General features: G+C 70.4%; 141 protein-coding genes and 4 pseudogenes (2 of these 145 running past the window's edge). 83 read left to right on the top strand and 62 right to left on the bottom strand.

What is annotated here, in order from left to right; genetic code table 11:
- The 3 genes from ACIQM3_RS11015 to ACIQM3_RS11005 form a co-directional block, all read right to left on the bottom strand.
- Positions 1–600, bottom strand: the beginning of a protein-coding gene (locus ACIQM3_RS11015; protein WP_401621936.1) for a Gfo/Idh/MocA family protein. The gene continues 843 nt to the left of window position 1, outside the view; only the first 600 of its 1,443 coding nucleotides appear in the window; the start codon lies at positions 598–600; its stop codon lies beyond the left edge, outside the window.
- 336 nt (positions 601–936) lie between these two features.
- Complete coding sequence (locus ACIQM3_RS11010; RefSeq protein ID WP_401621933.1) at positions 937–3,873, bottom strand: FAD-binding and (Fe-S)-binding domain-containing protein; 2,937 nt, start codon at positions 3,871–3,873, stop codon at positions 937–939.
- A gap of 45 nt (positions 3,874–3,918) precedes the next feature.
- The gene (locus ACIQM3_RS11005) at positions 3,919–4,365 is read right to left on the bottom strand and encodes a MarR family winged helix-turn-helix transcriptional regulator (RefSeq protein ID WP_401621930.1); all 447 of its coding nucleotides are present in this window, start codon (positions 4,363–4,365) and stop codon (positions 3,919–3,921) included.
- Between the two features lie 153 nt (positions 4,366–4,518).
- Between ACIQM3_RS11005 and ACIQM3_RS11000 the strand changes: the two genes are divergently transcribed.
- On the top strand, positions 4,519–6,324 hold the full coding sequence (locus ACIQM3_RS11000) for an ABC transporter ATP-binding protein (RefSeq protein ID WP_401621927.1): 1,806 nt from the start codon (positions 4,519–4,521) through the stop codon (positions 6,322–6,324).
- Between the two features lie 51 nt (positions 6,325–6,375).
- Positions 6,376–6,971, top strand: a pseudogene (locus ACIQM3_RS10995) (hypothetical protein); the annotation flags it as partial.
- A gap of 336 nt (positions 6,972–7,307) precedes the next feature.
- On the opposite strand, the gene ACIQM3_RS10990 reads toward ACIQM3_RS10995, so the two are convergent.
- Positions 7,308–8,384, bottom strand: a complete 1,077-nt coding sequence (locus ACIQM3_RS10990; protein WP_401621924.1) for an FAD-dependent oxidoreductase — start codon at positions 8,382–8,384, stop codon at positions 7,308–7,310.
- A gap of 75 nt (positions 8,385–8,459) precedes the next feature.
- Between ACIQM3_RS10990 and ACIQM3_RS10985 the strand changes: the two genes are divergently transcribed.
- The gene (locus ACIQM3_RS10985; RefSeq protein WP_401621922.1) at positions 8,460–8,882 is read left to right on the top strand and encodes a secondary thiamine-phosphate synthase enzyme YjbQ; all 423 of its coding nucleotides are present in this window, start codon (positions 8,460–8,462) and stop codon (positions 8,880–8,882) included.
- An 813-nt stretch (positions 8,883–9,695) separates the two neighbouring features.
- Here ACIQM3_RS10985 and ACIQM3_RS10980 read toward each other — a convergent pair.
- Together ACIQM3_RS10980 and ACIQM3_RS10975 are read right to left on the bottom strand one after the other, a co-directional pair.
- Positions 9,696–10,379, bottom strand: coding sequence for a histone-like nucleoid-structuring protein Lsr2 (locus ACIQM3_RS10980; RefSeq protein ID WP_401621919.1), 684 nt, complete (start codon positions 10,377–10,379; stop codon positions 9,696–9,698).
- Between the two features lie 18 nt (positions 10,380–10,397).
- Entirely contained in the window at positions 10,398–11,717 is a 1,320-nt protein-coding gene (locus ACIQM3_RS10975) for an RHS repeat-associated core domain-containing protein (protein ID WP_401621916.1), read from the bottom strand.
- A 173-nt stretch (positions 11,718–11,890) separates the two neighbouring features.
- Between ACIQM3_RS10975 and ACIQM3_RS10970 the strand changes: the two genes are divergently transcribed.
- The 5 genes from ACIQM3_RS10970 (at position 11,891) to ACIQM3_RS10950 (ending at position 17,121) form a co-directional block, all read left to right on the top strand.
- The gene (locus ACIQM3_RS10970; protein WP_401621913.1) at positions 11,891–12,034 is read left to right on the top strand and encodes a hypothetical protein; all 144 of its coding nucleotides are present in this window, start codon (positions 11,891–11,893) and stop codon (positions 12,032–12,034) included.
- 827 nt (positions 12,035–12,861) lie between these two features.
- The gene (locus ACIQM3_RS10965; protein ID WP_401622423.1) at positions 12,862–13,617 is read left to right on the top strand and encodes a (5-formylfuran-3-yl)methyl phosphate synthase; all 756 of its coding nucleotides are present in this window, start codon (positions 12,862–12,864) and stop codon (positions 13,615–13,617) included.
- Positions 13,618–13,625: 8 nt separating this feature from the next.
- Positions 13,626–15,035, top strand: a complete 1,410-nt coding sequence (locus ACIQM3_RS10960; RefSeq protein WP_401621910.1) for an aldehyde dehydrogenase family protein — start codon at positions 13,626–13,628, stop codon at positions 15,033–15,035.
- Complete coding sequence (locus ACIQM3_RS10955; RefSeq protein WP_401621908.1) at positions 15,032–16,138, top strand: NAD(P)-dependent alcohol dehydrogenase; 1,107 nt, start codon at positions 15,032–15,034, stop codon at positions 16,136–16,138. The genes ACIQM3_RS10960 and ACIQM3_RS10955 overlap by 4 nt, the downstream gene beginning before the upstream one ends.
- Positions 16,135–17,121 (top strand): class I SAM-dependent methyltransferase, encoded by a 987-nt coding sequence (locus ACIQM3_RS10950; protein WP_401621905.1) that lies wholly within the window; start codon positions 16,135–16,137, stop codon positions 17,119–17,121. Before ACIQM3_RS10955 ends, ACIQM3_RS10950 begins: the two co-directional genes overlap by 4 nt.
- A gap of 147 nt (positions 17,122–17,268) precedes the next feature.
- Here the strand turns inward: ACIQM3_RS10950 and ACIQM3_RS10945 are convergent, their stop codons facing one another.
- The 4 genes from ACIQM3_RS10945 to ACIQM3_RS10930 all read right to left on the bottom strand — a co-directional run bounded on the left by ACIQM3_RS10945 (position 17,269) and on the right by ACIQM3_RS10930 (position 21,787).
- Complete coding sequence (locus tag ACIQM3_RS10945; protein WP_401622420.1) at positions 17,269–17,802, bottom strand: EF-hand domain-containing protein; 534 nt, start codon at positions 17,800–17,802, stop codon at positions 17,269–17,271.
- 781 nt (positions 17,803–18,583) lie between these two features.
- Positions 18,584–19,249, bottom strand: a complete 666-nt coding sequence (locus ACIQM3_RS10940; protein WP_401621902.1) for a hypothetical protein — start codon at positions 19,247–19,249, stop codon at positions 18,584–18,586.
- 49 nt (positions 19,250–19,298) lie between these two features.
- Complete coding sequence (locus ACIQM3_RS10935; RefSeq protein ID WP_401621899.1) at positions 19,299–20,216, bottom strand: hypothetical protein; 918 nt, start codon at positions 20,214–20,216, stop codon at positions 19,299–19,301.
- The gene (locus ACIQM3_RS10930) at positions 20,213–21,787 is read right to left on the bottom strand and encodes a hypothetical protein (RefSeq protein ID WP_401621896.1); all 1,575 of its coding nucleotides are present in this window, start codon (positions 21,785–21,787) and stop codon (positions 20,213–20,215) included. Before ACIQM3_RS10930 ends, ACIQM3_RS10935 begins: the two co-directional genes overlap by 4 nt.
- Positions 21,788–22,052: 265 nt before the next feature.
- On the opposite strand from ACIQM3_RS10930, the gene ACIQM3_RS10925 reads away from it, so the two are divergent.
- Positions 22,053–22,775 (top strand): NUDIX hydrolase, encoded by a 723-nt coding sequence (locus ACIQM3_RS10925; RefSeq protein ID WP_401621893.1) that lies wholly within the window; start codon positions 22,053–22,055, stop codon positions 22,773–22,775.
- Between the two features lie 308 nt (positions 22,776–23,083).
- Here ACIQM3_RS10925 and ACIQM3_RS10920 read toward each other — a convergent pair whose 3' ends face one another.
- Positions 23,084–23,695 carry a DUF6357 family protein gene (locus tag ACIQM3_RS10920; RefSeq protein ID WP_401621890.1) on the bottom strand — a complete coding sequence of 204 codons (612 nt, stop codon included), beginning with the start codon at positions 23,693–23,695 and terminating at the stop codon, positions 23,084–23,086.
- A 126-nt stretch (positions 23,696–23,821) separates the two neighbouring features.
- Between ACIQM3_RS10920 and ACIQM3_RS10915 the strand changes: the two genes are divergently transcribed.
- Both ACIQM3_RS10915 and ACIQM3_RS10910 read left to right on the top strand, forming a co-directional pair.
- Positions 23,822–24,355 carry a winged helix-turn-helix domain-containing protein gene (locus ACIQM3_RS10915; RefSeq protein WP_401622417.1) on the top strand — a complete coding sequence of 178 codons (534 nt, stop codon included), beginning with the start codon at positions 23,822–23,824 and terminating at the stop codon, positions 24,353–24,355.
- 92 nt (positions 24,356–24,447) lie between these two features.
- Positions 24,448–24,822, top strand: a complete 375-nt coding sequence (locus ACIQM3_RS10910) for a hypothetical protein (protein WP_401621888.1) — start codon at positions 24,448–24,450, stop codon at positions 24,820–24,822.
- A 203-nt stretch (positions 24,823–25,025) separates the two neighbouring features.
- On the opposite strand, the gene ACIQM3_RS10905 is transcribed toward ACIQM3_RS10910, so the two are convergent.
- From ACIQM3_RS10905 to ACIQM3_RS10895, 3 genes are all read right to left on the bottom strand, one after another.
- Positions 25,026–25,700 carry a 4'-phosphopantetheinyl transferase gene (locus tag ACIQM3_RS10905; protein ID WP_401621885.1) on the bottom strand — a complete coding sequence of 225 codons (675 nt, stop codon included), beginning with the start codon at positions 25,698–25,700 and terminating at the stop codon, positions 25,026–25,028.
- Positions 25,701–25,754: 54 nt separating this feature from the next.
- Positions 25,755–26,447 (bottom strand): formylglycine-generating enzyme family protein, encoded by a 693-nt coding sequence (locus ACIQM3_RS10900; protein WP_401621882.1) that lies wholly within the window; start codon positions 26,445–26,447, stop codon positions 25,755–25,757.
- 548 nt (positions 26,448–26,995) lie between these two features.
- Complete coding sequence (locus ACIQM3_RS10895; protein WP_401621879.1) at positions 26,996–28,225, bottom strand: cytochrome P450; 1,230 nt, start codon at positions 28,223–28,225, stop codon at positions 26,996–26,998.
- A 690-nt stretch (positions 28,226–28,915) separates the two neighbouring features.
- Between ACIQM3_RS10895 and ACIQM3_RS10890 the strand changes: the two genes are divergently transcribed.
- From ACIQM3_RS10890 to ACIQM3_RS10815, 16 genes are all read left to right on the top strand, one after another.
- The gene (locus tag ACIQM3_RS10890; protein ID WP_401621876.1) at positions 28,916–29,314 is read left to right on the top strand and encodes a DUF4180 domain-containing protein; all 399 of its coding nucleotides are present in this window, start codon (positions 28,916–28,918) and stop codon (positions 29,312–29,314) included.
- A gap of 505 nt (positions 29,315–29,819) precedes the next feature.
- Positions 29,820–53,249 (top strand): SDR family NAD(P)-dependent oxidoreductase, encoded by a 23,430-nt coding sequence (locus ACIQM3_RS10885; protein WP_401621873.1) that lies wholly within the window; start codon positions 29,820–29,822, stop codon positions 53,247–53,249.
- 2 nt (positions 53,250–53,251) lie between these two features.
- Entirely contained in the window at positions 53,252–66,943 is a 13,692-nt protein-coding gene (locus ACIQM3_RS10880) for an SDR family NAD(P)-dependent oxidoreductase (protein WP_401621870.1), read from the top strand.
- Positions 66,940–75,525: an SDR family NAD(P)-dependent oxidoreductase gene (locus ACIQM3_RS10875; RefSeq protein WP_401621868.1), complete on the top strand. Its 8,586-nt coding sequence runs from the start codon at positions 66,940–66,942 to the stop codon at positions 75,523–75,525. The genes ACIQM3_RS10880 and ACIQM3_RS10875 overlap by 4 nt, the downstream gene beginning before the upstream one ends.
- Positions 75,518–84,571, top strand: coding sequence for an SDR family NAD(P)-dependent oxidoreductase (locus tag ACIQM3_RS10870; RefSeq protein ID WP_401621865.1), 9,054 nt, complete (start codon positions 75,518–75,520; stop codon positions 84,569–84,571). The genes ACIQM3_RS10875 and ACIQM3_RS10870 overlap by 8 nt, the downstream gene beginning before the upstream one ends.
- 1 nt (position 84,572) lies before the next feature.
- Complete coding sequence (locus ACIQM3_RS10865; RefSeq protein WP_401621862.1) at positions 84,573–93,806, top strand: SDR family NAD(P)-dependent oxidoreductase; 9,234 nt, start codon at positions 84,573–84,575, stop codon at positions 93,804–93,806.
- On the top strand, positions 93,803–95,179 hold the full coding sequence (locus tag ACIQM3_RS10860) for a PfaD family polyunsaturated fatty acid/polyketide biosynthesis protein (protein ID WP_401621859.1): 1,377 nt from the start codon (positions 93,803–93,805) through the stop codon (positions 95,177–95,179). The genes ACIQM3_RS10865 and ACIQM3_RS10860 overlap by 4 nt, the downstream gene beginning before the upstream one ends.
- A gap of 78 nt (positions 95,180–95,257) precedes the next feature.
- The gene (gene fabD / locus ACIQM3_RS10855; RefSeq protein ID WP_401621856.1) at positions 95,258–96,349 is read left to right on the top strand and encodes an ACP S-malonyltransferase; all 1,092 of its coding nucleotides are present in this window, start codon (positions 95,258–95,260) and stop codon (positions 96,347–96,349) included.
- A gap of 39 nt (positions 96,350–96,388) precedes the next feature.
- Positions 96,389–97,648 (top strand): hydroxymethylglutaryl-CoA synthase family protein, encoded by a 1,260-nt coding sequence (locus ACIQM3_RS10850; RefSeq protein ID WP_401621853.1) that lies wholly within the window; start codon positions 96,389–96,391, stop codon positions 97,646–97,648.
- Positions 97,636–98,445: an enoyl-CoA hydratase/isomerase gene (locus tag ACIQM3_RS10845; protein ID WP_401621850.1), complete on the top strand. Its 810-nt coding sequence runs from the start codon at positions 97,636–97,638 to the stop codon at positions 98,443–98,445. Before ACIQM3_RS10850 ends, ACIQM3_RS10845 begins: the two co-directional genes overlap by 13 nt.
- Positions 98,446–98,447: 2 nt before the next feature.
- Complete coding sequence (locus ACIQM3_RS10840) at positions 98,448–99,200, top strand: polyketide synthase (RefSeq protein WP_401621847.1); 753 nt, start codon at positions 98,448–98,450, stop codon at positions 99,198–99,200.
- A gap of 4 nt (positions 99,201–99,204) precedes the next feature.
- The gene (locus ACIQM3_RS10835; protein WP_401621844.1) at positions 99,205–99,450 is read left to right on the top strand and encodes an acyl carrier protein; all 246 of its coding nucleotides are present in this window, start codon (positions 99,205–99,207) and stop codon (positions 99,448–99,450) included.
- Positions 99,431–100,678 (top strand): beta-ketoacyl synthase N-terminal-like domain-containing protein, encoded by a 1,248-nt coding sequence (locus ACIQM3_RS10830; protein WP_401621841.1) that lies wholly within the window; start codon positions 99,431–99,433, stop codon positions 100,676–100,678. The genes ACIQM3_RS10835 and ACIQM3_RS10830 overlap by 20 nt, the downstream gene beginning before the upstream one ends.
- Positions 100,679–100,728: 50 nt before the next feature.
- Positions 100,729–101,694, top strand: coding sequence for an acyltransferase domain-containing protein (locus ACIQM3_RS10825; protein ID WP_401621838.1), 966 nt, complete (start codon positions 100,729–100,731; stop codon positions 101,692–101,694).
- Positions 101,695–101,727: 33 nt separating this feature from the next.
- On the top strand, positions 101,728–102,591 hold the full coding sequence (locus ACIQM3_RS10820) for an SDR family NAD(P)-dependent oxidoreductase (RefSeq protein ID WP_401621835.1): 864 nt from the start codon (positions 101,728–101,730) through the stop codon (positions 102,589–102,591).
- Between the two features lie 67 nt (positions 102,592–102,658).
- Positions 102,659–106,390 (top strand): KR domain-containing protein, encoded by a 3,732-nt coding sequence (locus ACIQM3_RS10815; RefSeq protein WP_401621832.1) that lies wholly within the window; start codon positions 102,659–102,661, stop codon positions 106,388–106,390.
- A 441-nt stretch (positions 106,391–106,831) separates the two neighbouring features.
- On the opposite strand, the gene ACIQM3_RS10810 is transcribed toward ACIQM3_RS10815, so the two are convergent.
- The gene (locus ACIQM3_RS10810) at positions 106,832–108,070 is read right to left on the bottom strand and encodes a PucR family transcriptional regulator (protein ID WP_401621829.1); all 1,239 of its coding nucleotides are present in this window, start codon (positions 108,068–108,070) and stop codon (positions 106,832–106,834) included.
- Positions 108,071–108,239: 169 nt separating this feature from the next.
- Between ACIQM3_RS10810 and ACIQM3_RS10805 the strand changes: the two genes are divergently transcribed.
- The 4 genes from ACIQM3_RS10805 (at position 108,240) to ACIQM3_RS10790 (ending at position 112,223) form a co-directional block, all read left to right on the top strand.
- Entirely contained in the window at positions 108,240–109,652 is a 1,413-nt protein-coding gene (locus ACIQM3_RS10805) for an alkyl sulfatase dimerization domain-containing protein (protein WP_401621826.1), read from the top strand.
- 74 nt (positions 109,653–109,726) lie between these two features.
- Positions 109,727–111,001: an MFS transporter gene (locus tag ACIQM3_RS10800; RefSeq protein WP_401621823.1), complete on the top strand. Its 1,275-nt coding sequence runs from the start codon at positions 109,727–109,729 to the stop codon at positions 110,999–111,001.
- Positions 111,002–111,290: 289 nt separating this feature from the next.
- Positions 111,291–111,557: a hypothetical protein gene (locus tag ACIQM3_RS10795; RefSeq protein ID WP_401621820.1), complete on the top strand. Its 267-nt coding sequence runs from the start codon at positions 111,291–111,293 to the stop codon at positions 111,555–111,557.
- Positions 111,558–111,638: 81 nt separating this feature from the next.
- Positions 111,639–112,223: a hypothetical protein gene (locus ACIQM3_RS10790; RefSeq protein WP_401621818.1), complete on the top strand. Its 585-nt coding sequence runs from the start codon at positions 111,639–111,641 to the stop codon at positions 112,221–112,223.
- 14 nt (positions 112,224–112,237) lie between these two features.
- On the opposite strand, the gene ACIQM3_RS10785 is transcribed toward ACIQM3_RS10790, so the two are convergent.
- The 3 genes from ACIQM3_RS10785 to ACIQM3_RS10775 all read right to left on the bottom strand — a co-directional run bounded on the left by ACIQM3_RS10785 (position 112,238) and on the right by ACIQM3_RS10775 (position 113,954).
- Entirely contained in the window at positions 112,238–112,495 is a 258-nt protein-coding gene (locus ACIQM3_RS10785) for a hypothetical protein (RefSeq protein WP_401621815.1), read from the bottom strand.
- Between the two features lie 237 nt (positions 112,496–112,732).
- Complete coding sequence (locus ACIQM3_RS10780; RefSeq protein WP_401621812.1) at positions 112,733–113,185, bottom strand: hypothetical protein; 453 nt, start codon at positions 113,183–113,185, stop codon at positions 112,733–112,735.
- Between the two features lie 388 nt (positions 113,186–113,573).
- Positions 113,574–113,954, bottom strand: a complete 381-nt coding sequence (locus ACIQM3_RS10775) for a tautomerase family protein (RefSeq protein ID WP_401621809.1) — start codon at positions 113,952–113,954, stop codon at positions 113,574–113,576.
- A 221-nt stretch (positions 113,955–114,175) separates the two neighbouring features.
- Between ACIQM3_RS10775 and ACIQM3_RS10770 the strand changes: the two genes are divergently transcribed.
- The 5 genes from ACIQM3_RS10770 (at position 114,176) to ACIQM3_RS10750 (ending at position 118,040) form a co-directional block, all read left to right on the top strand.
- Positions 114,176–115,057: a hypothetical protein gene (locus tag ACIQM3_RS10770; RefSeq protein ID WP_401621806.1), complete on the top strand. Its 882-nt coding sequence runs from the start codon at positions 114,176–114,178 to the stop codon at positions 115,055–115,057.
- Between the two features lie 13 nt (positions 115,058–115,070).
- Positions 115,071–115,523, top strand: a complete 453-nt coding sequence (locus ACIQM3_RS10765) for a phage holin family protein (protein WP_401621803.1) — start codon at positions 115,071–115,073, stop codon at positions 115,521–115,523.
- Positions 115,499–116,185, top strand: coding sequence for a DUF3618 domain-containing protein (locus ACIQM3_RS10760; protein ID WP_401621800.1), 687 nt, complete (start codon positions 115,499–115,501; stop codon positions 116,183–116,185). Before ACIQM3_RS10765 ends, ACIQM3_RS10760 begins: the two co-directional genes overlap by 25 nt.
- Positions 116,186–116,287: 102 nt before the next feature.
- Entirely contained in the window at positions 116,288–117,268 is a 981-nt protein-coding gene (locus ACIQM3_RS10755; RefSeq protein ID WP_401621797.1) for a YihY/virulence factor BrkB family protein, read from the top strand.
- 208 nt (positions 117,269–117,476) lie between these two features.
- Complete coding sequence (locus ACIQM3_RS10750) at positions 117,477–118,040, top strand: DinB family protein (RefSeq protein ID WP_401621794.1); 564 nt, start codon at positions 117,477–117,479, stop codon at positions 118,038–118,040.
- A 140-nt stretch (positions 118,041–118,180) separates the two neighbouring features.
- Here ACIQM3_RS10750 and ACIQM3_RS10745 read toward each other — a convergent pair whose 3' ends face one another.
- Positions 118,181–118,666 carry an ATP-binding protein gene (locus ACIQM3_RS10745; protein ID WP_401621792.1) on the bottom strand — a complete coding sequence of 162 codons (486 nt, stop codon included), beginning with the start codon at positions 118,664–118,666 and terminating at the stop codon, positions 118,181–118,183.
- A 272-nt stretch (positions 118,667–118,938) separates the two neighbouring features.
- Here ACIQM3_RS10745 and ACIQM3_RS10740 point away from each other — a divergent pair, with 272 nt between their 5' ends.
- The gene (locus ACIQM3_RS10740; protein WP_401621789.1) at positions 118,939–119,814 is read left to right on the top strand and encodes an RNA polymerase sigma factor SigF; all 876 of its coding nucleotides are present in this window, start codon (positions 118,939–118,941) and stop codon (positions 119,812–119,814) included.
- A 64-nt stretch (positions 119,815–119,878) separates the two neighbouring features.
- Here the strand turns inward: ACIQM3_RS10740 and ACIQM3_RS10735 are convergent, their stop codons facing one another.
- Positions 119,879–120,187 carry an STAS domain-containing protein gene (locus ACIQM3_RS10735; RefSeq protein WP_401621786.1) on the bottom strand — a complete coding sequence of 103 codons (309 nt, stop codon included), beginning with the start codon at positions 120,185–120,187 and terminating at the stop codon, positions 119,879–119,881.
- 426 nt (positions 120,188–120,613) lie between these two features.
- The gene (locus tag ACIQM3_RS10730) at positions 120,614–122,050 is read right to left on the bottom strand and encodes a protein kinase (protein ID WP_401621783.1); all 1,437 of its coding nucleotides are present in this window, start codon (positions 122,048–122,050) and stop codon (positions 120,614–120,616) included.
- 242 nt (positions 122,051–122,292) lie between these two features.
- Between ACIQM3_RS10730 and ACIQM3_RS10725 the strand changes: the two are divergent.
- Positions 122,293–122,604 (top strand): annotated as a pseudogene (locus ACIQM3_RS10725) (ISAzo13 family transposase); the annotation flags it as partial.
- 75 nt (positions 122,605–122,679) lie between these two features.
- Here the strand turns inward: ACIQM3_RS10725 and ACIQM3_RS10720 are convergent.
- Positions 122,680–123,276, bottom strand: a complete 597-nt coding sequence (locus ACIQM3_RS10720; protein ID WP_401621780.1) for an MBL fold metallo-hydrolase — start codon at positions 123,274–123,276, stop codon at positions 122,680–122,682.
- Between the two features lie 365 nt (positions 123,277–123,641).
- Here ACIQM3_RS10720 and ACIQM3_RS10715 point away from each other — a divergent pair, with 365 nt between their 5' ends.
- On the top strand, positions 123,642–124,235 hold the full coding sequence (locus tag ACIQM3_RS10715; protein WP_401621777.1) for an isochorismatase family protein: 594 nt from the start codon (positions 123,642–123,644) through the stop codon (positions 124,233–124,235).
- Between the two features lie 294 nt (positions 124,236–124,529).
- Here the strand turns inward: ACIQM3_RS10715 and ACIQM3_RS10710 are convergent, their stop codons facing one another.
- The 3 genes from ACIQM3_RS10710 to ACIQM3_RS10700 are packed head-to-tail and all read right to left on the bottom strand — an operon-like array spanning position 124,530 to position 128,052.
- A complete protein-coding gene (locus ACIQM3_RS10710; RefSeq protein ID WP_401621774.1) occupies positions 124,530–125,864 on the bottom strand; it encodes an MFS transporter in 1,335 nt (444 codons plus the stop codon).
- A 48-nt stretch (positions 125,865–125,912) separates the two neighbouring features.
- A complete protein-coding gene (locus ACIQM3_RS10705; RefSeq protein ID WP_401621771.1) occupies positions 125,913–126,917 on the bottom strand; it encodes a PDR/VanB family oxidoreductase in 1,005 nt (334 codons plus the stop codon).
- Between the two features lies 1 nt (position 126,918).
- Positions 126,919–128,052: a Rieske 2Fe-2S domain-containing protein gene (locus tag ACIQM3_RS10700; RefSeq protein ID WP_401621768.1), complete on the bottom strand. Its 1,134-nt coding sequence runs from the start codon at positions 128,050–128,052 to the stop codon at positions 126,919–126,921.
- Between the two features lie 106 nt (positions 128,053–128,158).
- On the opposite strand from ACIQM3_RS10700, the gene ACIQM3_RS10695 reads away from it, so the two are divergent.
- Together ACIQM3_RS10695 and ACIQM3_RS10690 are read left to right on the top strand one after the other, a co-directional pair.
- Complete coding sequence (locus ACIQM3_RS10695; protein ID WP_401621765.1) at positions 128,159–128,743, top strand: PadR family transcriptional regulator; 585 nt, start codon at positions 128,159–128,161, stop codon at positions 128,741–128,743.
- Positions 128,744–128,824: 81 nt separating this feature from the next.
- Positions 128,825–129,430: a class I SAM-dependent methyltransferase gene (locus ACIQM3_RS10690; RefSeq protein WP_401621763.1), complete on the top strand. Its 606-nt coding sequence runs from the start codon at positions 128,825–128,827 to the stop codon at positions 129,428–129,430.
- Between the two features lie 214 nt (positions 129,431–129,644).
- Here the strand turns inward: ACIQM3_RS10690 and ACIQM3_RS10685 are convergent, their stop codons facing one another.
- The 5 genes from ACIQM3_RS10685 to ACIQM3_RS10665 form a co-directional block, all read right to left on the bottom strand.
- The gene (locus ACIQM3_RS10685; RefSeq protein WP_401621760.1) at positions 129,645–132,770 is read right to left on the bottom strand and encodes an alpha-mannosidase; all 3,126 of its coding nucleotides are present in this window, start codon (positions 132,768–132,770) and stop codon (positions 129,645–129,647) included.
- Positions 132,771–132,854: 84 nt separating this feature from the next.
- Complete coding sequence (locus ACIQM3_RS10680) at positions 132,855–134,033, bottom strand: glycoside hydrolase family 76 protein (RefSeq protein ID WP_401621757.1); 1,179 nt, start codon at positions 134,031–134,033, stop codon at positions 132,855–132,857.
- 48 nt (positions 134,034–134,081) lie between these two features.
- On the bottom strand, positions 134,082–134,942 hold the full coding sequence (locus ACIQM3_RS10675; RefSeq protein ID WP_401621754.1) for a carbohydrate ABC transporter permease: 861 nt from the start codon (positions 134,940–134,942) through the stop codon (positions 134,082–134,084).
- A gap of 2 nt (positions 134,943–134,944) precedes the next feature.
- On the bottom strand, positions 134,945–135,904 hold the full coding sequence (locus tag ACIQM3_RS10670) for a carbohydrate ABC transporter permease (RefSeq protein ID WP_401621751.1): 960 nt from the start codon (positions 135,902–135,904) through the stop codon (positions 134,945–134,947).
- Positions 135,901–137,214, bottom strand: a complete 1,314-nt coding sequence (locus ACIQM3_RS10665) for an ABC transporter substrate-binding protein (RefSeq protein ID WP_401621748.1) — start codon at positions 137,212–137,214, stop codon at positions 135,901–135,903. The genes ACIQM3_RS10670 and ACIQM3_RS10665 overlap by 4 nt, the downstream gene beginning before the upstream one ends.
- A 287-nt stretch (positions 137,215–137,501) precedes the next feature.
- Here ACIQM3_RS10665 and ACIQM3_RS10660 point away from each other — a divergent pair, with 287 nt between their 5' ends.
- The 3 genes from ACIQM3_RS10660 to ACIQM3_RS10650 all read left to right on the top strand — a co-directional run bounded on the left by ACIQM3_RS10660 (position 137,502) and on the right by ACIQM3_RS10650 (position 141,393).
- Positions 137,502–139,217 (top strand): class I mannose-6-phosphate isomerase, encoded by a 1,716-nt coding sequence (locus ACIQM3_RS10660; protein WP_401621746.1) that lies wholly within the window; start codon positions 137,502–137,504, stop codon positions 139,215–139,217.
- Entirely contained in the window at positions 139,214–140,218 is a 1,005-nt protein-coding gene (locus ACIQM3_RS10655; RefSeq protein ID WP_401621743.1) for an ROK family protein, read from the top strand. The genes ACIQM3_RS10660 and ACIQM3_RS10655 overlap by 4 nt, the downstream gene beginning before the upstream one ends.
- Before the next feature lie 191 nt (positions 140,219–140,409).
- Complete coding sequence (locus ACIQM3_RS10650) at positions 140,410–141,393, top strand: LacI family DNA-binding transcriptional regulator (protein WP_401622415.1); 984 nt, start codon at positions 140,410–140,412, stop codon at positions 141,391–141,393.
- 437 nt (positions 141,394–141,830) lie between these two features.
- On the opposite strand, the gene ACIQM3_RS10645 is transcribed toward ACIQM3_RS10650, so the two are convergent.
- Positions 141,831–142,829: an LD-carboxypeptidase gene (locus ACIQM3_RS10645; protein WP_401621741.1), complete on the bottom strand. Its 999-nt coding sequence runs from the start codon at positions 142,827–142,829 to the stop codon at positions 141,831–141,833.
- 153 nt (positions 142,830–142,982) lie between these two features.
- Entirely contained in the window at positions 142,983–143,153 is a 171-nt protein-coding gene (locus ACIQM3_RS10640; RefSeq protein ID WP_187355886.1) for a hypothetical protein, read from the bottom strand.
- A gap of 161 nt (positions 143,154–143,314) precedes the next feature.
- On the opposite strand from ACIQM3_RS10640, the gene ACIQM3_RS10635 reads away from it, so the two are divergent.
- The 5 genes from ACIQM3_RS10635 (at position 143,315) to ACIQM3_RS10615 (ending at position 147,762) form a co-directional block, all read left to right on the top strand.
- Complete coding sequence (locus tag ACIQM3_RS10635; RefSeq protein WP_401621737.1) at positions 143,315–143,755, top strand: ATP-binding protein; 441 nt, start codon at positions 143,315–143,317, stop codon at positions 143,753–143,755.
- A 228-nt stretch (positions 143,756–143,983) separates the two neighbouring features.
- Positions 143,984–145,129: a galactonate dehydratase gene (gene dgoD, locus ACIQM3_RS10630; RefSeq protein ID WP_401621734.1), complete on the top strand. Its 1,146-nt coding sequence runs from the start codon at positions 143,984–143,986 to the stop codon at positions 145,127–145,129.
- Positions 145,130–145,206: 77 nt separating this feature from the next.
- A complete protein-coding gene (locus tag ACIQM3_RS10625; protein WP_401621732.1) occupies positions 145,207–145,848 on the top strand; it encodes a bifunctional 4-hydroxy-2-oxoglutarate aldolase/2-dehydro-3-deoxy-phosphogluconate aldolase in 642 nt (213 codons plus the stop codon).
- Entirely contained in the window at positions 145,845–146,819 is a 975-nt protein-coding gene (locus ACIQM3_RS10620; protein ID WP_401621729.1) for a sugar kinase, read from the top strand. The genes ACIQM3_RS10625 and ACIQM3_RS10620 overlap by 4 nt, the downstream gene beginning before the upstream one ends.
- 205 nt (positions 146,820–147,024) lie before the next feature.
- Complete coding sequence (locus tag ACIQM3_RS10615; RefSeq protein WP_401621727.1) at positions 147,025–147,762, top strand: FadR/GntR family transcriptional regulator; 738 nt, start codon at positions 147,025–147,027, stop codon at positions 147,760–147,762.
- On the opposite strand, the gene ACIQM3_RS10610 is transcribed toward ACIQM3_RS10615, so the two are convergent.
- A complete protein-coding gene (locus ACIQM3_RS10610) occupies positions 147,751–149,061 on the bottom strand; it encodes an APC family permease (RefSeq protein ID WP_401621724.1) in 1,311 nt (436 codons plus the stop codon). The genes ACIQM3_RS10615 and ACIQM3_RS10610 overlap by 12 nt on opposite strands.
- Before the next feature lie 209 nt (positions 149,062–149,270).
- Here ACIQM3_RS10610 and ACIQM3_RS10605 point away from each other — a divergent pair, with 209 nt between their 5' ends.
- Positions 149,271–150,887 (top strand): phytoene desaturase family protein, encoded by a 1,617-nt coding sequence (locus tag ACIQM3_RS10605; protein ID WP_401621721.1) that lies wholly within the window; start codon positions 149,271–149,273, stop codon positions 150,885–150,887.
- On the opposite strand, the gene ACIQM3_RS10600 is transcribed toward ACIQM3_RS10605, so the two are convergent.
- Genes ACIQM3_RS10600 through ACIQM3_RS10585 form a run of 4 tightly spaced genes read right to left on the bottom strand, consistent with a single transcriptional unit; the run spans position 150,846 to position 166,452 of the window.
- The gene (locus tag ACIQM3_RS10600) at positions 150,846–157,478 is read right to left on the bottom strand and encodes a beta-ketoacyl synthase N-terminal-like domain-containing protein (RefSeq protein WP_401621718.1); all 6,633 of its coding nucleotides are present in this window, start codon (positions 157,476–157,478) and stop codon (positions 150,846–150,848) included. The two genes, ACIQM3_RS10605 and ACIQM3_RS10600, sit on opposite strands and share 42 nt — an antisense overlap.
- Positions 157,479–157,525: 47 nt before the next feature.
- Positions 157,526–163,633: an SDR family oxidoreductase gene (locus tag ACIQM3_RS10595; protein ID WP_401621715.1), complete on the bottom strand. Its 6,108-nt coding sequence runs from the start codon at positions 163,631–163,633 to the stop codon at positions 157,526–157,528.
- Between the two features lie 56 nt (positions 163,634–163,689).
- Positions 163,690–165,273: a PfaD family polyunsaturated fatty acid/polyketide biosynthesis protein gene (locus ACIQM3_RS10590; protein WP_401621712.1), complete on the bottom strand. Its 1,584-nt coding sequence runs from the start codon at positions 165,271–165,273 to the stop codon at positions 163,690–163,692.
- 33 nt (positions 165,274–165,306) lie between these two features.
- Positions 165,307–166,452: an SDR family oxidoreductase gene (locus tag ACIQM3_RS10585; RefSeq protein ID WP_401621709.1), complete on the bottom strand. Its 1,146-nt coding sequence runs from the start codon at positions 166,450–166,452 to the stop codon at positions 165,307–165,309.
- Positions 166,453–167,256: 804 nt separating this feature from the next.
- On the opposite strand from ACIQM3_RS10585, the gene ACIQM3_RS10580 reads away from it, so the two are divergent.
- Positions 167,257–168,615 (top strand): hypothetical protein, encoded by a 1,359-nt coding sequence (locus ACIQM3_RS10580; RefSeq protein WP_401621706.1) that lies wholly within the window; start codon positions 167,257–167,259, stop codon positions 168,613–168,615.
- A 39-nt stretch (positions 168,616–168,654) separates the two neighbouring features.
- Here the strand turns inward: ACIQM3_RS10580 and ACIQM3_RS10575 are convergent, their stop codons facing one another.
- Positions 168,655–170,037: a flavin-containing monooxygenase gene (locus ACIQM3_RS10575; RefSeq protein WP_401621703.1), complete on the bottom strand. Its 1,383-nt coding sequence runs from the start codon at positions 170,035–170,037 to the stop codon at positions 168,655–168,657.
- Between the two features lie 357 nt (positions 170,038–170,394).
- Here ACIQM3_RS10575 and ACIQM3_RS10570 point away from each other — a divergent pair, with 357 nt between their 5' ends.
- The 5 genes from ACIQM3_RS10570 to ACIQM3_RS10550 all read left to right on the top strand — a co-directional run bounded on the left by ACIQM3_RS10570 (position 170,395) and on the right by ACIQM3_RS10550 (position 175,611).
- The gene (locus tag ACIQM3_RS10570; protein WP_401621700.1) at positions 170,395–171,009 is read left to right on the top strand and encodes an ABC transporter ATP-binding protein; all 615 of its coding nucleotides are present in this window, start codon (positions 170,395–170,397) and stop codon (positions 171,007–171,009) included.
- A complete protein-coding gene (locus tag ACIQM3_RS10565; RefSeq protein ID WP_401621697.1) occupies positions 171,006–171,866 on the top strand; it encodes an ABC transporter permease in 861 nt (286 codons plus the stop codon). The genes ACIQM3_RS10570 and ACIQM3_RS10565 overlap by 4 nt, the downstream gene beginning before the upstream one ends.
- 73 nt (positions 171,867–171,939) lie before the next feature.
- Complete coding sequence (locus ACIQM3_RS10560) at positions 171,940–172,461, top strand: hypothetical protein (protein WP_401621694.1); 522 nt, start codon at positions 171,940–171,942, stop codon at positions 172,459–172,461.
- Positions 172,462–172,714: 253 nt separating this feature from the next.
- Complete coding sequence (locus ACIQM3_RS10555) at positions 172,715–174,958, top strand: serine/threonine-protein kinase (RefSeq protein ID WP_401621692.1); 2,244 nt, start codon at positions 172,715–172,717, stop codon at positions 174,956–174,958.
- A gap of 164 nt (positions 174,959–175,122) precedes the next feature.
- On the top strand, positions 175,123–175,611 hold the full coding sequence (locus tag ACIQM3_RS10550; protein WP_401622414.1) for a TetR/AcrR family transcriptional regulator: 489 nt from the start codon (positions 175,123–175,125) through the stop codon (positions 175,609–175,611).
- A 29-nt stretch (positions 175,612–175,640) separates the two neighbouring features.
- On the opposite strand, the gene ACIQM3_RS10545 is transcribed toward ACIQM3_RS10550, so the two are convergent.
- Complete coding sequence (locus tag ACIQM3_RS10545; RefSeq protein ID WP_401621689.1) at positions 175,641–176,576, bottom strand: TIGR03619 family F420-dependent LLM class oxidoreductase; 936 nt, start codon at positions 176,574–176,576, stop codon at positions 175,641–175,643.
- A gap of 139 nt (positions 176,577–176,715) precedes the next feature.
- On the opposite strand from ACIQM3_RS10545, the gene ACIQM3_RS10540 reads away from it, so the two are divergent.
- A complete protein-coding gene (locus ACIQM3_RS10540; RefSeq protein WP_401621686.1) occupies positions 176,716–178,158 on the top strand; it encodes an aldehyde dehydrogenase in 1,443 nt (480 codons plus the stop codon).
- A gap of 5 nt (positions 178,159–178,163) precedes the next feature.
- Here the strand turns inward: ACIQM3_RS10540 and ACIQM3_RS10535 are convergent, their stop codons facing one another.
- A complete protein-coding gene (locus ACIQM3_RS10535) occupies positions 178,164–179,363 on the bottom strand; it encodes a PP2C family protein-serine/threonine phosphatase (RefSeq protein ID WP_401621684.1) in 1,200 nt (399 codons plus the stop codon).
- Between the two features lie 121 nt (positions 179,364–179,484).
- On the bottom strand, positions 179,485–179,895 hold the full coding sequence (locus tag ACIQM3_RS10530) for a hypothetical protein (protein WP_401621681.1): 411 nt from the start codon (positions 179,893–179,895) through the stop codon (positions 179,485–179,487).
- A gap of 229 nt (positions 179,896–180,124) precedes the next feature.
- Between ACIQM3_RS10530 and ACIQM3_RS10525 the strand changes: the two genes are divergently transcribed.
- The 4 genes from ACIQM3_RS10525 to ACIQM3_RS10510 all read left to right on the top strand — a co-directional run bounded on the left by ACIQM3_RS10525 (position 180,125) and on the right by ACIQM3_RS10510 (position 187,205).
- Positions 180,125–182,086, top strand: a complete 1,962-nt coding sequence (locus ACIQM3_RS10525; RefSeq protein WP_401621678.1) for an acyl-CoA dehydrogenase — start codon at positions 180,125–180,127, stop codon at positions 182,084–182,086.
- A gap of 87 nt (positions 182,087–182,173) precedes the next feature.
- Positions 182,174–183,235 (top strand): ATP-binding protein, encoded by a 1,062-nt coding sequence (locus ACIQM3_RS10520; RefSeq protein ID WP_401621675.1) that lies wholly within the window; start codon positions 182,174–182,176, stop codon positions 183,233–183,235.
- The gene (locus ACIQM3_RS10515; RefSeq protein ID WP_401621672.1) at positions 183,232–185,067 is read left to right on the top strand and encodes a hypothetical protein; all 1,836 of its coding nucleotides are present in this window, start codon (positions 183,232–183,234) and stop codon (positions 185,065–185,067) included. Before ACIQM3_RS10520 ends, ACIQM3_RS10515 begins: the two co-directional genes overlap by 4 nt.
- A 134-nt stretch (positions 185,068–185,201) precedes the next feature.
- Positions 185,202–187,205 (top strand): NAD-binding lipoprotein, encoded by a 2,004-nt coding sequence (locus ACIQM3_RS10510; protein WP_401621669.1) that lies wholly within the window; start codon positions 185,202–185,204, stop codon positions 187,203–187,205.
- Positions 187,206–187,210: 5 nt separating this feature from the next.
- Here ACIQM3_RS10510 and ACIQM3_RS10505 read toward each other — a convergent pair whose 3' ends face one another.
- On the bottom strand, positions 187,211–187,888 hold the full coding sequence (locus tag ACIQM3_RS10505; RefSeq protein ID WP_401621666.1) for a response regulator: 678 nt from the start codon (positions 187,886–187,888) through the stop codon (positions 187,211–187,213).
- Complete coding sequence (locus tag ACIQM3_RS10500; RefSeq protein ID WP_401621663.1) at positions 187,889–189,070, bottom strand: sensor histidine kinase; 1,182 nt, start codon at positions 189,068–189,070, stop codon at positions 187,889–187,891.
- Positions 189,071–189,297: 227 nt separating this feature from the next.
- Here ACIQM3_RS10500 and ACIQM3_RS10495 point away from each other — a divergent pair, with 227 nt between their 5' ends.
- From ACIQM3_RS10495 to ACIQM3_RS10480, 4 genes are all read left to right on the top strand, one after another.
- Complete coding sequence (locus ACIQM3_RS10495) at positions 189,298–189,951, top strand: hypothetical protein (protein WP_401621660.1); 654 nt, start codon at positions 189,298–189,300, stop codon at positions 189,949–189,951.
- A 166-nt stretch (positions 189,952–190,117) separates the two neighbouring features.
- Positions 190,118–190,666, top strand: a complete 549-nt coding sequence (locus ACIQM3_RS10490) for a GNAT family N-acetyltransferase (RefSeq protein WP_401621657.1) — start codon at positions 190,118–190,120, stop codon at positions 190,664–190,666.
- A gap of 181 nt (positions 190,667–190,847) precedes the next feature.
- Positions 190,848–191,723 carry a carbon-nitrogen hydrolase family protein gene (locus tag ACIQM3_RS10485; protein WP_401621654.1) on the top strand — a complete coding sequence of 292 codons (876 nt, stop codon included), beginning with the start codon at positions 190,848–190,850 and terminating at the stop codon, positions 191,721–191,723.
- A 252-nt stretch (positions 191,724–191,975) separates the two neighbouring features.
- The gene (locus ACIQM3_RS10480; RefSeq protein WP_401621651.1) at positions 191,976–192,089 is read left to right on the top strand and encodes a hypothetical protein; all 114 of its coding nucleotides are present in this window, start codon (positions 191,976–191,978) and stop codon (positions 192,087–192,089) included.
- 47 nt (positions 192,090–192,136) lie between these two features.
- Here ACIQM3_RS10480 and ACIQM3_RS10475 read toward each other — a convergent pair whose 3' ends face one another.
- The 7 genes from ACIQM3_RS10475 to ACIQM3_RS10445 form a co-directional block, all read right to left on the bottom strand.
- A complete protein-coding gene (locus ACIQM3_RS10475; protein ID WP_401621648.1) occupies positions 192,137–193,135 on the bottom strand; it encodes an ester cyclase in 999 nt (332 codons plus the stop codon).
- Positions 193,136–193,243: 108 nt separating this feature from the next.
- Positions 193,244–194,590 carry an MFS transporter gene (locus tag ACIQM3_RS10470; RefSeq protein ID WP_401621646.1) on the bottom strand — a complete coding sequence of 449 codons (1,347 nt, stop codon included), beginning with the start codon at positions 194,588–194,590 and terminating at the stop codon, positions 193,244–193,246.
- A gap of 103 nt (positions 194,591–194,693) precedes the next feature.
- The gene (locus tag ACIQM3_RS10465) at positions 194,694–195,473 is read right to left on the bottom strand and encodes an HpcH/HpaI aldolase/citrate lyase family protein (RefSeq protein ID WP_401621643.1); all 780 of its coding nucleotides are present in this window, start codon (positions 195,471–195,473) and stop codon (positions 194,694–194,696) included.
- Positions 195,470–196,243 carry an SDR family NAD(P)-dependent oxidoreductase gene (locus ACIQM3_RS10460; protein ID WP_401621640.1) on the bottom strand — a complete coding sequence of 258 codons (774 nt, stop codon included), beginning with the start codon at positions 196,241–196,243 and terminating at the stop codon, positions 195,470–195,472. Before ACIQM3_RS10460 ends, ACIQM3_RS10465 begins: the two co-directional genes overlap by 4 nt.
- Positions 196,240–197,550, bottom strand: a complete 1,311-nt coding sequence (hisD, locus tag ACIQM3_RS10455) for a histidinol dehydrogenase (RefSeq protein WP_401621637.1) — start codon at positions 197,548–197,550, stop codon at positions 196,240–196,242. The genes ACIQM3_RS10460 and hisD (ACIQM3_RS10455) overlap by 4 nt, the downstream gene beginning before the upstream one ends.
- A gap of 63 nt (positions 197,551–197,613) precedes the next feature.
- Positions 197,614–198,378, bottom strand: coding sequence for an alpha/beta fold hydrolase (locus ACIQM3_RS10450; protein ID WP_401621635.1), 765 nt, complete (start codon positions 198,376–198,378; stop codon positions 197,614–197,616).
- A 5-nt stretch (positions 198,379–198,383) separates the two neighbouring features.
- Positions 198,384–199,523 (bottom strand): cupin domain-containing protein, encoded by a 1,140-nt coding sequence (locus ACIQM3_RS10445; protein WP_401621632.1) that lies wholly within the window; start codon positions 199,521–199,523, stop codon positions 198,384–198,386.
- Between the two features lie 210 nt (positions 199,524–199,733).
- Here ACIQM3_RS10445 and ACIQM3_RS10440 point away from each other — a divergent pair, with 210 nt between their 5' ends.
- Positions 199,734–200,732, top strand: a complete 999-nt coding sequence (locus tag ACIQM3_RS10440) for a LacI family DNA-binding transcriptional regulator (RefSeq protein ID WP_401621629.1) — start codon at positions 199,734–199,736, stop codon at positions 200,730–200,732.
- Positions 200,733–200,736: 4 nt separating this feature from the next.
- On the opposite strand, the gene ACIQM3_RS10435 is transcribed toward ACIQM3_RS10440, so the two are convergent.
- The 4 genes from ACIQM3_RS10435 to ACIQM3_RS10420 all read right to left on the bottom strand — a co-directional run bounded on the left by ACIQM3_RS10435 (position 200,737) and on the right by ACIQM3_RS10420 (position 205,958).
- Positions 200,737–202,176 carry an amino acid permease gene (locus ACIQM3_RS10435; RefSeq protein ID WP_401621627.1) on the bottom strand — a complete coding sequence of 480 codons (1,440 nt, stop codon included), beginning with the start codon at positions 202,174–202,176 and terminating at the stop codon, positions 200,737–200,739.
- Between the two features lie 194 nt (positions 202,177–202,370).
- Entirely contained in the window at positions 202,371–203,732 is a 1,362-nt protein-coding gene (gene hisD, locus ACIQM3_RS10430) for a histidinol dehydrogenase (protein ID WP_401621624.1), read from the bottom strand.
- 103 nt (positions 203,733–203,835) lie between these two features.
- A complete protein-coding gene (locus ACIQM3_RS10425) occupies positions 203,836–204,777 on the bottom strand; it encodes a LysR family transcriptional regulator (RefSeq protein ID WP_401621621.1) in 942 nt (313 codons plus the stop codon).
- Between the two features lie 137 nt (positions 204,778–204,914).
- On the bottom strand, positions 204,915–205,958 hold the full coding sequence (locus ACIQM3_RS10420; RefSeq protein WP_401621618.1) for a LacI family DNA-binding transcriptional regulator: 1,044 nt from the start codon (positions 205,956–205,958) through the stop codon (positions 204,915–204,917).
- 294 nt (positions 205,959–206,252) lie between these two features.
- Between ACIQM3_RS10420 and ACIQM3_RS10415 the strand changes: the two genes are divergently transcribed.
- The 8 genes from ACIQM3_RS10415 (at position 206,253) to ACIQM3_RS10380 (ending at position 213,904) form a co-directional block, all read left to right on the top strand.
- Positions 206,253–207,401 (top strand): Gfo/Idh/MocA family protein, encoded by a 1,149-nt coding sequence (locus ACIQM3_RS10415; protein ID WP_401621615.1) that lies wholly within the window; start codon positions 206,253–206,255, stop codon positions 207,399–207,401.
- Positions 207,398–208,321 carry a PmoA family protein gene (locus ACIQM3_RS10410; protein WP_401621612.1) on the top strand — a complete coding sequence of 308 codons (924 nt, stop codon included), beginning with the start codon at positions 207,398–207,400 and terminating at the stop codon, positions 208,319–208,321. The genes ACIQM3_RS10415 and ACIQM3_RS10410 overlap by 4 nt, the downstream gene beginning before the upstream one ends.
- The gene (locus ACIQM3_RS10405; RefSeq protein WP_401621609.1) at positions 208,315–209,043 is read left to right on the top strand and encodes a cupin domain-containing protein; all 729 of its coding nucleotides are present in this window, start codon (positions 208,315–208,317) and stop codon (positions 209,041–209,043) included. The genes ACIQM3_RS10410 and ACIQM3_RS10405 overlap by 7 nt, the downstream gene beginning before the upstream one ends.
- An 80-nt stretch (positions 209,044–209,123) precedes the next feature.
- On the top strand, positions 209,124–210,455 hold the full coding sequence (locus ACIQM3_RS10400; protein ID WP_401621606.1) for an ABC transporter substrate-binding protein: 1,332 nt from the start codon (positions 209,124–209,126) through the stop codon (positions 210,453–210,455).
- The gene (locus tag ACIQM3_RS10395; protein ID WP_401621603.1) at positions 210,452–211,420 is read left to right on the top strand and encodes a carbohydrate ABC transporter permease; all 969 of its coding nucleotides are present in this window, start codon (positions 210,452–210,454) and stop codon (positions 211,418–211,420) included. Before ACIQM3_RS10400 ends, ACIQM3_RS10395 begins: the two co-directional genes overlap by 4 nt.
- Complete coding sequence (locus ACIQM3_RS10390; protein WP_401621600.1) at positions 211,417–212,253, top strand: carbohydrate ABC transporter permease; 837 nt, start codon at positions 211,417–211,419, stop codon at positions 212,251–212,253. The genes ACIQM3_RS10395 and ACIQM3_RS10390 overlap by 4 nt, the downstream gene beginning before the upstream one ends.
- Before the next feature lie 6 nt (positions 212,254–212,259).
- A complete protein-coding gene (locus ACIQM3_RS10385; protein WP_401621597.1) occupies positions 212,260–212,874 on the top strand; it encodes a hypothetical protein in 615 nt (204 codons plus the stop codon).
- Positions 212,875–213,367: 493 nt separating this feature from the next.
- Positions 213,368–213,904, top strand: a complete 537-nt coding sequence (locus ACIQM3_RS10380; protein WP_401622411.1) for a transglycosylase SLT domain-containing protein — start codon at positions 213,368–213,370, stop codon at positions 213,902–213,904.
- Between the two features lie 71 nt (positions 213,905–213,975).
- Here ACIQM3_RS10380 and ACIQM3_RS10375 read toward each other — a convergent pair whose 3' ends face one another.
- Positions 213,976–214,467, bottom strand: a complete 492-nt coding sequence (locus ACIQM3_RS10375; protein ID WP_401622408.1) for an ATP-binding protein — start codon at positions 214,465–214,467, stop codon at positions 213,976–213,978.
- Positions 214,468–214,625: 158 nt separating this feature from the next.
- Positions 214,626–216,077 carry a PucR family transcriptional regulator gene (locus tag ACIQM3_RS10370; RefSeq protein ID WP_401621594.1) on the bottom strand — a complete coding sequence of 484 codons (1,452 nt, stop codon included), beginning with the start codon at positions 216,075–216,077 and terminating at the stop codon, positions 214,626–214,628.
- A 103-nt stretch (positions 216,078–216,180) separates the two neighbouring features.
- Here ACIQM3_RS10370 and ACIQM3_RS10365 point away from each other — a divergent pair, with 103 nt between their 5' ends.
- The 5 genes from ACIQM3_RS10365 (at position 216,181) to ACIQM3_RS10345 (ending at position 221,723) form a co-directional block, all read left to right on the top strand.
- Entirely contained in the window at positions 216,181–217,716 is a 1,536-nt protein-coding gene (locus tag ACIQM3_RS10365) for a purine-cytosine permease family protein (protein WP_401621591.1), read from the top strand.
- A 49-nt stretch (positions 217,717–217,765) separates the two neighbouring features.
- Positions 217,766–219,205: a gamma-aminobutyraldehyde dehydrogenase gene (locus ACIQM3_RS10360; protein WP_401621588.1), complete on the top strand. Its 1,440-nt coding sequence runs from the start codon at positions 217,766–217,768 to the stop codon at positions 219,203–219,205.
- Between the two features lie 424 nt (positions 219,206–219,629).
- Positions 219,630–220,100 carry an HIT family protein gene (locus ACIQM3_RS10355; protein ID WP_401621585.1) on the top strand — a complete coding sequence of 157 codons (471 nt, stop codon included), beginning with the start codon at positions 219,630–219,632 and terminating at the stop codon, positions 220,098–220,100.
- Between the two features lie 73 nt (positions 220,101–220,173).
- The gene (locus ACIQM3_RS10350) at positions 220,174–220,830 is read left to right on the top strand and encodes a maleylpyruvate isomerase N-terminal domain-containing protein (RefSeq protein ID WP_401621582.1); all 657 of its coding nucleotides are present in this window, start codon (positions 220,174–220,176) and stop codon (positions 220,828–220,830) included.
- 374 nt (positions 220,831–221,204) lie between these two features.
- Positions 221,205–221,723 (top strand): hypothetical protein, encoded by a 519-nt coding sequence (locus ACIQM3_RS10345; protein WP_401621579.1) that lies wholly within the window; start codon positions 221,205–221,207, stop codon positions 221,721–221,723.
- Positions 221,724–221,759: 36 nt separating this feature from the next.
- Here ACIQM3_RS10345 and ACIQM3_RS10340 read toward each other — a convergent pair whose 3' ends face one another.
- From ACIQM3_RS10340 to malX, 4 genes are all read right to left on the bottom strand, one after another.
- Positions 221,760–224,516, bottom strand: a complete 2,757-nt coding sequence (locus ACIQM3_RS10340) for an FUSC family protein (RefSeq protein ID WP_401621576.1) — start codon at positions 224,514–224,516, stop codon at positions 221,760–221,762.
- On the bottom strand, positions 224,513–224,983 hold the full coding sequence (locus ACIQM3_RS10335) for a MarR family winged helix-turn-helix transcriptional regulator (RefSeq protein ID WP_401621574.1): 471 nt from the start codon (positions 224,981–224,983) through the stop codon (positions 224,513–224,515). Before ACIQM3_RS10335 ends, ACIQM3_RS10340 begins: the two co-directional genes overlap by 4 nt.
- 132 nt (positions 224,984–225,115) lie before the next feature.
- Positions 225,116–226,303, bottom strand: coding sequence for a MalY/PatB family protein (locus tag ACIQM3_RS10330; RefSeq protein WP_401621571.1), 1,188 nt, complete (start codon positions 226,301–226,303; stop codon positions 225,116–225,118).
- 2 nt (positions 226,304–226,305) lie between these two features.
- Entirely contained in the window at positions 226,306–227,907 is a 1,602-nt protein-coding gene (gene malX, locus ACIQM3_RS10325; RefSeq protein WP_401621568.1) for a maltose/glucose-specific PTS transporter subunit IIBC, read from the bottom strand.
- A gap of 403 nt (positions 227,908–228,310) precedes the next feature.
- Here malX and ACIQM3_RS10320 point away from each other — a divergent pair, with 403 nt between their 5' ends.
- Entirely contained in the window at positions 228,311–228,388 is a 78-nt protein-coding gene (locus ACIQM3_RS10320) for a 50S ribosomal protein bL37 (RefSeq protein ID WP_370443954.1), read from the top strand.
- 158 nt (positions 228,389–228,546) lie between these two features.
- Here ACIQM3_RS10320 and ACIQM3_RS10315 read toward each other — a convergent pair whose 3' ends face one another.
- Entirely contained in the window at positions 228,547–228,867 is a 321-nt protein-coding gene (locus ACIQM3_RS10315) for a hypothetical protein (protein ID WP_401621565.1), read from the bottom strand.
- Positions 228,868–228,894: 27 nt separating this feature from the next.
- Between ACIQM3_RS10315 and ACIQM3_RS10310 the strand changes: the two are divergent.
- A pseudogene (locus tag ACIQM3_RS10310) lies at positions 228,895–229,408 on the top strand (hypothetical protein).
- A 48-nt stretch (positions 229,409–229,456) separates the two neighbouring features.
- Here the strand turns inward: ACIQM3_RS10310 and ACIQM3_RS10305 are convergent.
- A complete protein-coding gene (locus tag ACIQM3_RS10305; protein ID WP_401621562.1) occupies positions 229,457–230,164 on the bottom strand; it encodes a DUF2470 domain-containing protein in 708 nt (235 codons plus the stop codon).
- 135 nt (positions 230,165–230,299) lie between these two features.
- Here ACIQM3_RS10305 and ACIQM3_RS10300 point away from each other — a divergent pair.
- Positions 230,300–230,515, top strand: a pseudogene (locus ACIQM3_RS10300) (hypothetical protein); the annotation flags it as partial.
- Positions 230,416–230,686, top strand: the 5' portion of a protein-coding gene (locus tag ACIQM3_RS10295; RefSeq protein ID WP_401622405.1) for a TetR/AcrR family transcriptional regulator C-terminal ligand-binding domain-containing protein. The gene runs 125 nt beyond the window's last position; the window shows 271 of its 396 coding nt (coding positions 1–271); it begins with the start codon at positions 230,416–230,418; its stop codon lies off the right edge, out of view. The pseudogene ACIQM3_RS10300 and the gene ACIQM3_RS10295, both read left to right, overlap by 100 nt.

The following is a 230,686-nucleotide window of genomic DNA, read 5'->3' as shown; positions in this document are numbered from 1 at the left end:
CCGCTCGGAGAGGTCGACCAGCTGCCAGAGCTGGTCGAGCTGCAGGGCGACCGGACACTCGACGCCGACGTGCTTGCCGTTGAGCATGGCGGTCTTCGCCATCTCGAAGTGGAAGTCCCAGGGCGTGGCCACGTAGACGAAGTCGATGTCACCGCGCTTGCAGAGGTTCTCGTAGTCGTCCTCGCCGTTCGCGTACACGGCGGGGGCCGGCTGGCCCGCCGCCGTGACCTTCGCGGCGGCCTGTTCGGCCTTGTCCTTCACCGGGTCGCAGACCGCGACGACCCGCACCCCGGCCACGGCGAGGAAGAGATCGATCATGCTGCCGCCGCGGTTGCCGAGGCCCACGATGCCGACCCGCACCGTGGAGCGGCGGTCGAAGGGGACGCCGGCCATGGTGGCGCCCTTGCGGGCAGGGGAGGCGGCGGGAGCGGCCGGTGCATTCTCCGCCGCCGCCGCGGTGCCGGTGCCGAGGGTTCCGAAGCCGAGTCCGACGCCGGCGATTCCGGCTGCCCCGGCTGTGGTGCGAAGCACGGAACGACGGCTCATCGAGCCGTCGTCCGCGTTCAGAGGGTCCAGGTCCTGTGGTGCGTCGTCATTCATCGAGCCTCCAGAAAGGGCGATCGACGGTGCGCAGACGAATCCGGGGACCCGTGAGGAGGCGGGCGCCCGGACCTTGGTAAGGACCTTGAACGGTGGGGCTGTTGTTGTGCAAGGGATGCGATTGGACTCTCGCGCGTAAACCATGGACTTTGCTGCGGCCGACGGCGCGGCGGCGGTGTGGACGGGCATGGGGGCGCGGCCGGCGGCGCGGCGGCGGGCCGGCGGTTCTGTGGATCGGGGAGCGGGGTGCGCCCGGATTAAGATGTGCGGGCATGCGCCCGGTTACAGATGTGCGGGCGTGAACCCGGTTTCAGATGTGCGGGCGTGCGCCCGGTTTCAGAGGACCGGCCGTGTGGCCCGCTCCAGCTCGATCAGCGCCGAGTGGTAGGGGTGGCCGGTGGCCCGGTCCATGCCGATCTCGCACATCCGGTTGGCCGACAGATACGCGTCGTACTCCCGGGCGCCCACCTCGGCCCCCTCCTTGGCGGTCGCCGAGTCCGTGAGCTCCTTGTGCAGCATGCCGCGGTCGCCCGCGAAGGCGCAGCAGCCGGTGTCGTCGGGGACGACGACCTCCTCGGCGCAGGCCTCGGCGACCGCACGCAGCTGTGCCACATCGCCGAGATGCTGCATGGAGCAGGTCGGATGGAGCACGGCGGAGCCCGTCCTGCGGAACAGGGTCAGGGCGGGAAGCAGCTCCTCGGCCGCCCAGACGAGCGAGTCGACGATGGCCAGCTCGTGGTGCAACTCCCGGTTGGCCTCACTGAGATAGGGCACCACCTCGTGCGCCAGGCCCAGCGTGCAGGAGGAGGCGTCGACCACCAGCGGCAGCCTGCCCCCGGCGGTCCAGCCCCAGGCGGCCTCCACGATGCGGTTGGCCATGACCGCGTTGGCCGCGTCGTAACCCTTGGAGTGCCAGATCGTCGCGCAGCAGGTCCCCGCGACGTCCTGGGGGATCCACACGGGCTTCCCTGCCCGCGCCGACACGGAGACCACGGCGTCGGCGAGCGACAGCGCACTCTCGTCCTCGGGTCCGGCGAAGATACGGTTCACGCAGGCCGGGTAGTAGACGGCACTCGCCCCCGCCCGCGAGGTCGGGGGGAGCCTGCGCGAGGCGGCGCCGGGGGTCTCCGGCAACCACTCCGGCACGAGATCCGGCCGGACCGCCCGGCGGGCGAGCCTGGTCACGGCCCCGAGCACCCGGTCACGGGCCGCGCCGGGCGCGGTGTGGGCAGCGGCGATCGTGAGCCGTGCCGTGGTCTCCACCGCCGTGAAGTACTTCGCGGTGAGCATCGCGATCCGCTCCTCGCGGGCGGAGTGCCGGTGGTGGCGGAAGTCCTTCATCATCGCGCCGGTGTCGATGCCGACCGGGCAGGCCAGCTTGCACGTGGAGTCGCCCGCGCAGGTGTCCACGGCGTCGTACCCGTAGGCGTCCAGCAGACCGGCCTCCACGGGGGATCGGTCCGGCTGGCGCATCATCTCCCGTCGCAGCACGATCCGTTGACGCGGAGTGGTGGTCAGGTCCTCACTGGGGCAGGTCGGTTCGCAGAAGCCGCACTCGATGCACGGGTCAGCGACCGGCTCGACCGAGGGGATCGTCTTGAGCCCGCGCAGATGTGCCTTCGGGTCGCGGTCCAGGACGATCCGCGGCGCCAGCACCCCCTCGGGGTCGATGACCTGCTTCGTGCGCCACATCAGCTCGGTGGCTTTCGGGCCCCACTCCAGCTCGAGGAAGGGGGCGATGTTGCGGCCGGTCGCGTGCTCCGCCTTCAGCGACCCGTCGAAACGGTCGACGACCAGCGTGCAGAAGTCGTCCATGAACGCCGCGTACCGCTCGACGTCGGCGGGCTTCGCGGCGTCGAAGGCGAGCAGGAAGTGGAGGTTCCCGTGTGCCGCGTGGCCGGCGACGGCGGCGTCGAAGCCGTGCACCGCCTGGAGCTCGAGCAGCGCCTCGCAGGCCTCCGCGAGCCGGGACGGCGGAACGGCGAAGTCCTCCGTGATCAGCGTCGTGCCCGAGGGGCGGGAGCCGCCGACGGCGGTGACGAACGCCTTCCGGGCCGTCCAGTAGCCCGCGATGGTCCCGGCGTCCCGGGTGAACTCGTTGGTGACGGAGACGGCCGGCACGACGAGGTCGAGGCCGCTGACGACCGAGGCCGCCGCCTCCTCGTACGTCCCCAGCGCGGTCTCGTCCGGGGCGCGGAACTCCACCAGGAGCGCCGCTGTGGCCCGTGGGAGACCCGCCCAGTCCGCGGAAACGCCCTGGACCCTCACCGAGGCGCGCAGCGTGTTGCCGTCCATCAGCTCCACGGCGATCGCGCCCGCCTCGTTGAACCGGGGCACCGCTGCCGCCGCCGAGGTCAGGGAAGGGAAGAACAGCAGCGCGGAGGACACGTGCCGGTCCAGGGGCAGGGTGTCGAAGACGACCTCGGAGATGAAGCCGAAGGTGCCCTCGGAGCCGACCATCAGCCCTCGCAGGATCTCCACGGGGGTCGATCCGTCGAGGAACGCGTCGAGGCGGTAGCCGTTGGTGTTCTTGATCTCGTATTTGGCGCGGATCCGGGCCGTGAGCGGCGCGTCCGCCTCGATCTCCGCCTTGAGTGCCATCAGCCCGTCGCACAGGCGCGGCTCCGCGTGGCGCAGCAGCTCGTCGGCCTCGGGCTCGGCCGTGTCGACCACCGTGCCGCTCGGCAGGACGAAGGTGAGGGAGGAGACCGTGCGGTATGAATTACGCGTCGTCCCCGCGGTCATCCCGGAGGCGTTGTTCGCGACGACGCCGCCGACGGTGCAGGCGATCGCGCTGGCGGGATCGGGGCCAAGGAGCCTGCCGTGCCGGGCGAGCGTGATGTTCGCCCGCATGACGGTGGTACCCGGGCGGATCCGGGCCCGTGCCCCGTCGTCCAGGACCTCGATCCCCGTCCAGTGCCGGCGTACGTCCACGAGGATGTCCTCGCCCTGTGCCTGGCCGTTGAGGCTCGTGCCCGCCGCCCGGAAGACGACGTCACGGCCCTTGCCGTGCGCGTAGGAGAGGATCGCGGAGATGTCGTCGATGTCCTCGGGGACCACGACGACCTGCGGAAGGAAGCGGTAGGGGCTGGCGTCCGAGGCGTAACGCACCAGGTCGGAGATCTTCCACAGGACCTTCTCGGCGCCGAGCAGGGCCGTCAGGCCGGCCCGCAGCTCCGCCGGTGTCCCCGACGCCTTCCAGCCGGGCACCCGATCGGGGGACGGCGGGCGGGCCGTCCCAGGGCGCAGGGCTTCCGGCTTCGGCAGCGGCATGTCAGGTCCCCTCGACGGCGCGGTGCGGGGGCCGCACCGCGTGCCTCAGCAGCGGCGGCGCTCCGGCATCCCGTCGACCAGAGCGGTGAGCAGTCCGCCGAGCACCTCACGCTGTCCGGCGGTCAATGGAGCCAGGATCTCCTCCGCGGCGGCCTTGCGCGCGTCGCGCATCGAACGGAGCACGGCGCGGCCCTCCTCGGTGATCTCGATACGGACCACCCGGCGGTTGGCCGGATCAGGGGCGCGCCGCACCCGGCCGCTCGCCTCCAGGCCGTCGACCAGAGTGGTCACAGCCCGTGGGACGACGTCCAGGCGCTCGGCGAGATCGGCCATCCGCGGCGCGCCGTCGTAATGCGCGGTCGTGCGCAGCAGGCGGAACTGGGCCGGGGTGATGCCGATCGGCTCCAGCTGCCGGCTCTGGATGCGCTGGAGACGGCGGGTGAGCCGCAGCAGCTGCTCGGCGAGCATGCCGTCGGAGTCGGGGGAGTCCATGAGGGAACAATATCAGGACCTTGTTCATTGTGAATAGAGGTAACAATGAGCTAGGCTCTCGAAAGTCCGCTCTCCCCGTCAGCTCGACCGGGCCTCCGTGCCGGCCGCCGGACGCACGAGCGCTCCATCATTCGCACGCTCTCGAAGGAGCCCATGAAACCCGACGAACCCGTCTGGACACCTCCAGCCGCAGACACGGGGCAGCCGCCCGCCGAACTGCGCCGCATCTTCCGGCTCTTCCGGCCCTACCGGGGCAGACTCGCCGTGGTCGGGCTGCTGGTCGGCGCCTCCTCCCTGGTGTCGGTCGCCTCCCCGTTCCTGCTCCGCGAGATCCTGGACACCGCGATCCCGCAGGGGCGTACGGGGCTGCTCACGCTGCTCGCGCTCGGCATGATCCTCACCGCCGTGATGAACAGCATCTTCGGCGTTTTGCAGACCCTGATCTCCACGACGGTCGGCCAGCGCGTCATGCACGACCTGCGCACCGCCGTATACACCCAACTGCAGCGGATGCCGCTCGCCTTCTTCACCCGGACCCGCACGGGCGAGGTCCAGTCCCGCATCGCCAACGACATCGGCGGCATGCAGGCGACGGTCACCTCCACCGCCACCTCCCTGGTCTCCAACCTCACCTCCGTCATCGCGACGGTGGTGGCCATGCTCGCGCTGGACTGGCGGCTCACCGTCGTCTCGCTGCTCCTGCTGCCCGTCTTCGTCTGGATCAGCCGGCGAGTCGGCCGGGAGCGGAAGAAGATCACCACTCAGCGCCAGAAGCAGATGGCCGCCATGGCCGCCACGGTCACCGAATCGCTCTCGGTCAGCGGAATCCTGCTCGGCCGGACGATGGGCCGCTCGGACTCGCTCACCAAGGCCTTCTCCGAGGAATCGGAGCGCCTCGTCGACCTCGAGGTGCGTTCCAACATGGCGGGGCGCTGGCGGATGTCGACCATCGGAATCGTGATGGCCGCCATGCCCGCCGTCATCTACTGGGCGGCGGGTCTCACCCTCCAGTCGGGTGCCACGGCCGTCTCCATCGGCACCCTGGTCGCCTTCGTCTCGCTCCAGCAGGGCCTGTTCCGGCCGGCCGTGAGCCTGCTCGCCACCGGTGTGCAGATGCAGACGTCCCTCGCCCTGTTCGCGCGCATCTTCGAGTACCTCGATCTTCGGGTGGACATCACCGAGCCCGAGAAGCCCGTCCAGCTGGATGAGATCCGCGGCGACATCGCCTTCGAGGACGTCACCTTCAGTTACGACGAGAAGAGCGGCCCGACCCTGAGCGGCATCGATGTGACCGTGCCGGCCGGGACCGGCCTGGCCGTCGTCGGCCCCACCGGATCGGGCAAGTCCACGCTCAGCTACCTGGTGCCGCGGCTGTACGACGTCACAGGGGGCCGGGTCACCATCGACGGCGTCGACGTGCGTGACCTGGACTTCGACACCCTCGCCCGGGCAGTCGGCGTGGTCTCGCAGGAGACCTACCTCTTCCACGCGTCCGTCGCCGAGAACCTCCGCTTCGCCAAACCGGACGCCACCGACGAGGAGATCGAGGCCGCCGCCCGCGCCGCCCAGATCCACGAGCACATCGCCGGGCTGCCCGACGCCTACGACACCCTCGTAGGTGAACGCGGATACCGATTCTCCGGCGGCGAGAAGCAGCGGCTGGCGATCGCCCGCACGATTCTCCGGAACCCGCCCGTGCTGATCCTCGACGAGGCGACGAGCGCGCTCGACACCCGTACGGAACACGCCGTGCAGCAAGCCATCGACTCCCTTTCGAAGGGCCGCACCACGCTCACCATCGCGCACCGGCTCTCGACCATCAGGGACGCCGACCAGATCGTCGTCCTGGACGACGGCCGCACCGTCGAGCGCGGCACGCACGAAGAGCTGCTCGCGCAGGACGGACGCTATGCCGCCCTGATCCGCCGCGACGGCCATCAAGTTCCGGCTGCCACCTGAGGGCGGGATCCGGCTGCGGAGCCGCCGGTGGGTGCGGCATGATCCCCACGCATGAGAGCACTGCTCGGGGTGGAACTCCCCGGATGCCGGCCCCTGGACAGCGGCGGCGGCGCCCAGGGTGAGTCTGGGCCGACGACGACGGCGATGTGCTGTCCGTGCACCACTTCGCCCTGCCCCCCGATCTCCCGGCCGGCCTGGACGACGGGCCCGCGCTGCGGACCACCCTCACCCACTGGGCCGCGCAGGCGGGCGGCGGACTCATCGAAGCATCGGTGAAACGGCTCGGCGGCCTGCCCGCACTCCGGCAGATACTCAAAGTGCCACTGCCCCGGCAGCCCAGGGGGCAGGTGTTCATCGGCAGTTTCACGGTGCCTCGCCAGGAGTGCAGCACCGTGGTGAGGATCCAGGCACCCGAGCGCGGGATGACAGGGATGCGGGAAGCCGTCGTGATGGCGGAAGTCGGCCCCGACGCGTATTTCCGCCCACACCCCTACGCACCGGATGTGCGCGGCGGCCTTCGCTTCCATGTGGCGGACCATGCCCGCTGGGACTCGAAGTTCCCCGACCACCCGCTCAGCCGGGTGCGCCGCACGCTCGACGCGCTCACCGAGGCGGTCACGGTGGATCCGCGCTTCGCGGACCTGCCCCGGCACTCGGTTCTGACGGAGCCGACACGGAAGCGCCGCCGCTCCCGTGGGACGGGGAGCGGCGGCGCGGTCATGCAGGAACGATCAGACGAGCCAACCCACGAAGTGGACGACGCCGGCAAGCAGGTTGGTCAGGAAGTTCATCTGGTGATTCTCCTTGTGCGTGGTGCATCTGTGGGACACGCGCAGTAGCGGTCTGCAGCCCGCTGTGTGCGTGTAGTAATCATCTGGCGTCGCACGGTAGTTGGGCAACCAGATACGGCACGGCCACGCGTTCGAGCGAACACCCGATCCCCTGTTCGCGTGTTCTGTTCCTGCAGTCGTACCTGAGCCCGATCAGACCGGCACGCTGTCCAGCAGCCGGGTGACCGAACGGACGGCCTGCCGTCCGGCCCGGTTGGCGCCGATGGTGCTGGCGGACGGACCGTAACCGACGAGGTGGATGCGTGGGTCCCGCACGGCCCGGGTGCCCTCGACGCGGATGCCGCCGCCCGGTTCGCGAAGTTTCAGCGGTGCCAGGTGATCGACGGCCGCCCGGAAACCGGTCGCCCAAAGGATCACGTCGGCATCAACGGTCCGGCCGTCGGACCACGCCACCCCGTCCGGCGTGATCCGCTCGAACATGGGGAGCCGGTCGAGAACGCCCTGCTCGCGAGCGCGCCGGACGGCGTCGCTGAGCGGCAGTCCGGTCACGCTGACCACGCTCTGCGGCGGAAGCCCGCGGCGTACGCGCTCCTCTACCATGGCCACCGCGGCCCGCCCCTCCTCCTCGCCGAACGGCCCGTCGCGGAACACCGGGGGGCGCCGCGTCACCCAGTACGTCTCCGCCGCGACCTCGGCGATCTCCATCAGGTGCTGGGTGCCCGACGCGCCGCCGCCGACCACGACAACCCGGAGGCCGGCGAACTCCTCCGGCCCCGGATAGCTCGCGGTGTGCAGCTGCCGCCCCCGGAACATCTCCTGACCCGGGTAGCGCGGCCAGAACGGACGGTCCCAGGTGCCGGTGGCGTTGATCAGGGCGCGCGTGGCGTACGTACCCTCGGAGGTCTCGACGAGCAGCCGCCCGTCCTCGCCGTCGCGCACGGCGCTCACCTCGACAGGCCGGTGCACCCGCAGGCCGAAGCGGTTCTCGTACGCGTCGAAGTAGGCTCCGATCACCTCGGACGAGGGACGGCTGCCGTCGGCGCCCGTCAGCTCCATGCCGGGCAGGGAGTGCATGCCGTGCACCTTGCCGTACGTGAGCGAGGGCCAGCGGAACTGCCAGGCGCCGCCGGGCCGGGGTGCGTGATCCAGCACAACGAAGTCCCGGTCGGGGTCGAGGCCGGCGCGGCGCAGATGATAGGCGGCGGACAGCCCCGCCTGCCCGGCGCCGATGACGACCACGTCCAGCTCACGAGTCCCGAAGTTGTTCACGTTTCTACCAACCCTGGCCCGGCCCCGGATCTTCCCGGTGGGCACGGCCCGCCCCGACGACGAGAGAATGGGGCCATGTCCGACACCTTTGCCACACACCTGCTGAGCGTCACCACGGGACGGACCGAGACGGTCATGGACCTGACGGAGGACTGCACGCGGTTCCTGGACCGCGTCGCTCACGGGCGGGACGGCCTGCTCAACGTCTTCGTGCCCCACGCCACCGCCGGGATCGCGATCCTGGAAACGGGCGCCGGCAGCGACGACGACCTCCTCACGGCGCTGGGGACCCTGCTCCCTGCCGACGACCGCTGGCGCCACCGCCACGGAAGCCCGGGCCACGGCCGCGACCACGTGCTCCCGGCGCTGGTCCCGCCGCATGCCACCTTGCCGGTTATCGGGGGGAGGCTGGAACTGGGGACGTGGCAGTCCGTCTGTCTGGTGGATACCAACATCTCTAATTACAACCGTCAGGTGCGGTTGAGCTTCTTCGGCTAGTGAGTCGCTTGGAGGGACTGTAGAGGAGGAGTCCGGCCGCGCCAACTGAGTGGTGAGCGCGACTGCCCGCCGGCCCGCAGGTCACCGAGCGTGTTCCACCTCTGGCGGGCTCCCTTCCACATCGCCCCTCTGTTCCCGACGACGCACGATGTGGAGTGCGTGGCGATCGTGAATCGGCGGCCGAGGCCTCTGGAGCTGCAGTCTTGTGCGTGCGCACTATGTGCGGGGGTGGGTTTTGCGGGCGATATCCGGACGCTGAAATGACGCCCGCGACGTTGGTCCTGTAGGGGTGATACCGGCGTTGGTGCACTACTGCAGGTGGGCGAAGCGGTCTACGTTTGCAAGCGCGTGGAGGGGATAGGCAGGTGTCGGAGCGTCGGCCAGGGGCGGGGCCTTACCCAGGGACAGCCACGGACAGAATCTTGCCGTCGCCCGAGGTGTAGTGGGCTTGATCCGCTTTGACGGACATTCGAGATCTGGGGTTCAGCCCCGGAAGGATGTCCATCATGGAGAGCATGGGGAAGAAGAAGCCTCGCCGCCCTCGTCGTTCGTTCACGCCGGAGTTCAAGGCCGAAATCGTAGGGCTGTGCCGACGGGGTGACCAGTCGAACACGAACGCGTCTTGACCAGTAGTCGGCTTCCCGCCTGGAACACCACCGCTCGGCCTCTCTTCTGATCTGGATACAGGCAGGGCCCGAAGTGCCTCCTCGCCCGAGGTTGGTCCTTCGCGCGATCCAGTCGGGTAGTCGCGTCCGAGCTGAGCTGTATCAGCGGGAATGCTCCATGCGACAGCTATAGGCGACCAGTTGTGGCTCAGACAGTGTTGCCCCGCTTCCATGCCTCGATAATCTCGATGGGGATGCGGCCGCGGTCGGGGAGGGGATGGCCGTTGGCGCGGGCCCATGCGCGGATTTCGGTCGGGTTCATGGAGTCCTGCTGGTCGGTTGGGGGGGTCGGCTCCACGATCGGGCGGGCGGGGGTGAACGTGGTCCCGTTGTCGAGGAGGTCTTCCGGAAAAAAGGGGACCCGCGTCGTGCCGCTGATGACCGCGAGGAGGAACTGGGTGAGGGTTCCGGTGAAGGTGTACCAGGGCGCGCGCAGAGCCTGGTTGACCGCGACATCCCACGCGTCTGGCTTGTCCGAGGGCTGCGTGACCCAGAAGAGGTAGTCACCGTTCCCGGTGACCCCTGTGGCGAAGAGTTGCTCCGGGGGGTGGGGCAGTGGCCACGGCTGCCGGGCGTTGTGCCTGACTTCTTCGATCTGCTGCCGAAGTCGGGCGGGCATGGGCCCGGTGAGATCTGCCGCTTCGCGGGGGGCGTGCGGATGGTACAGAGAGAGGAAATTGCAGAACTCCCCAGGACCATATGTGGCCATGAGCTGCTTGTAGTCCTCGGGAAGCCGTATGCCGAGTTCTGTCTCGACCTGGCTCCAATCGGGGGCTGAGGGAGGTGACGCGGGGGGCGGGCAGATAGTGGTCAGCGCGGTCAGGGTGGTCATGGTGACTCCGGGGGAGTATCAGGGGCGAGGTTCGTCGTGAGCTGGGTTGGAGCGGATGTCTTCCTGGTCGAACCGGAGCTTTCCATCTGGTCCCTTCCGGTGGCCGAAGGCCTCGAGGTGAATGCTCTTCGGCGGTGAGTCGGGGTCGTCGTTCACGTATTCCAGGTAGACGTTGTATGTGACAACGTCACCATCCGCGACAGCGTCATAGACTCTTTGTTCGAACATGCTCATCCATGGCGTGTTTGTCGGGTTCTGCGAGATGGTGAACAGATTCTTCCATTCATCCCCGGAACCGCCGAGTTGATTGGCCAGCATGTGCCCGCGGGCCTGGCCCACACCCGACTGGTGGCCCGGCGGGATGATGGTGTTCCGTGCGTCGGTGCCCTCATCGAGCATGTTCCGGGTCACGATGGCGTTCATCTCGTACGGCCGGCCGTGTTCATCAAGGGTCCACCGGACCTGTCCGCCCCATGTGGGATCCGCCGTGCAGCCGGCCAATCCCAGCGGATCGGAAAGCACCAGGGGGTTGGGGACGTATGCGTAGTGATTGATCGCCGGTGCGAGGCCCAGGGGATCAGGCGACAGATACCGGCCCAGATTCGGGTCGTAATAGCGGTTGAAGTTGTAGTGCAGTCCGGTCTCCGGATCGAAGTACTGGCCGGGGTACCGCAGTGGTGTGTAGGCAACGCTGTCCTTGTTCCACTGCGTGGCTCCCCACACCGTGCTTCGGGCCCGCCAGGCCAGAGAGCCGTCGGTGGACACGAGTTCGGTAGGAGCGCCCACCAGGTCGGTGACGATCGCGAAGAATCGCCGATCGAGCTCGTTCTGTTCGCGGTCGAACTTGAACTCACGCTGGCACAGCGGCTGGAGCCCGGCGTAGTCCCAGACCACGGCGGTCCCGTTGGTACGTTCCTCGGCCAGCAGCGCGCCGTCCCACCGGTAGGTCGTGGTTTCGACTATGTGGTGGTCCGGGGCCAGACGCTGTTTGGCCAGCCGTCGGCCCAGCGGATCGTAGAGGTAGCGCCAGTCCAATCCTTGAGGGATACGCACGTCCGTGAGGCGATCTTCTGCGTCCCACTGGAAGTGCCATACGAGGACTCTGCCGCTCAACGTCTTTGTCCTGCGCTGCGTGACTCGGCCCTGCTCGTCGTACGTGTAACGGGTACGGCCGGCTCGCGTGATACGGGACCCCTCATAGAGCCGATCTCCTGCGGCCGCCTGGCCTGGAGCCCGGGCGGCCAGGGCGGTCCGGGATTGGTCGCCGACGGCGTTGTAGGCGTATTGCTCGCTCCACCCGTCCGCCTGGACTTCTTCGACTCGACTGGCGGAGTCCAACGAGAAGGTACGTTGCCCGGTCAGGCTGTCGCGGTTGAGCTTCCTGGGCTGACCAAGATCGCCTCGGGGCCGTGCCGTCGAGTCTTCGTACCTTGCGTGCGCGAATGGAGAGAACCTTGCACGGTACGACCCCACGTGTGCATCGGAGCCCCCCTGGGCGCCGGTGGGAGAACGTGCTCACAGCCGCCGCGTCGTTGGGGCGCAAAGTCGTCGACTGCCTGAACACCGGATACAAGATGCGGGCAGGGCCACCGGCCGCAGCGGTGGACGTCCTGCGCGTCGAGCACGGGGCCGGTCGCAGGAGCGGCGGCCGCTGATGCGGACCGAGTTACCGCTCGATTCCCGCGATGAGGAGTGCGGCAAGCCGGGCCAGGGCCGTTCCGGGCTTGGCGATCCTGAGGCGGGCTCCGCCGGCAACGACGTACGGCCGGGCCTTCGTCCGGGTCACCGCCACATTGAACGGGCGGAAGCCATTGTGGTGCCAGGCGTTGGCCCCAGGCTGCCGCCGCTGCCGTCCACCGTGTCGAAGACGACGACGTCAACTCCCGGCCCTGGGACCGGTGGGCCGTGTCGGCCTCCGCGAGTGGGGCCCCGCGCCTTCGACGTCGCGCAGCGCTTCCGGGGTGGCCTCGGCCTGGACGCGTACGGCGTGACCGTGCCGGCCTCTTCGCTCTGTTCGCGGTGGAGTTCCACCAGCGCCCGCGTGATGAGTGACCCGGCGGGCCGCCATGCTTTGCGCCTGTCGGTCAGGTGGGTGCGAGCCGGCTCGTTAAGACCATCGGTGTGATGAGGACGATCTCGGGGTCGTTGTCCGGCCTCTCCCACAGCACCTGGAGCCGCCTGTGAGGGCGTCTCCGTACATGCGGTCGTTGCCCACGCGCATGACGGCCACGCCGAAACGGTGCTGTGCGGTGTGCGTGACGTACGGCGGGTGCGCCTCGGCGTTTCGGCGCGGCTCAACAGGCTCTGGTTCGCGCCGGTGCACACGGAGCCGTACGTGTGCGTACACACGCCGCCCGGGGAACCCCGCACGCCCTACCGGTGCGCGCGGGCAATGGAAAGGATGAGCACACCGCACATGAACCAGGTGATCCGCAGTTCCCCGTCCTCCGGCCGGGCGGACTCGCGGCGGAAGGAGTTCACGGTGTTGCTTCTCATCTCCCCGGACGGCGTCGAGGAAGCGCTCGCCTGCGCGAAAGCGGCTGAGCACCTCGACATCGTCGACGTCAAGAAGCCCGATGAGGGCTCGCTCGGCGCCAACTTCCCTTGGGTCATCCGGGAGATCCGCGACGCGGTACCGGCGGACAAACCGGTGTCCGCCACGGTGGGCGACGTCCCGTACAAGCCGGGCACCGTGGCGCAGGCCGCGCTCGGCGCGGCCGTCTCCGGCGCCACGTACATCAAGGTGGGCCTGTACGGATGCACGACTCCCGAGCAGGGCGTCGAGGTCATGCGGGCAGTTGTCCGGGCGGTGAAGGACCACCGCCCGGACGCGCTGGTCGTCGCCTCGGGCTACGCCGACGCCCATCGCGTCGGCTGCGTGAACCCGCTCGCCCTGCCCGACATCGCAGCCCGCGCCGGTGCCGACGCGGCCATGCTGGACACCGCGATCAAGGACGGGACGCGGTTGTTCGACCACGTTCCGCCGGACGTCTGCGCCGAGTTCGTCCGCCGCGCCCACGCATCCGGTCTGCTCGCCGCCCTCGCGGGCAGCGTCAAGCAGGCCGACCTCGGTCCGCTGACCCGTATCGGCACGGACATCGTGGGCGTGCGGGGAGCGGTCTGCTCGGGCGGTGACCGGAATGCCGGAAGAATCCAGCCACGCCTGGTCGCCGCCTTCCGGGCCGAGATGGACCGGCAGGCCCGGGAGCACGCCGCCGACGTCCCGGCCCTCAACTGACCACCGGGATGCCGACACCGGAAGCCGGCCGCGCCCCCGGACACCGCGCTCCAGGCCTCCCTGTCATCGACCCGGCTTCCGGGGAGACCTTCGACGAAGCCCCCGACCAGCAGCCGCACGAGCTGGACGACGTGATCGACCGGGCCCGGCGCGCCTGGGCCGGATGGCGCGCCGAGCCGGGCGCTCGCACCACCCTGCTGAACGCCGCCGCCGACGCCGTGGATGCTGCCGGAGACGACCTCGCTCCGTTGCTCACCCGGGAACAGGGCAAGCCCCTGGCCGAGTCGTACGCCGAGGTCGCCCGTACGGCGGCCCGGCTGCGGTACTTCGCCGCTCTGGTTCCCCGCGCCCGCCGGATCGACGACGGCCGACCCGTACACAGCGAGATCCGCTGGCAGTCTCTCGGGCCCGTGGCCGCGATCGTGCCGTGGAACTTTCCCCTCCAGCTCGCGTCGGCGAAGTTCGCTCCCGCACTGGCTGCCGGCAACACCGTGGTCCTCAAGCCGTCCCCGTACACCCCCCTTGCCACCCGACTGCTCGGTGCCGTCCTCGCCACAGCCCTGCCCGATGATGTCCTGACCGTCATCACCGGCCGGGAACCCCTCGGTGCCTACCTCGCCGCCCACCCGGGTATCCGCCACGTCACCTTCACCGGCTCGGTGCCGACCGGGCGGGCCGTCGCCGCGGCTGCGGCGGCCTCCCTCACCCGCGTCACCCTGGAACTGGGCGGCAACGACGCGGCCGTCCTCCTGGACGACGTCGACGTCGACCGGGTCGCGGACCGGCTGTTCTGGGCCGCCTTCCGCAACTGCGGGCAGGTCTGCATGGCGGTCAAACGCGTCTATGCACCGGCCCGGCTCCACGCCGAGGTCGTCGAGGCCCTCGCACACCGCGCGAAGACCGTCGTCGTCGGATCCGGCCTGGACCCGGAGACCCGGCTCGGGCCGGTCAACAACGCCCCCCAGCTGGCCCGCGTCGAGCGGGTCACGCAACGGGCCCTGGCGGCCGGCGCCCGGGCGGCGGCCGGTGGTCACCGGCTCGACGGACCGGGCTACTTCTTCGCTCCCACGATCCTCACCGACGTCCCTCCCGACGACCCGGTGGTGACCATGGAACAGTTCGGGCCGGTCCTGCCGGTGCTGCCGTACCGAAACCTCGACGAAGCCGTCGAAGCGGCCAACGACACCGGCTTCGGGCTGGGCGGTTCGGTGTGGGGCACCGACCTCGACCGGGCGGCGGCGACAGCCGAGCGGCTCGAATGCGGCACGGCCTGGATCAACCACCACGCCGAACTCTCCCTTGCTCAGCCCTTCGCGGGCGTCAAGGACAGCGGCGTCGGCGTCGCGGGCGGGCCGTGGGGCCTCTACGGCAACCTCCGTCCTTTCGTCGTGCACCGGCCGACGGAGGAAGGGCGATGAGGTTCCGAGCCGCCGTGCTGCGCTCTTACGAGACCCCGTTCGCGGTCGAGGACATCGTCCTGAGCACCGGCCCGGCCGCCGGTGAGATCCTCGTCGAGATCGCGGGATGCGGAATGTGCCGGACCGATCTCGCGGTCCGGCGATCAGCCGGCCGCACCCCGCTGCCGGCGGTCCTCGGCCACGAGGGGAGCGGAGTCGTGGTGGCGTCCGGCGACGGCCCGGACAGCGCGATCGGCGTCGGTGACCACGTCGTGCTGAGCTTCGACTCCTGCGGAGACTGCCGGAACTGCCGCAGCGCTGCCCCCGCCTACTGCGACTCCTTCGCCTCACTCAACCTCTTCGGGGGACGCGAGGAGGACGCGTCACGGCTCACCGACGCCGTCGGGAGAGCGCTGGCCCCCCGGTGGTTCGGCCAGTCCTCCTTCGCCGAATACGCCCTCGTCCCGTCGCGCAACGCCGTCAGGGTCGACGCCGCCCTGCCGCTCGAACTGCTCGGTCCGCTCGGCTGCGGCACCCTCACCGGTGCCGGAGCCGTGCTGAACACCTTCCGTGCCGGCCCCGGTGACACCCTCGTCGTACTCGGCGCGGGAGCGGTGGGCCTGTCCGCAGTCATGGCGGCCACCGCCGCCGGCGCACGGACCGTGGCCGTCGACCGGCATCCGGGGCGCCTGGACCTGGCCGAACGGTTCGGCGCGGTCCCGCTGCCCGCCGTGACGGCCGGACTGGCCGAGCGCATCCGCCGGCACACCGACGGCGGCGCGCAGTACGCCCTGGACACCACGGCCTCCGCCCCGCTGATCAACGACGCGCTCCGCGCGCTGCGCCCCACCGGCACCCTCGGTCTCGTGGCCCGCCTCCACACCGCACTGCCGCTCGAACCGGGCACGCTCGACGGGGGCCGCAGCATCCGGCACATCTGCGAGGGGGACGCCGTACCCGGACTGCTGATCCCCCGGCTGATCGGTCTGTGGCAGGCCGGCCGCTTCCCCTTCGACCAACTGATCCGCACCTATCCCTTGGCCGACATCAACGAGGCCGAACGCGACTGTGACGCCGGACGCGTGATCAAGCCCGTCCTGCTGCCGGAAAGAAGAGACCGATGAGTGAAACCTCCATCACCGGAGACCCTCGCCATCCCACCAGCGACCCTTCCGTGTGCTTCGCTCCCACCGAAGGGGACACGACCACCACGGCGACGCGGCGGACCGGCGCGGAAGGCGTGGACGCAGGCGTGGGACTGACCGCCCTCCTGGTCGCCGCCGCACGGGCGATCGAGACCCACCGCCACGACAGCCTGGCCCGGGATGTCTACGCGGAGCACTTCGTCCGTGCAGCCCCCGCCTGCGCGGACTGGCCGGTGAGCATCCAACAGGTCCCGGAAGGGGACGACAACCCGTTGTGGGGGAGGTTCGCCCGCTACTTCGGTCTGCGGACCAGAGTCCTCGACGACTTCCTCCACCGGTCGGTCGGTACGGGCGTACGCCAAGTGGTCCTGCTGGGGGCGGGATTGGACACCCGCGCCTTCCGGCTGGACCTGCCGTCCGACTGCGTCGTCTTCGAGATCGACAGGGCGGGCGTGCTGGCCTTCAAGGAACAGGTGCTTGACGACCTGTCGGCTGCCCCGAAGGCGAAGCGGATCCCGGTACCGGCCGACCTGCGCGCCGACTGGGTCACCGCCCTGACCTCTGTCGGCTTCGACCCGGCCGCTCCAAGCGTCTGGCTGGCCGAAGGACTCCTCTTCTACCTACCGGGCCCCGCCGAGACCTACCTCATCGACACGGTGGACCGGCTCACCACCCGGGGCAGCGCCCTGGCCTTCGAGGCCAAGCTGGAGAAGGACCTGCTCGCGTACCGCGACAGCCCGATCTACACGGCGACGCGAGAGCAGATCGGCATCGATCTGCTCGACCTCTTCGACAGGGGGCCGCGCCCCGACTCCGCGGGTGACCTGGCGGCCAAGGGCTGGTCCACCTCGGTGCACACGCCCTTCGAATTCACCCGTCAGAGGGGACGTGGTCCCCTCCCCGAGCCGAACGACGCGCTGGAGGGGAACCGGTGGATCTTCGCGCACAAGACCCGATCCTGACGTCCGCTCACGAAGACGTCCGCACGGGCCCGGCACCGCCTTGACCTCACGGGGCCGACGCCCGCGCGCGTGGGGGCGATCCGGGGCCCGACCCGCGGCGTCCCGGGACGGCCCACGCCGCCACGGAACGCTCACGTCCGGGCCGGGTCAGACGGCCCGGACAGCCACCAGTTGGTCAGCCGGAATTCCACCCATGTCCGGCGCGTAGTAGTCCTCGATGCCCCTGGCCCACGTGGTCACGGTGATGCGGTCCTCGGCGTCCGGGCCGAAGGCGTCGAAAAGCGCATGGATGTTCGCCTCCGCGAAGCCGATCGCCCTCATCAGCGATACGAAGAGCGGGCGCTCGATCAGGCCGTCGCCGTCGGGATCGCCGAGTACGGCGAGCGCCTCGGCGAACTCGGTGATCGTGGGACCGAAGCGCTCGGGGTCGAGCACGAACGGACGGAACTCGTCGACGGAGATCACACCATCGCCGTTGGCGTCCAGCTCCGCGGCCAGAGTGGTCCAGTAGCGGCGGAACGCGGCCCGGATGGCCTCCCTGGCGCCGCCGTCCGATGCGACCGCCACCTCCAGAACACGGCCCGTCATGAGGTCGAAGTCCTCGGAGTCGAGGACCCCGTTGCCGTTGGCGTCGAAGAGGGAGAAGACCAGCTCGGCCCTCTCGATGGCCTCAGTTCGCATGTCCATCACTTCTCTCCTACGGTCCTTCGATCCCGGAACTCGGTTCGATGAGTGCTCCTATGTAACCGCGTAGGGGGAGAAACGTGGCGGTGAGGAGACCTCAGCTACCAGAAGGAGTGAGTGTGCCGACAACCAGTTCGTACGGTCGGGCGCTTGCGGGGTGCAGGGCGCAGAGTACGGGGACCACACCAGTTCGACAGGTGCTCGATGATCAGCTGTGATCTCCCGGCGGCACCGAGTGCCCGGTCAGCTCCAGCGCCTCGGTGGCACGGCCATCGCGCCCGGCGGGCGGCGCGCGCCCAACACCCCGAGGCCGTAGCCGCTACGACTCCTGATCGGGCCGTCGGCAGGACGCTGTGGTTCTGCGCGCGGACCAGCCATGGTCGGCTTTTCCGCGCGTCGCCGGCCCGGTGTGTGCGCAGCGCCCGGATAGCCTCGGTTGCCTTGACGGAGGTCGGTGGACACGAATATCTCGAATTACAACCGTCAGGTTCGTTTGAGCGTCTTCGGAGAGTGCGTCGCTTGGACGGGACTGCAGAGGGGAAGTCCGGCCGCTCCAACTGAGGGGTGCGTGTCGATGTGATTCGATCCGGCTTCCGTCCGTGCGGATCTCGAGGAGTTATGCGCCTATGAGACGCTCGGGCGGCGTGCCCAAGCCGGTCGCCACTGCGTGACATCTTCAATCGGGTCGGGGGAGAAAAGCCACTGGCCCCGTTCTCGTGCCCGCCGGCGGGTTCCCCTGGACCGGGAGCCCGCGGTGGGCTTGCGCATTCCCGGTTCGTCAGGGGAGGGGGCTCGGGAGAGCCGGCGTGGCATGTGTCCAAGTCGCGTCGAACTGGCGCAGGGCGGCGGTGTACAGAACGCCAGGCGCCCGGGCGTACAGGCACGGAGAGTTCCTGCCGTGGGCCGACGCATCGTAGAACGTGAGGTAGGCGGCGCGGTCCGTCGCGATCACGCGGCAGTTGTTCGGCAGGTTGAAGGTGCGCAGTTCGATGCCGTCCCTCGCCTGCGTCACCCGGGTCAGGTAGTCGATGTTCGTTCGGACCTGGCTTCTGAGCAGACCTCGCGTGAAGCCTGGATCGAACCGAGATACCTCCTGAGAGCGTCGATCGAGCCACGAATCCTCTCGGGCATCGGGATCTGGCAACAGGATCTGGACCGACTGCGGGGACGGCCCTCCCGACCACAAGGGTGAGAAGACCTCACGGGTAAGCACGTTTCCTCGGCCTGCGAGTACCTTGACCCAGCGGGCTCGACGCAGGTCGCGAGCGAGGTCCTGTTCGGCGGAGGACTGGTGACTGTAGACGCGGCCTAGCCCGGTCCCTGTGTACCGGGAGGAGGCGGCGACCAGCCACCACAGAGGGCGGGAGCCGCGCAGCAAGCCAAGGACGAGGAAGATCGCGCTGGCTGCCAGAGAGCTGAGGATCCCTAACAGAAAATTGGTCATGTGGAGACCTTTTCGGTGTCGCGTCGGTTTTGGCGGGGCATCGATTGCGTCAGCAGAGGAAGGGCAGCAGGAGCCGAAGAACGTGGGCGGCGTTTCGGGCCGCGAGTTCGTGGTGTGCGTGTCCCTTCTCCGCATCGGCGTTGTCGGAGACACCTCGGATGACGATCCAGCCGGGGTTCGACTCGCCGTGGACGGAGTTCTCCTGCCAGTACTGGCTCAAGCCGCCTGCTTCCATGTCCACCGCCAGTATCTTCTCGTTGTAGTGCGCGAGGTACCGGCGGATGTCGCTGTCGCGATCGGCGATGACTGCTTCACCGGAGCCGATCAGCCCTGGATGCACTTCATAATCCTGTGATGATTGTGAGGCTAGCTGGCCGTGTATGCGGGCCGGGGTGCCGTGCTCGCTGAAGAATGCGTTCACCGCGTGCACCACCTGGGCCGGTGACTGCCGGTGTTCGCCACGTCTGCGGACGTCACCGAGCGGATTGATCTTGCGGTTCTCGTAGTAGACGACTTCGGTCGAGACGATGACGTTTCCGATGCGGGCGTGATCGTCGTGGATACCTCCCCCCACGCCGACGAGAGCCCATAGTCGCGGCGCATAGTGGCGTCGCAAATTCTCCAAAGCGGCCATGGTCGATCGTTGCCCCTGGCTCTGAGCCTGAGTGGTGACGATGCGGATGGTGGAGTCCGCAGTGGCATGTTCTCCGCGGTAGAAGTACAGGCCGCCTGGCTCCTTGTGTCGTTCGAGCTTCAACTCGCCGCATAGTGCGCGCAGTTCCTCGCTAAGAATGGTCACGATCCCGATGTCCCACGTGCCTCGATCCGCTAGTGCCGTAGAGCCGGTCACCGGAGCGCTGACTGCCTCTGCGGGAGGCGTCGCGGTGACTCGGGCGTGGCTTCCCACGGCGTTGTTGGTAATGATGTTGCCGTCGCCATGCGCGCTGATGCCTCGGTTGGTGTTCACGGAGTTCCTCCATCGCTGGGGCTATCGGTCCCTGTGGCGGGGTGGCCCTGTGCGCTGACTTGAGCCGCAGCGCCTACGGCGTTATTGCTAATGGTGTTGTTGTCGCCGAAGTTGAAAATCCCGCTATTGATGATCTTGAGTGCTCGATTGTTGAACTCTGACGCGTCCACTTCCTTGGTCAGCAGAAAGTCGCCTGCCGCCCGGAGTAGACGTTGTTCGATCGTTTTCATCCGGCCAAGGATGTCGGTCTTCTCTAATTGCACCTTGGACCAAGCCTGAGCCGATTGCTCCCGGATGCTCACACGACTACCGATGAGGACGTTTCGTATCGGTGTGGAGGTGAGATCCGGGGGGAGGATTGCAGCTTTGATCAGGGTGAGGAGAAAGCAGATGAGCCGCCACGAGTGCTGGACTTGCTGGGGGAGGGCGGACAGTTCGCGAAATGCAGCCCAAATGACCGCGATGAAGCCGTGCTGGCCGAACTCGGCTGTCCTTTGGAAGGACCTTGGCGTGTGTGCTAGCACGCACGCCGCCGTGGAGATGATCAGAGTCCGTCCCCGTACGCTGACATGGAGCAGGACGGTCGCGACGTACTCCGCGCCTTCCAACGGTGTCGTGACCTCGAGGAAATGATGGCCCTTCGATCCTGGCGTGTTGATGATCTCCCGCAGATCCACGTCGGTGAGCTTCTGGGGGAGTAAGGAACGATCGGTTGCCACGTCGGTCTCGGAAACATAGACGCGATCCCCGACCTTGGCGGGCAGGCGGACATCGTCGCTGTCGGTGTTCAGTAGCCGGACCGCGTTGCGCAGGTGCTCGACGAGTTCGTGGGCCTGGAAGGGGGGTACGGGGTGTTCCCGTTCGTGCAGTGGGGCGTCGTCGTCCTCGACAGGACGCAGAAGTTGGACGCTCATGGGCGGGTTCCATTGGTAGACGATCTCTCCGGCACCGATGAATGGCGACTTCTCGCCGAAGAGGGTAAACGCGGTCAGGTCATCGTCGGCTGCTTCCTCGTCCTGGCTGTGGCGGGGACGGCGGTACACGGTGTGAACGTCCCTCTGCTGAACGTCGGCCACCCGCTGCCGGGGGGACAGCCGGCCTGGGCGCAGGGTCGGTGCCCGAAAGATCCGGTTGAGCTGCAGCTGACGCAACGCTCCGATGACGAGGCACACGAGCACGATGCTCGCCCCCATGTGAAGGGCCGTGGTGGCGTGATGGGGATAAATGCTTCCGATCACGAGGCCGGTCGTCGCCAGACCGAGTGCGATACCTCCAAGGCGTTCTAGAGCCTGTGACTTCTCCGATTTCCTTCGCGGGAGGAACCGTTGTAGGCGGCGCCGATGGCGGTACTGCGGCTTCTTGTTGCGGCGTCCGGGCTTTCGGACGCTCCGGGGCTCGCGGTCGCCCCGGTGGATGAGCAGGGCCAGCCGGAACAGCAATAGGAGAGCGAGGCCACATGCCATGAGAGCGCTCGCGGGCAGGGCGCCCGTGTATGCAGGCGCGATCACGGACCCCCACAGCGTGACGCGCACAACGGCCGCAAGGGTGGCGGCACGCCACGCGTGGCGCATGACGGGGACTATGTCGAAGCCGTAAGACGGGGCGACCCTGCGGTGGGGCGACGTGCAGATCTTGTCGATCACTAGGTCGCGGAAATGTTCGTCCACGTATGGGCCCGCGCATAAGTGGCGTGTTGCAGCCGAGGGTTCGTCGCTGGAAACCTTCGCTGGTCGTACGGGGGGAGTGGCCATGCCCTGCCCTCGCCTCCTGAGGTTAAGGTCTATGTGACCGTAAGTGGTGAGAGTGTTTAAGTCAATGTGACCTTTAGGGGATCTCGTGGATGACTGGCTGAAAGACTCCGATGAGGTGGAGGCTTCGTGGGTCACGGTGGACCTGGCGATCTTCACGCTGAGGGGCGATCGCCTGATGGTGCTCTTGGTCGACCGAGGGGTCGAGCCCTTCCTTGGTTGGCCTGCGCTCCCTGGGGGGTATGTCCAGAAGGATGAGACCTTGCGCGAAGGGGCGCTGCGTGAGCTGAGGGAGGAAGCCGGCATCGAAGGTGGGTTGTTGCACCTGGAACAGCTCGGTGCTTACGGTGATCCTGGCCGGGATCCGAGAGGGCGAGTGGTCACCGTCGCATACCTGGCCCTGGGGCCCGACCTGCCCGTGCCTGTGGGCGGCACCGATGCGGAGCATGCCTACTGGGCAACTGTTGAAGGGCTCGGTCGGGATGGGGCGAGGCTGGCATTCGATCATTCCGAGATCCTTGCCGAGGCCTTGGAGGAGGTCCGACGTAAACTCGAATACACCCCTGTCGCCACGGCCTTCTGCGCCTCGGAATTCACCCTCAGTGAGTTGCGCACGGTCTATGAAGTCGTCTGGGGGCAGACGTTGGACCCGAGTAATTTTCGACGCAAGGTACTGAAGACCACAGGTTTCGTGGAGGCCACAGGCGATCAGAGGATGCCCTACACGGGTCGTCCGGCCGCGCTCTACCGCAGGGGGGGTGCATGGGTGTTGAGCCCACCGCTCCTGCGTGTTGGCCGGCAGCCTGCGTAGTCGCCCGATCTTCGAGGCCGCGGGATCAAGACGGGGGTGCGAGGCCGCTCGAGCTCTAGGTAGGCCCCGAATCGGCTGCCGGGCGAATGAGTGAGCCTTCGCTTCGGCCATTTCCAGATGGACTTCGCCCAGTTTGCTTCTGGTGTCGCGTGCGGGTGGGCGTGACGCGGCTCCGTCCCGCTGGTCGGCGGCCTGAGGCGGTAGCCATTACTGACAGAGCAACAGGAAACAAGCTGCCCCTGGGCGGAGCGAAAGTCCCGTTGGGGTAATGGCGTTGGCCTGAGCGAGACGCCCGGGCATACGGCTGCCTACGTGGGGAAGCCCGAGATGCTGCTGTCGGCAGATGTGTCCGCTCCTGGCGATGAGCTGGCCGATACAAAGTCCCAAACCGGCTCAGGGGCAGCGGGCCGGTAGGCGGAGCCAGCGGCGGCGCCCGGTGAATACGAGTTGGGCGGCGGTGGTGAACAGCCGGATCCGCTTGGGTTCCCCGTGGAGGGGGCGCCGGGGAGGGCAAACATCGGCGGATTACTCGGCGTTGCCCGCCGCCGACGCGCGCGCTCGAACTCAGCGGCATCCGGCATCCAAGAGCCGTCCTGTTCGAGTGCAGCACAGCTGCCGCGGATGAAGGCGCTCGCCAGGTCCTGGTGCCCGCCGATCCCGTCGGCCAGGTGGTACTCGACCCGGTCCTCCGGATCCGACCCGCGGTCTTCACTCTGGCGAACAGGCGCGTCATGGTCGAGTGAGACGTAGAGCCTGAACTCCACAACCGTGGTTGGGAAATCGCTCAGTGTCTGGGAAGGATGTCTTGCGGTCTGATGCGTCGCACGCGAGCTGGCGTTAGTGGCCTTGGCGGGCGGTGCGCACGACACGGCGTTCCACGACTTTGCGGCTTCCGCGCTGGCCGAGGCCGCAGCCGACATGCTCCTCGACCCGCCGAAGGCTCCGCTCCGAGGGTGGAGCTCTGCTTGATACTGAACTTGATCGGGTGATGTCGGGCTGTTCGCCAGACAGTGAGAAGGTGACCTCGGTAGTCCTCGTTCGGTGAGATATCCGCAGGCGGCGGTTTGACCGACGTCGAGAGAGACGCGCGGGAGCGGGTCCGGCGCCAGGCCGTGACATGCTTCGAGGCTGGCGGGAAGAACCGGGAGATCGCTGCCACGCTGCGGATCTCGGAACGGTCGGTGGAGCGTTGGCGACGCCAGTGGCGCGAGGGCGGCCACGCCGGAGTGGCCTCCAAGCGGTCACCCGGTCGACCCCGACTATCTGGCGCGCAGATGGCCGGGTCGGAGCGGGAGTTGGAGCTCGGTCCGCTGGCACACGGGTGGGCCGACCAGCGGTGGACGCTGGCCCGGGTGAAGACGGTGATCGGCCGACTGTTCCACGTCTCGTACACCGTGGAGGGCACGTGGCGACTGCTGCGGCGCTATGGCTGGTCCTGGCAACAGCCCACCCGGCGCGCTATCGAACGTGACGACGACGCGGTGGAGATGTGGAGACGAGAGGTGTGGCCGCGGGTAAGAGCACCGCGATGGCGAACAGCGGTTGGGTGGTCTTCGAGGACGAGGCCGGCCAGTCGATGACGCCGCCTCGTACCAGGACCTGGGGCCGTAGGGGCAGCACTCCGGTCGTCCGCGTGCGCGGGCGGGGATCGGGCCGAGTCTCCATGGCGGGGATGACCTGCTACAAGCCGCGTGAGCGGTCCCGTTTGTTCTACGCGATCCGTGAGTACCAAGGCCGCAAGAACAAACCGAAGGGCTTCGGCTGGAAGGACTTCCGCGACCTGGTCATCCGCGCCCATACACAGCTCGGCGGCCCGATCGTGCTCGTGTGGGACAACCCTCTTCGTCCAAACGGAGGGCGGGGCAACCTGCGGGGGTGTTCGGCGGCTACTCTGGCGGTTGCCTTAACGGAGTTTGGTGGACACGAACGTCGACAATGCGGACCGGCAGGTGCGGCTGAGCTTCCTGGGCTGACCGAGATCGCCCCCAGGGGTCGTGCCGCCGATTCTCCGTATCACGCGTGCGCGAACGGACTCGACGGCCCGTGAACTGGACGACCCGTGCGGAAGGTCATGGGGGGCAGGGCCGACATGGCATAGGGGCGTGAACTCGCCGCGCTCGAGGCCGAGCCTGAGCGAGCGCCCGGCATGTCAGGCGGCCGACGGATGTGGATACGCGCCGGGAAGCCGTGCGGCAGTGGAGGAGGCGATCTGGTCTCCCCACTTCGCGCGTGGGCCCGGGACCGCGACAGTCACCGTCCCGTCCTCCGCCGCAGGGCGATCGCGGTGAGCAGTATGCCCTGGCGGGAGAGCCACCGGCCGTGGAACTCTTCGATACGTCCCCCGTCGGCTGTGGGGCCTTGGACGAGTAGTCGCGCGGAGAAGGTGCCTTCCTCTGGGTCGATGCGCATGTCCGCCTCGGAGAAGTCGAGTCCGCGCTCGGTGAGCGGAAACCAGATCTTGAACACCGCTTCCTTGGCGCTGAACAACAACCGGTCCCAGCAGACTCCGGGAGAGGACCGCGTCAACGCGTGCACCCGCGCCCGCTCCTGGGGCAGTGAGATGAACTCCAGCAGGTCCTCTGCCAGGGGAAGGTTGGGCTCGGCATCGATGCCGAGCCCCACGAACGCGGAGGTGCGGCCCAGGGCGGCGGCCCGGAACCCGGGACAGTGGGTCAAGCTGCCGACGGTGCCATCGGGCCACAGTGGTTCGCCGCGCGCACCCGACAGCACAGGCGCCGGCGGCACGCCGAGTTCGCGCATGGCGCGGCGGGCACACATGCGGACGTTCGCGTATTCTTGTCGGCGCTTCGGCCAGGCGCTCGCGACGGCGGCGGCCTCCTGCGGGTACAGGGCGGTCAGCGCCGCGTCGAAGTCAACGAATGAGCTGCCCGTGCCGATGGGCGAAGGCAGTAGCTCAGCGATCACAACAGCAACCCGCGTTCATGTCTCGTTCCCGAGCTTTCCTCCTGCGCGCCGCGCTCACCGTGATCGGGCGAGCCTGAACCCGAGGTCCTCGATGGTGAGGGTCGGGTGGCTCTTGCGGCGGCACGACGCCCGGCACCCCCGGGGCTCGTCGAAGAAGCCGCCGCCGCGGAAGACGCGGTACGAGCCGTAGACGCGGGGGTCATAGACGTCCCAGCACCACTCCCAGACGTTGCCGATCATGTCGTGGAAGCCCCACGCGTTCGGCTCCCGCATCGCGATGTCGTGCAGCTCGCCTTCGGAGTTCCCGCGGTACCACGCGATCTCGTCCAGCTCTCCGTAGCGGGCCTCCGAACTCCCGGCCCGGCAGGCGAACTCCCACTCCGCCTCGGACGGCAGGCGGTAGCCGTCGGCTGACCAGTCGCAGACCACGTCCTCGGCGTCGCGGCTGTCGCCCATCGTGTAGCAGGGGTTGAGCCCGACGGCCTGCGAGAACAGGTTGCAGAACCGGACGGCGTCCAACCATGAGACCTCGGTCATCGGCGTTCGCGGCCCCGCGGAGCTCTCCGGCGCCTTGCCCAGCACAGAGGCGTACAGCTCGCGGGTAACCGGACTCGGCGCCAGCTGGAAGGCGGCAACCTCGACCGTCCAGTCCGTCATCGTGCCCTCGTCCCGCAGCACGATCTCTCCAGCGGGCAGGTCGATCATGGGATCGGCGGCCAACCGGTGTGGCGTTGCTTCACGGTTCATCGCAGCCCTACTCCTACACATTTGGTTCGTGTCCTCAACGTACGATCACCGTCAAGGCACCCGCAGAAGTCATCACGGACTCTCGGTCTGCTCGGCCGGACGACGGGTGCGGCCGGGGCGACATCTTGAGCCGCGTGGTTCCTGATAGGCCGCGAAGCAAGTTTGATTGCCCTCACTCCCGCAGTCTGCCGCAGCCGGCGCAACTGGGGATGCCGAGGGAGCTTTTCAGGCCGTTCCATAGCGCTGCAACTCCGCGCGGGTGTGGCAAGACCCGTCGCGCGTCCGGTGGTGACCCAGAGCCGTGAGGGTTGTTGACATCTGCGTGAGCGACGTCATGAGCCGGGGCGGACAGTCAGGCGTGTGGCGAGGCACTGCCCCACCCGGCCGTTCAAGTCGCGGCCGGTGGAGGGGAGATGGCGTGACCTCCGCCGGGCGCATCTGCTCGCGGTGCAAGCTGTCTATGCCCGGTTTGCAGGCGCTGGGCGACAAGACAGGCTCCTCCCGGGTTCTTCCCGGTGCGGGAAGCCCGCACCGGGAAACGCCGCCAGTCAGCTCTGTCCGCCGCCGAGCGACACCGGCAGAGACCTCAGCCCACGCAGCGCCGTACCCGGCTGCCAACGGAGGTCCGCCGGGTCGGCTGCCAACCGGATGTGCGGGAATCGTTCGATCAGTCGGTCGAAGGCGATCTGCGCCTCCAGCCGGGCCAGTTGCGCTCCTACGCAGTAGTGGATGCCGTGTCCGAAGGAGAGGTTGGCGCCCGCGGGACGGTGAATGTCCAGGTTTCCGGCATTGGGGAACTGGGACTCGTCCCGGTTGGCCGAGGTGAGAGCGACCACCACCAGTTCGCCCTCCGGTATGACGACTCCGTCGACTTCGATCGGCTCGGTCGTGAACCGCAGCGACGACGTATTGACCGGGCTCTCGTAGCGAAGGAACTCTTCGACCGCTCCGGGCAGCAAGGAGCGGTCCGCGCGCAGCGCGGCGAGCTGGTCGGGGTGGCGGAGCAGTGCGAACGCGCCGTTGCCGATGAGGTTGACCGTGGTCTCGTTGCCTGCGACCAGCAGCAGGAACGCCATCGACACCAGTTCCTGGGTGTTGAGCTTGCCGTCGTCACTGGAGCGCACCAGGCCGGTGAGCAGGTCGTCCGCCGGTTCGGACCGCTTGCTCTCGACCAACTCGTGCAGGTATCCGAGCAGTGCCGTGGTGGCTTGCGCCATGCTCTCCGGGTCCCCGCCGGAGAGCTGCGTGGGGACCCAGCCCTGGAAGCGCTCCTGGTCGGCGGCCGGCACGCCCAGCAGCTCGCAGATCACCGCCATGGGCAACGGGTAGGCGAAGGCGCGCATCAGGTCCACCTGATCCTGGCCCTCCATGGCATCGAGCAGTTCAGTGGTTATCTTCTCGATCCGGGGACCCAGTTTCTCCACTGCTCGCTGCGTGAAGACCTTGTTGACCTGCCTGCGCAGCCGGGTGTGGTCCGGCGGGTCGGCGTTCATCATGTGCGCCGCCAACTCGCTGGCGAACACCATGCCGGTCTCACCGTCGGTGTTCTGCTGGATGACCTTCTGGCCGGCCTCGATGTTCTTGGACAGACGGTTGTCGGTCAGCACCGACTTCGCATCGTCGTAGCGCGTGACGAGCCAGACCTTGGTCCCGCCCGGCGCGATGATTTCGCGGACCGGTGCCTCGGAGCGCAGGACGTCGTACACGGCATGCGGATCCTGCTCGAACTCCTTCTCGTCGATCTGGAGCGGAGCCACGCCGCTGTGATCCCTGGGCATTATTCCTCCCGTATGTGAACAATGGCTTCGGTGCGCAATGCATGAAAACTTGTGCGAAGAGTCGGTGCGGGCAGTCGACCACTAAACGATGTTGTCCCGCAAGACCTCTCCGGTGAATAGCGAAAACGCCCTCGGGATTCCGCGCGAAATGACGTTCTGAGCCTCGCCGGGAAAGCGCAAATACCGCTTCGGCCCCGCGTCGTGGGGCGCTTGCTGAGGGTACTGCGCGTGGGGCGGGGGAGGGGCTTTTCGGGAAGACCTGCGGACGCTACCCGCCCACGACCTTCGCAAAACTTCGTTTCGGCCGGTGATCCGGGGGTCGCGCCGGCGCGCCCCGGGAACGTCGGGCTCCAGGAATCCTGCTGGCCGGATTCGGCCATCCACACACTGGCCTGATCTCCCGTGCGGCCGAGTCGGTACCGTCGTGCGCCCATCCGTGGCCACGTGCCTTCCGGTGCGGGGTCATCTGCCGGTCCATCGCTGATCTGATCAGCGAGAACGCTACGCAAGAAACACGCCCCCTCGATGGGTGGCGACCACGCCGCCGGGTTCAGCCGGTCAATAAACCTACAGGTAGGAAAATGGCTCAATCGCACAAGGTGACTGATGCAACCTTGGCCCGTGATCAAAGCGTGTGCTAATTTTCTCCAGCGATATCTGCTCACGATTGCTCACTTGGGGGACTGACCGTTGACGGATAAACTGCAGGAACGGCATGGAGTTCAGGTGTTGATGTGCGATCCCTCGGGGCCTGTCGTGGCAACTGAGCAGGATGCACTGGACCTGATTGGCGCGGCATTGCTCGACGCCGAGATCGTGGCCGTACCTGTGAGTCGCCTGGACGAGGAGTTCTTCTCGCTCAGCACCCGTATCGCAGGCGAGATCATGCAGAAGTTCGTCAACTATAAAATCCGGCTGGCCGTCGTCGGAGATATCTCCCACTACCTGGAGACCAGTGACGCACTGCGCGCTCTGGTGCATGAATCCAATACGGCAAGCCACATTTGGTTCCTTCCTGACATCGAAGCCCTCGACGCGCGCCTGCAGGTCACCGGCGCGAAGTCGCGGGGGCCTGTACGCCTGACCTGAGGGACGGCAGGTCTCGGAAAGCGTCACAGCCGTCCGTCCCCGGGCGCTGCTGAACGGACGCTCGAGACGCACCTCGAGCGGCACACACGTCCGGTGACCGGGGCGTGACGACCGCAACCACTCCACCTCGCGTGACGTCACCGGAGCGAGAGCCAACAGGCCCTTGGAGTCACCGCAGTCGCTGACCTCGGGCCGTAGGGGGCGACGTGGCCCCCGGGCACGTCTTGCGGTTTCCGGCCGCGATCGGCATGCCCGCATCGCGGCTGGTGAAAGTACACCTCACAGGGAAGAACAGCGGTCACCGTGTTCGCGCGGAGCTCGCGAAGTCAGATTGCGCCACGCCGCCGGCGCAGGCCAAGGGTCTGCCGTGGGGCGTCCAAGCAGCGTGCACCGTTGAAACAGTTGACCAGGAGAAAGTCCTGCCGGTTCGGCGCGCCCAGGCTCGGTAGTGGGCGGTCGTTGTGCTGCGCCAAAACGTCGCGAACGATAAGGGGAGTCTCCACTGATGCCGCAGTATGACCCCATTGCCGTCATTGGAATCGCGTGCCGGTTTCCCGGAGCGGCCGACCACCGCCAGTTCTGGGACGTGATCAGGAACAACCGGTCCCAAGTCGGCGAAGTGCCCCAGGCCCATTGGGACATGGGGAGAGGCGAGGCAGCGGACGTCTCCGGTGGAGGTGTGGAGCACTCCGGCCCCAGCAGGTGGGCCGGCCTGATCGACGATGTGGACGCCTTCGACGCGCAGTTCTTCCGCCTCTCCCCGCTGGAGGCGGAGAGCACCGACCCGCAGCAGCGGATCATGCTCGAACTGGCCTGGTCCTGTATCGAGGACGCGGCCATCGCGCCCGGCGCACTGTCCGGACGGGACGTCGGGGTGTTCTTCGGTTCGTTCAACTCCGACTACAAGGAGCTCCAGGAGAGGCAGCTGCGCGAAGTCGCGGCGCACCACTCCACGGGAACGGTCGGGGCGGTCATCGCCAACCGGGTCTCCCACTTCTTCGATTTCCACGGGCCCAGTGTGGTCGTGGACACGGCTTCATCCGCCTCGCTGCACGCCGTCCACCTCGCCGTCCAGTCGCTGCAACAAGGCGAGTGCGCCCTCGCGCTCGCCGGCGGGATCAACCTCGTCCGGACCTCGGGCCGGCACACATCGTTCGCCAAGGCCGGCATGCTGTCGCCCACCGGCTCGTGCCGCCCCTTCGACGAGCGGGCCGACGGCTACGTGCGAGGGGAGGGCGGCGGCACCGTCCTGCTCAAGCCCCTCGCGGACGCCGTGCGCGACGGTGACAACGTCTACGGCGTCATCAAGGGCAGCGCCGTGAACCACAGCGGCAGGACCCGCACCCTGACCTACCCCAGCGATGAGGCGCAGGCACAGGTCGTCGCGGACGCCATCGCCCGGGCGGGGGTCTCCCCGGACACCATCGCGTACGTGGAGGCACATGGCACGGGGACGCCGACCGGCGACCCGGTCGAAGTCGCGGGACTGGTCGAGGGCTTCCGCAAAGCGCGCGGCGAGACCGAGGACGTGCCGGAGAACCCTTTCTGCGGACTGGGCTCGGTCAAGCCCAACATCGGCCACGTCGAGGCCGCCGCCGGGATCGCCGGACTGCTCAAGGTGTTGCTCGCCATGGAGCACCGGCAGATACCCGGGCTGCTGGACTTCCAGAGGCTGAACCCGCGCATCGAGCTGGACGGCACGCCCTTCTACATCGCCGACCGGCTGCGGGAGTGGAAGCCCCTGCGGTCGGAGAACGGCGAGCCGCTGCCTCGCCGCGCGAGTGTCAGCTCCTTCGGAATCGGTGGCACCAACGCCCATGTCGTCCTCGAAGAGGCGCCCACCACCGCACCGGCCGTCCCGCAGGACCATCACGCCTACCTTGTCTGCCTGTCCGCCAGAACCAGCACGGCGCTCCGGCGGCGGATCCGCGACGTACGCGAATGGCTCGACGGTGACGGTGCCCAGGCTGACCTGGCCGATCTCAGTGCCACGTTGCTCCTCGGGCGCGAAAGCCTCGACCGCCGATCCGCGTTGGTCGTGCGCGACCGGGACGACCTCCGCGCGAAGCTGACGGTGCTGCTGGAGACCGGGCGAGCCGACGACTGCTTTCATGAGCCCGCGGACACCCCCGCGGGCGGTGAGCCGGCCGGAGCACCGCAGCCCGCTGCCGAGGTCGTCCTCGACGCCGCCACCGACCTCTCCGCCGCCCAGTACCGCGAACGGTTGCTGGACCTGGCGGAGTCCTTTGCCAGGGGGCGCAGCCGCCGGTGGACGGAGCTGTTCCGGGCGGTCCCTGGACGGCGGCTTCGCCTTCCGACCTATGCCTTCGACCGGCGCCACTTCTGGATCACACCGGACGCCACCGACGAGATCCCCGCCACCGGGACACCGGCGCCCGCGCGGAGCGACGTACCGGAGCAGACCACCGAGGGGGAGGAACGCGTGGCGGACCTGACCGAGCCCGAGCACCGCACCGAGCGAGCGGGCACGGACGTCCGGGAGCGGGTCGAGGGGGACCTCCGGAACCTCGTCGGCGACGTGCTGAAGCTCGCCGCCGACGAGATCCACCCGGCGGACCGGCTGGCCGACCTCGGGTGTGACTCGGTCGGCAACACGCAGCTCGCTCTCCGGCTGAGCGAGTACTACGGCATCGACGTCACGCCGTCGCTCTTCTACACGTACTTCACCCTGGAGATGCTCAGGGATCATCTGCTGGAGGAGCAGTACGGCGACGCCGTGGCGGGCAAGCACGCGGCCGCCGACCAGACCGCCCCCTCCGCGGCGCAGTCGCGCACCGGGGAAGGAGAGGAGCCCGCCACCGGGTTCCGGCCCGCGGCGGCTCCCGGAACCGACGCCGACGACGGCCGCGACCACCGGATAGCCGTCATCGGCATGAGCGGCCGTTTCCCACAGGCCCGCACGGTCGAGGCGTTCTGGCAACTGCTCGCCGAGGGACGGGATGCGGTGGCGCCGCTTCCGGCGCACCGGCTGGGCGACTGGGCGGGGACCGCGGGCGCGTCGGAGGCCAGGGGCGGATGGCTGCCCGGCGAAGCTGAGTTCGACCCCCTCTTCTTCGAGATCTCCCCCCGGGAGGCCGAGCACATGGACCCGCGGCAGCGGCTGCTGCTGCAGGAGGCCTGGCGGGCCCTGGAGGACGCCGGGTACGGGGCGCAGCAGCTCCGCGACAACACCATGGGCATGTTCGTCGGCGCCGAACAGAGCGACTACCCGGGCCTGGCACGGGACGAGCAGACGTTGACCTCCGGTCACGACGGGATCCTGGCCGCCCGTCTCAGCTACTTCCTGAACTTCTCCGGGCCGGTGCTGACCGTCAACACCGCCTGCTCGGCCGGCCTGGCCGCCGTGCATCAGGCCTGCCTGAGTCTGCGCAGTGGTGAGTGCGACACCGCAGTCGCCGCGGGGGTCAGCCTGCTGGCCGGGCCCCAGTTCCACGAGCACGCCACCCAGGCCGGGATGCTGTCGCCCGACGGGGTCTGCTACGCCTTCGACAAGCGGGCCAACGGCATGGTGATGGGCGAGGCGATCGCCGCCGTCGTACTGAAGCCGCTGGCGAAGGCGCTCGCGGACGGTGACCGGGTACATGCCGTCATCACGGCCAGCGGCCTCAATCACGATGGCCGGACCAACGGCATCACCGCGCCCAGCCAGTCCGCGCAGGTCGCCCTGCTCGACTCCGTGTACCAGCGGTTCGGGGTCGACCCGGCCGACATCGAGCACGTGATCGCCCACGGCACCGGCACCCGGCTCGGCGACCCCATCGAGGTCAACGCGCTGACCGAGGCGTTCGGCCGCTACACCGACAACACCCGGTACTGCGCCCTGACCTCGGTCAAGACGAACATCGGGCACACCTTGGCCGCCTCGGGCGTCGTCAGCCTGATCGCCCTGGTGCAGGCCTTGCGCCATCACACGGTGCCCGCGAGCCTGCATTCCGGTCAGGAGAGCGAGTACATCGACTGGACGCGCAGCCCCTTCCACGTCAACAAGGAGGCCCGGCCCTGGCCGGCCCAACCGGGGCGTGAGCGAGTGGGTGCCGTCAGCTCCTTCGGTATCAGCGGAACCAACGTCCACGTCGTGGTGGAGAGCCACGGCGACGGATCGGCCCCCCGGCCGGCGGTGACCCGGCCCTCGTACCTGCTCGCGCTGTCGGCGAAGACCGACGACGCGCTGCGCACCCGGGTCGAGGACCTGCTCGCCTTCCTGCGGGCGGGTGGCGCGGAGGACGCGGGGCTGGGGCGGATCAGCAGCACGCTGCTCGCCGGGCGGCACCACTTCGCGCACCGCTGCGCGCTGGTCGCGGCCACCCCCGAGGAGGCCGAGCTGCTGTTGCAGCGGATTCTCGACGGCAAGCAGGACCCCCAGGTCTTCCGCGGGCTGGCGGGAAGGGACTTCCGCGCACAGAACGCGCTCACCGAGCACGGCAACGAGCTGATAGGCCGAGCCCGCACGGGAGGCGACGGCGCCCGGTACCGGGACGCGGTCCGCGCCCTGGCCGACCTCTACTGCCAGGGCTACGAGCTGGCCTGGGAGAACCTGTTCGACGTCCGGCCGCTCCCGTGTGTGTCGCTGCCGGGCTACCCCTTCGCACGCGAAACCTACTGGGCCGACACCGCGAGGCCCGACCGCGCGACGCCGCACGCCCTGCCCGCGTCCGCCACCGTGCACCCGCTGCTGGACACCAACGACTCCACCCTCCACGCGCAGCGCTTCAGCAAGCAGCTGTCGGCGAACGAGTTCTTCCTGCGCGACCACGTCGTGGGCGGGAAGATCCTGCTGCCCGGCGTCGCCCATATGGAGATGGCGTACACCGCCTCCCGACTGGCCACCGGCTTTGACGACGTCGTCCTGCGCGGCATCATCTGGGGCCGTCCGGTCGTCCTGGACGGTGCCTCCCGTCCCGTGCACATCGAGCTGACCCCGCTCGAACCGGATGTGCTGGAGTTCGTCATCCACGACGGGACCGCGGGAGAACGCACCGTCTTCTCCCAGGGCCGGGCCGGCTACTCCGCCGCCTCGCCCGCACGGGCGCGAGGCGCGATCGACATACACGCGATCAAGGCGCGGTGCACCGGCCGACGCGAGCACGCCGAGATCTACGCAAGCCTGCGGGACCTGGGCTTCGGATACGGCGAGACCTTCCAGGCCATGGAGACGCTGTACTGCGGCGAGACCGAGGCGCTGGCCCGGATCGTGCTGGACGACCGCCTGGAGGAGGAGTACTCCCGCTTCACCCTGCACCCCTCGCTGTTCGACGCAGCGCTCAACACCCTGCGGGGCATCGGTGAGCAGGACGGCGTGCTGCGCATCCCGTTCAGCCTCGAAGAGCTGGCGGTGTTCGCACCTATTCCGCGCCAGTCCTACTGCCACGCCACCATCCACCGGATCGCTCGGGACGGCGCGATGAGCGTCGACCTCGTGATCTGCGACGACAGCGGTACCGAGTGCGTTCGCCTCACCGGTCTGGTGTTCAAGGAGTTCGCGGCCGACAAGAGCGAGAAGCTGCACTACTACGTGCCGCGGTGGACCCAGGCGGACAGCCCCTCCGCCCATGACGCGCAGCCCGTGGGCGCCGGGCGCACCCTTCTCCTCCTCGACGACGAGGACCCGCGCCCGAGTCGGCTGGCGGCGTCGTACGCGGGCCGCGTCGTGCGGGTGCGGAACGGGAGCGCCTTCCAGGAGTCAGGACCGGACCGGTTCACCGTGGACCGCCGCAGCCCCGAGGACTTCGAACGGCTCCTGCGGACGCTGGACGAACGGGGTCTGCTGCTGCGGGCAGTCGTCAACTTCTGGCCGCTGACCGGGAACCCCACCGACCTCACGATCGAGCTGGAGGGTCTGCTGCACCTGTTCCGGGCCGTGCACCGGGCCGGCCCCGAACAGGAGATCCAGTACCTGGCGGTGCTGCCGGCGCAGCCCGGGCCGCAGCGCGCGGCGGGAGAGGCGCTGATGGGCTTCGGCCGGGCCATGACGGTGGTCGATCACCTGTTCCGGGTGGGGAGCCTGCAGATCCCCGACGCGCGGGACACGGACACCACCGTCGACAGCGTGCTGCGGGAACTGGGCAGGGCCGGGAGCGCCGTCCCGCAGGGCTGGCACGAGATCCGGCACGCCGACGGTATCCGCTCGGAGCGGGTACTGCGGCCGTGGACCGAGGGTCCGCGCGGCGCCGCTGCGGAGCTGCCGCTGAAGGAGGGTGGCGTCTACCTGATCAGCGGTGGCGCCGGGGCCCTGGGGCTGCACCTCGGCACGTACCTCGCCTCGCAGTGCCGGGCACGGCTCGTCCTGCTCGGCCGCCGGGAGCCGGACGCAGCACTGCGGGAGAAGATCACCGCACTGGAGGCCGCCGGGGCGGAGGTCCTCTACCTCGCTTGCGACGTGGCCGACCGCGACAGCGTGGGCGCGGCGCTCGCCGCCGCCCAGGAACGATTCGGCACGCTGGACGGCCTGTTCCACGGTGCAGGTGTGATCGGCGGCACCGGCGTCATGGACGTGGACTGGGCCGGTTTCGAAGCGGTACTGGCGCCGAAGACGCACGGGACGCTGCACCTGGACGAACTGACCGCCGCGCACCCGCTCGACTTCTTCCTCGTGTTCTCGTCCATTGCCGCCTACGTCGGTGACTTCGGACAGGGCAGTTATGCCGCCGCCAACCGGTTCCTCGACGGGTACGTCCAGTACCGGGAGGAGCTGCGGGCGCAGGGCCTGCGGCGCGGGCGGAGCATCTCGGTCAACTGGCCGCACTGGGACGAGGGCGGCATGCTCGGCGAGCTCGCCGAGGACGGCCCCGCGAAGACCCTCTACCGCGACCACTCGGGTCTGCGAGGGCTACGGACCGAGGAGGGCATCGGGGCGCTGCTGCAGATCCTGATGTCCGAGGAGACCCAGGTCGTCGTGACGAAGGGCGAGCGTCAGAAGATCGAGAACGTCCTGCGCGTCGAGGGGGCCGAGCGCAGCGGTGCGCAGCCGACCGGGGTCGCGCCCCGGCCGACGCCGGTGGCCGCGGATCCGGCGAAGCCCCCGTCCGTCACCCAGGCCGTGGAACTTGTGGCCGGGGAGGGCTCGGGCGAGCTGTTCGCCCGGACGGTCGAGTACCTCAGGGACCGGCTGTCGCAGGTCTTCCGCATTCCCAAGGGGCGGCTCGACCCCGCGGCGGAGTTGGGGGAGTACGGCATCGAGTCCATCCAGATCATGGAGTTGATGCGGCTTCTGCAGAAGGACTTCGCCTCCATTCCGGGGACGCTGTTCTTCGAGTACCGCACGATCCAGGAGCTCGCGGAGTACTTCACCGAGCACCAGGCAGCGCGTCTGACCGAGTTGCTCGGACTGGAGCAGCCCCCCGCGGCGGCTCCGCAGGCGGTGGGTGCGAGGACACTCGCGGCCACCGTGCTCGCCCCGCCGGCCACGTCGCCGGTCCGGTCAGCGCAGGTGCGGTCCGGCGCCGCGGATCCCGGCAAGGCGGTGCCGATGCAGGAGCTGAGCGGCCGGGCCGCAGGCCGCTCGCGCGACGTGGCCGTCATCGGCATCAGTGGCCGGTACCCCAGGGCGGGCAACCTCGACGAGTTCTGGAAGGTGCTGGAGCGCGGCGAGGACTGCATCGAGGAGATCCCGCCGCACCGGTGGGACAAAGACGCGTACTACGCGACCGAGAAGACGCCCGGCAAGAGCAGCAGCAAGTGGGGCGGCTTCATCGACGGCGCCGAGAACTTCGACGCGTTGTTCTTCAACATGTCGCCGCAGCAGGCCGCGCTGACCGATCCCCAGAGCCGGCTGTTCCTCCAAGCTGCCTGGGAAGCCATGGAGGACGCGGGGTACACCCGGCAGTCCCTGAGCCCCGACAAGGCCCGCAAGGTCGGTGTCTACCTGGGCATGATGTGGAACGAGTACCAGCTGTACAGCGGACAGGACGTCGTCCTGTCCGACCGCGCCGCCGCCTCCAACGCCGTCTCCTACTTCTTCAACCTGCACGGGCCGAGCCTGACCGTCGACACCGCCTGCTCCTCGTCTCTCTACGCGATCGCCATGGCGGTCGAGAGCATCCGCAACGGCTCCTCCACGCTCGCGTTCGCCGGCGGCGCGAACCTGTCGCTGCACCCCAACAAGTACGTCTCGCTCAGCCAGATGAACTTCTTCGCCGAGGACGGACGCTGCCGCTCGTTCGGTGAGGGCGGCACCGGCTACGTACCGGGTGAAGGCGTCGGGTGCGTCCTGCTCAAGCCGTTCGACCAGGCGGTCGCGGACGGGGACCACATCCACGGGGTGATCCGCGGCGTCGCCACGGTGCACGGCGGCAAGACGAACGGCATGACCGTGCCCAACCCGCTGGCGCAGGCGGACATGATCGCCGCCGCGCTGGACGATGCCGGGCTGTCGGCCGAGGACATCAGCTACGTGGAGGGCCACGGCACAGGCACCTCCCTCGGCGACCCGATCGAGATCAGTGGCCTGACCCGGGCATTCCGCAAGCACACCGACAAGAAGCAGTACTGCCCGATCGGTTCGGTGAAGTCGAACATCGGTCACCTGGAGGGTGCGGCCGGGATCGTCGCGGTGACCAAGGTCCTGCTGCAGATGCGGCACGGGACGCTCGTGCCCTCCCTTCATTCCGAGAAGCTGAACGCGTACATCGACTTCCCGAGCTCGCCCTTCTACGTCCAGCACCGGTTGGAGCCGTGGGAGCGGCCCACCCGCATCGTCGACGGGGTGCGTCAGTCCCTGCCCCGGATCGCCGGCGTCTCGTCGTTCGGGGCCCACGGCGCCATCGCGCACGTGATCATCGAGGAGTACCCGCCCGGGCAGGAGCACATGGCCCGTGCGGCCCGGGCCCCGCGTCCGGAGCTGGTCGTGCTGTCGGGCAAGGACGACGAGCGGTTGCGGGAGAGGGCCCGGACGCTGCTCACGTGGCTGGACGGGCCCGGCCGGGACGCCGATCTGGCGGACGTCGCCTACACCCTGCAGGCAGGCCGGGAGGCCATGGAGGACCGCCTCGCCGTGGTCGTGGACGGGCTGGACGCGCTGCGGGCGCACCTGCGCGCGTTTGTCGACGGCGAGCATGAGGCCGCGAACGTCTTCCGGGGAGGCGTGCGGCAGAACAAGGACGCCGTAGCCCTCCTCGAAGCAGACGAGGAGATGCGGGACCTGGTGCAGCAGTGGCTCGCACAGGGCCGTCTCGACAAGCTGGCCAACGTCTGGGTGAAGGGCCTGGCCCTCGACTGGGCCGCCCTGGCCCGCGGCGCCGAACCGCGTCGTATCTCCCTGCCCACCTACCCGTTCGCCCAGGAACGCCACTGGCTCGACGCGCCCCCCGCGCTCGCGCCGCAGCCGGCGGCTCCGGCGGCGGCCGGCATCCCGGCACCCGCACCCCGCCCCACCACCGGGGAGGAGACCCGGCCGCTCGCCTTCGTGGAGGACTGGGAGCCCGCGGCCCTGGAGGCGAGCGCCACGCGTGCGCTGCGGGGCATCGTCTTCCTGTGCACCGGAGCGGAGCGTCAGGAGGCGGTCGCGCGGGCCGTCCAGGCCCTCAGCCCCGGCCTGCACACGGCCTTCATCGGACACGGCGACGCCTTCCGGAAACCGGACCTGCACCGCTACGAGGTCCGCCCCGGTGCGGCCCAGGACTACCTGGAGGCCTTCCGGGACATCGCGGCGGGACCGGCGCCCATCGACGCGGTCGTGACTCTGGAGGCGCTCGAACCCGGCGCCGCCACCGACGACTTCAGCGACGTCGTCCTGACGGTGCAGGCACTCGCCGGCGCCGGGGTCGACGCCGGGCGCTTCGTGGTGGCGGGGCAGTACCGCGACGGCAGGGAGCGCGCGCTGCTGGAGGCACATCTCGGCTTCGAACGCTCCCTGGGCATGGTGATGCCGGCGCTGTCCGTGGTGGCCGTGCTCCAGGACACCGCCGACCCGCTGCGGCCCACGGACACCGCCGCCTGGCTGGAGCGGCTGCTCGCCGAGTTGTGTCAGGAGCGGCCGGTCAGCGCGCTGTACCGCTCGGGCGGCCGCTTCGTGAGCCGCCTGCGGGAGGCCGTGCTCGACGAGGACCGCCCCGGCGCCCTCCGGCACGGCGGCACCTACCTGATCACCGGCGGCTGCGGTGGGCTGGGGCTGATCGTGGCCCGGCACCTCGTGGAGCACTACGCGGCCAGTGTCGTCCTGACCGGCCGCTCTCCGCTGGACGCGGCACGTCAGGAGGCGCTGCGCGGCCTCGCCGCCGGACAGCGGATCCTGTACGTCCAGGCGGACAGCTGCGACGCGGACGCCATGAAGCGGGCCGTGACCCAGGCGCGGGAGCGCTTCGGGGCCCTGCACGGAGTCATCCACGCGGCCGGTGTCCAGGGAGAGGGCAGTGTCCTGCAGAAGGGCCTGCGGCCGTTCGCGGACGTCCTCGGCCCCAAGATCCGCGGGACGATGGCCCTGGACGAGGCGTTGGCCGGCGCCGAGCTGGACTTCGTCTGTTACTTCTCCTCCACCGCCGCCGTCATCGGCGACTTCGGCACCTGCGACTACGCGGTCGCCAACCGCTTCCAGATGGCCTACGCACGACACCGGGACGCCGAGGTGCGGGCGGGTCGGCTCTCCGGCCGGACCGTGGTCGTCAACTGGCCGCTGTGGCGCGAGGGCGGCATGGGCTTCGACCACGACACCACCACGATGCTGCTGAAGTCCAGCGGCCAGGACTTCCTGGAGACCGCGGTCGGACTCGCCCTGTTCGAGCGATTGCTGTCCCAGGAGGCCGCTCAGCACCTGATCCTGGTCGGCAAGCCGACCCGGGTGGCGCGCTTCCTGGGGCTGACGCCGCCCCCCGGCACCCCGACGCCACCGGAGGCGACCGCGGCCCGGCCGGCCGTCCCCGCGGCCGTGGGCGGCACGACCAGTGTGCCGACCCCCGACATCGGGGAATGTCTCGCCCACGACCTGCGTCGGATCGTCAGCGCCGCGGTCAGCCTGTCCCCGGACCGGCTCTACGAGGACGACAACCTGGCCGACTACGGCTTCGACTCGGTGAGTCTGGCCGGCCTGGCCACCGGGCTGGGCAGGCACTACGGCGTCGAGGTCACCCCCGCCCTCTTCTACAGCCGTTCCACGCTGCGCAAACTGCGGGAGTACTTCGCCACCGAGCACCGCGACCTCCTGGCCGCGTTCTACGGCGACGGCGACGGCGGCGCGCACGAGCCCGCCGCCGCACCCGCCGCTCCTGCCCCGGCGCAGACCGCACCGCCGAACGAGCCGATCCCCGCCGACCGGCCGCGGCCCGGCGCCGGGCCGGAGCACGCCGCCGGACGCCTCCCGGACGCGGGCGCGGACCGCGGCGTGCTTGGGCAGCGAACGGCCGACGACGACGCCATCGCGGTCATCGGCATGAGCGGGCGGTTCCCCGGCGCCGACAACCCCGACGAGCTGTGGTCCGTCCTGGCGGAGGGCCGCGACGTCGTCAGCCCGGTCGCCCGCGAGCGCCTCGACCTGTGGGGCGAGCCGCACGACAGCCCCTTCGCGGCCGTCCGTGTCGGTCAGGTGTCCGCTCCGGACGAGTTCGATCCGCTGTTCTTCGAGATATCCCCCAACGAGGCCCGCACCCTCGACCCGCGCCAGCGGCTGCTGCTCCAGGAGTCGTGGCGCGCCATGGAGGACGCGGGCTGGACGCCCGCGGCGACCCGCAGGGTCGGCATGTTCGTGGGGGTCGAGCAGGGCGACTACGACACCCCGGACCCCGCGGCGGGCAGCGTCACCGCCAACCACGACGGCATCCTCGCCGCACGCCTGTCGTACCTGCTCGACCTGAGCGGTCCCGTCATGGCCATCAACACGGCGTGCTCGTCGGGGCTGGTGGCCGCGCACCAGGCCTGCGCGAGCATCCGCAACGGCGAGTCCGACGTAGCCCTGGCCGCCGGGGTCAGCCTGATCACGACCTCGCAACTGCTGACCCGCACCCGCCAGGCCGGCATGCTGTCCGAGGACGGCGTCACCTACGCCTTCGACCAGCGCGCGAACGGGATGGTCCTCAGCGAGGCCGTCGCCGTCGTGGTGCTGAAGCGGCTGTCAGCCGCGGTGGCCGACGGTGACCGGATCCACGGCGTCATCCGCGCGAGCGGCATCAACTACGACGGCAGGTCCAACGGCATCACCGCCCCGAACGGCGATGCCCAGAGCGCGCTGCTGCGCGACACGTACCGGCGGCACGGCATCGACCCGGGCGACATCGAGTACGTGGTCGCCCACGGGACCGGCACGCGGCTCGGGGACCCCGTCGAGGTCAACGCGCTCAACGACGTCTTCCGGGGCCTCACCGACAAGCGGCAGTACTGCGCCTTGACGTCGGTGAAGCCGAACGTCGGTCACACGCTCGCCGCCTCCGGACTCGTCAGCCTCATCGGTGTCCTGCAGGCCATGCGCCACGAGACGATCCCGGGATCCCTGCACTGCGCCCAGGAGAACGAGTACATCGAGTGGAAGAACAGCCCGTTCTTCGTCAACAAGGTGAACCGGGCGTGGCCCGAGGCCGCCGGGCGCAAAAGGATCGCCGCCATCAGCTCCTTCGGCATGAGCGGCACCAACGCGCACATGGTGGTGGAGAGTCGCCCGGTACGCGAAGAGGACGAGGTCATGGAGATACCCGCTCACCTGCTGGCCCTGTCCGCGAAGTCCGAGGAGTCGCTGCGGCAGCGTGTCGCCGACCTGGTGGATTTCCTGGAGGACCCCCATCACGAGAACGACCTGCGTGACGTCGGCGCGACACTGCTGGACGGCAGGTCCCACTTCCGGCACCGCTACGCCGTGGTGGCTCGCGACCGCGCCGAGGCCGTGCGCCTGCTGCGCTCGCATGGCGCGGGCGGGCAGGACCCCGACGTCTTCACCGGGGAGGTGCCCAAGGACTTCGCGCCGAGCGCCGCGGCCCGGCAGGCCGGCGAACGCCTGCTGGAGGCGGCAGCCGAACCGGACCAGGACGACAGCGCTCTGCGGGAAGCTCTGCGGGCTGCGGCGCGGGCGTACTGCCAGGGGTACGACCTGGCGTGGCGCCGGCTGTTCGGCGGCCGCCGCACCGCGCCGGTCGCGCTGCCCGGCTACCCCTTCGCCCGCAAGCGGCTGTGGCGCCCACGCACGACACGGCCCACGCCGGACGGGATGTTCGCCGCCGCGCCCGGTCGTGCCGACGCGACGGGCCGCCGGTTCGACACGGTGCTCACCGGATCGGAGTCCTTCCTGCGCGACCACGTCGTGGCCGGCGAGAAGGTCCTGCCGGGCGTCGCCCACCTGGAGCTGGCCCGCGCCGCCCACGCCGCGCTGCCCGCCCGGCAGAACACCCCGGCGGTCGCCGTCACACTCCGCGACGTCGTGTGGGTGCGGCCGGTGAGGGTCGCGGACACGCCGCTCGACCTCTGCGTCGAACTGGGGCCGGACGGCGCCGCGGGAACCCCCTACCGCATCCTGGCGCCCGGCACCGACGGCCCCGTCGTGCACAGCCAGGGCCGCATCGAGTCCGGCGCCGCGCCGGCGACACGGCCGCGCCTCGATCTCGCGACACTGCGGACCGAGTGCGGCCGCTACGAGATGGCCGCGACGGAGGCGTACCTCGTCTACCGGCGCCAGGGCATCACGTACGGGCCCACCTTCCGGGGACTGAGGCGACTCCTGGTGGGGGACGCCCAGGTCCTCGCCGAACTCGCGCTGCCCGAGGCGCCCGAGTACGGCCCCGGAACCCACGTGCTGCCCCCGGGGCTGCTGGACGCCGCATTGCAGGCGTCCATCGGCCTGCGACACGGCGCCGGCCTCCGCCTTCCCTACGCGGTCGACGCGGTGGAGATCCTGGGCCCCTGCGAACCGGTCATGTGGGCGTGGCTCCGGAGCACCACCGACGGCGGCGACACGTTCGACGTCGACCTGTGCGACGCGCTGGGCGAAGTCCGCGTGCGGTTCCGGGCCTTCAGCACCCGGCCGCTGCGCGCCGAGGCCGACGTGCCGCCGACGGCCCGGCAGCCCGCCCGGCCCGACGCCCGGGGCCCGGTGCTGCTCGAACCGCGCTGGGAGCCGGCCCAGCCCGCCCTGCCCGCGGACGGCGACGGGCCACGGGGCCGAACGCTGCTGGTCGGCGCGGACCCGGAGGAACTGGCCGTTGCCCTCACCGGGCGCGGGGAGGACGTGGACGTGGTCCTGCTGCGGGCCGAGGACACCGTCGACGGTCTGCGCGAGCGGCTCGCGCGCGGTGGGCCCTACGGCAGCGTCGTGTGGGTCGCGAGCGGCGGCACGACGGTGCTGCCGGAGAGCGAGGACCTGATCACCGGCCAGGACGCGGGGGTGTACGCCGGCTTCCGCCTGGCGAAGGCGCTGCTGGCCCTCGGCTACGACAAGCGGGACCTGCAGTGGACCGCCCTGACCGTCCGCAGCCAGTCGGTCGTCGACACCGACCGCATCGACCCGACCCACGCCGGCGTGCACGGCCTGCTGGGGTCGTTGGCGAAGGAGAACCCGCGGTGGCGGGTGCGGCTGGCCGATGTGGAGGCGCTGCGGGACGACGCGCTGCGGGAGGCGTTGCGGCTGCCGGCTAAACCGTCCGAGGGCAGTTGGGCGCACCGCGGCGGGCGCTGGTTCCGGCAGGTCCTGACACCGGTGCCGTTCGACGCGCTCCCCGCGCAGGCGGTCCCGTATCGACGCGACCGGGTCTACGTGGTCATCGGCGGCGCCGGCGGCCTCGGCGCGGTCTGGACCGAGCACGTCGTACGCGCCTACGGGGCACAGGTGGTCTGGATCGGCCGCCGTGCCGAGGACGACGCCATCCGGGCCAGGATCGCGGAACTGTCCCGTCTGGGTCCCGCGCCCTGGTACCTGCAGGCCGATGCCACCGACAGGGAGTCGCTGGCGTCCGCCGTCGCGCGGATCAAGGCGCGCTTCCCCGAGATCAACGGCGTCGTCCACTCGGCGCTCGCGCTGCTCGACCAGAGCGTGGCCAGGATGCCGGAGGAACGGTTCCGGGCCGCCGTGCGCGCGAAGGTGGACGTCAGCGTCAGGATCGCGCAGGTCTTCGCGGACGACCCGCTGGACTTCGCGCTGTTCTTCTCCTCGACCAACTCCTTCCACCGATCCGCGGGGCAGAGCAACTACGTGTGCGGCTGCGTCTTCAAGGACGCGTTCGCCCGGCTGTGGCAGCAGACCCGCTCCACCACGGTGAAGGTGATGAACTGGGGCTACTGGGGCGGTGTCGGCGTCGTCGCCTCGTCCGCGTACCAGCAGCGGATGGAGCAGAGCGGCATCGGCTCCATCGAACCCGCCGAAGGGATGGCGGCGCTGGACCTCCTGCTCTCCGGGCCGTACCACCAGCTCGCCCTGGAGAAGACCACGGCTGCTCGAAGGGCCGATGACGCCCCCCGCCCCACCGGGTCCGACGGGCCGGCCGACCAGCGGCTGCAGCGAGTGCTCGCGGACTCCGGCAGTGCCCGGGGCTTCGACGACGATCTGCTCTGCGAACTGCTCCTGCTGCAGTTGCAGACGCTGGGGATGGACCGCGCCGGCGGGCCGGTCGCCGACCTGAGAGCCGCCCTCGTTCCCGGTGGCGGCTACGATCGCTGGCTCACCGAGAGCCTGCGCATCCTGGCGGAGCACGGCTACCTGGAGTACAGCCCCGAGCGCTACACCCTGACCGACCGGGCTCATCTCGACAGTGCCGCCGTGTGGCGGCGCTGGGAGGGGGTGTGCCGGCGGAGCGCGGGCACCAACCCCTACGTCAACTTTCTGGAGCCGGTGGTCCGCGCGTTGCCCGAGGTTCTCGCGGGAGGACGGGCCGCGACAGAGGTGATCTTCCCAGCGTCGTCGATGAAACTGGTCCGCGGCGTGTACCAGGACTGCGACAGCGCCACGGCGCTCAACGAGCTCGTGGCGGATCTGGTGGCCGCCCGCGTCGAGGTCCTGCTCGACCGCGACCCCGGCCACCGCGTCCGCATCTTCGAGATCGGCTCCGGCACCGGCGGCACCAGCGAGAAGGTGCTGAGCCGTTTGTCGCCCTACCGCGAGAGCATCGCGGAGTACTGCTACACCGACGTCTCCCAGTACTTCCTGCGCCACGGGCGGGAGGAGTTCGCAGCCGACCGCCCGTACCTGCGGTTCGAGCTGTTCGACGCGGAGCGCGCCCCCGCGGAGCAGGGAATGGGCGAAGGCGGATATGACATCGTCCTCGCCACCAACGTCCTGCACGCGACCCGCGACGTCCGGGCGGCCGCGCGGAACGCGCGGGCCCTGCTGGGCGCGGACGGCGCACTGGTCCTCAACGAACTGGCGTCGCGCACCCCGTTCCTGCACCTGACCTTCGGACTGCTCGACGGCTGGTGGCGCTACGGGGACGCCGAACTGCGCATACCGGGCTGCCCGGGGCTGGCTCCCGAAACCTGGCAGCAGGTGCTGGGGGAGGAGGGCTTCAGCGCCGTATCCTTCCCCGCCGCTCCCGTGCACGACGTCGGCCACCAGATCGTGGTGGCCGACGCCGGCGCGCGGACCCGCGCGCCCGACCCCGCACCGCGGAGTGCGGACGACGGGCAGGAGCGGGTGCGGTCCGTGATCGTCGCACGGCTCGAGACGTCGCTGGGTCTGGACCGGGGGGAGATCTCCGAGGAGGACGCCTTCGCCGACTACGGCGTGGATTCCATCCTCGGCGTCGAACTCACACAGCAACTCAGCGCCGACCTCGGCATCTCCCTCTCCGTCACGGACCTCTTCGACCACAGCTCGGTGCGCGCCCTGGCGGGTTACGTGGCGGAGCACCACCTCGACGTGGCGCCGCCGCCCCCGGCTGCGCCGGTGCCCGCGGCGGCCCCGGTGGCCGTTCCCCCGCCGCAGGCCCCGCCCGCCGCGGCGACCGCACCCGTAGCAGCCGCGCCTGCAGGGACCGCGCCTTTGCCAGCCGCACCCGTAGCAGCCGCGCCTGCGGTATCCGCGCCCGCCGCGACCGGCATGCCGCGACCGGCGGTGTCCGCGGCCGTCACCGACCCGGCCGGCGAGCCGGTCGCCATCATCGGCATGAGCGGGAGGTTCGGCACGGCCAAGGACACCGACCAACTGTGGCAGCACCTCGCCGAGGGCCGCAGCCTGGTCGGCGAGATCTCCCGCTGGGACATGTCGGCCTTCGTGGCGCCGGGTGCGTCCCACCCCCGGTACGCCTCGCTGATGGACGACATCGACCAGTTCGACCCCCTGTTCTTCCAGATATCCGGCCTCGAAGCCGCCTATATGGACCCCCAGCAGCGGGTGGTGCTGGAGGAGGCGTGGAAGGCACTGGAGGACGCCGGTCACGCGGGCGACGCCATCCGCGGCCGGTCCTGCGGCGTCTACATCGGCACCCAGGTCAGCGACTATCTGCCCGGCTCCAGTGAGGACGCCCCGGCCCAGGCCATGTGGGGCAACGCTGCGGCGATCATCCCGGCCCGTCTGTCCTACCTCCTCGATCTGCGGGGCCCCGCCATCGCCGTGGAGACGGCGTGCTCCGGCTCGCTCGTCGCGCTCCACCTCGCGTGCCAGGCACTGCGTACGGGCGAGGTCGAGACGGCCCTGGTCGGCGGGGTTTCCGTGCAGTGCGCCCCCGACTACTACCTGAACGCCCACAAGGCCGGGATGCTGTCGGAGACCGGTCAGTGTCACACCTTCGCGGAGGGGGCGGACGGCTTCGTCCCCGGCGAGGGCGTCGGCGTCGTCATGCTCAAGCGGCTGCGGGACGCCCTCGCCGACGGTGACCACATCCACGGCGTGATCCGCGGATCGGGCACCAACCAGGACGGGACGTCCAACGGAATCACGGCACCCAGTGCCAAGGCGCAGGAACGCCTGGAGCGCCAGGTCTACGACACCTTCGGCATCGACCCCGCCGGCATCCAGCTGGTCGAGGCGCACGGCACCGGCACCCAGCTCGGTGACCCCATCGAGTTCCAGGCGCTGACCCGCGCGTTCCGCCACTACACCGACCGACGTGAGTACTGCGCCATCGGCTCGGTCAAGACCAACATCGGGCACGCCGCGCCGGCCTCGGGGATGGCGGGGCTCATCAAGATCCTGCTCGCCCTGCGCCACCGCGAGCTGCCGCGCAGCCTGCACTTCGAACAGGGCAACGCCCACATCGAGTTCACGGGGAGCCCGTTCTACGTCAACACGGAGCACCGCTCCTGGACGGCCGAGCCCGGCCGACCACGGCGCGCGGCGCTCAGCTCCTTCGGGTTCAGCGGGACCAACGCCCATGTGGTGGTCGAGGAAGCGCCCGACCCGGCGCCCCGTGACAACACCGCGAACGTTCAGGACCACCTCGTGGTGCTGTCCGCCCTGTCCCCTGTGCAGTTGCGGATGCAGGCGGAACGGCTGGTGGCGCACTTGCGCCGCCACCCCGGCCTGGACCTGGGCGACATCAGCGTGACCCTGCTGCGGGGCCGGCGGCACTGCCCGGTCCGGCTGGCGTGCGTGGCCCGCGACACCGCCCACCTGATGGCGTTGCTGGACCGCTGGCTCACGGACGGACGGGAGCAGGAGGTGCGCACCGCCGACCTCACGGAGAACGCGGTGAGCCCGCAGCGCGCTTTGGAGCAGTTCGGCGACAGCTGTCTGCGGGCGTGCGCCACGGGCGTGACCGGGGCGGCCCGCCGGGAGCACCTGGACGCCGTCTGCGCCCTCTACCTGCAGGGCTACCAACTCCGGTACGAGCGGCTCTTCGAGAGCGGCACGTACCGTCGGGTCCCCCTGCCGACGTATCCGTTCCAACGGCAGCGCCACTGGCTGCCCGCGGAGGGCGGTTCCCGCCGCACCACGTCCACCCGGCCCGCCGGCCGCACGCCCGCGCCACGCCCGCAGGAAGGCGCCGGCCATCTGGCGCTGGCGCCGTTGTGGGTCGGGGAACGGGCCCCGGAGCCGCGCCCCGAACGGGACCTCCGCGGCGGCATCCTCGTCGTGGGCGGGAGCGCCGCGGAGCGGGCGGCCCTGGCGGCCGAGTACCCCGACGCGCACTTCATAGCCGACGGCTCGGCGAGCATCGTGTCACTGACCGAGCAGGTGCGGGGTGCGGGCGCCGTCCGCCACCTCGTGTGGATCTCCCCTGCGGACGCGGGCGCGGAGTCCGACGCGCTGCTGCGGCGGACCGACGTAGGAGTGATCGCGTTCTTCCGCCTGGTCAAGGCGCTGTTCGAACTGGGTTACGGTGACAGGGAGCTGACCTGGACCGTGGTCACGCGGCAGACCCAGCCCGTACGTCAGGGCGAAGCGGTGCTGCCCGCCGACTCGGCCGTGCTGGGCCTGGCCGAGGTCATGGCGAAGGAACTGCCCGACTGGCGCTTGGGCGCCTTCGACCTGGGCGTGTCCGACGAGCTCCCCACCCGTACCCTGTTCGCCGCTCCGACCCCGACCATGCGGGCGCTGCGCGACGGCCAGTGGTTCCGTCGCGGCCTGTACCAGGTGGAGCTGCCGGAACCGGCCCACTCTCCGTACAAGGAGGGCGGGGTCTACGTCGTCCTGGGCGGGGCCGGCGGCATCGGCCGGCTCTGGAGCGAGGATCTGATCCGGCGCTACCGGGCACAGGTCGTCTGGATCGGCCGCCGGGAAGAGGACGCCGGTATCCGGGCGGAGATCGACCGGCTGGCTTCGCTCGGACGGGCGCCGTGGTATGTCCGGGCCGACGCCGCCGACATGGACTCCCTGCGGAGCGCACACGCCCTGATCCAGGAGCGGTTCGGCACCATCCACGGCGTGGTGCAGTCCGTCTTCGGCCTGGTGGATCAGAGCCTGCCCAACACGACCGAGCCGCAGTTCCGGCAGGGCCTGAGCTCGAAGGTCGACGCCAGCGTATGCATGGCGGAGGTCTTCGACGCCGACGGCCTCGACTTCATGCTCTTCTTCTCCTCGATCGCGTCGGTCAACCCGTCCAGGGGCTACTGCAGTTACGTGGCCGGTAACGCCTTCGAGGATGCCCTGGCCCGCCGACTCGCCGGCACCCGTCCGTACGCCGTGAAGGTGGTCAACTGGGGCTTCTGGGGCTCCGTCGGCAGCGGACTCGACGTGCCGGAGCACGTGCGGGAGCGCATCTACCGGCTTGAGGGCCTCGGCGACATCGACCCCACGCTGGCGATGGACGCGGTCGAGCGGCTGCTGGCCGGTCCGCTCGGGCAGGTGGCCTACCTCAACACCAGCGAGCCCCAGCGGTTCGAGGGCTTCAGCGATCGCGAAACGCTCCGCGTGCTGGACCCGGCGGCGTACCCCGGCCAGCCGCTCGCCCCGCTGCTGCCCGCGCGGGGAGAGCAGCTGCGTACGGTGGAGGCACAGGCCAAGTCCAAGCTGCGGCTGCTGGACGAGCTGCTCCTGCGGCTGCTGTGGTGCGCGCTGTACGGCCGGGGCTGGATCGGGACGGGAACCGTCGACGCGGATTCCCTGCGGCAGGCCGGCGGGATGCTCGAGAAGTACGACCGCTGGGCGTCGGAGACCCTGAAGCTGTTCGCGCGGCAGGGCTGGCTCGCGGCGAGCGGCTCCGCGGGTTGCTACCGGGCGACCGCGGCCGGCCCCGTCGATCCCGACGCCACCGCTGCCGAATGGGAGCGCAGCCGGGGCGAATGGCTCGCCGACCCCGAACTGCGCGCGTCCGTCGACCTGGTCGACAAGACGCTGCGCGCGCTGCCGGACGTCCTCACCGGCACGGTCCCCGCCGTCGACGTGATCTTCCCCGGCTCCTCGCTGGAGCTGGTCGAGGGGATCTACAAGCGCAACATGATCGCCGACTACTTCAACGACGTGGTGGGCGACTGCGTCGTCGCCCTCGTCGAGGGCAGGATCGCGCAGGATCCCGCAGCCCGCGTCCGCATCCTGGAGATCGGTGCCGGAACGGGCGGCACCACTGCTACGGTCCTGCGCCGGCTCCAGCCCTATCAACAGCACATCGGCGAGTACTGCTACACCGATCTCTCCAAGGCCTTCCTCCTGCACGGCCGACGGGAGTTCGGCGCGCGCAATCCGTTCCTGCGCTGCGAGATCTTCGACGCCGGCCGGCCCCCCGCCGAGCAGGGATTCGACGAGGGCGGGTACGACCTGGTCATCGCGACCAACGTGCTGCACGCCACCAAGGAGATCCGCACGTCCCTGCGCAACAGCAAAGCGCTGCTGCGGACCGGTGGGGGTGTGGTCGTCAACGAGATCGACGGCCACACCGTCTTCGGGATGCTCACATTCGCGCTGTTGGACGGCTGGTGGCTGCACGACAGTGATCTGCGCGAGACCGGAGGGCCCGGCCTGCGGCCCGAGACGTGGCAGTCGGTACTGGAGTGGGAGGGCTTCGGAGGCATCGAGTTCCCCGCACGCGACGCGCACCCGCTCGGCCAGCAAGTGGTGGTCGGCTTCAGCGACGGTGTGATCCGCCGGCCCCGTGGCGAACAGGCGCGGGCCGCGGCCACGCCGCTGCCCGAGCCGCTCCCCGTATCCCTCCCCGGAGCACCGTCCGCCGACGCGCAGCCGGAGGCGCCGGCCGAAGCCACCCCCAGGGACGGGGGGGTACTCGGCGACGTCGTGCGCACCTATCTGAAGGAGCTCGTCGCGCGGACCCTCCTGATCCCGGCCGGATCCATCGACACCCGTGAGCAGCTGTCGGTCTACGGCATCGACTCCATCCTCATCCTGCAGCTGCTGACCAGCCTCAAGAAGGATCTGGGGGAGACGAGCAGCACCCTGTTCTTCGAGTACCGCACGATCGAGGCGCTGACGGAGTACTTCGTCACCGAGCGGGGCGAGGCGGTGGCCCGCGCCCTCGGAGCGGACCAGGACCCGGCCGCCGAACGGGGGGCCGCGGCGACCACCGTGCAGGTTGCCGCGCAGGCGCCGGCCGAGCCGGCCTCGCGGCCCGGGCCCGCCCGTGCGGCGGCTCGCCCCGCACCACTGCCTGGGCGCACCGGAGGCATCGCCATCGTGGGAATGAGCGCGCGCTTCCCCCAGGCCGAGAACCTCGACGCGTTCTGGGCGGTGCTGCGCGAGGGCCGGAACACCGTCACGGAGATCCCAGCCGACCGGTGGCCGCTCGACGGCTTCTACGAGCCCGACAAGGAGGAGGCCGTGGCGAAGGGCAGGAGCTACAGCAAGTGGGGCGCCTTCCTCGACGGATTCGCCGACTTCGACCCGCTGTTCTTCGAGATGACGCCGAACGACGCCACGGAGATCGACCCGCAGGAGCGGCTGTTCCTCCAGGAGGCGTGGCGGGCCTTCGAGAACGCCGGCTACACCCGGAGCCGCCTGGAGCGCGAACACCGCTCCCGTGTCGGCGTCTTCGTGGGAATCACCCGCGCCGGACACAACCTCTACGGTCCCGAACGATGGCAGCGAGGCGACACCGCCCAGCCCTACACCTCCTTCGGGTCGGCGGCCAACCGCGTCTCGTTCAAGCTGAACCTCAGCGGCCCGAGCATGCCCATCGACACGATGTGCTCCTCGTCGATGACCGCGCTCCATGAAGCGTGCGAGCACCTGCTGCACGGCGACTGCGAACTGGCGGTGGCGGGCGGGGTGAACCTCTACCTGCACCCGTCCAGCTACGTCAATCTGTGCGGTCTGCAGATGCTCGCCGACGAGGACAAGTGCCGCAGCTTCGGTGCAGGCGGCAACGGCTTCGTCCCCGGGGAGGGCGTGGGCGCGCTCGTCCTCAAGCGGCTGGAGGACGCCGAGCGGGACGGCGACCACATCCACGCCGTCATCCGCGGCACCAGCATCAACCACGGCGGGACGACCAACGGCTACACCGTGCCGAATCCGGTGGCCCAAGGCCGGGTCGTGCGGGACGCGCTCGACCGGGCCGGCATCGACGCGCGCACGATCAGTTACGTCGAGGCGCACGGCACCGGTACCGCCCTGGGCGACCCGATCGAGGTCAACGGCCTGACCCGGGCGTTCTCCCATGACACCGGGGACCTGCAGTACTGCGCGATCGGTTCGGTCAAGAGCAACATCGGCCACGCCGAGGCCGCCGCCGGCATCGCGGGCCTGTTCAAGGTCGTGCTGCAGATGCGGCACGGGGAACTGGCCCCCAGCTTGCACGCCGACGAAGTCAACCCGCACATCGACTTCGACGCGACGCCCTTCGTCGTCCAGCGCAAGGGCGCCGAATGGAAGCGGCCGGTCGTCACCGTCGACGGCGTCAGCTCCGAGGTGCCCCGTCGGGCCGGCGTCTCGTCCTTCGGCGCGGGCGGCTCCAACGCCCATGCGGTGATCGAGGAGTACGTCCGCGACCGGTCGGATCCCGGGACCGTCCGGTCCGGCGGTCCGGCCGTGGTCGTCCTGTCCGCCAAGGACGAGGAGCGGCTGCGGGACCAGGCGCGCAATCTGCTGGGCGCGCTGACGGAAGCGGAGCGGACCGGGGCTTCGCTGGCCGACGTCGCGTACACCCTGCAGGTCGGACGCGAGGCCATGAGCGAGCGGCTGGGGACGGTCGTCGGCTCGTTCGCCGAGTTGAAGGACCGGCTGCAGGCCTTCGTGGACCACCCCCGGGGCGGCTCCGGGCTGCACCGTGGCCGCGCCGCACGTGCCGACCGGGCGCTGACGGCACTGACCGCCGACGCGGACATGAGCGCGGTCGTCGGGACGTGGCTGGCCAAGGGCCTGTACGCCAAGGTCCTCGACCTGTGGGTGAACGGCTTCGAACTCGACTGGGGCAGCCTCCACCCGGCAGGAGCGGTGCGCATCGTTCCCCTGCCCACCTATCCCTTCGCCCGGGAGAGGTACTGGATCGCGGAGCGGCCGATCGACGGCGGCCTGCCGGACACCCTCCCCGCCACCTCGGACGGCGAGGCGGCGGACGACCTGCCGGACGCGCTGATCGACGGCCTCCTGGACGAGGTGGTGAGCGGCTCCGTCGGTGTCGCAGCCGCCGCCGAGCACCTCCGACGGTCCGTCCTCGACGGCACCGTCCGGACCACCGACAACGAGGGGCGCTGATCATGGACAGCCAGCTGGAGCGGCTTCTGCTGGATCTCAAGGCCGATCGCGTCTCCAAGGAGCACGTCAAAAGGTTCTTGAAGGAGCGTCAGGAGCGGACGGGGCCGGGATCGCCCACGGGCGCCCCGGCAGCGGTGCCCCCGTCCGGGCTGCTGCGGTGCCACCCGGTCTGGCAGGCGGCGGACACCCCTGCGACCGCGCGGAAACCGGGACACGTGGTGCTCCTCGCCGGGCCGTCGGCCCTGGAGGACGCCCTGCGCCGGCAGGACGCCACGGTCGACGTACGCCTGCTGCGGTCCGGGGCCACGGGGCTCGCGGACCGCTACGCCGAGCTCGCGGTCCAGGTGCTCACCTCGCTCCGTCCGTTGGCCGGTGACCCGGAACTGCGCCCCACACTGGTGCAGCTCGTGGTCTCCCCGCAGGGAGACGACATCCTGCTGTCGGGTCTGATCGGCATGGTCAGGAGTGCGGGCCTGGAGAACCCCGGGATCGTGCCCCAGCTGCTTCTCGTCGACCCGGCCGCCGGGCCTGCGCACACCGCCGCCCGGATCCTGGACAGTCGTGAGCGCGGCCATGACCGCGTCGTGCGGTTCCGCGACGACGTGCGCGAGGTACTGACCTGGCACGAGTCGGCGATCCCCGAGCAAACGGCCACGCCCTGGCGGGAGGGCGGTACGTACGTCGTCACCGGCGGTCTCGGCGGGCTCGGGCTGATCTTCGCCCGAGATCTGCTGCGGTCCGTACAGAACACGACCGTCCTGCTGAGCGGCCGCTCCGCCCTCGACAGCAGCCGGCGCCAGCTGCTCGAGAGCCTCTACCGTCCGCGGGCGCGGGTGGAGTACAGCCGGCTCGACGTGGCCGACCCGGACGGCGTCGAGGCGTACCTCGCCGGCGTGCGGCGTGAGCACGGTGCCATCCACGGCATCATCCACAGCGCCGGAGTGCTCCGGGACGGATTCGTGGCGCACAAGAGCGCCGAGGAGCTGCGTGAGGTCCTCGCCCCGAAAACGGCGGGCACCCTCAACCTGGACGCCGCCACCAAGGACGACGTACTGGACTTCTTCGCCCTCTTCTCCTCCACCGCGGGGGTCACGGGCAACGTCGGCCAGTGCGACTACGCCGCCGCCAACGCGTTTCTCGACGCGTTCGCCCACCACCGGGGCGGTCTGGTCGCGCAGGGTCTGCGGTCCGGGCGCAGCCTGTCGCTGAACTGGCCGCTGTGGGCCGAGGGCGGGATGCCGGTGGACACGGAGACGGAGCAGGCCCTGCGGGAGCAGACCGGCATGCACGCTCTGCGCACCGCATCGGGCATCAGGGTCTTCCACGAGTCCCTCGGGTCGGAGCACTGCCAGGTGATGGCGGTCGAGGGCGACGTCCCACGCATCCGCCGGACCCTGATCGGACAGTCGGCGGCCAGCACCGGATCCGCCCCGGTCACCGCTCCCGCCTCCGCACTGCCCGAGGGCATCGGTGAGGAGGCACTGCGCGACCGGATCGTCAGCAGGCTTCGGCAGCTGCTCAGCGGTGTCATCGGCCTGCCCGTCGGGAAGATCGATGCCCAGATGCCGCTGGCGGACTACGGCATCGACTCCATCGTCGTCACCCGGCTCAACCGCAAGCTCGCCGCGGTCTTCCCGGACCTGCCCAGGACGCTGCTGTACGAATTCAATTCGCTGGATGCCCTCGCCGCCTACTTCCTTCGGGTGCACCGGCAGGGATGTCTGGAATGGTCGGGGACGGCGGCGCCCCGGCAGGACGCTGCGGCGCCGCAGCCGGCGCCCACCCACCCCGCCGAGCGGCAGGCGCCTGCGGCGGCCCCGTCCACCTCTGCTCCCACCGAGGACGCGATCGCCGTCATCGGCATGAGCGGGCGGTTCCCGCAGGCCCGCAACCTGCGGGAGTTCTGGGAGAACCTGGCCGCCGGGCGGGACTGCGTCACGGAGATCCCAGAGGGCCGCTGGCCGCTGGAGGGCTTCTACCACCCCGACCGCGACGAGGCGGTGGCGGCGGGCCTGAGCTACAGCAAGTGGGGCGGATTCCTTGACGGGTTCGCCGAGTTCGACCCGCTGTTCTTCGCCATCTCACCGCAAGAGGCGATGAGCATGGACCCGCAGGAGCGCCTGTTCCTGCAGGAGTCCTGGAACGCGCTGGAGGATGCGGGCTATACCCGGCAGCGGCTGGCCGACGCCCATCGGCGGAAGGTGGGTGTTTTCGCCGGCGTCTCGAAGACCGGGTTCGACCTGTACGGGCCCGAGTTGTGGAAGCGCAACGAGAAGCTGCACCCCTTGACCTCGTTCGCCTCGGTGGCGAACCGGGTGTCGTACCTGCTCGACCTCACCGGGCCCAGTCTGCCGGTCGACACGCTCTGCTCCTCGTCGCTGAGCGCGGTCCACGAGGCGATGCAGCACCTTCGCCGCGGTGAGTGCGACCTGGCCGTCGCCGGCGGGGTCAACCTCTACCTGCACCCGTCGAACTACGCCCTGATGTCCGGCAAACGGATGCTGTCCGAGGACGGCCGGTGCCGCAGCTTCGGAGCCGGTGGCAACGGGTTCGTGCCGGGGGAGGGCGTGGCGGTCGTCCTGCTCAAGCGGCTGTCCGATGCCGAGCGCGACAACGACACCATCCGGGCCGTCCTGCGCGGCAGCAGCATCAACCACGGCGGCCGGACCAACGGCTACACCGTCCCCAGCCCGGTCGCGCAGGCCGAGGTCGTACGCGAGGCGCTTGCCGGGGCGGGCGTCTCCGCGGGCGAGGTGAGCTTCGTGGAAGCGCACGGTACCGGCACCGAGCTGGGCGATCCGATCGAGATCGACGGGCTGACCCAGGCGTTCGCGTCGGACCCGGGCTCCGGGCAGCACTGCGCCATCGGCTCGCTGAAGAGCAACATCGGCCATCTCGAGGCCGCCGCCGGCATCGCCGGACTGCTCAAGGTCATCCTCCAGATGCAGCACGGGCAGATCGCGGCCAGCCTGCACGCGCAGGAATCCAACCCCAACATCGACTTCGGCCGGACGTCGTTCCGTCTCCAGAGGGAGACGGCTCCGTGGACGCGGCCCGCGGTCAGGGGCGGCGACGGCCGGACCACGGAAGGCGACCGGATCGCGGGCGTCTCCTCGTTCGGCGCCGGCGGATCCAACGCTCACGTCGTCGTGGCGGAGTACCGCCGAGCCGACCCCCCGCCCCTTCCCGCACCCGAGGGCACCCCGCGATTGGTCGTCCTCTCGGCGAAGGACCCCGAGCGGCTGCGGGAGCGGGCCCGGGACCTGCTCGACTGGCTGCTGCCGCAGGACCCCGCCACTGTCGACCTCGGCGCCGTCGCCTACACGCTGCAGCTCGGCCGCGAGGCGATGGACCATCGTCTCGCCCTGCCCGTCGGTTCGCCCGCCGGCCTCACCCGGAAACTCACCGCGTTCGTCGACGGCGAGCAGGACGTCGACGACCTGCACCTCGGCAACGTCAAGGAGCACCGCGAGGCGCTCGCCGCCCTCGGTGACGACGGCGACATGGCCACGACCGTCGATGTGTGGATCGAGAAGGGCAAGTTCGACCGGCTGCTCGGTTTGTGGGTCAAGGGCCTGAGCGTCGACTGGGGCAAGCTGTACGGTTCCCGCCGTCCCCCCATGCTCCCGCTGCCCGGTTACCCCTTCGCCCGCGAGCGCTACTGGGTGGGCGACCTGGCCGCGGCAGCCGACCCCGCCGATTCCGCCGTCGGCCGCCATCACCCGCTCATCCACACCAACACCTCCACCCTTGACGCCCAGCGGTTCGGCTCGTCCTTCTCCGGTGCGGAGTTCTTCCTCACCGACCATGTCGTCAACGGCCGCAAGGTGCTGCCGGCGGCCGCGCACCTGGAGATGGCCCGAGCCGCGCTGCAGGCCTCGCTCGACGGTCCGACGGGTCGGACCGTGCTCCGCAACGTGGTGTGGGCCCAACCCCTGACGGTTGCCGAGCAGGCCGCACGCGTCACGACGACGCTGTACGCCGCGCCCGCCGGCGCCGTTCCGCTGCCCGGGGACGCCGCGCCCGCCAGGGAGGTGGCCTTCGAGATCTCCAGCGTTCCGGGAGAGGACCCGGACGCGGACGCCGTCGTGCACAGTCAGGGCACGGTGCGCGCCCTCGCGGCTGCCGCGCCGGTGGCCGTGGACGTGGCCGCGCTGCAGGCGGCGTGCGGTGCCGCCCGGATGGACGCCGACGAGTGCTACCGCATCTACCGGTCCCTGGGCCTCGACTACGGCCCCGCGCAGCGCGGCATCGAGAGTGTGGCGATCGGCGACGGGCAGGCACTGGGCCGACTGCGCCTGCCGTCCGGGATGCCGGCCGATACGGACGCGTACGTGCTGCATCCGAGCCTGCTGGACGCCGCCCTGCAGTCCGCTATCGGCCTGTTCGGCCGGGACGGCGACGGCGCGGACTCCGGCCCCGCCCCGCTTCACCTACCCTTCGCGCTCGACGAGTTGGACGTCCTGGGGCCGTGCACCGCGCAGATGTGGGCGTGGGTCCGGTACAGCGACGACGACCAGCCTGATCTCGGCATCCGCAAGCTGGACATCGACCTCCTCGACGACACCGGGGTGCCGTGCTGCCGCCTGCGGGGGTTCACCTCCCGCGTGTACACCGCCGAGATGACCGCCGAGCGGTCCGGCGGCACCCTGCCAACCGGCGCCGTCCAACTCCCGGATGCCGCCGCCGCGCAGGACGGCGGCGGCGCCCCTTCGGGAGGCACGCTGGAGGAGCGGGCCTGCCGGTACCTGGTCGACTTCCTCGCCGCCGAGCTCCGCGTTCCCGCCGAGCGGATCGACGCGAACGACGCCCTCGAGCACTACGGCATCGACTCCATCCTGGCGATGAACCTGACCAACCGGCTGGAGCGGGTCTTCGGATCGCTGTCCAAGACGCTGTTCTACGAGCACCAGAGCATCAGCGCCCTCTCCGGATACTTCATCGGTGCCCATCGGCCGCGGCTGGTCGAACTGCTCGCAGCGGAAGTCCCCGAGCCGTCCCTCACCCCGGCGGACGAGGCCACCGTGCGGGGCCGGGCACGGCCCGGGCCCGCCCGCCCGGCCGTCGTGCGGCGCAGCCGTCGTGAGCCGGTGGGCGGGGACACGGAGATAGCCGTCATCGGACTGGCGGGGCGATACCCCCAGGCACGCAACATCCGGGAGTTCTGGCAGAACCTGGCCGAGGGCCGCGACAGCGTCACGGAGATTCCCGCCGACCGCTGGGACCACGGCCGTTACTTCGACCCGGACAAGAACGCGCCCGGCAGGACCTACACCAAGTGGGGTGGCTTCCTGGACGGCGTCGACCGCTTCGACTCGCTGTTCTTCAACATCGCCCCGCGCGAGGCGGCGTTCATGGACCCGCAGGAGCGGCTGTTCCTGGAGTGTGTGCACGAGACGCTCGAGGACGCGGGGTACACCCGCGAGGCGCTGAGCCGCTGCGACGACCGCGGCCTGCCCGGCAACGTGGGCGTCTTCGTGGGCGTGATGTACGAGGAGTACCAGCTCTACGGCGCCCAGGAGCAGGCGCGCGGCCGGAACGTCACGCTGTCCGGCAGCGCGTCGACCATCGCCAACCGGGTGTCGTACGTCTTCGACCTGCACGGTCCGAGCATGGCCGTCGACACCATGTGCTCGTCGTCGCTCACCGCGCTGCACCTGGCCTGCCAGAGCCTGCGGACGGGGGGTTGTGAAGTGGCCGTCGCGGGCGGCGTGAACCTCTCTCTGCACCCCAACAAGTTCCTGATGCTCGGCAGCGGCAAATACGCGTCGAGCAAGGGCCGGTGCGAGAGTTTCGGGCAGGGCGGTGACGGCTACGTCCCGGGGGAGGGCGTCGGCGCGGTCCTGCTCAAGCCACTCGCCCGCGCACGCGAGGACAACGACACCATCTACGGCGTCATCCGCGCCACCTCGGTCAACCACGGCGGCAAGACCAACGGGTACTCCGTTCCCAACCCGCGCGCGCAGTACAACGTCATCGGCCATGCGCTCCGTGAGGCCGGAGTCTCCGCGGACGCGGTCAGCTACGTCGAGGCGCACGGAACCGGCACCTCACTCGGCGACCCCATCGAGATCACCGGACTGACCCAGGCCTTCCGCGAGCACACCGACCGGACGCAGTTCTGTGCGATCGGCTCGGTCAAGAGCAACATCGGGCACGCCGAGAGTGCGGCCGGCATCGCCGCGCTGACGAAGGTGCTGCTGCAGATGAAGCACGGCCAACTCGCGCCCTCCCTGCACTCCGAAGTGCTCAACCCCCATATCGACTTCGACGCCAGCCCCTTCTATGTGGCACGGGAGCTGGCACCGTGGAGTCGCCCTACGGGCGCCGACGGCACCGCCGTGCCGCGGATCGCCGGCATCTCGTCCTTCGGGGCGGGGGGCACCAACGCGCACGTCATCGTGGAGGAGTACCTCCCCGCGCTCCGCCCCGCGGACGACTCTCCTGCTCCGGGCAGCCCCGCGGCCGTCGTCCTGTCCGCACGGACGGACGGCGGCCTGCGGGCACAGGCCGAGCAGCTGCTGCGCTGGACGACCGGGGAGGGTGCCACGGCCGAGCTCGCGGACATCGCCCACACGCTGCAGACAGGCCGGGAGGCCTACGAGGAACGCCTCGGGCTCCTCGCGACCACGACCGGTGAACTCGCCGGGAAACTGCAGGCGTTCCTGGCCGGCGAGCCGGTGATCACGGACCTGTACCGGGGCCGGGTGGAACGCAGGCAGGGCAATTTGGCCGTCTTCACCGCCGACGCGGATCAGACCCGCACGCTGGACGCGGCGCGCACGCAGCGCGCGTACGGCGAGCTCGTCAGGCTGTGGACGACCGGCCTCGTGGTGGACTGGTCGACGCTGCACAGTGCAACCGCAGCCGAGTCAGCGCCGCGCCGCATATCGATGCCGACCTACCCCTTCCAGGGCGAGCGCCACTGGTTGGCCGACGCCACCGCGGCCGTGCCGGGCCAGGCGGCGGCCCCCGCGCAGATCCATCCGCTGGTGCACGTCAACAGCTCCACTCTCCATGGCCAGCGCTTCACGTCCGTCTACACCGGCGAGGAGTTCTTTCTGCGGGACCACCAGGTCAGGGGCAGGCCCGTCCTGTCCGGAGCCGCCTGTCTGGAACTGGCGCGAGCCGCCGTGGCGGCCTCCGTCGACGAGCCCTACCGCGTCTCGGGCATCCGGAACGTGGCCTGGACGCGGCCGGTCACCCTGCACGAGCCGAGCCTGTCCGTCCAGGTACGCCTGCGGCCCGAGCAGGACGGCGAGGTCGGATTCGCCATCCTCAGCCCGGGCGACCCGGCCACCGCAACCGGCGACACGGTCCACAGCGAGGGCGTGGTGCACGTGACCGCGCAACCCGTGGCCGCGGACACCGACGTCCGCGTCGACCTGCCGCGACTGCGGGACACGTGCTCGACCCCGGGGCCCGACGCCGACGCGCTGTACGCGGCCGCCGAGGCGCGCGGTATCAGCTACGGTCCGGGTCACCAGGGCGTCCAGCAGCTGTGGACGGGCGCGGGACAGGTCCTGGCCCGGATCGCGCTGCCGCCGGCAGTGCGGGACACCCAGCACGCCTACGGGCTCCATCCGTCGACCGTGGACGCCGCCCTGCAGGCGTGTGCGGGTCTGCTGTCCGGGGCGGCGGGCGCGGAACAGCTGCAGCTGCCGTTCGCGCTGGACGAGGCCGAGATCCTCGGCCCCTGCCCACCGGAGGCCTGGGCCTGGGTGCGCGACAGCGCGGGCCGGGAGGGCGCGGGCCTGCGTCGCCTGGACATCGACATCTGCGACGACGAGGGGCGGGTGTGGGTCCGGCTCAAGGGCGTTGCGCTGCGTGCCCACCCGGTGGCGACGACCGCCCGGGAGCTATTCGCAGCTCCGCACTGGGTGACCGCGGCCCCGGCGCCGACGGTGACTCCGGTGTCGACCGTGGCTCCGGCGTCCGAGGGCCTGGTGCTGGTCGTCGACCTCCCCGATGTCGCCGCGGCGCTGGAGGCGCAGGGCACCGCGCGTGTGGTCCGGCTGTCCTCGGGCGCCACGGATGTCGGGCGCCGCTACACCGACTACGCGCTGCAGGTCTTCGACGAGGTCAAACGGCTGCTCGGGGCGCCCGCCCACCACCCGGTCCGGGTACAGCTGCTCGCCCCGGCCGTCGAGGCGTCGCTGTGGACGGGACTGGCCGCCATCGTGAAATCGGCGGGACTCGAGAATCCCCGGCTGCTCGGGCAGCTGGTGCTGGTCGACCCGGAGGACACCCCGGAGCGCGTCGTGTCCCGGGTCGGGGCGGACCGCACGGTGCTCGCGGACTTCGCGGTGCGGTACCGCGGCGGCCTCCGCGAGGTCCTGAGGTGGCGCGAGGAGGACGTCCACCGCCGGTCGGCGGCGGCACCCTGGAAGGACGGGGGCGTCTACCTGATCACCGGGGGCGCCGGCAGTCTGGGCATGGTCTTCGCCCAGGACATCGCGCGGCGGATCCGTGGGGGCCGCATCGTGATCGCCGGCCGTTCGCCCCGCGACGCGGCCAAGGACGCGCTGCTGGAACAACTGCGCCGGCACGGCGCGGAGGCGATCTACGTACAGGCCGACGTGGCGGTCAGGGACGACGTCGTGACGCTCGTCCAGGAGATGAGGGAGCGGTACGGGCGGATCGACGGCGTCCTGCACGCCGCCGGGTCCACCAGCGACGCGTTCGTCATCAAGAAGGACGCGGACGCCTTCGCCCGGGTGCTGGCCCCTAAGGTCGCCGGACTGGTGCACCTGGACGAGGCCACGCAGGACGCGGACCTCGACTTCCTGATCACGTTCTCCTCGGTCGCGGGGGCCCTGGGCAATGTCGGGCAGAGCGACTACGCGGCCGCGAACGCGTTCATGGACGCCTTCGCCTCCCACCGCAACGCGCTGGTGGCCCGGGGCGAGCGGCGGGGGAGGACGCTGTCGGTCGCCTGGCCCCTGTGGGCCGACGGCGGGATGCGGGTCGACGCGCTGACGGAACGGTCGTTGCACGAGCGCTTCGGGCTGGTGCCGTTGCCGGACGGGGACGGGCTGCGCGCCCTGTACCTGGCCCTGGCTTCGCCCTCGGACCAGGTGATGGTGCTGTGGGGCGATCGCCAGAGGATCGCGCAGACCCTCCTCACCGGACTCCTCGTGGACGGCCCCGCACCCCGACCCCTGCCGTCGCCGGACGCCGCGCCCGCGGAATCCCCCGGGGCAACCAGGGTGGCAGCGGTCGCGCGGGACCTGGACGAGACCACCACGCAGCAGGCCGTGGCCTACTTCAAGCGGCTCCTGGCCTCGGTCATCGACCTGCCCGCCGACCGGATCGACGCCGAGGCGTCGCTGGAGGACTACGGCGTCGACTCCGTCATGACCATGGAGATGACCCGCGCCTTGGAGGAGGTCTTCGGCTCGCTGCCCAAGACCCTGTTCTTCGAGCACCGGACCATCAGCGCCCTGACCCGCCACCTCCTGCAGACCCACCCGCGGCAAATGGGGGAGCTGGTCCCCTCGGGCGGACGTCGGCAGCCACCCGCCGTTGCAACGGACGCCCCGGAACAGCCCTTTCCCGGAGCGGGACGGACGTGGCCCGTGCCATCCGCTCCGGCGGTGCGCCCCGCGGACCCGGCCCCGGGCACGGCATCACATGACGTGGCGATCATCGGCCTGGGGGGCCGCTATCCCCAGGCCCGCGACGTGCGGGAGTTCTGGCGGAATCTCGCCGAAGGCAAGGACTGCGTCACCGAGATCCCGCGCGACCGCTGGGACCACGAGCGCTTCTTCGACGCGCGCAAGGGGGCCCCGGGGAAGTCCTACAGCAAGTGGGGCGGATTCCTCGACGGCGTCTACGACTTCGACCCGCAGTTCTTCAACATCTCCCCGCGCGAAGCGGAGATCATGGACCCGCAGGAGCGGCTGTTCCTGCAGTGTGTGCACGAGACCCTGGAGGACGCCGGGTACGTCCGGGACATCGGCAGGGACCGTACGGGCAACCGGCTCGACGGCCCGGTGGGTGTCTTCGTCGGCGTGATGTACCAGGAGTACCAGCTCCACAGCGCCCGGACGCGGGAGTACGGCGCGGCGCCGGTCGTGTCGGGCAACTCGGCATCGGTCGCGAACCGAGTCTCCCATGTGTTCAACTTCCGTGGCCCGAGCCTGAGCGTCGACACGATGTGCTCGTCGTCGCTGACGGCCGTGCATCTGGCCTGCCGGAGCCTGGAGGCGGGGGAGTGCGACACGGCGGTGGCCGGAGGAGTGAACCTCTCGCTGCACCCGAACAAGTACTTGCTCCTCAGCCAGGGTCGGCTCGCGTCGAGCAACGGCCGCTGCGCCAGCTTCGGCACCGGAGGCGACGGCTACGCACCGGGTGAGGGAGTGGGCGCGATCCTGCTCAAGCCCCTGGCACGGGCGGTCGCGGACGGCGACCGGATCTACGGCGTCATCAAGGGCACCGCCGCCAACCACCGCGGCAGGACGAGCGGTTACTCGGTTCCGGACCCGCTGGGGCAGGCCGAGGTCATCGGCGAGGCCCTGCGGCGCGCGGGGGTCGACGCGCGGGACGTGAGCTACATCGAGGCGAACAGCGTCGGCACCTCCCTGGGCGACCCGGTCGAGATCGCCGGACTGTGCAAGGCGTTCGACACCGACGACCGCGGGTTCTGCGCGATCGGCTCGGTGAAGAGCAACATCGGGCACGCCGAGAGCGCGGCCGGCATCGCGGGCATCACCAAGGTGCTGCTCCAGATCCAGCACGGCGCGCTGGCCCCGTCCCTGCACGCCTCCCAGCTCAACCCGCACATCGACTTCGAGGAGACCCCGTTCGTGGTGCAGCGGGAACCGGCCGAGTGGCCGGCCCCTGTGGCTGACGACGGCACGCGCGGTGCGCTGCCGCGTGTCGCGGGCGTGTCGGCCTTCGGGGCCGGAGGCTCCAACGCCCACGTCGTGATAGCGGAGTACGTCCACGGCAGCCCCCTGCCGCGCCCGGCGTCCGGCACAGACCCGCGCGCCGTGATACCGCTGTCCGCCCGCACGGCCGAGCAGCTGCGGGCACGGGCCGAACACCTGGTGGAGTGGCTGGGCCGCCCCGAGAACGCGGACCTCGCTCTCACGGACGTCGCCTACACCCTTCAAGTCGGCCGCGAAGCACGCGAGGAACGCCTCGGCGTCGTCGCTGCCTCCGTGCCCGAGTTGGTCGAGCGGCTCGGCCGGTTCCTGGCCGACGAGTTCGCCGGAGGAGACGTGGTCCGCGGTTCGGTCGCCGACGGTGCCCAGACACTGACGCTGTTCGCGTCGGACTCCGACCTCGACGTGATGATCGCGGCGTGGGCCGAGAAGGGGAAGTACGAGAAGCTGCTCGAACTGTGGGTGAGCGGGGTGCCCGTGAGCTGGCAGTCCCTCTACCGGACCGCGACTCCGCGGCGGGTCGCGTTGCCGACCTACCCGTTCGCGGCCGAGCGGTACTACGCCTTCGACGACCTGTCCGCTGCCGAACCGACCGCGCTGGGCGGACCGGCGCCGCTGCATCCGCTGGTCCAGGCCAACACGTCCGACTTCGGCGAGCAGCGCTTCACGTCCGTCGTGACCGGACAGGAGCGATTCCTGGGCGACGGCGCCGCTCGCACCGTGCCGGGCGCGGCCTTCCTGGAGATGGCCGTGGCCGCGTGCTGCCTCAGCAGCAGGGCCACCGTCGATCCCGCCGCGCCGGTGGTGCTGCGCGACATCGTGTTCGCGCAGCCGCTCGCTCCGGGCGACGGCTCCCGAGAGACGCACGTCGGTCTCCGCCCGGAGGACGACGGCGACATCCGGTTCCGGATCCGGAGCACCCCAGCGGGCGGGGACGGCGACGGGGACGCCGTCGAACACAGCACGGGGGTCCTGTACTTCGCGGAAGGAGCCGCGGAGACGGTGCTGGACGTGCCCGCTCTGCAAAGGGCTTGCCGCGGTGCCGGCCTGACCGGCGAGCAGTACTACCAGGGCCACCAGGACGACGGCCTCGCGTCCGAATCCGCCCGGCGCACGGTGCGGAACATCTGGACCGGCCCCGGCCACGCCCTGATCCAGTTGGCGCTGCCTGACCCGGACCGCGACACCGAGGACGGATTGGTGCTGCATCCGGGCCTGCTCGACGCCGCGGTACAGGTGTGCTCCGATGTCCTCGCCCGGCCGACCGGACCCGACCTTGCGGATGGCGGCAGTGGACCCGCGACGGTCCGCGCCATCGACGAAGTCCTCGTCCTCGATGCCTGCACGGCCTCGATGTGGGCCTGGGCGCGCCCCGGTGCACAGCCGGCCGGCGCGGGGCGGGCCGCCGGCTTCGACCTCGACCTGGCCGACGAGCAGGGCCGGGTCCGCATCCGGATCGGCGGACTCTCCTTCGACCCGGCCGCCTCCGACCGGGACGACCTCGAACCGGCGGCACTCGGTCCCGCAGCGGAACCCCGCCCCACCACCCCGGCCGGGGTGGTGGGGCCCGCCGGCGGGCAGCCGGTCCTGCTGCGCTCGCAGTGGCAGGCCCGACCAGCGCCGACCCGGCCGTCCGCGGTCGCCGCCCGAACGGCCGTGCTGCTCGCCGGAGTGCCAGAACTGGCGCCGCTCCTGCGGAGCGACGACGCCGAGGTACTCGTGCTGGCCACCGAGGACGGGGCCCCGGCCCGCCGGTACACCGCGTACGGCCTGCAGGTGCTGCGGCACCTGCGCTCCCTGGCGCGCGGCGCCACCGGCCGGACCCATGTCCAACTGGTGGTTCCCGGTACTCCCGACGCGACGCTGCTCACCGGACTCGCGGCCGTGCTCAGGACGGCCGGCCTCGAGAACCCGGCACTCACCGGGCAGGTCGTCGTGCTGGGCCGGACGGACACCCCTGAGCGCGCGGTGCTGCGGATCCGGGAGAACCGCGACTGCCCCGAGGAGACCCTCGTGCGGTACGTCGACGGCCGGCGCGAGGTGCTGGCCTGGGCCGCGTGCGAGGACCGCGCCACCCCCCACCCGCCGCCGTGGAAGGAGCACGGGATCTATCTCATCGCCGGTGCGTCCGGTGTGCTCGCACGGACCGTTGCGCGGGAGATCGCCACACAGACGGGGAACGCGACCGTCATCATCGTCGGCCCGTCGCCGCTGGACGCCGAGACCCGTGCGGTACTGCGGCAGCCGGCGGTCGGCAGCGCAGTGCACTACGAGCAAGCCGACATCTCCCACCGTTCCGCGGCGGACGCACTGGTCGCGCGCCTTCTGGAGCGGCACGGAGGGATCGACGGCGTCATCCACAGCGCCGGGGCCACCCGCGACGCGCTCATCGTCGACATGCCGGGCCGCGACCTCCTGGACGTCCTCGCCCCTGAGGCGGCGGGTGTCGTGAACCTGGACGCCGCGACCCGGTCGCTCCCGCTGGACTTCTTCGTGACCGTCTCCTCCCCTGCCGGGGTGGGCGGCGGCGCCGGCCAGGTCGACGGCGTCGCGGCCCACGGTTTCCTGGACGCTTACGCGCGGTGCCGGCAGGACCTGGTCGCCGGTGGTGAGCGCCGCGGGCACAGCCAGTCCGTCAACTGGCCGCCGGAGGCAGCCGGCATCGGCGACTTCCACCGGATTCTGCAGTCCGAGTACAGCCAGGTCCTGGTCGCGGTTCCTCCTGGCGGCCGCACCCTGGGGGACGCCTCGGCCCCGACGCAGCGGAAGTTCCCTACTTTCACCACCGATGGGACGAATTCGTGACGCACTATGACGGCGACCTGCTCGAGGAGAAGGCGAGCGAGTACCTCGAGCACCTTCTCTCCGAGACCACCAAGCTCCCCCTCGCCCGGGTGGACGCCCGCGCGTCGTTCGAGAGCTTCGGCCTCGACTCGGTCATGGCGATGGCCATGACCGCGCGGATGGAAGCGGTCTTCGGGTCGCTGCCCACCACCTTGTTCTTCGAGTTCGGTACGCCCCGTGAGTTGGCCCGGTACCTGGTCTCCACCCGTCGGTTCGACGTGTCGCGGCTGCTCGGAGAGACGGCGACGGACCCGGCCGCCGACTCCCCGGCCGCCGACTCCCCGGCCGCCGGCGGACCGGCGGTCCGTGCCGGAGCGCGGTCCACGGGCCCGCTGCGACGCAAACCCCTGGCGTCGACGAGGTGGTCGGCGCAGCAGCCCCAGGCGCCGTTGCCCTCCGCGCCCCGGCCCGCTGCCGCGCGCCCCGCACGGCAGGGACTGGACATCGCGATCATCGGAGTGGCCGGGCGCTACCCCAAGGCGCGCACCGTCGACGAGTTCTGGGCGAACCTGGCCGCCGGACGCGACTGCGTCACCACGATCCCGGCCGGCCGGTGGGACCACGAGGCGTACTTCGATCCGGACCCGGACGCGCCCGGCAAGACGTACAGCCGGTGGGGGGGATTCGTCGACGGCGTCGACGAGTTCGACCCGCTGTTCTTCAACATCTCGCCCGCTGAGGCGGAGCGGATGGACCCCCAGGAGCGCATGTTCCTCCAGTGCGTCTACGAGACCGTCGAGGACGCCGGATACACCCCGGACCGGCTGAAGGCTCCGACGAACTCCGGCCGCACCCCCGCCATCGGCGTCTACGTCGGCGTCATGTACTCGGAATACCAGCTGTACGGAGCCCAGGAGCAGGTCCTCGACAACCCGGTGGCCGTGTCCGGGAACCTCGCGGCCGTCGCCAACCGGGTCTCGTACTACTTCGATTTCCAAGGTCCGAGCATGAGCGTCGACACCATGTGCTCGTCGTCGCTGACGGCCATCCAGCTGGCCTGCCAGAGCATCCGGTCCGGTAGCTGCGACCTGGCGGTCGCCGGCGGGGTCAACGTATCGGTGCATCCCAACAAATACCTGCTCCTGGGGCAGAGCCGATTCGTCTCCAGCACGGGCCGGTGCGAGAGCTTCGGCGAGGGGGGCGACGGATACGTCCCGGGCGAGGGCGTGGGCGCCGTCCTGCTCAAGCCGCTGGAGCAAGCCGTGAACGACCGGGACCACATCCACGGGGTCATCCGGGGCGTCGCCGTCAACCACGGCGGACGGACCAACGGCTACTCCGTCCCCAGCCCGGCCACCCAGGCTCGCGTGATCACCGACGCCTGGCGGCAGGCCGGCATCGAACCGAACGCAATCACCTACATCGAGGCGCACGGCACCGGCACGGCTCTCGGGGATCCCATCGAGGTCGCCGGGCTCACCCGGGCTTTCGGCGAGCACGTGCGCGAAGGCCGGCCCTGCGCGATCGGATCGGTCAAGAGCAACATCGGCCACGCCGAGAGCGCCGCCGGTATCTCCGGGCTCACCAAGGTGCTGCTCCAGATGCGGCACGGGCAGATCGCCCCCTCGATCCACTCCACCGCACTGAACCCGAACATCGACTTCGACGGCACGCCCTTCACGGTCCAGCAGACTCTCGCCGACTGGCCGCGGCCGGTCACCACCGTCGACGGCCGGGAGCGCGAACTTTCCCGGATCGCCGGCATCTCCTCATTCGGGGCGGGGGGGACCAACGCGCACCTGGTCCTTGAGGAGTACCGGCCGGACCCGGACGGCGCGCCGGATCCCGCGGTCGCCTCCACCGGCCCGGTCCCGGTCGTCCTGTCGGCCCGCACCACGGAGCTCCTGCAGCAGAAGGCGGCGCAACTCGCGGACTGGATCGAGCAGAAGGACCTCTCGACCACCGATCTGCCCGCGCTCGCCCACACGCTCCAGACGGGGCGCGAGGCCATGCGGGAGCGGCTGGGCCTCGTCACGGACGCCATGCCGGACCTGCTCGCCCGCCTCCGGGACTTCGCTGACGGACGCCCGGACGTCGAGGGGGCGGCCCGCGGCCGGGCGAGCGGAGCGGCCGCGGAAACGGGCGTGTCCGCAGCGCTCGCCGGGCGGGACCTTCCGGGACTGCTGGCCTCGTGGGTCCAGGGCGGCACCGTCGACTGGCACGCGCTGCACGGCAGCCGGTGCCCGGCCCGCATGGCCCTGCCCTCCTACCCGTTCGCCAGGAACCGCTACTGGATCGACACCACGCGTTCAGCCGCGGCCCTCGCCCCGCGCGGTGCGGCAGCGCATTCCGGTGCGGCTGCGACCGGTGACGACCTGCCGCCGGCAGCCCTCCTCTTCGCGGAGTCCTGGGAGCCGGAAGCGCTCCCCGCCGTCCGCCGGGCCGACGCGCCGCATACCCTGGTCTGCCTCTGCGCCGACCCGGCGGACCGTGTCGAGCTGGCGCGCACCGCACGCGAGCTGGACCCCGCGGTCACCTTGGTGTTCGTCACCCGCGGACCGGGTTTCGCCCGGACGTCCGATCACTCCTACGAAGCCGATCACCAGTCCCCGGACGACTGCGTCCGCGTGTTCGACGACATCCGGGCGCGGTACGGCGCGGTCGGCGGCGTCCTGAACCTGTGGTCGCTGGACGACGCAGAACTCCCCGGCTCGTACACCGCCACCGTGCACCTCCTGCAGGCCATCGCCGCGTCAGGGCTGCCGGTGGGTCGTGTCCTGCAGGCCGGGGAGTTCCGCGACGGTGTCGAGCGGGCGTACGCGGAATCGTGGCTCGGCTTCGAGCGCTCCCTCGGCAGGGTCCTGCCCGACGTGCCGTTCGCCGCGATCCTGCAGGAGGCCCAGAGCCCGGCCGCCGGGGCAGCCCGAGGCGACTGGTTCGAGCGCCTGTGGCACGAGTGGTCCGCCGGGACGTCCGGAAGCGCGCTGTACCGCGCCGGTGTCCGCCATGCCGGCCGGGTCCGGCCGCGCCCGCCCGGTGCCGGCAAGCACCTCCTGAGGCCGAACGGCACCTACCTCATCACGGGCGGAACCGGCGGACTGGGGCTCCTGCTCGCCGAGCACCTGGCCAGGACCTGGTCGGCGCGCCTGGTACTGACCGGGCGCTCGGCCCTCGACGCCCGCAAGCGCCGCGGCATCGCGAGGATCGAGTCGCTGGGCGGCGAGGTCCTGTACCGACAGGCCGACGTCGCCGATCGGGAGGCCATGGGGGAGGTGGTGGCCACCGCGCGCGAGCGGTTCGGTCCGATCCACGGCGCCGTGCATGCCGCCGGCGTCACCGAGGGCGACTCGCTGCTCGCCGGCGACGCCCGGTCCTTCCAGGACCTGCTGTCCGCCAAGGTGGACGGCACGCGCGTGCTCGACGACGTGCTGGCCGCGGAACCCCTCGACTTCGTCTGCTACTTCTCGTCGACGTCGGCAGTCCTCGGTGACTTCGGCGGCTGCGCCTACTCGGTGGCCAACCGCTTCCAGACGTCCTATGCCCGCCACCGCGACCAGCAGGTCCGCCGGGGAGTGCTGTCCGGCGCGACGGTGGCCATCAACTGGCCCCTGTGGAGCGGCGGCGGCATGGGGTTCGACGACGCGGAGGGCGTCGAGCTGTACCTCTCCACCAGCGGGTTGCGCCTGCTGGGGGAAGCCGAAGGACTGACGCTCTTCGAACAGCTCCTGGGACAGGGGGAGACCCAGCAGATCGTCATGGCCGGCGATCCGGCACGCGTACGGCGGCTGTTCGACGCGGAGCCCGGGCCGGCGGCAGCACGACGTGACGTCCTCGCTGCCGCACCCGTCACCCATGCAAGGGCCACCCACGCAAGCGCAACCCGCCGTACGGACATCCCTCATTCAGAGACTGGCAAGGACGCGGACCTCGCACCGCTGGTGCTCGCGGCCCTCAAGACGGCGATCGTCGACGTACTACGGGTGCCCCGCGAGCAGATCCACGCCGACGAGAGCCTCTCCGAACTCGGCTTCGACTCGGTCAGCCTGGTCAAGCTGGCCCGGGCCCTGGGGGAGAGTCTCGCTATCGAGGTGCTGCCCTCGGTCTTCTTCTCCTACCCCACCCCGGAGAAGTTGGTCGCGCACCTGGTCGCGGAGCACCGCGAGGCGCTGCGCCGGCCCGGCGCGGCGGGGGACGCAGCCGCGGACAGTGCCCCGGCGCCTTCCGGGACTCCGGACGCCGAGGTCTCCGGTGCCGCAGCCGAGGAGCGGTCCGAGCCCGCCCCGGCACCGCGGCCCGGGGCGCCCACGGAGCCGGAACCGATCGCCGTCATCGGCATGAGCGGCCGTTTCCCCGCGGCCCGGTCCGTCGACGAGTTCTGGGAGAACCTCCTGCAGGGCAAGGACGCGCTGACCGCCGTCCCGGAGGACAGGCGCACCGATTGGGAGGGGCTGGAGGCGCAGCGGCAGGAGGCCGTACGCTGCGGTTTCGTCCCGGGCATCGCGGAGTTCGACGCCGCGTTCTTCGAGATCTCGCCGCGCGAGGCACGCACCCTGGACCCGCGCCAGCGACTGCTGCTCCAGGAGGCGTGGCGGGCCCTGGAGGACGCGGGCTACGGCGAACGCAAGCTGCGTGCCGGGACGATCGGCATGTTCGTCGGTGCCGAGCAGGGCGACTACCCCGAGCTGACCGGAGGCGAGGGTGGCATCACCGCCCAGCACGAGGCGATCATGGCTTCGCGTCTCGCCTACCTCCTCGACTTCTCCGGGCCGGTGCTGGCCGTCAACACCGCATGTTCTTCGGGGCTGACAGCCGCCCACCAGGCCTGCGCGAGCCTGCGTGGCGGCGAATGCGACACGGCGTTGGTCGCCGGCGTGAGCCTGGCGACCACCGCACGCGGCTATACCGAGATGAGCAAGGCGGGCATGCTCTCCGAGAGCGGCGTCTGCCACGCCTTCGGCAAGGGGGCCGACGGCATGGTCCTCGGCGAGGCGGTTCCCGTCCTCGTCCTCAAACGCCTGTCCCAGGCGGAGGCCGACGGCGATCGCGTCCTGGCGGTGATCCGCGGCAGCGGTATGAACTACGACGGGCGGACGAACGGCATCACCGCGCCGAACGGGGCAGCTCAGGCGCGGCTCTACCGCCAGGTCTACGACCGGCACGGCATCGACCCCGGGCGCATCGAGCACATCGTGGCGCACGGGACGGGAACACCGCTCGGCGATCCGGTCGAGGTGAACGCCCTGAACGAGGCGTACCGGGAGCTCACCGACCGGACCGGCTTCTGCGCACTGACCTCCACCAAGACCAACGTCGGCCACACCCTGGCGGCGTCCGGACTGGTCGGTCTGATCGCCCTGGTCCAGTCGGTCCGGCACGGCGTGGTCCCGGCGAGTCTGCACTGCGACCAGGACAGCGACCACATCGCGTGGAGGGACAGCCCCTTCTACGTCAACAAGGAGACCAGGCCCTGGCCGGCGGGGCCCACGGAAACCAGGCTCGGTGCGGTGAGCTCCTTCGGGATGAGCGGGACCAACGTCCACATGGTGGTGGAGAGTTACCCCGAGCCCGCCCGCCGTGCCCCGGTCGCAGAGGCCCCGGTGCTGCCGCTGCTCGTGTCCGCCAAGACTCCCGAGGGACTGCAGAGGCGTCTCCAGGAACTCCGGTCGGCGCTCGCGCACGGAGAGCTCGACTACCCGCGGCTGAGGGACACGGCCTACACCCTGCAGGAGGGCAGACAGCACTTCACCTACCGCTGCTCACTCGTCGTCAGTGCGGGGGATGTCCTCTCCGTGCTGTCCGCCGCGGAGAGCGGCCAGGAACATCCCCTGGTGAGGCGCGGCGAGGCACCACGCGACCAGGACCGTTCGCTGCAGGAGGTCCAGGTGCGGGCGCTCCTGGACGTGATTCGGGCACCTGGCGTACCGGCGGAGCGGTACCAGGAGGTGTGCTGCGTCCTGGGCGAGCTCTACTGCCAGGGCGCGGCCCCGGACTGGCCGGCGCTGTTCACCGGCGACAGGCCACGGATCGTCACGCTGCCCGGCTACTCCTTCGCGCGCTCGCCGCATTGGGTCTCGGACGGACGGCGTGCTCCGGCGGGGACGCCGGAGCAGGCGATCGCACCGGCACAGGAACCGAAGGAGTCGGCTGCACCGGTGGCTCTGCGGGCGCCCGCAGAGTTCGCCGCACCGAGTGCCGTAGCGGGGAAGAAGCCGCGGATCCTGCTCCAGGACCCGGGCGCTGCGGTTGCCCCGGCGACGGCTCCGGTCGCCAGGACCCGCGGTGTCGTACTGACCGACACCGGTGGTGCGGTGGCGCGGGCGGTTCCTCCGGTAGCCCCGGCTCCGTCCTTCTCCCCGGCTCCCTCCCCTTCTCCGGTCTCTCCAGCGGCCATTCGGCCGGTTGCGGTGGAGCGGGCCGGTGTGTCGGGTCGTCCGTCGAGTGCACTGCGGGAGGAGTTGAGGGCGGGGCTCGCGGCGGTGCTGTTCCTCTCGGAGAGCGAGATCGATCCCCGGCGCAACTTCGTGGAGCTGGGTCTGGACTCCATCATCGGGGTGGAGTGGGTCAAGGCGATCAACAAGGCGTACGGCACGTCCTTGACCGCGACGCGGCTGTACGACTACCCGTCGGTGATGGAGTTGGCCGCCTACGTGGGGCAGCTGATACCGGCCGGGGAGACCGGTGCGCCGGCGGTGCAGCCGGACCCGGAGCCGGAGCCGGGGTTCGTGCCGCGGCCGGGTGGTCCTTCGGCCTCTCCGGTGTCTCCGGTGGCCACTTCGCCGGTTGCGGAGGAGCGGGATGGTGGGCCGGGTCTCTCCTTGCAGGTGTTGCGGGAGGAGTTGAGGGCGGGGCTCGCAGGAGTGTTGTACCTGTCGGAGAGCGAGATCGATCCCCGGCGCAACTTCGTGGAGCTGGGTCTGGACTCCATCATCGGGGTGGAGTGGGTCAAGGCGATCAACAAGGCGTACGGCACGTCCTTGACCGCGACGCGGCTGTACGACTACCCGTCGGTGACGGAGTTGGCCGCCTACGTGGGGCAGCTGATACCGGCCGGGGAGACCGGTGCGCCGGCGGTGCAGCCGGACCCGGATCCGGCGCCGCATTTCGTGCCGGCACCGGTGCCCGTGCCCGAGCCGGTGAGAGCGCCGGTGCCCGTACGCGTACCCGCACCTGAGCCGGTGCGGGCGCCCCTGCCGGCCCCCGTGCCTCCACGGGACCGTTCCCCCGGGAGGCGCGTGCATCCGGGGGAGGCCGTCACCGGGCCCGCAGCGCTGTCCGGGGACGCTCCGACCGCTCCGACCACCGCACGTCTCGGTGACCGCGCGGCCGTTGTGGGAATGTCCGGGCGCTACCCGGACGCGGACAACCTCCGCCAGTACTGGGCCAACCTCCGCGACGGCCGTGACTCCGTCCGGGAAGTGCCCGCCGACCGGTGGGACGTGTCGCGCTACTACGACCCTCGCCCCGGCCGAAAAGGAAAGACCTACTGCAAGTCGATGGGGTATCTGGAGGATGCGGACTGCTTCGACCCCCTGTTCTTCAACATCTCGCCGGCCGAAGCGGAAGGCATCGACCCGCAGCACCGCCTGTTCCTGCAGGAGGCCTACCGGGCCTTCGAGGACGCGGGTTACGACCCCGGGTCGCTGAGCAAGAAGAAGTGCGGCGTCTATCTGGGCATCAGCGGCAACGAGTACAGCTTCCTGGCATCAGCCAACCGGAGCGAGGAGGACACTGTCGCGACGAGCAGCAGCAACGCGATCGCCGCGGCACGCATCGCCTACTTCCTCAACCTCAAGGGCCCGGCGATCGCCCTGGACACCGCGTGCTCGTCCTCGCTCGTCGCGTTGCACCTCGCCCAACAGGCGTTGGCCAGCGGTGAGATCGACATCGCCCTGGTCGGAGGCGTCTCGCTGTACCTCCTGGCGGGCTCCTACGTCAGGATGTCGGGAGCGCAGATGCTGTCGGCGCGCGGGCAGTGCCGGTCCTTCGACCAGGGGGCCGACGGGTTCGTGCCGGGCGAGGGCGTCGGTGCCCTGGTGCTGAAGCGGCTGAGCGACGCCGAAGCCGGTCATGATCACATATACGGTGTGGTCCTGGCGTCCGGTACGAACCAGGACGGCAAGACCAACGGCATCACGGCGCCCAGCGCCAACAGCCAGATGGAACTGTTCCGCTCGGTCTACGACCGGCACGGCGTCGACGCGGCATCGATCGGCTACGTCGAGACGCACGGCACGGGGACGAAACTCGGGGACGCGATCGAACTCGACGCCCTGAGCACGGTCTACCGTGAACGGGGCGTGGCAGCGGGATCCTGCGCCATCGGCTCGGTGAAGAGCAACATCGGACACGCGTCCGCAGCCGCCGGCATCGCCGGCGTCCACAAGGTACTGCTCGGCCTGCGTCACGGGCTGCTCGTACCGTCGCTCCACGTCGACACACCCAACGAACTCCTCGACGCCGATGACTGCCCGCTGTCGGTCAGCAAGGACCTCCAGTTCTGGGAGGCACGGAACGGCCATGCGCTGAGGCGGGCCGCCGTGAGCTCTTTCGGATTCAGCGGGACGAACGCCCACGTGGTTCTGGAGGAGTATCGCTATGCGTGACACGCGACAGCAGGCCGAGTCATCCGCTGCCGTGATCGTCCTGTCGGCAGCGGCAGAAGAGCAGTTGGACATCCGGGTACGCGATCTGCTCGCCTTCGTGGAGGAGCAGCCGCAGCTCGATCTGATCAACCTGGCCTTCTCGCTCCAACAGGGGCGGGCGGCGCTGGACTGGCGGTTGGCCTTCACCGCTGACTCCCTCGACGGGGTGGCCCAGGGGCTGAGGACCTACCTGGGGCACGGCGGCACGGTCGAACTCTTCCGTGGCCGGGCACCGGAGTCGCCGACGTGGGAGGAGCAGAGCGAGGACGACAGCGACATGGTCACGTCGCTGGTCGCCGCCCGCGCGTGGGGCCGCGTCGCGGAGGTCTGGGCCGGCGGCCGAGCCGTCGACTGGGCTCAGGTCCACGCCCCGCACAGGCCCTTTCGCATCCCGCTTCCCACTTATCCGTTCGCCAAGGAGCGGTACTGGGTGGCGGCGGGGCCGCCGGGGCGGTCCGGATCCGTACCGCCGCCGGCAGCCGCCCCCCTCCATCCGCTGCTGCACCGGGCAACCTCCGAGTCCGGAGGCCGGAGTTACCGTTCGACCTTCAGCGGCGAGGAGCCCGTGCTCAGGGACCATCTGGTGCACGGGGTGCGGACGCTGCCCGGTGCCGCGTACCTGGAGCTGGCACTCGCGGCGGCAGCCGCCGTCTCGGGACGGCCGGTGGCTGAGAGTGCCGGCGTCGCCCTCACGGACGTGGTCTGGATCCGGCCGCTGCGCATCGACACGTTGCCACGCGACCTGCAGGTGGTGCTCGGGCCCGACTCCGTGGACGCGGTCCACTTCGAGATGTCCGTCGCCGATGAGGGCGCCGATGCCGCCGTGCTGTGCACGGGTTCGGTGGTGCCGTGCGCGACGGCACCGGCCACCGTGGACCTGGCGCGGCTGCGTGCCGCCTGCGAGGGCGGGCGGTTGGAGGCGGCGGAGGTCTACCCCGCCTTCCGATCCGCCGGTCTCGCGTACGGCGAGGCGTTCCGCTGTATCGACCATCTGCTCCTGGGCGGGTCCCAGGTGCTCGCGCGCCTGGTGCTGCCCGCAGCCGCAAGCAGCGACGCGGCCGGCTGCTGTCTGCCGCCGAGCCTGCTGGATGCGGCCTTCCAGGCCTGCGCGGGACTGCTGGCCGGGGAGCCGGACACCCGGCGGCAGGTGTTCGTGCCGTTCGGGGTGGACCGGGTCGAGGTGCTCGCCGCCCCGGGCCAAGCCCTTTGGGTCTGGGGCCGACGCGGCGCTCGGGACACGGCGGGCGGGGACACCCGTTCCTTCGACCTCGATCTGTGCGACGACGCCGGACGGGTCCAGGTACGCGTCCGGGGCCTGTCGGTCCGGGCGACGCATCCGGAGGCGGCAGCCGAGGCACCCGCCGCGCGGGCGGACGGCGAGGTGTTCGCCGTTCCGCGCTGGCAGCACCGGGCGTTGCCCGACGCGGCTGTTCCCGCCGTCAGCGGGCGGGCCGTGGTGATCGCCGAGGACGGGGCACTCGCGGCCGGTGCCGCGGCGGATCCGGACTGCGAGATGGTGACGCTCAGCTCCCCGGGCGCCACCGCCGACGCCCGCTACACGGATTATGCACTCCAGGTGTTCGAGACGACGCAGAAGCTGCTGCGGGACGGCACGCAGGAGAAGTACGTCCTGCAGATCCTGGTGACCGATCGACCGGAGTCCGGGATGCTGGCCGGTCTCGGCGCGCTGCTGAGGACCGCGGCTCTGGAGAACCCGCGCATCACCGGACAGGTCGTGGTGGTAGCCGCAGAGACACCCGTCGCGGCACGGCTCGGACTCCTCGCGCAGGAGCGGCGCAACCCTGTCGACGCCACCGTGCGCCTGCGCGGAGCCGCACGTGAGGTGCTCACCTGGGATGAGGAGTTCCCGGCGGCGCCCTCCGGCTCGCCGTGGCGGGCCGGGGGCGTCTACCTCATCACCGGCGGCATGGGCGGCCTAGGCCGCATCTTCGCGGAGGAGATCGCCGGGCAGGTGAAGGACGCCACGCTCGTCCTCGCCGGCCGCTCCCCGGAGCAGGAGCAGTCCCGCCGGGTCCTGGAACAGCTGCGGGCCTCGGGCGCGAAGGTGTCCTACGAACCGGTCGACGTCGCCGATCGCGGCGCGGTCAAGGCGCTGGTCGACAGGATCCGGCGTACCGCGGGAACCATTCACGGCGTGATCCACAGCGCCGGGGTGGTCGAGGACGACTTCATCCTGCGGAAGTCCCACCGGACGTTCCGTGAGGTGCTGGCACCGAAGGTGAACGGTCTGGTGAGCATCGACGAAGCGACCCGGGATCTCGATCTGGACTTCTTCGTGGCGTTCTCCTCCGGTGCCGCCGTCACGGGCAACGTCGGTCAGGCGGACTACGCGGCGGCCAACGCGTTCATGGACGCGTTCGCGGAGTACCGCCAGGGTCTCGTGGCCGGCGGACACCGGTCGGGCCGCACCCTGTCGATCAACTGGCCGCTGTGGGCCGAGGGCGGTATGGGTGCCGATGCCGGCACCAGGACGGTGCTGTACGACCGCTTCGGGATTTCCCCGCTGGGGCGCCGTGCCGGCATCGATGCCTTCGCCCGCTGCCTCCAGACGGACCATCGCCAGGTACTCGTTGCCGCAGGGCACACCGATCGGATCAGGAAGGCGCTGACGATGCAGCACGCCGGAGAGCACACGGCATCCGTGACCACCGGAGCTGCCGGCCGCCCGGCGCCGGGTCCGGACGACGGCCTGGAGGGGTGGACCGTCACGTACATCACCTCGCTGCTGTCGGAGGTGCTGAAGGTGCCCGCCCAGCGCCTGGAGGCGGGCAGCCGGCTGGAGCGCTACGGCATCGACTCGATCCAGGCCATCAACCTCACCGCCCGGCTCGAGGCATCTTTCGGGAACCTGCCGAAGACGCTGTTCTTCGAGTACCGGAACATCAACGAGCTGAGCCGGTACTTCCTGGAGGTCCACCAGGACCGGCTGCGGGAGCTGCGGGCGCCGGGCCGGGCCACCACGGCGTCCACTCCCGCGGCACCGGCAGAGCCGTCCGCCGAGTCCGCCGAGTCCGCCGAGTCCGCCGGGACCGGAAGGGCGGCGGTCCTGCGCACCGGGTCGGCGGACGACGCGCCGCGGTCCCGATCCGCGCCGCGCGGCACGGAGATCGCGGTCATAGGCCTGGGCGGGCGCTACCCGCAGGCACCCGACCTGCGGACCTTCTGGCGCAACCTCGCCGAAGGACGGGACAGCGTCACCGAAGTCCCCAAGGATCGCTGGGACGCCGGGGCCTACTACGATGCGGACCGCTCCAAGCCGGGCCGGACGAACTCCAGGTGGGGCGGCTTCCTCGACGACATCGACCGGTTCGACCCGCTGTTCTTCAACATGTCGCCGCGCGAGGCGGAGTTCACGGACCCGCAGGAGCGCCTGTTCCTGGAGTGCGTCTACGAAACGCTCCAGGACGCCGGATACACGCGAGAGGACCTGACGGCGCCCTCCCCGAAGGGCGCCGGGGGCAACGTCGGGGTGTTCGTCGGCTCGATGTACGACGAATACCAGCTCTACGGCGCGACCGACCAGGCCATGGCCGACGGAAGGGCGGTGCCGGGCAACGCCGCGAACATCGCCAACCGGGTCTCCTACTTCTGCGACTGGCAGGGGCCGAGCCTCACGGTCAAGACGATGTGCTCCTCCTCCCTGACCGCGCTCCACCTCGCCTGCCAGAGCCTGCGGTTGGACGACTGCGAGGTCGCCATCGCCGGCGGGGTCAACCTGTCCCTGCACCCTGCCAAGTACCTCCTGCTGGGGCAGGCCGGTTTCGCGTCCAGCACGGGGCGCTGCGAGAGCTTCGGCCAGGGCGGCGACGGCTATGTGCCCGCCGAGGGGGTGGGAGCGGTGATGCTCAAGCGGCTGGACCGGGCCATCGCCGACAACGACCGCATCTACGGCGTCATCAAGGCGACGGCGGTCAACCACGGGGGACGGACGAACGGTTACACCGTTCCCAACCCGAACGCCCAGGCCGATGTGGTCGCCCGCGCGCTGGACCGTGCGGGGGTCGACGCGCGCACCGTCAGTTACGTCGAGGCGCACGGTACGGGCACCTCCCTGGGGGACCCGATCGAGATCGCCGGCCTCGCCAAGGCGTTCGCCCGACACACCGGTGACCGGCAGTTCTGCGCGATCGGCTCGGTCAAGAGCAACATCGGACACGCCGAGAGCGCCGCAGGCATCTCGGCCTTCACCAAGGTGCTGCTGCAGCTCGCGCACGGCCGGTTGGCGCCCTCGCTCCACTCGGAGACGCTGAATCCGTACATCGACTTCGGCGAGACCCCGTTCCGCGTGCAGCAGGAACTCGCGGAGTGGCGGCGGCCGGTGATCGACACACCTGACGGACCCCGGGAGTACCCGCGCGTCGCCGGTGTCTCGTCGTTCGGAGCCGGTGGCTCGAACGCTCACGTCATCGTGGGGGAGCACGTGCCGGACGGTCCTGCGCCGGCCGACGACCCGGCCCTGTGGCCCCTGGGCTCGGTCATCGTGCTCTCGGCCAGAACCGAGGAGCAACTGCGCGAGCAGGCCCGGCGCCTGCTGGACTGGGCGCGCGAGGAGCGGATCGAGGATGACGACGTGCCCGTGGTCGCGGCCACGCTCCAGGTGGCGCGCGAGCACATGGTCGAGCGGGTGGCGTTCCTGGCGGGCTCGGCGGCCGAGCTGACCGCCCGCCTGGGTGACTACGTGGAGGGCAAGGACGACGCCGCGCTCTACCGCCGCCGCGGCAGGCGCTCCAAGGACGTCGTCTCCGTCCTCGTCGACGACGAGGACATGGAACACACGATCGCGGCCTGGGTGGACAAGCGGAAGTTCGGCAAACTGCTCGAACTGTGGGCCAACGGGCTGGACCTGCCGTGGCGCAGCTACTACCCGAACGCGCTGCCGCGCCGTATCTCACTGCCCACCTACCCGTTCGCCCGCCAGCGGTTCTGGATAGCCGACGGTGCACCGTCCGGCACCGGGACGGCGGGCCGCGGCGCGGTCACGGCAGCCGGACCCGCTGACCTCACTGAGCTCGAGGTACGCCCGGCCGAGCCGGTCCTGACCGCGCTGCCGACCACCGCCCCGGCACCCGACCCCCGGACCATCGCGAAGCCCCGCGGGATCGGCCTGGCCCCCCTGGACGCCGGTTTCGGGCACCGCGGCGGGCCGGCGCCCGCACGACCCGCCTCTCCGGACGTCGTCGTGGTGCCGGAGGAGCCGGTCGGGGAGGCCGTCGCCGCCGCGGTGACCGGTACTGGAGACCTCCCGAACCCGGTCCCGGCGGATGCACCCCGCCCGGTGCCCGGCTCGCTGACCTCTCCAGCGCCCGCTGCTCCGGACCCGGACAGTCTCGTCGCCGAGCTGGCGGCGAGCCTCGCCGACGCCCTGTACATGGTCGAGGAAGAGATCGATCCGGACACCAAGTTCACCGATGTCGGCCTGGACTCCATCGTGGGCGTCGAGTGGATGAACGCCGTCAACAAGCGCTACGGGCTGGATCTCACGGTCACCCGGCTCTACGACCATCCCACCCTCGTGGACCTGTCGGCCTACATCGTCCGGGAGCTGGCCCGAGGAGGCGCCCCTCAAGGGCGACCCTTTCGTGAGGTGACCGAGCTCGAGACGGTCGTGGAGCCTGAGCTGCTGGCCGAGCCCGAGACGGTCGTTGAGCCCGCGCCCGAGCCGGTTGTCGCGCCCGAGCCGGTCGCGGTGGCCGCGCCGGTTCCCGCGGCCGCGCGGACGACGCGAACCCATTCGCTCGCCGAGCCGGCGCGAGCGGACTCCCACCAGGCCGGCGCGATCGCCGTGGTGGGCATGTCCGGTCGGTACCCGGGGTCCGGGACCCTGCACGAGTACTGGGACAACCTGGCGCAGGGCCGCGATTGCGTGGACGAGGTCCCCGCGTCCCGGTGGGACGCCGCTGACCACTACGACCCGCGCCCGCACCAGGAGGGCAAGGTCAACTGCAAGTGGATGGGGCACCTCGACGACATCGAGATCTTCGACCCGTTGTTCTTCGGTATCCCGCCCGCGGAAGCGGAGTCGATGGACCCGCAGCAGCGGCTCTTCCTGCAGGAGGCGTACCACGCGTTCGAGGACGCGGGATACGATCCCAGCTCGCTGAGCGGCCGCAAGTGCGGCGTCTATCTCGGGATCATGAGCAGTGAGTACGGCATGCTCATGCAACGGCAGAGCGGTGGGTCGGGTGCGGCGGCCACGAACGGCAGCAACGCCATCACCGCCGCACGCATCGCCTACTTCCTCAACCTCAAGGGTCCCGCGATCGCGTTGGACACGGCCTGCTCGTCCTCTCTGGTCGCGACTCACCTGGCAACGCAGGCACTGCGCGGTGGTGAGATCGACATGGCGCTCGTCGGCGGCGTCACGCTCTACCTGAGCCTGGATTCGTACCTCAGCATGTCCAGCGCCGGCATGCTGTCTCCCGACGGTCGCTGCAAGGCCTTCGACAACGGGGCCAACGGGTTTGTGCCGGGCGAGGGGGTGGGGGCGCTCGTCCTCAAGCGTCTCGACGACGCGGTGCGCGACCGCGACCACATCCACGGCGTGGTCGTCGGCTCCGGCATCAACCAGGACGGCAGGACCAACGGCATCACCGCGCCGAGCGTCGCGAGCCAGACGGAGCTCGAGCGCGACGTCTACGAGCGGTACGGAATCGACCCGGCCGGCATCGGGTACGCCGAGATGCACGGGACGGGCACCAAGTTGGGCGACCCGATCGAGCTGGAGGCCCTGGCGACGGTCTACCGCGAGCGGACCGACAAGACCGGCTACTGCGCCATCGGCTCGGTGAAGAGCAACCTCGGCCACACCTCGGCCGCCGCGGGCATCGCCTCGATCCAGAAGGTGCTGCTGTGCATGCGGCACGAGCAGCTGGTGCCGACGCTGCACTTCGACCGACCCAACGAGCACTTCGACTTCGAGGGCTCGCCGTTCCGGGTGAACACCGAGCTCACGCCGTGGAAGACCGAACCGGGCGCCCCGCGACGCGCGGCCGTCAGCGGTTTCGGCTTCAGCGGCACCAACGCCCACCTGGTCGTGGAGGAGTTTCCGCCGGACGCAGCGGAGCGGCCGGCCGGGGGCCCGCAGGTCTTCGTGCTGTCCGCCCGGAGCGAGGAGCAGCTCAGGATGGCGGCTGCCCGCCTCGCGGCGCACTTGCGCGTACACCCGTCGCTGGTCCTGGCGGACGTCGCCCGCACCCTGCAGCAGGGCAGGGAGGCCATGGCACAGCGGCTGGCCGTCGTGGCCGGCACCCCGGGAGAGTTGCTGGAGAAGCTGACGCGGTACGCCGAGGACGGCCGGGCGGACGGCGTGGTCACCGGCCGGGCCGGCAAGATCCGGGCCGGCCGCACGGCGCTGGTGCCGCAGGTCGCTCCGGACGGCACGGTGTCGGCGACGGAGGCCGAGCGGCTGGCCGCGGCGTGGATCGGCGGCGCGCCCGTCGACTGGGCGCGGCTGTCCGCCGGGACCGGCGCTCGCACGGTCCCGCTGCCCACGTACCCGTTCGCCCGTGAGCGCTACTGGTTCGACGACGCCCCGGCGTCCCGGCAGCCCGTGTCCCTCCCGGTAGCGAACTCCGTCGTCACCGAGGAGGCGTACGTACCGGCCGCGCCCGACGGCGAGGCCCCGGACGGTACGACCGTCATGCTGGCACCGGTCTGGGACGCGGTCGCCCCGCCCGTACCGCAGGACGCCGCCCTGCCGTCCGGCCGAGTCGTCGTGATCGGCGGCACGGCGGAGCACCGGGCGCAGGTCCGTGCCGTCCATCCGCGGGCCGAACACCTGCCGCTGGACCCCACGGACACGGCGGAAACCATCGCCGCGAAGCTCGACGCCCCCGGTGCGGCCCTCGGGCACCTGGTCTGGCTGGCTCCGGGGGAGACGGCCGCCGACGCCGTGGACGACGCGATGGTGGACGCGCAGGAGGCCGGTCTGTACGCCTGCTTCCGCACCCTCAAGGCGCTGCTGATCCTGGGGTACGGCCGCCGCGCGCTCGACGTCACGGTCGTGACCGAGCGGACGCTGCGGGTTCGGCGCACGGACGACGTGGAGCCGACCCACGCCGGACTGCACGGACTGCTCGGCTCGGTGGCCAAGGAGTACCCGGGCTGGACGGTGCGTCTGGCCGATCTCGACCCGGACCGCGAGTGGCCGGTGGCGCAGCTGTTCGCGATTCCCCGCGAGGACAGCGGCAGTGTGTGGGCGTACCGCCGTTCCCGCTGGTTCCGCCAGAGCCTGGTGCCCGTGCGCGACACCGCCACGGAGCACCCGCGCGGGGCGGCTTACCGGCAGGGCGGCGTCTACGTCGTGATCGGCGGTGCGGGAGGCATCGGGGAGGCATGGACCGAGCACATGATCCGCAGCTACGGGGCGCAGGTCGTGTGGATCGGCCGACGGGAGGAGGACGAGTCGATCCGGGCGAAGCTGCGGCGGCTCGGGGAGCACGGACCCCGACCGCGCTACGTCCGGGCCGATGCCACCGACCGGGCGGCGCTGGAGCGGGCCTACCAGGACATCAAGACGACCCATCCGGTCGTCCACGGTGTGATCCACTCGGCGATCGTGCTGCTCGACCAGAGCCTGGAGCGCATGGGGGAGGAGCGCTTCCGTGCCGCGGTCACGGCCAAGGTCGACGTGAGCGTCCGACTCGCCCAGGTCTTCCGGGACGAGCCGCTGGACTTCCTCCTCTTCTTCTCCTCGATGAACTCGTTCCTGAAGGCTTCGGGGCAGTGCAACTACGTGGCGGGATCCGTGTTCGAGGACGCGTTCGCCCACCACCTCGCAAACCGGCTGGGCCTTCCGGCCAAGACCATGAACTGGGGTTACTGGGGCACCGTCGGCATCGTCGCCGCACCGGAGTACCGGCAGCGCATGCACCAGGCCGGTGCCGGCTCGATCGAGCCGGCGGACGGCATGGCCGCCCTCGACGTCCTCCTTTCGGGCACGTTCGATCAACTCGGGCTGATCAAGGCCCACGGGGGTAATTCCTGACATGCTCAACGACATTCAGCGCGAAGCCATCACGATGGTGCCCGAGGGCACGCGAGTTCCCCTGCGCCACCTGTGTCAGGAGCCGGCCGATCCGACGGGCCCGGCAGCGGGTCTGGCAGGCGCCGGCGCGGGCGTGGACGAGGACCTGCTGCACCGCCTGCTGTTGGTGCAGTTGCAGAGTGCCGGACAGCTGGCCGACACCGCGGACACCCCGCTGCCCGGCGGACTGCAGCGCTGGCTGGAGGAATCCGTGCGCCGCCTGCGCGCGCACGGGCTCCTGACCGGCTCCCCCGCACGGCCGGCCCCGGCGCCGGCGGTGACCCGTCCCGCCACGTGGGCGGAATGGGACGACACCGGCGCCCGCTCGCAGGGCGACGCCTCGCTGCGAGCGCAGTTCACGCTGCTCGACGCCACCGTGCGGGCGCTGCCGGAAATCCTGCGCGGCGAGGTGCTCGCCACCGACGTGATGTTCCCCGGCTCGTCGATGGAGCTGGTCGAGGGCATCTACCGGGACAACCCCGTCTCCGACTGCTTCAACGGGATCCTGGCGGACACCGCGGCCGCCGTGGTGCGGGAGATCGTGCGTGCCGACCCTGCCGCCCGCCTCCGCGTCCTGGAGATCGGCGCGGGCACCGGCGGCGGGAGCGGCACCGTCCTCAAGCGGCTGGAGCCCTTCGCGGCGCACGTCGAGACGTACGCCTACACGGACCTGTCGCGCTCCTTCCTGATGTACGCGCAGGAGGAGTACGGACCGCGGTACCCCTATCTGGACTACCGGTTGTTCGACGTCGAGGAACCGCCGGCCGCGCAGGGCATCGAGCCCGGCTCCTACGACCTCGTCCTGGCCACCAACGTCCTGCACGCCACGAAGGACATCCGCCGGACGCTGCGCAACGCCAAGGCGGCGCTCAAGCAGCACGGTGTCCTGCTCGCAAACGAGCTCTCCACCCACTCGCTCTTCACCCACCTGACGTTCGGGCTCCTCGACGGCTGGTGGCGCTACGAGGACGAGGAACTGCGCATGCCGGGCGGTCCCGGACTGGCACCGGAATCCTGGGAGGAGGCGCTCGAGGACGAGGGATTCGACTCCGTGTCCTTCCCGGCCCGGCGGCTGCACGCGCTGGGCTACCAGGTGATCGCCGCGGAAAGCGACGGCCTCGTCCGGCAGGCGGCCCCGCAAGCCGGGACTCCGGCCGCGCCCACGGAGGGCGACGGCCCCGTCCGGCACCAGGGTCCGGCGCCTGCGACCTCCGGTGAGGCGGCGGAGCGGCACGTCCGGGACACCGTCTTCGAGCAGCTGAGACTGTCGTTGAAGATCGACCGGACGCAGATCGCCGCGGACGACGCCTTCATGGACTACGGCGTCGATTCGATCATCGGTGTGCGGCTGATCCAGGAGATCAACCGCGCGCTCGGCACCGACCTGTCCACGACCGACCTCTTCGACCACGGTTCCGTCAGCCGGCTGACCCGGCACATCGTCGACCACGCCCACCTGGAGGGGCTTGCCGCCCCGCATCCGGCAGAGCAGCCGAGCGCACCCGAGGAGCGCACACCGCCCGCGGCCGCGCCCAACCGGACCGCGGGGCGGACGGCCGCGGGTGCCCCGTCCCACGAGCCCATCGCCGTCGTCGGCATGAGCGGCAGGTTCGGCGGCTCGGCCGACGTCGAACAGCTGTGGGACCACCTCGCGCAGGGGCACGACCTCACCGAGCCGGTCTCGCGCTGGGACCTGTCGCGCTACTACCAGGCTGATGCGCAGAACTGCGAACGCGGCAGCTTCATCGACGGGATCGACCGCTTCGACCCGGCCTTCTTCAACATTTCGGGCATCGAGGCGACCTACATGGACCCGCAGCAGCGGCTCTTCCTCGAGGAGTCGTGGAAAGCGCTGGAGGACGCCGGTTACGCGGGTTCCGACACCCAGGGGCGGCGCGTCGGCGTGTACGTCGGCTGCCAGGAGAGCGGGTACGCGCGGCTGTTCGGCGCCGAAGCGCCCCCGCAGTCCATGTGGGGCAACGCGCTGTCGGCGATGCCGGCACGCATCTCGTACCACCTCGACCTCCAGGGCCCGGCGATCGCGGTCGACACGGCCTGCTCCAGCTCGCTGGTCGCCATCCACCTCGCCTGCCAGGGGCTGTGGGGCGGTGAGACCGAAATGGCCCTGGCCGGCGGCGTCTCCGTGCAGTGCACGCCGCAGTTCTACGCGCTGGCCGGCCGCGCCGGCATGCTCTCCGCGAGCGGCCGCTGCCACACCTTCGACGACCGGGCCGACGGCTTCGTGCCCGGCGAGGGGGTCGGAGTCCTCCTCCTCAAGCGGCTCAGCGACGCGCTCGCCGACGGCGACCACATCCGCGGCGTCATCAGCGGCTCGGGAATCAACCAGGACGGCGCGTCGAACGGGATCACCGCGCCGAGCGCCGCGTCCCAGGAGCGGCTGGAGGCCTCGGTCTACGACACCTTCGGTATCCGCCCCGCCGACATCCAGATGATGGAGGCGCACGGCACGGGCACCAAGCTCGGCGACCCGATCGAGTACCAGGCGTTGCAGCGGGCCTTCCGCCGGTACACGGACGAGCGTGACTACTGCGCCCTGGGCTCGATCAAGTCCAACCTCGGCCACACCATCACCGCCGCCGGCGTCGCCGGAGCCATCAAGGTGCTGCTCTCGCTCGAGCACCGCAGCATCCCGCCCACGATCAACTTCGAGCAGCCGAACGCGCACATCGACATGTCCGACAGCCCCTTCTACGTGAACACCGCCAACCGCCCCTGGCCCGCCGGGAACGACGGCACCCGACGTGCGGCGGTCAGCTCCTTCGGGGTCAGCGGGACCAACGCGCACCTGGTGTTCGAGGAAGCCCCGGGCGCGGTGCGCTCCTCCACCGCAGCCACCGCACACCTCGTCACCCTGTCCGCGGTCACCGCCGGGCAACTCGTCGAGCAGGCCGAGCGCCTGATCGCGCACTGCGAGCAACGGCCCGGACTGGACCCCGGCGACATCGCCTTCACCCTCCTGCTCGGCCGCAAGCACCTCGCGCACCGGCTGGCCTGCGTCGTCCGCGACCGCGAGGAACTGGTCCGGAGCCTGCGCACCTGGCTCGACCGCGGGCGCACCTCCCGCGTGTGCGCCGGCGAGGTCCCCGCCCAGGGGCTGGACGAGCGTGCCGCCCTGCGGAACCTGGGCAACGACTGCCTTCGGCAGGCCGCCACCGACCCGGCAGCCCGCCCCGAGCTGCTGTCGACCGTCGCGGACCTCTACGTCCAGGGCTACGCGCTGGACTACGCCGCCCTCTTCGCCGACGGCCGCCGCACCCGCGTACCGCTGCCGACCTACCCGTTCGCCCGCGACCGGTACTGGGTGCCCGAACCGCCGGCGCTGACCGCGGCGCGCCCCGGCCCGGCCGCGCCGCACCCGCTGCTGCACGAGGACGTCTCGGACTTCGGCGCCCGGCGCTACCGCACGCGGTTCACCGGACAGGAGCACTTCCTCACCGACCACGTGGTCAAGGGACGGAAGGTGCTCCCGGGAGTCGCCTGCCTGGAGATGGCCCGGGCCGCCGCCGCCCTGGCCCTGGGCACGCGCGCGACCGGTGGCGGCGCCGACGGCATCGTGCTGCGCAACGTGGTGTGGGCCCGGCCCGTGGCGGTGGACGCCGGCCCCGTCACCCTCGTGACGTCCCTGGTGCCCGGGGGCCCCGACGAGGCCGAGTACGAGATCAGCAGCACGCCGGCCCCCGCGCCCGGCGCCGCCCCGGTGGTGCACAGCCAGGGGCAGGTGGTGCGGAGGACCCTGGAGCCGTCACAGCTCGACGTGCCGGCCCTCCGGGCCGCCTGCGACCAGGGGGAACTGACCGCGACCCAGCTGTACCGGGCCTACGCGGCCATCGGATTCAGCTACGGCCCCTCCCACCGGGGCCTGGAGCGCCTGCACGTCGGCCCTGGCCAGGTCCTGGCCCGCCTGGTGCTGCCCCACGCAGTGCGCGCCGCCCGCGACACGTTCGTCCTGCACCCGAGCCTGCTCGACGCCACACTGCAGGCCTCCCTGGGCATAGGGCTCGCGACCGGGACGGCTGCGGCACTCGACGTGAGCGGCATGAAGCCCTCCCTGCCGTTCGCCCTGGACGAGCTCGAAGTGCTCGGCAGCTGCCCGGAGTCGCTGTGGGCCTGGATCCGGTCCAGCGCGGGCTCTCGGGCGGACGGTGCGGTCTTCAAGCTCGACATCGACCTGTGCGACGACCAGGGACGGGTGTGCGTCCGGATCCGCGGCATGTCCTACCGCGTCCTGGGGGGCGAGGTGAGCGGGACCGAACCGGACGCGGTGTCCTGTGTCAGCTTCCTGCAGGGCTGGCGCGAAGCCGTCCCCGGTGGCCCGGACACCGAGCCGCGGGAGACGGTCGTGCTGCTGCCCGACCTGCCGGCCCTCGGCGAACTCCTCCTCCGGCACGATCCCCGGACGAGGCTGCTGCCGCTGACGTCCGCCGCACCCGGGATCGCGGAGCGGTTCACCGAGTACACAGTCCAGGCCCTCGACCACCTGCGCCGCCTGGTTGCCGCAGGACTGCGGCAGGGGGTCCGCGTCCAGCTCGTCGTACCCGACGAGAGTGCACTCGCCACCACGCGCGGCCTGTTCGGGCTGCTGAAGTCGGCGCAGGCCGAGGAGCCCGGCCTGGTGCCGCAGGTCGTGCTCGTCGACGCGGCCGAGACCGCCGAGCAGATGATGTCCCGGGTCGTCGCCGCTCGCCGGTATCCCGACGAGTCCTGCCTGCATTTCCGGGGCGGCCGCGTCGAGGCCCTGGCCTGGCGCGAGGACGAGGCGCTCGCAGAGGCCCGGGTGCCCTGGCGCAGCGGCGGGGTCTACCTCGTCACGGGCGGGCTGGGCGGCATCGGCACGCTCGTCGCACGCGACATGGCAACCGGGGTGCGCGACGTCACGATCGTCCTGGCGGGCCGCTCGCCCCTGGGACCCGAGCAGGAGGCGGTCCTCGACGCACTGCGCGGCCAGGGCGCCGACGCCCGCTACGCGCAGGTCGACGTCGCCCACGCCGCGGCCGTGCGCTCCTTGGTGGACGGCATCGTGCGGGAGCACGGCACCTTGCACGGCATCCTCCACGCGGCCGGAGTGCTGCGCGACGGCTTCGTCCGTGGCAAGACCGCCGAGGAGTGCCGCGCGGTCCTCGCACCGAAGGTCGCCGGCCTGGTCAACCTGGACGAGGCCAGCAAGGACGTGCCGCTGGACTTCCTGCTCTCGTTCTCCGGCGCGGCCGGGGTGTTCGGCAACGCCGGTCAGAGCGACTACGCGGCTGCCAACGCCTTCCTGGACGCCTACACGCACCACCGGCGGGAGCTGGTCGACCGCGGTGAGCGCGCGGGAGCCTCGGTGTCCGTCGACTGGCCGCTGTGGGCCGAGGGCGGGATGCGGATGGACCCCGCCACCGCGGCGATGATGAAGGAACGGCTGGGCATGGTGCCCCTGCCGACCACCGCGGGCATGGGCGCGCTGTACGCCGCGCTGGAGGCCCCGCACAGCCAGGTCCTGGTCGTCGCGGGCGACGCCGACCGGATCAGGCGCACCGTGCTGGGCCGGCCGGCGGCGCCGCAGACGTCCCGGCCCGAACCGCCGCGGTCGGTCGCCGGTGCTGACGGCCCGACCGCAGCCCGCTCCTGCCAAGCGGCGGGCGCCGGCACCGACGCGGCGCGTGCCGCCCTGATCGCTCACCTGCGGAGGGCACTGAGCGAGGTGATCCAGGTGCCCGGTCACCGGATCGACGCGGCGGCGCCCTTCGAGCGCTTCGGCATCGACTCGGTGCTGGCCCTGTCGGTGACCAACCGGCTGGAGGCCGATTTCGGCTCACTGTCGAAGACGCTCTTCTTCGAGTACCAGAACCTCCAGGAGCTGAGCGGCTACTTCCTGCGCGCCCACGCGGAGGCGGTGCAGGAGGTGGTCGGCACGGACGGCGAGCCCGCCGGGCCGCCCGCACCCGAGGCGGCGGGCCCGGTCACCGTCACCCCGTCCGCTGCGCCGACCGCGGTGCCGCCTCCGGCCGCGCAACTTCCCCCCGCGACCCGCGAGGACGCGATCGCCGTGATCGGACTCGCCGGCCGCTATCCCGGAGCCCCGGACCTGGACGGGTTCTGGGAGAACCTGGTCGCAGGACAGGACGGCGTGACGGAGGTGCCCCAGGACCGCTGGGAGCACGACCTCTACTACGACGCCGACCGGAACACGGTGGGCAAGACCCCCACCAACTGGGGCGGGTTCCTCGAGGGGGTGGCCGACTTCGACGCCCGCTTCTTCAACGTCTCACCGCGCGAAGCCGCGATCATGGATCCGCAGACGAGGCTGTTCCTGGAGTGCGTCTGGACCCTGCTGGAGAGCTCCGGCTACCCCCGCGCCCGGCTGCGAGACCGGCACGGCAGCCAGGTCGGCGTCTACGTCGGCGCGATGTACCAGCACTACCAGCTGCTGGCGTCCGACAGCGTGCACGAGTCCGTCACCTCGGTGATGAGCCACAGCGCCATCGCCAACCGGGTCTCGCACTTCTTCGACCTGCAGGGACCGAGCCTCGCGATCGACACCACCTGCTCCTCGTCGCTGGTCGCGATCCACATGGCGTGCGAAGAACTGCGCCGGGGCGGCAGCGAGATGATGATCGCCGGTGGCGTCAATCTCTCCCTGCATCCCAAGAAGTACCTGGGGCTGAGCCTGACCGGCCTCACGGGCAGCCACCCCGACAGCCGCGCCCTGCTGGACGGGGACGGCTTCATCCCCGCGGAGGGCGTCGGCGCGGTACTGCTGAAGCCGCTGTCCGGCGCCGTCCGCGACGGGGACGAGATCCTCGCCGTCATCCGGTCGAGCGCGACCAACCACAAGGGCCGCACCAGCGGCCCCATGGTGCCCAGCCCGGGCCGCCAGGAGCAGTTGATCCAGCAGAACCTGGAGCGGGCGGGCATCCACCCGCGCACCGTCAGCTACGTCGAGGCGTCGGCCAACGGCTCGCAAATCGGCGACGCCATCGAATTCGCGGCGCTGCGGGACGCCTTCGCCGAGCACACCCGGGACGAGCAGTTCTGCGCGGTCGGTACGGTCAAGTCCACACTGGGCAATCTTGAGGCGGCCTCGGGCATCGCCCAGTTGAGCAAGGTCGTCCTGCAACTCGGGCACCGCCGACTGGTCCCGTTCGTCGGGGCCGGCCGGCTCAATCCGGGGGTGGAGCCGGAGGGCACCGCGTTCTATCTGCCGCAGGAGGCGGAGCCCTGGCTCCGCCCCGTCGTGAACCTCGACGGCCAGGAGCGGGAATACCCGCTGCGGGCGACCATCAACTCCTTCGGAGCGGGCGGCTCCAACGCCCATCTCGTCGTGGAGGAGTACGTGGCCGGGGACGCCACCGCACCGGCGTCCCCGGATGCCGACCCGCCGCAGGTCGTGGTCCTGTCCGCCCCCACCGAGGACCGGCTGCGGGCGGTCGCCGGCCGGCTGCTGGAGTTCCTGCCCGCGCAGGCGGACCTGTCCCTGGCGGACCTCGCCCACACCCTGCAGTGCGGGCGTGAGGCCATGGACCGCCGGCTGGCGCTGGTGGCGAGCAACCTCAAGGAGCTCGAAGCGGCCCTCGCCCACTACCTCGCCGGCTCCACGGAGACCGCCCCCGTACCGCTGTTCACCGGCACGGCCGGGCTCGACGACTCGGACCTCGACCTGCTGCTCAGCGGTCCGGCCGGTGACACGCTGGTCCGCGAGCTGCTGGCGGAGAACCACCTCGAGAAGCTGGCCCTGCTGTGGGCGCGGGGCGGAAGGGTGCCCTGGGGGTCGGTGCCGCGCGGCGGCCGCACCCCGCGGATGCTGCGGACGCTGCCGGCCTACCCCTTCGACCGGAAGCGGTACTGGGTGCCCCTGCCCCCGGAAGGGACACCCCGGCCCCCGGCGCCGGACACCACGACCGCCCGCACCGCTCCGGCGGCGGTCACCACCCGGCCTGCCACCGCCGTGCCGGCCGTGGCTGTGGCTCCGGCCGCCGAAGCCACGGACCGGATCACGGCCATCGTCGCCGAGTTGCTGGGCATGCGGACGGGCGACCTCGACCTCACGACACCGCTGGAGGACTTCGGCTTCAGCTCGATCCACGCCACTCAACTGCTCCAGGCGCTGCAGGCCGAGGTCGACCCCACGGCCGATCTCAGCGCGCTCAGCGAGTGCCGGTCGACCCGGGACCTGCTGCGCCGCTTCGGGTCCCGGGCCGCCCTGCCGACCGCCGCCGGGCCGGCGCCGGCCGCTGCGGTGCGCATCCCGGAGATCGTGCACCTCAACGCCGTCCGCGTGGGGCGGCCGGTCTTCTGGTTCCACGGCGGATTGGGCGGCGTGGAGGTGTACGCGACGATCACCGACAGCATCGAGCGGCCCTTCTACGGGGTCCAGGCCCGCGGCTGGATGACGCACAGCGATCCGCTGCAGGGGATCCCGGCGCTGGCGGCGCACTATGCGCAGATCATCCGCACGGTCCAGCCCGAGGGGCCCTACGACCTCGGCGGCTACTCGTTCGGCGGCCTACTGGCCTACGAGGTCACGCGGCTGCTCCAGGAACAGGGCGCGACGGTAGAGAGCATCGTCATGGTGGACACCTACGACGACAGCGTGGGAGATGTGACCATGTCCCGCACCGACATGCTGCTGCAGCAGGTCAACGCCCTGCTCTTCGCGGCGTCCAAGCCGGCTCCGGAGGACTTCGCCACCACCTTGGTACCCGGCCGCGCGGTCGACTGGGACCAGGACGAGGACGGTCTGCTCGACCAGATGCTCACGATGGCGCAGCAGCGCGGCCTGAAGGGGGATCCGGAGCTGCTGCGAGACCGGGTGCTGCGCAACCTGCGCGTCCAGGAGTGCTATGGCCTGCTGGACTACGACATCGTCCCGCTTCCCCGGCCGGAGTCGGTCACCTGCTTCTATTTCCGCAACCGGAGCGGCCTGTTCTACGGGGAGATGAAGCCGCTGTTCTCCACGCAGGAGGACGGCGCCGCGCTGGACCACACCGTCTACTGGGAGCAGTGGCAGCGGCACCTGCCCCACTTCCACCAGATCGACGTGGACGCCGCGAACCACTTCGTGATGCTCGGCGACCCGGCGGCCCTCACCACGGTGCGTTCCTTCTGCAAGCTGTTCTACGCCGGCCGGCGCGACAGGCGGCTGCCGGTGGCGAAGGCGTGGGCAACCCGCCAGCAGAAGGCGCGGGTCGCCAAGTGAGCGCGGTGGCGGAACACGGGGAGACCAGGGCGGGGCGGTTGGGCTGTGCGTCCTTCCGCCGCGACTTCGGGGTCGACTACGCCTATCTGTCGGGGTCGATGTACCGCGGTATCGCCTCGAAGGAGCTGGTGGTCGCCATGGGGCGGGCAGGCTGCATGGGATTTCTGGGCGCCGCCGGCCTGGACCCCGCACGGGTGACGGACGACATCGCCCACATCCGGCGCCACCTGGCGCCCAGCCAACCCTTCGGCGTCAACCTGCTGTGCGACCTCCAGCACCCGGCACGGGAGACGGCCGTCGTCGAGATGCTCCTCGCCCACGGAGTGCGCGTCGTCGAGGCGTCGGCCTTCATCAAGGTCACCCCGGCCCTGGTCCTGTTCCATCTGTCGGGGCTGCGGTCCCGGCCGGACGGCGGGATCGCCCGTGACACGCGGATCGTCGCCAAGGTCTCACGGCCCGAGGTGGCCCGCGAGTTCATGCAGCCCGCGCCGCAGGAGATGGTCGCGCAACTGGTGGCGGAGGGACGGGTCACGCGTGAGCAGGCCGAGCTGGCCCGGGGGGTCCCGGTGGCGCAGGACCTCACCGTTGAAGCGGATTCCGGGGGCCACACCGACCGCGGGGTCTCCACCGTGCTGCTGCCGTCCCTGCAGAGCCTGCGGCAGCGCATGACCCGGGAGTTCGACTACACCGACAAGATCCGTCTGGGACTCGCCGGGGGCATCGGGACGCCGCACGCGGTCGCCGCCGCCTTCGCCATGGGCGCCGACTTCGTCATGACCGGTTCCATCAACCAGTGCACGGCCGAGGCGGGGATCAGCGACGCGGTGAAGGACCGGCTGCAGACCATCGACGTCCAGGACACCGATTACTGCCCCGCGGGCGACATGTTCGAGATCGGTGCCCTGGTCCAGGTACTGAAGAAGGGCGTGCTGTTCCCCGCTCGCGCTAACCGGTTGCACGCGCTGTACAAGACCTACGACTCGTGGGAGGAGATCCCGCAGGGCACGCGCCGGCAGATCCAGGACACCTACTTCAAGAAGAGTGTCGAAGAGGTCTGGCGCGAAACCTGTGAGCACCTGCGGAAGACGGGCCGCGAGTCGGAGATCGAGCGGGCCGAGCGCAGTCCGAAACGCCACATGGCGCTCATCTTCCGCTGGTACTACGGCTACACCAGCCGCCTTTCGTTCCTGGATACCGACCTCGACCGGGCCAATGTGCAGATTCACACCGGGCCTGCGCTGGGGGCTTTCAACCAATGGGCGCGAGGCACTCCGTGGGAAAGCTGGCGAAATCGGCATCCGGACCGGATGGCGATCGAGCTGATGCGCGGGGCTTCCTCGATTCTCTTGGAATGCAGGGGAGCTTCGGCGTAGATTTTCTGGCAGGGTGTAGGCGACACGATCTCGTGATCGTCGCGAAGATATGTGAAAGACGACGAGAAAGGATTTCCCATGCTGACCTACGTCTTCCCCGGGCAGGGGGCGCAGCAGAAGGGAATGGGTTCTTCCCTGTTCGACGAATTCCAGGAGATCACCCGCTCGGCCGACTCGATCCTGGGCTACTCCATCAAGGACCTCTGTCTGGAGGACCCGGACAAACTGCTCGACCAGACGCAGTACACCCAGCCCGCGATGTATGTCGTCAACGCCCTTTCCTACTACCAAAAGCTCCGTGAGACCGGGTTGGTCCCGGACTTCGTCGCAGGTCACAGCCTGGGCGAGTACAACGCGCTGCTGGCGGCCGAGGTCTTCGACTTCGAGACGGGCCTGTTGCTGGTGCGCAAGCGCGGAGAGCTGATGGGACGCGCGTCGGGCGGCGGGATGGCCGCCGTGCTGAACGCCTCGGAGGCCGAGATCCGGACCATCCTCACGGAGAACGGGCTCGACTCCGTCGACCTGGCAAATTTCAACACGCCGTCGCAGATCGTGCTGTCCGGCCGCGCCGAGGACATCGAGGCGGCGAAGCCGCTGTTCCAGACCGGGAACCACTTGTTCGTACCGCTCCGGACGAGCGGGGCCTTCCACTCCCGGTACATGGAGCCGGCTCGTGCGGAGTTCGCCGCATTCCTGGACGGAATAGAATTCTCGAAACCGCGCATACCGGTGGTCTCCAATGTCACCGCGAGGGTGTACGAGGACCATCTCGCCAAGGAGTCCCTGGCGCAGCAGATGGTTAATGCCGTGCGGTGGTCCGACACGGTGGAGCACCTACTCGAACACTCCGATATGGAATTCGAGGAGGTCGGTCACGGCAATGTTCTCACGAAGTTGCTGACCAAGATCCGCCGTGAACTCGCGACCGAGAAGAAGGCTCTTCCGCCAGTCGCGCGCACGTCGAGTGAGAACCCTGTGGAACTGGTCCGGAAGTGGAATGAGCGGTATGCGATCGGCTCGCGCTTCCGCTCGACCACCGGTAACTACGGCCCCCTCGAGACCGCCACGGCAGCAAGTGTCCTCTTCGGCCACCGGGCCGCCGTCTACATGCACGGCTACCGGGGATATTTCGATCTCCAAGAGCTGGAGCCGGTCCCAGCCACGCAGTGAAGCGGACCGAACCGACCAGAAGCCCCAGTAGGAGAACTGATGACGACCGTAGGAATCGAAGCACTCAACATATTCGCCGGCACCTGCTTTCTCGACGTGGAGAAGCTGGCCAACCATCGTGGGCTCGACACCGCGAGGTTCGCCAACCTCCTCATGAAGGAGAAGACCGTCGCCCTGCCCTACGAGGATCCGGTGACGTTCGGTGTCAACGCGGCCAAGCCCCTCATCGACGCCCTGTCGCCCGAGGAACGCGATTCCATCGAGCTGGTCATCACCGCGACCGAGTCGGCGTTCGACTTCGGCAAGTCGATGAGCACGTACTTCCACGACCTGCTCGGGCTGAACCGCAACTGCCGCCTCTTCGAAATCAAGAACGCGTGCTACTCGGGTGTCGCGGCGCTGCAGACAGCGGCCAACTTCATCCTGTCGGGGACCTCGCCGGGGGCGAAGGCCCTGGTGATCGCCACCGACATCACGCGCTTCATGGTCGCGGACGGCGGTGACGCGCTCTCCGAGGACTGGTCGTTCGCCGAGCCGAGTGGCGGCGCCGGCGCCGTGGCGATGATCATCAGTGACACCCCGCACGTCTTCCAGATCGATGTCGGCGCGAGCGGCTACTACGGCTACGAGGTGATGGACACCTGCCGCCCCCTGCCCGACAGCGAAGCGGGTAACGCGGACCTGTCCCTGCTGTCCTACCTCGACTGCTGCGAGAACTCCTTCCGCGAGTACCAACTGCGCGTAGGGGACGTGGACCTCGTGTCGAGCTTCGGCTACCTCGCCTTCCACACGCCCTTCGGCGGAATGATCAAGGGGGCGCACCGCAATCTGATGCGAAAGATCGCCAAGGCGCGTCCGGCGGCCATCGAGGAGGACTTCCAGCGGCGCATGCACCCCGGCCTGACCTACTGCCAGCGCGTCGGAAACGTCATGGGTGCGACCACGATGCTGTCGCTGGCCAGCACCATCGACAACGCGGACTTCTCCAGCCCCCAGCGCATCGGCGTCTTCTCGTACGGTTCAGGCTGCTGCTCCGAATTCTTCAGCGGCGTGTCCCGCCAGGAGAGTCAGGACCGCACCCGTGGCCTCGGGATGGAGAAGCACCTCGATTCCCGGTACGAGTTGACGATGCCGGAGTACGACGCTCTGCTGCAGGCCAATCACGCCGTGAAGTTCGGTACCCGCAACGCCGTCCTCAACACCGATGTCATCCCGCAGGCCCGCACCGCGCTCGGCAGGGAACTGCTGTTCCTGAAGCAGATCGACGAGTTCTACCGGGAGTACCAGTGGGTGTCCTGAACCCGGCGCGATACGACACCGTCAACGTCCGGTTCGAGAACGAGATCTGCTTCCTGCAGCTGCACCGGCCGGAAGCGGGCAACACCATCAACTCCCGCCTGGTCGAGGAGTGCACCGAGGTGGTGCGCTTCGCCGAGGAACACGCCAAGATCCTCGTCCTGGAAGGCCTGCCCGATGTGTTCTGCTGGGGCGCCGACTTCGGGGAGATCGCAGCAGGGGACGGCGACGGAGAAGGGGACGGGGGCGGCGTCGGCGGGGACGAGCGATCGCCGGCGGCGGACCTGTACGACCTGTGGCTCTCGCTGGCCTTCGGATCCTTTGTCTCCGTGGCGCATGTGCGCGGCAAGGTCAACGCCGGAGGCGTGGGGTTCGTGGCCGCGTGCGACATCGTGCTGTGCGCGGACACCGTGACGTTCAGCCTGTCCGAGTTGCTCTTCGGACTGATGCCGGCCTGCGTCCTGCCCTTCCTGATCCGGAAGGTCGGCCTGACCAAGGCGAACTTCATCACGCTGATGACCCAGCCGTTCACCGCCGAACAGGCCGTGGGCTGGCACCTCGTCGACGCCAGCGCGGACAGCAGCGACAACCTGCTGCGCCGGCACCTCCTACGGCTGCGCTATCTCCCGAAGACGGGAGTGACCCGCTACAAGAAATACCTGCGCGAGCTCGATGACATCCTGCTCCCCTCCCGGAACAAGGCCGTCGCGGCCAACCAGGAGGTGTTCTCCGACAAGGAGAACCTGCGCAAGATCGAGCGCTATGTGACCACCGGTCAGTTCCCCTGGGAAGGAGAGTAGACATGCAGAGCCCACCCGTGGAATACCGGGAGATCACCCCCTCCATCGTCCAGATCACGATGCAGGACACGGTCCACAAGAACACCTTCTCCGATCAGCTCATCACCGGCCTGCAGGACGCCTTCGCACAGGTCGGGGCGAACGACCGGTGCAAAGCCGTCGTACTCACCGGCTACGGCAACTACTTCGCCAGCGGCGGTACCAAGGAGAGCCTGCTGCTGATCCAGGAGCGGCGCATCAGTTTCACCGATGCCGACATCTACGGCCTCGCGCTGGACTGCCCCGTTCCCGTCATCGCCGCGATGCAGGGCCACGGCATCGGGGGAGGCTTCGCCATGGGGATGTTCGCCGACTTCGTGATCCTCAGCCAGGAGAGCATCTACACCACGAACTTCATGAAGTACGGGTTCACCCCCGGCATGGGTGCGACCCTGATCCTGCCCAAGAAGCTCGGCTCCAGCCTCGCCGGAGAGATGCTGCTCTCGGCGAAGACCTATTACGGCCACGAACTGAAACAGCGGGGCGTCCCCTTCCCGGTCCTGCCGCGAGCCGACGTTCTGCCCCACGCCCTCGAACTGGCCGAGAGCCTCGCCGAGAAACCCAGGATCTCCCTGGTCACCCTCAAGAGCCATCTCGTGTCCGAACTCCGCGCCGAACTCCCGCACTACATCGAGCGCGAGGTCGCCATGCACGCAAAGACCTTCCACCAGCCCGAGGTCCGGGCCCTCATCACGTCCCACTACACAGGAGGCTGACCACATGCCGGAATCCCGCGTCTTCGACTTGATCGTGGAACACGTCCGCGAGGTAATCCCCGAACTGGAGAACCACCGTTTCGAACCCTCCGATTCACTGCGCGACCTGGGGGCCAATTCCATCGACCGGGCCGAGATCATCATCATGACACTGGAATCGCTGTCGGTACGCATCCCCTTGGTCGAGCTGGCGGACGCGAAGAACATAGGCGAGCTGGCGGATCTCATCCATGACAAGTCCGCGGTCTGACACGCGCGATGTCGTCGTCACGGGCTTGGGCGTCACCACCGCGGTGGGGCAGGGCAAGGACGACTTCATCGCAGCGCTCCTCGACGGCCGCCATGCCTTCGGGGTCATGCAGCGCCCCGGGCGACAGGTGCCGGCCGGCTCGGCCGACGACACCGCGGCCTTCCTGGGCGCCGAAATGGGAGAGCCGGCCCTGCCCGGGAGCATGACGGCGCGCACCGTACGTACCGCGTCGCTCTCCGCCAAGGCAGCGCTGACCACCTTGCACGAGGCGTGGCACGAGGCCGGGCTGGACGCTGCCGATCCGTCCCGCATCGGCCTGGTGATCGGCGGATCCAATGTCCAGCAGCGCGAGTTGACCCTGCTGCACGCCCGCTACGCGGACCGGCCCGAGTTTCTGCGCCCGACGTACGGCATGGGCTTCATGGATTCGGACCTGTGCGGGTTCTGCACCGAGCAGTTCCCGATCCGAGGCTTCGCCCACACCCTCGGCGGAGCTTCGGCCAGCGGTCTGCTCGCGGTACTCCAAGCCGTGCGGGCGGTGCAGTCCGGCCAGGTCGACGTCTGCATCGCCCTGGGCGCGCTCATGGACCTGTCGTACTGGGAATGTCTGGCGTTCCGGGCCATGGGCGCCATGGGATCCCACCGCTGGGCCGATGATCCGGCCGCGGCCTGTCGCCCATTCGACCGGAACCACGACGGCTTCGTCTTCGGCGAAGCATGCGCCGCGATCGTGGTGGAGCGGGTGCACGGGCGCGGGCATCCGACGCCGTACGCGCGGTTCCGCGGCGGAGCCACGGCGATGGACGGCACCCGCAACCCGCACCCTTCACTGGAGGGAGAGGTGGCTGTCGTCGAGGGCGCACTGCGGGAAGCCGGCATGTCCGCGTCCGCCATCGACTACGTCAACCCGCACGGCACCGGATCGCCCACCGGGGATGCGGTCGAACTGCAGGCGCTGGCGCGCTGCGGGCTCACCCACGCCCGTATCAACGCGACCAAGTCGATCACCGGGCACGGGCTCGCCGCGGCCGGTGCCGTGGAGGTGGTGGCCACGCTCCTGCAGATGCGGGAGCAGAAGCTGCACCCGACCCGCAATCTGGACGATCCGCTGGACGCCGCCTTCCCCTGGGTGCGGGACAAGGCGGAGGACCACACCTTCCGCACGGCTGTCAGCCTGAGCATGGGCTTCGGCGGCATCAGCTCGGCGATCTGCCTCGAAGCATGGTGACGGCGAGCGCAGGGCGGAGCCACGACGCGGACCCCTCGAAAGCAGCGGAGATGACGAGACCGACCGTGTTCATGTACTCGGGGCAGGGCTCTCAGTACTTCCACATGTCCCGCGAACTCTACGAGCAGCACCCGCGCTACCGGCTGTGGCTGGACCACTGCGACGACATCGCCTTCCCGGTGCTCGGCAGGTCGGTGGTGGACACGCTCTTCGCCCCGGACCGGAGGAAGAGCGATCCGTTCGATTCGCTGGCGGACTCCAACGCGGCGCTGCTGTGCGTGGAGTACAGCCTCACCCAGGTCGTGCAGGAAATGGGGTACCAGCCCGACCTCCTGGTCGGCTACAGCCTGGGCGAGATCACCGCGGCCGTGGTCGCGGAGGCGCTCCCGCTGGAGGACGGGATCTCCTTCGCCGTGGACTTCGCACGGATGCTGGCCGAGCGGACCCCGCTGGCCGGCATGCTGGCAGTCCTCTGTTCGGAGGACATCCTGCGCAGCCACGCCGGGTTGTTCGCCGACTGCTGGGTCACGGGGCGCAATTTCGACGGCAACTTCGTGGTCAGCGGTCGGGTGGAGGCGGTGGCGCAGCTCGAAGACGCCCTGGGGCGGGAGTCCATCGTCTGCCAGCGCCTCCCGGTCAACTACGGTGTGCACACCCCCCTCATCAGCCCCGTCGAGGATCAGGTGCGCGCCCTCCTCGGCACCGCGAGCTTCGCCCCGCCGAAGATCCCGATGGTCTCGTCCGCGTCGACGGACCGGGTTGTCGAGCTGACGGCCGACGGCATCTGGGCGGCGATGAGACGTCCGGTGGACTTCGCGCAGACCATCGCCAAGATCACCGCTGACCGCGACGCGGCTTTCATCGATCTCGGGCCCAGCGCGACACTCGCGACGTTCGTGAAGTACATCCTGCCGCCGGACAGCGGCTCTACGCAGGTGCACACGATCAATCGGTTCGGACAGGACCTGAGCTCGCTCCGCGAGTTCCAGGCGCAGACAGCTGCAACCCGCGGCTGAGGACACGTCGCATTCCAGGAGGGACATCCGTTCATGTCGGACTTGAGTGCCATCAGGACCTATCGGGACGCCACCGCAATCATCACCGGTGCCGCGTCGGGCATCGGCCGCGCGCTGGCCGAGGAGCTCGTGGCCCGAGGCTGCGAGGTCGTCCTGGCCGATATGCAGCTCGAGCAAGCAGAAGAACTGGCCACCGCGCTGCGGGGGGCCGGCGGAAAGGCGACCGCCGTCTGGCTGGACGTCACCGACCACGCGAAGTTCGAACAGCTCGTCAAGGACACGGTCGCGCGCACCGGGCGCCTCGACTACCTCTTCAACAACGCCGGCATCAGCCACGGCATGGGTGCGGGCGCCCGGCATTATCAGATCGAGGACTGGCGGCGCATGATCGACGTCAATGTCCTCGGTGTCGTCAACGGCGTCCAGTCCGCCTACAACCTCATGATCGCCCAGGGATTCGGCCACATCGTGAACACCGCCTCCCTGGCAGGCCTGGTCCCGAGCGCGGGGACGACCTCGTATGTCACCACCAAGCACGCCGTCGTCGGGCTCTCGCACAACTTGCGCATCGAGGCGGCCCAGCTCGGAGTACGCGTGAGTGTGCTGTGCCCGGGCGTCATCCGGACCCCACTCATCGAGGGAGGAGTGTACGGCCGCAGCGTCGAGGGAGTGACCAGTGAGATGACACGGAAAATGTGGGAGGAGCAGAAACCGATCTCAGCGGAGGAATTCGTCAAGAAGTCCCTCGACGCGGTCGCCCGCAACAAGGGAATCATCGTGGTTCCCGCGGCCTGGAAGCTGTTCTGGTGGCTTTTCAGGTTGTCGCCGACTCTCTGCCTGAATATCGCGACCAAGAAGTTCCGGGACCTCGGAGGACACGTGACTTCCAGCAGTTGACCTCGGAAAGTACCGGGGAGCGAACCAAGAAATCTCTGCCGACAGTATGCGAACAGGGAGTACCGATATGACCCATGGGGCGTCCGATCCCCGGCCCAGGCCGATCCCGCGAGCCCAGGGCGGGTCAGCGAGTGTCTCCACGGCTGCTGCGCCCCCGTCTGCGGCCACCGACTGTTTCTACTCGACGGTATGGGTCGAGGCGGACGGGCCCTCGGGGGTTTCCCTGCCCGGTGCCCATCTGCTGCTGTCCGGTTCAGCCGTCGGTGTCGACCTGCCGGTCGGGTGGGTCAACCGCGTTGTGCGGGCCTCGGATTCGCTGGACGACGTGCTCGCCGAGCGCGCGTGGGGCTGTGTCGCGGTGCTGAGCGACGGGCGAGAGGCCGCTGTCCTGCTGGGGCTTCGAGTTTTGCAAGCCTGTTCGGAGGGGGCCCATTCGTCTCCGGGAAGAATCGTCTTCCTACCCGTGTCGGGTGCGGTCGACGATGCGGGATTGTGGGGGCTGTGCCGGACTGCCCGGCTGGAGCGGTCCGATCTGGCGGTCCACTGCATCGAAGCATCGGCGGAGCAGTTGTCACGAGCGCTGGCGCTGAGCCGGAGTGACCGATTGGAGGAGGAGTACCGGTTCACCGGGACTGGCGTCCTCGAAGTCCCGAGATTGCGACGACATGCCCTCGGCGACGGAGGCTTCGCCGCTTGTCCGGATGCGACGTATGTGGTGAGCGGAGGTACGGGCGCTCCGGGTCTGGTGGCGGCAGAGTTCCTGGTGGACCGGGGAGCGCGGCATCTGGTGCTGCTGTCCCCGTCGACGCGCGCCGAATCCCCGGTGCCGCCTGAGGTCGCGGAGTTGCGTCGGTCTGCGCGGGTCGAGTGCCTGACGTGTGATGTGAGTGATCTACGCAGTGTTCGGCGGGCGCAGGACGCCATGACGCGGGCCGGCCTGCCGCCGGTGGCCGGAGCGGTGCATGCTGCGGGTGTCCTGGCCGATGGCGATTTGGCACACCGGTCGGGGCCAGCGCTGAAGCAGGCCTACGGGGCCAAGGTCGACGGCGCGAGGAATCTGCGGAGTGTCTTTGCTCCGCCGGACTTTCTGGTGTTGTTCTCCTCGACCGCTTCGATCTTCGGCGCCATCGGCCAGGCACCGTATGCCGCGGCGAATGCGACGCTGGACGCCCTGGCCGAGTCGTGGTCGCTGCGGGGTGAACCCGTGCTCTCGATCCAGTGGGGCGCGTGGTCCGATATCGACATCACGGTGCGTCACAAGGCCGTCGAGGGCGCGAGGACCTCGGTTTTCGGAGAGATCGATAAGGTGCTGGGGACCACGGCATTGAACCGGCTGCTGGCCGGGCCCGAGCGCGGAACGGTCTGCGTTTCCCCCGTGGAGTGGGACAGGCTGACGCTGGCCAACCGTTTCGTGTCACGCTTCACCGCCCCCGCCCCCGCCCCCGCCCCCGCCCCCGCAACCGCAACCGCAACCGCCCGGCAGACAGCCGAGGCACCGGTGGCGGGACCGGGCGATGTCCCCGCGTCGAGGGAGCCGGATTCCCGGGTGGCCGCTGCTGCGCAGACACCGGCTTCTTCGCGTCTGCCGGTCCTCGTGATAGGGGCAGGCATGGGTGGTATCAGCTTCGCTCGCCGACTGGAAAAACTGGGCGTCGCAGCAGTCGTTCTGGAGAAGCGGGACTGTGTGGGCGGTGTGTGGAGCTCGCTTGCCAATGCGGATTCCAGAGTCCAGATCGACTCTCCGGCCTACAGCTTCGACAGCGCGTCGCCCACAGCGCGTGGTGACCACCGATGGCGAGCAGTGTTCCCCGGCAGGGACGAGGTCCTCCAGCAGTCGAGTTCCGTATCGTCCGAGCTGAAGGAGCCTGTTCACTTCAACTGCGAAGTGGTTTCCGTCAGGAAGGTCCAAGAGCAGGAGTACGAGGCCGAATACCTTCAGGGAGGCGTTGCCAAGTCCGTCCGAGTCTCAGGTGTCGCGGCGCTCACCGGCGGGCTGCACCGGCCCGTGGAGCATCGATTTCGTGAAGAGCATCTCTTCGCCGGGCATGTCGGGCTTGGGGTCGCCGATGACACGCCACCGGAAAAATTCAACGACGCATCCGTGGTGATCGTCGGACACGGCGCATTCGCCCTGGAGAACATGCGGACTGCCCTGGAGAACGGTGCGCGCCATGTGACGATCATCTGCCGGCGACGAAATCTGGTCGTGTCGACTCTCTGCAACTGGGTGATCAACTCGAGCGAGGGACCGACGCCGCTCAACGATGTGGTCGGCATCATGCGACCGTTCTATGACCTCTGCGGTATGGACATAGAGACTCTTCCTTCGCTCTCTCAAGAAGCGGACGGAAGTTTCGTGCTGGACCAGTCGACGGTCCCGGCGGCCTCGGATGTGTACTTCCTGGCGCAGGCGCTCGGGAAGGTGACGGTCGTGGAGAGCGAGATTGACCACCTGTCAACTCATTCGGTCATCACGGAGAACGGGAAGGAGGTGGAGGCCGATGTGCTGCTCAAATGCCTTGGATCACACACGGACCGGAGCATCCTGTCGAAGATCTTCGGCAAAGACAGCACAGTAGAAGGGCTCTGGGTCGACGGGGACCCCAACCTGTTCACCTACAACGACGGCGCGCAGATACCTCGGAGGGCGAAATCCCTGCTCTGTTCGAGCTATGTTTTCTTCCTGCAGGCATTCGCCGAAGCGTATCTGCATTTCCGGGACAACCCCGCCGAGCTGGAGGCCTTGTTCGCGAGGATTTCTGTCGAGAACTTGGAGAAGTCTTCCTCCGAGCGTTTGCTGGTGGAGTTGTGGGACTTCATCGAGCGGGCGAAGAAGAACGTTGCATCGCGAACCGTGGAGCTCTGCTCGTTCGACCGCTTCCAGAAGGAGAGGGAGGCGGAGTGGCAGATGTACGCCGGGTTGATGGGGGAATCGGCAACGGGGGGCGAAGGGCTTTGGGGTGTGATGGCCCCGACCATGGCGCTGCTTCACCGACGGAATCCTTCCTTTCCCGTGGAGCGACGTGTCAGGCACGCCGACTTCGGCTCCGTGAACATCTTTGTGCCGCGACGACATCGGGTGCTGTTCCTGCCGGGGCAGGGGACTGACGGACGTCTCGCGCGAGCCATGCTGAAGAGGACTGGTTGGACCAGGCGCGAAGACCTTGAGTTCGTCATTCCCGACGCGCCGTACCCGATGCCGGCGTTCGCCAGTGCGGAGCAACTCGAAATCCGGGGCCTGGACTCCTTGGCCGAGGAAGGTCTCTACGATGTGGCGGGTACCTACCGGGAGTGGAGAGCGGGTTTTTCGGAGCTGTGGCATAAATACCACGGCCTGCCGGCCGGCGTGGAAATTGCTGATCCTGAGGGGTCTTTGAACCAGGCCCTGCAGTACCTCAAGTCGGTTGCAGAGGGCCATGGGCCGATTGCGGGTGTTGCCGGGTTCGGTGAAGGTGCTGCGATTGCCTCTGCGGCTCTCCATCGTCAGGCTCTCGGGCGGGACGTGGGAATGGGTGATGTGCGGTTCTTCATCGCGATGTCCGCGTGGCGATCACCTGCCCATGAGCGGGCTGGGATATTCGAGAAGCCCCAGCCCATTGATGTTCCCGTGCTCCAGACGCTGGGTGAGAGAGAGGCGGATGTCTTCCAGGCTGCTGCTCCGGTATTCTCCCAGGACTTTCGCAGGGTGTTTGAATACAGGCACTTGGGAAAGCATGCCTACCCTTCGCTCACCCGCAGCCTCGATCAGAACCTCAATCGTCTGCTCGATGCCGCATTCACCCCCTCAGCTGTACTTTAGCCTCGATCTTTCGTACGCCCAGCAGAAATTGGAGGTCGGGCATGTAGGTGGTCGATCGTGGTTCGGAAGCTCGTCGTCGCCTGCCGGTGTGAGTCCGGTCCGGGGCGGGTGCGTCCTGCCATGCTGTAGCGGAAGACGTGGTCGAATGCCTGCTCCGAGGGGAAGTTGGTGTCCCAGACGTTGTTGTGAACCCACGAGAACACCGTGCCCGGCTCTTCCGGCGCCAGTGACTGCGGATACGGCACATAAGGCTGCCGCGTCAGACCGCCTCGAACGCCCGCCGGATCAACGACGGCGCCTTCTCCAGCCCCCGAGCCGAGTCGCATCTCCAGGTCGCCGGTCCCGAGCTGCCCCGCGCGGATGCCTCGATCGCCACAGCAGGGGCGGCTCGCTCGACCTGCCACTCCCGCGGGCGATCCCTGGTAGCCCCCTGCGCGGCGGTCACCCGGACACGTCGCCACGCAGCAGCAGGGCGGCCAGAGCCAGGGCGTTTCCTCGGGCGGAGGCGATGTCGAGCCCGGTGAGTTCTGTGATTCTGGCCAGCCGGTTGTCCACGGTGTTGGGATGCAGCCTGAGATGGCGTGCGGTGCTGCGCCGCTCGTTCCGGTGTTCGAGGTGGACGCGCAGGGTCTCGATGAGTTCGGGCCGGTCACCGACGGGGTCGAGAAGGGCTGCGATGCGGTCGCTGCTCTCATCGCGGCGCGAGAGGTGGTACTCCAGCAGGACATCGTCCATACGATGCAGGCCGGCCGGTCGTCCGCAGGCGCGGGCTACCCGGACGATGTCGGTGGCGGTCCGGGCCGCAGCCGGTACCTCCTGGGGAGCGCCGGCAGTGACTGCGGCAAGCCGCACGTCGTCGCCGCAGACCTGCCGGAGCCGGGTGGTCAGCCCCTCGCAGGCGCGGCCGCCGTCCGTGTCGTCGGGCCGCTGGGGAGCAATCACGTGACCTCCGCCGACGCTGAGCAGAGACACCGCCTCGGTGCCGAGTACGCGGTCGAGCACGGTCTGGATGCGGCGGACCTGGCGGCGGTCCGCGACGGCCGGGGCCGCCGGGCCCTGGCCGCGAGGTACATGCAGGTGAACGACGAGAGAGGGCCCTTCGAGGCCCAGTTCCTCGAAGGCCCGCGCTGGGGGCAGGGAACCGTCCAGCAGCCCGCGTACGAGGGAGCGGTGGTGCTCACGTCGTTCAGCGAAGAGCGCGGCCTGTTCATCGAGGTAGGTCTCGGCCACGGCGCCGATGATGGCCTCGTGGCCGCGCAGGAGGAAGTCGACGAGTTCGATGAGCGCGCCTTCCTCTCCGCTGATGGTCTCGTCCCGGAGGGCTTGCCACAGGACATAGACGCCCGTGGAGTGGCTGCGCAGAAGCGTGTGCAGGGGCATGCCCTCGTCGGCGCGCTGGGCGGCGCGTTCACGGAAGAGGGTGTAGTCCCCGGCGCGGCCCTGGGTGTCGCGTACCCGGCGCAGGAAGAGGCGCAGTCCGTTTCGGACCGTCGCGGCGATCTCCACGTCCTTCACATCGGAGGGGAGCTCGGGGTACCCCGGCAGCTGTTCGAAGGTCTCCCGGGTCATGCGGCGGGCGAGCTCGTTGACACGGGTTTCGCACCGGGCGGCGAGCGCCTGCGCGGCGGGTGACAGCGCCGGATACGCGCCGTGGCGTTCGGGCGGCAGTTCGTTCGGCACCAGGTGGCCTCTCCCCGAGGACTGTGACAGATCACAAGGTACGTCGTCTCCGACTGTGAGGGAGGACGGTGTCGACCTGTCGGGCGCCGACGCAGACTCTACGGACATCAGCGGGCCGCCGCAGTCGGTGGGAGGGGGCCCCAGCGTGACGTAGGAGGAGCCGATCACTATGACGGAACACAATTCCAGCGGTTACTTGGAGTACGCGGACCGGGTCTGGTCCGGCGAGGCGTCGCTACTGGCCCACTTCACGGGAGAGTTCGCCGGTGGCGGCCTTGTCCAGGTCGGTGAGCGGACCGGGTTCTTTCCTGCCTTCGCGAACGTGGCGGTCTTCGATACCGGGGACGGCCTGGTACTGATCGACTCGGGCGACTTCCGTACCGCCGCCCAGCTCCATGAGTCGGTGCGCGGCCACTCATCGGCTCCGGTGGCCGCGGTGGTGTACACCCACGGTCATGTGGATCACGTCTTCGGCGTGGGGCCCTTCGACAGGGAGGCCGCAGAGGCCGGGACGGCACGTCCTGAGGTTGTCGCGCACGAGGCGGTGGCTGCGCGATTCGACCGCTACCGCGAGACGGCGGGGTACAACACGTGGATCAACCGTCGGCAGTTCGGTGTGCCCTCCCTGCAGTGGCCGACGGAGTACCGCTACCCGGACACGACCTACCGCGACCGGCTGGCCGTGCGCAGGGGAGAGCTGACCTTCGAGCTGGTGCACGCCCGCGGTGAGACCGACGACCACACCTACGTGTGGATCCCGGAGCTGAAGACCCTGTGCACGGGCGACCTGTTCATCTGGAACTCGCCCAACGCCGGCAACCCCCAGAAGGTGCAGCGCTACCCGGTGGAATGGGCGCGGGCGCTGCGCGACATGCAGGACCTCGGAGCCGAGGTGCTGCTCCCCGGGCACGGTGTGCCGATCCTCGGCTCCGACCGCATCCGGCAGGCACTCGGCGACACCGCCGAGCTCCTCGAATCCCTGTGCACCCAGACGCGCGATCTGATGAATGCCGGCGCGCGTCTCGACGAGGTGCTGCACGGCGTGAAGGTCCCGCCGGGTCTCTTGGAGAAGCCGTACCTGCACCCTGCGTACGACGAGCCGGAGTTCGTCGTACGGAACCTGTGGCGCCTGTGGGGCGGCTGGTACGACCAGAACCCGGCGAACCTCAAGCCGGCCCCCGAAGCGGCGCTGGCCGCCGAACTCGCCGACGCGGCCGGCGGTGCGCAGGTGCTGGCGGGCCGGGCCGAGGAGTTGCTCGGCCGCGGGGAACTGCGGCTGGCCGCGCACCTGGCTGAGACCGCCGCGCTGGCCGCGCCGAACGACCGTGACGTGGCACGGATCCGGGCCGAGGTCTTCGCACGCCGGGCCGTGGGCGAGACCTCGACGATGGCGCGCGGCGTCTTCAACTGGGCAGCTGCCGAATCCGCCGCCGTCGCCGCGGGCACGGACGTCGCCACCGAACTGACACGCAGTGACGAGGGACGACGGCGGGCCGCGGGAGCCATCAGCGTGGGCGTCGTCGACGACGACACCTGCGGATGCGGCGTGCCTGCGGAAGACAGCACAGAGCAAGGAGGGTGATCGTGGAGACAAGGACTGCCGCAGCGCGGCGCCCAGGCCCGGCAGACCCATCGGCCGGCGGCCGGCAGGCATGGATGACCACCTGGCTGCTGCTGGTCTTCATGGTGGTGAACTTTGCCGACAAGGCCGTCCTGGGGCTCGCCGGGCCGGAGATCATGAAGGAATTCGGTCTGAGTCGCCAGGAGTTCGGCATGGCCCAGGCCGCCTTCTTCAGCCTCTTCTCGCTGTCAGCGCTGGGTGTCTCGTTCCTGACCCGCAAGGTGCGCACATCGGTGCTGCTCCTGGCGATGGGCCTGCTGTGGTCGGCCACCCAGCTGCCGATGCTCTGGGGCGCGGCGGGCTTCGGGATGCTGATTGCGACGAGGGTGCTGCTGGGCGTGGCCGAGGGGCCGTCGGCGCCCGTGGCGGTCCACCATGTGCACGGCTGGTTCGAGCAGCGGGAGCGCACCCTGCCGACGGCGATCCTCATGGTGGGGGCGGCGGCGGGGGTCGCGGTGGCGGCGCCCACGCTGGGTGCGGTGATCTCCCATTTCGGCTGGCGCTGGGCTTTCGGTGCGGCGGGACTCGCGGGTCTGCTGTGGGCGGCGGTCTGGGCGGTCAAGGGCAAGGAAGGGCCGCTGGCCCCGCCTGTCGGCCGTCAGGCTCGTGCGGCGGACGCCGGATCGGGGGCCGGGGAGGTACCGCTGCGGGCGGTCTTCCTCTCCGGCACGTTCATCACGGCAGCTTTGGGTGCGTTCGCGGCCTACTGGGTGATGAGCGCAAAGCTCACCTGGCTGCCGGACTATCTCCAGACGGTGGTGGGCTGGGACCTCGGGCAGGCCGGTGCGGCGGTCGGCGGGGGTGCTGTGGCCAATGGCGTGGTCCTGCTGGCGCACGGTCTGCTGGCACGCCGGGCAACCCTGCGCGGCACCGCAGGAAGGCTGCCCGAGGGTGCCGGTGCCGGTCTGCTGCTGGTGGCCTCGGCGGGTGCGGTGACCCTGTTCGCCACCGTCGACGTCCTGTACATCAAGGTCCCGATGATGTTCGGCCCCATGGCGGTCGCCCTGGTCATGATCACTGTCGCGCAGACGGCGATCGCGAGGATCACGCCACCTTCCCAGCGCGGCGTCGTACTCGGCGCCCTCGTGGCGGTCTTCGCTCTGGGTGGCGTGGTGTCGCCCCTGGTCCTCGGCTGGATCGTGGACAGCGCTGCGACAGCGACGACCGGCTATGAGAACGGCTGGCTCGTCACGGCCGCCCTGCTGCTGATCACCGGCATCCTGGCAGCCCTGTTCATGCGCCCGGAACGGGACGCACGGCGCCTCGGCGTCCCGGAGTCCCCGGTCACCGGGGTTCCCGTCAACCACTGACCGGCGGCCAACGGGTGAGACGGTCGCGGACCATTGGTTCCGCCCACCGGATGTACAGGCCCGCAAAAGGATTCTGATTGATCTCGGCATCCGAGTGACCTCCTTCCCGCCGGCGCACCGGTGCGCCGGGTGCCCGGGTTCGTGCACGGACCTGAACAGAACCCGACCCACCTCGGCGTGGTGGCCGCAAACTCAAGTAGCTGTGTTTTTAGGGGAATTGGGGGCAACTGTAGGGTGGGCCGGTCCATTCGGGGTCAGGCCACACGGCGACCGCTCGAAGGAGAGTCAGATGACGACGCAGTATGGCAACCGACCGACCGGGCAGCAGCCCCACAGTGCACCGCAGGGTACGGCGAGCGGCAACGTGCTGAGCATCATCGCGATGGTGCTGGGTGTGATCTCGCTACTCTTCCTGCCGATCGTCTTCGGTGTGATCGGCCTGATCCTGGCCATCGTCGCCAAGACCGTCCGGCACGAACGACTTGCCGTGCCGGCCATCGTGATCAGCGCTGTCGGCCTGGTCGGTGGCATGGTCCTCGGCGCTCTGCTGGCCTAGTGCATGAACTGAGTCGACACCGGTGGCACTTCGGCCGGTTGCTGTGCCACCGAATCGGTGGCGGCACAGCAACCGGCCGAAGTGCCACTCTCGGATTCCTGGCCGTGCAAACTGTCTCAGGTCATCAACCAGGACCAAGCGCCGCTCCACCAGCATCGCCGACTCGCCATTCTCCGGCGGGCACTCAACGACGACTCACTGCCCCTGCGGGCCCGGGTCGCCGCCGCGCTCGTTCTCCTCTACGCGCGACCCGTCACCAGCATCGTCCGCCTCACAGTCGACGACGTCCTCGACGCCGGGGCCACCGTCGCCGTCCGGCTGGGAGATCCGCCGTCCCCGCTCCCGGAGCCCGTGGCTGACCTCATGCGGGCCTACATCCCGTGCCGCCAACACCTGCCCTACGTCAGCAGCAGAAGTTCACAGTGGCTCTTCCCCGGCCGCCAGCCCGGACAGCCCATGAACCCGGTGAGCCTCCAAGTCCACCTGCGAGAGATCGGCGTCCCGCCGCAGCGCGGCAGGACCTCCGCGATCCGACAACTCGTCCTCCAGACCCCGGCTCGCGTCATCGCGAAGGCACTCGGCCACCACGACAAGACAGTCACCCGCCTGCTTACCGAAGCCGGAGGAACCTGGAGCCGATACGCCCCTGGCGACCACTCACGGTGACGTCAGGATTGACCTCACTGAGTCCAATTATGAAAGCGCGCCCGCTTGGGACCGCACGCGCCGTCGGCGAGGGCCTTGTCGTAAGCCCGCTGCATGGCGGCGTCGGCTTCGGCCTTCGGCGCGTTCATGGGGAGGTAGGCCCCGGAGTAGACGACGCACGAGGAGTCGTGGACCGGCCACAGCGCCCACGACCCGAACGCGACGACGGCGGCCATCACTGTGAGCACGGCTGTGACTCGGCGGCGCGGCGTGGAGAAAGAACGGGATATCACCAGCGGATGGTACGGAAGGGCGCACAGGCAGCGGTCGACTGGGGTCTTGTGCCAGCAGATGATGGCACCTTCGACGACCACACGGTGACACCACGACTGACCTCACCGAGGAATACGCGGCACCTCAACATGCGCGCCTACCAGTCCCGAGGTCGGAGTGGCGCCCGCGCGCCCGACGCCGCCGGACGACCACCTGATTCGGCCGGCCCCGGATGTACGGGGCAGGTGTCCTCGCCGTCAGGCGACGCCGTGGCGTTGGGCAGCCAGTCGGACCTCGGCGACCGCGCCCGGTTGTTCCAGCAGCATCGTTCCGGCTTCCTGCCCCAGGTGGTGAATGCGCAGGCGGGGACCGTCGACGATCACCCGGAGCTCGGGCCAGGGGTGCTTCCAAAGCAGCTCGGCGCGTTCCCACATCTCCACGCCGCGTGAGGTGACACGGAGGTGGTACTGCGCCCCGTCGTGGGGCGAAGGCGGGGTGTGCTCGGTGTACGGGGGCCGCACCGCGTAGGTGCCGATCACGCGTTCCCCGGGTTCCAGCCGGGCAGCGCGGATGCCGTCGATACGGCCGATCCTCGATCCGGTCCAGCCCGCGAGTCCGGTCGCGGGCAGGGCGAGTGCCAGTACCTGCCACCAGGACAGAACCCCCGCACCGAGACCGATCACCGTCGCGCCCGCGATGCCCGCGGACACGGTGACCCGGACTGTCCTAGTGCGCCGTATGACGGCGTTGTCCACGTCAATCCCCGTTCCCCCTGGTCCCTGGCCGCCCACGGGGTCGGCTCAGGGCGTCGTCGTCGCTGTCACCCTATTGCGGGCGGCCATGGCGCCGCCTGGCGGCTCTCTCAACTGATCGCTTGTGAGGGGCGGTAAGCGGAACTGCGCTACCGTGAATGGCTGTACGGAGGGCCCCCAAGGCCGTACTCCCACCTTCGATGGCCAGACACAACAGTGCCGTCGTTTGTCATCGTCATCCGCAAGCTAAGTGACTCGACGCGGGGTGGGACTTCCGCGTACGCCGTTGTCACCAGGCCGTCTTTAGTCAGGAGTCGCCGGAATGACGGTAAGTCTCCCGCGTTCGTTACAGGTACTGGGCATCGCCGTTGCCCAGCGACCAGTCCGCATTTGAGTTCTCCGTCAGTGCGATGAACATGTTACGTGGCTCAACCTTCGCGTATTCCTCGGCGAGTTCGGATATGCGCTGATACAACGCCCGTTTCTGGGCGTCTGGACGGCCCGCGCGCAAGGTGATGGCCACGTACACGATGCCGTCATCGCGGGGTACGCCGAGATAGGTGCCGTGGCGTAGCAGCCCCTGCCGTCCGTCATGGCCGGTCAGGATCTGAAAGCGGTCCTCGTCAGGGAAGCCCATTGTCTCGCCGAGCGCCTCATGAACGGCCCGTCCCAGAGCCTTCAGCCGCGCTGTGTCGCAGTGCATGGCGTCGATGCGGACGAGTGGCATGGCACGTGCCTCCAAGATCGGTCTGCGAAGCTGTACCTACTGTACATACCAGTAGGTACAGACACCTGTTCCCGGCGTCAAGGGCCGTCGGCAAGTGGTGCGGCGCCGGCCCCAGGCGGTCGGACCCGACGGTGAGCGTGGCCGTCGGGTTTCTGAGGCGTCCACAGCCGGTGGAGGCGGTCGCCGACGCGAGGCAGGCCCGGGTCCCGAGAGACCCGCCGGTGTCTTTGCGAGATGCAGCGGGTACTGAGTGCCGGCGCGGCAAAGTCGGCAAGTGGCGCATCTCGAATTGCTGGTCATCATGGAACGTGGTGGCCGGAAGAAACAGATGTATGTGTCAGGTGCATGCCGATTCCAGCCGAGGAGGAACGTTGAGTGACTTCAGCGGTGCGAAAGATCCGGACAGTGACACAGCCGCAGCAGTGAAGCGGACGGCGCAGGACAAGGCCGGCGAGGGTGTTGGGCTGGTGAGTGACAAGGCGGCCGACGCGGCCGGTACGGCCAAGGAGCGTGCGGGAGACGTAGCAGACGAGGCTTCGTCCCAGGTCCGGGACGTCGCGGGCGAGCTGCGCGATCAACTTCAGGATCAGGCGCGTACCCAGACGCAGCGCCTCGCTCAGAGCGTCCGTCAGCTCGCGGACGAGCTGGGCACCATGGGGGAGAGCGGTGAGCAGGGTTCACCTGCCACGAAGGCGGTGAGGCAGGTAGCCGATCGCGGGCACAACGTGGCAGCGAAGCTGGAGGACCGAGGCCCGCAAGGACTCATCAGTGACCTCCAGGACTTCGCGCGTCGCCGTCCCGGCGTGTTCCTTGCCGGTGCCGCTCTGGCCGGGTTCGCAACAGCCCGTCTCGGCAAAGGAGTGAAGTCCGCAAGCAACGGTCCGGCGTCCCACACAGGCGACGGCGGTGGCGACCGTTCCGCGCTGGGAGCGCGGGAAAACGGATGGCCGACCGCTGTCACGGACGGTCAGACACATAGCGTGGCGGACCCTGCAGGCTCCTACGACCAGGAGCACCCCACTCCGTCCTATGGCGGATCGGTTTCCCCCGGACCGCTCCCGGTCACGGACCCGTATCCGAACCCCGACCCGCAGCAGCCGTAAGGGGAGCTGAGCCGTGGCTATTTTCTCTTCGCAGAACGCCACCGCCTCACAGGACGGCGCTCCGTCCGGCTCACATCGGGCCCCGTCGGCGGACCCCTCCATCGGGGAACTGGTAGGCGACATCAGTGACGACCTGACCCAGCTGGTGCGGGGCGAGATCGAACTGGCGAAGGCAGAACTCAAGCAGGAGGCGACAAAGGCCGGCAAGGCCGGGGGCATGCTCGCCGGCTCCGGGTACGCCGGGCATTTGGTGCTGCTGATGGGCAGCCTGGCCGCGATCTTCGGGTTGGCGCACGTGGTCGACCTTGCCTGGGCCGCGCTCATCGTGACCGGGGTCTGGGCGCTGGTGGGCGGTGTGCTCTTCGTGATGGGCCGCAAACGCATGCGCGCGGTGCAGGTGAAGCCCGAACGAACCGCGGAAACGTTGAAGGAGGATGCCCGATGGGCACGGACCCGGACGAACTGAAGACCGAGGTGGAAGACACCCGGGCGCGCCTGGCGCACAACGTCGATCGCCTCGCGGACAAGGCGACGCCAAGAAAGGTAGCGCGGCGTAAGGCGGATGCCGCGCAGCACCGGCTGACCGGATTGAAGGAGCGTGTGATGGGATCGGCCGACCACCCTCAGGGCGGACAGCCTGGGCAGAAGGCGCAGGGTCTTGCACAAAGTGCAGGTGACGCCGCCGGCCAGGCCCAGGACACCGTCCGCCACACAGCTGATCAGGTCGGTCAGTCCGTGAAGGAAGCCCCAGATCAGATAGCCGAACAAACCCAAGGCAGTCCTCTCGCCGCCGGGATCATCGCGTTCGGCGCCGGCATGCTCGCCGCAGCCCTGCTCCCGGCTTCTGAGGCCGAGGAACGGATCGGTTCTCAGCTCCGCGAGCACTCCGATGAACTGCTGCAACCTGCCAAGGAGACGGCGCAGGAAGTTGCGACGGATCTCAAGGAAGGTATGCGTCAGCCGGCAACGGAAGCAGTGGAATCGGTGAAGAGCACGGCGCAGGACGCCGCCGAAGCCACCAAGCAGCAGGCTCAGGCCTCCGGCCAGGAGGCCGCCACGGGATTGCGCGAGGTCGGCCAGGACGCTGCCCGAGAGGCCCGTGACCAAGCAGGCCAGGGGCGAGCCTGAATTCCGACGGCAGGGGCCCGCCAACACACCTGAGGCCGGACGAGCACGGGTCGTGTGAGACGGGCTTCGTCAGAGAACTGCTTCGGACAGGGGTACACAGTCATGCATCAGTCTGGCAAGCCTCCCCAGTCACCGACGCAAGTCAGCAAAACCTCGTGGGCGCACGTGCTGAAACGCACGGTCAAGGAATTCAAGCGGGACGAGCTGACGGACAGGGCGGCCGGGCTGACCTATTACGGCATCCTGGCTCTGTTCCCCGCCCTGCTGGTGCTGGTCGCCCTGTTGGGCATTGCGGGGGACTCCGCTACCAAAACCGTTCTGGAGAACATCCAGAAGCTGGCACCAGGCTCGGCCCGCGACGTGCTCACGAACGCGGTGACGCAGTTGCAGTCCAGTGGTGGCACCAGCACTGTGCTCGCCATCGTGGGCCTGCTGGGCGCCTTGTGGTCCGCCTCCGGGTACATCGCCGCCTTCATTCGCGCGTCCAACGTCGTCTATGACGTGCCGGAGGGGCGGCCGGCGTGGAAGATTCTCCCGGTGCGTGTGGGCCTGACTCTCGCGCTGATGATCCTGGCCTGCGTCAGCGCACTGATCGTCGTGCTCTCAGGAGGCTTGGCTCGCCAGCTGGGCACGGCGTTGGGTGTAGGGGACACCGCCATGACTGTCTGGTCCATCGCGAAGTGGCCCGTCCTCGTGGTGCTGGTGGCCATCATGCTGGCGATCTTGTACTGGGCCGCACCGAACGCCAAGGGCCGCGGCTTCAAGTTCATCTCGCTCGGCAGCCTTCTGGCATTGCTGATCTGGATGATCGCATCGGCCGGCTTCGCGATCTACGTCGCGAACTTCGGCTCCTACAACAAGACGTACGGAGCCCTCGCAGGCGTCATCATCTTCCTTGTCTGGCTATGGATCACAAACCTGGCGATCCTTCTGGGGCTCGAGTTCGATGCGGAGATGGCACGCGAACGAGCCATCGTCGGCGGCCACCCGACGGACGAAGAGCCCTACGTGGAGCCACGCGACACCCAGAAATGGACCGATGACGACCACCGGTCCGCAGGGCATACCGACCGGCCGCAGTGAGTCTTCGCCATCTTCGAACATGCAGGTCGGAAGCTCTGGCGTGGCGCTGGCTCGGGACACTCAAGGCTGAGCCGCTCGCGGCGGCGCGGCCCGAAGGGCACATCAGGCCCCAGCGTCATCTCCTGGTGCGGTACGTCTCGCGTACCACGGCCGGCGACGGCGTCCGCGAGGGGCGCAGCCAGGTCTCCGGTGTATGTAGTGTGCGGAAATGACAAGAAGCGAGCGACTCGCGGACCAGTTGGACTGGTACTGGAGCAAGAACCTGCGGCCACGGCTGGAGGGTCTTTCCGACGAGGAGTACTTCTGGGAGCCGGTGCGCGGCTGCTGGAGCATCCGCCCACGTGGCACGTCGGCCGCACCGATGTCGGAAGGTTCGGGGGAATGGACGATGGACTTCGCGTCCCCTGCCCCGGTGCCTGCGCCGGTGACCACGATTGCCTGGCGGCTGGCGCACATCATCGTCTCCTGCCTGGGCTATCGGGTCGGATGGCACTTCGGCGGCCAGGATCTCGAGTCCCAGGCATTCGCCTACGCGGGGACCGCTGACGAGGCGCTGGAACAGCTCGATGAGATGTATGGGAGATGGAACGCGGGGGTCCGCGAGCTCTCGGACGCTGACCTGGACACTCCGCCCACGGTGGGTCCCGAGCGGTTTCCCATGGAGAACAGGGTCCTGCACGTCAACAGGGAGCTGATCCATCACGGCGCCGAGATTTCCCTGCTGCGCGACCTCTACCGCTGGCAGGACGGAGTCGTACCGCGCCGAATATGACTGATCATCTGTCAGCGTGAGAGCCCGAGAGGGATACGGTCAGGCCCCTGGCGACGCCGGGCTTGTCAGGGTGGCGGTCGCTCGGCTGCTCAGCTGCGCTCTGCGATGGAGCCACAACGTCCCGAAAGCCGGGAGGCGTCTCAGGATGCGGTGTCCGGTGGATCTGTGCCGAGGCGGATGTGGGCGGTGACCCACTTTCCGGGTGGGGCGGAGCGTACGTCCATGGTCTGGGCGAGCGCCGTGATGATTTCCAAGCCGTGCTGCCCGATGCGCTCCGGGTCCGCGCTTCGGGCCTCGGGTAGCACGGGAGCGCTGTCCCAGACGTCGAGGTGCAGGGTCGGGCCGACGATCTGGAGTCTCAGGAGAGCTGGGCCGGGAGCGTACTTGCGTGCGTTGGTCACCAGTTCACTGACGATCAGTTGAGTGATCTCCAGGGTCTCGGTGGTGACATCGACCTTGTGCTGGTCTCTCAACGTGTTCAGGAAGCCGGCCGCGAAGTGGCGGGCCTGAGAGATCCCGGCCCCCCTCTCATTCAGCACGAGGGCGGCTGTCAGCGGAGGCGGGTAGGCGTCGTCAGCCAGATCCGCAAGGATTTCATCCATCATCAATGCCTTCTTCCATGGCATCTCGCCTGCCCGTTGACCCGCCGCCTATACGCTCCGGCATCTGAGGCCGCACCATAACCCGCGGCGCTGACAGTCCTCCGGTACGGGCATGGGGAGCTGCGCACTCGTCGTCCGCGCGCGCTCGTGCGCACCCGCCCGGGCAGTCAGGGCACTGGCCGATCCTCCGCATGAACACTTTGCTCATGTCTGGCGTGGCCGTGCACCGCAGGGGTAAGCGCAGCAGCACAGCTGCGGGAGAGCCGCAGAAGAGTCCGGGGCAGGAGGACGAACGCATGACGATCACCGTGGGGACTACGGCCGCGAAACCGGGCACCGCCGTAGGTACTGCTCCTGCGGGACTTCCCCGAATTGCACATCCGAGGAACGTCGCGCCGAAGGACGCCCGTGCCCTGGGCAAGCTGTTCTTCGAGCAGATGCAGGCCCTCGAGGAAGGCACCCACGAGTACCAGTACGCGCGCAACACCCTGATCGAGATGAACCTGTCCCTGGTGCAGTTCGCCGCCCAGCGCTTCCGCAACCGCGGCGACGACCAGATGGAAGACATCATCCAGGTCGGGACCATCGGCCTCATCAAGGCGATCGACCGCTTCGAGCTCTCCCGCGAGGTCGAGTTCACGACCTTCGCCATCCCTTACGTCGTGGGTGAGATCAAGCGCTTCTTCCGCGACACCACCTGGGCTGTCCACGTGCCCCGGCGGCTGCAGGAACTCCGGGTGACTCTGGCCAAGGCCAAGGAAGAGCTCGCCGGCACGCTGGACCGCGACCCCGGCGTCGCCGAACTCGCCACGCACCTGGACATCCCCGAGGAAGAGATCATCGAGGGCCTCGTCGCCACCAACGGGTATACCGCCGGATCCATAGACATGCCCCTGGGAGGAACGGACCTGGGGGACGAGGGCGGCACCACCTACGCCGAAATCACCGGTGGCTGGGACCCCGCCATGGAACTGGTGGAGAACCTCCACGCCCTGGCGCCCCTCCTTGCCACGCTGGAGCACCGCGAGCGAGACATCATCGAACTGCGCTTCGGCCAAGAGATGACCCAGTCCCAGATCGGCGACCGCCTTGGGCTCTCCCAGATGCACGTCTCACGCCTGCTCACCCGCATCCTCGCCAAGCTCCGCGAAGGCATGCTCACCCAGGACTGACAGCCACCGCCGGCCCAGCGGCCACAGCGGGGACCGGGTCGACCGGTTCAAGCCGGGCCGCGGCCTACTCGTCGCGGCTCAGCGCTTCCCGGGCGGCATCGACACTCGGGTGCACTCGCAGTATCTGGTCCGCCCCTGTGATTTCGAGCAATCGGCGCACAGGGGCGGAGGCTGCGGCGATACGCAGGGGAGTGACCTGGTTGGTGCGCAGAAGGAGGTTCAAGAAGGAGGAATCGGCGAACGTCACCCCGCTCGCCTCGAGCACAATGGCGTCGTGGCCGGCCGCAGCCCGTTCGAGACCTTCCTGCAACGGGCAGGCGGACTCGCTGTCCAGTTCGCCCTCGGCAACAACAAGGGCAATAGCGAGCGGCAAGTCTTCTCCAGACGTCGACGTATGTTGCAGCCCCCCGGTTGAGGCATACACAACCCTGAACGGATACCGAACGCAAGTACGACACTTGGTTCTGGTCGCCACCCGGGGCAGGAAACACCCTCAGGCCGTGCCCTGGGCAGAGCCGGACTGAGGATCCGCAAGAACATTCTCAAAGCATCTGAAGGTGATCCGACCAGGCTGTGAAAAGCCCGCGGACGCACGCCGACGGCGACGCAGTCGAGTCCTCGCAGCCGCCCATCACAGACCCGGCTGGCCGTGGGCCTTCAACGAAACTCTCTGCTTGTTCACCCTGTAGCACGGCCTGTTGCGGAATCGAGCCCGGTAGGTATGCGCGAGCCGGTCGGCGGCCGATAAGGCCGTCCCAAGCGGTGAAGGCGCCCCGGCAGCTCTCCGGGGCGTCGCACTTCAGTGTTGCGGCGCCCTCTTGCCGGCCCTCTCCTGCTGAGCTTTGCTCGTGACCTCTCCTGTTTTCTTTGCTCGGCCAGGCGGCCTGTGTGGGGCGGCGATCGGTGTGCCCCCCTGCGTTGTCGCTGCGGATGTGGCTGGTGTGGCTTGCGCCGCCTTGCCTGATGAGCTGTGCGCGCCTGCGTCGATGGCGGATTCCGTTTCCGGGCCTTGAGAATCGGGGCGCACGGTGTGTCCGTCAGTGTGCTGAGGAGGCATGCCGGTGGGCTCGGAGGGCGGCGCCACAGGGGGTGCGGTGTCGGACTTCCGCCCCGCGCTGCCGGAGGGACCCGCCTCTCCTGAGGGGGCGGCGCCCGTAGCCCTGGTCGTGCTTCGGTCACTGCCTTGTGGCGCGGAGCTGCCGGTGACGGAGAGGGTGGTTGCCGTGACGGCGGCTAGTGCGATGGTCGCGCCCGCTATGAGGGTGCGACCCCGCGCAGGCGCGGTTCGGGGAGCGGCCCGTTTTTCACGGGGCATCGGATTCGTGTGCGTTTCCTCGGCAGTCTGTGATGATCCTTCGCTGCCGATGAGACTGGTGGCGGGCGCCGACGCTCCGGGTGTGGTGTGTGCCTCGTCGGCCAGCGCCGTCAGCGCATGCGCGCAGTGACGGGCCGTCGGGCGGTTCTGTTCGTCCAGGTCTGTCATGTCTCGCAGCAGAAAGCTCAGTTGTTCCGGCAGCCAGTGAGGCAGGGCGGGGCGTCGGTGCAGGCGTGCGATCGCGGCTTCAAGGGGGCCACCGTCGTACTCGAGCCTGCCTGTGAGGCATTCGAGGAGCACCAGACCGAGGGCGTATATGTCGGCGGGCCGGCCAACAGGCTCGCCGAGGACCTGCTCGGGAGAGAGGTACGCCGCGGTGCCGATGAGGGTGCCGGTCGCGGTGTGGGCGGTGGCGTCCAGCAGCAGGGAGATGCCGAAGTCGGCAAGATGGGGCCGGTTCCTGGCATCCAGGAGAATGTTGGACGGCTTGACATCCCGATGGACGATTCCAGTTTCGTGTGCGTGAGCCAACGCATGAGCGAGTTCCGCGCCGATTGCAGCAGTCGCTTCGGGCGGCAGCGGTCCCTCCGCGATGCGGGTCTTCAGTGTGTCACCTTGGATCAGTTGCATGACCAGGAAGGCGCGTCCATCGTGCTGCCCGGCGTCGTAGGCGGTGACCAGGCCAGGATGGTGCAGCCGGGCCAGGATCACCGCTTCGCTGTGCCAGGTCTCCTCCATGCCGATGCCGGCGTCGGGACGGAAGATCTTGACCGCGACCGGGCGACGCAACCGCAGATCGAAACCTCGGTGGACATCCGCGGCACCGCCTGAGCCGAGGAGCTTGTCCAGACGGTACCGGCCGCCCAGCACCTCGGCGGAGCACCGGGAAGCTGTGGCCTGAGCAAAGTCGCGAAGCCTCATACCCTCTCCCACTGCATCGGAGGGCCGATGCCCTCGGCGAGCCGCGACCGACGCGCCTGGGGACGCGGGTACCCGCCGAGAGGTGGAGTACCCCCACCTTCCCGCCGACAGAGGCGCTCCGGACTGACGCCGGCGCCATCGACTGATCAGTTTGGTACTCGGAAAAGCCCCACGCCCCACCGGTCCTGGTGTACGGCTCCGCCCCTGCTTCAGCCCTCCGGCCGCTCACGGGCACGGCACCCGGTCCCGACCACGACACCGCCACGTTCGCAGCGGTGTCGATCCGACGCTGGTGGCACGGTCAGGGCCAGCCCGACCACCCGCAAGCTTCCCGGCTGCTGATCACCGCGGCCGCAGGCGAAGGCACGTCGAAGGGGAACAAGATCGAGCACCGCCTCTTCTCCCACATCACGATGGACTGGCGCGGTCGCCTCCTGACCAGTCACGAGGCCATCCTCGAATTGATCGCCGCGACCACCACCCGCACCGGACTGAACTATGCCCCGCACTCCCAGCCGAGCCCGTGCTCCCGGCGGGCGCGAGTGTCGCAGCGGCCGGCCACCGACATCTCAAAGCAGCAGCAGCCCCAACAGCGATCGGCGGACCCCCAGCTCGTCCCGCAACTCGACTCAGACCGATTCGCCCGGCCGCAGGTACTGGTAGCCGCTGTCGGTCTCCTCGGCGAGCCAGCCGTTGACGCTGCTGAGGCCGCGATCGTTGATCTGGGCGTCGTGTATGGCGAACGCCCGTTGCGGCTCTATCGCCTTGATGAAGTCGATCGCGTCCGCCGTCCTCATCCACGCCCCTTGGACCGGGACCATGAGCGTCTCGATCGGCTGATCGGGCACGTGCAGCGAATCTCCGGGGTGGTAGATCGCCTCATCGACGATGTAGCCGAGGTTCGCACAGTCCGGTTGACCCTCATAGATGAACGCATGACGGCCACCGACCGCCCGTACGCGGAAGCCACCGGCAGTGAATTCCGCGCCGGAGGAGACCTTAATCACCTTCACTTGAGGGATGTTCGCCTCGGCAGGGGCGTAGACCGGCACGCCGAGCCCGGCCAGGCGAAGGGCGTCGATGTGATCGGCGTGTTCGTGGGTCACGAGCACGGCGTCCGCTCCGGTCAAGGCATCCGGCTCGCTCCATGTCCCTGGATCGATGACCAGCACGCGGCCCTCGTGTTCAAGCCGTACACAGGCGTGGGTGTACTTCGTGATCCGCATGGCGCCCAAGCGTACTCGCGGCGCGGGTGGCCTATTACGCGCATAACCAGGGTGTGCAGGCGTGCGACGCCGAGCCCGGCGCGGTTGAGGCTGGCTTACCACGACGAGCGGGCAACTCCAGGCGCTACCAGGCCCGTCGCGCCCGCCGTGAGCCTGATCGGTGCCCGCGAATCGTTCCTGCGGTGAACGTCTGCGTCCGTGCGGGTGAGAGGCGGTCGTTGGGCATGAGCCGCTGACGTGAGGGCCGGTAGAACAACGGAAGGATGCCGCCGCGGTCGCCGCGTCACCGCGTCCGTGCCCGCGGCCGTCAGATTCCTCAGTGGTCCTGACCGCTGTTCCAAGACGTTGGTGAAGGGGGCTCATCAATGAGCCGAGGCTTGATCGTCGTAGACGTGCAGAACGACTTCTGTGAAGGAGGCAGCGTTCCCGTAGCAGGTGGCACGCAGATCGCGACGAAGATCGCCGACCTGGTGGAGCAGAGCGCGGGCCGGGACTACCAGTACGTCGTGGCCACCCGCGATCACCACATCGACCCCGGCGGTCACTTCTCGGAGAACCCGGACTTCAAGGACAGCTTTCCCGTGCACTGCGTGGCCGGGGGCGAGGGCGGGGAGTTTCACCCGCACTTCGCTCCCGCCGCCGCCGGCGGCAAGGTCGACGCCGTCTTCTTCAAGGGCGCCCACAGCTCCTCCAAGAGCGGCTTCGAAGGCGCCGACGAGCAGGGCACGTCCTTGGCGGACTGGCTGCGCGCCCGCGGAGTGGAGGACGTCGACGTGGTGGGTATCGCCACTGACCACTGCGTGCGCGCCACCGCGCTGGACGCAGTGAAGGCCGGCTTCCGCGCGCACGTACGCCTGGACTACTCCGTCGGCGTCGCCCCCGACACGATCGCCTCGACCCTGGACGACTTCCGTGAGGCGGGCATCGTCGTATCCGGTGAGGCGCCCGTACCGCAGTAGCACTTCACATCGGACCGGAGCGGCAGCGGGCCGAATGACGGGTGCGTCGTATTGCCGAAACCGGCGGCACGACACACTCTCGTGTGCTGCGCTCCCTTGTCGATGCGTTGCTTCCCACGCTGCGGCGACTCGTCGAGGGCGGGCCGAGGACTGGGAGGGCTGCCCTGCCGTTCCGTGCGAAGAGTGGGCCAAGAAGGGACGTCGAGAAGACGGCCGCAGAGCCGAGGGGGACAGGGGAGCCCGCTCTCCCCTCTCGGGCTCTGGTTCCGGACCGGGCCGGAGGCCTGGCAGTGGTCAGACGGTGAGTGCCTCGTTTGCTTCGGGGCGGCACTCGGGGTCGTGCCGGCGCAGGCCTACCAGGACGAGTGCGCAGGCAGCGACCACCATGGCGGCACCGACGTAGAGCTGGGTCGCGGAGGCGCCTGTGTCCTTGAGCATGCCGGCGATGGTCGGGGACAGGATGGCGCCGATGCGCCCCATCCCGAGTGCCCAGCCCATGCCGACACTGCGGACGTTGGCCGGGTAGAGCGGCGGACCGACGGTGTACGCACCGGCGATGCAGCCGTTGATCAGGGCACCGACGACGACACCGATGCCGAAACCGAGCCAAAGGGTCGAGGTGCTCAAGATGAAGACGATCATCATCGCGGCCGAAAGCAGGGAGAACCCGATCAACACCGCCCTCGGCGTACGCACCCGGGCGGCGACGCCGTAGAGGACCGAGCCCACCGTGCCGCCGATCGAGATCGCCATTCCGGCGGTCACCGCCGCGCTCTCCGAGAGGCCCTCCTCGACCAGGAGCGTGGGGGTCCAGCTGTTGACGAAGTAGAAGCCGAACATGATCGTGATGAAGGTGAGCCAGAGCAGGATCGTGGGGGCCATCAGCTGCCTGAGCCATGCCGAGCCGGCCCGCTCGGTGTCCGCCCGGGTGGCGGCCGCCCGGTCGAGGTCGGTGTCGGTGACGGCCTCCATCCGCATTCGGGCCAGCGTCCGGTTGATCCGCTCCAGCGCACCGCTCGGACGGCGCTGTTCGAGAAATGCGACCGACTCGGGGAGGACGACAGCGATCACTATCAGAGCGAGCAGGGTCCCGACGCCGCCGGCGTGGAAGACGATCCGCCAGTCGCCGCCCAGGGTGGCTTTCGCCACCAGGCTCGCCGCGGTGGCACCGAGCCCGTATCCGGCGGTGTAGATGCCGATGGCGAGACCGCGGTTCCTGGCGTTGGAGAACTCGCTGGCGATCACGTTGGTGCTCGCCAGGATTCCGCCGACACCGAGTCCGGTGACGAGGCGGAAGATGCCCATCACCGTGGCCGACGGGGCCATCGCCGCGCCGAACATGCCGATCGTGCAGAGAGTGAGGCTGATCAGGATCAGCGGGCGTCGGCCGATGACGTCTGCGAAGGGCGCGAGCAGCATCGAGCCGATCGCCATCCCGATGAGGCCGACCGAGACCAGCAGCCCGAACTGCGAGCCGTTGAGCGCGAACTCCTCGGTGACCGACGGCCCGGTGAAGGCGACCGCCATGACATCGAAGCCGTCCAGGCAGTTCATGAAGGTGCAGAGCGCGACGATCAGCCATTGGTAGCCGCTCATCGGTGTCTGCGATATGCGTGCAGCGATGCTCATGGGTGTCCAGGTGGTGAGGGATCCGGGCGTACGCGATGTTGCACCGGGTCAGGTGAGGTGGAGGTCGAGGACGGCGGGGCCGTCCGAGCCGCTGTCGGCTGCCACTGCTCGGGAGACGCAGAGGCACAGCCGGCTCGACCGTTCCTTCTGGGGCTCGCTCAGGAAGACGTCGCGGTGGTCGATGGTTCCGGTGGAGTCGAGCACCTTCGCCAGACACAGCCCGCACTCGCCCTTGCGGCAGTCCGACAGCGTCTCGACACCGGCCGCCTCGAGGGCATCGAGAATCGTGGTGTCGGGTGCGACGGTGATCTCCCGGTCGAACTGGGGGAGACGCACCACGAACTCCTCGGTCGGGTGCCGGCCGCTGGAACCGAAAGTCTCGAAGCGCAGGTTGGTCCCCGGCAGGTCGTGCTCGGCCCAGCTCCGCGAGATGGCGTTCATGAGTCCGATCGGGCCGCACATGTAGAGCTCGGTGCTCGCGGCGGCGGGTGTCCGGGGGATCCCGGCGACGAGGTCGTCGACCGCCAGCGGGGTGTCCTCGTCGTCGATGTGGACCCGGACCCGGTCGCCGTGCTCGGCGACCAGTTCGTCGAGGTACGCCATCACGGCGCGGCTGCGACCGGCGAACACCAGCGTGTAGTCGGCGCCTCGGCGGCGCAGTGCGGAGGCCATGGCCACCAACGCTGTGACGCCGATGCCGCCGGCGACGAGTACGTAGCGGGTGGGTCCGACTGCGAGCGGGAAGTTCTGCAGCGGACCGGTGACGGTCAGCTCGTCCCCGGCCCGCAGTCGGTGCATCGCCGCCGAGCCACCGGACGAGGTGGGGGAGAGCTGCACGCTGAGCGTCAGCCGGCGGCCGCCGTCCTCGGAGCGCACCACGGAGTAGGAACGCACCCGGCGGGCGCCACCCCCGATCTCGACGTCGATGTGCGTGCCGGGCGCGGCGTGCTCGGGCTGCTCGGGGGCCAGGACGATCCGGCGGACCCCGACCGCGGCGTCGGAGACTTCGACCACCCTGGCCCGCTGCCGGAGAACCCGGGTCCGCACTGCCATTTCAAGCCCCCTGACCGGCGGACGGCACGGAGGAGGGGCGCCCCTCGGCCGCGATCATGCGTTCGAGTATCCGGCGTACCCACATCCCTCCGGCGTCGATGTTGAGGCTGTAGAACTCGTGGTCCGGGTTGGCGTCGATGGCGCGCTGCTGTGCGCACAGCATGTCTTCGTCCTCCCCGAAGACCCCGTGCACCGCTCGGCGCAGCTGGGTGGTGATGGTCTGACTGTCCAGGCGGTAGTTGCGCATGAACGCCCAGAAGTAATGGGAAGTCCGGTCGGTCTCGGGAGTGATCGTGTTCATCACGTATCCGTTGACGCCCTGGCTGCGATCGCCCTCGGGCGCACCGGTACCGGCCTTCGCCACACCGACGTCGATGCGGATCGTGCCCGGTGACTCGAACTTGACGATCTGCCAGCGGTCGACCTTGCCGGAGAAGCCCGGGAACCTGTCGCGCATGTTCTTCAACCAGAACGGAGGTGCGTCGATGTCGCGCATCCATCGGGCGACGGTCACCGTGTCGCCCTCATGCGTCACGTCGAACTCGGCCTCCGACAACTCCTCCTGGCCGATGCTCGAGGAGTGCACGAACTCCTCGTGCGTGAGGTCCATGAGGTTGTCGAGGATGAGCTGGTAGTTGCAGTCGGCGTGGATCGTCTCCCCGTCGCCGGCCCACGCCGGATCATCCATCTGATGCATGTCGGGCACGGTGGTCGGATCGGCCAGGTCCGGATCGCCGACCCAGACCCAGAGGTATCGGTAGCGTTCCACAAGGGGGTAGGAGGCGACCACCGCGCTGGGGTTGACCGTCTCCTGCGCGGGCATCCCGGTGCAGCGGCCGGTCGAGTTGTAACGGAGGCCGTGGTACGGGCACTGCAGCTCGTCGCCCAGGATCTTGCCCTTCGACAGCGGCGCGAGCCGGTGCCAGCAGGCGTCCGCGAGGGCTGTCGCGCGGCCCTCCGTGTTGCGCCACAACGCCAGCGGCACGCCCGCGATCGTGCGTGCCAGCGGCTGCCGGCCGGTGACCTCGTGGTCCCAGGCGGCGACGTACCAGGCGTTGCGGGGGTAGTTGAAGATCCTCGCCGCCGCGGTGGTCGGTGGCGCGGTGTCCGGCGGGGGAGAGACGGAGAGAGACATGGAACTCCCTATGGAGAGAGGTATGTGTTGCGCGGATCACAAACTAGCTATGGATATAGTGAGTGGCAAGGGTGTGTACCTTGATCAGTCCGGAAGGGGAGGTGCCTTGTCGCTGCGTTACGCGCTGACCGCGCTGCTCACCGGTCGCCCGATGACGGGGTACGACATCTCGAAGAGCTTCAGTCGCTCGGTGGCCCACGTCTGGCACGCCCCGGACTCGCAGATCTATCCCGAGCTGAACCGGATGGAGCGCGACGGGCTGCTCACCTCGGTGGAGGTGCCCTGGGGCAAGAAGGGGACGAAGAAGGAGTACCACGTCACGGCCGCCGGCCTCGCCGACTTCCGGGCGTGGATGAGCTCCCCGCTGACGCCTCAGCGGCAGCGCGACCCGGCGTTCCTGAAGGCTGCCTACTTCGACTTCGCCGACCCCGCGTCGGTGCGTGAGCAACTCGCGCAGCAACAGTCGTATTGGGAAGAGCAATTGAGCATGCTCGAGGGCACCCGGGCCGCGCTCGTCGACCGCACTCATCCCACGCTGGCCGCCCGCCTGTCCAAGCTGACCGAGCGGGAGGCCGAGCTCGCGGTGCGTTACAAGGTGTACGCCTACGACGGGCTCATCGCCCGCGCCCGCACCGAGCTGGCCTGGATCGCGGACGGTTTCGCCCTGGTGGACGAGCTGCACGACTCCTGACTTACGAAATCGCCGAGCGGTCGTACGGGGAAGGCCGGCAGCTTCTTCGCGTAGCCACACGGGCGTCCTATAGTTGGCCTTATGAGTCGCTGGACGGATATGGCCGGGAAAACGTCCGGGGAAGATTACGCCGCACGATTCGCGGCCCTGGCGCGTAGCGGCAAGAACGTGCACGGCGAGGCGCGGTTCTGTGCAGCTCTCGTGCCTGTCGGTGCGCGGGTGCTGGACGCCGGGTGCGGTACGGGACGCGTCATGATCCGGCTCGCGGAACTCGGGTACGACTGCGTCGGGGTGGATCTGGACGCGTCGATGCTGGCAGTGGCGCGGAAGCTGTCGCCTGGACTGCCCTGGTTCCAGCTCGATCTGGCGGAGTTCGAGCCGGCCCTGCTCGGCATCGCGGGAGGCTTCGACCTTGTCGTTGCTGCGGGCAATATTTTCCCGTTGCTCGCCCCCGGCACCGAGACCACGGTGGTCGAGCGCCTGTCCGCGGCACTGCGGCCGGGCGGCCTGCTGGTCGCCGGCTTCGGCCTGGACGAAGCCCACCTGCCGGTACCGCCCGGGCTTACGCTGTCGGACTACGACGACTGCTGCGCCGCGGGCGGCCTCACCCTCGTCGACCGGTTCGCCACCTGGGATGCCGACCCTTACGACGGCGGCGGTTATGCCGTCAGTGTCCACCGTCGGTAAGGGCGTACCGGACGTATTGACTGCCGCGTCGACCAGGCGGGCCGGCGACCACTGTGCACCGTGGGCACTCGGCCGTCAGGTGCGGCTGAGCTTCTTGAAGCGGCGGTGCCCGGTTGCGGTTCTGAGGGGCGAAGGACCGTCGGTGAAGCAGCACTCGGGGACTGTCCGGACAGGGGAGGGCGCCCCCGAGTGCTGCTTCGGCCTGCACGCTCTGTCAATCCCGTTCCGGCTCGACTCCCGTCGTCAGCGACACCGCCGTGGTGCCGAGCCGGGGCACCGGTACCGACAGGGAGCCATCAGCCCCGGTGCGCAATGCTGCGCCCTCGGTGCCGAGGTAGTCGGCGGACGTGGCTGCGGTGGTGGGGAAGGCCGGGGTGAGTCGGCAGGTGACATGCTCTTCGGCGAAGGACTGCAACCGCACGAGCAGGCGCCCCGGTTCCGGCACGGTCAGACCGACGATCCGTACGCGCGGGTCGTCGAGGGCCAGTAGTGCGTAGGAGGTGTCGGGAATCGGCTCGGCCGCCCGGTTCGCTCGTACCGCCACCAGGGGCCGGCTACCGACGGCGGCTGTGCGCATGCCCAGCACCGCACCGCCGAGGGCGGGTGCGTCCTGCCATCCGACGCTGTAGCGGAAGACGTGGTCGAATGCCTGCTCCGAGGGGAAGTTGGTGTCCCAGATGTTGTTGTGAACCCATGAGAACACCGTGCCCGGCTCTTCCTGCGCCAGTGACTGCGGATACGGCACGTACGGGATGGCGACCCCGCCCACCTGGATCAGCGGCGCGTCCTGGGTGGCCAGCGCAGCGCTCGTACCGTCCTCCTGGAGGCTTACCCAGCGGCGTACCGCCCGCATGTGCCGGGCCGAACCGGGCACCGTGGGCAGCCCCGTCCCGGTGACGCCGCCGGTTGCCTCCATGCGGACGACCGGGGACCGCATCGCGAAGGGGAAGGCGAAGAACGCGCTCTCCTTGGTCAGGGTCGCGGCCTTGTCGATCCGGTTCTCCAGGTCGATCCGCGCACTCGCGCGCGGCAGATGGACCTTGACCCGCAGCCGTCGGGTGCCGGCCGGGGCGCATTCGTAGATCAGTGTCTCGCCGGTCGCGTCCGAGGTCCGTTCCACCAGGGCCGCCGGGGGAGCCGTCCTCCGCGTGGCGAGCAGGTGCATCGACTCGTCGGCTGTGGTCTTGCTGGACTGGTGGTTGAAGCCGCCGGCCGTGGCGTACTCGTCGTACAGGTAGCCGTTGAAGCCGACGGTGGCGTCCTGGCGGACCAGTTCGCTCCCTGTGCGCTTGTCCAGGATCGAGTCGATGCACGCGGACGTCAGGTCGACGTGGACGCGCAGGAACTCGTTCTCCAGGACCGTGGAGGCGTCGGCCGGGGAGCCGTTCTCCGCCGGCAGCTCGGAGGAGGAGGCGGGGGCGGGTTCGATGTCCACGCGGACTGCTCCGTGAGCCGGTACGCCGGCCAGCCGGAACAGCAGGAAACGGCCGGCCGCCCGGTGGAGTTCGTTGCTCTGCTCCTCCTCCGTCACCTCCAGCGGTGTGCCGTCGCGGGAGTCGACGACCCGTACCGCGTCGGCGAGGGGCACGGTGCTCTCGGGAAGGAAGAGCCGGACCGTCTCGGAGCGATCCCAGCTGCACGTGTTGACGACGTAGTAGCCGGCGAGTGTCCCCTCTCGCGGAGCCAGACGCTCTCCCAGAGCCGCACTCGCGGCATCCAGCAGGGTGTGCGCCCCGTCGTGGGCGCGCAGGGCCTGGGCGTACTTCCAGTGCCACTGCCGCTCGCCCGAGGCGTGACCGTGGTCGCCGTGCGTCCAGGGGTCGCCGGCACCCCAGGTGTGCTCGTTGAACAGGGAGGCGGCGCGGTACACCTCGGGTGCCGCCCCGGTGATTCCGGCGCCGCCCGGTGCCCCCATGATCTCCGCGTGACCCGCGAGGGTCTGCGCTTCGGCCAGAGCCGCCTGCCCGTCGCGGGTGGCGGCCAGTGGAACGGCCCCCGCGCCGACGCCGTCGACCCACCAGTCCGTCCAGTCGCCTTCGTACGTCTGGAGCTGGTCGCCGAGCCGCTCCTCGGCGTCGATGAAGAAGTCCTCGTTGCGCGAGGTACGCAGGACGGGGAAGGCCCACTCCTCGTTCCACCGGCGTACCGTGTCCGCGATGATGCGGCGCGGCGGCCCGTTGTCCGCGAACTTGCCCAGGACCCGAAGGTGCAGGATGTCCCACGGGTACGGGTCGCCCTTGAATTCCTCGTCCAGGATGGGGAACCCCGGGATGCCCCGGCCCTCGTGCGGGTACTGGTGGTTCGTCATTGCCGAGAGGTAGTTCGGCAGGAGGTCGTCGACGCGGTCGAAGGACTCGTCGAAGCCGATGACCGAGCCCTCCATGTAGGCGAGGCCGTGGGGCGTGTCGGTACGCCACACCAGCACCTCGCGCCCGCTCGGCGCCCGCCAGCGGAACAGGCGTGGCAGGTCCTGGCCGCCGACGTGGTGCGGCACCGCGCGCCCCGCCCAGTTGTGGGCGACCGACAGATAGCGGATTCCGCTGTCGGCGAGGACGTCGGGCAGCCCGACGACCTGGCCCGGCACGTCCGTCTGCATGGCCGTGGTGATGTCGATGCCCTCCCGCTCCCGCAACTCCCGTATGGGGCGCAGGAGTTCGTGCAGCTCGTCGGTGGAGCAGGTCTCCGTGTGCAGGTTGAAGGGCATCGCGGTCAGTTCGATGCGGCCTTCGCGCACACGGTCCAGGAACTCCGCGACCAGCCGCGGCGGCCGGTTCTGCGACCAGTTCTCATAACTGAAGTGGCCTTCGACCGCCCAGCGGAACTTCGACTCGTCCGGCCGGTCGTCGGTGGAGCGGCACAGTTCGAGCAGGGAGTCGAGGTACTTGCGTCCCTCGGCGAGGACAGTGCTCTGCGGGTCGGTGTAACCGATGTCCAGATGGGCGTGCTGGACCAGGTGCAGCGTCCAGTGGCGCTGCGGGGTCAGCAGTACCTCGACGCTGTCCGTGTCCGCGAGCTCAGGCAGCTCGACCAGGACCGGCGTGGGCGCGTCCACCTCCGGAACCAGCAGCCGGGTGTCTGCCCCCGGCCCTGGAAGGACGTCGCAGCGCAGAGCGCTGCCGGTGAGAGTGGTGACCCGGGCACGGGTGAGCGGTCGGTCCGCCGTCACGCGGACGGACTGGAGCAGGCCCCCGGTGCCGTCGTGGCGCAGTAGCGGTTCGCAGGAGAGCCTGACCCGGTGTCCGCCGAGGTCACCCTCGGCGGACACCGCGCGCTCGCGCAGGATGTCTCGGGCCATGTTCGAGTCCCACCAGGAGGGACGGGCAAGATCGGGGCGGGGCATGGGAGAGGTCTCCACTCGTGTCTGGTGCCGGGACGTGCTGCTCAGTGGCGTGGGGGCGGTCGGAGGCTCGTGAACGGCCGAGGATCAGGAACGGTCGGAGGCGAGGCCGGCGAAGATCTGCACCATCGCGGACTGTTCGAGCGTCTCGGCCTGCGCGGCCGGGGCGTGGTCGCCGCCGCCGGAGGGCTGGAAGCGGAACAGTCCGTCGGACGGTGTCCGGTTCTCCTCCCAGATCCGCTCGGCATAGGTGGTGGCAGCCGCTCGGTAGGCGCGGTCGGGCCGTACCTCGTTCAGGATGCGGAGGTTGTCGAAGTAGAAGGCGTTGAAGATCGCCGGCTGGTCGTGCAGCCGGTCCCCCTGCTCCCAGTACGTGAGCGAGCCCTGCGCGTCCTCGACGGCACGGTCGAGGTAGGCCCGGTCCCCGGTCGCACGGTAGAGCGTGGTCGCGGTGCCTATCATCGCGCCGGAGTTGTACGACCACAGGGTCTCGTTCACGCTGCCGTCGTCGTCGCGGCTGTTGTGGTACAGGCCGGGGGACCGGCGCAGACACGACCAGTTCCACTCGTACCACCGCTTCGCACTCGCGAGGAACCGGTCGTCGTGGTCGATGGCGTAGAGCTCGGCGGCCAGCTGGGCGGCCAGTCCCGTGACGTTCGCCGCGCGCATGGTGTTGTTCGGCGAGTCGACCCAGCGCATGCCTCCGGGGCACGGCTTGGCGGGGTCCTCGTCCCAGCCCCGGCTGACGACCGAATAGGTTTCCAGCGCCCGGTCGAGGTAGAGCTCCTTGCCGGTCGACCGGTACTGGTCCAGGAAGGAGAGCCCGACCACGGCGTTGTCGTCGTAGAAGACGTCGCCGCCCTGACCAAGAGGGGCGGGCAGGTAGGAGTCGTATCCGGACCTGCCGTCGCGGGGGTCGAAGTACAGGCGCAGTGCCGTGAAGCGCTCGGCGGCATCGCGCTTGTAGCGGGCACCGACGCGCGGCAGTTCGGCCATGTCGACGGTGGCGGCGGCCGCCTCACGCAGTGGCCAGAGGTAGGAGTGGGGGTTCTCCCCCTCCTTGCGCGGCGTCTTCTCCAGGTACAGCCCGTGCTCCTGCGGGCCCTGGTAGAGGTGCTGCTGCAAGGAGCCATAGGTGACCTCGGCGCGGTGGGCCCAGGTCAGGGGCGCGGTCTCCTCATGGCCGGCTGCGGCGGCAGGACTCGCCCACAGAGCTCCGGAGAGGACGGCGAGGGCCAGTGCGGCGCGTACAGGGGTCTTCACCATGGTCGGCCTTTCAAGAAAGTGGGACGGTGACCGGCGGCCGGATGCGGCTCAGCCGTGCAGCTTGAGGCTGCTGACGAAGAAGCGCTGTGCGGAGAAGAACAGGACGACCGTCGGCAGCGAGACCAGCAGCGCCCCGCCGAGGACCACCGGCGGCCCCACATTGGAGTAGTTGCCCTGGAGTTCGGCCAGCGCGGCCATGACCGGGCGGATGTTCTTGCTGGTGGACAGCGTGATGCCGAACAGCAGGTCGTTCCAGACGGCGACGAACTGGAAGACGAAGGCGGCCACCATGGCGGACCTGGACAGCGGCACGTGGATCTGCCAGAAGATCCGCCACCATGAAGCACCGTCCATCCGGGCGGCCTCGATGATCTCCGGTGCCAGCGTCAGCGCGAAGTTACGCATGATGAAGTAGGCGAACGGGATGGCGATCGCCACGTACACCAGGAACAGCCCGAACTGGGCGTCGTAGAGCCCGGTGTCGGCGTAGGCGAGGAACATCGGGCGCAGGAAGACCTGGAGCGGCAGCAGGGTTCCCGAGTAGATCAGCCAGAACCACAGCGTCTTGTGCTTGACCGGCATGATGACGGTCGCGAACGCGGCGGTGGTGGCCACCACGATCGCGGCGGCGGCGCTGGTGACGGCGTACAGCAGGCTGTTGCCCATGGAGGGGCCGAGATCCGCCTTCGTCCAGGCCTGCGACATGTTGTCGAGGAGACCGAAGCCCTGAGGCCACCAGTGGGGCGTCCCGCCGTAGTCGGCGGCCGGCACCAGGGCGTTGACCAGCAGTAGCCAGGTGGGCAGCGCCCAGAGCAGGGAGATGACCACCAGGGTGGTGTTGCGCAGGATCCGGCCGGGCGTGGGGCGCGTTCGCGGGGCACGCCTCGGCGTGCTGGGGATGGTGGGCATGATCAGTTGCCTTTCGGGGTCAGCTGACGCCGCAGATACAGCCACGAGGTGAACAGCACGATCGTGGTGAGGACGACCGCGACCGCCGCGCCCGCTCCGGGGTGCAGAGCGAGGAAGGTCTCCTGGTACATCGAGACCGCGAGCGTCTCGGACTGCCGGCCCGGCCCGCCCTGGGTGAGCACCCAGATCAGGTCGAAGGACTTGAGCCCGTTGACCAGGCTGGTGCCGACGACGATCACCGAGACGGTCCGCAGCTGGGGCAGCACGACGAACCAGAACTTCCGCCAGCCCGTCGCCCCGTCCAGGGACGCGGCCTCGAGGGTCTCGGGCGGGATGGTCCGGAGGCCGACCATGAAGAGGATCACAGCGACGCCCGCCGACTGCCATGTGTTGGCGACGATCATCACCAGCGTGTTGCCGGGCCACTCCAGCAGCCAGCCCTGGGCGAACGAGTCCATGCCGAACGCCTTGAGCACCTGGTTCGCGGCGCCGTCGGTGTTGAGGACGAAGTTCCACACCACCGCGACGGCCGAGCCGGACAAGGCGTAGGGAAGGACGACGACCAGCCGGGCCGCGCGGGACCACCCGGCGCCGTGCGTCAGGACGGCGATGGCCAGGCCCAGCACGAGCGGCAGTGCGACCGTGCCGACCACCCACATCAGGGTGTTCTGGATCGAGCGGGTCAGCACCGGGTCGTTGAAAAACAGGGCGTAGTTGTCGAGACCGGCGAAGCTCGAGACGCGCCTGTCGTCGAAGAAGCTCCGGTAGACGGTCGTGGCGAACGGGAGCAGCAGCAGGGCGCTCACCAGGAGCACGGCGGGAGCAAGGAACCCGGCCCCGGCCAGCCTGTCCCGTATTCGCCGGTCAGGCCGGCGCGTGGGGGCGGAGCCCGCAGGGTTCGGCCCCGGAGAAGTGTGCGGGGCGGGGAGCGGGGACCGGCGCTGGTCGAGGGAAGAACTCATGCCTCGTCCCTCTCCCACGCGGCCCACTCCTTGGTCGCCCGCCCCGCCATGCTGCGCAGCGTGCTCTCAGGGGAGGAGGCCCCGGTCATAAAGCTCCCCAAGTCGTCGGTGTTTCCCTGGATGAGGTTGGGCGGGCCCGACTCGCCGTAGCGCGGCAGCAGCGTCCAGTGCTCCCGCAGCGCCCTGTCCTTGAGGCCGGCCATCACCGGGTTGCCGGGCCGGGAGCGCGGGTTGGCCGAGGCGTCCTGGAGGAAGTCGGTCCACACCTTCTGGACCTTCGGGTCCAGCCAGTTCGCCGCGTTGGCCATCGCGGCGTCGTGCGAGACAGCCTTGCGCGGGACGGCGAGCACCCCGGATTCGGTGATGACGGAGCGGCGGGTGGAGGACTCGACGGGAGGCATGACGAACGCGTCGAAGTCGACACCCGGCTTCATGCCGGTGGCGGCGATCCCCTGCGACTGCCAGGAACCGTGCAGGAACATACCGACCCGCCCGGCCTTCAGCGCGGCAGGGCCGTTGTTCTGGTCGAAGTCCGCCGGCGTCATCCAGCCCTTGCGCATGAAGTCCTGCCAGATCTGCAGGGCTTTCATGGCCTGGGGGTCGGTGTAACGCGCCTTCCCGCTGATCAGCTCCGTGTAGAACGCGGGGTCCACCTTGCTGACGAGCTCCTGGAACCACTCGTAGGCAGGCCAGTTGCCGCTCTGTGTGGCGACGAACGGGATCACGCCCGCCTTCTTCAGCACCTCGGCGTTGTGCAGCAGCTCCTCCCAGGTGCCGGGAGCCCGCAGGCCGTGCTTACGGAAGAGAGCCGTGTTGTAGAACAGCACGTAGTACGACTCGTAGAGCGGTATCCCGTACACGGAGCCGCGGTAGGACATCGACTCACGGGTCTGGGACGTGACCCAGCCCTTGCGTTCGTAGTCGGTCCACAGGGAGGAGAGATCGCTGAGCTCCCCGGTGCGGGCCAGCGATTTGAGGAAATAGCCCGACGCCCACTTGATCATGTCGGTGGCTTTGGTGGTCTGCAGCGAGATCTGCGTGACCTGCCTGTACGACGTGGGGTTCGGGTTGGACAGCGGACGCAGCGCGTAGCCGGTGAGCTCTTTCAGCTCCCGCCCGGCCGCCACATAGCCCTGGTCCCAGGTGGCGTTGTCGTTGGCGAGCGAGGTGGTGCCGGGCTTCACCGCGGTGCTGTCACCGCGGGCGCAGCCTGCCAGCACGGCCGCACCGCCCGCTCCGATGCCCGCCAGGACGCTCCGGCGGCCGAGCGGGTGGGACGACCACTGTGTCGCCCCGCCGATTGATCTCATGAGTTCCCTTCCCTTGGGATCCCGGGAGGGACCCCTGGCTCTGGGGTGTGGTGGGTGAGGGCGTACGTACGGCCCCGGAGAGATCTCGCCGCACCGCACGGCGTCGGCGGTTCGGATTGCCAGGATGTTAACGACACCATGAGGCCGAAACAAGGCTTCGTGACGAGAAATCGCCTTCAACCCATATCTAGCTGTGGTTATGCCTGACAACAGCTCATCTGCCTTGTCGCCTCTGAGTGTTATCGATACCATCCCCTCGGTCGCCCGCTCACCCTTCAGGAGTACCTGTGCACTCAGAGCCCCGCCCTTACGAACGCAACCCCCGCTACCCGGCCACCGGCGCCGTGGTCACCGGGTGGAACGACGCTGTCGCCACCCTGCCCACGCGGCCGGCCGTACTCGCCCTGGACGGGCCTGCGGCTCTGGACTGGGACGAGGCCGCCCAGGGGATCGCCACCGCTCTGCGGGAACGGTCCGTCGAGGTCGCCGTCCTCGATGTGCGTGAGCACTGGTCACCGGCAGCCGTCGAGCGGCTGTGCGTCCCGGACGCCGAGTCCGACGCGTTCTTCCTGCCGCTCGCCGAATTCAGGATGGCCGACCTCTTCGTCGACGGCCGACTGTCCGTGGAACGCCCCACGCGCGGCGTCCTGCTGGTCTTCGGCCCCGGTGCCGCCCTCTGCTCGCCCGATCTGCTCTGGTGGGCGGACCTGCCCAAGCGGTACGCCGAGAGTGCCATCGCTTCCGGAACGCTGCCGGTGGGCGTCAACCTCGGGCGTCCGCACGCGGCGGGCGACCTGCGCAGCCTCTTCTACACCGACTGGCCCGTCACCGACCGGCACCGTGATGCGCTCGCGTCCAGGATCGACCGGTGGATCGACGTACAGGCCCCGGGGGCCCCCGCCTCCCTGGACGGCGAGGCGGTCCGCGCCACGCTCGCCGGCCTCGCCCGGCAGCCCGTACGCACCCGCCCCTACTTCAACTCCACCCCCTGGGGCGGCCGGTGGGCCGCGGAGAAGCTCGGCTTCGAGCCCGACAACGGCAACACCGCCCTCGGCTACGAGCTGATCGCCCCCGAAGCGGGCGTCCTCGTCGGCCAGGACACCGGGGCACTGGTGGAACTGCCCTTCCAGCTCCTGTGCGTCCTGCACCCCGAGCAGTTCCTCGGCACGGACGTGCATCAGCGCTACGGCACCTCGTTCCCCATCCGCTTCGACTACCTCGACACCGTCGGGGGCGGCAACCTCTCCCTGCACTGCCACCCGCAGGAGCAGTACATGCGGGAGACCTTCGGCTGGCCCTACACCCAGCACGAGACCTACTACGTGACGGCGAGCGAACCCGGGTCCCGGGTCTTCCTCGGGCTGCGGCAGAGTACGGACGTGGACATCCTGCGCAAGGAAGTGGAGGCGTCGGCGACGCACGGCACACCGCTGCGCGTCGAGGATCACGTCCAGACGTTCCCCGCCGACCCCGGCCAGCTGTTCATGATCCCGGCCGGCACCCCGCACTCCTCCGGGGCGGGCAACCTCGTGCTGGAGATCAGCGCCACGCCCTACCTCTACTCGCTGCGCTTCTACGACTGGCTGCGCCGCTCCACCTCCGGGGTGCCCAGGCCGCTGTCCCACCGTCACGCCTTCGCCAACCTCGACACCGGGCGGCGCGGCAGCGAGGTCGTCGCGGACCTCGTCCCGCAGCCGCGCCTCCTGCGCGAGGGCACGGGCTGGCGCGAAGAGGTCATCGGCGCCCTGCCCGAGATGTTCTACGCGGTCCACCGCTTCCTACTCGACGGAACGGGGCCGGCCGACGACGACACCGAGGGCCGTTTCCACATCCTCAACGTCGCCGCCGGTGACGGCGTGGTGGTGGAGACCGCGGACGGCCGGCGCCACGACCTGGCGTTCGCCGAGACCCTCACCGTGCCGGCGGCCGTGGGAGGCTATCGTCTCCACCCCGTCGGCGGACGGCCCGCGCAGGTCGTCAAGTCCCTGGTGACACCGTCATGACCCAGGTGCCCGTGCTGGAGATCGGCGGCACCCATGTCACCGCGGCCCTGGTGGACATGACCACCGGCCTGCCGGTCGCCGGTTCGGTCGTCCGCGGACCTGTGTCCGCCGATGCCGGTGCCACGGAGATCCTCGACTGCTTCGCCGAGGCCGCCCGGCACATCGCGGCACCCCGGCGGACGCGCTGGGGCGTCGCGGTACCGGGACCGTTCGACTACGCGGCCGGCATCGGCAGATTCCGGGGCATCGGCAAGTTCGAGTCGCTGCACGACATCGACGTCGGGGCGGAACTGCGCGATCGACTGCCGCACGCGCGCGCCATCAGCTTCCTCAACGACGCGGACGCCTTCGCCATCGGGGAGCACCACAGCGGGGCCGCGGCACGGCGGAACCGGTCCGTGTGCGTCACGCTCGGAACCGGCGTCGGATCCTCGTTCCTGCACGACGGACGCCCCGTCACCGAAGGCCCCACCGTGCCGCCGGGAGGCCGCGCCCACCGCATCACCGTCGACGGACAGCCGCTGGAGGAGGTGGTCTCGCGGCGGGCGATCCGCGCGAGGTACGCAGCGGCGGCAGGTCTTGACGGGCGGGCCGAGGGCCCGGACGTGAGCGCGATCGCCGCATCGGCCCGCAAGGCGGATCCGCACGCCGTGGCTGCGATCAGCGGGTGTTTCACCACGCTGGGGCGTGCCCTGGCACCCTGGTGCGCCATGTTCCGGCCGGACGTGATGGTCGTCGGCGGCTCCATGGCCGCGTCCTGGGACCTCATAGGCCCCGCGCTGCGCGCCGGACTCACCACCGGGGCCGAGGCCGCCGGACCGGGAGCGGAAGCCGCCGTTGCCGCGATGGACCTGCGTACCGCCCGACGGCCCGACGACGCACCCCTGATCGGCGCCGCCCACTGGGCCCTGACGTGTCGGACGGAGTGTGACCCGCCGGAGCCCACCCTTCCGGCGGCCGGACCCGTAGCCTTCGACGCCTGCCGGGCGGCTCGGCCGTGAGGAAAGCGCCGCCCCGCGACAGGGGACAGCCGGATCCGTCCGCCGGGCCGGACCGCGCCACCGGCCGGGCACTCTCTACAATGACGGCTCCTGCGGCTTCGGCAGCCCACCGACGGCACAGATCCCCTGACGGCACGAAGGAAGGACCGGCCGTGGCGCAGCATCGACCGAGTGGCGTCGCCACGCCGACGATGCGTGACGTCGCCGCCCGTGCCGAGGTCAGCGCGATGACCGTCTCCCGCGTGCTCAAGGACGACCCCCGGGTCACCGAAGCCACCCGGGAGCGGGTGCTGAGCGCCGTCGACGCGCTCGGCTACCGGCGGAACGAAACCGCCCGCCGACTACGGGTCGGCGGCAGCGGGATGATCGGTCTGATCGTCACCAACCTGGCCAACCCCTTCTACTCCCGGCTGGCGCTCGGCGTCCAGGAGGTGGCGTACGAACACGGCCTGCGGGTCCTGCTCTGCAACACCGGCGAACAGGTCGACCGGGAGCGGGGGCTGGTGGAGGATCTGGCATCCCGCCAGGTCGACGGGATGATCGTGGTGCCGGCGGGCGGCAGTCACCGTCACCTGGCACCGGCCGCGCTGCGCGGCATGCCGATCGTCCTCGCCTCCCGGCCGCCGGCCGGGATGGACGCCGACTGCGTACTGGTCGACGACTTCGGCGGAGCGGAAGCGGCCACCGGGCGGCTGATCGAGGACGGACACCGGCGGATCGGGTTCCTGGGGAACCCGCCCGCGCTCTACACCGGCGCCGAACGCTTCCGTGGCTACTGGGCCGCCCATGAGGCGGCCGGCCTGGAGCCGGACGAACGCCACATCCGCCGCGGACTGGCCGACGTCGCCACGGCCGAGCGCGCCGCCGCCGCCTTGCTGCGGGAGCCGGGCGCCCCCACCGCCCTCTTCTGTACCAACAACCGGCTGACCCAGGGCGCCATCCGGGCCGTCCGCACCCTCGAAGTCCCGGTGGCCCTGGCCGGTTTCGACGACTTCGACCTGGCGGACGTCCTCGGACTCCCGTTGACGATCGCGTCCTACGACGCCGACGAGATCGGGCGCAGGGCCGGCCAGATGCTCATCGACCGCATCAACGCCGGCCCCACCCACCCGCTGCCCGCACGACGCTCCGTGGTCCCCACCGAAGTCATCCGGTACGGGATCAACCGACCGTAAGCCTCGCACCGTCCGCCCGTTTCCGGGGACACCACTGCCACTCGACGTGCAGGCGGACGGACCTGCCGCTACTCGCGCGGACCTTTCGATGGAGTCTCCATGCACGACGACCGCACGCTGACCGAACGCCGGCTCGCCCGGGTACTCGACCAGCGTCTCAGGCCCGCAGTCCACGTCCGCACCCTCCCGCTCGAGGTGAGCGTCCACCACATCTCAGGCGAACCGGTCCCGCGAAGGCGCCGAACGCGACGGCCGGGTCCCTACCGCCGAGTTCGAGCACCGCGCGGTGCAACAGCCTGCCGGTATCCGCTCCGACTTCTCGGCCGGCCTCGTCAGATCCTCTGAAATGCACGAGTCGGCGGTGCAGCTGACGGAGTACACCGCCGCGCGGGAATCTCGCAGGACGCAGCCGTAACAGCCGGCCGACCGAGGACGGACTACGGCGTAACGGCTGGTTCGAGCAGCGACAGTGTCCGCTGCTGCGCGTCGAGCGCGACGCGGATGCCGACCGGCATCGGCAGATTCGGGCCGGCGTGCCCGAACTCGACGTTGCCCAGGACCGGGATGTCCCGTCCGCCGAGGACGTCGAGGACGATCTCGCGCAGGGTCGAAGGTGCCTCGGGTGCTCCGAGTCCGTCGATCTCGCGCGGAACGCCCACGACCATGCCGGAGATTCGATCGAGAATGCCGCTGTGCCGCAGTACCTGCAGATAGCTCCACACGTGCGCTGCGTGGCTGCCCATCTCCTCCCAGAACAGCACCGCGCCGTCGAAGCTTTCGAGCGGCAGCGCGTACGACGTCGCTTGCGTCAGCACGATGCGATTGAGCAACCCGCCGATCAGCCGGCCTTCGGTACGGCCGGCACGCCAGCACTCCCACGCCGGGGTGGAGGGCAGCGGACCGATCGCCTCCGGGCCGGTCAGCAGCGTCGAGTAGAGCGTCTCGAGCTCCGCCTGACGCGCTGCGGGTACGGCCTGCCAGTGCCCGCCGAGACCGGGCGTGGCCACGTCGGCATGGAAGCCGACCAGGCCCGTGCGCGCGTGGAGCACCAGATGCAGCAGCGAGATGTCGCTGTATCCGAGGATCGGCTTGGGGTCGGCGGTGATCGCCTGTACGTCGATCAGGTCGAGGTAACCGAGCACCGTCGTCCCGCCGTCATGCGCGATGATCGCGCGTACCTCGGGGTCACGCAGCAGTCCGTTGAACTCCTCGGCGATTTCCACCGGCCGGGCCGCGCTCCACCAATGCTGCCGCCCCACTTCGAGCAGCGGCGCGAGACGCACGCGGAAGCCCATCCGCTCGAGCACCGCCACCGCCCGCGCGAGTGCGGGCGCGTATCCGGCATCCAGCGGCCCGGACAGCGATGCGATGACGACGAGATCTCCGGGCGCCAAGGCGCGGGGTCGAAGCAATTGCGGCAGTGCGGCGCGGATCATCGAGGCAGTATCCCGACGCTTGCGGCAACACGCTACGCATTTACTGATCGACCGCCCAGCGGTTCATCACGGGCAACGGCCGATCAGTCACAGGTGGCCCGGCGCGGGGGAGAGCTCGGTGAGCACTCGGCCGCGCCGGGCGCCCCGCGGTCGTCAGCGTCTGCGGGAGGGACGGCCCGCTCCGATTCCCGCGACGTGCAGGGCAAGAAGTGCCAGGCCCAGGAGCATGACGTTCACTGAGGAGAAGACGTCGTTGGTGGTGATGTCCGCTGCGTTGATCAGGAAAGCGATGGCGAACAGGACGGCTGCGGCAATGCCGAGCATGGGGTGCTCCTCTCGTAGGGGTGAGGTGCGTGTGCCCCGACATCCCACGGACAGACCCCGCTCCGGCGTCCGGGCGACGGCCAGGCTGCGCGCCGGGGCCGCGGGGGGTGTGCGTCGAGGGCGGGGGTAGGCGGTGAGGAAAGCCGAGTGAGGGAGAGTCGATGGCGAAGGACACATCGCTGCGTGCGGTGGGGTGGGCGCAGTCGTTTCCGGTGGCGCAAGGGGTGCGGGCCGGCCGTAGCTGGACGCGGGAGCACCTGGCGTCCCTGGAGTGGACCAAGGACGCCCCCGAGATGGTGGACGCGATACTGCTCAGTGTTTCCGAGCTGATCACCAACGCGCATGTGCATGCGCACAGCGACGCCCAGCTGGTCCTCACCTGGGACAGCCACTGCCTGCACGTGAGTGTCCACGACTCCGATGCCCTGCCCCCCGCCAAGCAGCCGGAAGACCTCACGACGACCGGGGGGCGCGGCCTGGCCATCGTCGACGCGCTCGCCGACGGCTGGGCCACGCATCCGCAGGCGTCGGGCAAGACCGTCACCGCCTGCTTCGTGCCACCGGGCGCTCCGAAGCCCCGGCACGGCGGGGACGTCAGCTGAACTCCGGGCGGAGACGTCCCGGAGCGGGAGGGTGCGGGGGATACCGGCCGCGGCGTCGTGCGGGCGCCGTGGGATCTCTTGGCGCGACACGATAATTAATATTTAATGTCATTGATCTGTGCCGGCGTATCTGGAGACCGTTCGTGCACCATCCGCATTCCTGCTTGCCGAGGTCGGTGCGCACGCCGGCGATGCCGCGCTGCCCGCGGCCATCTCCTGGAGGCCTTCTTGAAGATCGCACGCGTCGAGACCTTCGCCGTACCACCCCGCTGGCTCTTCTGCCGCGTGGAGACCGACGACGGCGTCGTCGGCTGGGGCGAGCCGGTCGTCGAGGGACGGGCGTCGACGGTGCGCACCGCCGTGCACGAGCTTGCCGAACTCCTCATCGGCAAGGACCCGATGCGAATCGAGGACCACTGGCAGGTCATGACTAAGGGCTCCTTCTACCGAGGAGGCCCGGTTCTCTCAAGTGCCGTCGCCGGACTCGACCAGGCGTTGTGGGATATCGCCGGCAAGACGCTGGGGGTCCCCGTCCACGTACTCCTGGGCGGGCCGGTCCGCGAGCGGGTGCGAGCGTACAGCTGGGTGGGGGGAGACGAACCGGGGGAGATCGCCGACGCCGTCCAGGCACAGGTGGAGGCCGGGTTCACCGCGGTGAAGATGAACGCCTCCGGCAGGATGAACCGGATCGCGAGCACCCGTGACATCGACGCCGTCGTCCAGCGTGCCGCGACGGCCCGCGAGGTCCTCGGTCCGGACCGCGACTTCGCCATGGACTTCCACGGCCGCTTCAACATGGCGAACTCCCGCCGGGTCCTGCCGCACCTCGCGCCGCTGAATCCGCTGTTCGTCGAGGAACCCCTGCTGCCCGAGCACACCCACCTGCTGCGGGATGTCGTCGCCGGGACGCCGATCCCGGTGGCCACGGGCGAACGGCTCTTCTCGCGGACCGACACGCTGCCCGCGCTCCAGGCCGGTATCGCCGTTCTGCAGCCCGACCTCTCGCACGCAGGCGGTATCTCGGAGGTGCGCCGTATCGCGGCCCTGGCGGAGACCTTCGACGTACTGGTGGCCCCGCACTGCCCGCTGGGGCCCCTCTCCCTCGCGGCGAGCCTCCAGATCGCGTTCTCCGTTCCGAACTTCCTCATCCAGGAACAGAGCATCGGCATCCACTACAACACGGGTGCCGAGGTGCTCGACTACGTCGTCGACCGAGAGGTGTTCCGCTTCGACGAAGGCCATCTGAACCGGCCCACCCGGCCGGGACTGGGGATCGAGGTCGATGAGAGAGTCGTACGGGCGGCCGATGGAAACACACCGGACTGGCGCGGTCCGATCTGGCGCCACCCGGATGGTTCCTTCGCCGAGTGGTGAGCAGCGGCACTTCGCCGTGCCCACCGCACCGCCCCGACGTACACCTCCTGGCACACCTCACGGAGCAGTAGCACCACATGGAAACAGACGATTTCACCACCCGGCTGCACCGCGACCGCCTCGTCGCGATCGTGCGGGGCCGCGACGCCGAAGCCTCGCTGCGCACCGTTCTGACCCTCGCGGAGGAGGGCATCGGGCTCATCGAGGTCTCCCTGAACACGGCCGACGCCCTCACGGTCATCTCCCGAGCGGCTGACGCTGTCGACTCGTCCACAGCGATCGGGGCGGGGACCGTCGTCACCGCGGACGACGCCCGGCGTGCCCAGGAGGCAGGCGCGACCTGGATCGTCACTCCCGCGCTCGGCGGCGGATTCGAGGAGGCCGTGGCCCGGCGCCTGCCCGTGCTGGCGGGTGCGCTCACCCCGTCCGAAGCGGTCGCGGTGCGCACCGGAGGCGCGAGCGCGGTCAAGCTCTTTCCCGCCTCGCTGGGCGGCCCCGCGTATCTTCGCGCCCTGCGCGACCCCTTCCCCGACCTGCCATTCGTACCCGTCGGCGGCGTGGACGCACAGGCAGCCGCGGAGTACTTCGCGGCAGGGGCTGTCGCCGTGGGAGTGGGCAGCCCGCTCGCCGGCGACGCCCCCCACGGTGGCGATCCGGCCGCCCTGCGGAAGCGGGCGAAGGCCTTCCTCGGCGCCTGCCGTACGGAGGTGCGCTCGTGAGCATCCCGGCCGTGGACGTCCTCACCTTCGGTGAGGCCATGCTCTCGTTGCAGACCGACGGGCCGCTGAGCGCGGGCGGTACGGCGCGGACGACGGTGGCGGGGGCCGAGTGCAATGTCGCGGTGGGCCTGGCGAGGCTCGGCCACCACGTCTCGTGGGCCGGACGCACCGGCAGGGACGAACCGGGCCGGGTGATCCTTCGCACGTTGCGCGGCGAGGGGGTCGGGACCAGCCACGCCACGACGGATCCGCAGGCGCCGACCGGCGCCATGCTCCGGGAGCGCCGCGTCGCCGACCTGGCACGCGTGCACTACTGGCGCTCAGGCTCCGCCGCCTCCCGCCAGCAGCCCGAGGACCTGGCCCCGGCCCTGGAAGCGGGGGCCCGCATCCTGCATCTGACCGGCATCACCTGTGCGCTCGGCGACGGCCCTCTGGCAGCGGTGCGGTCAGCTGCCGCGTACGCCGCCGAGCACGGCTGGACGGTCACTCTCGACGTCAACCACCGCACGCGGCTGTGGAGCCGGGATGCGGCGGTGGCGGCGCTGGTCCCCCTGCTCCCGTCTGTGGACGTCGTCATCGCGTCCGACGACGAACTCCCCCTCCTGTGCACAGACCCCGGGGCGGCCGCCGGCAGGGCGGAAGCCGACCTGGTCGCGGAGCTGTTCGAGGCGGGGATCGGCGAAGTGGCCGTCAAACGCGGCGCGGACGGCGCCGACCTGTACCTCCCGGGGGCGACCCCGGTGCGCGCGGCCGCGCGCCCGGTGCCGGTCACCGACACCGTCGGCGCGGGCGACGCGTTCTGCGCCGGCTATCTGTCCGGCCTGCTCGACGGCCTCGACCCGCTCGCCAGGCTCCACCGTGCCACCACCACCGCGGCCTTCGGCGTCGCCTCGGACGGCGACTGGGAAGGGCTGCCCCACCGCGACGAACTGGCCCTGCTGGACGCCACCCCCGGCAGCGCCGTCCGCTGATCCTGCCCCGGCCCCGAGGACCGGGTGACCAGGGAGGAGCGCCGGTGTGGGCCGTGCCCCCTGGCGAAGGGGGACGGCCCACGACGCCCCAGGGGGCAAAATGTATTCATAATTAACGCCTACGGCTAAAGTGTGGTCACTCCGCACGCCCAGCAGCACCCACACAGCGCGCACTTCGGTGCGTGTGTCGAGAGGAGAGCGCGACATGGCGTCCTACAGCGGACGAGGCGTCCACGGACAGGTCGTGCACATCCTCGGGACACGCATCGTGGGCGGCGGCATCCCCGTGGGAGCGACCCTGGACATTCGTGCACTGGGCGAGGAACTCGACGTGAGCCTCACCGTCATGCGGGAATCGCTCAAGGTCCTCGCGAGCAAAGGGCTGATCGACGCACGTCAGAAGCGTGGAACGTTCGTCACCGAGCGAAGCCGCTGGAACCTGCTCGACGCGGACGTCATTCGCTGGAGAGTCGACGGGGGCGGCGCCGGTCAGCTGATGCGTGACCTCGCGGACGTCCGCTCCATCGTCGAACCCGCGGCCGCGCACCGCGCCGCACTGCACCGGACGGACGCGGACCTGGTCGCGCTCCAGGAGGCACTGGAGGCCATGGGGCGCGCCCAGGCCGATCCGTCCGCCGCGGCGGAGAGCGACGCGGCTTTCCACCGGGCCCTGTTGGCCGCCACCGGCAACGAGATGCTGACCCGCATGGACATGCTGCTCGAACCAGGACTGCGTGAGCGCGACCGGCTCGTCCACGCACACGCCGAAGCCGACGACCCCGTGCCCAGCCATCAGGCGGTGCTGGACGCCGTCCGGGACCGTGACCCGGCACGGGCGGAACTCGCGATGCTCGACCTTCTCGCCAAGGCGGCGAACGACCTCGACCGGATCACCGCGGGTTCCGAAGGCTCACCGACGGGACAGCACACCTCAGGCCGCTGAGCGTGACCGCGCTGCGGCGACGACGCCGAGCGCCGCGCCGACGGCCAGTACGAGGAGGCCCCTCAGCCAGACCTCCTGCTCGATTTGGGTCGCGAGCAGGACGCAGGACACCGCCCCGAGAACGGGTACGGCCGTCGGCGCCCGGAAGTGATCGCGAGGGGCGGCATCGCGACGCAGTACGAGCAGCGCGGTGTTGACGAGGAAGAAGACCACGAGGAGGAGCAGGACCAGGGTGGAGGCGAGGGTGGAGACATCGCCGGTCAGCGCCAGGAGCAGCGCGAGGCCGGTGGTCACGGCGATGGCGGCCCAGGGCGTGCGCCGACCGGGCAGCACCTTCGTCAGGAAACGGGGCAGGAGGCCGTCCCGCGCCATGCCGTAGGCCAGTCGTGAGGACATGATGCCCGTCAGCAGGGCCCCGTTCGCGACGGCCACCAGGGCGATGGCGCTGAAGAGTTCCGTGGGGACCCCGCCGGCGGCCCGGACGACTTCGAGTAGCGGCCCGCTCGACCCGGCGAGCGTTCCGGTCGGCACGGCCGCCGCGGCGGCTGCTCCGACCAGCGCGTACACCGCGCCCGCCGTGACCAGCGCGCCGAACAGCGCCCTCGGATACGAGCGGCGGGGGTCACGGGTCTCCTCGGCCACGTTGACGGAGGTCTCGAACCCTACGAAGGAGTAGTAGGCGAGCACCGCTCCGCTCAGCAGGGCTGCCACTGGCCCCTCGCTCGCAGTGCCCAGCTCGGTCAGCCTTCCCACGTCCCCGTCGCCGCGCAGCACGACCCAGGCTCCGAGCCCGATGACGAGCAGCAGCCCGCCGACCTCGATCACCGTGGCGACGACGTTGGCCCGGGTCGACTCGCTGATCCCTCGCGCGTTCAGCAGCGCCAGCGCGACCAGGAAGACGATCGTCACCAGCACCACGGGAAGAGAGACGAACTCGGACAGATAGTCGCCGCCGAACCCGCGGGCCAGGGCGGCCACCGACACGACTCCGGCGGCGAGCATGCAGAAACCGGCGAAGAACCCGACGAACGGACCGTAGGCCAAGGTGGCGTAATGCGAGGCACCGCCCGCACGCGGATATTTGGTGACCAGCTCCGCGTAGGAGGCCGCTGTCAGCAGGGACAGACACAACGCCGCGAGCAGGGGAGCCCACACGGCGCCGCCCGAGTCGGCGGCGACCTGGCCCACCAGGACATACACCCCCGCCCCGAGGACGTCGCCGAGGATGAAGAAGTAGAGCAGCGGAGTGGTCAGGGACCTCTTGAGCGTGGCCGGAGAGTCCGGCGCCGGGGGCGTCACAGGGGGAGGTTTCACATGATCCCGTATACCCGGCCGGGCGCCCGGCAGGCGGCGGAACCCCCGGATGCTTGCGAGAGTGAGGAGGTCCGAACGGTCCGGTACGGGAGCCGGCGCATCCGACGAGCTCCGGAGGACCGCCGCAGCTGTCCGAAGGGGCACAGCGGCGGGGCCGGGCGGACCAGGAACGCCGGGAACACGTGGAGGTATCGATGCCGGACGCGGTGGTCATCGGGGCGGGGCCGAACGGCCTCGTCGCCGCGAATCTCCTTGCCGCCGAGGGATGGAGCGTGGAGGTGCTGGAGGCGCAGCAGGAGCCGGGCGGGGCGGTCCGCAGCGACCGTGGCGTCCATCCCGACTACGTGAGCGACCTCTTCAGCGCCTTCTACCCGCTGGCTGCGGCCTCGCCGATCCTCGGCGGCCTGGAGCTCCAGGAGGAAGGACTCACATGGAGCCGCGCCCCGCGTGTGCTGGCGCATCCGCTGCCGGACGGCCGGTGCGCGGTCCTCGAACGCGGGGCGGAGGACACAGCGGCGGGGCTGGACACGTTCGCGGCGGGCGACGGGGCCGCCTGGCTCGATCTGTACGGCACATGGACCCGTCTGGGGCCCGACATCCTGCGGGCCCTGTTCACTCCCTTCCCGCCGGTGCGCTCCGCTCTCCGTCTCGCTGCCAGGCTCCGGGCGTCCGGCGGTCTCCGGATGGCACGGACGATGGTGCTGCCCGTGCGTCGCCTCGGGGAGGAGGAGTTCCGCGGCGAGGGGGCCAGGCTCCTCCTCGCCGGCAACGCGCTGCACGCGGACCTCGGCCCCGAGGCAGCGGGAAGCGGAGGCTACGGATGGCTCATGTCCATGCTCGGACAGTCCTACGGTTTCCCGGTGCCGGTAGGGGGAGCCGGCGCCCTCACGACGGCCCTGGTGCGCCGGCTCGAACGGCACGGCGGCGTGGTCCGCTGCGGAGAGCGGGTGACCGGGATCGTCGTACGTGGCGGACGCGCCGTCGGCGTACGCACCGCCAAGGGCGAAGCCGTACCGGCCTCCCGTGCCGTCCTCGCCGACGTGTCCGCGCCGGCGCTGTACGGCGAGCTGGTCGACGCACGGCACCTGCCCGGCCGGATGCTGAGTGACCTGCGCCGGTTCCAGTGGGACTTCGCGACGTTCAAGGTCGACTGGGCGCTGAACGGTCCAGTGCCCTGGACCGCCGGGGACGCGTCCACGGCGGGAACCGTCCACCTGGCCGACGGGGTCGACGGTCTCACCCGCTTCGCCGCCCAGATCGCGACGGGGCAGGTGCCCGACCGCCCCTTCCTCCTCTTCGGACAGATGACCACCGCCGACGCCACGCGCTCACCCGCCGGCACGGAGTCGGCCTGGGCGTACACCCACGTCCCGCACCGGATCAAGGGAGACGCGGGTGAGGACGACCTGACGGGGCGATGGGACCGGCGCGAGCAGGAAGCCATGGCCGACCGTATGGAGAACGAAGTCGAACGCTGGGCACCCGGGTTCCGGTCCCGCATCCTGTCCCGGCGTCTTCTCGCGCCGCCGACGATCGAGTCCATGGACGCCAATCTGTACGGCGGCGCGATCAACGGTGGGACCGCAGCCGCGCACCAGCAGCTGGTGTTCCGCCCCACGGCCGGTACCGGGCGGCCCGAAACACCGGTGAAGGGCCTGTACCTGGCATCGGCCTCGGCCCACCCGGGCGGCGGCGTGCACGGAGCCCCCGGCGCCAACGCCGCGCGTGCGGCGCTGCGCGGAAGGAGCGTGTACGGGCTGCACGCACCGTCAGTGCCGTGGTCCGTCCGCGCGGGGCGGAACACCGGGTGAAGTGTGCGGTGGACGGTCCGTCCCGGACACCACGCGCATACCCAGCCCACGCACCCGGTAGATGCATGTGTCATCGCCCCAGAGCGACGCGTCCGCCACCGCATAGGGGCCCCGCTCGTCCGTGCCACTCTCCACGATGTCCATGTCCACCCGGATCAGCCTGCTGGCCGGGGTGATCTGGCCGCGGTACGTCCAGGCCGTCTCGCGGCCGGGCAGCACCGGTTCGAACCTGGGGTGCGGGACACCGCCGGCCGCGCCACTTTCGATGAGGTGGTACTGGAGCAGCTGGCACATGGCCTCGAGGCCCAGGGAGCCGGGCTGCACCGGGTCCTGGAAGAAGTGGGCCCGGAAGAACCAGGCGTCCGGGCGAACGTCCTTCTCCGACCGCAACCGGCCGAGTCCCGCGCTTCCCCCGCCGGGCCAGTAGCCCGTGATCCGGTCCAGCATCAGCAGCATGGGGCCCGGGAGGCTCGGCTTCCCGGCGCAGTACCGGGCGGGCCGCGCGGTCAGATCGACCGTAGAGCCGCAGGGCTCGCCGAGGCGTGCCCGGTCATCCGACGACGTCGCGAGACCCTGCTGGTCCTCGAAGGCCGACGGAGGGAAGTAACCGAAGACCGTGGAGAGTTCGAGCACGGGCACGCCGTCGGCCGTGCACGACACCCGGAACGACTCGATGATCATGTCCCCGCTGCGCGAGACACGCGTCAGTTCGGCACGGGTACGGACCGTACGCGTCGCCGGGGTCACCTCGCCGGTGACCGTCCCCGACCCGTCGAGGTTGCGGAAGAGCAGGTCCATGCCGGTGGTCAGCGCGCTGCCCACGTACGAGGCGAGCCACCCGCAGGGTTGCAGCGCGATCTCCATGAGCACGGCGAACGGCACGGTGTGACCACCGCTCTCCTCGAAGTACCAGGCCTCCGCCGGTACGTCGTACTCCGCGACGACGGTGCTGCCCTCCCGCATCCCGTCCTGCGGCCCGTCCACCGAGGTGATCCGGCTCATGAAGTGGTACGGCGGCCCGGGGAGCCGGGCCACCCTGCGGGTGCCGTCGAAGGGCTCGTACATGGCGCCGAACGCCTCGCTCGGCCTGCCCCAGGCGCACGCCAGCAGCGAGGCGTAGCCGAAGGGGAATCCGTCGGCTGCCACAGCCACCGGCTTCTCCTCACGGTGCCCGGCCAGCCCGCCGAGCCGCGGCAGCGGCACCGGGGCTCCGCCTGCCTGGACGAGGGGCGGGCCCGAGTGCCGCCATTGAGCCAGCGGCCAGTCGGGTACCAGCCGCAGCGCCATGCCGCGACCCAGGAACGCCTTCGTCCCGTCCACCGAGCCCAGGATGTCCGCGTGGAGCGTCGGTTCCGGCCCGGCCGAGACACCGCGTACGAACACCTCGTAGACGACCCGCCGGCCCTCCGGGGTCGCCTGGCCCCGGCACGTCGCCCTGTAGGGGATCCCGCTGACCGGTTCGAAGCGCCAGCCGTCCCGGTCGACGGTGAAGCCCATGGCCGTCAGGTAGAACGCCATCGCCTGGAGACCGCCCTGGAGCATCAGAGTGCCCGGCATGCAGGGGTCGTTCTTGAAGTGCCCGGCGAAGAACCAGTCGTCCGGCGACAAGGCGGTCTCGGCACGCAGATAGCCCCGGCCCCACGGACCGCCGGCCGGGTCGAAGGCGGTCACCTCGTCCAGCAGCCGCAGCCTGCCCTCGTCGAGCCTCGGCGAGCGGACATGGGCCGCCGTCGCCTCCCAGCCGGGTCCGAAGCAGTCCGCCGGCCGCCCCTCCCCGAGGGCACGCACCCGGTCCGTGCCGAAACGGCTCTGCCCGCAGCGCACGGCAGGCGGGTCGAGCGGCAGGTCGTCGCCGGGCGCGTACTCGGCGGGATCCCACCGGACACCGCCACTGCCGGCGAGCTCCGCGGGGGTGAAGAACCCGGCCTGGCCCTCACGGACACTGAGCCGCAGCTCACCGTCCACGTAACAGTCGTAGTGGAAGAAGGCCAGCCGGACGCCCTCCTCCTCCGCGTGGCCGTCGACATGGATCTCGAAGCACAGGGTGTCACCGGCTCGCGGCGGCTCCCCGTGGAACGTCACGTCGCAGCCCAGCAGCCGGTAGGCGCGCCCGCCCCGGTTGAGGAGGTCGACACCCAGCCAGCTGAGCAGGAGCAGATCCGCCTGGCCCGCCTCGATCAGCAGACCGGCCGGCATACGTCCCGTGGAGTCCAGGTACCAGCTGTCGGGCAGGACGTCGGTCTCCGTCCAGATCCTTCCGTCCGTGCGTACCGGATCCGGCAGGGTGAGCGCCGCGGGCACCGCGTCGATCCCGGTGACCCGGTCCGCGAACAGCATGGGCGGCCCGGGCATCCGGGTCTGTACCGCGTATCCGTCCTGCTCGGCGAAGCGCGGGCCGAACAGGGCGGAGATCTCACGGGAGGCGAGGTGCTCCAACTGGGCGCGGTCGAACGCCGGACCCGGCCTGGGAGCCGGCGCCGGTGGAGTCTGGACTACCGGGGGAGGTGCGACGGTGCCGTGCCGCCGTACCGGAACGGGGTTCGGCGGCACGGCGGCCTTCAGTGCGGTGACGGCGAGCGTCGACACCCGCAGGAACCGCTGGTGGGCCTCCGTGTGCCCGGCCATGACCTCCTGGTGCAGCGCGGCGACGCGCAGACTCTGCCGGGCGACCGCGGCCCGGACTTCCGTCCTCCCCGGCTGCCCCGGGCTTTCGGCGGGAACGGCGAGAGCGCTCGGGATGGTGAGCCCACCGGAGTCCCGCGCCGACGGAACAGCCGGTGCGGCGGAGTGCCCAGGACCACGGTCCTGCGGGGCGGCGGCAGCGGAGGGACGGCCGGGGGCCCCGTCCGGTACCGGGGCCAGCTCGGGGGCTCGGGGCAGGATCGTCACAACAGGCTCCAGGGGCGGCAGGCACGGAGGCGCGATCACGGGAACGGTGACGGTGGGCCCGGGCCGCGGGAGATCCGTGGCGGCCTCGGCGAGCCGGGCGAACACCTCGTCGGCCCGCACCGGCACTCCGGCGACGACGAGTTCGGCCACCGCCAGGCACAGCTGGCGCAGCCCGGTGTCCTCCGGGGAGTCCAGCGCCACTGCCACATGCTCCCGGTCGCCGAGCACGCGCTTGATCCAGCCGGTGCACAGCCTCCTCGGCCCGTGCTCCACGAAGACCCTGACACCGTCGGCCCACGCCTGCTCGACCGTGGCCGCGAAGTCGATCGTTCCCAGCCCCTGAGCGGTGATCGCCTCGGCGGCCCGCTCGGACGTCGGCCGGTACGCCTGCCCGGTGGCCCCGCTGTAGAACCGCACCCCCGGTACCTCGACCGTGGGACGACGGTGGGTTTCGCGCCATACCTCCCGGACCTCGGCCAACTCCGGCGCGTGGGCCGCCATGTCGTAGTCCAGCTCGATCGCCCGGTCGGCGCCGAGCCTGGCCACGACGGCCGCACACGCCCGGGACTCGCCGCCGACGACGCAGACCCCGGGCGCGTTCACCGCCATCAGATGGACCGCGGCCTCCGTGGCGAGCTCCGCGCGGACCACTTGCAGGGGGGCGCTGACCAGGTAGCTCGACCACCGGGAGCCCTGGATGCCCCGCCGCTGCCAGTGGCGCCGGACCGCCCTGAGCTCACCGGTGAGTTCGGTCGTGAACAGACCGCTGTCCCGGGTGGCTTCGTACAGCCCCGAGGCGTCCGGCCAGGCGCCCAGCGCGACCAGGGCGGCCGACTCGCCCGAGGAGTACCCGAGCGCGGCGTCCGGCCGCAGGCCGAGCACCTCGCGGGTGAACACGGTGTGGAGGGCGGACAGTTCGGCGGCGGCCCAGATCTGGCCGAGCACCCCGCGCTCCGGCTCCGGCCCGGAGCGCAACCGCGTGCCGAGCGCCCTGTGGCCGTCCCGGACGGCCTCGCCGAGCGACGGCAGGGCGAGAGCCAGCTCATGGCCCATCCCGGGGTACGCGGCCGAGCCGTTGGTGTACACGAACGCGGTCCGACCGTCGACCGGCCCGTCCCGGTACAGCACATCGGCGGGACGGGGCCCGCCCTCCGTCAGCCAGCGGCGAGCGGCCGCCTTACGCTCCGGGAGCGCGGTGCCGCCGCCGACCACGAGTGCCAGCCGGGCCGGGCCGGCGCCGGACTCCGTACCCGAGTCCAGCGCGGCCAGCACCTCCCGGCGGTCGGCACCGGAGAAGACGTGCAGACGCGGAGCCGGTCCCCGCAGCCACGGCCGAGGGTCACCCGCCCGCAGGCGCACGCTCGCGGCGGGCCCCTCCATCGGCGTCACCACGGCCCGCGCGGTGTGGGCGACGGCCGCGGTGTCCGCGGGCCCGCCCGGACGTGGCACGGCGCGGTGCTGGAGTGCGAGCGCCGCGACCGCGACGGAGACCAGCCCTGACGCGGCATGGGCGCGCCCGAAGGCCGACGCCGGATCGAACGCCGCGCCGGGGCCGTCGCCGATGACCATGTCGGGCTCGTCGGCGGCCCCGTCGTCCAGCAGGGCGACGACGGTGTCGCCGTCCCTGCGCGCGGCGTCCAGGGGTTTGAGGACCAGGACGACCGCGGCGTCCCCCGGTTCCCCCTCGCCCCCCAGCTCCCGCAGGGCCGCCCGGTGAACCACCTCGCATGACAGGTCGGCGGCACCGACGAGTGCCGCATCGGCCTCCCCCGACCGGACGGCCCGCGCCGCGACCTCCAGCGCCACCAGCCCGGACGCCTCCTCCGCGGACACCGCGAACGACGGGCCGGCCAGGTCCAGTTGGGTGCTGATCCGGCTCGCCACGAGATTCGGCATACTGCCCACCACCCCCTCCGCGGTCATGGGCGGCACGAACGCGTCCCGGGCCGGGCCTGCCGGCGGCACCGTCACGCCCTGCCCGGCGGCCCGTTCCAGCCAGTACGGAACCCGCCAGCGGGCGCCCGCCCGCGCCACCTCGGGGTCCACCCCCATGCCGATGACCACCATGGTCCGCTCACGAGGCAGGTCCACCGCCCGTGCGGCCTCCCGGGCGGCCTCCAGCACCAGAAGCTGGTGGCGTACGGTCCGCTCCAGCCCCGACGGAGGGAAGCACAGGCCCGTGAGCTCCACGGCGATCTCCTGGGCGGGGCCGCGCCGTTCACCGCCCAGCACCGCCCGGCGGAAGTCCTCGACGCAGGTCCCGTCGCCGACCCGGGCGCCGAGAGCGACGATCGCCACCGCCCGGCCGCCGGAAGGTCCGTCGGGCCGCCGTACGGCAGTCGTCGCGCCGCGCGCCGGTCGCCGTACGGAGGCCGGGGGGGCGTCCTCCGCGTGGTCCACGACCAGGTGGGCATTGGTCCCGCCGAACCCGAAGGCGCTCACCGCCGCCCTGCGCGGCCCCGCCCACTCCTCCGCAGCCGTGAGCACACGCAACGGCGTGCCTGCCAGCGCGTCCAGCGGCCGGTCCGCGCCGAGCGTCGGCGGACGGACCCCCGCACGCAGCGCACCGAGCACCTTGAGCAGCCCGGCCACGCCCGCCGAAGCCAGCAGGTGCCCGACGTTCGACTTCGCCGAACCGATGGGCACGTCGTCACCGGCCCCGAAGACCCGGGCCATGCCCCGCACCTCCACCGAGTCACCGACCGGCGTCCCCGTCGCATGGCACTCCACGAGCGACACCGAACCGGGAGCGATGCCCGCCATGTCGTAGGCCAGGCGCATGGCCCGCACCTGACCCTCCTCCGACGGGCTGATCAGCCCGGAACCGCGCCCGTCGTTCGACAGCCCCACACCGCGGATCACCCCGAACACGGGCAGGCCTGCGGCGCGGGCCTCGGACAGCCTCATCAGGGCGACGAACCCGGCGCCCTCACCGTGCACCAGCCCGTCCGCGTCCCGGTGGAAGGGGCGGCTGCGCCCCGTGCGGCTCGTCGCGGACAGCCCGCAGAACCCCACGTGCAGATAGAGGGGATCGGGCCGGCTGACCCCACCGGCCACCATCAGGTCGGCCGTGCCGTCGTGCAGCCGGTCGCACGCCAGCTTGATCGCGTACAAGGAGGACGCGCAGGCCGCGTCGAGGGCCCACGCCCCCGCGCCGAGCCCGAGCGCACGGGCCGCGAGCCGGGCGGGCAGCCCGGAGGAGAAACGGTTGCGTGCGTCGGGGCGCGCCGTGTGTTCACCCGTCAGCAGGGCGTCACGGAGCGGGAGCCGCTGCGCGGACAGCCAGACGTGTTCGGAGAAAGCCGCCCCGGCCTGTGTGGGGTACGACAGGTTCCCCATCACCAGGCCCCCGCGCGGCAGCGGGCCCACCTGGCCCGCCTCCGTCAGCGCCTGCCGCACCCCGTACAGGGCCCAGTGGAAGAGCGGGTCCAGCGAGGAGATCCGCTCCGGGGGGATCCCGAAGCCGCCCGGATCGAAGACGGACTCGAACCCCTCGACGTAACCGCCGACATCGGTCCACGTGCGGTCGAGGTGGTCGTCCACCGAGCCCATGGCCCAGTGGTGCGGCAACCGCCAACGACCCGCCGGGGCAGCCGACACCGTGGTGCGGCCGGCGGCGATGTTCTCCCAGAACGTGTCCGGGTCGAGCGCGCCGGGCAGCACACAGCCCCGGCCGACGACGGCGATCGGTTCGAAATCCATGCGGGCACTCACTTCACGGTGGGGCGGGGCGGAGACCGGGGACGGGGTCAGGAGGGGCGGCGGACGAGCTCGACACCGATCAGTTCCAGCCGTACGGACCCGTCGGCGTCGATCAGTGCCGCGTCGCAGCGCGCCCCCGTGTCGTGCGCCTTGCGCCCTCGCACGACACACCGCACGGTGCCGTCCGACGGGCCGCGCCTGTGCACCCTGCACTCGGCGAGGGCCATGGGCAGCGTCGCCGCCCCGAGTACCCCCTCGCCCCAGAGCAAGGCGAGTTGGAGCGCGCCGTCCACGGCAGCCGGGTCGATCGGCCCGTGCCCGCCCTGCCAGTCCAGAATGCGCACGCCCGCGACGGTCGCCTCGGCGCCCTGCTCGGAGACGCCGTGCACCGTGCGCAGGGCGTGGAACCGCGGACCGTGGAAGAGGACCTTCCCGTCGTACGCATCGGCCCGGCCGAGCGGCTTCAGGCCTCCAGGGGTGTCCCACGTCCTCGGGTCCGCTTTCCGGCTCCCGGTGTCCAGCACGGCCCGGAAGTGCGCCAGGCCGTCCTCGCCCCGCAGTTCCGCCTCCAGAGCCGACGGCGAACCGGGTGCGCCCCGGCTGCCGGACAGGGTGAGCCGGTGGCCCGCACCTGACAGTTCCGGCAGGGCGCACTTCTTGTACACACGCAGATCGCGCAGGACGAGCGGGAGCGGCCCGGGGGCCGGCAGCCAGGCCGTAGCCGCGCTCGCGAACCAGCTCAGGACCAGTGCCACGGGCAGCACCGGGGCCTCGGCGGGAGTGTGGTCGGCCAGCTGCGGCAGGGTGTCGGAGCGGACCAGCACCTGGGCCCGGGGCGGGCCGACGACCGGGGAGAGCGCCGCCGGGTCGTCCCCGGCCGCAAGGACGACGCGGGCCTCACCCGCGGTGCCGTCCAGCTCGGCCGTGAAGGCGGCCGCGCCCTGCTCCAGGGGGATGAGCGGGACCCCGGACCGGCCGAAGTGCGCGGCCAGGGCGGGCGTGACCATGCCGCCCTGCCAGGGGCCCCAGGCGATGCACCGCACCAGGCAGCCGGGGCGGCGGGCCTGTTCGGCCGACGCGACCTGATGGAGGACTTCGTTGGCCATGGCGTAGTCGCTCTGCCCCGTGTTGCCGAACACGGCGGCCACCGAGGAGAAGAGGCAGATCATGTCCAGCGGATCGCCCGCCGTCGCGGCCAGCAGCGCCCGCAGACCGTCCACCTTGGTGGACATCACCAGATCGGCCTGCTCGTCGCTCTTGTCGGCGATCAGCTTGTCGGCCAGGACCCCCGCACCGTGCACGATGCCGGTGACGGGCCCCCAGGCGTCGCGTACATCGCGGAGGGCGGCGGCCAGAGCGTCGGCGTCGCGGGCGTCGACCTGGATGTACCGGACGGGGGACCCGGCGGACTCCAGCGCCGCCAGTGTCGCGCGTACCTCGCGTGCGGCAAGGATCTCCCTGGCCCGCGCCGCGATCCGGGCGGGTGAGGAGCCCGCCGCGTCCCTGTCGGAGCGCTCCGCGAGCAGCCGGGTGAGCGCCGGCTCGTCGGACGCCGAAGCCAGTCCCGCGGGTTCGGCGGCGGGGTCGGTCCTGCCCACCAGGACGATCCGTGGACCGTGGGTCCTGGCCAGGTCCAGCAGGGCGGCGGCGGTTACCCCACGCGCCCCGCCGGTGGCCACGATCACGGACGCGGAGGTGACCCGCCGCGTGTCGCCGGGCGTCACCGGCTCGGGCACCGTCCGCAGGAGCGTGCGGGTGCCGTCCGCGCGGAGACCGACCTCCATGTCGGCTCCGCCTTCGAGCAGTTCCCGCACGATCGCCCCGGCGAGCTCCTCGTCGTCCCGGCCGCCCCGCTCGCAGTCGACGGTCCTGACCGAGGCGTCCGGCCACTCCTTCGCCGCGGTCCTGGTCAGACCCGCGATACCGCCCAGCCACGCGCGGCCGGGCGCGCGGCCACCGAGCCCGAAGTCGCCCCCGGTGTCCTGCACGGTCACGAACAGCGCACCCCCCGCGGCGGCTCGCGCCGCCACCGTACGCGCCGCGCGGAACGCCGACCGGTGGACCTCCGTCGCCTCCTGCGGCCCGTCGCCCGCGGTCAGTCCGCCGAGATGGACGACACCGCGTGTGCCTTCGGGCACCTCCGCCGCCGCGGTGGCGTCCATGCCGCGCTCCGTCAGCTTCCGGGCGACGAGACCGGTCAGCCCGCATCCGTCCGTGCCCCCGCCGGTCACCACGACCGGGCCGTCCAGCAGTCCCGCCGTCGCCAGGCCGGAGGCCGGCGACTCCACCAGACGCGGTACCAGCCTCGTCAGCACGGCCGTCTCACCGGCCCCGGCACGCGTGGCAACGAGCCCGGTGTCCTGCGGGGTGCCGGAGGGGCCGGAAACTCTACGGGGCTCCGGTACGGCGGGGGCGACCACGTCCGCGGGGAAGCCGGCCGCGTCCTGGGGGCCCGGCACAGGGTCCCCGCATGGGCGGGCGCCGGCGGTGAGCGCCTCGACGATCTCGCGCAGTGTGCGGAGCTTGCCGAGGCGGCCGACGTCTCCTGCCCCCAGGTCGCCCACCTGACGGCGTACGGCTGACAGGATCTCGACCCGCTTGATGGAGTCCACCCCCAGGTCCGCCTCCAGCTCCATGTCCATGTCGAGCATGTCGCTGGGGTAGCCGGTGAGCCGGGCCACCACCGAGAGGAGCAGTTCCTCCAGCTCCGACGGCGAAAGGGGCACGACATCATCAGCCGGAGCCGTCGCGGGTGCGGGTGCGGGTGCGGGCACGGGTGCGGGCGCGGGCGCGGGCGAAGGAACTGCTCCGGCGCCGGCGTACGCGGGGGCTACAGGAGCGGCGGCCGGGGCGGGCTCGGCCGGTGTGACACCGGTCGCGACCGGCACCGGTGCCACGGACGCCGGGGCGGCCGGCCCCGGTGACGACGCCCGGGGCAGCGGCAGCGGCGCGAGGGGGGCCGCCACGTCGGGCACCTCACCCGTGTGGGGCACTCCGAGCATCGCGGCCAGTGTCGTCTCGGTCATCCGCAGAAAGGCCATGTGGCTGTCCGTCAGCATCCGTTGACAGGCCGCGTGGGCCTCCGCGGTGTGCCGCTGGACATTCTCGACCGCCGCGTACCAGTCGGCGCCGACCGCCTCGGCGCCGTAAAGGGAGACGGCCTCGTGCACGGCCCCCGGCCCCGGAGACGGTACGACGTCGTGGGCGTTCGCCGGATCGTGCGTGGGCCCCGGCGCGGGGAGGGGGACCGCCGGGGTGCCGGGCGCGGATGCGTGCACGGGGGCGGTCCGCGGTCGGTGTTCCGGGCCGCGCTCCGGTGCGGGCGACGGTTCGGCGGCCGCGGCGCGGGGCGGGTGGAGCTGACCGTAGTTGGCTCCGCTGATCTTCACGGTCATTCGGGGCTCGCGTTCCTTCGCTGAGGCTCCGGGCGAGCCGTACGGCGCCCAGAGGCTGTCGAGATCGAGGGGGACGCCGCGCACGGCGAGTTCGCCGAGCGCGGCGTGCAGGGTGCTGACCCCGGACCGGCCCGGCCGGTCCAGGGGGACGGCAGCGTGTTCGCGGTCGCCGAGGATCTGTCCGACCAGGCCGGTCAGCGCGGCGCCCGCGCCGACTTCGACGAAGGTCCGGACCCCCGCCGCGTACATCGCCTCGATCTGGTCCTGGAAGAGCACCGGTGAGGCGAGATGACCGGCGACCCGGCGGCGCACCTCGTCGGGGTGCGACGGGTACGGTTCCGCGTCGGCGTTGCCGTAGACCTCGATCCCGGGCTCCGCGAGCGGCACCGTGCGCAGGTACGCGGCGAGCGGCTCGGCGGCCGGGGCGACCAGCGGGCTGTGGAAGGCGGTCGACGTGGCCAGCCGGCGGGTGCCCGCCCCCTCCGCCGCGAACACCTCCTCGGCGCGCAGGACAGCCTCCCGCGAACCCGAAAGCACCACCTGACGCGGGGAGTTGTGGTTGGCCGTCCAGAGCTCGCCGAATCCGCCGCCGGCCAGCACCTCGGCCACGTGCGCGCGGTCCGCCGCCACGGCCAGCATCGCGCCCGGTGTGACCGCCGCGTCCCGCATCAGCTCACCGCGGCGGCGGGCCAGACCCACCAGCGCCTCCGCCTCCAGCACACCCGCGCAGTGCAGCGCCACCAGCTCACCGAAGCTGTGGCCCGCCACGCAGTCCGGTCGCAGGCCCAGCTCCCGCACCACCGCCAGCAGCGCCAGCGCGTGCACGGCGAGGGCGGGCTGCGCCCACTCGGTGGCGTCCAGGCGAGCCCGCCGGTCCGCGCGCTCCTCGTCGGTGAAGGCGGGCGGCGGGAACACCACCCTGTGCAGCGGCCGCCCGTCGAAGCGGGCGCCGCCGAGCCGGTCCCACACCGCCTGGGCGGCCGGCGCCAGCATGGCGAGGTCGGCCCCCATCCCGACGTACTGGGACCCCTGCCCCGGGAACAGGAAGCCGATGCGGCCCGGAGCGGGCTCCCCGCACGCGTACCGGACACCGGCGGGTGTGGAGAACGCCGTGCCGGGCCGCTGCCGGATCGACGCGACCGCCTGCGCGTACTTCTCCCGCAGGTCCTCACCATCGGTGGCGACGACGGCCAGCCGCACCCGGTCGGCGGGTGAGAAGGAGGTGTGGCTCTCCCGGGCCAGGGCGGCCAGCGGACGGCCGTCGTCCGTCCGCGGCGGCACCAGGTCCGACACGGAGGCGCCACTGAAGAGGACGAGTTCGCTCGGCGCCGATCGGTGGCGCAGGGCCGCGCGGCCCTGCGCCGAGGGCACGTACTCCTCCAGCGTGACGTGGAAGTTGCTGCCGCCGAAACCGAAGCTCGACACCGAAGCCCGGCGCGGATGCCCGGCGGGCCGTACCCACGGGCGGGTCTCCGTGTTGACGTAGAACGGACCGTCGGGGGCGGCGGCCGCCGGATTCGGCCGGTCGACCTTGACGGTCGGCGGCAGCACCTTGTGATGCAGGGCCATGACCGCCTTGAGCAGCCCCGCCGCACCCGCCGCGCACTTGGTGTGGCCGATCTGCGACTTGACCGAACCGATCGCGCACCACTGCCCGTCCGGGCGGCCCGACGCTCCGAACACCTCCCCGAGGGCGGCCAGTTCGGCGGTGTCCCCGGCCTTCGTGCCGGTTCCGTGCGCCTCGACCAGCTCCACGGTCTCCGGTCCGTAGCCCGCCTCCTCGTAGGCGCGTCGCAGGGCGCGCGCCTGGCCGTCGGGCAGCGGGGCGTAGATCGCCGTGCTCCTGCCGTCGGACGAGGTGCCGATGCCCCGGATCACCGCGTGGATCCGGTCGCCGTCGCGCTCCGCGTCGGACAGCCGCTTCAGCGCATACATGACGACCGCTTCGCCGAGCATGGTGCCGTCGGCCGAGGCGGAGAACGGCCGGCAGTCACCGCTGGGGGACAGCGCGGGGGTCTTGGAGAAGCACAGGAACATGCCGATGTCGTTCCCGGTGTCCACGCCTCCGCTGATCACCAGGTCGGCCCGGCCCAGCGCCAGCTCACCGACGGCCGTGGACAGAGCTGCCAGGGAGCTGGCGCAGGCGGCGTCGGTGGTGTGGTTGACGCCGTGCAGATCGAACCGGTTGGCGATGCGGCCCGCGACGACGTTCCCGAGCAGCCCGGGGAAGGTCGACTCCCGCCACGGCTCGAAACGGGCCGAGATGCGGTCGCACACGGCCTGGGCCTCGGCCTCACCCAGTCCGCTCTCCCGCAGCCCCGCGAGCCAGAGCGGGCGCTGGGTGCGCCCGTACATGTGCGGCAGGAGTTCCAGGGCGGCCGCGCCGAGGACGACGCCGGTCCGCTCCCGGTCCACCCCGGCCGGACCGCCGGCGTCCGCCAGCACCTGGTCGGCGACCATCAGAGCGAGCAGCTGGGAGGTGTCCGTGGCCGGCAGGTTGGCGGGCGGCACCCCGTAAGCCATCGGTTCGAAGTCCACCTCCGGCAGGAAGGCGCCCCGACGGGCATACGTCTTGTCGGGGGCGGCCGGGTCCGGGTCGTAGTGGTCCTCCACCCGCCAGCGGGACGGGGGCACCTCGGTCATCAGGTCCCGGCCGCCGGTCACGATCCGCCAGTAGCCGGCCGCGTCCGTCGCGCCGGGCACCACGGCGCCCACGCCGACCACGGCCACGGGAACCCGGTGGGACGGGGAATCGTGCACGGTCTCTCCTCGGAGTGGGGCTGTCGTCGTGGGCGCCTTCGGGGCGCCGGGCACGCTCACGCCAGCTCGCACGGCGTGTACGTGAACGCGTCGGGCGTCAACGGGACTCCGTACGTACGCAGTTGGTGCGCCCGTGTGAGCACCGCGGCCCCTTCGAGCAGGTTGAGTGCGATCTGCACCACCGACCGGTTCGCCGGTTCGGCCAGCAAGGTGCCCTCGACCCACCGGTTGAACGCGCCCATCGCGGGCCCGCACCAGATCTGGTAGTCGGCCCGCCGTGCCCCGTCCCCGGTGATCGCCCACCGGCTCGAACTGCCCAGGTACCAGCGGAAGACCAGTGCCATGCGGTGCTTCGGGTCGGCCTCCGCACGGGTGATCTCCGCAGGATCGCGCTGCTCCCAGAACGTCCGCGTGCGCTGCCAGATCTCGTCGAACGGGGCGCGCAGCACGTCACGTTCGATCGGGACTCGCAGCGCGGCCGGGATCTCCTCGAGCGAGCCGTGCGCCCGGTACGCCGCGTGGAGCCGCCCGGCCCGCTGGGCGAACATCGTCCCCCGGGAGAGGACCTGCAGTTTCACACCGAGCTCGAACATGTCTGCCGCCGGCGCCATGGCCACATCCGCGATGTCCGCGTCGCAGAGCATCGCCTTGGCCTCGTCGGACAGGCCCGCCTCGACGGACGTCTGGTTCACCGACCCGATGACCACGTAGGACGCGCCGAGGGCGAAGGCGGCGGCCACCGCGTCCGGTGTGCCGAGGCCGCCGGCCGCTCCGATGCGGACCGGCCGGCGGTAGCCGAACCGCCGGCACAGGACGTCGCGCAGGAGGGCGATCCTCGGCAACAGGGCCGACAGCGGCCGGTTGTCGGTGTGCCCGCCGCTGTCCGCCTCCACGGTGATGTCCTCGGCCACCGGCACCCCGGCCGCCAGCTCCGACTCCTCCCGGGTCAGTTCGCCCTGAGCGACGAGGGAACTCAGCAGTGCGGCCGGGGCGGGGGAGAGGAACCTCTCGGCGACCTCGGGCCGGGACACCTTCGCGAGCACCCTCGTACGCCGGACGATGTCGCCGTCCGCGCCCCGGCGCAGCCCCCGGGCCGCGCACAACACGACAGCCGGGGTCAGCTCCATGAACGCCGACGCGGAGATCCGGGGGACACCGCGGCGCAGCAGCAGCTCGGCGACGCGCCACTCCAGTTCCGGTTCGGCCGGTGAGTGGATGAGGTTCACGCCCCAGTTCGGGAGCGGTCCCAGCTCATGGACCAGCGTGTGCACGGCCCGCTCCACATCGGGGTAGGCCAGACCCCCCGCGCCGAAGAAACCGAGCATGTCCGCCCGGGCCATCGCCGACACCATCCCCGTGGTCGCGATGCCGTTCGCCATCTCGCCCGCGACATAGGGGAAGCGGACGCCGTGCGCCTCGCAGAAGGTGCGACCGCCGAGCCACTCCGGATACAGCGGCGGCAGCGTACCGAGCACCGGTCCGCCCGGTGCGGGACCGGTCGCGAGCCCCAGCTCACGGCCGTCCGGCCCGCTGACCACATGGACGGGTTCCCGGATCCTCCGGGCACAGGCCGCGATCCCTTCGGGGGAGAAGACCGGCGGGGACGCGGCGGGCGAACCGGGAGCTGCGAGGACGGACACGAAGAGGCTCCAACGGGAGAGGACGTCTGCGGGTCAGGCGTGACGGGAGGACGAGAAGGCGGTAGCGGGTGTGTCCGGGGAGCCGGTGCGTGCGCGGCCGGCCGGGGCCAGACCGGACAGGAGGTAGCCGAGGCTCACGGGGGCCGACGCGGCCGAGGGCCCCAGCAACGACCTGACCCGGGTGTCGTCGAACCGCCGCCGGTGGGCGAGGTAGGCAGTCATCCCCGGGTAGAAGTCCAGCAGCGCCTCCAGCGCCGACGGGGCGTCCGGCTTGGTGGCGACCAGTTCGATCGAGAGCGGGACCAGCTGTTCCAGCAAGGTCACGACCGTGGGTACGGGCACGTCGCGGTCATGGACGACGTGGTACGTGTCGACCCCGCCCGAGGGCGTCCGGCCCGCCAGCCGCACCATGACCTCAGCCGCGTGCTCCACCTGCAACAGGTTCAGGCGGCCGTGCGGATGCCCCACCGTACGGACGCGGGGCCGGCCGTGGTCCTGGGGGCCCTCGGCACCTCGCGCGTCACGCAGGATCCGCTCGATGACCAGCAGCGGATGCGCGGGCAGTTCGGGGTGCGGCGGCACGTCGGAGACCAGGATGCTCGGCCGCAGGACCAGTGCGGGGCGGCCGTGCTCCCTGGACCAGGCATGGACGAGCAGCTCCGCCTCGTACTTGGAGCGTTCGTAGGCGTTCTCGAAGCCACAGCCATCGTCCAGCTCGTCCTCGTACGCCACCCCCTCACGCCGTGCCCCGGCCACGAAGGCGGTGCTCACGTGGTGGACCACGGGTCGCCTGCGGCCGGCGGTGGCCAGCTCCAGCAGGTGCCGGGTCCCTTCGACATTGGTCCGGCGCAGCTCGGGGAGGTCCCCCTCCAGGTTGATGCTGCCCGCACTGTGCCAGATCGCGTCGACGCCGTCGGCCAGCTCCTGGAACGCCCGCGCGGACAATCCCAGCCGGGGCTGTGCGAGGTCGGTCTCCACGACCCGCAACCGGCCGGGGATCCCGGCGACGAACGCCTCGGTGGCACCTGTCAGTTCGAAGTACCGGGTGATACGGCGCAGAGCGTCTCCCGACCCCGCGTGGGCCAGGACCGTGAGCGACCGGTTCGTGTCGAGCAGGCGACGCAACAGGCGCAGTCCGAGAAATCCGGTGGCGCCGGTGAGGGCGACATGCACGACCATGGCTCCAAGGCTTCGAAAGGGACGGGCCCGCGACCGGGTGCGGAGGGCGGGGACGGGGTGCCGCTGCTGCGGCGACCGGGAGCGGTGGAACCGGGCGCCACCGGCCGCCCACGGCGCGGAGTGTCACCCGGCGGTCGGGGTGCGAGCGGCTCCACCCGTCCGGCCGTTCCGGTGTGGCGAGTGCCCGCCGGTTCCCCGAAGCCCCCAGCCTCGCCGAGGGCTTCCCGGGCCCTCTCGGGGCCCGATGATCTCCGGCGCACGGCACACGATGTCAGACGGCGAGCAGGGCGGGCGCCCTGATTCGATCTGCTCACCCGAACGAAGTACGCCGCGCCGTGACGGGTGCGACCTGCACCGATCGGAGGAATCCCGCCGCAACCAGGGCGCCCGGGCGTTCGGGGGGTGACCCTACGGAGCGGAGGCGCGCGGAGCCTCGTCCCCCCTTCGAGGGATCTTGCGGGCGGACTTCCGGGGACGGCCTTCCTGTGACCGCGCCCGCGCCGCCTGCGGCGGGTTGCGGGCGGCAGCAGACCAGTCACCGCACGGCGAACGGGTGCCTCGTGGGCTTCAAGCGCGGATGCGGCCGTCCACAACGGCGGGCGGGGACGGGGCTGCTCGGAACGGGAGCGGCATTCCCGTGCCGGACGGCTCCGCCGCGGTCAGTGGTCATCCTGATGGTCGGACGGGGGCGGACGGGCTGCCCGGTCCGGTGCGCGGCCTGCCGTTTCGGCCCGCCGCGCTCCACCCGTCCCTCTTCCCGTCGGCCCGCTCGCTGTTGGCACGAAATAGGAGCCCTGAAGCCCCATGCCCGTCCCCGATCAGTCAGCCCCGTCCACCCGGTCCGTCCCGTCGGACGGGTCCGTCCGGCCCGGCCGGCCCGTTCCCTCTCCCCGCCACCCCACCCACTCCGTCGACCGCGCCTTCCTCAACCTGGAACGCCGCCGGCCCGAAGTCCGTTGGGACGCCGGCGGCGTCGCTTACCTCAGCGGCCCGGCCCCGGCCCTGGCGGACCTCCGTGCGTATGTGGGCTTCCGCCTGGGCGAACTGCCCCTTCTCACCAGCCGGGTCGAGGGCGGGCGGCGGCTCCGGTGGCAGCCGCACGCGGACTTCGCCGTCGACCGGCACGTGCACGAGGTGGTCGCCGACGGCCCCGATGGGTGGGACGCCGCCCTGCACACGGCGCTGAACGCCCCGTTCGCGACCGGCGCGTACTGGGGGGTCTGGCTGGTCCACGGCCACGCACCCGACGCGTACGCCGTGTGCTACCGCTTCCGCCACGCCTGCCAGGACGGTTCGGCCGCCGCCATGACCTTCCGGACGATGCTGGGCGAGGGGGAGCCATCCGCCCGCCCGGTGCCGGGCGGGAGCCGGGGGGCCGGGGTGCCACGGCGCGTGGGCGTGGCCGTCGGGCTGGCCACGAAATTCGTGGCCGGCTCCCTCGTCGTCCGCCGTCACCGTCCCGGCGCCGCGTTCGTCCCCTCGGGGGAGCAACGGCTGTGGCGGGGGCGCGTACCGGTGGACACCCTCCGCCGGATCGGGGCGCCGCGCGGCGGCTCGGCCCACGACGTACATCTCGCCGCACTCGCCGGGGCGCTGGCGGTCTGGTCGGACCGCTCCGGCGTACCGCTCCCACGGGTGAAGGCCGTGCTGCCCGTCGACGCGCGCCGCACCGACGAGGACCAGACTTGGGGGAACCGATGCTTCGCCCTGCCGCTGGAGCTCCCCGTGCGGATCGCCTCACGGCGCCCGGACGGGTCCCAGGACGGCGCGGCGTCCCTGCGGCGACTGGACCACGTCATGACGACGACCCGGAAGCTGCGGGGCGAGGCGTGGCGGCAGGCCATTCAGGACCTGGTCCGCTTCATGCCGGGACGGCCGACCGACTGGTACATGCGAAGGGTGCTCTCCCCACGCGTCACCGACGTCATGGCCACCTCCATGCCGCTCGCCGACAAGGGGAGCCTGGGGGAGACGCAGGTGACGGGCACCGCCCTGCTGCCCCTGCTCGTGCCCGGGCACCTCTTCGGGGTGGGGCTGTCGTTCTTCGGCGACTGGGCCGAGGTGTCCTTCGTCGCCGACCGCGCCCTTCCGATGGCGGAACTGCTGCCGGAGCTGTGGCAGCAGGCCGTGGGGGAGCTGGAGGAGAGCTCGGCGCCCGAGTGAGCTCGTGCCTCCCCTCGCCGGGTCCTCGGACGGCGCGGATCAGGCGGCGTCGGCCGCCGGAGTGGGGCCGGCCACGCCGGGCAGCGGCAGGAGCGCACCCCGTGCCCGGCGCCTGCCCGCCCGGAGTTCCCGGCGGAGGGCTCTCCGGTAGGAGCGGACGTCGATCTCGATGCCGTGACGGTAGGTGGACACGTACGTCTTCTCATGGCGGCGCCGTTCACGGGCGATCGCCTGCTCCATGTCCGCCGGCGACGGAAGGGCGACCGTGCCCTCCATCAGGTCGGTGATCCATCCGGCCTGTGGTTCGAGCAACGGGAAGGCAGCACCGGCGGGTTGGGCGAGCCCCATGAAGTAGAGCCCGGGGAGCCGGGGTGGGACCGTGCGCAGATAGAGGTCGGTGCGGCCGCCCGGGGCGGCGAAGACGGAGGGTTCCAGGAAGGGGAAGGAGATGGAGTAACCGGTGGCGTACACCACGGCGTCCACGGGTTCGCGGCTGCCGTCCGTGAAGGCCGCCGTGTCCCGGCCGAAGGAGCTCACGCCAGGCTTCGGGGTGACCGCGCCCCGGGCCAGCTGGACGAGGAGTTCGTCCGAGGTGGAGGGGTGGGCGGCGAGCGGGCCCCGGGACGGTTCGGGGAGCCCGTAGTGAGCCGGGGCTCCACGGGTGAGCCGTAGGAGGAGCGCCATCGCCGGCCCCTTGAGGGGCAGCGGAAGACGGGACAGCGGGCTCCACACCAGGTGGTCCGCCGGCCGGCCGAGCAGCATCTTGGGGAACACGTGCGCCGCGTCGCGTGCGGAGAGGTACGTCCGCGCGGCCGTGCGGGAGATCTCCGCCGCGATCTCGCACGCGGAGTTGCCCATGCCGATCACCAGCACCCGCAGCCCGGCGTACGGCTCGGGGGAGCGGTAGTCGTGCGAGTGGACAGCGGGCCCCTCGAACTCCTCGGCCCCGGGAACGGCCGGGTCGGGGAGACGGGGGTCCCAGTGGTGACCGTTGGCCACCACCACCTCGGTGTAACGCCGCGTCTCCCCCTCCGCGTCGGTGTCCCCCCGGCGTCGGCGGGCGACCTCCCAGCCGCCGTCGTCCAGGGGCCGCACCGAGGTGACCTCGGTGCCGAGCGTGATGTGGCGGTGCAGGCCGAAGGACGTGGCGTAGTCCTCGAGGTAGGCGAGGACCTTGCTGTGGTGCGGAAAGACCGGGTAGGTCTCCGGCATGGCCAGCGAGGAGAAGGACATGCTCTCCTTCGAGATGTTCGCGTGCAGGGACGCGTACACCCCCGACATGCCGTTGTCGTTGCCGTACCGCCAGAGCCCGCCGATCTTCGAACCGGCCTCGAAGCAGTCGAACGGAACGTTCCGGGAGGCGAGGACCTTGCCCGCTGCCAGGCCGGACGGCCCCGCACCGATCACGCACGTTCTCCGCATGACTGACCGACCTTCCCTCGTGTGGGCGTGACTGCGCCGGAACGCGCGTGAGCGGGACCGCACGAGGGGGTCTGGCCGGACGGCGGTGCCCGGCCGCGGCGCTCCGGCCCCGGTCACGCTAGTCACCCCAGCACCCTCGGAGCCGGTTGACGGCAGTGAACCCGCCGCACGCGTGACATGTCGTGCACCGCGTTGACGCCAACCTGCTTCCGGCGCCGTTTCCGCCGCGTGACCCGCTCGTTGACCACGAGCGGACCGGTCGATGCCGCCGAGTGGCCGGCCGGACGAACACGCCGACTGGCAGACGCGGACCGGTTCCGCGGCCATCGGGAAGACCTGGCACGACGGAGCAGCACGATGGACGTCAGAGATGTGCACCACTCCTACCGGCAGCACGCCGTTCTCCGGGGTGTCGACCTCTCGCTGCGGCCCGGCACCCTCGCCGGGATCGTCGGGGAGAACGGCGCCGGCAAGACGACTCTGCTGAAGGCCCTCGCCGGTGAACTCAGGCCGGACCGGGGCACGGTGCACCATGCCGGCAGGTTCGGCTACTGCCCGCAGTCCGTGGTTCTGGACGACTCCTTCACCGTCCGCCAGCATCTCGACTTCTTCCGGAGCGCGTTCGGGCTCCCGGACCTGCGGCGGGCCGGAGAAGTGATGGAGACGCTGGCCTTCACCGAGTACCTCGACCGGCGCGCGGGCCAGCTCAGCGGGGGCTCACGGCAGAAGCTGAACCTGACCCTGGCGCTCATGCACGATCCGGACGTACTGCTGCTGGACGAGCCCTACCAGGGTTTCGACTGGGAGACCTATCTGCGCTTCTGGGAGCTGGCGACGAGTCTGCGCGACGCTGGACGCTCGGTGCTCGTCGTCTCGCACCTTGCGTACGACATCGACCGGCTGGACGTGTTGTGGCGCCTGGACGGCGGGCGCCTCACCCTTCAGGAACCGCGTGCGGGGGCGGTGGCATGAGGCGGCACTGGTCCCTGTTCACCACGGCGTCCCGGTACGCGTTGATCGGGCATGCCCGCAACCGGTTCGCGATGCTGCTGGTGGTCGCGTACATCCCCGTGTGGATCGGGCTCGCCTATGTGACCATCCCCGACGAGCCCGCACCGTTCCGGCTGCGGGCCACGGGCGAGATCCTGTCCCCGCCGGGGAACCACCTCACCCAGATCACCGGTGCGCTGAACGCGGTCACCCTGATCGCCGGGTTCATGATGTTCGCCGCCACCTTCACTGGCGGTGCATTCGACCGCCGCCTGGCCATGGCGGGATACCCGAGGTATCACCTCGTCCTCGCCAAGCTCTCCGCGCTCACGTTGGTCTGTGCCGCCGTCGCCGCGTACGCGACGGCCGCCGCCGGCTTCGCCTGGGCCCCTCGGCAGCCCCTCATGCTCGCCGCCGCGCTGTTCTGCGCCGCACTGACCTACGGCGCGTTCGGAGTGGTCTTCGGATCGGTGCTCCGTCGCGAGGTGGAGGGCATGTTCGCCATCCTGATGATCAGCATCCTCGACGTCGCCCTGCAGAACCCCCTCTCCAGCTCCGGATCGGACAGCGCCGTCGTGCGCTTCCTGCCGACGTACGGAGCCGTGCAGGCGAGCATGTCCGCGGCCTTCTCCGACGCGTCGGTGCGTGAGGGGCTCACGATCCAGGTCCTCTGGCTCACCGGCGCCGCGTTCGCCGGTTTCCTGGTCTTCCGCCGGCGCACCCGCAACGCGCTTCCACCGGAACGGAAGCGCCGTGTTCCGGCTCCCTCCGGGCCCGCTGCGGCCGAGGGCACCCAAGGAGCCCCGCCCGCAACGGCCGTGACCAAGGGAAGCCGTTGATCGTTCTGTAGCCGCGGGCGCTGACTGGGTGCCCGGACCGACACGTTCTTCGTGCAAGGAGCACCACCCCCTCATGACTCTTTCGCGTACCGTCCAGCGCACCGTCCTCACAGCCGCCCTCCTGTCGGCCTCCGCCCTGGCCGTCCCTTCGCCGGCACAGGCCGCCCCGCTGCCGCCCGCGTGTCAGGAGGCTCTGCTCGAGACCCTCGACAAGTTCCCCGTGGTCGACTTCACGGTTCCCGACAAGGTGCAGAACACGATGCTGGCCGAGGTCCTGGGGCTGAGCGAGGCCGACCAGGCGGTCCTCACCGAGACGGCGTGCGCGGCCTGGAACACCTGGGCGACCCAGAACGGCCAGGCGGTCGCCGCGGACCTGGACACCCGCTACCGGAACGCGGCCGGGCCCGTCTGCAACAAGTTCGCCAAGTCCTCCATGGGGACGATCAAGAAGTACGCTCCGAACGTACCCGCCGCGACGCGGGAGCTGGAGAAGCTGGCCAAGCAGGTCTGGAAGAACTCCATGGAGAAGCTGGCCGCGGAGGCCACGAACGCCGACTGCCGTACGGCCTACACCGGGGTGAAGGCCGGCTGGTAGCGGAGCCGGGCGGAAAGGCGTCGGATCGGCCTGTACCCACCGGGTGACCGTGTGGGGACAGGCCGCGCCGTGCGGTTTCCACGACACAACGAAGCTCAGCCAGGCTCCTGAAGGGACTTCGCCGTGTGCGGCGCGGGCGCCTTGTTCGTCACCCGCTTTGCTCTGCCGTACTGCCCTGAGGTTAGTTTGGGTGCAGGACAGGTAAGGCAGGCCCGTGGCGGCGAGGTGCACGGGGGACGGAAGGTCGGGAAGAGTGTCGCTGCGCGGAGGTGATCCAGCGGAGATCGGCGGCTATCCGCTCGAGGCACGGCTCGGCTCCGGCGGTATGGGCACGGTCTTTCTGGCCCGTACGAGTTCGGGGCGGCCCGTCGCGATCAAGCTGATCCACCAGCAGTTCGCGGGGGACGACGAGTTCCGCATCCGCTTCCGGCAGGAGGTGGCGGCCGCGAGACGGGTGAGCGGCGCGTTCACCGCCGCCGTGGTCGATGCCGCCCCTGAGGCCGAGCAGCCGTGGATGGCGACGACCTATATCGAGGGGAACACGCTCGCCCAGCACATCGCCGCGAAGGGCCCGCTGGACGGTGCGGAGCTGAGGAGGCTGGCCATCGGGCTGGCGGAGGCGCTGCGCGACATCCACCGGGTGGGGGTCGTCCACCGTGACCTGAAGCCCTCGAACGTCGTGCTCTCGCCCGAGGGCCCTCGCGTCATCGACTTCGGCATCTCACGCGCCGCGGACCAGCAGACGCTGACGATGACAGGGCGTGTCATCGGTACGCCGCCCTTCATGTCGCCGGAGCAGCTGCAGGCGCCGCGCGGTGTGGGTCCGCGGTCCGATGTCTTCTCGCTGGGGACCTTGCTGGTGTACTCGGCGACGGGCCACGGGCCCTTCGACGCGGACAGCCCCTACATGACGGCGTATCAGGTCGTGCACGAGGAGCCGTCGCTGGGCGCCGTGCCGGCGGCTCTGCGCGCGGTCGTCGAGTCCTGCCTGGACAAGGAGCCCGAGGGGCGCCCCTCGGCGGACGAACTCCTCGTGCTGCTGCGTGACCTGCCGTCCGACCTCGGTGGGACCGAGGTGCCTGCGGCCGGCGCGAGCCGGACCCGCGACATGATCACCCAGCATCACTCCGGGGCGGAGGCCACCCCGTCTCCGGCCACCCCGAGCGCCACCGCTCCGGCAGAACCCGAGACGGGGAGCAACGGCGCCCCGGCCGGCCGCCGTCTGCGTCGAGGATGGCGGCCTGTGCTCGCGGCCGCGGTCGCGGTGGCAGCGATCGGCGGGGGAGTCGCCGCGCTGAAGACGGGCAGCTTCGGAGGAGGCGGCGGCGACAAGGGTGACAGCGTCGCGGCGCCGGCCGCCGCGCTTCCGGACGGCTTCGAGCCGTGGCGCAGGACCGTGCAGGGCGGTGACGAGGGCATACCCGACGAGCTGCGTTGCGTCGCGCGCGGTGACGCGCTGTTCTGCGGGGGCGGCGGTGTCGTCGCGACCCGTATCAGTGCCGTGGACGGCTCGAGGGCGTGGACGGTGAAGAGCCCGGGCGTCCCCGTCCAGGGCATGCACCTGGTGGGCGCCACCGACGACACGGTGCTCGGCCATCGCTTCGCCTCCCAGGACGCCCCGCAGGGCCCTCCCCGTGAGGTGGTGGCCATCGACGCGGACAGCGGCCGGGAGCTGTGGTCCGTGGAGTCCGGCGCCCAGTCGACGGCCGTCACGGGCCGGACCCAGGACGCCGTCGTGGCCGGCTCCGCCGTCGTGACGGTCGACGCCTCCAACTCCCGCTTCGAGGCCCGGGACGCGCACAGCGGTGAGGTGACCTGGAAGACGCCGTTCCCCGCGGGTACCCAGTGCGCTCCTGTCCCCGCGGGACCGCGGCTCTTCGCGATGTGCGCGACAGATGCCGAGGTGGATGCCCTGGAGGTGCGCCATCCCACCCTGTACACGCTCGACCGCGCCTCGGGGACGCTGGGCAGGCCTGTCGCGGTCGACGGGCCCGCCACGCCGGTGGGCGTGGACAAGGGCGGTCTCGTACTCCTCCAGGAGCACTTCGAGGGCACGGCGCTGACCGGGTACGACGGCGTGGCGCGGGTCGACCCGGCCTCGCGGAAGGTGACGTACTCCCGACTGGCCAGGACATACGGGGGGACACCCGGCATGGCGGACGGCACCGTCTACGTGAGCGGGCAGACGGGCCTTGTCACGGCGCTGGACCCCGCTACCGGACGGAAGAAGTGGTCGCGGCAGACGCCCGTGGAGGGCGCGTCGGGCCCCGTGGCGGGCGCCGGCGCGCTGTACTTCAGCTCGGCCACCGGCCGGGTGGTGGCGCTGTCGCCGCACGACGGTGAACCCCTGTGGACGACGGACCCGCAGGCCGAGGGCTCATCGGGCGGGGAGGGCGAGAGTCCGCGCGTGACCGTCGCGGGGCGCGCGGTGATCGTGGCCGCGGCGGACAACACCCTTTTCGCCTTCGACGCACAGAATCCGCCGGAGTCGGGCTGATCTCGGCGGCACGACCATCCGCCACCTGGATGTGGCGTCTATGACGTGATGCACACCCATGCTGGGGCACTTATCGTGGCAGCTTCCTCGTGCGGCGGTAAACTCCAGGCGTGAGAGCCGACGCCGTACGCAACGTGGAAGCGGTCCTGACCACCGGTGCGCGCATGCTGGCCGCCGATCCGGGCGCCAGTATCGCGAGCATCGCCGCCGAGGCCGGGGTGGACCGGCGCACGGTCTACCGCCGGTTCGCCTCCCGCGAGGAGCTCCTCGCGGCCGTCTACGCATCCCGGCTGGAGGCCATCGAGCGGGCCATCGAGGACGCGCGACTGCGTGAGGCCCCGGTCGCTGTCGCTCTGCACCGGTACGTCGAGAACATCATCGGCGTGAACCGGACCTGGCCCGTGGACCTGGCCCGTATGCTCGCCGACGACGAGGTCCGCGCCCGGAGGGACGCTTCGATCCGCGAAGTCGACGCATTCCTCCGACGCGCCACCGACGAGGGTCTGCTCCGCTCCGACGCGCCGGTGGGGTGGGCCGGTGTTCTGCTGCCCCAGCTCATGCACCTTGCGTCGCGGCAGATGTCGGACCTGTCGGCCGCCCGGGCGGCCGACCTCGTCGTCGACACGCTGTTGCGAGGGCTCGGAAGGTCCTGACGTACGCGGGTGCACCCGCGTACGGTCCGTCACCCCGCCCGCACTCCGGTGATGAAGCGGCCGGCCAGGTCGATTCGTTCGTCGAGCGTGACGGGCGTCTGGCCGAGATCCACGAACAGTTCGTGCACGCCGTGCTCGGCTGCGGCCCGGGCGTAGTCGACGTACTGCCGTAGCGTTCCCCGCTGCGGTACCAGCTCCGACTCCGCTTCGGTGTCGGTCAGTTCGAGGTTCACACGCAGCGCCATCCGCAGAGTTGCCGGGTCCCGTTCCGCTTTCTCGGCCTCCCTCACAATGGCGCCCCACATGTCCATGAGGTACGTCAGCGGCATGGCGCCGGGCAGCCAGCCGTCGAGCCGATGTCCGATGCGGGCGAAGCCCCGGGGTGTGAACGCCGCGAGGAGTACGGGAGGCCCGGGCCGCTGTTGCGGTCTGAGCCCCACCTCCGTCTCGGGGACGGTGAACAGCGCCCCGTCGTGGGCGAAGGAGCCGCCGGCCCAGTACCCCTCCAGGACGTCGAGCGTCTCGTCCAGTCTCGTGCCCCTGCCGTTCCACGGCACGCCGACCGCCTTGTACTCCTCGGGCATCCAGCCGAGCCCGAGGCCGACGTCGAGCCGCCCCTGGCTGACCATGTCGAGGGTGGTCAGTGACCGGGCGAGCATGATCGGCGGCTGCCAGAGGCCGTTCAGCGTGCTGGTCCCGAGGCGGACCCGGCTCGTGTGCGCCGCGGCGAACGTCAGGGCGACAAGGGGGTCCAGGTGGTTCTCGTAGGTGCGTGGCATCACGCCGCCCCGGCCCGGGTAGGGCACGCTCGGCGCGGCCGGGGCGAGTACGCGGTCACCGGTCCACAGGGAGTCGTAGCCCATGTCCTCCGCGGTGCGACCGGCTCTGATGATGCCTTCCGGCGTCGCGTCCGGACCGAACGTCGGGAGGGCCATGCCCAATCGCATGCGGGTGCTCTGTGACATGGGAACTCACGATGTCATGTGCCCGCACGCGGGGGAAGAGGCCGCGCCCAGCGCTCAAGGCTGCGCAGGGAAGTGCCATCAATCGAGTGAAGTGCTACATTGGTGAGACATTTAAACGATCCCATGGAGGCGGGAGCGAATGATCACCTACGACCGGCTCTTCATCGCCGGTTCCTGGACGGACCCGAGCGGCGCGGGGCTGAGGGAGATCCGCTCCCCGCACGACCAGACCGTGATCGGCCGCGCGGCGCAGGCGCTGCCGGCCGATGTGGACCGTGCGGTGGCAGCGGCGCGCGCGGCGTTCGAGGCAGGGGTGTGGCAGGGGGCGGCGCCTGCTGAACGAATCGCCGTACTGCGCGAGTTCAACGCCCTGCGCGAAGCGAGCGCGGAGCGGATCGCCGCGCTGATCTCGGCGGAGAACGGTTCCGCGACGTGGTTCACGCTGGCCGGTCAGCCGGGACTCACACGGCAGGCGAACGCGTACCTGAAGGCGGCGGAAAAGTTCGGATGGGAGGAGACACCGGAGCCCTCCGACCCGGCTTCGCCGGTGCGCAGCGTCGTGCGCCGGGAGGCGGTGGGCGTGGTGGCCGCGGTGATTCCGTGGAACTCACCCTTCTCCGCGGCGACGGCGAAGATCATTCCGGCCCTGTTGGCGGGAAACTCGGTGGTGCTGAAGGTCTCGCCGGAGAACTCGCTGAGCATGGGGCTGCTGGCGGAGCTGCTGGAGCAGGTCGGTCTGCCCGAGGGCGTGATCAGTGTCCTGCCGGCGGACAGGGAGACCAGTGAGTACCTGGTGTCGCACCCGGGAGTCGACAAGATCGCGTTCACCGGATCGACGCGGGCCGGACGCCGGATCGCCTCGATCGCGGGTGAACAGCTGAAGCGGGTCAGCCTGGAGCTGGGCGGCAAGTCGGCGGCGGTGATCCTTCCGGACGCCGACATGGCCGAGGCGGTGCAGGGGCTGAAGTTCAGCTCGCTGCTCAACAACGGCGAGTCCTGCATCGCCCAGACCCGCATCCTCGTGCCGCGCTCCCGTCAGGAGGAGGTCGTGGCCGCGCTGAAGGAGCTCGTGGAGTCCCTGAAGGTGGGTGACCCCGAGGAGCCGGACACCTTCATCGGCCCGATGATCCGCCGCGACCAGCAGCAGCGGGTGCGCGACTACATCGCACTGGGCATCGAGGAAGGTGCCCGTCTGGTGACCGGCGGTCCGCAGGTCCCCGAGGGCCTGGAGAGGGGCAACTACGTCACCCCGACCCTGTTCGCCGACGTCGACAACTCCATGCGGATCGCGCAGGAGGAGATCTTCGGCCCCGTCCTGGTCGTCATCGCCTACGACGACGAGGACGAGGCCGTACGCATCGCCAACGACTCCGAGTACGGCCTCTCCGGCGGAGTGTGGTCCTCCGACGAGGCCCGTGCGCTGGCTGTGGCGCGTCGGATCCGTACCGGGACCGTGACCGTCAACGGCGCTTCCGTCGGCTTCGACGGTCCGTTCGGAGGCTTCAAGGCCAGCGGCATCGGCCGCGAGTACGGGGCCGCCGGCCTCTCCCAGTACATCGAGTACAAGACCATCACCGTCTGAACGGCTCAGTGCGCCGCGAGCGCGCCTCGCCGAGCGGACTCCTCGGTTCCGTGCCAGTCCAGTATGAGGACGGTCGCGTCGTCCTTGAGATTGCCCCGGCAGGCATCCAGCACCGCTGTGGTCAGGGCCCGGACGGCCTCCCTGGGATGCGAGGCGCGGGTGTCGCCCACGAGAGAGGCCAGGTCAACAGCTGCGGCCCCTCGTTCCTGCATGCCGTCGGTGAGCAGGACGAGTCGGTCGCCGGGGTGCAGCTGAAGCGTCTGGAGCTGGTAGGAGGTCGGCGCTGCGACACCGAACGGCAGGTTGACGGCGAGCTGGACCTCCTCGGCCTCGGTGGCACCCTTCCGCAGGCGGAGGGGCCAGGGATGCCCCGCGTTGACCAGTTCGCAGGTGCCCGTCTCGAGTCGGACGCACAGCAGTTGTCCGGTCGCCAGCCCACGACGGTGGCTCAGCAGGGCCTCGTGGGCGCGATGGGCCTGGTGCAGCGCGTCGCAGCCTGTACGGCGCGCGCCGCGCAACGCGGCCGTGACCAGTGTGGCCAGCAGGGCGGAGTCGGTGTCGTGGCCCATGGCGTCGGTGATGGACAGGTGCAGCGTGTCCTGATCGAGGGTGTAGTCGTAGGTGTCGCCGCCGATGTCGTCGGCCGGGACAAGTCCTGCGGCGAGGGTGAACTGGGGAGCCTCGCAGCAGGAGGACGAGGGGAGCAGCTGATGCTGGATCTCGGCGGCCAGGCTGGTCCGGGTGGTGCGCCGGCCGGCGTGGTACAGGTCGGTGAAGCGGCGGTCCGTGACGATGATGTACGCCAGGGCGTGGGCCGCGTCGCTGATCTGTCCGAGCACGGCGTCGTCGGCGTACTGCAGTGTCACCTCCAGCACACCGATGCAGTCGCCCCGGTTGCTCACCGGAGAGATCACGCGCCGTCCGCCCTGGCCGTCCGGAGCCACGTGCTGACGCTGGCTGCGGAGGACGGTGTCGTAGATGCTGCCTTGCAGACCGATCCGCTCCGGAACATCCCCCATGTCACCCTCGACGGGCGCGGTCAGGCGTAGCAGCCGCTCACCCATGAGGTCGACGAACAGGAACGACACACTCTCCGCCCCGAAGCGCTTGCGCAGATCGTGCGCGACCACTCCGACGGACGCCCCGGGCGGCGCGGACTCCGCGGCGGCCAGAAGCTCGCCAAGTTCCAGATCTCTGCCATCCATGGCAACCTCCCATCGTCTGTCGCCCCTTGTTCCCCGGGATTCGCCAACCTCACCTGGTAGCCACGCGACAACCCGTGCCGCCCCCCCTGCGGCGCCTCGTCCGCCAGGACGACACAGGCGCTCAGGTGAACTCCCGGCCGTCGAGCTGCTCGCCGCGGGCCCTCTCCGCTCCGTCCACGCGGACGATCAGTGTCCTGTCGAATGTGTTCGGGTCGCCGGTGAGCAGATGCGCCGTGAAGCGTCCGGCGGGAAGCTTCAACCGCAGCACGGTGGGGGCGCCCTCCCGTACGTAGTCGCGGCGGCCGCCCAGGATCGAGCTGATGGTCACCTGTCCGATGACGGTGTCGTCGGAGACCACGACGCCGGGCCATGCGAGCCCCCGGGCATGGGAGGCCAGAAGGGATTCGATGACCGGGGCTTGCCCCTCGGACGTGTAGAAATCCGCAGGCCTCGCGGGCAGCCGGCGCGCGTACGCCTGCCGGTTCCGGGCGAGCAGCCCCGCGAGCACGGCGCCGTCGGAGGGCTCGATCAAGCGGATCAGCGTGGAGCTCGCGGGTGTTCTGCTGCCCTCAGCTGTGGAAGTCGACCGGTTGCGCGGTAGCCATACGGGGGCGCGCCCGATCATCGGTTCCAGAGTACGGCCTCGCCGTCCGCCGTCGGTGGGCATCACCGCGCGCGGCAGCCATGCTGTGTTTCCCTCGTATGGCTCCGGCAGCCCGGGCCGACCGCTTGATCGCGCCGGGGCGGGGTAGCGAAATGGCATGGCCACTGACAACACATCCACCGACCCGAGCGGTTACGTGCAGCCCGAGGTCGACGTCCGGGCACTGACCGAGGTGCTCGACGGCGAGTACGCCGACATCCGCGACCTCGTCCGGACCAACCTGGTGACGTACGCCTCCGTCCTCGAGGAGGCCGAGGAGCTCGGCTTTGACGCGTTTCGCGAGCGGGTGCGTGAGCTCGTGGTCGAGATGGCTGCGACGGGCCAGACGGGCATGGGCTTCCCGAGCAAGTACGGCGGGGGCGGCGACATCGGGGCCTCGATCGCCGCGTTCGAGACGCTTGCCTTCGGTGACCTGTCGGTGCTGGTGAAGGTCGGCGTGCAGTTCGGGCTCTTCGGCGGCGCGATCCTGCAGCTGGGCACCGAACGCCACCACGACGCCTATCTCCCGGACCTCATCACCGGGCAGCTGATGGGTTGCTTCGCGATGACCGAGACCGGGCACCGCTCCAACGTCCAGGCGCTCGGCACCCGCGCGAGGTACGACGCCGCCGGCCAGGAGTTCGTCATCACCACCGACGGCGACCGGGCCCGCAAGGACTACATCGGTAACGCGGCGCGCCACGCCGAGCTCGCGGTCGTCTTCGCCCAGCTGGAGGTCGGCGGGGAATCCCAGGGGGTGCACGCGTTCGTCGTGCCGATCCGGGCCGGCGGCGAAGTGGCACCCGGCGTCCGGGTCGAGGACGACGGCCGCAAGATGGGCCTCAACGGCGTGGACAACGGACGCATCTGGTTCGACGGCGTACGGGTGCCGCGTGAGGCGCTGCTCAACCGGTTCGCCGACGTCACCGCCGAAGGTGTCTACGAGAGCCCGATCGAGAACCCCGACCGCCGCTTCTTCACCATGCTCGGCACGCTGGTGCAGGGCCGGGTCTGTGTAGGCGGCGCCGGGGTCAACGCGGCCAAGGTCGCCCTCGCGATCGCCACGAAGTACGCCGTGCGACGCCGGCAGTTCGAAGCGGCCTCGGACACGGAGGAGCAACTGCTCCTCGACTACGGTCTGCATCAGCGTCGTCTGCTGCCGCTCATCGCGCGTACGTACGCGTTGCACTTCGCGCAGGACGTCGTGCGCACGCAGCTGCACGAAGTCTTCTCCGGCATCGAGGACGACGCGCAGGCGCGGCGCAGGCTGGAGGCGCGGGCCGCCGGAACCAAGGCGCTGGGCACCTGGCACGCCACCCGGGTCGTCCAGGAGTGCCGCGAAGCATGCGGCGGTGCCGGCTATCTCGCCGTCAACCGGTTCGCCGCCCTCAAGGCCGACAGCGACATCTTCACCACCTTCGAGGGCGACAACCACGTCCTGCTGCAGCTCGTGGCCAAGGGCCTCCTCACCCATTACGCGGCCGAGTTCGAGGACCTGGACCAGCTCGGCATGGTCCGCTACGTCACCGGCCTCGCCGTCGAGACGGTCATCGAGAAGACATCGGCCCACAAGCTGCTGGAGCGGGTCCGTGACCTGCTGCCCGGCGGCGACGAGTGGGACCAGGAAGCCGGCCTGCTCGACTCGGAGTACCAGCTCGCCATGCTCCGCTACCGCGAGGAGCACATGCTCGCCGGCGTGGCCCGCCGGCTCAAGCGCGGGGTCGACCAGAAGCGCGATCCCGGCGTCGTCTTCTCACAGGTGCAGGACCACGTCATCGCGGTCGCCCACGCGCACGTCGAGCGCCTGGTGCTGGAGGCGTTCGTCGACAGGGTGCGCACGCTGCCCGAGGGCGGCAACAAGGTCGCGCTGGGCCTGCTGTGCGACCTGTTCGCCCTGTCCACCATCGAGGCGGACCGGGCCTGGTTCATGGAGCACGGCCGGCTGACCGTCCAGCGCTCCAAGGCGATCAGCCGTGAGGTGAACGACCTCTGCCGCAAGGTCCGCCCTCTCGCGGTCGGCTTCGTCGACGCCTGGGGCATCCCGCCGGAGATGCTGCGCGCGCCGGACCTGGTGGGCTGACCCGCACGATAATCGGCTGCGGGCGGTCCGTGGGCGCTCCCATACTGAGCGGGCTCACTCTCCCACGTCCCGAAGGAAAACCTCCGCGTGCAGGCTGCCGTCACGGTCACCCCCGCCCAGATCCCCGACCTGCTGCTCGGGCTCGCCACCGTGCGGCCCGTGTTCCTCTGGGGAGCGCCGGGTATCGGCAAGTCGTCGCTCGTACGCGGCTTCGCCGAGTCGCTGGGACTGGAGTGCGTCAGCCTCCTCGGGACGCAGCTCGCACCCGAGGACCTGATCGGCGTGCCGCAGATCCGCGACGGCCGGTCCGTGTTCTGCCCGCCGGAGAGCATCGCGCGCGACGAACCGTACTGCCTCTTCCTCGACGAGCTGAACGCCGCCACCCCCGATGTCCAGAAGGCGTTCTACTCGCTGATCCTGGACCGGCGGATCGGCTCGTACGAGCTCCCCGCCGGCTCGATCGTCATCGGGGCCGGCAACCGCGCCACGGACAACGCGCTGGCCCGACCGATCGCGTCCGCCCTGGTCAACCGCCTCACCCACGTCCACCTGCGGGCCACGGCCGCGGACTGGCTGGTGTGGGCGGGGGAGAACGGCATCCACCCCTGGGTGACGGACTACGTCACCGACCGCCCCGACCACCTGTGGTCGCAGCCGCCCAAGACCGAGGAACCCTTCTCCACTCCCCGTTCCTGGCACATGCTGTCCGACGCCCTGCACTCCTTCGGCCCGGGCATCGGCGAGGACACGCTGAAGGTGATCGTGCACGGCACGCTGACGCCCGCACACGCCGTCTCCTTCTGCGGCTACGCGAAGATCGTGCGCCACACCTTCGGCATCGAGGCGATCCTCAAGGGCGATGCCTCATGGCCGGCCCGGATCGAGGACCGCGACCTCCTCTACTACCTGGCCGAGGCGTTCCGCGGACGGCTGGTGAAGGAACTCCCGCGGCAGAGGGAGCACGTCTCCGAGTCGATGCGGCAGACCTCCTACCAGGCCAAGTCGCTGCTCGTGCGGCTCGCCGAGATCTCCGTCGAGGTCGCACAGACCGTCATCGCGGACGACGCCGACGGACAGCCGGTGCTGCCCGCCTGGTTCCTCGTCGAGGCGGCACGCGACATGCCCCGGCTGGTCGAGGCACGGCGATGAACGCCCCGGCGGGCGGGAGCAAGGGCCGGAACGGGAAGAAAAGCAAGGGCGACAAGCCCGACCCGGCCGCCGAGGCGTTCGCGGCGGGCCTCCTGCTCCTCAACCGGAACCCGGCCTTCCGTGCGGTCGGTTTCTCCGTCTGCCGGAAGGCCACGTGCGAACGGACACCGGCCGGGGGACTGGCCGCCGTCACCTCCGGCGGCGTCGTCCACGCACATCCCACGAAACGGGCGGAGCCGGCCGAATGGGCCTGGGTCCTCGCCCACTGCGCGCTGCATCTGGGCTTCGGCCATGTGCCCGCCTCCAAGGACGATCCGCGCGTGCAGCCCGACCGGTACGAGCTCGCGGCCCGCTGCACGGTCGTCAACCGCTTCCTGCTCACCTCCCCCGTGGGCCGCCCTCCCGACCACCTGCCGGCGGCCTACCCTGGCGGCGACGAGGAACAGCTCGCCGCCCGCTGGCGACGCGACGGCATCCCCGCCGCCTACGAGGAGTGCGGCACAGCGGGCGGGCACCCCGACCAGGTCCTCACGACCTGGAACGCGTGGAACACCGCGGTCCCCGACTGGGAGACCGCGTTCGCCCGCGCGCTCACCCGCAGCGTCTCCACCGCCATGGACGCGGCGGGCGGCCGTCCCGACCGGGAGACCGGAGCGCGCGCACCGCGGCAGCCCTGGGACCGGGCCCTGAACTGGTTCGTGTCCTCGTATCCGCTGCTCGGCGGGCTCGCCGCCGGACTCTCCGTCGTGGCCGACGCCGAACTCGCCCGTACGCAGGGCATCGCGATCGCCGCGGTGAGCTCAACAGCCGGCGAGATCTACGTCAACCCGCTGCGGAAGCTCACCGACGAGGAATGGCGCTTCGTCCTCGCCCACGAGATGCTGCACGCCGCCCTGCGCCACGGGGAACGCCGCGGTGGCCGCGACCCGTTCCTCTTCAACGTCGCGGCCGACTACGTCGTCAACGACTGGCTCGTCCAGATGCGCGTGGGCGAGATGCCCGAAGGGCTGCTGTACGACCCCGAGCTGCGAGGCCTGTCGGCGGAAGAGGTGTACGACCGGATCGCGGGCGACCTGCGCCGCCGGCGCCGGCTAGCGACCCTGCGGGGGAAGGGGGTCGGCGACATCCTCGGCGAGCCGCTGCCGCACGCCGACGCCCGCCCCTACACCGACCTGGACGACTTCTACCGGCGGGGCCTCGTCCAGGGCTTCGACCTGCACCAGTACGGCGAGCGAGGCCTGTTGCCCGCCGGACTGATCCAGGAGATCCGGGCGCTGGCCCACCCGCCCGTGCCGTGGGACGCGCAACTCGCCCGCTGGTTCGACGAGTACGTACCCCGGCCGGAGCCCGTACGCTCCTACGCCCGCCCTGCCCGGCGGCAGGCGTCGACCCCGGACATCCCGCGCGCCGGCCGGTACTTCCCTCCCGAGGAGACGGCCCGCTGCACGTTCGGAGTGGTACTCGACACCTCCGGCTCGATGAACAGCACACTGCTCGGCAAGGCGCTGGGGGCGATCGCCTCTTACGCGGAGGCACGCGACGTGCCGGCGGCGCGTGTGGTGTTCTGCGACGCGGCGCCGTACGACGCGGGGTACCTGCCCCCGGCCGAGATCGCGGGCCGGGTGCGGGTACGCGGCCGCGGCGGCACAGAACTGCAGCCGGGCATCGACCTGTTGCGGAGGGCGGACGACTTCCCGCCGACTGCCCCGGTACTCGTCATCACCGACGGATGGTGCGACATCCTGCGGATCCGGCGCGATCACGCCTTTCTCATCCCGCAGGGTGCCACCCTGCCGTTCACTCCGCGCGGCCCGGTGTTCCGGTTGGGCTGAGGGGCCGGTCACGGGGTTCACGTGGAGCCCGACCGGGCAGGGGAAAGCGGCATCGACATCCGCCTGGTCCTCTAAAGGATGAACCACGGGCTGATCCCCGTATGCCGTGATCAACGACTCTTCACGCTGCTGCTGTGCACAAGACGAGCAACGATCAGGACAGGCGCCGCCGGCCCGGGGTCACCAGGGTGGGGAAGCAACGGCAAGGCCAGGCCGCACCCACGGACCCGGTGGGTCCCGTCGCGGGCGTGCCCCGCCGGGCAGCGCTGCGCGAGCAGGCGCGGTACTGGTTCGACAACACGCTGGCAGGCGGTGCCGCGGCCCTCATCGGCTGGCTCGCCGTCGCGTGCCTGGTCATCGTCGTCCCGGCCAGCGCGATCCTGGTATGGACGGACGACCAGGCGCCCGCCGACCGGTGGGCGAAGGCCGCAGCGGTGTGGCGGAGCGTCGGACAGACCCTCCGGTTGGGCGGAGAGCCCGGATCACCCCTGCGCGTCGTCCTGTCGGTCTTCCTCGCCCTGGTCGCTCTCTTCTACGTGTCCACCCTCGTCAGCCTGATCACCGCCGCGATCACCGAGAAGCTCCTCGACCTCCGGCGAGGCCACTCCACCGTCCTGGAGGACGGCCACACCGTCCTGCTCGGCTGGTCCGACCAGATCATCACGGTCGTGGCCGAGATCGTGGAAGCCAACGCCAACCAGGGGCGGAGAGCCATCGCCGTCCTGGCCGACCGGGACAAGACGGACATGGAGGAGGAGTTGCGTACTGAAGTGGGTGACACAGGGAGCACCCGGATCATCTGCCGCAACGGGCGCCCGACGGACCCGGCCGCGCTCGAACGGGTCAGCCCGGCCACGGCGGACGTCGTCCTGGTGCTACCGCGCGACGAACCCGACGAGGACGCCGAGATCGTCAAGAACCTGCTGTCCCTCCGGGCGGCGATCGACGACGACTGCCGCGCCCGGATCCTGGCAGTGGTCCGGGACGGCCGCTACCGGCTGGCTGCCACTCTCGCCGCCGGCCCGGGCGCGGTCGTCCTGGAGATCGACGACATCACCGCACGGCTCGTGGCGCAGTGCGCTCGGCAGCCCGGACTGTCGACCGTGTACCAGGAGTTGCTCGACTTCGCCGGCGACGAGTTCTACGTGGTCGAGGCGCCGGCGCAGGCCGGCCGCACCTATGCCGAAGCCCTGACGGCCCATCTGACATCGACGGTGGTCGGCATCGTGAGAGCGGACGGGAAGCTGTGGCTCAACCCGCCACCGGACTCGCTCGTTCGTACGGGCGACCGGCTCGTCGTGATCGCGGAGGACGACGACACCACGATGGAGGCCCCTGAGCCCACGGCCGTCGACGTGTCGGTGATCGTGTCCCGGCCACCGGCGGCGACGCGGTCCGAAAAGCTGCTCCTGCTGGGGTGGAACCGCCGCGCGCGCCGCATCGTCCGCCACTTGTCCGACCACGTCGGCCCCGGCTCGATCCTCCACGTGGTGGCGGACGGCGGGGAGCTCACCGCCGAGGACGTGCGCGCCGCGGAGGCGGAGGTCGCCACCCGCCTCACGGTCGTCCTGCGCCCCGGAGACCCCACCCTGCCCGAGACGGTGAACGGTCTGGACCTCGCCACGTACGACGGCGTCATCGTCCTCGGCCCCGACCGTGGGACCTGTGGCGGTGCGCCGGACGACCGCACGCTGGTCACCCTGCTGCTCCTGCGCGATCTGGAACGCACATCGGGGAGCTCGGTGACCGTGGTCACCGAGATGACCGACGACCGCAACAGGGCCATCGCGCCGGTCGGCCCCGGAGCCGACTTCGTCGTCAGCGGGAAACTGGTCGGCCTTCTGATCTCTCAGATCTCGCAGAGCTGGCATCTCGCGGACCTGTTCGAGGAGCTCCTCGCTCCCGGCGGCAACACGATCCAACTCAAGCCGGCCGGCCACTATGTGAGGGCGGGGTGCCGCGCCTCCTTCGCCACCGTCGTCGAGTCGGCTTCACGCCGGGGGGAGAGCGCCGTCGGATACCGGTGCCGTGACCGCGCGACGACGGGGCCCGGCTACGGGGTGCGGGTCAACCCGTGCAAGACCGACGTCCGGCGCTGGAGCGAGAACGACGATGTCATCGTGATCACCCGGGACTGACCTGGTCACTCCTCCGCGTCGCGGACCAGAAGGGCGATCTGCACCCGGTTCTCGGCCGCCAGCTTGGCGAACAGGGCGCCTGTGTGTGCCTTGACGGTCCCGACGGTGATGTTCAGCCTTCGCGCGATCTCAGGGTTGCCCAGTCCGTCGGCGATGGCCCGTGCGGTCTGGAGTTCCCGTTCGGTCAGTGTGGACAGCTGCCTACGCGCGGCTTCGCGGGACGAGTCGCGGGCGTGGGAGGACTGCGGGCCGGTGGCCGCGGCGATCACCCGTGCCGTGGCCGCGGGAGACAGCGCGGGGTTGCCGTCCGCGACGGCCCGTACGGCGTCGAGGATCTGCGGCGGTGGGGTGTCCTTGAGGACGAACCCCAGTGCTCCGGCGCGCAGTGCGCCGAGGACCAGATCGTCGGAGTCGAACGTGGTCAGCATGAGCACCCGGGGCGGCACCGGCCGGGTGAGGAGCTCCCGGGCCGCGCTGAGACCGTCACGGCCGGGCATCCGTACGTCCATCAGCACGACGTCCGGCCGTTGTTCGTCCACCACGGTGATCGCGGCGTTCCCGTCGGCGGCCTCCGCGACGACGGTCAGGTCGGGTTCACCGTCGATGACGAGCCGCAGCGCCATCCGTACGAGCTGTTCGTCGTCGACGACGGCGACACGCACCGGCTCCCGCTCGCTGTCCACTCATGTTCTCTTTTCGTGGGTGGGGTTCGGCCAGGGTAGTCGCGCCGTGAGGACATATCCGTTGCCGGGGGCGGGGTGATGGTCGAGCTCTCCGCCGGCGAGGCCGACCCGTTCGGCGAGGCCGAGCAGTCCGAACCCCGATGCCGGCGGTTGCACGGGCTTCGTGGTCGCCGGGGAATTGTGGACGCTGACATCGAGCCCGCTGTCCGCCGTTCCCGCGAGAACGATGTGGATGTGTGCGCCCGGCGCGTGTTTGGCGGCGTTGGTGAGCCCTTCCTGGACGACCCGGTAGCAGGTCCGTCCGACGACGTCGGGCGGTGTTCCCGTCACGGTGCTGGTGAGCGTGACGTCCAGTCCCGATGCGCGGGCATCGGTGACGAGGTCGGGGATCCGGTCGAAGGAGGGCTGCGGTGGTTCCGGTCGGCCCGGGTCGGCCCGCAGCACACCGAGGACATCCCGTAGTTCCTCCAGCGCGCTGTGGGAGGCCTCGGCGATGCCGCGGACCAGCACGCGGCTGTCCTCGGCCCCGAGGTCGCCGCGGTGATCCAGCACTCCGGCCTGCATGGCGACCAGGGAGATCCGGTGTGCCAGCACGTCGTGCATCTCGCGGGCGATCCGGTTGCGTTCCAGGGCCCGTACCTGCGCCGCTCGTGCGCTCTGTTCCCGTTCCGCGCTCTCCGCCCGGTCCCGCAAGGACCGCACCTCGACACGCCGCGCGCCGACGGCCATGCCCATGGCCACCGCGATGCCCGCGGTCAGCGCCGGGAACGCGACCTGGAGCCAGAACGAGCCGGGCGGGCTCTGGACCGGGTAGAACCCGACGGCGAACTGCGACGCGATCACGTAGGCCGGCACCACGGCCCCGATCTCCACCGGACGTCGACGGGTGGAGACCGAGCCCAGAGCCACGAGCGCGGCGCCGGCCGCCAGTGCCGACGCGGCCGAGGCGATCACGACCGCCAAGGCGACGGCGAGCGGGAACCGCCGCCGCCACAGAAGCGCGGCCAGACAGCCGAGAGCTACCAGCGGATCACCGATGACGAACCAGGCGCCGGTGCCGGCACCCTGCCAGTGCAGCAGCACACCGGTGTAGAGCCAGGCCGGAATGCCCGCGGCCGCGGCCGCTGCCAGCCGCCAGGTCTGCTGCCACCATTCGAGCTGTGGCGCGCCGTCCGTGTTCACCTGGTCATTATCGCCAGGCGGTGCGGCCGGCGAGTCAGACCTGGGGCTGACACCGCCTTGGACCTGAGTCGAATCACTGCCTCGCCCGCGGGCCAAGACCTTGCGGACCGCCGGGCTGATGTGCGGGGCGGTCCGCACGGACAGACTCGAATTCCTGGCCGTGGACAGCGCCCGTCGCAGGGCCTCGTCCGCGCGGCCGAGCCGGACGGGTGGAGGGAGTGGGAGGCATGTTCAAGGAGTGGCGGCGTCACAGGGCCGCGCAGCGGGTCGAGCCGGGGGACGGGCGGACGCTGAAGCGTTTCCGTTGGTGGCAGTTGCTCTTCCGCGCGCTGTTCTACCTTCGGCTGCCGCGGGACGACGGCCGACAGGCGGTGTACGCCGTCGACGTCAGGCATGGGCAGAACCAGTCGTCCGGTGCGGTCAAGGCCCACCTGTACCTCGACGGCAGGCAGCACGCCCGGTCCGGACTCCCTGCCTTCTTCCCCGTCCAGGGCGGCACCGTCGAAGTGAGGATGAGCGCCTTCGGGATCAAGCGCTGCCACTACGTCACAGCCGAGGGCGCCGAGTACCAACTCACCCCGGACCCGCACTCCGCCGAAGGACGGCGCGCACACTTCGACAGGGCGCACCCCGCACTGAGCCGCTGTGCCGGTGTCATCTCGGCGGTCGTGCTCGTCTTCTCGCTGGCTCTCCTCGTCTCGCAGCTCATCGGACCGGTCACCCAGGTGGAACCCGTCGCCGAACGCATCGGGACCTTCACCTCGCCCATCGACCTGCCGGGATGGCTCGACATCGCCTTCGGTATAGGCGCCGCGGTGGCCAGCACGGAGCGGGCGTTGCGGCTGCGCTACAGCCGACTGCTCGACGGCGGGGCCGGCTGAGCGTCCGGAGCCTCCGGGATGCCGCCGAGCCCCGCACCGCACGTGGCCGCCGGCTCGCATCGGAGGAACATCATGACGACCGCTGACGGAACCGTCGGGCCGACCGGCCGCCAGGCCTTCCCGGGGGCGGTGGACAGCTCTTCGGCGCCCGGCCAACATGTCAGCGATGAACAACGAACCTCTCGCCATCCCCAGACGCGTCCGCTTCGTCGAGCTGAGTGCGAAGGCGCTGCGGGCGCTTGCCGACGGTGACCTTGCCGGCGGCAGCGCCGAGGCCGGCGTGGCCCTGGACCAGCACTTCGTCGGCGACCGGGCTCGCTGGATCTTCCGCCATCGCGCCGGCCAGCTCGCCGAGGACCCCTCTGCCGCGCCCTGGATCACGCGGGCAGCGGTGGCCGAGCCGGACGGGGTGGTCGTCGGCGACGCCGGGTTCCACGGGCCGCCGGACGCGGACGGCATGGTCGAGGTCGGCTTCACCGTCGTGCCCGGATATCGCCACCAAGGCTATGCCCGCGCCATGCTGAGGGCGCTGCTTGTCAGGGCTGCCGCCGAACCCGAGGTCAGGACCGTGCGGGCCAGGGTCGGAGCCGACAACAAGGCCTCGCTGGCAACCATCGCGGGTTTCGGTTTCACCCGCGTCGGCGAGGAGGGGAACGAGAGCGACGGGCCCGCGATCGTCTTCGAGATCCCGGCAGATGCCATTCGGGCCGAGTAACTCACGTCCTCGGCGGACATGCTGATCGTCGCTGTCACGACGTCGGAGGAGGGCGCGCCGGTGCGGATCCGCTGGGTCGCCCTGTGGATGGCACTGGGGGAAGGGATCTTGTCCCGCGGAAGGCTCGGTGATTGGCTCGTCCGCGCCCCTGGAATCACCCTGCGCGGAAGGTTGCCCTGCGATGACGATGCCCTTGCCGATCGGCCTCGCCCAGACGGCCGCGCGGCATCACGCCGCCGACGATCCGGACGGGTTCGCCGCGGAGGTGCGCGGCGTCACCGAGGCGCATCCCGACATCCGGCTGCTCGCCTACCCGGAACTCCACCTGTGCGGTCACAGGCCCGGTGAGGAGCCCGAGACGGTCATGAGCGCGGCGGCCGAGCCGCTGGACGGGCCCCGCGGTACGCGGCTGGCGGCCCTCGCGCGCGAACTGGGCATCTGGCTCGTGCCAGGCAGTGTCTACGAGCAGGGCGCGGACGGCCGGATCTACAACACGGCTCCCGTCTACTCACCCGCGGGCGAACGGGTCGCGGCGTACCGCAAGATCTTTCCCTGGCGGCCCTACGAGACCACTGCGTCCGGCAGCACCTTCGTCGTCTTCGACATGGAGGGCTACGGGCGCGTGGGCCTGACGATCTGCTACGACGCATGGTTCCCCGAGACGACGCGCCACCTCGCGTGGCAGGGCGCCGATCTCGTACTGAACCTGGTGCGCACGCCCACCGTCGACCGCGCCCAGGAAGTCGTGCTCGCGCAGGCCAACGCCATCGTGAACCAGCTGTTCATGGCCAGCCTCAACGCGGCGGCGCCGGACGGCGTCGGGCGAAGCGTCGTCGTGGGCCCGGAGGGGGAGATGCGCGCCGAGGCGGGCCCCGGCCCGGAGGAGGTCCTGACGGACGTGCTCGACCTCGCCGAGGCCCGCCGGGTGCGCACGCGGGGGACGGCAGGCCTCACCCGGGTGTGGGACCCGTTCGCGGATGATCAGCCGCCCATCGAACTCCCCCTGTACGCAGGCCGGATCGACCCCGAGCGGTGGCGCGGTGGGCCCTGTCCGTGAGGCGCCGCTCTCGCGGGTGACCGCCCGACCGGGTGGCCGTCGTCCGCCGGCACCACCACCGGCCCCTCCTCGGGAGAGGGGCCGGGCGCCAGGCATGACGCCGCGGCGGCCAGCGTCAGGGCATCGCCATCGCCCGGGCCACGGTCTGCGACCCACGCGTCCTGCTGGCCGAACTGAAGGAGGAGCGGGGGCTGACGATGGTGATGGTCTCCCACGACCTGTCGGTCGTGGCCTTTTTGCGAGCGCACCGCTGTGCTGGAGCGCGGCCGGCTCGTCGAGCAGGGAGCCACCTCCCAGGTGCTCGGTGAACCCGCGCACTCCTACACCCGCCGGCTGATCGAGAGCGTGCCGCGGCTGCCCGGCTGACCCCGGGCCGCCGCACCCGTGACGAGCGAGGCGGCCCGGAGGACGGGTCAGTAGATGTTGGCCTCCACTGCCGGGCCGTCCCCGCGCGTGCTGTTGATCTGGGCCCGCAGCGAGATCTCGTCGTAGACGCGGACCTCCTTGACGATCCGGCCCTCCTGGATCAGGAACTGGGACACCCCGAGCACGGTCACCGGCTTGTCGGTCAGCTGCCCGAAGACCGGCGTGCCCCGGTAGGTGCCGTGCATGGTCCAGGTGACGGCCACCCGCAGGCCGGCGTACCGCGGGGCGTAGTTGGTCTGCACGTCCCGCACCGCGAACCTCGCGTCGGGGAAGGGCCCGACCATGGCCAGCAGATCGCTCTGGTAGCGCTCGGGGCGGATGACCGTCCGGTCGCCGATCGTGTGCAGGAAGAGGTCACGCACCATGAAGTCGTTGACCCTGTGCAGCCGTCGCCGCGTCCACACGTCCTCGATGAACTCCAGCACCATCTCGCACTCGGGCCGGAACTCGTCGGGGCGCGGACCGCTGACGCCTGCCAGCAGAACGTCCTTCGGCGGTTCCTCGGTCATCGACCCGCTGTAGCCCTGGAACCGCAGGGCGCGGGCCGCTTCGTCCGGGTCGCCGCCGCGCTGCAGGCAGTCCGCCAGCTCGTCGCGGACCACCCACTCCTCGACCATCCGGCCCCGGCGGTAGAGGCAGTTGGCGACGGTGCGCTTACGGATGCGGATGTTGCGGCCGTCCACCAGGTGTTCGTCGGCGGAGAAGACGAGGTGCGAGCTGAGGAAGGCGTCATCTCCACGGGCTTCCCACACCACGTCCTCGGCCTGGCCGATGTGACCGGGCGTGCTGCCCATGCGCATGGTGCTGCCTTCGATCACCCCGTCGCGGCCCACCACGGTGCCCAGGCTGGTGTGGACGATCGAGTCCGGCTCGTAGTTCTCGACGATGTGGTCGATGTCGCGGTCCACCCAGATGCGGTCGGTGACCTCACGGATGAAGTCGTCCGGGTCCTTGTAGGGAAGGTAGGCGGCGGGGTCCAGCGGCATGAGTCTCACCTTTCGAAACGTTCTGTGTATGCGTATGTACAGAGGAGTGAATGCGGCCCGCCGTGCCAGGGGCGGCAGTGGGGCCGGTACTGCGGTCCGGGTTCCCGGTCACTTGGCGAACTTGTCCGCACCCAGGTGGCTCCGGTACGTCTCCGTCATGAAGGCGCTCACGACGACGAGGGCCATGACCGCGGCCGCCGCGAGGTAGACCCACACGGCGTAGATCGTGTCGAAGCTGCTGACGAGCAGCGTCGCCACGAACGGGGTGATCCCCATGAAGATGGAGAACGAACTGTTGTAGGCGATGGCGCTCGCGCTGAACCGGGTGCGGGTGGCGAAGAGTTCCGCGGTGCAGACCGTGACGATGCCGGTCAGGAAGAACTCGGGGATGATGTAGATCAGCTGGCTCGCGACCGCCGTCCCGAAGGTCCCGCCCTCGCCGACCCGGAAGGCCAGCGGCACCAGGACGATGCAGGCGACGGCGCCGACGACCAGCATGGGTTTACGCCCGATCCGGTCCGAGAGGATGCCCGCCAGGGGTAGCAGCGGGATGAGTACGGCGACCGAGATCGCGTTGGACGTCAGTGCCATCCAGCGGGGCAGGCCCAGTGTGCCGGTCAGGTACTCGGGATAGAACGTGACCCAGCTGTAGGACAGGATCGCGAGCATGACGGAGACGCCGCAGAGCACGAGTATCGGACGCCACTGCGTGCGCAGGGCTTCCCGGATCGGCGACGTGACGACCTCCTTGCCGCCGTCCGTGGCCCGGACGAACTCGGGTGATTCCGAGATGTGCCTCCGGAGCCAGATCCCGACCGCGCTCAGCGGGAGTGCGAGCAGGAACGGGATGCGCCAGCCCCACGAGTCCAGCGCGGGTCCTTCGAACACCCAGCTGGTGAGCGCGGCGGTGCCGGCGCCGGCGAGGATTCCGACGAAACAGCTGTTGGAGGCGTACGAGGCGTAGTAGCCCCGCCGGTTGGGCTCCGCCCACTCCACGATGAAGGCCACGGCCCCTACGTACTCCCCGCCCGAGACCATGCCCTGGACGACACGCAGCAGCAGGAGGAGCAGGGGCGCGAGGATCCCTATCTGGTGATAGGTCGGCAGGGCGCCGATCAGGGCGGTGGTCACGCCCATGAACGCGATGGTCCACAGCAGGGTCTTCTTGCGGCCCACCCGGTCGCCCCAGCGGCCGACGAGCGTCCCGCCCAGGGGACGGAACAGGCATGCGATGGCGATGATCGCGTACGTGCTCAGCACCGCCACCGTCGGATCGCTCTCCGGGAAGAAGGCGGGGGCCAGGACCGGCGCCATGTAGCCGTACAGGCCGTAGTCGAATTGTTCGACGAAGTTTCCGATGCTTCCCGCGCCGATGGCTCGGCGTATCGCCCTCCGCTTCTCCGTGTCGACCCCTGGGGTGCCGGTGGAGGTGGTGGGCGGCGCTACAGCGGACATGACTTCTCCGATCGCGCATTGACCTGGTTGTGCATACGTATGAATGTCTGCCGAACACTAAGTAGCTCGACGGGGGGCGTCAAGAGGTCTCGCGTCCCCCGCGTCACGCGGGCCCGCCGAGCCGGTCGGCGGGCCCGGGGAGGGACCGGAAGGTGTCCATCAGGACCTGGGCCATGTTGTAGAGCACCAATTGCGCCCCTGCCCGCTCGGCAGCCCTGGCGCCCTCGGCACCCGTGACGATCGTCATGACCGCCCGGCCCGCTTCGCGGGTGGCACGATGGGCCGTGGCGACCAGACCGTCGACCACGTCCTGTCCGGGGAAGGAGCAGTCCGCCGCGAGGTCGGCCGGGCCCACCAGGACCGCGTCCACACCCCGCGTGCCGGCGATGTCCCCGGCGACGGCACAGGCCCGCTCCGTCTCGACCATCGCTACCACCAGGGTGTCCCGCGAGGTGGCCAGATGGTCGGCCGCCGAGACCGTCCCGAAGCGGCCCGCCCTGCTGTACGTAGCGAATCCCCGGGTCCCCAGCGGCGGATAGTGGGCCGAGGCCACCGCCCGTCGCGCGTCCTGCGCGGAGTCGACATGTGGATGGATGAGTCCCGCGGCGCCCAGGTCCAGGCACCGCAGGGCGAGAGCGGGTTCGGCCGTGCCCACCCGGACGAGGACGTCGATGCCCTGCGCCGCCGCGGCCGTCAGGTGGTGCTGGAGCAGGGCCGTGTCGGCCGGCCCGTGCTCGCAGTCGATCACCACGTAGTCGAGGCCGGCGATCCCCGCCATCTCCACCAGGGTCTCCGAGGGCAGCCGCAGCAGTGCGCCGTACAGCCGTTCACCGGCCGCGAGCCGCGCCTTGAGGGAACGGCGGCCCGCACGCGACGCCGTCACCGCGCCACCATCCCCGCGGAGAGGTCGATGTCCGCACCGCACAGGCCAGGCATCCGCAGCATCGCACTCACCGCGGCGCCGACCTCCTCCTCGCTCACCATCCGCCCGAGGGCCGAGCGCGATACGAACGTCTCCTCGGCCTCGGCGTAGCTGCTGCCGGTGCGCTCCGCCTCCAGGCGGAAGTTCCGCTCCATCCGGGGACCCGAGACGGGCCCGGGGGACAGGGAGTTCACCGTGACCCCGAGCGGGCCCACCTCGCCTGCCAGGGTCGCGGTCAGGCCGATGACCGCCATCTTCGACGCGCAGTAGGGCGTGCGCCGGAGCAGGGGCCGCTTCCCCGAGACCGAGGCGATGTTCACGACGTCCCCGGTGCCCCGCGCCGTCATGGCGGGAAGAAAGGCCCGGCACATCAGGAACACCCCGCGCACGTTCACGTCGAAGACCTCGTCCCAGTCCTGAACCTCGATCTCGGTCAGGGGAGCCACAGGTCCCGCGATCCCGGCGTTGTTGACGAGAACCGAGATCTCCTCGTCCGCGAGGCTCTCCGCGAGCCTCGCGACGTCATCCGGCCTGGACACGTCGCAGACCGCGTGGACGACGTCCGGGCCCAGACGCGAGGCCGTCTCCTTCAGGGTGAGTTCACTGCGGCCGGTGATCACCACGCGGGCGCCGTCGGACACCAGGGAGCGCGCGATGGCCGCCCCGAGTCCGCTGCCGCCTCCGCTCACGAGGGCGGTGCGCCCGGTCAGAGGCTGTGCGTCGTCACTCATGCGCCCGCCTCGTCGTTCCACGGCAGGGTGCCGTTGCCGTACTTGGCGGCCCGCACGTCACCGGAGCGGGCGTGTCCCTCGAACAGCTCGACGCGCGCGGCCCGCCCGCACACCTCGCCGAGCAGCGCCGACGAGGAGGTATCCGTGACCTCCTGGTAGGTCACCGTCTTCAGGTACTTCCCCACCCACAGGCCTCCGGTGTACCGCGCGGCCCCCCGGGTGGGCAGTACGTGGTTGGTGCCGATGACCTTGTCCCCGTAGGAGACACAGGTTCCTTCTCCGAGGAAGAGGGCGCCGTAGTCGGTCATCCGGTCCAGCGCCTGACGCGGGTTCTCGGTCAGGACCTCCACGTGCTCACTGGCGTAGGAGTCCGCGATCCGGAAGGCATCGTCCAGGGAGTCGGCCACGACGATCTCGCCGTGGTCGCGCCAGGCAGGCCCGGCGAAGTCCTTCGTCGGCATGCCGGGCAGCAGCCGTTCGATGTGGCGCTCGACCTGCCGGCCCAGGTCCTCGGACGTGGTGACGAGCACGGCGGGGGAGTCCGGGCCGTGCTCGGCCTGCGAGAGGAGGTCGACGGCCACCACGAACGGGTCGGCGTGCTCGTCGGCGATCACCAGGATCTCCGTCGGGCCCGCGAAGAGGTCGATGCCGACCTCGCCGAACAGCTGGCGCTTGGCCTCGGCCACGTACGCGTTGCCCGGGCCCGCGATCAGCGGCACCCGGCCGACCGTCTCGGTGCCGACGGCGAGCGCCGCCACCGCCTGGACCCCGCCCAGCAGATAGATCTCGTCAGCACCCGCCAGGTGCATCGCCGCGACCGTCGCGGCGGGGATCTCGCCCCGGATCGGCGGGGTGCAGGCGGCGACCCTCTCCACACCGGCCACCTTCGCGGTGACGATCGTCATGTGCGCCGACGCGGTCAAGGGGTAACGCCCACCGGGTACGTAGGCACCGGCTCCGGCCACGGGAACGTGCCGGTGCCCGAGGTGGACCCCGGGCAGGGTCTCGATCTCGACGTCGTGCAGCGAATCGCGCTGGGCCTGGGCGAAGGTGCGCACCTGCCTCTGCACGAAGCGGATGTCGTCGAGGACCGTCTCCGGCACGCCGGCGATGATCTTGTCGATCCTCTCCGGGCTCAGGCGGAAGGACTCCGGGCTCCAGTTGTCGAACTTCTCGGAGTACTGGCGGACCGCGTCGTCACCCCGTTCGCGGATGTCGTCGAGGATGGCGCTGACGCGCTCGGCGACATCCGCGCGGGCGGCGCGCACCTGACCTGCGGGCACGGGGGACTTGAGGAAACGAGGCATGACGGCCTTCTTCAGGGTGAGTGTGGGATTTGGGGACATGAGGGCGGGCGGGGCCCGCGTGGTTCAGGCAGCCGGGGGCGCGGGATGCGCGGAAGTCCGGGGTGCCGTCGGTGGTGCTGACCGCACCTGGAACAGCAGATCCCGCAGCGCGGCGGAGACGACGGCCGGGCTCTGCCACGGCAGCAGGTGGCCGGCTCCGGGCACCTCGCGCAGTTCCGCGCCCGGCGCGGCCCGCGCGATGACCCGGTGGAACTCCGGCGGGCACAACGCGTCCCGCGTCCCGGACAGGACCACCACCGGACACCGCGCGGAGCGCAGCGCACCGGTCGCGTCCTGACGGGTCGCCTGGGCAGCCAGCTGGGCGCGGGCCGCTCCGGGGCCCACGGCATACGCCATGCGGCGGTAGCGCTCGGCGGACCCGTCCGGCGGCTGTGACACGGGGAACATGCCCGGCAGCGTCTGTTCGACGACGTCCGCGAACCGGCCGTCGGCGATCAGTCCGTCCATCTCGCGCCATGCGGCGTACTGCTCGGGTCGGGGCGCGCCCGCGTTCGTCGACATGACGCAGAGGCCGTGGAACCGTTCAGGGGCCCGGCGCAGCGCCTCGAAGGCGACGATGGCCCCGAGGCTGAGGCCGACCGCGACGAACGGGCCGGACACCGAGGAGAGCAGATCCTCTGCCATGGCCCCGATGTCCGGCTTCGTCAGCTCGGCATGGCGGACCGGATGGCCCTCGGGGAACACGACCTCGGACCAGAGGTTCGCGTCGCACAGCATCCCGGGGACCACCACCAGGGGCGGCGGGCTCGCAGGTCCGTCGCCGGGCACGGCGGTCACCAGCGGCGCGCGGAGCGGGGCAGCAGTGCGTACGGCGCGACGTAGCCGTTGTGGTCGATGCCGAGCCCCGCGTCGGCGGCACTCTTGGCGACCTCCTCGTCCCACTCCAGGCGGACCCGGCCGTCTCCGGAGTTGACGACCATCAGGTCGCCCTGTCCGTCGCCGACGTTGCGCACGGCGCGCCAGGCGCCCTGCGGTACGGAGAGCATGTCGCGCGGTCCCAGGCGCACCGACACAGGGTCGGTGCGGTTGAGGGTGACCTCCCACAGGCCGTCCTTGACGATCAGCGTCTGCGTCTCGTGCTGCCGGTGGAAGGACACCCCCTGCCCCGGGTCGGCCCGCAGCCACGCGACATTGTGTCCGTGCGGGTTGAAGATCCTGGGCTCCTGGTGCAGGTCCTCGGTCATGCCGTACCCGATGACGCAGCTCAGTCGTGCTCCGCCGCCCGGCAGCGTGCTGTCGAGGAAGGGCCGCTCCGACCACACCAGCTCGTCCGCAGCCGCGACGCGTCGTTTCATCTCCTCGGCGCTGTAGTGGCGCAGCCGGTCGATGTGCTCCTGGGCCATCGGCTCGGTCAGCTCGGTCCCGGCCGGCACCCCGTCACCGGCGACCGTGTCGATCAGTTCGTTGTCCGCGGTGAGGTACAGGCCGTGGCCCTCGGCCTCGCGCAGGACCGAGGGGCCCCAGATGATGCCGCCGGTGTGGTCCATGCCGAGCACGGTGAACATCCAGCCGTCGTCGGGGCCGGTGTTGGTGAAACCACGGAAGATCCAGGTGGGGATGGACGCGATGTCCCCGGCCTTGAGCAGGTGCTCTCCCTCGGAACCGTCGGCGCCCCAGCGCAGGAGGTACTCGCCCTCGGTGCAGACGAACACCTCGGCCGTGTAGTGGAGGTGGAGGTTGTTGGTGACGCCGTTCGGCATGGCTGCCGCACCGATGTTGTATCCGTGCGGCAGCCGGAGGTTGACGTGCTGGCCTGCGGCCTGCGAGACGCCGGGCCCGATCATGGCGTAGTTCTCCTTCCGGTCGGAGCCGGGCGTCCGGCAGTCGATGAAGGCCTGGTTGCAGGAGACGAAGTCACTGCGGCGTACCGTGCGGCGCCCCAGCTCGGCGGTGGACACGACGACATCGGGCATGACTGCTCCCTTGGTTCGAAACACGCTTGGAATACGTATGCATTTCCATGACAGGGCTTCCGCCGGGCGATGTCAAGGGGTCGCGCAAGGCTGACTTCGGCTGTGAAATGTGCGGAGGTTCCGGGTCGGGTTCCGCGGAGCGCCGGACGACCGTAGGGCTACATACGTATACTGATCACGACAGCGGACCGGGTGACGGGAAGAGGGCTGATGGCGATCACGAGTCACGACGTGGCCAGGCTGGCAGGCGTCTCGCAGCCCACGGTCTCCCGCGCCCTGCGGGACGATCCGCGAGTCTCCGTGGCCACCCGCGAGAAGGTCAGGCGTGCCGCGGAGGCGCTGGCCTACGTGCCCAGCGAGGCGGGGCGGACCCTGTCGACCCGGTCCACGCGGCGTATCGGCGTGATCGTGACCGACCTGACGAACCCCTTCTATCCGCACGTCATCGCGCCCCTGCACGACGAGCTCCAGCGTCTCGGCTACCGCATGATGCTGCTCACCGAACGCTCCGAGGAAGCCGTGGCCGAGGAGAAGCTCCTGGATCAGTCCCTGGACGGCGTGGTGCTGGCGACCGCCACGACGGACTCCCGTCTGCCGGCTCAGCTCGACCGTCGTGGCATGCCGTACGTCTTCCTCAACCGTGACAGCGGCGGCAGCGGCGACTACGCCTCCGTCGTCGACAACGAGGGTGGTGGACGCCTGGTCGCCGACGTCCTCGTCGAGCTCGGACACCGACGGATCGCGGGCATCTTCGGTGCGGTCAACACGACGACCGGGCGTGAGCGTGAGCTGGGCTTCCGGCTGGCCCTCGCCGACGCGGGTGTGGGGCTTCCCGCGGACCGGGTGGTGCGCGGCGCCTTCGAGTACGAGACGGGATACCGGGCGCTGCCCGCCCTGCTCGAAGCGGCCGAGGCGCCCACGGCGGTCTTCTGCGGCAACGACGTAGTCGCCATCGGCGTCCTGAACGCCGCTCTCGCTGCCGGGCTCCGGGTCCCCGAGGACCTGACGGTGATCGGCTTCGACGACCTCCCCATGGCCGCCTGGGAGGTGTTCCGGCTGACCACGGTCCGCCATGACCTGCGGGAACTGTCGCGGCAGGCCGCGCGCCTGCTGGTACGACGCATCGTGGGCGACGCCGACCCCGCCGGCGAACGCCTCGTCCAGCCGACCGAGTTCGTACCCCGCGCCACCCACGCCCGCCTCCCCTGACCTGTCACCGCAGGGGCGAGCCCGCGTGAGGGGGGTGCCCGGGGGAGCCGGACGCGGCCCGGCCGGTGCCGGGCCTGTCCCCGTACCGTCGCTGCCGGAGGACGCCGACGCCGACGAGGATCGCGGCCAGGGCGAGGGACAACCACAGTTCGAGGCGGTGTCCGGGCAGCACCGCCATGAGTACCAGCACCCCGGCGATGAAGGCGATCGTGGCGAGCGTGAGGTAGGGAAACGCCCACATGCGCACCTCGCCCGGCTCGGCTTCCTTGCGCCGGGTGGCGTACTGCGTGATCGCGATGACCATGTACATCATCAGGGCGATCGCGCCGCTGGAGGCGATGAGGTACGTGAAGACGCTCGGCAGCAGATAATTGGCGATCACCGCGGCGACGCCGATGACCGTCGAGGCGACCACCGCGTTACGGGGCACCCCCGACGCGGAGGTCGCGGCGAGAGCGGCCGGCGCGTCCTTGCGGCGGGCGAGCGAGAACGCCATGCGCGAGGCGGTGTAGATGGCCGAGTTGAGGCAGCTGCTCACGGCGACGACGAGGACCACGTCCATGATGCGTCCGGCGCCCGGGATGTTCATACGGTCGAGGACCGCCTGGTAGGAGCCGGCCGCCAGTCCCTCGGAGTTCCAGGGCACGAGACTGACCACGACGAAGATCGAGCCGACGTAGAAGAGCCCGAGGCGCCAGACGACGGCGCGGACGGCCTTCTTGATGTTCTTCCTGGGCTCCTCCGACTCGGCGGCGGCGATCGTGACGATCTCGCTGCCCTGGAAGCTGAACATCGCCGTGAGCAGACCGGCGAGCACGGCCACCCCGCCCTTGGGCGCGAAGCCTCCGTTGCTCCAGAGGTTCGACACCCCATGGGCGTCCGAACCCGGCAGCAGGCCGAAGATGGCGAGCCCGCCGAGAACGAGGAAGGCCACGATCGCGATGACCTTCAGCAGTGCGAACCAGTACTCGAACTCCCCGTAGTTACGGACGGCGAGGAGGTTGCTGCCCGCCAGCAGAGCGATCATGGCGAGGGCCGGGATCCAGCTGGGAACCGAGGTCAGCCCTGCGATGACCTCGCCCGCGGCGATCGCCTCGATGGGAATGACGAGGATGTAGAACCACCAGTACAGCCACCCGATGGAGAAGCCGGCCCAACGGCCCAGGGCGCGGTCCGCATAGGTGGAGAAGGAGCCCGTGTCGGGATGGGCGACGGCCATCTCACCGAGCATCTGCATGACGAGCACCACCAGGGTGGCGGCCAGGAGGAAGGAGATCAGGACGGCCGGGCCGGCGGCCGCCACGGCGGTGGAGGAGCCGACGAAGAGACCTGCCCCGATCACACCCCCGATGGAGATCATCGTGATCTGGCGTCCCTTGAGCCCTTGGGTGAGCGCGGGACCTGTTCCGTCCGACGGGGCGGGAGCGGGCGGGGAATGGTGCATGGGGAGAATCCTCGCGGGAGTGGGAGCGCAGGTGCTCCTGCTGCAGGACGGTACTCACCCGTCTCGGGCGGGCGACGCTACCGGCGGCCTGGGACACGGGCCGGGGCGTTCGGTGTCCCAGGCCGCCTTGCCGCCGCCTCCGGCCGAGGCCGAGGCCGATGCCGGCGCGGAGCCGGAGGCGGGGGAGGGCGGGATCAGAGCTGTTCGCGCAACGCCTCGGGGACGGCGTCGAAGGCACCGGACGTACGGCCGATCCGGTCGATGCGGATCGTGGCGGTCGCACCGTGGGCTGCCAGGCCCTCGAAGGCGGAGATGCGCTCGACGGCGGGCGCCAGCGAAGCTGTGCCCTCCTTGGCCGCCCTCTGGTACGTCAGGGGCTTGAGGAAGCGGGAGACCGACAGTCCCGCGTTGTAGCGGGCGGTCTTGCCGGTCGGCAGTACGTGGTTCGTGCCGGCGATGCCCTTGTCGGAGTAAGCGACGGTGGACCACGGGCCGATGAAGAGCGAACCGTAGTTGGTGAGGTTCTGCAGGTAGTAGTCGTCGTCCTCGGTCTGGATCTCCAGGTGCTCGGGGCCGAGGATGTCCGACACGGCGACGGCCTCCTCCCGGTCGCGCACGACGATCACGGAGCCGAAGTCCCGCCAGGCGGGCCCGGCGATGTCACGGGTGGCGAGCGTCTCGAGCTGACGGTCGATCTCGGCGGCGACGGCGCGCCCGGTCTTCTCGGAGGTGGTGATGAGGGCGGCCGGAGAGTTGGGGCCGTGCTCGGCCTGGCCGAGGAGATCCGCGGCGACCCATACCGGGTCGGCGGAGTCGTCGGCGATGACGGCCACCTCGGACGGGCCGGCCAGCAGGTCGATGCCCACCTGGCCGAAGAGCTGGCGCTTCGCCTCGGTGACGAAGGCATTGCCGGCACCGACCAGCATGTCGACCGGGGCCTCGCCCAGCAGGCCGAAGGCCATCGCGCCGAGGGCCTGTACGCCGCCGACGGCGAAGACCCGGTCGGCACGTGACAGGTAGGCGCCGTAGAGCACGGCCGGGTGGGCGCCGTGCTCGCCCGACGGGGGAGTGCACGCCACCACGGTGGGGACACCGGCCGTCTTGGCCACGCCTACGGTCATGAAGGCGCTGGCCAGCAGCGGGAAGCGGCCCGCCGGGAGGTAGGCGCCGACCCGGGACACCGGCACGTAGCGCTGGCCGCCCGCCACTCCGGGGGCGAGTTCGATCTCGAAGTCGGTCAGGTGCTCGCGCTGGGCGGAGGCGAAGCGGTGCGTGCGTTCGTAACCCATTTCCAGGGCGGTGCGGACGTCGGCGGGCAGGGCGTCCCCCGACTTCTTCAGCTCGGCGGCGCCGATCTCCAGGTCACCGGACCAGCCGTCGAGCTCCTGACCGTAGGCGCGGACAGCGTCCAGGCCCTTCGTCTCGATCTCCTTGAGCATCTGGGAGACGCGCTCGACCACCTTGGGGTCGCGCTGGGCGGGAGGGCCGTCGACCGCGGGCTTCTTCAGCCACGTGAAAGGGGCAAGGGTCTTCTGTTCGTCGTGCGTGATCTGCATACCCCGGACGGTAGACGCGGCGCTGCCACAGGGCTAGAGGGGCAGTTCCTGCATATCCCACAGGGTTTCCCTGTGGCGCGCGCTTCGTCGTCCGCACGGCGCGTCAGGTCATCAGTAGGCCGTGCCCCATCTCGCGGATGGTGTCCTCGGCGAGGCGGGCGAGTTCCCGGGTGGCGCGGGAGAGCGGATGGCCGTGGCGCCTGACGAGCGCGATGGTGTCGTACAGGGGCTCGGCGAAGGGGGCGGTATGCAGCCCCGCGGGGAAGGAGGGGCTGGAGATCACGGCCCGGCTGGCGATCGTGTCGCCGACTCCGGCCGCCGCCAGGTTCAATGCCGCCTCGACGCGTTCGAGCTCGATCATGGCGTCGACGCGGACCCCGGCGAGCTGGGCGCGTTCGGCGATCTGACGGCGCGTCGGGTCCTTCCACCCGTAGTGGGCGTCGTACAGCACCAGAGGCGCGCGGGAGAACGCCTCGATCGTGACCGGGGTGCGGGTGCGCTCGGCGCTCGCACTGACGTAGTGCACCTCGTCGCGCATGAGCGGAGTCACGGCGAGTCCCTCGTCGTCGATCGGCAGGACCACCAGGCCCGCCTCGATCTGCCCCGCCGCGACGGCGAGGGCGGTCTCGGCGGAGTTCTGTCCCACCAGTCGCACACGGACGGCCGGGTATCGGGCGTGGAACATCTGCACGAGGTTGGCGAGAAGGTAGTAGTCGGCGTTGCGCAGCACCCCGAACGTGGCGGTGCCGCCGCCCAGCGAACCGAGCGAGTGCACGGCCCGGGCCCCGCTGTCCGCCGCCTCGACCGCCTCCTGGGCGTAAGGAAGCAGCTCCTGCCCGGCCGACGTCAGGGTCAGGGTGCGGCTGCCCCGGAGGAACAGTTCCGCGTCGAGTTCGGTCTCCAGGCGCCGGACCAGTTCGGAGGCGGACGCCTGGGCGATGTCCATGGCCTGCGCGGCGGCGGTGAAGGACCCTAGCCGCCCGGCCTCGACGAAGGCCCTCAGCTGTACGAGGGTCATGCTGGCCGGTGAAGTGGTTCTGTGCATGCCTGCACCTTAGGAGCATGCCTGCACCTCAGGGCCGCCCTGCCCCTCGGGACCGTCCTGTACCTCAGGGCCGCCCTGCGCCTTCAGGACCGTCCTGTACCGCAGGGCAGCCCTGCGCCGGAACGGTAGGACGCCGCTCACGGGGCCAGCTGTCTCCGTACGCCGTCCGTGGACTCCCGTGCTTCCAGCCAGTGCGGAGCCGTGTGCACCTCGAACGGCAGCGGCACCTCCGAACGGATGCGTGTCGCCAGGCACTTCACGGCCAATGTCGCGATGGCAGCCTTGTCGGGCACCACGGAGGTGAGGGACGGTGTGCTGTAGAGCGCCTCGTCCGAGCCGTCGATACTCGCCACCGCGACGTCCCCGGGGACGCTCATCCCCGCTTCGTACAAGGCCCGTTGAGCTCCGACGGCCAGCGGATCGCTGAAGCAGAACATCGCGTCGGGCCGCACACCGGTCGGCAGGGAGGCGAGTGCGCGCGTGGCCAGCAGTCCGTTGCGCCGGTCGAACTCCCTGACCGGGGGTGCCAGCCGGGGATCGAACGTCAACCCGGATTCATGCAGAGCCTGTTGGAATCCTTCGAGGCGCTGGCGGCTGGTCGCGGACCCCTGAGGGTCCACCCCCACGGCGGCGATCCGGGTCCGTCCCAGACCGGCGAGATGCGCGGTCGCCTCACGAGCCGCCGCGACGTTGTCGATCAGAACGTGGTCCGCCACGATCCGGTCGCCCTCGTAGCTGCGCTCGCCCAGCAGTACGAGGGGGAACTCGCTGGCTACCGGGGCCAGTTCAGCCAGCGACACATGCAGCGGTGACAGGATCATCCCGTCCAGGAGCGAGGCGCCGACGCCCGTCGCCAGGCGCAGCTCCTCCGTCGCGTCCCCCAGGGTCTCCTCGATCAGGACCGTGAGCTCCGACGCCGCGGCCTCCGCCCTGACATGATGGGCCAGCTCCGCGAAGTAGGGGGTCGCGAGGTCCGGGACGGCGAGCCCGATCAGGCCGCTGCGTCCCGTACGGAGGCGGCGCGCCGTCGGGTTCGGACGGTAGCCGAGCTCGCCCACGGCGCGCATCACCCGTTCCCGGGTGGCTTCGGACACTCGAGGGGCGCCACGTACAACGTTGGACACGGTCTTGATCGACACCCCCGCGCGCTCCGCCACGTCCTTGAGCGTCACCGCTGCCACCGACCGGCCTCCCCTGCCCTCGCTCAGCGGATTATGCACGGGCTGTAGCGCGGTGTCATGACTCGGAGTGGATCTCGAGCCCGTTGTGTCCGATGGGTTGACCTCGGAGACTCACGGCGGTTACAACGTTGGAACACGTCGACGACGGCCACGATAGCAAACGCTTTCTATCGGGACCCCGTATGGCTGCGGCGCGCGGTCGGCCGCCCTCACCAGGGCCGCTGCCCGGGCCGGCTCGTCGCTACGGCCCGAGGCCCGTAGTGCTCCCCCCGCCCGCTTCACGAGAGGGTCTGCATGTCTCCGCACCGTTCGAGCGCCCCGCTGCGCACCGCCGTGGTCGGCACAGGAGGGATCGCGCGCTCCAGCCATCTGCCCGCCCTTCAGGCCCTGGCCGCAGAGGGTCTGGTGGAGGTCGTCGCCGCGGTCGACGTCGACGGGACCGCCGTCCGACTGCTCGCGGACGAGGCCGGGATCCCGTACGCCGGCACGGACCTCGACACCATGCTCGCCGAGGTGCGCCCGGCTCTCTTGGTGCTGTGCACGCCTCCGGCCGTACACCGGGAGCAGTCCGTCGCGGCGCTGAAGGCCGGCGCCTGGGTGTGGTGCGAGAAGCCGCCGTGCCCGTCCCTCGCCGACTTCGACGCGATCGAGGCCGCGGAGAAGGGCGGTGACGCGGACCCGTACGCGGCCATCGTCTTCCAGCACCGCTTCGGCTCCGGTGCGCGTCACGTCCGACGGCTGCTGCGCGGCGGTGCGTTCGGCCGGCCGCTCGTGGCGCACTGCCAGACCACCTGGTACCGGGACACGGCGTACTACGCGGTTCCGTGGCGCGGCCGTTGGGCCACCGAGGGCGGCGGCCCCGCCATGGGGCACGGCATCCACCAGACCGACCTGCTGCTCGATCTGATGGGCCCCTGGGCCGAGGTGCGCGGCATGGCGGCGCGGCTCGTGCACGACGTGGAGACCGAGGACGTGTCCACCGCGCAGATCCGCTTCGAGGACGGAGCCGTCGCCACCGTCGTCAACAGCGTGCTCAGCCCCGACGAGGTCAGCCGGATCCGCATCGACTGCGAGAGGGCCACGATCGAGCTCACCCACCTGTACGGCTACCGCAACGCGGACTGGCGCATCACCCCGGCGCCCGGAGTGCCCGAGGAGACCTCGGCGGCCTGGCAGGACTTCGGCGCCGACGAGCCCAGCTCGCATCTCGCACAGCTGCGTGCCCTGGTCGCCGACATCAGGGACGGGCGGCGCCACCCCACCAGTGGTGCCGGCGGCCGGCAGACGCTCGAATTCATCACCGCCCTGTACAAGTCCGCGTTCACCGACACACCCGTGCGCGCGGGTGACATCGGCCCCGGCGACCCCTACTACACCGAGCTGCACGGCGGCGCCCCCGGCTGGGCACCGGCCACCACCCGTATGGAAGAGGACCACGTATGACGCTCTCGCTGACCCACGCCCACGGTGACCGGATCACCGTCGCGCACGAGGCGACCGGCACCGAGCTGCTCGCCTACGTGTACCGTCCCGAGGCTCCATGGGAGGCTCCCAAGCCCTATCTGCACCCGGTCAGGACCCTCTCCGGCGGACTCGTCACGGACTACCGGCCCAACGACCACCGGTGGCACAAGGGGCTGCAGCTGACGGCCTCCCACCTGTCGGGCCAGAACCTGTGGGGCGGCAACACCTATGTGCACGGCGAGGGGTACCTCGCACTGCCGGAGCGGATCGGCTCGATGGCTCACGTGGCCTTCGGCGAGGTCTCCGCGACAGGCGACCGGGCCGTCATCGCCGAGCGGCTGAACTGGCACCCGCACGACGGCGAGCTGTGGGCCGAGGAGGAGCGCCGCATCGAGGTGTGCGACGTCGACGCGGAGGCCGGCAGCTGGACGCTCAGCTGGAGCTCGTCGGTCACCAACCGGCGGGAGGAGCCGCTGCGTTTCGGCAGCCCCACCACGCACGGCCGGCCCGCCGCCGGATACACCGGACTCTTCTGGCGCGGCCCCCGCGCCTTCCGCGACGGCAAGGTCTTCACCGCCGACTCGGACGGCGAGGACCTGATGGGCAGTCAAGCGCCGTGGCTGGCCTACGTCGGTGAGCACGACGGCCGTGACGGCCACGCCACGGTCGTCTTCGAGCACGCGCCCGCCAACGACCACGCGGGCGACAAGAAGACCCACCCGGCTCACTGGTTCGTGCGCAGCGACCCGTTCGCAGCGGTCGCGCCGTCCTGGGCGTTCCACGAGGAGCTGGTCCTCGCCCCCGGCGACACGCTCGACCGGAGCTACCGCGTTCTGGTGGCCGACGGCGCCTGGGACCGCGAACAGGTCGCCGCGCACCTGGAGGCGCAGGCGTGGTGAGCGCGACGTACGACGGGTTTCCGGCCGCGGTCGGCGTGTCACGGCTGAGCGTCTACGACTGGCCCACCGTCGAGGGCCTGCCCGGCGGCGGCACCCCCCATCTGCACCTCACCTGCAGCGAGGGTTACGTGGTAACCGCCGGCCGGGGCGCCGTGCAGACGCTCACCACCTCCGGCTATCAGGAGACGCCCCTGGAGGCGGGTTCCGTCGCCTGGTTCACGCCCGGTACGATCCACCGCCTGGTCAACGAGGGCGGTCTGGAGATCGTCGTGGTGATGCAGAACAGCGGTCTGCCGGAAGCGGGGGACGCCGTCCTCACGCTGCCGCAGGACCGCCTGACCGACCCCGGCACCTACGCCGACGCGGTCCGTATCCCGGCCGACGTCTCCGAGGCCGAGCAGGCGGACGCCGCCCGTGCCCGCCGGGACCTGGCGACGCGCCGCTTCCTGGAGCTGCGCGAGGCCTCCGACGGCGGCGACCCGGAACCGCTCGCGGCCTTCCAGCGGGCGGCCGCCGAGCTGGTGCGGCCCCGCCTCGACGGCTGGGAACAGCGCTGGCGGGACGGGGCGCACGCGGCCGCGTCCGCGACCGAGGTCCAGTTCGACGCCCTGCGCGGCGGGGACGGGCGGCATCTGGCCGATGCCCGGGTCACGTCGACCGGCCCCACCGCACGCGGACGCTTCGGCATGTGCGGCCGCCTGGACGTCTACCCGGGCATCTGACGGAACCCCGTCGCCCGGACCGGGGCCCGGCAGCACTCCCGGGCCCCTCCTCCACCCGTGTCCCACCCCTGGAAGGCCCCATGCCCGAGCCCCGAAACGGCCGGCACCCGAGCCGCCGGGCCGTCCTGGCCGCGGCCGGCGCCGGTCTCGGCACCGCGTTGATGGCCTCGCTCACCGCGTGTTCCACCGCGAGCGGCGGCAGCTCCGAAGGAATCGCCCTCACGTTCTCCTGGTGGGGAAACGACGACCGCGCCTCCCGCACCGTGCAGGCCGTGCGGCTCTTCGAGAAGGAACACCCCGGCGTCACCGTCCGGACCTCCAACGGCGACTTCGGCTCGTACATGCAGAAGCTGGCCACGCAGGCGGCCGGGGGCGGCATCCCCGACGTCGCCCAGCTCGACTACCGCCAGATCTCCCAGTACGCGGGCGGCGGCGCACTCCTGCCGCTGGGCGACGCCATCCGGGACAGGACGATCCGCACCTCCGAGATGGACCCGGAGTTCGTGCGTACGGGCACCTACGAGGGCAAGCAGTACGCCCTGCCCGCGGGCCGCGGCATCACCGGCTACGCCTACGACTCCGCGATCTACAGGAAGGCCGGCGTCCGCACCCCCCGGGCGGACCGGACCTGGGAGGAGTGGGCGGAGGCGAACAGGCGCATCGCCGCCCTCGGACTGAAGTCCCCCGACGGCCGGCCCTTCGCGGGCACCAACGACGGCGGAGTCAACGAGGACGTGTTCGAGACGTGGCTGCGCAGCCGCGGCGGGAAGCTGTACTCCGGCCAGACCGAGCTCGGCTTCACCGAGGACGACCTCACCGAGTTCTGGGAGCTCTGCGACAGACTGCGCAGGGAGGGCGCCGCCGCCGCGGCCAAGGACACGGTGCAGGCCACCACCACCGAGACCAGCCCCATCGGCCGTGGTCTCGCGGCCTCCGACTACACCTGGGACGCGACGTTCCCCGGGTACACCGACCTCCTCGGCGAGGACATCCGCTTCGGGCCGACCCCCTCGACCGACGGCCGGCAGGGCTCGTACTTCAAGCCCTCCATGCTCCTCGGCGTCGGATCCGGCACCGAACACCCCAGGGAGGCGGCGCAGTTGGTCGACTTCCTGCTCAACGACCAGCGGGCCGGGGACATCCTCGGCTTCACCCGGTCCACTCCGCCCAACCGTGTGGTCGCGGGCCGTGTCGCCAAGACCCTGAAGGGCTCCGAGCTGGAGATCTACCGGTACTCGCAGGAGATGGAGAAGTACGGCCTGGATGCCCCGCCGGCCGCACCGCCCCGGGGCGACGTCGCGATCCAGAACGCCTTCAAGCGCCAGTACCAGCGCGTGGCATACGGCCTCGCCACACCCCGGGAATCCGCGCGTGAACTCATCGACGAGGCGAACAGGGAGCTGAGGTCATGAGCGCCGTCTCGACCGACACGCCCGCGTCCACCGACCGGACGACGCCCCCGAAGCCGCCGGAGAAGCGGCGCCGCCAGGTACGCGAGAAGCAGTGGCCCGCCTATGTGTTCCTCTCACCGTGGATGATCGGCGCGGGCATCCTGACCCTCGTGCCGATGGCCGTGTCCCTGTACCTGTCCTTCACCGACTACAACCTCTTCGACGCGCCGCGATGGGTCGGCCTGCGCAACTACACCGAGATGCTCACCGACGACCCGCGGTACTGGCGTTCGGTGGGAACCACGCTGCTGTACGTCGTGGTCGCCGTCCCACTGAAACTGGCCTTGGCCCTCGGTGTGGCGATGCTGCTGAAGAACCTCGGCCGGGGCCGTGCCTTCTACCGCTCCGCGTTCTACGCGCCCTCCCTGCTCGGGGCGAGCATGTCCATCGCACTGGTGTGGAAGGCCCTGTTCAACGACGGCGGCTCGGTCGACGGTGTGCTGGGCGCGATCGGCATCGACCTCGGCGGCTGGGTCGGCAACCCCGACCTGGCGGTCTTCGCCATCGTCCTGCTCACCGTGTGGCAGTTCGGCGCACCCATGGTGATCTTCCTGGCCGGTCTGCAGCAGATCTCACCCGACCTCTACGAGGCGGCGGCGCTCGACGGCGCCGGCCGGTGGCGGCAGTTCCTCTCCATCACCGTGCCGATGCTCTCCCCGGTCGTCTTCTTCAACCTGGTCCTCGAGACCATCCAGTCCTTCCAGGTCTTCACACCCGCCTTCGCGATCAGCGGCGGCGACGGCGGACCCGCGGACTCGACCATGTTCTACACGCTGTACCTGTACGAGCGCGGATTCACCGCCTCCCACATGGGCTACGCGTCGGCCATGGCCTGGCTGCTGCTCATCGCCATCGGCCTGGTCACCCTGATCCTGTTCCGGACCTCCCGGTCCTGGGTCTTCTACGCGGACGAGGAGGGACGATGAACTTCGCCACGAAGCGGTGGCTGCCGCACACGGCCGCGGCAGTGAGCCTTCTCGTCCTGCTGTATCCCCTGGCCTGGCTGCTCGCCACGTCACTCAAGCCGGTCGACGAGGTGGTCACCAGCCTCGACCTGTGGCCGAGCCACCTGGAGTGGTCCAACTACACGACCGCCCTCGAAGGTGTGTCGGGCGTATCCGTCACCAGACTGCTCGGCAACACCCTGGTGATCGCGGGCGGCGCCGTCCTCGGCAACGTCCTGTCCTGCTCGCTGGCCGCCTACGCCTTCGCCCGGATGCGCTTCCGTATGCGCAAGGGGATGTTCGCCTTCATGGTGGCGACGCTGATGCTGCCGCACCACGTCGTGCTGATCCCGCAGTACATCGTCTTCAACCAGCTCGGGCTGGTGGACACCTACTGGCCGCTGATCCTGCCCAAGTTCCTTGCCACCGAGGCGTTCTTCGTCTTCCTCATCGTGCAGTTCATGCGCGGGCTTCCCCGTGAGCTGGAGGAGTCCGCCCGCATCGACGGGTGCGGTCCCTTCCGCACCTTCTGGTCGATCACTCTGCCGCTGAGCCGGCCCGCGCTGATCACCACGGCCATCTTCACGTTCATCTGGACGTGGAACGACTTCTTCACCCAGATGATCTACCTGTTCGCGCCGGAGAAATTCACCATCACCCTGGCCCTGCGCAGCTTCGTCGACCAGTCCAGCACCTCCGCGTACGGGCCGATGTTCGCCATGTCGGTGATCTCCGTACTCCCGATCGTGCTGTTCTTCTTCGTGTTCCAGCGCTACCTGGTGCAGGGCATGGCCACCTCCGGGCTGAAGGGCTGAACCACCGTGTCCCACGCACCCACCGTGCCGCACCGCGACCGCCGGGAGCCCGGCGAGGTCTTCGGATCCGGCTTCAGCCTCTTCGCCGACATGCTGCTCGTCGGACTGCTCACGAGCCTCGCCTGCCTGCCGGTCGTCACCGCCCCGGCCGCGTTCGCCGCGGCGTCGGAGAGCCTCCGCCGGACCGCGCACGACGGCCTGCCGGTCGGTTTCGTGGCGTACGCCGCACGGCTCCGGGCACACCTGTCCCTCCGCACGCTGGCCGCCGGACTGCTGGTACCCGTACTCGTCCTGCTCCTGCTCGTCGACGGCGCCCTGGTCCGCAGCGAGCTGCCCGGGGCAGCCGTCGTGGCGCCCGCCCTGGCCCTGCTCGCCCTCGCGGCGACCGTCGCGGGGCTGCGCGCCACCGCGCTCGAGGCCCCGCACCGGCTGTCCGTACGCGAGGGACTCGTCCGCTCCGCAGCCGACCCCGGCGGCGCCCTCCTGCTGGCCGCCGCCGTGCTGCTCGCCGCGCTCCTCGCGTGGTCGATGCCCCTGCTGATCCCGCTGCTGCCCGGGCCGCTGGCGTTCGCCTCCACCGTGGTGGACGTCCGCTCCGCCGCCGCTCCGCAAGAAGGCTGAAGCGCCAGGGGGCCGGCGGCGGTGGCCCCGGCCGTCCGGATGAGGTGCCGTCCGCTGATGGTCCTCCGGCGCGCGGCGCGCACCCGGGTAAGGGCCGCCCAAGCCCTTCCCCGGATCCCGCGCCCTCGTAAATCCCCGGACGGCATCGCCCGAATTCCGGGTGCCGTCGGGGGTCGCTCTGTGAGTCGGCCCATAGGTCCCAGGTCACATACGAGGCGCGGTAGTAGGAGTCGGTTCCCGGGTTGCGGTGTCTGAGCGCACCCGCCGCGCCTCCGGTCCCGGTCTACGTACGGGCCTAGTAGCGCAGGTCGTTGCCGTCGTCCCGGCATGCCGCTAACCATGGTTCGAGCCCCGGGGAGCTGACGCTCCGGACCGGTCGGGTGCGGCACCTTCCGTACGGAGCACGCCGCACCTTTCCGTTCCGGCCTCCGGCCCCGGGACGTCCCTGACATCAGCGCAAGGAGAGTGTTTTATCCGTACGTCCGCTCAGTCCCTGGCCCCCATCGCCCGTACCGCCCGGATCCGCAGGTTCGCGGTCTCCGGACTGTGCGCGGCAGGAGCCGCAGCAGCTGCTCTGACCCTGGCCCCGTCCCCCGCGCACGCCTCCGAGCCGGCCTCGCACAGTGCGGCCGCGTCGGCCGGGGTCTCGGCCGCCGGAGTCGCCGCGCAGGCGGAGGCCATCGGTGAGAAGGCCGGCAAGGCCGCCGACACGGACAATCTGGACAGCTGGATCCGCGAGTCCCTCAAGATCATGGATGCCAAGGGGATCCCGGGCAGCTACGAGGGCCTGCACAGCAACATCATGCGCGAGTCGGGCGGCGACCCCGAAGCGTCCAACGACTGGGACGTCAACGCGCAGAACGGCACGCCCTCCAAGGGCCTGCTGCAGGTCATCCAGCCGACCTTCGACGCCTATCACGTCTCGGGCACACCGGAGGACCTGACCGACCCGGTCGCCAACATCACCGCGGCCGCCAACTACGCGGCCGACAAGTACGGCTCCATCGACAACGTCGACTCCGCCTACTGAGGCACGAGCCACACACGGCACGGCCACGCCCCTCCCAGGGCGTGGCCGTGCCGCTTGTCATCCGCCGGACCTCACCAGGGCGACTGTCCCGCAGCGTCACCATCCAGGCCGTCGAGCAGCGAGATCTGTACGCGCACCCGCTTGCCCACAGGCTCGCGGCGTACCTCGAAGCTCTGGCAGACCGCGAGAACGATCTCCAGGCCGTGCTGCCCCGCGCGTGAGGGGTTGGCCTGCACAGCGCTGGGGAGCACGGAGCCCGAGTCCCACATCGTGATGGTCAGCATGCTGCCGTCCACCTCGAGATCCAGCAGGCACGGGCCCGGCGCGTACTTGCAGACATTCGTGGCGAGCTCGCTCACGACCAGCTGCGAGACCTCCATGGCCCGCGCGGGCACGTTCACCCCTCGCAGGGACCCTGCATCGGACAGAAACTCCCGAACGAATCCACGGGCCCGGGAAATGTCCCCGGACTCCATGTCGTACGCGGCGCTACCTGCCACGACGCCCGCGTCGGCCCGCGGCTTGTCCTGTCCGGTCCCGCACCTCGTCGCCAGCCGTTCCATGCCACTTCCCCCGTTCGTCAGCTGCACCACGCAGCTCAGTACACCGCCCGCCTACCCCCCGTCACGCATTTCAGGCCCGGAGAAATCCCACGGGAAACAAGGCCGGTGCGTCCGCCCTCGACCGCGGGCTGTCCGGGACCAGGCCGGTGGGGGCGGTGTCAGTCGGTGAGACCCAGCGCGCCCGCCGCCTGGATCGCCAGCCAGACCTCGGCCAGGGCGCCCGTCGATGTCAGATCCCGCTGTGACAGGGCGCCGAAGCGGCGCAGCCGGTACGCAAGGGTGTTCGGGTGGATGTGGAGCGCCGCCGCGGCCGTCTCCGTACGGCGGTCGCGCTCCATCCAGGTGCGGGCGGAGACCAGCAGATGCGAGTCGTGCGCCTCGTCGTACCGCAGGACCTCGCCGAGCACATGCTCGACCAGGGCGGTCAGGACCGCGGGGTCGTCGGGCAGCCACCGGCCCGTCGAGTCGTCGCCGTACCGGACGACCGGGCGGCCCGACTCCACGGCCTTCGAGACGGCCCAGAGCGCCTCGCGCTCGGCGACCTTCAGCGCGACGCCCGGCGCGAAGGGGCGGCTCATCCCGGCCGCCACGGCCGGCAGCCCGCCGACGGCCTCCGCCAGTTCCGGTGCACCCAGGACGTAGCGGTCCTCGCCCCAGGTGAGCAGCAGGTGGGGGTGGCCCTCCAGGCAGTTCAGCAGCGCGTCGTCCGTGGTGCGGCGGACCACGAGCAGCACGGCGTCACCCTCGATCGAATGCCGGGCGAGCCGACGGCGGGCCGCCTCCGGATCGAGTACCTCCTGCAACAGCTCGGCCAGGGTCTCCGCCCCCTCGCGGCGCAGCACCTCACGCTCGTTGCGCACCATGGCCAGCCGCAGCGCCGCCACCGTCGCGATGTGCTGGACCACGGCGAGCCCCGCAGGCTGGGCGCCCTGGCGCTCGTACGCGACGAGGAAGCCCGCCGGTCCGCCGGGCGCGGGCACCGGGAGGACGAAGCCGCCGGGCATCGTGGGCGGGGCGTCGACGGACGCGGGCAGGACACCGGGGTCCGGGGTGGGGACGCCCGGCAGGAGCGGGCGGCCCTGTGGCGTGCAGAGATAGATGTCGTAGCCCGACAGGCCTTCGAGACGGCGCAGGAGTGCCGGGGTGTCGAGGTCCTCGGCGACCAGCCAGCGCAGGGAGCCGAAGACCTGGAGCTGCGCCCCCAGCCGGTGCCGGGCGTCCTCCTGGACCGAGGCCGCGATCTCCTGGGCGACAGCGATGAAGGGGACGGCGAGCGGGACTTCGAGGACGGGGAAGCCGCGCTCCTCGGCCGCCTCGAAGAGCGCGTCGTGGAGGGGCGGCATGTGCAGCTGGGCCGAGAGCGCGAGAGCGGACACGCCCGCGTCGTCCAGCCGCTCCAGATAGGCGCGCTGCCCGGCCGCGCTGCGGGGGACCGCCAGACCGGCCGTCATGATCACCTCCGCGCCCAGCAGCCAGGGCGTCGGGTCGGCGAGCTCACTGGCGTGCGCCCACGACACGGACCTGCCCAGGCCACCACTGCCGGCCTTCACCGAGAGCTGGAGCGCCGGGAAGGAGAGCAGATCCTCGACGGTGAGTTTGTTGCCGGCCACAGTCCGGAGCCTACATCTTTGTGCCGAACACAGTTGTCGCTGATCGTCTACGGGCCACAGACTGCTGGGACGCCCCGACGCATGAACGGAAGGTGGAGCGTCCGTGACGACCTCGATCACCGAAATCGAGACCTACGGTGTCGAGCGGATCCCGGACGAGGACCGCACGGCCCGCCCGGTCGATCTGTTCCGGCTCGCCTTCGGCGGCGCCAACACCTTCGCGACCTGTGTGCTGGGCGCCTTCCCGATCCTCTTCGGCCTCTCCTTCCGGCAGGGCCTCGCCGCGACCGTCCTCGGCCTCGTCGCGGGTGCGCTGCTGCTCGCCCCGATGGCGTTGTTCGGACCGGCCAACGGCACCAACAACGCCGTCTCCTCCTCCGCGCACCTGGGAGTGCACGGCCGGGTCGTCGGCTCGTTCCTCTCCCTGCTCACCGCCATCGCCTTCTTCTCGATCTCGGTGTGGTCCTCGGGAGACGCGCTCGTCGGCGGCGCGCACCGTCTCGTCGACCTCCCCGAATCGGATCTCACGTACGCCGTCGCGTACGCGGTCTTCGCCGGACTCGTGCTGGTCGTCTGTGTCTACGGATTCCGTTTCATGCTGCTGGTCAACAAGATCGCGGTGTTGGCAGCGTCGTCCCTCTTCGTCCTCGGCGCGTTCGCCTTCGCCGGCGACTTCGACCCCGGTTACGCGGGATCCTTCGCCTCGACAGCCGACCCGCTGTTCTGGCCGTCGTTCATCGGCGCCGCGCTCATCGTGCTCTCCAACCCGGTCTCCTTCGGCGCGTTTCTGGGCGACTGGTCCCGCTACATCCCGGCCGGAGCCCCGCGCCGCCGGGTGATGGGGGCCGCCTTCCTCGCCCAGATCGCCACTCTGCTGCCGTTCCTCTTCGGCCTGGCCACCGCGTCGATCATCGCGTCGAAGGCCGCGAAGTACGTCGACCCGGCGGCCCCCAACTACGTGGGCGGACTGCTCGCGATCTCGCCCGGCTGGTACTTCCTGCCGCTCTGCCTGATCGCACTGATCGGCGGCCTCTCCACCGGTACGACGGCCCTCTACGGCACGGGCCTCGACTTCTCCAGCGTCTTCACGCGCTTCAGCCGCGTCCAGGCGACCTTCTTCATCGGCGTCCTGTCGATCGCGTTCATCTTCGTCGGCCGCTTCGCACTCAACCTCGCGCAGTCCATCTCCACCTTCGCGACGCTGATCATCACCTGCACCGCACCGTGGATGATCGTGATGGCGCTGGGCTACCTCACCCGCCGTGGCTGGTACGACGCGGAGGCGCTCCAGGTCTTCAACCGCCGTCAGCGCGGCGGCCGTTACTGGTTCACGCACGGCTGGAACTGGCGTGGCCTGTCCACCTGGCTCGTCTCGGCCGTCGTGGCGCTCCTCTTCACCAACCTGCCCGGCCAGTTCGTCGGCCCGCTCGGTGACCTCGCCAACGGCACGGACATCTCCCTGCCGGTCGGCCTCGTCCTCGCGACCGTCCTGTATCTCGCCCTGCTCGCACTGTTCCCCGAGCCGCGCGCCGTGTACGGACCGGACGGACCCCGCTTCGTCAGAGCCTCGGACTCCCCGGTGCCCCCGATCACCGGCGGCACCGAGGGAGCCGCCACCGAACCCGCAGTGGCCGGCTGACCGCCGCCGCCTTTCCGCCCGCACCACCGCCTGACCGGGAGAGACCTCCATGAGCACCACGTTCCGCAACTACATCGACGGTGCGTTCGCCGACGCCTCGGACGGCCGCACGCTCGATGTGGTGGACCCCACCACGGGTGACGTCTACGCGACTTCCCCGCTCTCGGGGGCGGCCGACGTCGACGCGGCGATGGCGGCCGCTGCCGCCGCCTTCCCCGTCTGGCGCGACACCACACCGTCCGTGCGCCAGCGCGCGATGCTGAAGATCGCCGACGCGATGGAGGCACGGGCGGACGACCTCGTCGCCGCGGAGAGCCGGGACACCGGCAAGCCGCTCCACCTCACCGGCAGCGAGGAAGTCGCCCCCGCCATCGACCAGGTGCGCTTCTTCGCCGGGGCGGCGCGGATGCTCGAAGGCCGCTCGGCCGGCGAGTACATGGAGGGCCTGACCTCCATCATCCGCCGTGAGCCGGTCGGTGTGTGCGCGCAGGTCGCGCCCTGGAACTACCCCCTGCTGATGGCGGTGTGGAAGTTCGCGCCCGCGCTCGCCGCGGGCAACGCGGTGGTCCTCAAGCCCTCGGACACCACCCCGGCGTCCACGGTGCTGATGGCCGAGATCATCGGCGGTGTCCTGACGGAGCTGGAGCTGCCCACCGGAATCTTCAACGTGGTCTGCGGCGACCGTGACACCGGCCGGCTGATGGTGGAGCACCCGACCCCGGCGATGGCCTCCATCACCGGCTCGGTGCGGGCCGGCATCCAGGTCGCCCAGAGCGCGTCCAAGGACGTCAAGCGGGTCCACCTGGAGCTGGGCGGCAAGGCTCCCGCCGTCATCTTCGAGGACGCCGACCTGGCGAAGGCGGTCGAGGACCTGGTGGTCGGCGGCTTCTTCAACGCCGGTCAGGACTGCACCGCCGCGACCCGCGTCCTCGTCCACGAAGCCGTCCACGACGAATTCGTCACCGCCCTCGCCAAGGCCGCGGCCGACACGAGGACCGGGCTCCCGGACGACGAGGACGTGCTGTACGGGCCCCTCAACAACGCGGGCCAGCTCGCCCAGGTCAGCGGGTTCGTCGAGCGCCTGCCCGAGCACGCCAGGATCGAGGCGGGCGGTCACCGCGTCGGCGACAAGGGCTACTTCTACGCCCCGACCGTCGTCTCGGGCCTCCGCCAGGACGACGAGATCGTCCAGCAGGAGGTCTTCGGGCCGGTCATGACGGTCCAGTCCTTCACGGACGAGGCCCAGGCCGTCGAGTACGCCAACGGCGTGGAATACGCCCTGGCCTCCTCGGTGTGGACCAAGGACCACTCCCGCGCGATGCGGATGTCGAAAAACCTGGACTTCGGCTGTGTGTGGATCAACACCCACATGGCGCTCGTCGCCGAGATGCCGCACGGCGGGTTCAAGAAGTCCGGCTACGGCAAGGACCTCTCCGCGTACGGCTTCGAGGACTACACCCGGATCAAGCACGTCATGACGTCGCTCTGACATCCAGGAGCATGCCGCCCGGAACGGTACGACCGGGCCGGGCGGCGGGGCGGGGGCCGCACCGCAGACTCCTGCCCCTCACTTGAAGCACAGCCGTACCCCGGGCGCCGCCTCGACGAGGACGTTGACCAGCCGCTCGAACAGCAGGGTGGTCTCCGGCGCCGTACGTAGGCACCGCCGATCCCGCCTCGTCGAGACCGCCGGGCATCCGGCTGTTGTCGAGCGCACTCGGACGCAGCCCGATGGACAGCACCTTCGTGTTCCTCGGCAGGGGTGTTGACGTCGTCGGCCGTCCCATGGGCAGTGCGCTCTCTGCTCGCGTCGTGGTGAACTCGCCGGTGCATCACGTAAGCACACATCGACTTCGTCCCCATGTGCCGAACACCCCACCCGGCGGCGAAGGCTGGTTCTACGATCTGGGTCCATGACGGATCCCGACTGCTACGCGTGCGGCAGAGAAGCACAGTTCGGCGAACTCCCACCACGCGAGCGCGTCGCGTCCGACGAGCACTGGCGGGTGGCCCACGCCTTCGACACGGCGGTGCCCGGCTGGCTGGTGCTCCTGCCCCGCCGCCATGTCACCGCCGTCCACGACCTCACCGACGCCGAGGCGGCCGCCCTGGGGGTATGGCAGGTCAGGCTCTCCCGGGCGCTCCGGAGCGTGACCGGCTGCGCCAAGACCTACGTCGTCCAGTTCGCCGAAGCCGAGGGCTTCGCTCACACGCACTTCCACGTCGTGCCGCGCATGAGGGACCTGCCTCCCGAGCAACGAGGGCCGGGCGTCTTCCGGCTGCTCGGCCGCCCGGAGCCCGAGCGCGTAACGGCCGACCAGGCAGACCACTTGGCCCGCTCCCTCCGAGCATCGCTCGAGGAGGGCCGGCGGGAGCCACATTGAGGTCGGGGAGGTACCCGCGCCCGGACGGCCGCCGTCCTTGTAGGCCCTGCGGCACTGCACTAGCGTTGCCTGTGTGGATCTCTTCTCACGCTCGTGGACGGCACTGCGCACGGCGGTCGCCGAACTCCCGGACGAGGACTTCTCACAGCCGTCCGGCTGCGCCGGATGGCTCGTGCGGGACCTTGTGTGCCATCTGGTCATCGACGCCCAGGACGTCCTGATCACCCTCGCGACTCCCGCCGCGACGGAGCCGACCCGGGACGCGGTGACCTACTGGGACGTCACCCGGACACCGCCGAGCGGCGACGACCCGCTCGACGCGCTGACCGTACGGCTGGCCGCCGCGTACGAGCAGCCCTCCCTGCTGAAGTTCCATCTGGACGACGTGGGATCCGCAGCCGGCCGTGCCGCCGGACTCGCCGCCCCCGGCCTCCGGGTCGGCACCCGCGGAGAGGTCATGAGCGTGGGCGACTACCTCACCACGTACGTCATGGAGTGGACGCTGCACCACCTCGATCTCGCCGCGTACCTCCCCGATGTCCCCGAAGCCCCGGAGGAAGGGCTCGCCCGTTCCCGCCGGTTGCTGGAGGAGATCGCCGGTACCGCGTTCCCCGCCTCCCTCTCCGACAAGGAGGCGCTCCTGGTCGGCACCGGACGGCGTCCCCCGAGCGACGCGGAGAAGGCCGAGCTGGGCGCACTCGCCGCGAGACTCCCGTTCGTCCTCGGCTGACCGTCCGGCCGCCCGTTCGAACACAGCACTCAAGGGCGGCACTCGCGGATCGAGACCATCGAACAGGCGGTCGTCCGCTCGGCAGCAGGTCGTCGACCACGACTACGAGCCATGGAACCGGGACCACATCGTCGTCGACACCGCGGGGGAGCGGCCGCAGGAGCCGTCGGCCTAGCTCCTCGGTCACCTCACCGCCGACGGGCAGCAGGCGGCTCGAGGCGTGACACCGAGCGCGGCGGTCTCGTGGTTCCGGGTTTCGGCCCGCTGAGAGGGCATGCTGGTGGCGGTGGCCAGGGCGCTTCCCGTGCGCCCGCCGCGGTGCCGGACCAGGGACGCGCGACGTCCGCCGTCCCGCGACGAACGAGGGAACCCACATGGCGGACGACCGGCGGTCAGGACTGTCGCCCGAGCAGGCCGCGGGTGCGTCGGCGGACCGGCTCAAGGAGCGCATCTACGCGACGATCACGATGATCGCCGTGGTGGTCGGCCTGTCCCTCGGGGAAGCCGGCACCACAGGCGCCCTGGCCACGGTCCTGACGACCGCTCTGGGGCTGTGGCTCGCGGCGTTCGTCGCCGACCAGCAGGCGCACCGCACGGTGCACCGCCACCTCGCAACCGGCCATGACCTGCGGCGCATGCTGTACGTCAGCAGCCCGCTGCTGTCCTGCGCGGTCGGCCCGGCTGTGATGATCACCCTCGCGGCGCTGGACGTCCTGTCCCTGGCCACCGCCCTGATGACAGCCGCCGGAGTGGGCATCGCCTCGCTCTTCGCCTGGGGCTGCGCGGGAGGGCTGCGCATGGGAGGCGGCGTTCTTCTGGCGGTGCTGGCCGGTCTGGCCGACGCGGTGATCGGTGTCGCGGTCGCGCTCGTGAAGGCGGCCGCCGGGCACTGACAGGGCCGGTGACGGCGCGCCGCGCCTTCGCGCTCGCTACAGCCGCATGTCGTGGCCGATACGGCCGGCCTCCCGCGACTCCGGCACGTACAGGAACTCCGCGTGCGGGGCGTGGGACGTCGCCGACACGATGAGCGTGTGGCTGCCCGGCCGGAGACCGTCGACGCGATACCGGCCCGACCGCACCGGCCCTGCCGCCACCCGCTTCCCCCGTGCGTCGATCACGGTGACCCATCCCGCACACCCCGCGGGATGCGCTGCACACCGGACGGTGCCCGCGACGGTCACGCCGGCCGTTTCCGTGCCGGCCACCGGGCCCGGGTCCGGGTCCGTCCGTGGTGCGGCAGTGGCCGTGGCGGTGCGAGCGGCGTTCCCCGGAGCGCCCGGTGCCCGTGTCGTCGGCCGCAGGGACCACTCCGCAACGAGCGCCCGAGTGCGGCGTTCCATCGGTGAACTCGTCCTGTTCTCGGGAGAGTTGTCGTGCACGGCGAGCCCGCACCGTTCCGCGTACCCGGCGAGCGTCTCGTCGAGAGCGGAGAGCTCCCGCAGCGTCGTGCGGATGCGCGACGCCCGTGGTCCGGGCGGCGCCTTGTCCATGTCCGCCTTCAATTCCCGTACCAGCGGGCCCACCCGCTGCCAGCCTTCCTCGGGCTCACCGGTCGTCAGCGAGCGGTCGAGGGCACGCAGTGACCGGCTCAGCGTCCTGGTGATGTGGGCGAAGCGTTCGGCCGGCCCCGGGGCCAGGTCGATGTCGATGTCCGCGGCCGCCGCGAGGGCGCGGGCATGGCCCGTCGCCGTGGTGAGCAGTGCGGTGCGGTTGTCCGCGTCACGCCCCCGCAGGCCGCGTGGCATCCGTACCAGCGGACGTGCCAGGCTCAGGACCTCGAACAGGGCGGAGTCCACCCCGCGGGCGGCTCCACGGAGCCGTACGGGGGCGTCGGGGTCCTCCCAGCGCAGGGCGAGCTGGGAGACGAGGGTGTCGACGGCGGACATGTAGCCGCGCTCCGCCTCCCGTGTGATCCTGCGGCTCGACAGCGGGAAGATCAGTGCGGCACACGCGGTCGCGACGAGTATCCCGAGGCCGTTGTCCAGCAGTCGCTCGCCGAGCAGGTGGTCCATGCCGCCGTAGGGCGTCGTCAGTCCGTACAACTGCACCAGCGCGACGACGAGCCCGACGACCCAGAGGGCGTACGCGCGCTGCATCCCCCAGGCCCCGAGGGTGAGGCCCGCCACGATGACCGTCAGCGTCCCGTAGACGTGGCCGTGGCCCAGGAGATGGAGGAGGGCGATGCCGAGCACGGCGCCGATCACCGTGCCCGCCATGCGGTGGCCGAACTTGCGCAGGCGCTCGTGCGTCGTGTTCGTCCCGAAGAGGGTGATCATCACGCCGACGAGACCCCAGTAGAAGCGCTGCGGGTCGATCGCGTCGGTGATCGGGCAGACGATGGCGGCGGCGACCCCCGCGTGCAGTGGTGCGCGTACGAAGGGGACGGCGCGCCGCCAGCTCTTCTCCGTGCGCGCGGCGAGCACGCGCTGGGTCGCGCCCGCCGATCCGGCGGGACGGTTGCGCTCCAGGGCCACGGTCGGCTGGAAGGGGACCTGCGCGGGGGACTCCGGGGAGCTCCAGCCCAGCGAGAGCCAGTGGGAGAGCGATCCGGCAAGCGAGTCGAGGAGATGGGCCACGCGACAGGCGAGCTCGACGGTCTCCGCGTGGCTGTCGCCCGTACCGGGGTGCTCGCGCACCTGGTCGGCCTGGCGGCGGATGCGTTCGGCGGCCGGACGCAGGCCCTGCGCGCTGCCGAGGGGCGTGTCCCGTGCGATGACGAGGCCGACGGCCATCGCCTCGCGCAGGTGCGGCGGTACGTCGAGGCGGGCCAGGTCCTGCACGGCCCGGCCGATACCGCGCAGGGCCAGTTCGGCGTCGAAGAGGTGGCGGTGCAGCAGCTCGGCCATGCCGGGGTCCGCGGCGACCTCCGGCTGGGCCAGCCGACCGTCGATGGTGACGGTGGTGACGTTGAGGTGGTGCAGGGCACGTGCCATGCGGCGCACGGCCCGCTCCTGGTCGGCGTCGGGGTCCAGCGTCTCGACGGCCGCGTCGGCCACCCGGCGCGCTTCCACGACGAAGGCGCGCTGAGTGCGCAGCAGGTCCTCACGCGGCATCGGGTAGCAGAACAGCAGCCGTGTCAGGAGTACCGCCCCGGCGGAGACCAGGGCGACGGCGAACGCCTTTCCCCACATGGCGGAGGGGATGTCCGCCATCATGCCGACCATCAGACCGTTGAACAGCATCATGCCCGTGAGCAGCGACAGCTGTCCGAACCGGGCGAGGAAGAAGGTCAAGGCGAGCGCCACGACCATCAGACTGATCTCCAGGCCGCGGTCGCCGTGCAACTCGGCGGCGAGCCACAGGACGGCGGCGTACGGGAACGGCATCCACAGGATGGCGCGGGTGAGCCGCTGCCAGGTGTTCTCGGCGACGGCGAAGGCGCTCATCAGGCCCATCATCCCGCCGACGATCATGCCGATCATGGCCGGGACGTCCAGGGCCCTGGCCATCCCGTAGCCGACCGCGAGCGAGGTCACCATCGCGACGAGGGTGCGCCAACCCGCCTGGAGCTGCCCGAGGCCGGGGTCTGCCGCGAGTATCCAGTCCCAGCGCCGCCGTGGCCCGAACACCCGGTGCGGTGCGACGGCGTGCGCGGCACCTTCCGCGGGCGAGGGGATGCGGGTGGGAGGTGAGGAGGGCGTGAGTTCCGACGCCGTGTCCGACGGCGCGGTACCTGGGCTGATCAACGGGGCTCCGAATCCATCGCTTCGAGCAGGGTGGTGAGGGCATTGCGGGCGGCGCCCACGGCGAGCTCGGAGTCGTCGACGCCCGCGTCGAGGCCTCGCAGGAGTGCCGCGGCCATCCGCCGCCGCCCCCGGTCGAGCAGGTCCCGTCCGGCAGGAGTCAGGGAGGCCTCCACGACACGTCGGTCGGCGGCGCGGCGTTCACGCGTGGCCAGGCCGAGCTCCTCGACGCTCCGCAGGACCACGGTCACGCGGGGCTGTGACATGCCCGTGTACGTGGCAAGAGCGGTCACCCGCCGGGGACCGTCCTCCAGGGCGTCGAGCACGGCCACCTGGCTGCGGCTGAGCCCGAAGTCCCCGGTGCGGAAGAGTGTCTGCGAGAGCCGCCCGATGCCTCTGAGGAGACCCCGGGCAGCGCTTTCGATGCGCTGCTCGTCGGTGGGGCCTGCCAGGGGCGACGATTGATGCATATAGCAATTATATAGATGTCAAGAGTTGGCGCGGAACCATGTGCGGGCAAAATGCCCGGCCTCGTCCGAGGTGCCGGTCCCTGAACCGCTGCCCCGCCCCGGTGGCTCGGACCACACCGGGGCGAGGGCCGGTCACCCGTCGGCCTGCGCGAGCCGGCGCAGCGCGCGCACCAGTGCCTCGACGCCCGTGACCGCCTTGGACCGGGGGCATCCGACGTTGAGCCGGACCCGCCCCGGGGAGCCGTACGCCGCTCCCGGCATGATGGCCACCTTCTCCACCTCGACGAGCTCGCGTTGCAGCGCGTCGTCATCGACGCCGAGCGGCCGCAGGTCGATCCAGGCGAGGTACCCCGCCTCCGGGGGCTCCCAGCCGAGCTGTGGGAACTCCCCGCGGAGACGGTCGGCGACCATCGCCAGGTTGTCCGCGAGGTACGTACGCAAGGCGTCCAGCCAGGGTTCCCCCTCCCTGTACGCGGCGATGTGGCCGACCAGTGACAGCACGGCGGGGGAGGAGAGGCCGTCGGCCTCCTTGAGTTGCCGTAGATAGGCGTCGCGCGACGCGGGGTCGCCGATGATCCCGTAACTCCCGGTCAAGGCAGGGATGTTGAACGATTTCGACGCCGAGGTGATCACGGCCCACCGGCCCTCGCCGCCGAGCCGGGACCAGGGGCGGTGGACGTGCGGGGGGTGGGCCAGGTCGCCATGGATCTCGTCGCTGATGACGGCCACGCCGTGCTCCGCGCACAGCCGCGCCATCCGGCCCAGCTCGTCGGCGGACCAGACCTTGCCTGTCGGGTTGTGCGGCGAGCACAGCAGCAGCACGGCCGTGTCGGGCAGCGCCAGGAGCCGCTCCAGCTCCGCCCAGTCGTCGAGCGGACACTCCCGGAGCTGCCGCCCGTGGGCCGCCACGGTCTTGGGGAACGCGTCGTACATGGGCGTGTGGGCCACCACGCCGTCCCCGGGGCGCGACCACAGCCGGAGCAGCTGTGACAGCTGGTAGACGACGGACGGCGCGTAGACGATCGACGCGGGGTCGACGGCCGTCGCGTGCCGCGTCGCGTACCAGTGGACGATCGCCGAGAGGAAGTCGTCCTGCCGCCACCGCGAGTAACCGAGCACGGCGTGGTCCAGCCGGCCGTGGAGCGCGGCCATGATCTCCGGGGCGGTCTCGAAGTCCATGTCGGAAATCGTGAACGGCAGCAGGTCCGGCACGCCGAAGCGGTCCTCGACGTAGTCCCACTGTGTGCACCAGGTGCCGTGCCGGTCCACGACGGTGCCGAAGTCGTACGGATCCTGCGAGGCGGGGGAGAGGGGAGTCATGGTCAGCCCACAGGGATCATGGTGGCGATGGCGTCCTTCACCGACTGGACCTGCGGCCCGATGATGACCTGCACGTTGTGGCCGTCGAGCTTGATCACGCCTACGGCGCCGAGCTTCTTCAGCCGCGCCTCGTCCACCTGTGCCGCGTCCTCCACCGTCATGCGCAGGCGAGTGATGCAGTTGTCCAGGGACCGGATGTTGTCGGCTCCGCCGATCGCGTCGAGGATGGCGGCGGCGTCGTACTTCCCCGCGACCAGCTCGCGCGCGGGCTGCTCCCCCGCGTCGGGAGCGGCCGGCTCACCGTCCTTGTCGTCCTGTTCCTCCTCGCGCCCAGGGGTCTTGAGGTCGAAGCGGTTGATCGCCCAGCGGAACAGGAAGTAGTACACGGCGAACCACACCGCCGCGATCACCGGCACCAGGTACCACTTGGTCGTCGATCCCTGGAGGACGCCGAAGACCAGCCAGTCGATGACGTTGCCGTCCGTGTTCCCGATGAAGACGCCGAGCAGGGCGGCAGTGAGGAAGCCGAGCCCCACCAGAACCGCGTGGATGGCGTACAGCCACGGTGCGACGAAGAGGAACAGGAACTCCAGCGGCTCCGTGATGCCGCCGACCACGCAGGCCACCACGCCCGACACGAGCAGGGCCTTGATCTCCGGGCGCATCTTCTTGTTCGCGCAGTGGTACATCGCGAGGGCGGCGCCCGGCAGGCCGCCGAGGTAGGACGCCATCTTGCCCTGGGAGAGGAAGTGCGTAGCGTCGGTGACGGCGGCATTCGGCGCGCCCGCGCAGTCGAGGTGCGCGTAGAACATGTTCAGGGCCCCGGAGACGTTGTCCCCGCACACGGCTCCCGAACCGCCGACGTCGGTGAACCGGAACATGGCCACCAGAATGTGGTGCAGCCCGATGGGACGCAGCAGAACCTCTCCCATGCCGAAGAAGAACGGCCCGAAGACGCCGGTGTGCCCGATGCCACGGCCCACGGCGGTGATCCAGCCGTTGAAGGTCGGCCACACCAGGGGGATGAGCAGACCGAGCACGCTCAGGACGAGGGCGGAGATGATCGGGACGAAGCGCAGGCCGCCGAAGAAGGCCAGTGCGTCAGGCATCCGCTGCGTACGAAAGCGCTGGTGGAGGAGGCTGACAACGATGCCAACGGCCACGGCTCCGAGGAGTCCCGTATCGATGGACTGCACACCGAGCACATCGGCTATGCCGTAGTGCTTGATGGCTGCCTCGTCCTCGAAGTCGACCCCCTTGGCGGTGAGGTAGAAGTTCACCGCGAGATTCATGGCGGCGAAGCCGACGAAACCCGAGAACGCCGCCACGCCCTTGTCCTCGCGGGCGAGGCCGAGGGGAATCGCCATCGCGAAGAGGACGGGCAGGAAGGTGAAGGCCACCAGCCCCGTGTTGGCCATCCAGGTGAAGACGAGGTGGAAGCCCTCGGCCTTCAGGAACGGCAGATTGTCGGTGACGGCCTCGCTGGATAGCGAGGAGCCGATGCCCAGCATGATGCCGCAGAACGCGAGCAGGGCCACGGGGAGCATGAAAGTCTTGCCGAGCCCCTGGAGGAATTCCCAGAGTGCGGCTTTGGTCTTCTGCATGTGTACGGAACTTTCGAGCCTGGGGGGACGGACCCGGGCGCTCGCCGTGGTGATGCGGGGACCCACGGGTGATCGAGCGTCGGTGGATATGGACGAGGGGCCCGGGCCGCCTTCGCGCGACGCACCTGAGGATCGCCCGGTGAGCACGCCAGACGGGGCCGTTCCGCCGCACGGATCACATCACAGCGGGTCGACGACTGTCCATGGAGGCCGGAGCACCGGCCGAAGCGGACACAGAGGGGGCCGACGGGGAGTGAACCAGGTGTCGCACGCCGTGACGCACGCCACCTGTCCGGATCGGCGTCGGGTGTTTGCCGACGCGTCGGTGGGTAAGGGGCTCATTGGCCGCCGGAGCCGACAATCCGGTGGATAGTGTGCCAAAACTACTGATCCAGGAGGTTCGATGTCCTCGAAGCGACGTCGCAAGAAAAAGGCCCGCCGCAAGAACGGCGCGAACCACGGCAGCCGTCCGCAGAGCTGAGGACGCGCCGACATGACCGGGGGGTGGCATGCGCCACCCCCCGGACGCGCGCCTGACGGAACCTTCGGCGAGCGCGACGGCGAGGAATGCCTCGATCTGAGGATCCGGGCCCGGGACCGCTTCCTCCCCGCCGACGGGCCACGTCGCCCATGCCGTGGTCAGCGCGACGAAGAGTCGTACCCGGCCGTGAGGAGCGCGGCGTCAGCTGTCCACAGCAGTCGGCGCGCAGCTCGGCAGACCCACCTGACGGAGGCGACGCTTTCCTCGACCTTGGTGTCGTTGGTGCCCCGGACGCCGTAGCCCCGCAGGAGGGCTTGGGGCCCGCCCCGGAACTGCATGTCGGGCAGTTCGAGGTCGCAGGAATTGCCCTTCTCGTGCAGCGACTTGGCGTTGTCGAACTCGGTGTACTGCCGCAGATCGTTGTTGCTGCCCCAGACCTGGCCGGGGGTGGCACCCCCTTGGTCTGCTGGCAGGCGCACGGCGCACCGGATTCGCAGTCGTCCCAACTGGCCTGTGCCGATGTGGACGGCCCCTCTGAATCCCTACGCCGCCCCGCCGCACAAGCGGCCAGCGGGCTACAGCACGCACCGCATGCGCCCGACCGGGTGGGAGAACTCGTGGGACAAGCCCTTGCGGGTCTGGCTCAACCATGACCACGGGACAGACCTCTTGGCGTCGCCCTACGAGCTCGTGTGGGCGACGACGTGGAAGAACGAGGCGAACGACTGGATCGGGCCGCACCTCGGCCTGCCCGCACTCCCATTCGTCGACCGGCCTTCCATGACACCCCGGAGCCATGACCGACTGCACTGGAAGACACGGGCGTTGGTCGCGTACGCCAAGGGCCGGCCGTTCGCCTGGGTGGACGACGAGCTGGGCCCGGGCGACCGCGCATGGGTCCAGGAGCATCACGATGCTCCAGCGCTCCTGCACCGGGTGGACCCACGCCTGGGCCTCCTGGCGGAGGACTTCAGCGCACTGTCGGAGTGGGCAGCAGGGCTGGAGCAGGCTGCGGCGTGATGGAAGCGGTGTACGCCCACGCGGCTCCCACCCGGCGTTCGCCCGAGGTCAGGTGAGCAGCTGGTTCCGGTGGGACGCGCGACGGGCGGCCGCCAGCAGGGCGTGGATCTGAGGACCGGCCTGGTCGAGCCGGTCAACGGGCTTCGCGAACGGCAGGCGCACATCGCGGTGGGTGCCCGGGTACTCCAGGCGCAAAGTCACGCCGTAGCGGTCCAGCTCCACCGGCAGGACGCGCGTCACGCCCTTCTCCGGCTGCGGCTGCACGAGGCGCAGGAGCAGAGGGACGAGTTCGCCGTGATCGTCGAGGAGGTGGGTCAGCATTGCCGCCTCGCTCGTGGCGATCGGATCAGGGTCGGTCTCCTGCAGTGTGTCCAGCGTGACGAACGCACGGCCCCTGTGGTCCTCGAAGACCGCCTGGCCGAACTCCATGCAGGTGCTCTCCGCGGTGTCCGTGCTGTACGGGGCCGCCAGCAGGCCGGTCACCGTGACACGGGCGCGCGTGCGGTCCCGTACGGGCGTGGGCGCGATGTCGGTGAACTCCAGCCGGACGGGGATGCGTGGCCCCGACTGGAGGGAGCCGGCCTCCGACGGTTCGTGCAGGTGGATGTGGCCCATCGCGGCCGTGCCGTCGAGGCGGTGCACCTCGACGGGGTCGAGCCCGTCGCTCACCACTGTCATCGAATGGGCCGCGGTCAGGATGGACAGCACGCGTTCGGCGGGGGTGGGCCGGTTGACGCGGGAGTTGAAAGGACGCATCCAAGTTCTCCAGAGGGGCGGGCGGGGAGAAGACCTCACTACTGTTACTTAGGTATGCCTAACCTAACCCATGATTCGAGGTTCGGGTAGCGGCGCCGCACGGTCGCGGGCCACGCCGGCACCAGCCGTGCCGTCCTCTACCGCCGCTGGCCGACGAAGCGAGAACTCGTCCTGGCCGCTCTGCGCAGCAAGGCGCCGCCCGTCCCGGACGAGCGCCGGACACGGGAGATCTGCGCGGTGACGTGCTCGCCCTGCTCCGCTTCATCGTCGGGCAGACGGCCGGTACGGCCCATGTGCGACAGGCGCTCGCCGCGGAGCAGGGGCAGGACACGGAGCTGTCCGCGTACCTGACCTCGCGCAACCGCAGCCCTGGCGGCGACTGGATGCGTACGGTCCTGGAGCGGGCCGCCCGCCGCGGTGAGATCGATCCCGCGGTTCCGCTTCCCGACCGGCTGGTCGCGCTCCCGGTGGTCCTGGTCCTGGTCCTCCATGACCTCCTCATGGCCCGCCGCACCCCCTCCG

Origin of the sequence: Streptomyces sp. NPDC091271 (genome assembly GCF_044757505.1) — a bacterium.
In the GTDB taxonomy this organism is placed as follows: Bacteria; Actinomycetota; Actinomycetes; order Streptomycetales; family Streptomycetaceae; genus Streptomyces.
This window is presented reverse-complemented; position numbering and strand designations above follow the sequence as displayed.

Bases quoted from the DNA above. Each gene is read 5' to 3' on its own strand.
- ACIQM3_RS11010 (WP_401621933.1), bottom strand. From the start codon at position 3,873: ATGCCGCTGCCGAAGCCGGAAGCCCTGCGCCCTGGGACGGCCCGCCCG.
- ACIQM3_RS11005 (WP_401621930.1), bottom strand. From the start codon at position 4,365: ATGGACTCCCCCGACTCCGACGGCATGCTCGCCGAGCAGCTGCTGCGG.
- ACIQM3_RS11000 (WP_401621927.1), top strand. From the start codon at position 4,519: ATGAAACCCGACGAACCCGTCTGGACACCTCCAGCCGCAGACACGGGG.
- ACIQM3_RS10985 (WP_401621922.1), top strand. From the start codon at position 8,460: ATGTCCGACACCTTTGCCACACACCTGCTGAGCGTCACCACGGGACGG.
- ACIQM3_RS10980 (WP_401621919.1), bottom strand. From the start codon at position 10,379: ATGACCACCCTGACCGCGCTGACCACTATCTGCCCGCCCCCCGCGTCA.
- ACIQM3_RS10960 (WP_401621910.1), top strand. From the start codon at position 13,626: ATGCCGACACCGGAAGCCGGCCGCGCCCCCGGACACCGCGCTCCAGGC.
- ACIQM3_RS10955 (WP_401621908.1), top strand. From the start codon at position 15,032: ATGAGGTTCCGAGCCGCCGTGCTGCGCTCTTACGAGACCCCGTTCGCG.
- ACIQM3_RS10950 (WP_401621905.1), top strand. From the start codon at position 16,135: ATGAGTGAAACCTCCATCACCGGAGACCCTCGCCATCCCACCAGCGAC.
- ACIQM3_RS10945 (WP_401622420.1), bottom strand. From the start codon at position 17,802: ATGCGAACTGAGGCCATCGAGAGGGCCGAGCTGGTCTTCTCCCTCTTC.
- ACIQM3_RS10940 (WP_401621902.1), bottom strand. From the start codon at position 19,249: ATGACCAATTTTCTGTTAGGGATCCTCAGCTCTCTGGCAGCCAGCGCG.
- ACIQM3_RS10930 (WP_401621896.1), bottom strand. From the start codon at position 21,787: ATGCGCCACGCGTGGCGTGCCGCCACCCTTGCGGCCGTTGTGCGCGTC.
- ACIQM3_RS10920 (WP_401621890.1), bottom strand. From the start codon at position 23,695: ATGTCGGCTGCGGCCTCGGCCAGCGCGGAAGCCGCAAAGTCGTGGAAC.
- ACIQM3_RS10910 (WP_401621888.1), top strand. From the start codon at position 24,448: ATGACCTGCTACAAGCCGCGTGAGCGGTCCCGTTTGTTCTACGCGATC.
- ACIQM3_RS10900 (WP_401621882.1), bottom strand. From the start codon at position 26,447: ATGAACCGTGAAGCAACGCCACACCGGTTGGCCGCCGATCCCATGATC.
- ACIQM3_RS10895 (WP_401621879.1), bottom strand. From the start codon at position 28,225: ATGCCCAGGGATCACAGCGGCGTGGCTCCGCTCCAGATCGACGAGAAG.
- ACIQM3_RS10885 (WP_401621873.1), top strand. From the start codon at position 29,820: ATGCCGCAGTATGACCCCATTGCCGTCATTGGAATCGCGTGCCGGTTT.
- ACIQM3_RS10880 (WP_401621870.1), top strand. From the start codon at position 53,252: ATGGACAGCCAGCTGGAGCGGCTTCTGCTGGATCTCAAGGCCGATCGC.
- ACIQM3_RS10870 (WP_401621865.1), top strand. From the start codon at position 75,518: ATGCGTGACACGCGACAGCAGGCCGAGTCATCCGCTGCCGTGATCGTC.
- ACIQM3_RS10865 (WP_401621862.1), top strand. From the start codon at position 84,573: ATGCTCAACGACATTCAGCGCGAAGCCATCACGATGGTGCCCGAGGGC.
- fabD (WP_401621856.1), top strand. From the start codon at position 95,258: ATGCTGACCTACGTCTTCCCCGGGCAGGGGGCGCAGCAGAAGGGAATG.
- ACIQM3_RS10850 (WP_401621853.1), top strand. From the start codon at position 96,389: ATGACGACCGTAGGAATCGAAGCACTCAACATATTCGCCGGCACCTGC.
- ACIQM3_RS10840 (WP_401621847.1), top strand. From the start codon at position 98,448: ATGCAGAGCCCACCCGTGGAATACCGGGAGATCACCCCCTCCATCGTC.
- ACIQM3_RS10835 (WP_401621844.1), top strand. From the start codon at position 99,205: ATGCCGGAATCCCGCGTCTTCGACTTGATCGTGGAACACGTCCGCGAG.
- ACIQM3_RS10830 (WP_401621841.1), top strand. From the start codon at position 99,431: ATGACAAGTCCGCGGTCTGACACGCGCGATGTCGTCGTCACGGGCTTG.
- ACIQM3_RS10825 (WP_401621838.1), top strand. From the start codon at position 100,729: ATGACGAGACCGACCGTGTTCATGTACTCGGGGCAGGGCTCTCAGTAC.
- ACIQM3_RS10820 (WP_401621835.1), top strand. From the start codon at position 101,728: ATGTCGGACTTGAGTGCCATCAGGACCTATCGGGACGCCACCGCAATC.
- ACIQM3_RS10815 (WP_401621832.1), top strand. From the start codon at position 102,659: ATGACCCATGGGGCGTCCGATCCCCGGCCCAGGCCGATCCCGCGAGCC.
- ACIQM3_RS10805 (WP_401621826.1), top strand. From the start codon at position 108,240: ATGACGGAACACAATTCCAGCGGTTACTTGGAGTACGCGGACCGGGTC.
- ACIQM3_RS10800 (WP_401621823.1), top strand. From the start codon at position 109,727: ATGACCACCTGGCTGCTGCTGGTCTTCATGGTGGTGAACTTTGCCGAC.
- ACIQM3_RS10795 (WP_401621820.1), top strand. From the start codon at position 111,291: ATGACGACGCAGTATGGCAACCGACCGACCGGGCAGCAGCCCCACAGT.
- ACIQM3_RS10775 (WP_401621809.1), bottom strand. From the start codon at position 113,954: ATGCCACTCGTCCGCATCGACGCCATGCACTGCGACACAGCGCGGCTG.
- ACIQM3_RS10760 (WP_401621800.1), top strand. From the start codon at position 115,499: ATGGGCACGGACCCGGACGAACTGAAGACCGAGGTGGAAGACACCCGG.
- ACIQM3_RS10755 (WP_401621797.1), top strand. From the start codon at position 116,288: ATGCATCAGTCTGGCAAGCCTCCCCAGTCACCGACGCAAGTCAGCAAA.
- ACIQM3_RS10750 (WP_401621794.1), top strand. From the start codon at position 117,477: ATGACAAGAAGCGAGCGACTCGCGGACCAGTTGGACTGGTACTGGAGC.
- ACIQM3_RS10745 (WP_401621792.1), bottom strand. From the start codon at position 118,666: ATGCCATGGAAGAAGGCATTGATGATGGATGAAATCCTTGCGGATCTG.
- ACIQM3_RS10740 (WP_401621789.1), top strand. From the start codon at position 118,939: ATGACGATCACCGTGGGGACTACGGCCGCGAAACCGGGCACCGCCGTA.
- ACIQM3_RS10730 (WP_401621783.1), bottom strand. From the start codon at position 122,050: ATGAGGCTTCGCGACTTTGCTCAGGCCACAGCTTCCCGGTGCTCCGCC.
- ACIQM3_RS10720 (WP_401621780.1), bottom strand. From the start codon at position 123,276: ATGCGGATCACGAAGTACACCCACGCCTGTGTACGGCTTGAACACGAG.
- ACIQM3_RS10715 (WP_401621777.1), top strand. From the start codon at position 123,642: ATGAGCCGAGGCTTGATCGTCGTAGACGTGCAGAACGACTTCTGTGAA.
- ACIQM3_RS10710 (WP_401621774.1), bottom strand. From the start codon at position 125,864: ATGAGCATCGCTGCACGCATATCGCAGACACCGATGAGCGGCTACCAA.
- ACIQM3_RS10705 (WP_401621771.1), bottom strand. From the start codon at position 126,917: ATGGCAGTGCGGACCCGGGTTCTCCGGCAGCGGGCCAGGGTGGTCGAA.
- ACIQM3_RS10700 (WP_401621768.1), bottom strand. From the start codon at position 128,052: ATGTCTCTCTCCGTCTCTCCCCCGCCGGACACCGCGCCACCGACCACC.
- ACIQM3_RS10690 (WP_401621763.1), top strand. From the start codon at position 128,825: ATGAGTCGCTGGACGGATATGGCCGGGAAAACGTCCGGGGAAGATTAC.
- ACIQM3_RS10685 (WP_401621760.1), bottom strand. From the start codon at position 132,770: ATGCCCCGCCCCGATCTTGCCCGTCCCTCCTGGTGGGACTCGAACATG.
- ACIQM3_RS10680 (WP_401621757.1), bottom strand. From the start codon at position 134,033: ATGGTGAAGACCCCTGTACGCGCCGCACTGGCCCTCGCCGTCCTCTCC.
- ACIQM3_RS10675 (WP_401621754.1), bottom strand. From the start codon at position 134,942: ATGCCCACCATCCCCAGCACGCCGAGGCGTGCCCCGCGAACGCGCCCC.
- ACIQM3_RS10670 (WP_401621751.1), bottom strand. From the start codon at position 135,904: ATGAGTTCTTCCCTCGACCAGCGCCGGTCCCCGCTCCCCGCCCCGCAC.
- ACIQM3_RS10665 (WP_401621748.1), bottom strand. From the start codon at position 137,214: ATGAGATCAATCGGCGGGGCGACACAGTGGTCGTCCCACCCGCTCGGC.
- ACIQM3_RS10655 (WP_401621743.1), top strand. From the start codon at position 139,214: ATGACCCAGGTGCCCGTGCTGGAGATCGGCGGCACCCATGTCACCGCG.
- ACIQM3_RS10650 (WP_401622415.1), top strand. From the start codon at position 140,410: ATGCGTGACGTCGCCGCCCGTGCCGAGGTCAGCGCGATGACCGTCTCC.
- ACIQM3_RS10645 (WP_401621741.1), bottom strand. From the start codon at position 142,829: ATGATCCGCGCCGCACTGCCGCAATTGCTTCGACCCCGCGCCTTGGCG.
- ACIQM3_RS10640 (WP_187355886.1), bottom strand. From the start codon at position 143,153: ATGCTCGGCATTGCCGCAGCCGTCCTGTTCGCCATCGCTTTCCTGATC.
- ACIQM3_RS10635 (WP_401621737.1), top strand. From the start codon at position 143,315: ATGGCGAAGGACACATCGCTGCGTGCGGTGGGGTGGGCGCAGTCGTTT.
- ACIQM3_RS10625 (WP_401621732.1), top strand. From the start codon at position 145,207: ATGGAAACAGACGATTTCACCACCCGGCTGCACCGCGACCGCCTCGTC.
- ACIQM3_RS10615 (WP_401621727.1), top strand. From the start codon at position 147,025: ATGGCGTCCTACAGCGGACGAGGCGTCCACGGACAGGTCGTGCACATC.
- ACIQM3_RS10605 (WP_401621721.1), top strand. From the start codon at position 149,271: ATGCCGGACGCGGTGGTCATCGGGGCGGGGCCGAACGGCCTCGTCGCC.
- ACIQM3_RS10600 (WP_401621718.1), bottom strand. From the start codon at position 157,478: ATGGATTTCGAACCGATCGCCGTCGTCGGCCGGGGCTGTGTGCTGCCC.
- ACIQM3_RS10585 (WP_401621709.1), bottom strand. From the start codon at position 166,452: ATGGTCGTGCATGTCGCCCTCACCGGCGCCACCGGATTTCTCGGACTG.
- ACIQM3_RS10580 (WP_401621706.1), top strand. From the start codon at position 167,257: ATGCCCGTCCCCGATCAGTCAGCCCCGTCCACCCGGTCCGTCCCGTCG.
- ACIQM3_RS10575 (WP_401621703.1), bottom strand. From the start codon at position 170,037: ATGCGGAGAACGTGCGTGATCGGTGCGGGGCCGTCCGGCCTGGCAGCG.
- ACIQM3_RS10570 (WP_401621700.1), top strand. From the start codon at position 170,395: ATGGACGTCAGAGATGTGCACCACTCCTACCGGCAGCACGCCGTTCTC.
- ACIQM3_RS10565 (WP_401621697.1), top strand. From the start codon at position 171,006: ATGAGGCGGCACTGGTCCCTGTTCACCACGGCGTCCCGGTACGCGTTG.
- ACIQM3_RS10560 (WP_401621694.1), top strand. From the start codon at position 171,940: ATGACTCTTTCGCGTACCGTCCAGCGCACCGTCCTCACAGCCGCCCTC.
- ACIQM3_RS10550 (WP_401622414.1), top strand. From the start codon at position 175,123: ATGCTGGCCGCCGATCCGGGCGCCAGTATCGCGAGCATCGCCGCCGAG.
- ACIQM3_RS10545 (WP_401621689.1), bottom strand. From the start codon at position 176,576: ATGTCACAGAGCACCCGCATGCGATTGGGCATGGCCCTCCCGACGTTC.
- ACIQM3_RS10540 (WP_401621686.1), top strand. From the start codon at position 176,716: ATGATCACCTACGACCGGCTCTTCATCGCCGGTTCCTGGACGGACCCG.
- ACIQM3_RS10535 (WP_401621684.1), bottom strand. From the start codon at position 179,363: ATGGATGGCAGAGATCTGGAACTTGGCGAGCTTCTGGCCGCCGCGGAG.
- ACIQM3_RS10525 (WP_401621678.1), top strand. From the start codon at position 180,125: ATGGCCACTGACAACACATCCACCGACCCGAGCGGTTACGTGCAGCCC.
- ACIQM3_RS10515 (WP_401621672.1), top strand. From the start codon at position 183,232: ATGAACGCCCCGGCGGGCGGGAGCAAGGGCCGGAACGGGAAGAAAAGC.
- ACIQM3_RS10495 (WP_401621660.1), top strand. From the start codon at position 189,298: ATGTTCAAGGAGTGGCGGCGTCACAGGGCCGCGCAGCGGGTCGAGCCG.
- ACIQM3_RS10490 (WP_401621657.1), top strand. From the start codon at position 190,118: ATGAACAACGAACCTCTCGCCATCCCCAGACGCGTCCGCTTCGTCGAG.
- ACIQM3_RS10485 (WP_401621654.1), top strand. From the start codon at position 190,848: ATGACGATGCCCTTGCCGATCGGCCTCGCCCAGACGGCCGCGCGGCAT.
- ACIQM3_RS10475 (WP_401621648.1), bottom strand. From the start codon at position 193,135: ATGCCGCTGGACCCCGCCGCCTACCTTCCCTACAAGGACCCGGACGAC.
- ACIQM3_RS10470 (WP_401621646.1), bottom strand. From the start codon at position 194,590: ATGTCCGCTGTAGCGCCGCCCACCACCTCCACCGGCACCCCAGGGGTC.
- ACIQM3_RS10460 (WP_401621640.1), bottom strand. From the start codon at position 196,243: ATGAGTGACGACGCACAGCCTCTGACCGGGCGCACCGCCCTCGTGAGC.
- hisD (WP_401621637.1), bottom strand. From the start codon at position 197,550: ATGCCTCGTTTCCTCAAGTCCCCCGTGCCCGCAGGTCAGGTGCGCGCC.
- ACIQM3_RS10445 (WP_401621632.1), bottom strand. From the start codon at position 199,523: ATGCCCGATGTCGTCGTGTCCACCGCCGAGCTGGGGCGCCGCACGGTA.
- ACIQM3_RS10440 (WP_401621629.1), top strand. From the start codon at position 199,734: ATGGCGATCACGAGTCACGACGTGGCCAGGCTGGCAGGCGTCTCGCAG.
- ACIQM3_RS10435 (WP_401621627.1), bottom strand. From the start codon at position 202,176: ATGCACCATTCCCCGCCCGCTCCCGCCCCGTCGGACGGAACAGGTCCC.
- hisD (WP_401621624.1), bottom strand. From the start codon at position 203,732: ATGCAGATCACGCACGACGAACAGAAGACCCTTGCCCCTTTCACGTGG.
- ACIQM3_RS10425 (WP_401621621.1), bottom strand. From the start codon at position 204,777: ATGCACAGAACCACTTCACCGGCCAGCATGACCCTCGTACAGCTGAGG.
- ACIQM3_RS10415 (WP_401621615.1), top strand. From the start codon at position 206,253: ATGTCTCCGCACCGTTCGAGCGCCCCGCTGCGCACCGCCGTGGTCGGC.
- ACIQM3_RS10410 (WP_401621612.1), top strand. From the start codon at position 207,398: ATGACGCTCTCGCTGACCCACGCCCACGGTGACCGGATCACCGTCGCG.
- ACIQM3_RS10400 (WP_401621606.1), top strand. From the start codon at position 209,124: ATGCCCGAGCCCCGAAACGGCCGGCACCCGAGCCGCCGGGCCGTCCTG.
- ACIQM3_RS10395 (WP_401621603.1), top strand. From the start codon at position 210,452: ATGAGCGCCGTCTCGACCGACACGCCCGCGTCCACCGACCGGACGACG.
- ACIQM3_RS10390 (WP_401621600.1), top strand. From the start codon at position 211,417: ATGAACTTCGCCACGAAGCGGTGGCTGCCGCACACGGCCGCGGCAGTG.
- ACIQM3_RS10375 (WP_401622408.1), bottom strand. From the start codon at position 214,467: ATGGAACGGCTGGCGACGAGGTGCGGGACCGGACAGGACAAGCCGCGG.
- ACIQM3_RS10360 (WP_401621588.1), top strand. From the start codon at position 217,766: ATGAGCACCACGTTCCGCAACTACATCGACGGTGCGTTCGCCGACGCC.
- ACIQM3_RS10355 (WP_401621585.1), top strand. From the start codon at position 219,630: ATGACGGATCCCGACTGCTACGCGTGCGGCAGAGAAGCACAGTTCGGC.
- ACIQM3_RS10345 (WP_401621579.1), top strand. From the start codon at position 221,205: ATGGCGGACGACCGGCGGTCAGGACTGTCGCCCGAGCAGGCCGCGGGT.
- ACIQM3_RS10335 (WP_401621574.1), bottom strand. From the start codon at position 224,983: ATGCATCAATCGTCGCCCCTGGCAGGCCCCACCGACGAGCAGCGCATC.
- ACIQM3_RS10330 (WP_401621571.1), bottom strand. From the start codon at position 226,303: ATGACTCCCCTCTCCCCCGCCTCGCAGGATCCGTACGACTTCGGCACC.
- malX (WP_401621568.1), bottom strand. From the start codon at position 227,907: ATGCAGAAGACCAAAGCCGCACTCTGGGAATTCCTCCAGGGGCTCGGC.
- ACIQM3_RS10320 (WP_370443954.1), top strand. From the start codon at position 228,311: ATGTCCTCGAAGCGACGTCGCAAGAAAAAGGCCCGCCGCAAGAACGGC.
- ACIQM3_RS10305 (WP_401621562.1), bottom strand. From the start codon at position 230,164: ATGCGTCCTTTCAACTCCCGCGTCAACCGGCCCACCCCCGCCGAACGC.